This window comes from Rhodococcus sp. W8901, assembly GCF_013348805.1.
Classification (GTDB): Bacteria; Actinomycetota; Actinomycetes; order Mycobacteriales; family Mycobacteriaceae; genus Prescottella.
On sequence record NZ_CP054690.1, the window covers coordinates 1,994,959 to 2,225,644 of the forward strand.

Annotated in this window: 212 protein-coding genes, 1 tRNA gene and 3 rRNA genes (2 of these 216 running past the window's edge); 137 read left to right on the top strand and 79 right to left on the bottom strand. The window is 67.6% G+C overall.

Annotation, left to right across the window (positions count from 1 at the left end; translation table 11 throughout):
* Positions 1-1,633, top strand: the 3' portion of a protein-coding gene (gene recD, locus HUN07_RS09525; protein ID WP_174909335.1) for an exodeoxyribonuclease V subunit alpha. It extends 224 nt beyond the left edge of the window; only the last 1,633 of its 1,857 coding nucleotides appear in the window; the start codon falls outside the window, past its left edge; its stop codon occupies positions 1,631-1,633.
* A 53-nt stretch (positions 1,634-1,686) separates the two neighbouring features.
* Here recD and HUN07_RS09530 read toward each other — a convergent pair whose 3' ends face one another.
* On the bottom strand, positions 1,687-2,343 hold the full coding sequence (locus HUN07_RS09530) for a TetR/AcrR family transcriptional regulator (protein ID WP_217487195.1): 657 nt from the start codon (positions 2,341-2,343) through the stop codon (positions 1,687-1,689).
* Between the two features lie 129 nt (positions 2,344-2,472).
* Between HUN07_RS09530 and HUN07_RS09535 the strand changes: the two genes are divergently transcribed.
* On the top strand, positions 2,473-4,932 hold the full coding sequence (locus tag HUN07_RS09535) for a beta-glucosidase family protein (protein WP_254622872.1): 2,460 nt from the start codon (positions 2,473-2,475) through the stop codon (positions 4,930-4,932).
* A 69-nt stretch (positions 4,933-5,001) separates the two neighbouring features.
* Positions 5,002-5,829 carry an alpha/beta fold hydrolase gene (locus tag HUN07_RS09540; RefSeq protein ID WP_174909337.1) on the top strand — a complete coding sequence of 276 codons (828 nt, stop codon included), beginning with the start codon at positions 5,002-5,004 and terminating at the stop codon, positions 5,827-5,829.
* Between the two features lie 36 nt (positions 5,830-5,865).
* On the opposite strand, the gene HUN07_RS09545 is transcribed toward HUN07_RS09540, so the two are convergent.
* Entirely contained in the window at positions 5,866-6,024 is a 159-nt protein-coding gene (locus tag HUN07_RS09545) for a hypothetical protein (protein WP_174909339.1), read from the bottom strand.
* Positions 6,025-6,174: 150 nt separating this feature from the next.
* Positions 6,175-6,555 (bottom strand): hypothetical protein, encoded by a 381-nt coding sequence (locus HUN07_RS09550; RefSeq protein ID WP_174909341.1) that lies wholly within the window; start codon positions 6,553-6,555, stop codon positions 6,175-6,177.
* A 342-nt stretch (positions 6,556-6,897) separates the two neighbouring features.
* On the opposite strand from HUN07_RS09550, the gene HUN07_RS09555 reads away from it, so the two are divergent.
* From HUN07_RS09555 to HUN07_RS09565, 3 genes are read left to right on the top strand one after another with little or no spacing between them, the layout of a single operon-like run.
* A complete protein-coding gene (locus HUN07_RS09555) occupies positions 6,898-7,236 on the top strand; it encodes a type VII secretion target (RefSeq protein WP_174909342.1) in 339 nt (112 codons plus the stop codon).
* A 34-nt stretch (positions 7,237-7,270) separates the two neighbouring features.
* The gene (locus HUN07_RS09560; protein WP_174909344.1) at positions 7,271-8,020 is read left to right on the top strand and encodes a hypothetical protein; all 750 of its coding nucleotides are present in this window, start codon (positions 7,271-7,273) and stop codon (positions 8,018-8,020) included.
* Complete coding sequence (locus HUN07_RS09565) at positions 8,017-8,400, top strand: hypothetical protein (RefSeq protein ID WP_174909346.1); 384 nt, start codon at positions 8,017-8,019, stop codon at positions 8,398-8,400. Before HUN07_RS09560 ends, HUN07_RS09565 begins: the two co-directional genes overlap by 4 nt.
* Positions 8,401-8,454: 54 nt before the next feature.
* Here the strand turns inward: HUN07_RS09565 and HUN07_RS09570 are convergent, their stop codons facing one another.
* Positions 8,455-9,147 (bottom strand): SIMPL domain-containing protein, encoded by a 693-nt coding sequence (locus HUN07_RS09570; RefSeq protein WP_174909348.1) that lies wholly within the window; start codon positions 9,145-9,147, stop codon positions 8,455-8,457.
* Between the two features lie 49 nt (positions 9,148-9,196).
* On the bottom strand, positions 9,197-9,961 hold the full coding sequence (locus tag HUN07_RS09575) for an 8-oxoguanine DNA glycosylase OGG fold protein (RefSeq protein ID WP_174909350.1): 765 nt from the start codon (positions 9,959-9,961) through the stop codon (positions 9,197-9,199).
* A 139-nt stretch (positions 9,962-10,100) separates the two neighbouring features.
* On the opposite strand from HUN07_RS09575, the gene HUN07_RS09580 reads away from it, so the two are divergent.
* From HUN07_RS09580 to HUN07_RS09590, 3 genes are all read left to right on the top strand, one after another.
* Positions 10,101-10,568 carry an NfeD family protein gene (locus tag HUN07_RS09580; RefSeq protein WP_174909352.1) on the top strand — a complete coding sequence of 156 codons (468 nt, stop codon included), beginning with the start codon at positions 10,101-10,103 and terminating at the stop codon, positions 10,566-10,568.
* The gene (locus HUN07_RS09585; RefSeq protein WP_174909354.1) at positions 10,568-11,431 is read left to right on the top strand and encodes a slipin family protein; all 864 of its coding nucleotides are present in this window, start codon (positions 10,568-10,570) and stop codon (positions 11,429-11,431) included. The genes HUN07_RS09580 and HUN07_RS09585 overlap by 1 nt, the downstream gene beginning before the upstream one ends.
* 103 nt (positions 11,432-11,534) lie before the next feature.
* Complete coding sequence (locus HUN07_RS09590; RefSeq protein ID WP_174909356.1) at positions 11,535-12,437, top strand: GIY-YIG nuclease family protein; 903 nt, start codon at positions 11,535-11,537, stop codon at positions 12,435-12,437.
* Positions 12,438-12,543: 106 nt separating this feature from the next.
* On the opposite strand, the gene HUN07_RS09595 is transcribed toward HUN07_RS09590, so the two are convergent.
* A complete protein-coding gene (locus HUN07_RS09595; RefSeq protein WP_368077041.1) occupies positions 12,544-13,131 on the bottom strand; it encodes a T3SS (YopN, CesT) and YbjN peptide-binding chaperone 1 in 588 nt (195 codons plus the stop codon).
* A gap of 274 nt (positions 13,132-13,405) precedes the next feature.
* Here HUN07_RS09595 and HUN07_RS09600 point away from each other — a divergent pair, with 274 nt between their 5' ends.
* Complete coding sequence (locus tag HUN07_RS09600; RefSeq protein ID WP_174914585.1) at positions 13,406-14,416, top strand: DNA cytosine methyltransferase; 1,011 nt, start codon at positions 13,406-13,408, stop codon at positions 14,414-14,416.
* Between the two features lie 73 nt (positions 14,417-14,489).
* Complete coding sequence (locus tag HUN07_RS09605; RefSeq protein WP_174914587.1) at positions 14,490-15,581, top strand: DNA cytosine methyltransferase; 1,092 nt, start codon at positions 14,490-14,492, stop codon at positions 15,579-15,581.
* Between the two features lie 5 nt (positions 15,582-15,586).
* On the opposite strand, the gene HUN07_RS09610 is transcribed toward HUN07_RS09605, so the two are convergent.
* The 3 genes from HUN07_RS09610 to HUN07_RS09620 are packed head-to-tail and all read right to left on the bottom strand — an operon-like array spanning position 15,587 to position 19,553.
* The gene (locus HUN07_RS09610; RefSeq protein ID WP_254622873.1) at positions 15,587-16,483 is read right to left on the bottom strand and encodes a DUF6339 family protein; all 897 of its coding nucleotides are present in this window, start codon (positions 16,481-16,483) and stop codon (positions 15,587-15,589) included.
* Complete coding sequence (locus tag HUN07_RS09615; RefSeq protein WP_174909358.1) at positions 16,480-17,460, bottom strand: hypothetical protein; 981 nt, start codon at positions 17,458-17,460, stop codon at positions 16,480-16,482. Before HUN07_RS09615 ends, HUN07_RS09610 begins: the two co-directional genes overlap by 4 nt.
* Entirely contained in the window at positions 17,457-19,553 is a 2,097-nt protein-coding gene (locus tag HUN07_RS09620) for a helix-turn-helix domain-containing protein (protein WP_174909360.1), read from the bottom strand. The genes HUN07_RS09615 and HUN07_RS09620 overlap by 4 nt, the downstream gene beginning before the upstream one ends.
* 364 nt (positions 19,554-19,917) lie before the next feature.
* Between HUN07_RS09620 and HUN07_RS09625 the strand changes: the two genes are divergently transcribed.
* From HUN07_RS09625 to drmB, 4 genes are all read left to right on the top strand, one after another.
* Positions 19,918-24,744 carry a DEAD/DEAH box helicase gene (locus tag HUN07_RS09625; RefSeq protein WP_174909362.1) on the top strand — a complete coding sequence of 1,609 codons (4,827 nt, stop codon included), beginning with the start codon at positions 19,918-19,920 and terminating at the stop codon, positions 24,742-24,744.
* A complete protein-coding gene (locus HUN07_RS09630) occupies positions 24,741-26,657 on the top strand; it encodes an ATP-dependent helicase (RefSeq protein ID WP_174909364.1) in 1,917 nt (638 codons plus the stop codon). Before HUN07_RS09625 ends, HUN07_RS09630 begins: the two co-directional genes overlap by 4 nt.
* A gap of 95 nt (positions 26,658-26,752) precedes the next feature.
* Positions 26,753-29,896, top strand: coding sequence for a helicase-related protein (locus tag HUN07_RS09635; RefSeq protein WP_254622874.1), 3,144 nt, complete (start codon positions 26,753-26,755; stop codon positions 29,894-29,896).
* Complete coding sequence (gene drmB, locus HUN07_RS09640; protein ID WP_174909368.1) at positions 29,893-31,743, top strand: DUF1998 domain-containing protein; 1,851 nt, start codon at positions 29,893-29,895, stop codon at positions 31,741-31,743. The genes HUN07_RS09635 and drmB overlap by 4 nt, the downstream gene beginning before the upstream one ends.
* 113 nt (positions 31,744-31,856) lie before the next feature.
* Here drmB and HUN07_RS09645 read toward each other — a convergent pair whose 3' ends face one another.
* On the bottom strand, positions 31,857-32,060 hold the full coding sequence (locus tag HUN07_RS09645) for a hypothetical protein (protein ID WP_174909370.1): 204 nt from the start codon (positions 32,058-32,060) through the stop codon (positions 31,857-31,859).
* Positions 32,061-32,327: 267 nt separating this feature from the next.
* Between HUN07_RS09645 and HUN07_RS09650 the strand changes: the two genes are divergently transcribed.
* Positions 32,328-36,089: a GTPase gene (locus tag HUN07_RS09650; RefSeq protein ID WP_174909376.1), complete on the top strand. Its 3,762-nt coding sequence runs from the start codon at positions 32,328-32,330 to the stop codon at positions 36,087-36,089.
* A complete protein-coding gene (locus HUN07_RS09655) occupies positions 36,086-37,693 on the top strand; it encodes a GTPase (protein WP_174909378.1) in 1,608 nt (535 codons plus the stop codon). Before HUN07_RS09650 ends, HUN07_RS09655 begins: the two co-directional genes overlap by 4 nt.
* 51 nt (positions 37,694-37,744) lie before the next feature.
* Here HUN07_RS09655 and HUN07_RS09660 read toward each other — a convergent pair whose 3' ends face one another.
* From HUN07_RS09660 to HUN07_RS09665, 3 genes are read right to left on the bottom strand one after another with little or no spacing between them, the layout of a single operon-like run.
* Positions 37,745-39,532 carry a hypothetical protein gene (locus HUN07_RS09660; RefSeq protein ID WP_254622875.1) on the bottom strand — a complete coding sequence of 596 codons (1,788 nt, stop codon included), beginning with the start codon at positions 39,530-39,532 and terminating at the stop codon, positions 37,745-37,747.
* On the bottom strand, positions 39,462-40,004 hold the full coding sequence (locus tag HUN07_RS26915; RefSeq protein WP_254622876.1) for a DUF262 domain-containing protein: 543 nt from the start codon (positions 40,002-40,004) through the stop codon (positions 39,462-39,464). Before HUN07_RS26915 ends, HUN07_RS09660 begins: the two co-directional genes overlap by 71 nt.
* Positions 40,005-40,045: 41 nt before the next feature.
* Positions 40,046-42,136 (bottom strand): UvrD-helicase domain-containing protein, encoded by a 2,091-nt coding sequence (locus HUN07_RS09665; protein WP_174909380.1) that lies wholly within the window; start codon positions 42,134-42,136, stop codon positions 40,046-40,048.
* Positions 42,137-42,245: 109 nt separating this feature from the next.
* Between HUN07_RS09665 and HUN07_RS09670 the strand changes: the two genes are divergently transcribed.
* Positions 42,246-42,416: a hypothetical protein gene (locus HUN07_RS09670; protein WP_254622877.1), complete on the top strand. Its 171-nt coding sequence runs from the start codon at positions 42,246-42,248 to the stop codon at positions 42,414-42,416.
* A gap of 32 nt (positions 42,417-42,448) precedes the next feature.
* Here HUN07_RS09670 and HUN07_RS09675 read toward each other — a convergent pair whose 3' ends face one another.
* Positions 42,449-45,283, bottom strand: a complete 2,835-nt coding sequence (locus HUN07_RS09675) for a DNA methyltransferase (protein WP_174909382.1) — start codon at positions 45,281-45,283, stop codon at positions 42,449-42,451.
* A gap of 132 nt (positions 45,284-45,415) precedes the next feature.
* Entirely contained in the window at positions 45,416-46,795 is a 1,380-nt protein-coding gene (locus HUN07_RS09680) for an FAD-binding oxidoreductase (protein WP_174909384.1), read from the bottom strand.
* A 98-nt stretch (positions 46,796-46,893) separates the two neighbouring features.
* Between HUN07_RS09680 and HUN07_RS09685 the strand changes: the two genes are divergently transcribed.
* The 12 genes from HUN07_RS09685 (at position 46,894) to HUN07_RS09740 (ending at position 55,421) form a co-directional block, all read left to right on the top strand.
* The gene (locus HUN07_RS09685) at positions 46,894-47,520 is read left to right on the top strand and encodes a maleylpyruvate isomerase N-terminal domain-containing protein (protein WP_174909385.1); all 627 of its coding nucleotides are present in this window, start codon (positions 46,894-46,896) and stop codon (positions 47,518-47,520) included.
* Between the two features lie 21 nt (positions 47,521-47,541).
* Positions 47,542-48,282 (top strand): DUF429 domain-containing protein, encoded by a 741-nt coding sequence (locus HUN07_RS09690; RefSeq protein WP_174909387.1) that lies wholly within the window; start codon positions 47,542-47,544, stop codon positions 48,280-48,282.
* 117 nt (positions 48,283-48,399) lie between these two features.
* On the top strand, positions 48,400-48,924 hold the full coding sequence (locus HUN07_RS09695; RefSeq protein ID WP_174909389.1) for a DUF3558 domain-containing protein: 525 nt from the start codon (positions 48,400-48,402) through the stop codon (positions 48,922-48,924).
* 38 nt (positions 48,925-48,962) lie between these two features.
* Positions 48,963-49,334, top strand: a complete 372-nt coding sequence (locus HUN07_RS09700) for a hypothetical protein (protein WP_114722260.1) — start codon at positions 48,963-48,965, stop codon at positions 49,332-49,334.
* A gap of 98 nt (positions 49,335-49,432) precedes the next feature.
* Entirely contained in the window at positions 49,433-49,963 is a 531-nt protein-coding gene (locus HUN07_RS09705) for a DUF3558 domain-containing protein (RefSeq protein WP_174909391.1), read from the top strand.
* Between the two features lie 23 nt (positions 49,964-49,986).
* Entirely contained in the window at positions 49,987-50,373 is a 387-nt protein-coding gene (locus tag HUN07_RS09710) for a hypothetical protein (protein ID WP_254622878.1), read from the top strand.
* Between the two features lie 28 nt (positions 50,374-50,401).
* Positions 50,402-51,865 carry a PPE domain-containing protein gene (locus HUN07_RS09715; RefSeq protein ID WP_174909393.1) on the top strand — a complete coding sequence of 488 codons (1,464 nt, stop codon included), beginning with the start codon at positions 50,402-50,404 and terminating at the stop codon, positions 51,863-51,865.
* 121 nt (positions 51,866-51,986) lie between these two features.
* Positions 51,987-52,286, top strand: coding sequence for a hypothetical protein (locus HUN07_RS09720; protein ID WP_114722258.1), 300 nt, complete (start codon positions 51,987-51,989; stop codon positions 52,284-52,286).
* Positions 52,283-53,257: a WXG100 family type VII secretion target gene (locus HUN07_RS09725; protein ID WP_174909395.1), complete on the top strand. Its 975-nt coding sequence runs from the start codon at positions 52,283-52,285 to the stop codon at positions 53,255-53,257. The genes HUN07_RS09720 and HUN07_RS09725 overlap by 4 nt, the downstream gene beginning before the upstream one ends.
* Positions 53,258-53,413: 156 nt before the next feature.
* Entirely contained in the window at positions 53,414-54,256 is an 843-nt protein-coding gene (locus HUN07_RS09730; protein WP_174909396.1) for a hypothetical protein, read from the top strand.
* Between the two features lie 31 nt (positions 54,257-54,287).
* The gene (locus HUN07_RS09735) at positions 54,288-54,800 is read left to right on the top strand and encodes an LpqN/LpqT family lipoprotein (RefSeq protein ID WP_254622968.1); all 513 of its coding nucleotides are present in this window, start codon (positions 54,288-54,290) and stop codon (positions 54,798-54,800) included.
* Positions 54,801-55,280: 480 nt separating this feature from the next.
* The gene (locus HUN07_RS09740; protein WP_174909400.1) at positions 55,281-55,421 is read left to right on the top strand and encodes a hypothetical protein; all 141 of its coding nucleotides are present in this window, start codon (positions 55,281-55,283) and stop codon (positions 55,419-55,421) included.
* Between the two features lie 95 nt (positions 55,422-55,516).
* Here the strand turns inward: HUN07_RS09740 and HUN07_RS09745 are convergent, their stop codons facing one another.
* The 5 genes from HUN07_RS09745 to HUN07_RS09765 all read right to left on the bottom strand — a co-directional run bounded on the left by HUN07_RS09745 (position 55,517) and on the right by HUN07_RS09765 (position 62,811).
* A complete protein-coding gene (locus tag HUN07_RS09745) occupies positions 55,517-56,104 on the bottom strand; it encodes a hypothetical protein (RefSeq protein ID WP_174909402.1) in 588 nt (195 codons plus the stop codon).
* Between the two features lie 149 nt (positions 56,105-56,253).
* Positions 56,254-57,516, bottom strand: coding sequence for an IS701 family transposase (locus tag HUN07_RS09750; RefSeq protein ID WP_174909404.1), 1,263 nt, complete (start codon positions 57,514-57,516; stop codon positions 56,254-56,256).
* A gap of 74 nt (positions 57,517-57,590) precedes the next feature.
* Positions 57,591-59,030, bottom strand: a complete 1,440-nt coding sequence (locus HUN07_RS09755) for an HAD-IB family hydrolase (protein ID WP_174909405.1) — start codon at positions 59,028-59,030, stop codon at positions 57,591-57,593.
* Positions 59,027-61,342 (bottom strand): glycerol-3-phosphate 1-O-acyltransferase, encoded by a 2,316-nt coding sequence (locus HUN07_RS09760; RefSeq protein ID WP_174909407.1) that lies wholly within the window; start codon positions 61,340-61,342, stop codon positions 59,027-59,029. Before HUN07_RS09760 ends, HUN07_RS09755 begins: the two co-directional genes overlap by 4 nt.
* Positions 61,339-62,811: a wax ester/triacylglycerol synthase domain-containing protein gene (locus HUN07_RS09765; protein WP_174909409.1), complete on the bottom strand. Its 1,473-nt coding sequence runs from the start codon at positions 62,809-62,811 to the stop codon at positions 61,339-61,341. The genes HUN07_RS09760 and HUN07_RS09765 overlap by 4 nt, the downstream gene beginning before the upstream one ends.
* A gap of 163 nt (positions 62,812-62,974) precedes the next feature.
* On the opposite strand from HUN07_RS09765, the gene HUN07_RS26920 reads away from it, so the two are divergent.
* The 3 genes from HUN07_RS26920 (at position 62,975) to HUN07_RS09780 (ending at position 65,275) form a co-directional block, all read left to right on the top strand.
* Positions 62,975-63,286 (top strand): FmdB family zinc ribbon protein, encoded by a 312-nt coding sequence (locus tag HUN07_RS26920; RefSeq protein WP_254622880.1) that lies wholly within the window; start codon positions 62,975-62,977, stop codon positions 63,284-63,286.
* Between the two features lie 32 nt (positions 63,287-63,318).
* On the top strand, positions 63,319-64,572 hold the full coding sequence (gene fmdA / locus HUN07_RS09775) for a formamidase (protein WP_114722316.1): 1,254 nt from the start codon (positions 63,319-63,321) through the stop codon (positions 64,570-64,572).
* 334 nt (positions 64,573-64,906) lie between these two features.
* A complete protein-coding gene (locus tag HUN07_RS09780; protein WP_254622881.1) occupies positions 64,907-65,275 on the top strand; it encodes a hypothetical protein in 369 nt (122 codons plus the stop codon).
* Here the strand turns inward: HUN07_RS09780 and HUN07_RS09785 are convergent.
* The 3 genes from HUN07_RS09785 to HUN07_RS09795 are packed head-to-tail and all read right to left on the bottom strand — an operon-like array spanning position 65,233 to position 67,424.
* Complete coding sequence (locus HUN07_RS09785; RefSeq protein WP_174909411.1) at positions 65,233-65,889, bottom strand: Type 1 glutamine amidotransferase-like domain-containing protein; 657 nt, start codon at positions 65,887-65,889, stop codon at positions 65,233-65,235. The two genes, HUN07_RS09780 and HUN07_RS09785, sit on opposite strands and share 43 nt — an antisense overlap.
* A 6-nt stretch (positions 65,890-65,895) precedes the next feature.
* Positions 65,896-66,717 carry a maleylpyruvate isomerase family mycothiol-dependent enzyme gene (locus HUN07_RS09790; protein ID WP_174909413.1) on the bottom strand — a complete coding sequence of 274 codons (822 nt, stop codon included), beginning with the start codon at positions 66,715-66,717 and terminating at the stop codon, positions 65,896-65,898.
* Positions 66,714-67,424 carry a mycothiol-dependent nitroreductase Rv2466c family protein gene (locus tag HUN07_RS09795; RefSeq protein ID WP_174914596.1) on the bottom strand — a complete coding sequence of 237 codons (711 nt, stop codon included), beginning with the start codon at positions 67,422-67,424 and terminating at the stop codon, positions 66,714-66,716. Before HUN07_RS09795 ends, HUN07_RS09790 begins: the two co-directional genes overlap by 4 nt.
* A gap of 217 nt (positions 67,425-67,641) precedes the next feature.
* On the opposite strand from HUN07_RS09795, the gene HUN07_RS09800 reads away from it, so the two are divergent.
* The gene (locus HUN07_RS09800) at positions 67,642-69,189 is read left to right on the top strand and encodes an AMP-binding protein (RefSeq protein WP_174909415.1); all 1,548 of its coding nucleotides are present in this window, start codon (positions 67,642-67,644) and stop codon (positions 69,187-69,189) included.
* On the opposite strand, the gene HUN07_RS09805 is transcribed toward HUN07_RS09800, so the two are convergent.
* On the bottom strand, positions 69,165-69,530 hold the full coding sequence (locus HUN07_RS09805) for a DUF488 domain-containing protein (RefSeq protein WP_174909417.1): 366 nt from the start codon (positions 69,528-69,530) through the stop codon (positions 69,165-69,167). The two genes, HUN07_RS09800 and HUN07_RS09805, sit on opposite strands and share 25 nt — an antisense overlap.
* A 269-nt stretch (positions 69,531-69,799) precedes the next feature.
* On the opposite strand from HUN07_RS09805, the gene HUN07_RS09810 reads away from it, so the two are divergent.
* The 3 genes from HUN07_RS09810 to HUN07_RS09820 are packed head-to-tail and all read left to right on the top strand — an operon-like array spanning position 69,800 to position 72,671.
* Positions 69,800-70,915: a Re/Si-specific NAD(P)(+) transhydrogenase subunit alpha gene (locus HUN07_RS09810; RefSeq protein WP_174909419.1), complete on the top strand. Its 1,116-nt coding sequence runs from the start codon at positions 69,800-69,802 to the stop codon at positions 70,913-70,915.
* Positions 70,915-71,247 carry an NAD(P) transhydrogenase subunit alpha gene (locus tag HUN07_RS09815; RefSeq protein WP_114722243.1) on the top strand — a complete coding sequence of 111 codons (333 nt, stop codon included), beginning with the start codon at positions 70,915-70,917 and terminating at the stop codon, positions 71,245-71,247. The genes HUN07_RS09810 and HUN07_RS09815 overlap by 1 nt, the downstream gene beginning before the upstream one ends.
* Positions 71,247-72,671 (top strand): NAD(P)(+) transhydrogenase (Re/Si-specific) subunit beta, encoded by a 1,425-nt coding sequence (locus HUN07_RS09820; RefSeq protein WP_174909421.1) that lies wholly within the window; start codon positions 71,247-71,249, stop codon positions 72,669-72,671. Before HUN07_RS09815 ends, HUN07_RS09820 begins: the two co-directional genes overlap by 1 nt.
* A gap of 136 nt (positions 72,672-72,807) precedes the next feature.
* On the opposite strand, the gene HUN07_RS09825 is transcribed toward HUN07_RS09820, so the two are convergent.
* The 4 genes from HUN07_RS09825 to pdhA all read right to left on the bottom strand — a co-directional run bounded on the left by HUN07_RS09825 (position 72,808) and on the right by pdhA (position 77,317).
* Positions 72,808-73,902, bottom strand: a complete 1,095-nt coding sequence (locus tag HUN07_RS09825) for an MFS transporter (protein ID WP_441346817.1) — start codon at positions 73,900-73,902, stop codon at positions 72,808-72,810.
* A 136-nt stretch (positions 73,903-74,038) separates the two neighbouring features.
* Complete coding sequence (locus HUN07_RS09830; RefSeq protein WP_174909423.1) at positions 74,039-75,208, bottom strand: dihydrolipoamide acetyltransferase family protein; 1,170 nt, start codon at positions 75,206-75,208, stop codon at positions 74,039-74,041.
* Positions 75,209-75,227: 19 nt separating this feature from the next.
* Positions 75,228-76,223, bottom strand: coding sequence for an alpha-ketoacid dehydrogenase subunit beta (locus tag HUN07_RS09835; protein ID WP_174909424.1), 996 nt, complete (start codon positions 76,221-76,223; stop codon positions 75,228-75,230).
* Positions 76,220-77,317 (bottom strand): pyruvate dehydrogenase (acetyl-transferring) E1 component subunit alpha, encoded by a 1,098-nt coding sequence (gene pdhA, locus HUN07_RS09840; protein WP_114722238.1) that lies wholly within the window; start codon positions 77,315-77,317, stop codon positions 76,220-76,222. Before pdhA ends, HUN07_RS09835 begins: the two co-directional genes overlap by 4 nt.
* 166 nt (positions 77,318-77,483) lie before the next feature.
* Between pdhA and HUN07_RS09845 the strand changes: the two genes are divergently transcribed.
* Together HUN07_RS09845 and HUN07_RS09850 are read left to right on the top strand one after the other, a co-directional pair.
* A complete protein-coding gene (locus HUN07_RS09845) occupies positions 77,484-77,963 on the top strand; it encodes an Lrp/AsnC family transcriptional regulator (protein WP_114722237.1) in 480 nt (159 codons plus the stop codon).
* Between the two features lie 166 nt (positions 77,964-78,129).
* On the top strand, positions 78,130-79,158 hold the full coding sequence (locus HUN07_RS09850; protein ID WP_174909426.1) for a phosphotransferase family protein: 1,029 nt from the start codon (positions 78,130-78,132) through the stop codon (positions 79,156-79,158).
* 6 nt (positions 79,159-79,164) lie between these two features.
* Here HUN07_RS09850 and HUN07_RS09855 read toward each other — a convergent pair whose 3' ends face one another.
* The 5 genes from HUN07_RS09855 to HUN07_RS09875 form a co-directional block, all read right to left on the bottom strand.
* A complete protein-coding gene (locus HUN07_RS09855) occupies positions 79,165-79,623 on the bottom strand; it encodes an acyl-CoA thioesterase (RefSeq protein ID WP_174909428.1) in 459 nt (152 codons plus the stop codon).
* Between the two features lie 23 nt (positions 79,624-79,646).
* Complete coding sequence (locus HUN07_RS09860; protein WP_174909430.1) at positions 79,647-80,132, bottom strand: DUF6328 family protein; 486 nt, start codon at positions 80,130-80,132, stop codon at positions 79,647-79,649.
* Entirely contained in the window at positions 80,133-80,963 is an 831-nt protein-coding gene (locus tag HUN07_RS09865; RefSeq protein WP_174909432.1) for a shikimate 5-dehydrogenase, read from the bottom strand.
* Between the two features lie 43 nt (positions 80,964-81,006).
* Positions 81,007-81,711, bottom strand: coding sequence for an HNH endonuclease family protein (locus HUN07_RS09870; protein ID WP_174909434.1), 705 nt, complete (start codon positions 81,709-81,711; stop codon positions 81,007-81,009).
* 64 nt (positions 81,712-81,775) lie between these two features.
* Positions 81,776-82,093, bottom strand: a complete 318-nt coding sequence (locus HUN07_RS09875; protein ID WP_114722231.1) for a hypothetical protein — start codon at positions 82,091-82,093, stop codon at positions 81,776-81,778.
* 89 nt (positions 82,094-82,182) lie between these two features.
* Between HUN07_RS09875 and HUN07_RS09880 the strand changes: the two genes are divergently transcribed.
* Genes HUN07_RS09880 through HUN07_RS09890 form a run of 3 tightly spaced genes read left to right on the top strand, consistent with a single transcriptional unit; the run spans position 82,183 to position 86,075 of the window.
* Positions 82,183-85,008, top strand: a complete 2,826-nt coding sequence (locus HUN07_RS09880; RefSeq protein WP_174909436.1) for a DEAD/DEAH box helicase — start codon at positions 82,183-82,185, stop codon at positions 85,006-85,008.
* Between the two features lie 22 nt (positions 85,009-85,030).
* Positions 85,031-85,831 carry an SWIM zinc finger family protein gene (locus tag HUN07_RS09885; protein WP_174909438.1) on the top strand — a complete coding sequence of 267 codons (801 nt, stop codon included), beginning with the start codon at positions 85,031-85,033 and terminating at the stop codon, positions 85,829-85,831.
* 31 nt (positions 85,832-85,862) lie between these two features.
* The gene (locus HUN07_RS09890; RefSeq protein WP_114722229.1) at positions 85,863-86,075 is read left to right on the top strand and encodes a hypothetical protein; all 213 of its coding nucleotides are present in this window, start codon (positions 85,863-85,865) and stop codon (positions 86,073-86,075) included.
* Positions 86,076-86,108: 33 nt separating this feature from the next.
* Here HUN07_RS09890 and HUN07_RS09895 read toward each other — a convergent pair whose 3' ends face one another.
* Positions 86,109-86,474, bottom strand: a complete 366-nt coding sequence (locus tag HUN07_RS09895) for a nuclear transport factor 2 family protein (protein WP_114722228.1) — start codon at positions 86,472-86,474, stop codon at positions 86,109-86,111.
* A gap of 130 nt (positions 86,475-86,604) precedes the next feature.
* Here HUN07_RS09895 and HUN07_RS09900 point away from each other — a divergent pair, with 130 nt between their 5' ends.
* From HUN07_RS09900 to HUN07_RS09910, 3 genes are all read left to right on the top strand, one after another.
* The gene (locus HUN07_RS09900; RefSeq protein ID WP_174909439.1) at positions 86,605-87,402 is read left to right on the top strand and encodes a helix-turn-helix domain-containing protein; all 798 of its coding nucleotides are present in this window, start codon (positions 86,605-86,607) and stop codon (positions 87,400-87,402) included.
* 14 nt (positions 87,403-87,416) lie between these two features.
* Positions 87,417-88,724 carry an alpha/beta fold hydrolase gene (locus HUN07_RS09905; protein WP_174909441.1) on the top strand — a complete coding sequence of 436 codons (1,308 nt, stop codon included), beginning with the start codon at positions 87,417-87,419 and terminating at the stop codon, positions 88,722-88,724.
* Positions 88,725-88,899: 175 nt separating this feature from the next.
* Positions 88,900-89,595 (top strand): hypothetical protein, encoded by a 696-nt coding sequence (locus HUN07_RS09910; protein WP_174909443.1) that lies wholly within the window; start codon positions 88,900-88,902, stop codon positions 89,593-89,595.
* 22 nt (positions 89,596-89,617) lie between these two features.
* Here HUN07_RS09910 and HUN07_RS09915 read toward each other — a convergent pair whose 3' ends face one another.
* The gene (locus HUN07_RS09915; protein ID WP_174909445.1) at positions 89,618-91,291 is read right to left on the bottom strand and encodes a sulfatase-like hydrolase/transferase; all 1,674 of its coding nucleotides are present in this window, start codon (positions 91,289-91,291) and stop codon (positions 89,618-89,620) included.
* A gap of 215 nt (positions 91,292-91,506) precedes the next feature.
* On the opposite strand from HUN07_RS09915, the gene HUN07_RS09920 reads away from it, so the two are divergent.
* From HUN07_RS09920 to HUN07_RS09945, 6 genes are read left to right on the top strand one after another with little or no spacing between them, the layout of a single operon-like run.
* Entirely contained in the window at positions 91,507-93,012 is a 1,506-nt protein-coding gene (locus tag HUN07_RS09920) for a CoA-acylating methylmalonate-semialdehyde dehydrogenase (protein ID WP_114722221.1), read from the top strand.
* 4 nt (positions 93,013-93,016) lie between these two features.
* Positions 93,017-94,162, top strand: a complete 1,146-nt coding sequence (locus tag HUN07_RS09925) for an acyl-CoA dehydrogenase family protein (RefSeq protein WP_174909447.1) — start codon at positions 93,017-93,019, stop codon at positions 94,160-94,162.
* A 48-nt stretch (positions 94,163-94,210) separates the two neighbouring features.
* On the top strand, positions 94,211-95,359 hold the full coding sequence (locus HUN07_RS09930; protein WP_114722219.1) for an isobutyryl-CoA dehydrogenase: 1,149 nt from the start codon (positions 94,211-94,213) through the stop codon (positions 95,357-95,359).
* Entirely contained in the window at positions 95,356-96,450 is a 1,095-nt protein-coding gene (locus HUN07_RS09935) for an enoyl-CoA hydratase/isomerase family protein (protein ID WP_174909449.1), read from the top strand. The genes HUN07_RS09930 and HUN07_RS09935 overlap by 4 nt, the downstream gene beginning before the upstream one ends.
* Complete coding sequence (gene mmsB / locus HUN07_RS09940; RefSeq protein WP_174909451.1) at positions 96,447-97,358, top strand: 3-hydroxyisobutyrate dehydrogenase; 912 nt, start codon at positions 96,447-96,449, stop codon at positions 97,356-97,358. Before HUN07_RS09935 ends, mmsB begins: the two co-directional genes overlap by 4 nt.
* Positions 97,355-98,131: an enoyl-CoA hydratase gene (locus tag HUN07_RS09945; protein WP_174909453.1), complete on the top strand. Its 777-nt coding sequence runs from the start codon at positions 97,355-97,357 to the stop codon at positions 98,129-98,131. Before mmsB ends, HUN07_RS09945 begins: the two co-directional genes overlap by 4 nt.
* 66 nt (positions 98,132-98,197) lie before the next feature.
* Here the strand turns inward: HUN07_RS09945 and HUN07_RS09950 are convergent, their stop codons facing one another.
* Entirely contained in the window at positions 98,198-98,734 is a 537-nt protein-coding gene (locus HUN07_RS09950; RefSeq protein ID WP_174909455.1) for a MarR family winged helix-turn-helix transcriptional regulator, read from the bottom strand.
* Positions 98,735-98,902: 168 nt separating this feature from the next.
* Here HUN07_RS09950 and HUN07_RS09955 point away from each other — a divergent pair, with 168 nt between their 5' ends.
* Positions 98,903-99,358, top strand: a complete 456-nt coding sequence (locus HUN07_RS09955; RefSeq protein WP_114722214.1) for a tellurite resistance TerB family protein — start codon at positions 98,903-98,905, stop codon at positions 99,356-99,358.
* Positions 99,359-99,434: 76 nt separating this feature from the next.
* Here HUN07_RS09955 and HUN07_RS27265 read toward each other — a convergent pair whose 3' ends face one another.
* The 5 genes from HUN07_RS27265 to HUN07_RS09975 all read right to left on the bottom strand — a co-directional run bounded on the left by HUN07_RS27265 (position 99,435) and on the right by HUN07_RS09975 (position 102,965).
* Complete coding sequence (locus tag HUN07_RS27265) at positions 99,435-99,563, bottom strand: hypothetical protein (RefSeq protein WP_302675480.1); 129 nt, start codon at positions 99,561-99,563, stop codon at positions 99,435-99,437.
* Between the two features lie 166 nt (positions 99,564-99,729).
* Positions 99,730-100,413, bottom strand: a complete 684-nt coding sequence (locus HUN07_RS09960; protein WP_114722213.1) for a TerD family protein — start codon at positions 100,411-100,413, stop codon at positions 99,730-99,732.
* Positions 100,414-100,439: 26 nt separating this feature from the next.
* Positions 100,440-101,558 carry a DUF475 domain-containing protein gene (locus tag HUN07_RS09965; RefSeq protein ID WP_114722212.1) on the bottom strand — a complete coding sequence of 373 codons (1,119 nt, stop codon included), beginning with the start codon at positions 101,556-101,558 and terminating at the stop codon, positions 100,440-100,442.
* Positions 101,559-101,619: 61 nt separating this feature from the next.
* The gene (locus HUN07_RS09970; RefSeq protein ID WP_174909457.1) at positions 101,620-102,198 is read right to left on the bottom strand and encodes a TerD family protein; all 579 of its coding nucleotides are present in this window, start codon (positions 102,196-102,198) and stop codon (positions 101,620-101,622) included.
* 191 nt (positions 102,199-102,389) lie between these two features.
* Positions 102,390-102,965 (bottom strand): TerD family protein, encoded by a 576-nt coding sequence (locus HUN07_RS09975; RefSeq protein WP_114722211.1) that lies wholly within the window; start codon positions 102,963-102,965, stop codon positions 102,390-102,392.
* 166 nt (positions 102,966-103,131) lie between these two features.
* Between HUN07_RS09975 and HUN07_RS09980 the strand changes: the two genes are divergently transcribed.
* The 6 genes from HUN07_RS09980 to HUN07_RS10005 are packed head-to-tail and all read left to right on the top strand — an operon-like array spanning position 103,132 to position 110,077.
* The gene (locus tag HUN07_RS09980; protein ID WP_254622883.1) at positions 103,132-104,325 is read left to right on the top strand and encodes a hypothetical protein; all 1,194 of its coding nucleotides are present in this window, start codon (positions 103,132-103,134) and stop codon (positions 104,323-104,325) included.
* 29 nt (positions 104,326-104,354) lie between these two features.
* On the top strand, positions 104,355-105,512 hold the full coding sequence (locus HUN07_RS09985) for an HpcH/HpaI aldolase/citrate lyase family protein (RefSeq protein ID WP_174909459.1): 1,158 nt from the start codon (positions 104,355-104,357) through the stop codon (positions 105,510-105,512).
* Entirely contained in the window at positions 105,509-106,816 is a 1,308-nt protein-coding gene (locus HUN07_RS09990; RefSeq protein WP_174909461.1) for a phosphoribosyltransferase family protein, read from the top strand. Before HUN07_RS09985 ends, HUN07_RS09990 begins: the two co-directional genes overlap by 4 nt.
* Positions 106,813-107,922, top strand: a complete 1,110-nt coding sequence (locus tag HUN07_RS09995; protein WP_174909463.1) for a cysteine protease StiP family protein — start codon at positions 106,813-106,815, stop codon at positions 107,920-107,922. Before HUN07_RS09990 ends, HUN07_RS09995 begins: the two co-directional genes overlap by 4 nt.
* A complete protein-coding gene (locus HUN07_RS10000; protein ID WP_174909465.1) occupies positions 107,919-108,791 on the top strand; it encodes an HAD family hydrolase in 873 nt (290 codons plus the stop codon). The genes HUN07_RS09995 and HUN07_RS10000 overlap by 4 nt, the downstream gene beginning before the upstream one ends.
* A 38-nt stretch (positions 108,792-108,829) precedes the next feature.
* Entirely contained in the window at positions 108,830-110,077 is a 1,248-nt protein-coding gene (locus tag HUN07_RS10005) for a TerD family protein (protein WP_174909467.1), read from the top strand.
* Between the two features lie 36 nt (positions 110,078-110,113).
* On the opposite strand, the gene HUN07_RS10010 is transcribed toward HUN07_RS10005, so the two are convergent.
* A complete protein-coding gene (locus tag HUN07_RS10010) occupies positions 110,114-111,046 on the bottom strand; it encodes an MFS transporter (RefSeq protein WP_174909469.1) in 933 nt (310 codons plus the stop codon).
* A 416-nt stretch (positions 111,047-111,462) separates the two neighbouring features.
* On the opposite strand from HUN07_RS10010, the gene HUN07_RS10015 reads away from it, so the two are divergent.
* The gene (locus HUN07_RS10015) at positions 111,463-112,209 is read left to right on the top strand and encodes an alpha/beta fold hydrolase (protein ID WP_174909471.1); all 747 of its coding nucleotides are present in this window, start codon (positions 111,463-111,465) and stop codon (positions 112,207-112,209) included.
* Here the strand turns inward: HUN07_RS10015 and HUN07_RS10020 are convergent.
* From HUN07_RS10020 to HUN07_RS10035, 4 genes are all read right to left on the bottom strand, one after another.
* Entirely contained in the window at positions 112,199-113,602 is a 1,404-nt protein-coding gene (locus tag HUN07_RS10020) for an alpha/beta hydrolase domain-containing protein (protein ID WP_174909473.1), read from the bottom strand. The genes HUN07_RS10015 and HUN07_RS10020 overlap by 11 nt on opposite strands.
* A 117-nt stretch (positions 113,603-113,719) precedes the next feature.
* Positions 113,720-114,868: a sulfotransferase family protein gene (locus tag HUN07_RS10025; protein ID WP_174909475.1), complete on the bottom strand. Its 1,149-nt coding sequence runs from the start codon at positions 114,866-114,868 to the stop codon at positions 113,720-113,722.
* 22 nt (positions 114,869-114,890) lie between these two features.
* The gene (locus HUN07_RS10030; protein ID WP_174909477.1) at positions 114,891-115,673 is read right to left on the bottom strand and encodes an SDR family oxidoreductase; all 783 of its coding nucleotides are present in this window, start codon (positions 115,671-115,673) and stop codon (positions 114,891-114,893) included.
* 3 nt (positions 115,674-115,676) lie between these two features.
* Entirely contained in the window at positions 115,677-116,843 is a 1,167-nt protein-coding gene (locus HUN07_RS10035) for a hypothetical protein (RefSeq protein ID WP_174909479.1), read from the bottom strand.
* Positions 116,844-116,936: 93 nt separating this feature from the next.
* On the opposite strand from HUN07_RS10035, the gene HUN07_RS10040 reads away from it, so the two are divergent.
* From HUN07_RS10040 to HUN07_RS10055, 4 genes are all read left to right on the top strand, one after another.
* On the top strand, positions 116,937-117,872 hold the full coding sequence (locus HUN07_RS10040) for an IclR family transcriptional regulator (protein WP_174909480.1): 936 nt from the start codon (positions 116,937-116,939) through the stop codon (positions 117,870-117,872).
* Between the two features lie 176 nt (positions 117,873-118,048).
* Positions 118,049-118,975 (top strand): sulfate adenylyltransferase subunit CysD, encoded by a 927-nt coding sequence (gene cysD, locus HUN07_RS10045; protein WP_441346806.1) that lies wholly within the window; start codon positions 118,049-118,051, stop codon positions 118,973-118,975.
* Positions 118,975-120,828, top strand: coding sequence for an adenylyl-sulfate kinase (gene cysC, locus HUN07_RS10050; protein WP_174909482.1), 1,854 nt, complete (start codon positions 118,975-118,977; stop codon positions 120,826-120,828). Before cysD ends, cysC begins: the two co-directional genes overlap by 1 nt.
* The gene (locus HUN07_RS10055) at positions 120,825-121,940 is read left to right on the top strand and encodes a 3'(2'),5'-bisphosphate nucleotidase CysQ (RefSeq protein ID WP_174909484.1); all 1,116 of its coding nucleotides are present in this window, start codon (positions 120,825-120,827) and stop codon (positions 121,938-121,940) included. Before cysC ends, HUN07_RS10055 begins: the two co-directional genes overlap by 4 nt.
* Positions 121,941-122,258: 318 nt before the next feature.
* On the opposite strand, the gene HUN07_RS10060 is transcribed toward HUN07_RS10055, so the two are convergent.
* From HUN07_RS10060 to HUN07_RS10070, 3 genes are read right to left on the bottom strand one after another with little or no spacing between them, the layout of a single operon-like run.
* Positions 122,259-122,732, bottom strand: coding sequence for an SRPBCC family protein (locus tag HUN07_RS10060; protein ID WP_174909486.1), 474 nt, complete (start codon positions 122,730-122,732; stop codon positions 122,259-122,261).
* 16 nt (positions 122,733-122,748) lie between these two features.
* Entirely contained in the window at positions 122,749-123,084 is a 336-nt protein-coding gene (locus tag HUN07_RS10065; RefSeq protein WP_174909488.1) for an ArsR/SmtB family transcription factor, read from the bottom strand.
* 60 nt (positions 123,085-123,144) lie between these two features.
* The gene (locus tag HUN07_RS10070) at positions 123,145-126,441 is read right to left on the bottom strand and encodes an arabinosyltransferase domain-containing protein (RefSeq protein WP_254622884.1); all 3,297 of its coding nucleotides are present in this window, start codon (positions 126,439-126,441) and stop codon (positions 123,145-123,147) included.
* Between the two features lie 90 nt (positions 126,442-126,531).
* Here HUN07_RS10070 and HUN07_RS10075 point away from each other — a divergent pair, with 90 nt between their 5' ends.
* Together HUN07_RS10075 and HUN07_RS10080 are read left to right on the top strand one after the other, a co-directional pair.
* Positions 126,532-127,557: a TIGR03617 family F420-dependent LLM class oxidoreductase gene (locus HUN07_RS10075; RefSeq protein ID WP_174909490.1), complete on the top strand. Its 1,026-nt coding sequence runs from the start codon at positions 126,532-126,534 to the stop codon at positions 127,555-127,557.
* Positions 127,558-127,592: 35 nt separating this feature from the next.
* Positions 127,593-128,873 (top strand): hypothetical protein, encoded by a 1,281-nt coding sequence (locus HUN07_RS10080; RefSeq protein ID WP_174909492.1) that lies wholly within the window; start codon positions 127,593-127,595, stop codon positions 128,871-128,873.
* A gap of 63 nt (positions 128,874-128,936) precedes the next feature.
* Here HUN07_RS10080 and HUN07_RS10085 read toward each other — a convergent pair.
* From HUN07_RS10085 to HUN07_RS10095, 3 genes are all read right to left on the bottom strand, one after another.
* A tRNA-Arg gene (locus tag HUN07_RS10085) sits at positions 128,937-129,009 on the bottom strand.
* Between the two features lie 163 nt (positions 129,010-129,172).
* Positions 129,173-129,892: a DUF305 domain-containing protein gene (locus tag HUN07_RS10090; RefSeq protein ID WP_174909494.1), complete on the bottom strand. Its 720-nt coding sequence runs from the start codon at positions 129,890-129,892 to the stop codon at positions 129,173-129,175.
* Between the two features lie 8 nt (positions 129,893-129,900).
* On the bottom strand, positions 129,901-130,806 hold the full coding sequence (locus HUN07_RS10095; RefSeq protein ID WP_114722190.1) for a DUF3105 domain-containing protein: 906 nt from the start codon (positions 130,804-130,806) through the stop codon (positions 129,901-129,903).
* A 166-nt stretch (positions 130,807-130,972) separates the two neighbouring features.
* On the opposite strand from HUN07_RS10095, the gene argS reads away from it, so the two are divergent.
* From argS to prfA, 8 genes are all read left to right on the top strand, one after another.
* Positions 130,973-132,625 (top strand): arginine--tRNA ligase, encoded by a 1,653-nt coding sequence (gene argS / locus HUN07_RS10100; RefSeq protein ID WP_174909496.1) that lies wholly within the window; start codon positions 130,973-130,975, stop codon positions 132,623-132,625.
* Positions 132,622-134,043, top strand: a complete 1,422-nt coding sequence (gene lysA, locus HUN07_RS10105; RefSeq protein ID WP_114722188.1) for a diaminopimelate decarboxylase — start codon at positions 132,622-132,624, stop codon at positions 134,041-134,043. Before argS ends, lysA begins: the two co-directional genes overlap by 4 nt.
* Entirely contained in the window at positions 134,040-135,353 is a 1,314-nt protein-coding gene (locus HUN07_RS10110; protein WP_114722187.1) for a homoserine dehydrogenase, read from the top strand. The genes lysA and HUN07_RS10110 overlap by 4 nt, the downstream gene beginning before the upstream one ends.
* A complete protein-coding gene (gene thrC, locus HUN07_RS10115; protein WP_114722186.1) occupies positions 135,350-136,453 on the top strand; it encodes a threonine synthase in 1,104 nt (367 codons plus the stop codon). Before HUN07_RS10110 ends, thrC begins: the two co-directional genes overlap by 4 nt.
* A gap of 77 nt (positions 136,454-136,530) precedes the next feature.
* Complete coding sequence (gene thrB / locus HUN07_RS10120) at positions 136,531-137,463, top strand: homoserine kinase (RefSeq protein ID WP_114722309.1); 933 nt, start codon at positions 136,531-136,533, stop codon at positions 137,461-137,463.
* 332 nt (positions 137,464-137,795) lie between these two features.
* Positions 137,796-139,805 (top strand): transcription termination factor Rho, encoded by a 2,010-nt coding sequence (rho, locus tag HUN07_RS10125; RefSeq protein ID WP_174909498.1) that lies wholly within the window; start codon positions 137,796-137,798, stop codon positions 139,803-139,805.
* 215 nt (positions 139,806-140,020) lie between these two features.
* Complete coding sequence (rpmE, locus tag HUN07_RS10130) at positions 140,021-140,254, top strand: 50S ribosomal protein L31 (RefSeq protein ID WP_031938367.1); 234 nt, start codon at positions 140,021-140,023, stop codon at positions 140,252-140,254.
* A 163-nt stretch (positions 140,255-140,417) separates the two neighbouring features.
* The gene (gene prfA / locus HUN07_RS10135) at positions 140,418-141,497 is read left to right on the top strand and encodes a peptide chain release factor 1 (protein ID WP_174909500.1); all 1,080 of its coding nucleotides are present in this window, start codon (positions 140,418-140,420) and stop codon (positions 141,495-141,497) included.
* 9 nt (positions 141,498-141,506) lie between these two features.
* Here prfA and HUN07_RS10140 read toward each other — a convergent pair whose 3' ends face one another.
* Positions 141,507-141,914, bottom strand: coding sequence for an amidohydrolase (locus HUN07_RS10140; RefSeq protein ID WP_174909501.1), 408 nt, complete (start codon positions 141,912-141,914; stop codon positions 141,507-141,509).
* Positions 141,915-142,055: 141 nt separating this feature from the next.
* Here HUN07_RS10140 and prmC point away from each other — a divergent pair, with 141 nt between their 5' ends.
* The 13 genes from prmC to HUN07_RS10205 all read left to right on the top strand — a co-directional run bounded on the left by prmC (position 142,056) and on the right by HUN07_RS10205 (position 153,343).
* Complete coding sequence (prmC, locus tag HUN07_RS10145; RefSeq protein ID WP_174909503.1) at positions 142,056-142,946, top strand: peptide chain release factor N(5)-glutamine methyltransferase; 891 nt, start codon at positions 142,056-142,058, stop codon at positions 142,944-142,946.
* A 33-nt stretch (positions 142,947-142,979) separates the two neighbouring features.
* Positions 142,980-143,642: an L-threonylcarbamoyladenylate synthase gene (locus tag HUN07_RS10150; RefSeq protein WP_114722181.1), complete on the top strand. Its 663-nt coding sequence runs from the start codon at positions 142,980-142,982 to the stop codon at positions 143,640-143,642.
* 63 nt (positions 143,643-143,705) lie between these two features.
* Entirely contained in the window at positions 143,706-144,887 is a 1,182-nt protein-coding gene (locus tag HUN07_RS10155; protein WP_114722180.1) for a glycosyltransferase family 4 protein, read from the top strand.
* Positions 144,888-144,928: 41 nt separating this feature from the next.
* Positions 144,929-145,393 (top strand): hypothetical protein, encoded by a 465-nt coding sequence (locus HUN07_RS10160; RefSeq protein ID WP_174914605.1) that lies wholly within the window; start codon positions 144,929-144,931, stop codon positions 145,391-145,393.
* Positions 145,394-145,805: 412 nt separating this feature from the next.
* Positions 145,806-146,585 carry a F0F1 ATP synthase subunit A gene (gene atpB, locus HUN07_RS10165; protein ID WP_174909505.1) on the top strand — a complete coding sequence of 260 codons (780 nt, stop codon included), beginning with the start codon at positions 145,806-145,808 and terminating at the stop codon, positions 146,583-146,585.
* Positions 146,586-146,656: 71 nt separating this feature from the next.
* On the top strand, positions 146,657-146,911 hold the full coding sequence (locus tag HUN07_RS10170) for an ATP synthase F0 subunit C (protein ID WP_174909507.1): 255 nt from the start codon (positions 146,657-146,659) through the stop codon (positions 146,909-146,911).
* Positions 146,912-146,920: 9 nt separating this feature from the next.
* Positions 146,921-147,481 carry a F0F1 ATP synthase subunit B gene (locus HUN07_RS10175; RefSeq protein WP_114722177.1) on the top strand — a complete coding sequence of 187 codons (561 nt, stop codon included), beginning with the start codon at positions 146,921-146,923 and terminating at the stop codon, positions 147,479-147,481.
* Positions 147,482-147,486: 5 nt separating this feature from the next.
* Positions 147,487-148,311, top strand: coding sequence for a F0F1 ATP synthase subunit delta (locus HUN07_RS10180; RefSeq protein ID WP_174909509.1), 825 nt, complete (start codon positions 147,487-147,489; stop codon positions 148,309-148,311).
* A gap of 61 nt (positions 148,312-148,372) precedes the next feature.
* Positions 148,373-150,016, top strand: a complete 1,644-nt coding sequence (gene atpA, locus HUN07_RS10185) for a F0F1 ATP synthase subunit alpha (protein WP_114722176.1) — start codon at positions 148,373-148,375, stop codon at positions 150,014-150,016.
* A gap of 48 nt (positions 150,017-150,064) precedes the next feature.
* Positions 150,065-151,045, top strand: a complete 981-nt coding sequence (locus tag HUN07_RS10190; RefSeq protein WP_114722175.1) for a F0F1 ATP synthase subunit gamma — start codon at positions 150,065-150,067, stop codon at positions 151,043-151,045.
* A 3-nt stretch (positions 151,046-151,048) separates the two neighbouring features.
* Positions 151,049-152,497 carry a F0F1 ATP synthase subunit beta gene (gene atpD / locus HUN07_RS10195; protein WP_174909510.1) on the top strand — a complete coding sequence of 483 codons (1,449 nt, stop codon included), beginning with the start codon at positions 151,049-151,051 and terminating at the stop codon, positions 152,495-152,497.
* Positions 152,498-152,503: 6 nt separating this feature from the next.
* Positions 152,504-152,872, top strand: coding sequence for a F0F1 ATP synthase subunit epsilon (locus HUN07_RS10200; RefSeq protein WP_114722173.1), 369 nt, complete (start codon positions 152,504-152,506; stop codon positions 152,870-152,872).
* A 48-nt stretch (positions 152,873-152,920) separates the two neighbouring features.
* Entirely contained in the window at positions 152,921-153,343 is a 423-nt protein-coding gene (locus HUN07_RS10205) for a DUF2550 domain-containing protein (RefSeq protein ID WP_174909512.1), read from the top strand.
* Positions 153,344-153,417: 74 nt separating this feature from the next.
* On the opposite strand, the gene HUN07_RS10210 is transcribed toward HUN07_RS10205, so the two are convergent.
* Positions 153,418-153,996 carry a cob(I)yrinic acid a,c-diamide adenosyltransferase gene (locus tag HUN07_RS10210; RefSeq protein WP_114722172.1) on the bottom strand — a complete coding sequence of 193 codons (579 nt, stop codon included), beginning with the start codon at positions 153,994-153,996 and terminating at the stop codon, positions 153,418-153,420.
* Between the two features lie 55 nt (positions 153,997-154,051).
* Here HUN07_RS10210 and murA point away from each other — a divergent pair, with 55 nt between their 5' ends.
* The 6 genes from murA (at position 154,052) to HUN07_RS10240 (ending at position 162,913) form a co-directional block, all read left to right on the top strand.
* Positions 154,052-155,314 (top strand): UDP-N-acetylglucosamine 1-carboxyvinyltransferase, encoded by a 1,263-nt coding sequence (gene murA, locus HUN07_RS10215; protein ID WP_174909514.1) that lies wholly within the window; start codon positions 154,052-154,054, stop codon positions 155,312-155,314.
* A 560-nt stretch (positions 155,315-155,874) separates the two neighbouring features.
* Positions 155,875-157,392: ribosomal RNA gene (locus HUN07_RS10220) — 16S ribosomal RNA — on the top strand.
* A gap of 332 nt (positions 157,393-157,724) precedes the next feature.
* A 23S ribosomal RNA gene (locus HUN07_RS10225) occupies positions 157,725-160,856 on the top strand.
* 129 nt (positions 160,857-160,985) lie between these two features.
* A 5S ribosomal RNA gene (gene rrf / locus HUN07_RS10230) occupies positions 160,986-161,102 on the top strand.
* Together the 16S, 23S and 5S rRNA genes form the textbook arrangement of a ribosomal RNA operon.
* Before the next feature lie 207 nt (positions 161,103-161,309).
* The gene (locus HUN07_RS10235; RefSeq protein WP_174909516.1) at positions 161,310-161,621 is read left to right on the top strand and encodes an ArsR/SmtB family transcription factor; all 312 of its coding nucleotides are present in this window, start codon (positions 161,310-161,312) and stop codon (positions 161,619-161,621) included.
* A 62-nt stretch (positions 161,622-161,683) separates the two neighbouring features.
* Complete coding sequence (locus HUN07_RS10240; RefSeq protein ID WP_254622885.1) at positions 161,684-162,913, top strand: MFS transporter; 1,230 nt, start codon at positions 161,684-161,686, stop codon at positions 162,911-162,913.
* Between the two features lie 2 nt (positions 162,914-162,915).
* Here HUN07_RS10240 and HUN07_RS10245 read toward each other — a convergent pair whose 3' ends face one another.
* On the bottom strand, positions 162,916-164,487 hold the full coding sequence (locus HUN07_RS10245) for an adenylate/guanylate cyclase domain-containing protein (protein WP_174909518.1): 1,572 nt from the start codon (positions 164,485-164,487) through the stop codon (positions 162,916-162,918).
* 38 nt (positions 164,488-164,525) lie between these two features.
* Here HUN07_RS10245 and nucS point away from each other — a divergent pair, with 38 nt between their 5' ends.
* The gene (gene nucS / locus HUN07_RS10250; protein ID WP_114719469.1) at positions 164,526-165,215 is read left to right on the top strand and encodes an endonuclease NucS; all 690 of its coding nucleotides are present in this window, start codon (positions 164,526-164,528) and stop codon (positions 165,213-165,215) included.
* 41 nt (positions 165,216-165,256) lie between these two features.
* Complete coding sequence (locus tag HUN07_RS10255; protein ID WP_174909520.1) at positions 165,257-165,589, top strand: ATP/GTP-binding protein; 333 nt, start codon at positions 165,257-165,259, stop codon at positions 165,587-165,589.
* 5 nt (positions 165,590-165,594) lie between these two features.
* On the opposite strand, the gene HUN07_RS10260 is transcribed toward HUN07_RS10255, so the two are convergent.
* Both HUN07_RS10260 and mce read right to left on the bottom strand, forming a co-directional pair.
* Positions 165,595-166,551, bottom strand: coding sequence for a hypothetical protein (locus tag HUN07_RS10260; protein ID WP_174909522.1), 957 nt, complete (start codon positions 166,549-166,551; stop codon positions 165,595-165,597).
* A 98-nt stretch (positions 166,552-166,649) separates the two neighbouring features.
* Positions 166,650-167,129 carry a methylmalonyl-CoA epimerase gene (mce, locus tag HUN07_RS10265; protein WP_174909524.1) on the bottom strand — a complete coding sequence of 160 codons (480 nt, stop codon included), beginning with the start codon at positions 167,127-167,129 and terminating at the stop codon, positions 166,650-166,652.
* 91 nt (positions 167,130-167,220) lie between these two features.
* Here mce and HUN07_RS10270 point away from each other — a divergent pair, with 91 nt between their 5' ends.
* The 3 genes from HUN07_RS10270 (at position 167,221) to HUN07_RS10280 (ending at position 169,888) form a co-directional block, all read left to right on the top strand.
* On the top strand, positions 167,221-168,414 hold the full coding sequence (locus tag HUN07_RS10270) for an acetyl-CoA C-acetyltransferase (RefSeq protein WP_174909526.1): 1,194 nt from the start codon (positions 167,221-167,223) through the stop codon (positions 168,412-168,414).
* Between the two features lie 78 nt (positions 168,415-168,492).
* Positions 168,493-168,870 (top strand): DUF3817 domain-containing protein, encoded by a 378-nt coding sequence (locus tag HUN07_RS10275; protein WP_174914607.1) that lies wholly within the window; start codon positions 168,493-168,495, stop codon positions 168,868-168,870.
* 106 nt (positions 168,871-168,976) lie between these two features.
* Positions 168,977-169,888 (top strand): tetratricopeptide repeat protein, encoded by a 912-nt coding sequence (locus HUN07_RS10280; RefSeq protein WP_114719479.1) that lies wholly within the window; start codon positions 168,977-168,979, stop codon positions 169,886-169,888.
* Positions 169,889-169,919: 31 nt separating this feature from the next.
* Here HUN07_RS10280 and HUN07_RS10285 read toward each other — a convergent pair whose 3' ends face one another.
* From HUN07_RS10285 to HUN07_RS10300, 4 genes are all read right to left on the bottom strand, one after another.
* On the bottom strand, positions 169,920-171,380 hold the full coding sequence (locus HUN07_RS10285) for a metallopeptidase (RefSeq protein WP_397484393.1): 1,461 nt from the start codon (positions 171,378-171,380) through the stop codon (positions 169,920-169,922).
* Between the two features lie 27 nt (positions 171,381-171,407).
* The gene (glgB, locus tag HUN07_RS10290) at positions 171,408-173,603 is read right to left on the bottom strand and encodes a 1,4-alpha-glucan branching protein GlgB (protein ID WP_174909528.1); all 2,196 of its coding nucleotides are present in this window, start codon (positions 173,601-173,603) and stop codon (positions 171,408-171,410) included.
* Complete coding sequence (locus tag HUN07_RS10295; RefSeq protein ID WP_174909530.1) at positions 173,600-175,609, bottom strand: maltotransferase domain-containing protein; 2,010 nt, start codon at positions 175,607-175,609, stop codon at positions 173,600-173,602. The genes glgB and HUN07_RS10295 overlap by 4 nt, the downstream gene beginning before the upstream one ends.
* 127 nt (positions 175,610-175,736) lie before the next feature.
* Complete coding sequence (locus HUN07_RS10300) at positions 175,737-176,282, bottom strand: PadR family transcriptional regulator (RefSeq protein WP_174909532.1); 546 nt, start codon at positions 176,280-176,282, stop codon at positions 175,737-175,739.
* A 45-nt stretch (positions 176,283-176,327) separates the two neighbouring features.
* On the opposite strand from HUN07_RS10300, the gene HUN07_RS10305 reads away from it, so the two are divergent.
* The 3 genes from HUN07_RS10305 to glgP all read left to right on the top strand — a co-directional run bounded on the left by HUN07_RS10305 (position 176,328) and on the right by glgP (position 180,965).
* On the top strand, positions 176,328-176,891 hold the full coding sequence (locus HUN07_RS10305; protein ID WP_174909534.1) for a peptide deformylase: 564 nt from the start codon (positions 176,328-176,330) through the stop codon (positions 176,889-176,891).
* 71 nt (positions 176,892-176,962) lie between these two features.
* Positions 176,963-178,354: an FAD-binding protein gene (locus HUN07_RS10310; RefSeq protein WP_174914609.1), complete on the top strand. Its 1,392-nt coding sequence runs from the start codon at positions 176,963-176,965 to the stop codon at positions 178,352-178,354.
* Between the two features lie 10 nt (positions 178,355-178,364).
* Positions 178,365-180,965: an alpha-glucan family phosphorylase gene (glgP, locus tag HUN07_RS10315; protein ID WP_174909536.1), complete on the top strand. Its 2,601-nt coding sequence runs from the start codon at positions 178,365-178,367 to the stop codon at positions 180,963-180,965.
* Positions 180,966-181,017: 52 nt separating this feature from the next.
* On the opposite strand, the gene HUN07_RS10320 is transcribed toward glgP, so the two are convergent.
* The 6 genes from HUN07_RS10320 to HUN07_RS10345 all read right to left on the bottom strand — a co-directional run bounded on the left by HUN07_RS10320 (position 181,018) and on the right by HUN07_RS10345 (position 188,177).
* Positions 181,018-181,359, bottom strand: coding sequence for a YciI family protein (locus HUN07_RS10320; RefSeq protein ID WP_114719493.1), 342 nt, complete (start codon positions 181,357-181,359; stop codon positions 181,018-181,020).
* A gap of 86 nt (positions 181,360-181,445) precedes the next feature.
* The gene (locus HUN07_RS10325; RefSeq protein WP_254622886.1) at positions 181,446-183,095 is read right to left on the bottom strand and encodes an ABC transporter permease; all 1,650 of its coding nucleotides are present in this window, start codon (positions 183,093-183,095) and stop codon (positions 181,446-181,448) included.
* Positions 183,092-184,012, bottom strand: coding sequence for an ABC transporter ATP-binding protein (locus HUN07_RS10330; protein WP_174909537.1), 921 nt, complete (start codon positions 184,010-184,012; stop codon positions 183,092-183,094). The genes HUN07_RS10325 and HUN07_RS10330 overlap by 4 nt, the downstream gene beginning before the upstream one ends.
* 67 nt (positions 184,013-184,079) lie before the next feature.
* On the bottom strand, positions 184,080-186,140 hold the full coding sequence (locus tag HUN07_RS10335) for an ATP-dependent DNA helicase (protein WP_174909539.1): 2,061 nt from the start codon (positions 186,138-186,140) through the stop codon (positions 184,080-184,082).
* Between the two features lie 25 nt (positions 186,141-186,165).
* Positions 186,166-186,738, bottom strand: coding sequence for an isochorismatase family protein (locus tag HUN07_RS10340; protein WP_174909541.1), 573 nt, complete (start codon positions 186,736-186,738; stop codon positions 186,166-186,168).
* Between the two features lie 14 nt (positions 186,739-186,752).
* Entirely contained in the window at positions 186,753-188,177 is a 1,425-nt protein-coding gene (locus tag HUN07_RS10345) for a nicotinate phosphoribosyltransferase (RefSeq protein ID WP_441346807.1), read from the bottom strand.
* Between HUN07_RS10345 and clpS the strand changes: the two genes are divergently transcribed.
* The 7 genes from clpS (at position 188,176) to rdgB (ending at position 193,286) form a co-directional block, all read left to right on the top strand.
* On the top strand, positions 188,176-188,529 hold the full coding sequence (clpS, locus tag HUN07_RS10350; protein WP_114719501.1) for an ATP-dependent Clp protease adapter ClpS: 354 nt from the start codon (positions 188,176-188,178) through the stop codon (positions 188,527-188,529). The genes HUN07_RS10345 and clpS overlap by 2 nt on opposite strands.
* A 46-nt stretch (positions 188,530-188,575) precedes the next feature.
* The gene (gene aosR, locus HUN07_RS10355) at positions 188,576-189,151 is read left to right on the top strand and encodes an oxidative stress transcriptional regulator AosR (RefSeq protein ID WP_174909545.1); all 576 of its coding nucleotides are present in this window, start codon (positions 188,576-188,578) and stop codon (positions 189,149-189,151) included.
* Complete coding sequence (locus HUN07_RS10360) at positions 189,148-190,224, top strand: P1 family peptidase (protein WP_174909547.1); 1,077 nt, start codon at positions 189,148-189,150, stop codon at positions 190,222-190,224. Before aosR ends, HUN07_RS10360 begins: the two co-directional genes overlap by 4 nt.
* 125 nt (positions 190,225-190,349) lie before the next feature.
* Positions 190,350-190,931: a rhomboid family intramembrane serine protease gene (locus tag HUN07_RS10365; RefSeq protein WP_254622971.1), complete on the top strand. Its 582-nt coding sequence runs from the start codon at positions 190,350-190,352 to the stop codon at positions 190,929-190,931.
* A 151-nt stretch (positions 190,932-191,082) separates the two neighbouring features.
* Entirely contained in the window at positions 191,083-191,841 is a 759-nt protein-coding gene (locus HUN07_RS10370; protein WP_174909551.1) for a cyclic nucleotide-degrading phosphodiesterase, read from the top strand.
* A gap of 54 nt (positions 191,842-191,895) precedes the next feature.
* Positions 191,896-192,678: a ribonuclease PH gene (gene rph / locus HUN07_RS10375; protein ID WP_114719511.1), complete on the top strand. Its 783-nt coding sequence runs from the start codon at positions 191,896-191,898 to the stop codon at positions 192,676-192,678.
* Positions 192,675-193,286: an RdgB/HAM1 family non-canonical purine NTP pyrophosphatase gene (gene rdgB / locus HUN07_RS10380; protein WP_174909553.1), complete on the top strand. Its 612-nt coding sequence runs from the start codon at positions 192,675-192,677 to the stop codon at positions 193,284-193,286. The genes rph and rdgB overlap by 4 nt, the downstream gene beginning before the upstream one ends.
* A gap of 56 nt (positions 193,287-193,342) precedes the next feature.
* Here the strand turns inward: rdgB and HUN07_RS10385 are convergent, their stop codons facing one another.
* Positions 193,343-193,729 carry a DUF3817 domain-containing protein gene (locus tag HUN07_RS10385; RefSeq protein ID WP_114719515.1) on the bottom strand — a complete coding sequence of 129 codons (387 nt, stop codon included), beginning with the start codon at positions 193,727-193,729 and terminating at the stop codon, positions 193,343-193,345.
* Positions 193,726-194,124, bottom strand: a complete 399-nt coding sequence (locus tag HUN07_RS10390; RefSeq protein WP_114719517.1) for a transcriptional regulator — start codon at positions 194,122-194,124, stop codon at positions 193,726-193,728. Before HUN07_RS10390 ends, HUN07_RS10385 begins: the two co-directional genes overlap by 4 nt.
* A 278-nt stretch (positions 194,125-194,402) precedes the next feature.
* Here HUN07_RS10390 and rpsP point away from each other — a divergent pair, with 278 nt between their 5' ends.
* From rpsP to HUN07_RS10415, 5 genes are all read left to right on the top strand, one after another.
* Positions 194,403-194,849, top strand: coding sequence for a 30S ribosomal protein S16 (rpsP, locus tag HUN07_RS10395; protein WP_114719518.1), 447 nt, complete (start codon positions 194,403-194,405; stop codon positions 194,847-194,849).
* The gene (locus HUN07_RS10400) at positions 194,849-195,091 is read left to right on the top strand and encodes an RNA-binding protein (protein WP_003939023.1); all 243 of its coding nucleotides are present in this window, start codon (positions 194,849-194,851) and stop codon (positions 195,089-195,091) included. The genes rpsP and HUN07_RS10400 overlap by 1 nt, the downstream gene beginning before the upstream one ends.
* A 7-nt stretch (positions 195,092-195,098) precedes the next feature.
* The gene (gene rimM / locus HUN07_RS10405; RefSeq protein ID WP_114719520.1) at positions 195,099-195,665 is read left to right on the top strand and encodes a ribosome maturation factor RimM; all 567 of its coding nucleotides are present in this window, start codon (positions 195,099-195,101) and stop codon (positions 195,663-195,665) included.
* Between the two features lie 10 nt (positions 195,666-195,675).
* Positions 195,676-196,374 carry a tRNA (guanosine(37)-N1)-methyltransferase TrmD gene (gene trmD / locus HUN07_RS10410; protein ID WP_114719522.1) on the top strand — a complete coding sequence of 233 codons (699 nt, stop codon included), beginning with the start codon at positions 195,676-195,678 and terminating at the stop codon, positions 196,372-196,374.
* A 78-nt stretch (positions 196,375-196,452) separates the two neighbouring features.
* The gene (locus HUN07_RS10415) at positions 196,453-197,829 is read left to right on the top strand and encodes a flavin monoamine oxidase family protein (protein ID WP_174909555.1); all 1,377 of its coding nucleotides are present in this window, start codon (positions 196,453-196,455) and stop codon (positions 197,827-197,829) included.
* Here HUN07_RS10415 and HUN07_RS10420 read toward each other — a convergent pair.
* Positions 197,826-198,806 carry a serine hydrolase gene (locus HUN07_RS10420; RefSeq protein WP_174909556.1) on the bottom strand — a complete coding sequence of 327 codons (981 nt, stop codon included), beginning with the start codon at positions 198,804-198,806 and terminating at the stop codon, positions 197,826-197,828. The genes HUN07_RS10415 and HUN07_RS10420 overlap by 4 nt on opposite strands.
* Positions 198,807-198,846: 40 nt before the next feature.
* Here HUN07_RS10420 and HUN07_RS10425 point away from each other — a divergent pair, with 40 nt between their 5' ends.
* Positions 198,847-201,213, top strand: a complete 2,367-nt coding sequence (locus HUN07_RS10425) for a Tex family protein (RefSeq protein WP_174909558.1) — start codon at positions 198,847-198,849, stop codon at positions 201,211-201,213.
* 59 nt (positions 201,214-201,272) lie between these two features.
* Here HUN07_RS10425 and HUN07_RS10430 read toward each other — a convergent pair whose 3' ends face one another.
* Complete coding sequence (locus tag HUN07_RS10430; RefSeq protein ID WP_174909560.1) at positions 201,273-201,944, bottom strand: GAP family protein; 672 nt, start codon at positions 201,942-201,944, stop codon at positions 201,273-201,275.
* A 109-nt stretch (positions 201,945-202,053) separates the two neighbouring features.
* Here HUN07_RS10430 and HUN07_RS10435 point away from each other — a divergent pair, with 109 nt between their 5' ends.
* The 9 genes from HUN07_RS10435 (at position 202,054) to dprA (ending at position 209,432) form a co-directional block, all read left to right on the top strand.
* Positions 202,054-203,028, top strand: a complete 975-nt coding sequence (locus HUN07_RS10435) for a formylglycine-generating enzyme family protein (RefSeq protein ID WP_174914613.1) — start codon at positions 202,054-202,056, stop codon at positions 203,026-203,028.
* Positions 203,028-203,912, top strand: coding sequence for a hypothetical protein (locus HUN07_RS10440; RefSeq protein WP_114719532.1), 885 nt, complete (start codon positions 203,028-203,030; stop codon positions 203,910-203,912). The genes HUN07_RS10435 and HUN07_RS10440 overlap by 1 nt, the downstream gene beginning before the upstream one ends.
* Positions 203,913-203,986: 74 nt before the next feature.
* Entirely contained in the window at positions 203,987-204,328 is a 342-nt protein-coding gene (rplS, locus tag HUN07_RS10445) for a 50S ribosomal protein L19 (protein WP_031939962.1), read from the top strand.
* A gap of 97 nt (positions 204,329-204,425) precedes the next feature.
* Positions 204,426-205,193: a signal peptidase I gene (lepB, locus tag HUN07_RS10450; protein WP_174914615.1), complete on the top strand. Its 768-nt coding sequence runs from the start codon at positions 204,426-204,428 to the stop codon at positions 205,191-205,193.
* A complete protein-coding gene (locus HUN07_RS10455; RefSeq protein ID WP_174909562.1) occupies positions 205,190-205,882 on the top strand; it encodes a ribonuclease HII in 693 nt (230 codons plus the stop codon). Before lepB ends, HUN07_RS10455 begins: the two co-directional genes overlap by 4 nt.
* Before the next feature lie 48 nt (positions 205,883-205,930).
* Positions 205,931-206,248 carry a DUF2469 domain-containing protein gene (locus HUN07_RS10460; RefSeq protein ID WP_005513927.1) on the top strand — a complete coding sequence of 106 codons (318 nt, stop codon included), beginning with the start codon at positions 205,931-205,933 and terminating at the stop codon, positions 206,246-206,248.
* A gap of 195 nt (positions 206,249-206,443) precedes the next feature.
* Positions 206,444-206,800 carry a YraN family protein gene (locus tag HUN07_RS10465; RefSeq protein ID WP_114719538.1) on the top strand — a complete coding sequence of 119 codons (357 nt, stop codon included), beginning with the start codon at positions 206,444-206,446 and terminating at the stop codon, positions 206,798-206,800.
* Positions 206,800-208,308, top strand: coding sequence for a YifB family Mg chelatase-like AAA ATPase (locus HUN07_RS10470; protein WP_174909564.1), 1,509 nt, complete (start codon positions 206,800-206,802; stop codon positions 208,306-208,308). The genes HUN07_RS10465 and HUN07_RS10470 overlap by 1 nt, the downstream gene beginning before the upstream one ends.
* The gene (gene dprA, locus HUN07_RS10475) at positions 208,305-209,432 is read left to right on the top strand and encodes a DNA-processing protein DprA (protein WP_174909566.1); all 1,128 of its coding nucleotides are present in this window, start codon (positions 208,305-208,307) and stop codon (positions 209,430-209,432) included. Before HUN07_RS10470 ends, dprA begins: the two co-directional genes overlap by 4 nt.
* A 38-nt stretch (positions 209,433-209,470) precedes the next feature.
* On the opposite strand, the gene hadA is transcribed toward dprA, so the two are convergent.
* Positions 209,471-210,004 carry a (3R)-hydroxyacyl-ACP dehydratase subunit HadA gene (gene hadA / locus HUN07_RS10480; RefSeq protein ID WP_114719544.1) on the bottom strand — a complete coding sequence of 178 codons (534 nt, stop codon included), beginning with the start codon at positions 210,002-210,004 and terminating at the stop codon, positions 209,471-209,473.
* A gap of 152 nt (positions 210,005-210,156) precedes the next feature.
* Between hadA and HUN07_RS10485 the strand changes: the two genes are divergently transcribed.
* Both HUN07_RS10485 and HUN07_RS10490 read left to right on the top strand, forming a co-directional pair.
* Complete coding sequence (locus tag HUN07_RS10485) at positions 210,157-211,287, top strand: GIY-YIG nuclease family protein (RefSeq protein WP_114719546.1); 1,131 nt, start codon at positions 210,157-210,159, stop codon at positions 211,285-211,287.
* 86 nt (positions 211,288-211,373) lie between these two features.
* The gene (locus HUN07_RS10490) at positions 211,374-212,147 is read left to right on the top strand and encodes a siderophore-interacting protein (RefSeq protein WP_174909570.1); all 774 of its coding nucleotides are present in this window, start codon (positions 211,374-211,376) and stop codon (positions 212,145-212,147) included.
* A gap of 8 nt (positions 212,148-212,155) precedes the next feature.
* Here HUN07_RS10490 and HUN07_RS10495 read toward each other — a convergent pair whose 3' ends face one another.
* A complete protein-coding gene (locus HUN07_RS10495; protein ID WP_174914616.1) occupies positions 212,156-213,391 on the bottom strand; it encodes a multidrug effflux MFS transporter in 1,236 nt (411 codons plus the stop codon).
* An 85-nt stretch (positions 213,392-213,476) separates the two neighbouring features.
* Here HUN07_RS10495 and HUN07_RS10500 point away from each other — a divergent pair, with 85 nt between their 5' ends.
* A complete protein-coding gene (locus tag HUN07_RS10500; protein ID WP_174909572.1) occupies positions 213,477-214,415 on the top strand; it encodes a tyrosine recombinase XerC in 939 nt (312 codons plus the stop codon).
* On the opposite strand, the gene HUN07_RS10505 is transcribed toward HUN07_RS10500, so the two are convergent.
* A complete protein-coding gene (locus tag HUN07_RS10505; protein WP_174909574.1) occupies positions 214,400-214,981 on the bottom strand; it encodes a M23 family metallopeptidase in 582 nt (193 codons plus the stop codon). The two genes, HUN07_RS10500 and HUN07_RS10505, sit on opposite strands and share 16 nt — an antisense overlap.
* Before the next feature lie 321 nt (positions 214,982-215,302).
* On the opposite strand from HUN07_RS10505, the gene rpsB reads away from it, so the two are divergent.
* From rpsB to HUN07_RS10540, 7 genes are all read left to right on the top strand, one after another.
* Positions 215,303-216,199 (top strand): 30S ribosomal protein S2, encoded by an 897-nt coding sequence (rpsB, locus tag HUN07_RS10510; RefSeq protein WP_114719554.1) that lies wholly within the window; start codon positions 215,303-215,305, stop codon positions 216,197-216,199.
* 108 nt (positions 216,200-216,307) lie between these two features.
* Complete coding sequence (tsf, locus tag HUN07_RS10515) at positions 216,308-217,132, top strand: translation elongation factor Ts (RefSeq protein ID WP_114719556.1); 825 nt, start codon at positions 216,308-216,310, stop codon at positions 217,130-217,132.
* 279 nt (positions 217,133-217,411) lie between these two features.
* Positions 217,412-218,140: a UMP kinase gene (gene pyrH / locus HUN07_RS10520; RefSeq protein ID WP_114719558.1), complete on the top strand. Its 729-nt coding sequence runs from the start codon at positions 217,412-217,414 to the stop codon at positions 218,138-218,140.
* Positions 218,141-218,207: 67 nt separating this feature from the next.
* Positions 218,208-218,765 carry a ribosome recycling factor gene (gene frr, locus HUN07_RS10525; RefSeq protein ID WP_114719560.1) on the top strand — a complete coding sequence of 186 codons (558 nt, stop codon included), beginning with the start codon at positions 218,208-218,210 and terminating at the stop codon, positions 218,763-218,765.
* Positions 218,766-218,767: 2 nt separating this feature from the next.
* Positions 218,768-219,628 (top strand): phosphatidate cytidylyltransferase, encoded by an 861-nt coding sequence (locus HUN07_RS10530; RefSeq protein WP_174909576.1) that lies wholly within the window; start codon positions 218,768-218,770, stop codon positions 219,626-219,628.
* Positions 219,625-220,368, top strand: coding sequence for a class I SAM-dependent methyltransferase (locus HUN07_RS10535; protein WP_174909578.1), 744 nt, complete (start codon positions 219,625-219,627; stop codon positions 220,366-220,368). Before HUN07_RS10530 ends, HUN07_RS10535 begins: the two co-directional genes overlap by 4 nt.
* 50 nt (positions 220,369-220,418) lie before the next feature.
* On the top strand, positions 220,419-221,708 hold the full coding sequence (locus HUN07_RS10540) for an alpha/beta fold hydrolase (RefSeq protein WP_174909580.1): 1,290 nt from the start codon (positions 220,419-220,421) through the stop codon (positions 221,706-221,708).
* Positions 221,709-221,711: 3 nt separating this feature from the next.
* Here HUN07_RS10540 and HUN07_RS10545 read toward each other — a convergent pair whose 3' ends face one another.
* Both HUN07_RS10545 and HUN07_RS10550 read right to left on the bottom strand, forming a co-directional pair.
* Positions 221,712-222,551, bottom strand: a complete 840-nt coding sequence (locus HUN07_RS10545; protein WP_174909582.1) for an HpcH/HpaI aldolase/citrate lyase family protein — start codon at positions 222,549-222,551, stop codon at positions 221,712-221,714.
* 71 nt (positions 222,552-222,622) lie between these two features.
* Positions 222,623-223,024, bottom strand: a complete 402-nt coding sequence (locus HUN07_RS10550; protein WP_174909584.1) for a LapA family protein — start codon at positions 223,022-223,024, stop codon at positions 222,623-222,625.
* 80 nt (positions 223,025-223,104) lie between these two features.
* Here HUN07_RS10550 and rlmN point away from each other — a divergent pair, with 80 nt between their 5' ends.
* Positions 223,105-224,217 carry a 23S rRNA (adenine(2503)-C(2))-methyltransferase RlmN gene (rlmN, locus tag HUN07_RS10555; protein ID WP_114719996.1) on the top strand — a complete coding sequence of 371 codons (1,113 nt, stop codon included), beginning with the start codon at positions 223,105-223,107 and terminating at the stop codon, positions 224,215-224,217.
* A 77-nt stretch (positions 224,218-224,294) separates the two neighbouring features.
* Here rlmN and HUN07_RS10560 read toward each other — a convergent pair whose 3' ends face one another.
* On the bottom strand, positions 224,295-224,564 hold the full coding sequence (locus tag HUN07_RS10560) for a DUF2631 domain-containing protein (RefSeq protein WP_114719570.1): 270 nt from the start codon (positions 224,562-224,564) through the stop codon (positions 224,295-224,297).
* 149 nt (positions 224,565-224,713) lie between these two features.
* Between HUN07_RS10560 and dxr the strand changes: the two genes are divergently transcribed.
* The 4 genes from dxr (at position 224,714) to HUN07_RS10580 (ending at position 229,301) form a co-directional block, all read left to right on the top strand.
* Complete coding sequence (gene dxr / locus HUN07_RS10565; protein WP_114719572.1) at positions 224,714-225,871, top strand: 1-deoxy-D-xylulose-5-phosphate reductoisomerase; 1,158 nt, start codon at positions 224,714-224,716, stop codon at positions 225,869-225,871.
* Positions 225,872-225,877: 6 nt separating this feature from the next.
* Complete coding sequence (locus tag HUN07_RS10570; RefSeq protein ID WP_114719574.1) at positions 225,878-227,107, top strand: M50 family metallopeptidase; 1,230 nt, start codon at positions 225,878-225,880, stop codon at positions 227,105-227,107.
* A 79-nt stretch (positions 227,108-227,186) separates the two neighbouring features.
* Positions 227,187-228,341, top strand: a complete 1,155-nt coding sequence (ispG, locus tag HUN07_RS10575; RefSeq protein ID WP_174909586.1) for a flavodoxin-dependent (E)-4-hydroxy-3-methylbut-2-enyl-diphosphate synthase — start codon at positions 227,187-227,189, stop codon at positions 228,339-228,341.
* A gap of 123 nt (positions 228,342-228,464) precedes the next feature.
* Positions 228,465-229,301: a GNAT family N-acetyltransferase gene (locus tag HUN07_RS10580; protein WP_114719578.1), complete on the top strand. Its 837-nt coding sequence runs from the start codon at positions 228,465-228,467 to the stop codon at positions 229,299-229,301.
* Between the two features lie 11 nt (positions 229,302-229,312).
* Here the strand turns inward: HUN07_RS10580 and HUN07_RS10585 are convergent, their stop codons facing one another.
* Both HUN07_RS10585 and HUN07_RS10590 read right to left on the bottom strand, forming a co-directional pair.
* Positions 229,313-230,113, bottom strand: a complete 801-nt coding sequence (locus HUN07_RS10585; protein ID WP_114719580.1) for a nuclear transport factor 2 family protein — start codon at positions 230,111-230,113, stop codon at positions 229,313-229,315.
* A gap of 73 nt (positions 230,114-230,186) precedes the next feature.
* On the bottom strand, positions 230,187-230,686 hold the 3' portion of the coding sequence (locus tag HUN07_RS10590) for a helix-turn-helix transcriptional regulator (RefSeq protein WP_114719581.1). The gene runs 376 nt beyond the window's last position; only the last 500 of its 876 coding nucleotides appear in the window; the start codon falls outside the window, past its right edge; the stop codon is at positions 230,187-230,189.

The following is a 230,686-nucleotide window of genomic DNA, read 5'->3' on the forward strand; positions in this document are numbered from 1 at the left end:
GGGTTTCGAGGTGGACCCGGCGGCGCTGCCGTGGCCCGACGACACCGTCGTGATGGACGGGCTGCGGTCGAGCCCGCTGGTGATCGGCGGGGACGCGGGTCCGCTGCGCCCGCTGCGGCTCGTGGAGTCCGACGAGGGCAGCCTGCTGTACCTGGACCGGTACTTCCGGCAGGAACAGGCCGTGAGGCGCATCCTCGACGAGCGCGCCCACGGGCACCCCGCGGTGGACGAGGACCTGCTGCGCGCCGGGCTGGACGAGTTGTTCCGGGACCATCAGGATCCGTCCCGGCCGTCGGACGCCCCGGATCGGCAGCGGATCGCGGCCGCCGTCGCCGCCACACACCGGACGTCGGTGATCGCCGGCGGGCCCGGCACCGGCAAGACACACACCGTCGCGCGGGTGCTGGCGCTGCTCGAACGCCAGCAGCCCGGCCTGCGGATCGGACTGGCCGCCCCCACCGGGAAGGCCGCGGCGCGGCTGCAGGAGTCGGTGCGCGAGCAGGCCGAGGTGGTGGGGCTGCGGGCCGACCTGTCGGCGATGACGCTGCACCGGATGCTCGGTTGGCAGCGGGGGACCAGCCGGTTCCGGCACAACGAGACCAACCACCTGCCCTACGACGTGATCGTGGTGGACGAGACGTCGATGGTGTCGCTGACGATGATGTGCCGACTGCTCGAGGCCGTGCGGCCCGAGGCGCGGCTGGTGTTGGTCGGCGACCCGGACCAGCTCACCTCCGTCGACGCCGGTGCCGTGCTCGCCGACCTGGTGGCCCGCCCGGTGACCGGGGTCGAGAACCCGGTGCTGGCGCGCGTGGTCGGCGCGGACCTGTCGGCGTCGGACGATCCCGCCGAGGCGGCGCTGAGTGTGTCCGAGCGGGACCGACTGCGCGGCGGCGTGATTCGGCTCAGCCGGGGACGGCGGTTCGGTGGCGCGATCGCGCAGCTGGCGGTCGCGGTGCGCGACGGCGACGAGGACCGGGTGCTCGAGATCCTGCGCAGCGGTGAGCCGGACGTGTCGTTCGTGGCGCCCGACGAGCTGTCCGCGCTGCGCTCCGACGTGGTGACGACGTCGGCGGCGGTGACGGACGCGGCCCAGGTCGGTGACGCGGTGGCGGCGCTGCGGGCGTCGGAGCAGCATCGGCTGCTGTGCGCGCACCGGGAGGGCCCGTTCGGCGCGTCGTGGTGGGCGCGCAACGCGATGGATTGGGTCGGGGAGTCGATCGGCGGCCGGCTCGACGCCGAACGCTGGTACGCCGGGCAGCCGCTGATGGTGACCGCGAACGACCACGAGACCCGGATCTACAACGGCGACACCGGAGTCGTCGTCACCGGCGAGGACGGCGAACTGGTGGCGGCGTTCGCGCGCGGCGAGGAACCGTACCTGCTGCACCTGAGCCATCTGGCGTCGGTGCAGACGGTCTACGCGATGACGATCCACCGCAGTCAGGGCAGCCAGTACGACACCGTCTCGGTGATCCTGCCGGGGGAGGAGTCGTCGCTGCTGACCCGAGAGTTGTTGTACACCGCCATCACCCGAGCCCGGACGCACGTGCGGATCGTGGGCACCGAGGACGCCGTCCGCGCCGGCGTGCAGCGTCGGGTCCTGCGGGCGAGCGGGCTGCGGCGGGGGTGAGGGGGCGCCCCTCGGGGTGCTGACCCGGCCCGGAACAGCACGGGCCCAGATCGCTACGAGGCCGGACGGGCTCGGATCATGTCCAACGTCTCGTGCAGATACGCCGCGAACACCGCCGCCATGTCGACCGCCTCGGCGTCCAGCAGCCACTGCTGCTGAAGGCCGTCCATGATCGCGACCAGTCGGAACGCGTGCGCCTCGGGGTCGACGTCGGACCGGAACTCGCCGGACGTGATCCCGCCGCGGATGGCGTCCGCGATGAACCCCCGGATGCGGCGGTAGCGGGTGCGGGCCCAGGTGTGGGCGGGATGATCGGCGGTGGCGGACTCGGCGCTGAGGACCGTGAAGAGTTGGACGAGCCCGGGCACTCGCTGGTTTCGCTCGACCAGCTCGACGAGGGCCTCCATGGCGGCGATCCCGGTCAACGGCGCGCCGTCGGCGTCGACGAAGCGCTGGGCGTCCATCTCGTCGCGGAGGTCCAGCGTGGCGGCCAGCAGTTCTTCCTTGTTGCGGAAGTGGTGGAGCAGGCCGGGTTGGGAGAGTTCGGCACGCTCGGCGATCCGGGCAAGCGAGGCGCCGCGGTAGCCGTTCTCGGCGAACTCCTCCATCGCGACGTGCAGAATCCGGGCGCGCCGGGCCCGGCCGACGGCGTAGCTGCCGCCCCGTCGGGGACGGGTGGCTGCATCTCTGCCCTTCTCGCGGGTGGTCACGGTCTCACTGTAGGCGGGCAAATATAACGGCGAGATAACAAACCTAGTACGTACTCGGTATTTGCGGTTAGCCTCGATTCCAGCGGTCGAACAGGCCCGGTCCGCGTGACGTTCGAAGGAGTGCTGGTTGTGAACAGCCGAGACGGTGTGACTGCGGTGGACGAGGGCAAGCTGGGAAAGCTCCTCGCGGAACTGACGCTCGAGGAGAAGGTCGGTCTGCTGACCGGCGCGGACTTCTGGTCCCTCGACGCGATCGAGAAGATCGGCCTGCGCAAGGTGCTCCTCTCGGACGGCCCCAACGGCGTCCGCGGCACGACCTGGGACGAGCGTGACACCAGCCTGCTGTTCCCGAACCCGTCGGCGCTGTCCGCCACCTGGGACCCGGAGCAGGTCCGGCGTGCCGGCGCCCTCATGGGCGCCCAGGCCCGGGACAAGGGCGTCGCGTGGCTCCTCGCCCCGAACATCAACATTCACCGCTCGCCGCTCGGGGGCCGGCACTTCGAGTGCTACTCCGAGGACCCGCAGTTGACCGCCGCGATCGTGGAGGGCTTCGTCTCCGGTGTCCAGGCCAACGGCGTCGCGGTGACGATCAAGCACTACATCGGCAACGAGTCCGAGACCGAGCGCATGACGTACGACGCGCGGATCTCGGAGAAGGCGCTGCGTGAGGTCTACCTGGTGCCCTTCGAGGCCGGGGTCCGCGCGGGCGCGTGGTCCGTCATGGCCTCGTACAACTCGGTCAACGGTGCGAGCCTGACCGACAACCGGCGGCTGCTCACCGAGGTCCTCAAGGAGGAGCTGGGCTTCGACGGCGCGGTCGTGTCCGACTGGTTCGCGACGCGCTCGACGGCCGCGTCCGCGAACGCGGGCCTCGACGTCGCGATGCCGGGTCCGCAGAGCCCGTGGAGCGAGGCGCTCGTCGCCGCGGTCCGCGCCGGCGAGGTCGCCGAGAGCGTCGTCGACGACAAGGTGCTGCGCGTGCTTCGGCTCGCCGCTCGCACCGGCTACCTGGACGGCTTCGCGGGGCCCGCCCCGTCGACGACCCCGGACGACGCGGGCGAGCAGTTGCGGGAGATCGCGGCGCGCGCCATGGTCGTGCTGCGCAACGAGGGCGGCGTCCTGCCGCTGGCTCCGGCGTCGCGCAGTCGCGTCGCCGTCCTCGGACCGAACGCCGCGGTGCTGACCGCGCAGGGTGGCGGCTCCGCGCACGTCAACCCCACGCACATCACCAGTCCGTTGGCCGGGCTGCGCGAGGCGTTCGGCGACTCGGTCGAGATCGACTACCGGGAAGGCGTTTCGACGCAGCGCATCCTTCCCGCCATCCCGGCGGACGTCGCCCGCGACCCGGTGACCGGCGAGCCGGGCTTTCGCGTCGACTTCGTTTCGGCCGACGGCGCCGTTCTCGCGACCGAGCGCCGGCTCGCGTCGCGTCTGGTGTTCATGGGCACCGTCCCTCCGGGCACCGCCGAGGTCCGCGTCCGGACCGATCTGACCGTCGCCGAGGGCGGCACCCACCAGTTCTCGGTGTCGGGTTCCGGGGAGTACTCCCTGAGGATCGGCGCGGCCGAGCCGCATGCGATCTCGCTCACCAGTGCCGACGACGACCCGATCGAGAATCTCGTCAAGCCGCCGGAGCGTCGCGTTTCGGCCGAGCTCGTCGCCGGCACGATCAACGTCGAGATGCGGATGGTCGCACCGGACCACCCGATGGTGATGTTCGGCCTCAACCACGAGGCGCCACGCGAGGCTGCGGATGTGGCGTTCGCCGCCGCCGTCGAGGCCGCGCGGAACGCGGACGTGGCGCTGGTCTTCGTCGGCACCACGGACGAGGTGGAGAGCGAGGGCTTCGACCGTGTCGATCTGCTGCTTCCGGGTCGGCAGGACGAGCTGGTGTCGGCGGTGGCCGCGGTGAATCCGAAGACGGTCGTGGTCGTCAACGCCGGTGCGCCGGTCGAAATGCCTTGGCGGGACGAGGTTGCGGCGGTGCTGTGGGCGTGGCTGCCGGGCCAGGAAGGCGGCGGTGCGATCGCCGACGCGCTCACCGGCGTCGTCGAGCCCGGCGGCCGGCTGCCCACCACCTTTCCCGCGGTCGGTGCCGACTCGCCGGTGCTGTCGACGCAACCCGTCGACGGCGTCATCGACTACGCGGAGGGCTCGACGTTCGGGTATCGCGGGTACGAGACGGCCGCGATCACCCCGGCCTACCCGTTCGGGCATGGTCTCGGCTACAGCACCTGGGACTACGAGGGAATCACCGCCGCGGAGACCGAGTCGGGTGCGGTGACGGTCGAGGTGTCCGTCCGCAACACCGGCGTGCGCACCGGACGCGAGGTCGTCCAGCTCTACCTCGGCGGCGAGGGCGCCGACGGGAACGACCCGCTGCGGCTGGTCGGTTTCGCGTCGGTGAACGCCGACGCGGGGGAGGCGGCGACCGCGCGAATCACCGTGGACCGCAGGACCCTGGCGCGGTGGGACGAATCGGCGTCGGCGTGGCGGGTCGCGGGCGGTTCGCGGACGCTGGTCGCGGCGCGATCGGCCTCCGACCGTCGGCTGACGACCGAGATCGAACTGAAGGACTCGGCGGTGTGAGCCGGGGATCTCTGATGACTCCCACCTTTCGCCCGAAGAACCCCTGAACCCCAACGAGGAGAACGCAATATGACCGTCAATCTGTCCCGCATCACGATCTCGCGCGGCGAGCTGTCCTTCTTCGAGGCGACGCCCGAGGCCGGCACGGAGGTCAAGGGCACCGTCGTCATGGTCCCCGGATTCACCGGCTCCCGGGAGGACTTCCTCCCGATGGCGCCGTTCGTCACCGCCGCCGGTTACCGCCTGATCTCCTACTCTCAGCTCGGCCAGTACGACTCGGACGGCCCGGACGGCCCGGATGCGGTGGGCGAGTACACGATTGCCAAGTTCGCCCTGGACCTCGCCGAGGTGCTCGACAAGGTCGCGCCCGGCGAGAAGGTCCACCTCCTCGGCCACAGCTTCGGTGGTCTCGTCACCCGGGCCGCCGTGCTGAACGACCCGGCGCGCTTCCTCGACTACGTGATCCTCGACTCGCCGCCGAGTGGGCAGAACCTGGACATGGACCTGGACATGGGCCAGATCCCGGCACTGCTGCAGGAAGGCGGCAACGAGGCCCTGTGGCAGGCCATGTTCGGAGCCCTGCAGGAGGCCTTCCCGGCACCGGTCAAGGAGTTCCTGCGGGGCCGCATCCTGGCCACCAAGACCGCGAATATCGCCGGCATCGCCCTCTCCATGAGCGCCGAGCCGGACCGCGTCGAGGAGTTGGCGGCGACCCGTCTGCCGATCCTGGTCGTCGCGGGCGAGGAGGACGTCATCTCGGTGGAGGTCCAGGCCGGCGTCGCGTCTCGGCTCGGCGTGAAGTTCGAGATCATCGCGGGGGCCGGCCACACACCGAACGAGGAGAAGCCCGAGGAGCTGACGAAGGTGCTCGTCGACTTCTGGGGTCAGACCGCCTGACGCCGAGACTCATGCCCGACACATTCGAGTGGTCCGTCAGGACGCCTCGAACCGGGCCTCGACATCCGCGCTGATGCCGATGCGTTCGGGGGTCAGCTCGATCGCCGGCCGGCCGGTGTCGGCGCCGTCCGGGGCCGCGGCCGAGGCGGCCATCATCCGCACCGCGGGAGGGCCGTAGATCTGCAACGGCGACACCGGAGTCGTCGCTGCTGACCCGGGAACTGCTCTACACCGCCATCGCCCGCGCCCGGACCGACGTGCGCATTGACGGGACCGAGGAGGCCGTTTCGGGCTGCCGTGGGGCGGCGGGTGTTGCGGGCGAGTGGGTTGCGGCGGTGGTGACCCCTACTGCTCGTTCGTGCTTTCACCTGTGCGGAGCGGGCTTCGTTCGGCAGCCATCGGCACCGCGGCGCGCGCGTAGTCGGGATGGGGGTTGTCGATGATCAGACGGGTGCCGTCCTCGCTGACGGTCGCTCGGGCGAACTCGTGGATCCAACGCGCGGCCGCGGCGGTGACGACCAGCAGGACGAGCCCGGCGAAGAGCGAAAGGGCGGCGAGGCCCTCTTGTGAGGATTCGACCAGGACTCTCGGCACGGCGATGAGCAGGACCAGGGTGACCGCGAGTAGCGCGGCGGACCGGGCGCGCCGTCGGCGGAGCCAGCGCCGACATGCGACGCAGCCATGCGTCGTGACGGTAGTCGAATAGGCCGTTGCCAGGCGGTCCATTCCTCGATGGATTCGGGCCCAGCCGAACATGAGATCGTGCAGCAACTGCGATCGACGAGGCTTGAGATCGAAGTCGGTCGTGGGCCGTGAATAGCATCGAAAGCGCCTCGACCACGTCCCCGGTTCACCGTGCGCCACACAGAGTTCGGGCATCGGTACCGCGGCGAATCGCATCACCTTTCGAATTTGAGCATGATCCTTCCATCGGCCGAGTTCGTCGTCAGACCCTTCACGCAGAGGGAAGGCGACCTGGTCCGTCGTTGAGGGAGCCACGATCGGTATGCATAGCCTCCGATCGTGGCCCAGTGCAAGTATTCCCGGCCCCACTGGTACGTTGCGAACGTGACCGGGGCCGGGGAGGGCCGCGGCCCGAGATTGGGGGATGCGGTGCTGGTCGATCCGAATGCGCTGGATGTTTTCGCTGCCAGGTTGGGGGAACTCGCCGGGCAAGTATCGGAGGCTACGGCCTATCTGGAAGAGCACCTCTCGATCGGAATGGCCGACGGTCGCATCTTCCTGTCGGTTGCGCCCACGGTCTCCGAGCTTCGGACGCTTTTGGTGGACAACGCCGCCGCGATCGGGCGCCTCGTCGCCGTGTCGGGTGAGGAGATCGCCCGCACCGCCGAACAGTACCGGGCAACCGATTCGACGAACGCGACGGCATTGGACCGCGTGTACTGAGCGCCACTGAAGAACTTTCGGAAGGGGGGACCCGATGACTGATGACCCACGGAGCGCGCTACAGAAACCGGTTGCTGAGGATCCGGTACCGGATCCGCTCGAGAACGCGCTCAGCGGTTCCTATCTCAGCCCGACCTATTGGCTGACCGCGCCCGTCATGGGGGCACTCGGAATCATTGGGGTGGAACAGAACCCGATCGACACGATCGCGGATTCGGTCGCCGGTGACTGGGCGGCAGTGCAGGAAGCTGGTCGTGCAGTGAAGTCCCTCGGTGACTTCACTGCACTGATGTCCGAGGCGCTGTCGTCGGCGACGAGCACCGCTGTGCAGTCATGGGAGGGCGACGCCGCCGATTCGGCCGCCGGCTACTTCGACGAGCTGGTTCGCGCCGTCGAGTCTCAGCAGCACGCAATCAATTCGATGGGGGACGAACTGGAGACTGTGGCACTCGGCATGTATGAGTTCTCACAGTCCATCAAGGGACTGCTGGCGATCGCCACGGATCTGATGATCCAGTTCCTGATCGAGTTGGCCGCGGCCGGTGCCTCGACCATCGCAGCTGCCACCGGAGTCGGTGCGATCATCACCGCGAGTGCCTGGGCCGTGGCACTCGCCACCGGGTGGAAGGTCTTCCAAACGATCCAAAAGATCCTCGACGTCCTCAACAAGGCTTTTCAGGGTGCGCAGGCCGTTACCGGCCTGATCACCGGCTACATGGGCGCTATCGGAGATGCAAAGCTCCCGGCCCTGCCCGGCGCTGCCTCCGGTCGAGGCGGGGTGTGACAGTGGTCGAAGAGCATCCGTTGCTTCCCTCGCTCGAGAACGATCCGGCGATGGCGCTGCAGCTGAGGAAATCCCTACAGACTTTGTCGGATGCCACTCCCGATCAGGCCTTCAAGTCGATGGTTACCGAGATCCTCGCGGGGCGGATGAGTCTGCGCGACGTCGTCGACTCGACCACCTTCTCGGGTGTCGTCAATCCGCTGGTTGTCGGATCTCTCACCGAGTTGTCACAGTTGAGCTCCGAAGAGAAGGAAGCGCTTGCAGCGCAGGGGCAGCGGAGGATCGAAGAGGAGTACGCAGCCTCGATCGCCGCTGCTCCCGCGGACGGTGACGACGAGTATTTCGATGACCGGCCGCCGATCCTGGGCACCGACTGGTGAGCACAGGCCCGGCGTCCGTGTCGCTGCTTGTCTCCCGCGCAGTGTCGAGCCCTCTCAGGAAGTCTCGAACCGGGCCTCGACGTCCGCGCTGATGCCGATGGGTTCGGGGGTCAGCTCGATCGCCGGGCGGCCGGTGTCGGCGCTGTCCGGGGCCACGGCCGAGGCGGCCATCATCCGCGCCGCGGGAGGGCCGTAGTCGGGGCGCTGCCCCGGGTTCAGCATGCCCGGGTCGGCGAGCGCTACCGCCTCGATGCGCTTGCAGCCCAGGCTCCGTGTGTAGCCCTTGGCCTTGGCGAGCGCGTCGCGGACCGCGAGATCGCGCACCCGGGTGAGGGCCTTGGTATGAGCCTTCCGGGTGAGCGTCCACTGCAGATGCCCGACGTCGACGCCCTCGATCGCCGACACCCGGTCGACGAAGGCTGCAACCGCGTCGAGGTCGCGGAAGGTGACCGAACCGGTGGCCGTCGAGCGATAGTTCCACGGCAGCTTCTTGCCCTGCGGGTGATACGGCCGGTACCGGGAGTGCTGGACCTGATCGATCGACGTCCGCCGGAGCGGGCGCTGCGAGTCGTTCTCGAGTTCCTGGATCAGCTCGGCCAGGGCCGCCGCAGACTTTGCGGCGGGGTCGGCGGCCTCGGCGCGGGTGGCGCCGTCGAACGCGATGTTCAGTCGCACCACGCACCGGTTGGGCATGAACGAGCGCTCGGCGTGGCCGGTGACCGTGATCGTTACGGGATTCGTGGGCATGAGGCCAGTCTCCCCGACAGCACCGACAGGTCAGTACGGAATGGACCGCTCAGAACAGGGTCGGCTCGGCCCGGGCGCCGCTGCGGGCCTCCTGGACCCGGGCGTTCCACCGTTGGACCAGCCACATCTCGATCAGCTCCGGGTGGGTCCGGGCCTGGATCGACCACGTGCGCAGCAGCTCCTGGTACCGGTCGTAGCGGCGGAGCGTGAAACCACTGACCGACGGCTCCTCGAGCCAGCCCTCGTGGATCAGCGTGGATACGCCGTGCTGGTCGATCATCTGCGCCCGGATACCCTCCCGGGTCACACCGACCGCCCACAGGTAGACCGCCATGAGGGACACGCCGACACCGGGAGTGTCGGGCCAGCCGGACCAGTTGCTGCTCGACGCGGGCGGCAGCGTCCGCGCGGTGGCGCAGTGGTCGAGGATTAGTTTGATCTTCCGGAGGGGGTCCTTCGGGGTGTAGGCGTCGAACACGTCCGGCAGACGTCGGGTGGCGCGCCGGTTCGGGTGGGCACTGCGCCACGCCGCGCACAGGAACAGCAGGCCCAGTCCGTTGTGATCGGCGTCGAACAGTTCGCTGTCGAGCCGGAGATCGTTGCGCTGCACGATCGCGGTGCCGCGGTTGACGACCCGACCGTCCAGATCCCGTCCGTGGAGAACGATCTCGTGCTTGCTCTCCCGGAGATGGTGGTTCCACCAGTTGAGGTCCACCTGGACGCCGTCGTCCAGCACGTGGAGCGGATAGGCGCGGGCACCACACCACTGCATGCACGCCTCCGGCGGCTCGAATCCCTCGTCAAGCAGATGCATGCCGCGATGATCGCACCAACCACCGACGCGGCGGTGCACGACACGGTGGCAGTACCGAGGAAGCGCGCCTACCTTTGACAATGAGGGCTCGATCGCGAGTGGCTACGCGAGCCGACCGGGCCCTCGCGGGTGACTACAGATGGCTGCGTTGGGTGTGTTGGCACTGGTCGTGGGCGTGCTGCTGATCGTGATCGAGGCGCACGTTCCGACCTTCGGCGCGCTCGGCATCACGGGCACGCTGCTCTCCGCGGCCGGCGTGTGGCTGCTGTTCACCTCCGGTGGGCTGGGCATGGAGATCGCCGTCCCCGCCGCGGCGGGTGTCGCCGTCGTCGGAGTCGGGGCGGTCGCCGTGACCGGCCGGAAGGTCTTGAGCGCGCGGCGCGAACCTGTGCGGACGGGGGCGGAGTCGATGATCGGGTCGGAGGCCACCGTCCGCAGCTGGGACGGCGACCACGGTCAGGTCGAGGCCGACGGCGGATTGTGGCGCGCCCGAATGGAGTTCGGCTACACCGAGACGCCGCGAGCGGGGGAGAGCGTCGTCGTCGAGCACGTCCGTGGACTCACGTTGAGCGTGCGCCGTCGTGAACCGTGGGAGCTGTCATGTTGATGACCATTGCCCTTGCTGTCATCGTTGTCGCCCTGCTCGCCGTCATCGTGGCGTCGGCGGCCGTCCGGGTGCTGCGCGAGTACGAGCGGGGTGTGCTGTTCCGGCTGGGTCGGCTCGTCGAATTGAGGGGACCCGGTCTGGTCCTGCTGATTCCGGCCGTCGACCGGATGGTGCGGGTGAGTCTGCGAACCGTCACGCTGAACGTTCCCATGCAGGAGGTGATCACCCGGGACAACGTGCCGGTCAAGGTCACCGCGGTCGCGTACTTCCGGGTGGTCGATGCGGACCGCGCGATCGTCGGCGTCGAAGACTTCTTCGCGGCGACGTCGCAGATCGCGCAGACGACGCTGCGGTCGATCCTCGGCAAGGCGGAGTTGGACGCCCTGCTCGCCGAGCGCGAACGCCTCAACGAGGACCTGCAGAAGGTAATCGACCAGCAGACCGAACCGTGGGGCGTGAAGGTCACCACCGTCGAGATCAAGGACGTGGAGATTCCGCGGGACATGCAGCGGGCCATCGCCCGTCAGGCGGAGGCTGAGCGCGAGCGGCGCGCCAAGATCATCAACGCGGAGGCCGAGTTCCAAGCATCCGCGAAGCTCGCCGAGGCCGCAGACGTGATCAGCCGCAACCCGACCACCCTGCAGTTGCGCTACCTGCAGACCCTGGGGGAGATGAGCGGGGAGAACAACTCCACCGTTGTCTTCCCGCTACCGCTCGACCTGGTCCGGCCGTTCCTGAAGACGGGACCGGCACCGGAACCGCAACCGGAACACGCGGCGCTGCCCGCCGCCCGGACCGACATCGACGCACTCATCTCGGCGTGGATGTCCGTGCAGCCCGACGCGCAGCGCGCGGGCAAGTAGCTGATGCCGTTCGATTCAAGTGCCGCAACAATCCCCGACACGAGAGGCTAGTCCCCGTTTGTCGCATCGGGGATACTCAGGCGCAATCGAATCAGGGGGGAAAGTGGTAGACGAAGAGCTTGCACCGGAGATCGCCGACTATTTGGGGCGTTATGTGTATGCGCTCGTGGATCCCCGCGGGGGAGTCCCATTCTATGTGGGTAAGGGCACGCGGGACCGGGTGCTCCATCACGGCTGGGCCGCGCGGGCGTTGTCGGTGGATGAGGAAACACCGGCTGAGAAGGCGAAACTTGTCAGGATCAACGAGATCGAGGCGGCAGGCCTCGAGGTCGATATCTGGATCCTTCGCCGCGGAATGTCGATTGCAGAGTATGGGCACGTCGAGGCGGCCGTAATCGATCTGCTGCTCACATTCGCGATTGCGCCCCTGTCCGCAGGCTCACGCCCGACATCGTTGAGCGGCGGAACGCCACTCACCAACAAAGTGCGTGGGGCGAAGAGTGACAGCGGCATCAGTCGCCTCTGCGACATTGTGGACCAGTTAGCTGCGCCCGATCTCGCAGCCCAGGAGCCACTGTTGCTCATCACCCTCAACGGGTGGATCGATGCAGAGGAAGAGTGCCCAGGCGGTGTGGTGCGCGTCGGTCACGGATTTCACCCGGCATGGAGGGATAAGAAGGTCCTCGACGAAGAGATCGAACGGCTGGGGCATTCGGTGTGCTGCTGGTGGACGCTTAACCCCGACAACGTGAAGGCGAAGGGGATCGAGCATCTGGTGGCCGTACATGAGGGCGTCACTCGCGGGCTCTTCCGCATTGTCGAAGGTTCAGCCGAGACAATTCCTACTGTGACAGCCAAGGGTGCCCCGACGCAGCGCTCCGGATTCCGCGTCGAACCGGTGACGTCAGGGAACCTGTTCAATCGGGTCGTGGGTCCGCACGGTCATCGGGTTCCCCCGAAGAAGCGAGGCGATCAGAGTCAGTTCCGGTACTGGCCTCACAACTGAGGAGAAAGTACCGGTCGGGCGGACCGCGCAGTCTCTCATATAAAGGCCTGCTCGCAGCACGCGGGCAAGTAGCTCGGAAGCTAAGTACCCGCGTGCTGGCGGTTGGTCAGTTGTTCGGCTGGCCGACCGGGATCGTGTCGCCGAGGTGCCCAGCGTCGTGTCCGTCACCGCAGGCGCAGTCGTCACCGCAACCACCGCAACCGCCCGCGTAGGAGTCGTCGTCGGCATCGCAGTCGAGGCTGCCGCCGAACTTCGCCGCGAAATCGTCGTCGAGCTCGTGGGTGAACTCGTGGATCTCGTCGACGAGGTTGATCAGGTGCTGCGGCGCGAACGGGTCGGCGTCGAGGACCGTCGAGACCAGCAGGTGCTCGTCCTCGAGGGTGAAGCGCAGACGCGGCCACTCCGTGGACAGCTCGACCAGCTGTTCGACGGCCTTCGCGCGGTCGGCGATCTCGGTGACGATCGAGGACCACACGTGCAGCTGCGGGCCGTCCTCCGCGACGGTGACGTAGACGCCGAAGCCGTGGACCGAGATCGCGATGTCGCCGTCCTCGTCGGTCTCCGGGGCGCTGCCCAGCAGTTCGGTGAGCGTCCGCACGGACAGGCTGTGCAGCTGCGCCTGCTCCTCCGTCGCGATCGCGAAGGCGCCGTCGAGCTGGAGCGGCTGTTCGGTGGTGTCGTGCTCGGTCATCATTCCCCTGTCCGGCGCCGGCCGGATCTACGGTTCGGGCGCTGCAAAGTCGGTGTTCGGTGGGTGTCCACGGTATCGCGGGGCTACCTCGACGCCGAAAGAGGATGAGTACTCGACCTGGAATCCCGAGTACAGGAACCATGCCGGGCAACGGCGGAACGCATTCGCCTCACCGGTGTTGTCGTAGGGTGATCTTGGCCTGCCACTTTCAACGGCAGGTAGCGGGGTCTTCGAACGTGACTGGGGTGGGTTAGATCAGAATGGCGCACGAGGAATGATGTCGGTGACAGATCACAGTGACGCCCCAGAGGTCAGCGGAACCCGCCTCACCTCGCTCGAAGTCTGCGCTGGCGCGGGTGGACTCGCACTAGGACTGGAGCAGGCGGGGTTCGACCCACTGCTTTTGCTCGACAATCGCTCAGTCGCGTGCCAAACACTTCGCATGAACCGCCCGGATTGGGACGTGTTCGAAGGGGACCTTCTCGAGTTCGATCCGATCGACGCTCAGCACGTCTACGATGTCGATCTGCTGGTGGCCGGATTGCCACGGTTGAAGGCGACAGCCGCGGTCTCGCGAACTCGGGACGATGGCAGCGAACTCGGACTAGTCAAGGCCACCGTCATGCTCGCCTATGGCGTTCAGCCGAGAGCAATCCTCATCGACAACGTCCCTGATCTTGTAACGAGCTCTAAGTACGCTCCGCTGCGCGAGTATGTCGAAGACGAATTGACCCATCTCGGCTACACCTTGCGGTGGTTGGTCGTGAATGCAGCGGACTACGGCGTACCGCAGGACCGCAAGCACGGGATCCTGGTTGCATTCAAGGAGAACGGGGCAGAGTCCTTCGAAGTCCCCGCACCACGGATCGATGCAGACCTCACTGTTGGAAACGTCCTGTACGAGTCGATGTCTGCCGGTGGCTGGAGCGAGGCGGTCGAGTGGGCTGCGCAGGCGAACCGTCTTGCTCCGACGTTGGTCGGGGGATCGTGGGAGCGGGGAGGTCCCGATCTCGGGCCCACTGGATCCAAGACCGCGTGGGCGCGGATGGGTGTCGACGCCGGAACCGTGGCTGACAGGGTTCCCGGATCGGACTTCGTGTGGATTCCAGATGGGGGACGCGACGGGTTGGTGAAACTCACCGTAGATCAGGCAGCGATCCTGCAAGGATTCCCGTCGAGCTGGAACATTGCAGGCCGGAAGACAGCGCGGTACCGGCAGGTCGGGAACGCGATGCCGCCGCCGCTAGCGAGGATGCTGGGATCGGCGATCCGGAAGACACTCTCATAGCACCGTGCGGCGAAGGATCGGTCGCGGCCCGCCTCCAGTTTGGTGTCACACCGACGTAATAGGCTCCAGCTCCATGACGTCAGCACTGTCTCAATCCGCGGGTTCTCGGGCTCCGAGCATCGTGGATCTCTTCGCCGGTCCCGGTGGCCTGGATGTCGCGGCTCATTGGCTCGGACTTGCGGTGCACGGTGTGGAGTGGGACAGCGACGCCTGCAGTACGCGCCGCGCAGCAGGCCTGGGTACAGAGCAGGCTGACGTGCGTAGCCTGGGTCCCACCCACTTTCCTGAAGCAACCGTCCTGGCGGGCGGTCCCCCGTGCCAGACGTACACCATGGCGGGCTCGGGGGCGGGGCGCCGCGCACTCGACGATGTGCTCTTCTTCGTCAAGCAGATGGCGGCGGGAATTGATATCGAATCGAGCGTTGCTCAGCTCGACGACGAGCGTACTGGCCTCGTTCTGGAGCCGCTGCGGTGGGTCATCGAAGCTCACGAGGTCGGACTGCCCTATGACGCTGTTGTGCTTGAGCAGGTTCCGGCAGTCTTGCCGGTGTGGGAGGCGGTCGGTGAGGCGCTGGAAGGCCTCGGATACAAGGTCGATTGTGGGGTGCTGAGGACCGAGGAATTTGGCGTGCCGCAGACCCGGCGTCGAGCAATTCTCGTCGCCAACCGTCACCACACTCCGAACCTTCCGCGGCCGACCCACCGCGGATATCGCAAGGGTGTCGAGAGAACGGCGGGTGATGCCCGACTCCTCCCGTGGAAGACGATGGGTGACGCCCTCGGCCGGCCGGACCCGTTCGTGGTCATCTCGAACTACGGTTCCGGTGGTGATCCCAAGGCGCGCGGTCGACGCACTTCACACGAGCCGGCCGCCACCGTGACGGGGAAGATTTCCAGGAACCGAGTGGTGACGCACGGTGACGTCGAGCTCGAGCGCTTCTCGTATTCCGAAGCGGGTCGACTGCAGACATTCCCCGGTGACTATCCGTGGTCGGGTAGTGCAGTTGCCCAGCAGATTGGAAATGCGATTCCTCCGCGTTTGGCGGCGTATGTCCTGGCCGCGGCGCTTGATCTCGATATCGACGCCGAGTTCTTGGATGCGGCCGTGGCGTCCTCATGGTTCGAGAGCAAGTCGGGAGTGCGCGTCCAGCAGAAGTCCGTCTGACCAGATCAGACGGACTCGTCATCGCTATCGCTGTCGACCGAGTGGCGTGACCGTGCTCGTCGCGGCGCATCCTCGAGGAGCTTCTCGAACAGAGGGACGAGCTCGTTGACAGAATCGGGTCTGACCTCGCCGTCATCGGGGCCATCGGGGAGGATCCCCCACAGCACGGGCGCCATGTTCTCGGCCTCGTCGATCCAGGATTGCAGGGCTTCGTCGTCGGCGGGTGCATCGGGTGCCATGACGTCGTAGAGGAGCGTGCTGCCCGCCGTGTTGACAGCAGATGAGAGCGCGTTGACATAGTCGCCTACGTGCGACGTGTCCTCGGCGATCAGCCGCCGCACAATGCGGAGAACGGCCATGGCGGTCGGACGGTGGTCGATGACATCCAATCGCATCGTTGTGTTGAGGATGTCCTGGATGCGGCACGCGACCTCGACCGGGCCGTAGTCGCTGCCGTCTCTGAAAAGTTCAGCCGCCCACCAAAGCCGAGAGAAGGCCTGTGTGTAGTGCGCGCCGCTGAATCGGGCCGGCGTTGCCACGCTCGCACCCTTGTGGCGCCACACGACGTAGTCCGGGGCAACCACCAACGCAAGGAAATTCCACAGTTCGTCGTTGGCGGCCTCGCTTCGAGTCATTCGAAGGGTCGCATGCAGTCGTGGTGCAAGCCAGCCGTCCGCGGCGGCCCGTTTGCCCTCGAACCGATTCATCGCCTCGTCGAGCAATTCCCGTACGGGTTGGGTCCGCCATCGCGACTCGGATTCGTCCTTCATCGTCGACGACTTGGTTAGGGTGGCGATCGGAGGACGCTCGACCCCGGTCTGCACTCCGCGCCCAAGATGCTTGGTGACCGATGAACTGGGTAGCAGCCCAAGCATTTTGGGGACCTCAACGTTTCGTGTCACCGCTGACTCCTATCGTCGGACTGGTGAACGGAGCGCACGGCGACGGTGAGCTTCCTGGTGAGTTGGCTCCGCTTGCCTGCGGCATACTGGATCCGAGTCTGGATCTCGGACCATCCGACCCCATCACCTCGCTGACGTTCGATTTCGTACAGCGCATCAGTGAGTTGTCGGTCGGGAATCACGTCGGGCAGCATCGTTCTCAGGACAGCTTCTCGCCACCCTCCGGGCATCTGGGGCGTGCCGTCATCGTCGGATTCCAGGTTGCTCACAGCCGAGTGGAACATGGCCGTCCATGCGTCCTGGGCGATCTGACTGGCGGCCATTTCGCGAAGCACCTTCGCCTCGCTGGACCCCGAACTGCTGTTCAGCAGGTCGACCAGTCCCTCGACCGCGGTGGTATTGAGGTAGACGCGAGGGATATCGGCGGACGTGTCGACGATCCAGGCGGAGTCCTTGTAAGGCTTCAACCACTCGATCGGGCCGTCGCGGAAGTCCTCCTCGACGATGTCGACGTCACGTTGTCGAACGGGCTTGGATGACGTGATGTCGATGAACCAGTCTTGTTCCGTTCCGCCGATGATGCGACAGGGGACGCCGTCGATGTCTGCTGTCACGGTGAGCGCGAGACTGGCACGGCGAGCATGCCGCGCGTGAGACAGCTCGATGGCTCCGGTCCAGACGCCACCCGGCCCGCGCGTCAACCTTGCGGTGGTGCGGGCATTGGTGGACTTCTCGGTGAGAACGGCGAGGCAGGACACGTTTGTCCAGTCGCCGTCGGCGAGTTCCCGTTCGGGCACTGTCGCCCGCAGATTCAGGCGCGCGGTCTCCCAGTGGGCCCGCTCCGTCTCGTGGAGGGCGACGGTGTGTTCCGGTTTGGAGACCTTGCTGTAGTGCAGTTCGTGTCCGTCGATGGCGACGGACACCACGTTGAGATCCACGTCCCCGATCAGGGTTGGGTAGGCATAGACGGGTCTCATTCGGCGCCTCCGCGGGCCTTCGGGACCTCCACCAGCATCCGGGCGAGATTGCCCTTCACCGGGTGTGTCGACGGGTCTGTGACCCCTACGAAGACGGCCTGCCGGACACCGGCATCGATCACGAGGTTCTCGCCGACGACACGGCACCCTTCCATCGCAGTCAGTTCCGACCAGCGAACGGTTGGACGTCCGCCCGAGCGCACGTCGAACTTCGCGACGGGCGTCAGAAGCCACGGGTCGTCGGACTCGGGAGTCTTGACGGTGACGGTGACGGACCAGGCGCCGGTGTCGTCTACTCGGCCCTGCACGTGTCGGACGGACGGCGCACCGAGCGTATTGCGGTTGCCGGACCGTGAAGTTGTGTCCAGTCGGAGAAGCTCACGCAGCACCTTCGGACCCTGAGTCCTGTCGACCTCGCGTTGGCCGACAAGGTTACGGACGGCCTTGTCGATCTCGGTGCGGAACTCCTTGAGTCGAGCTAGCGCGCCCTTCTCGTACGACGACGTGAGTTCCTCGGTTCGGTCCCACTTATCGTGCTCGGGTGGTTCCGATGCGCGGAGGAATGCCTCCGCCAGAGCGACGTCCTCGTCGTCTCGGCCGGTGGCATAGCCGGCGAGAAGTACGGCCTGGAACGGGGGAGTGCCGAGCGGAACTTCACGCGGCCGATGCTCCACGATCGTCATCCGGTTTCCGCGCATGCAGACGACACGGTTGGTGGTGATGGCTGTATCCGCGGCGGGAGTCACGAGAAGAACCGAATCATGCTGCAGCCCTTTGCTCTTGCCGCTTCTCGCGCCTCTGCGTGCCGTCACGATGAGTGGTACAGAAGCGCGGGCAACCTGCTCGGCCGCGGTCAGCTGGTCGACCGTCTCGTCGTCGAGATAGGCCCGCAGCGCTCGACTCAGCGCCGGATGGAACTTGTGGGGGTCGACGCGCTCCTCGGAGACGACAACTTCGTTGTTTCTGAGTGTAGTGACATGGGCTTGCATCAGCGGGTTCTGGGACTTGCCGCCGACCATCGCCGCCCAGAACCCGTCGGCCAGGGACTGTACGAGCTTCTCGTGCATCTCTTCGAGGGTTTCCGCATCGCCTGACGCGTCGTGCGCCCCGACGATGAGGAAGGAGGTGCCCGGATCGCTGGAATCGCGATTCAGGTGCAGGTCTCGTACCGCTTCTTCGGTGGCCCACCAGGACCGGGAGACCCCTCGGTGGGTGGGGTCGGTTTCGGGCTCGCCGAACCAGGCCGGCCCGGCGTAGGCGGCTCCGTCGACTTCGTGCCAGGGCAGGTCGAGGCGCCCGATGACGCGCCGATCAGTGCGCCCCTCATGGGGTTCGGACAGAGTGGAGTTGATGAGGACGAGCCCGAATTTGCTTGTAGCCCAGAGGGTTGCCTTTCCGAGCCCGTACGACCCGCCCGCGCGGCCGGCGGACTGCTTGTGACTGTCGAGTAGTCGACGGACGACGGCGGAGAAGTTCCCGTCGTCGTAGTCGGGTCCGTTCAGGCCCGATGCGTTGAAGTCGTCGATGCGCAGCAGCATGAGCGATTCACGTTCGGCGAGGTCGGCCAGCGCGGCGCGGAGACTGCGCGAGACCTTCTGTTCCGCGGATGCGGCGCTGTCGAGGTGTGGAATCAGGCTGTCCCAGTGGATGGCTGCCAAGAAGGATTTCAGATGGCCGCCCGTCAGTTCGTGCAACGTGTAGTGGACCCGAACGGGGGCAGTGGCGTCGAGGCGCTCGTCGAGCGAGTTCTGCGTGGCCTCGCGGGCGAGGACGGACAGGTCCGCGTGGAAAGCGAATGCCGCGGCATTGCCGTACTCGCGGCCGCCGTCCGAGTGAGCGGGGCGGTGGTGCCACTGGAGAGGAAGGTTGGTGGCGACGTCCACGGTGCGTTCCACGACTGAAGACGGATCAGTGCCCAATGCGGTGGCGATGTTGGCTTTCATCTCGTCTCTTGGCTCGGCTCGGCCAGTAATCCACGCCGAGACTGCAGCGCGGGTCAGTCCGAGTTCCTCTGCAAGTTGGGCCTGCGATAGGCCGCTGCGGCGTAGTTGGCGACCGAGCCAAGGCCCGAACTCCTCTTGTTCCGAGGTCATCTAAGTCGCTCTCTCTGGGGGCGTCACAGCTGGCAATGCTCGGCGGGAGCGTAGCAGCTGAGATTTGACGGAATCGATTCCGTCAAATGGCGGTGCGTGTCGATTAGGTCGTTTTCGGAGATTTGTCGGTGGGCGGGTGCACAATGTTCGACACAGGGGGGGGGCGGATCCGTGCGCCCAGCGCCTGGTAATTATCACGATGTGTGAGGGAGGGGCGGTGTGTTGCTTGCTGTTCGGACGTAGTCCGACTGCCGAAGCGGTGGCTCCACTGACGGATCAACTCCCGGTCAGTGGGATTGCTGCGCAATCGACGGTCAGTTGCCAACCCCGCACAATCTCGACCCCTCAAGGAATCAAATAGCTCATGATCGACTCAGACTCCAGCGCTGTGCTGCAGACCATTGCAGAGCTGTCCGAGCGAGCCCTCGGCACGTATGCATTCAATCCGGACCGCATCGAAGAGGACGCGAACGGTGAGCGCCGGATTCATCAAGGCGGCTACGGAGACCGGCAGCTGTTCGAGCTCGTGCAGAACGCAGCAGACGAGCTGCGCGCGGAGGAGCATCGTGGCGGCAGGATCCATGTTGTCCTGACCGAGGAGTATCTGCACTGCGCCAACGAGGGATCGCCGATGACTCCGGAAGGGGCTGACACCATCCTCCGCATGGGTGTGTCGAAGAAGCGCGGCGGACAGATCGGCCGATTCGGGGTCGGAGTGAAGTCCGTGCTCTCGGTGACCCTGACCCCGCAGTTCTTCAGTAAGACAGGATCGTTCGGATTCGACGCTGACTGGTCGGCTGGGGAGATCCTTGCCGCGGTCAACGCGGCGAAGGCGAAGCGAGGGGAGCCCTCCGTCGAGTCCGTTGGCGAGACACCCGTTCTTCGTTTGGCTCGTCCGCTCGATGTCGAGTTCGAATGTTCCCGCGATCCGATTCTCGACACGATGATGGGTTGGGCGAGCACGGTGGTTCGCTTGCCGTTGCTGCCCGGTGCGGCGGCGCTGCTCGGTGGCGACATCCAGCAGAGCTCGAAGACCCGTGGTGATGCTGCGAAGCAGGACGAGTTCCCTCACTTGTTCCAGCTCTTCTCACCGCACGTCGGAAGCGTGGTGTTGGAGGACCGCCGCGAGATGCCGATCGTTCGCCGCGAGATCCAGGTGGGACAGAACGGTGACATCCGCACGATTCACCAGTCCCGAACCGGGGCCAAGGCCACCTCCGAGGGTTACCGGGTGTTCACGATCCCTCACCGGGTCAGCGACGAAGCCCGCAGTGGCGCAGGCGAGCTGCACGATCGCGTGACCATCGATATTTCGTGGGCGGTACCGAGCTACACGGTGGCGGAAGACTCCGGCCACCTGACCATCCCAATCGATCGCGGTACCTTCTGGTCGTTCTTCCCGACCAAGTATCCGACGACGCTGAGTGGCGCACTGAATGCGGCGTGGAAGACCAACGAGGACCGTCAGAACCTGCTGGATAGCAGCAGACTCAACTGGGAACTGCTCGATGTGGCCGCGAGGCTTGTGATCGGTTCGCTCGACGACCTGGCGGTCTCCGAGGATCCTGCCGCGTACCTGCCGCTGCTACCCGGACGACCCCGGGAGTCTCCGAACTGGGCGTGTAAGTACCTCACCGAACAGGTCTGGTCGCTGGCTGCCAAGAGCCCCTCGCTGCCTGACCAGAAGGGTGTGCTGCGCCTGCCGACCGAGCTACGCATCCACCGAGAAAAATTGTCGTCAGAGGCTCTCGCGCTGTGGCGCGAGTACCCGGGGCGACCGGACAACTGGGTGCATCACTCGGTCGAAGGCTCAGGCGTCCGCCGCGGAAAGATGAACCACATCCTGGCGGCGGCTTCCTGTAAAGAGTCTGAGTCGGTGCGCGACTGGCTCGAAGCGCTTGTCGAGGACGGCTCGACGGAAGCATCCGCGGCGGCGATTCGCGTGCTTGATCACCTACTAGTGCATGATCTTGCGGGCTCCAGCAATGCCGCAGAGGCTGCTGACGCACGCAATGCGCGGATCGTCCGGACGGAGTCCGGTGCACTGGTCGCACCGGTTGCGGGGACAGTCTTTCGCCGCTCCGGCGACGACGGTCTCCGCGACGACCTCGTTTACGTCGACGAGCGTATCTCTGGTGACCTCGAGATGGTGCCGCTGCTGGACCGGTTGGGTATCCGCGAGTCCGACACCGAAGGTCGCTTTCACAGCGTCCTGGACCAAGGGTTCGAAGGCTACACCGATGAGTCCTGGGCACGGTTTTGGGAACTACTCAAGAGCGCAGGAGGTCCGGTCCAGGCAGGTGCCATCCGAGCGCGCGTCGGTGACCTGGCAACGACGTTGCACGTCAAGACGATTACGGGACGCTTCGTACCACTGAAGGCGTGCATGCTGCCAGGCCCGGTGGTGCCGGCCGACGGTTCCCGCGACGGTCACGTCACCGTCGACTTGAACTTCCACGCCGACGATCGGTCGATCCTCCGCAGCTTTGGAGTATCCGACCGGCCAGATGCGTCGTACAAGCCTGACCAGGATGGATGGTTTGAAGTCTACCGAAAGGATATGTACGACCAATACTGCTCCACGTTGAGCGCTACCCGCAGTCGCATCATGATCACGACGATGAAGCTGGACGGTGGCGTGATGGCCGGGCCTCTCCACTTGTTCAAACAGCTGTCGGAGGAAGGTCGCGCAGCATTTCTCGCAGCGATTCCGGACGAGGGTTTGATAGAGAACTGGACACGGCAGATCGGTCATTCCGCGAACACACGCGCACAGATCATCTCGCCGATCCGATGGCTTCTCGGGACCTATGGATCTGTGATGACGTCGAAGGGTCTTCGGCCTATCGGGGAGGCGGTAGGCCCTCAGCTCAGCGAGTATGCCGCGGTTCTACCCGTGGCGGAGATCAGCCCGTCGAAGGCGCAGAAGCTGCGCCTTCCGACCAGTGTCGAAGAAGTGACTCCGGTGCGCTGGAAGGACTTGATCGAGGCAGTCAAGGTGAGCACCGACGATGCGTTTGTCGGACGGACCTATGCATTGCTCATTCGAGTTGCGTACGACCTCGTGTTCGAAGAGGAAGCAGTCCGTTGTCGAGTCGGTGATAGATGGGAACTCCGCGAGGATGGTGAGATCGCCGTCGCGAAGACCCGTGCCGAGTACGAGGAGCTGATCCGAGAGAACCACCCTGCGCTTCTTGTCGACCGGCCGGCGGATGCCGAGCAGGCTGAGGTGATGATCGGGCAGTGGGGGATGCTCACGATCGAGGACGTCATCGAGAAGCGAGTCCGGTCAGTACCGGCTGGACCGCCTGCGGCGTTGTCCGACGAGTATCCGTCCCTTCGGCGACGGATCTCGATGGGGCAGCTCAGCGGTTTGCTGATACAGCGATGCAGTGAGTTGGAAGAGGTGATCCGGACGCCAAATGGCACCCGACTGACCGCGCTTGCAAGCGCCCGTGAGGACAACACGGTGCTGATTCCCGCGGAGGTCAGCGGAGAGCAGGCTCTGATTCTCGCGGATCGGGAGTTCGGATTCGGTCTCGGAGCCGCACAATGCCGGATGGTTATCGAGGCGCATCGCAAGGATCTTGAAGATCGGGCATTCAACGAACGGATCATCGCGATCCAGCTCGCGTTGACGATTCCCGAGAAGCTTGCGCTCATGCTTAGCGAAGACGAACTCCGTCAGGGCCTCCCAAGCGGACTTGTGGAAAACGAGATTCGAGAGTCAGGACGGAAGCTCGATACGCGGAGGTTGGGAGAACTGGCATACAACGCCCATGACGACGGGGTGTTGCGGGTGTACGCGAAAGAGATTCGGGCAGGGTTCCCCGATGCGCCGGCTCGCTTCGACGGCGCTTCGGCCGCCTTGAGGTTCGTCACCAGTCTCAAGTTTCCGGATTCGTTTGCCGGAACACGAATCTCGCCGCCACCCGAGCGAGAGGAGGTCTCTGGTCCGACGGACTTCCCGTCGCTACACCCGTATCAGGAGCAGATCGCCGGACGGTTCGTCGACCTCCTGTGCAGCGAGCTTCCCCAGCGCGCCATGCTGAGCCTCCCGACGGGCGCCGGAAAGACGCGCGTCGCGGCCGAGGGCGTGATCCGGTGGATCCGTGAGTCGGGCGTGCCAGCAGGCCCAATCCTCTGGATCGCACAGACAACTGAACTGTGCGAGCAGGCGGTGCAGTCGTGGAAGTTCGTGTGGGAGAAGGTCGGAGCAGAGTGTCCGCTAGTCATCGACCGGCTGTGGACAGGCAATTCAGCGACGCCGGTGGATGGAAGGCCCCATCTGGTCGTTGCGACGGACGCTCAACTTAGGGCCTCCTTGAATGCGGAGGAGTACCTGTGGTTGCGGCATGCGGCCCTGGTGATCGTTGACGAGGCACACGAAGCCATCACCCCCCAGTACACGAAGATTCTCGAGTTGATGGGTCTAACACACCACCGGACGTCCCGGCACCTCGTTGGGTTGACAGCGACGCCTTTCCGGAACAGCGTGGACAAGACTCGCCGTCTGGCACAACGATTCGGTGACCGGAGGCTGGACGACGGTGTGCTTGGTGACAAGCCGATCGCAATGCTCCAGGAACTGGGGATTCTTTCCAAGGTTGAGCATCGAGAGCTCACTGGTATGAACATGACGTTGCAGGACCACGAACTGGCTGAGATGTCGAAGTTGGATAAGGTAAGCGGATTTCAATTCCTGCCGAAGAGTGCGGAGCGTCGACTTGCAGAAGACGTAGCGCGCAACAAGCTCCTCATCGGGGAGATCGCAGACATGCCGTCAGACTGGCCTGTGCTGGTATTCGCAACCTCGGTCGAACATGCAAAGCTGCTCGCTGCTCAGCTGAGCGACCGAGGTATCCGGTCAGTCGCTATCGACTCGGCGACCTCCGCGGCAGATCGTCGCCAGCGAATCGACGCGTTCCGTAGGCGCGAAATCCGAGTAATCACCAACTATGGCGTCTTGTCGCAGGGGTTCGATGCGCCAGCAACCCGGGCCGTCTTGATCGCTCGTCCTGTCTACAGTGCGAACGCGTACCAGCAGATGGTCGGGCGTGGGCTGCGTGGTGTTAAAAACGGCGGCAAGGACAGTTGCCTGATCCTCGATGTTCGCGACAACATCACCAACTTCGACAACAGTCTCGCGTTCACCGAGTTCGAGTACCTGTGGCAGGAAGACAAGCGATGAATACCGTCACGGTGGGAGACCTCACCCTCACCCCAAGGCAGCTCAAGGTAGTCGAGCAGCCCTGGGATGGGCGGACCCTCGTGACCGCCGGGGCGGGCGCCGGAAAGACCACCACCCTGACCTATCGGCTCGAACACCTGACGAGGGTCGAAGAGCTGGAGGCCGCGGAGATCCTGGTGCTCAGCTTCTCGCGGGCGGCGGTTCGGGAACTGCGTGATCGAGTCGACCGCCTGGCCGTCACTGCGCGTCGGGTACGCGCGCAGACGTTCGACGGATGGGCCCTGGCCCTCCTCCGTCAGATGGACCCGCACCGGGACGACCTCGCCGGGATCAGCTTCGACGACCGGATCCAGATGGCGATCGCGGCGATCGACGCGGGTGTGGTCGAGTCGTTCGAGCACGGACCTCCGGCACACGTCGTGATCGACGAGGTGCAAGACCTCGTCGGGGTTCGCCGCGAGATGGTCGAGGCCCTGCTGGACTGCTTCTCCGACAGCTGCGGCTTCACAGTGGTCGGAGATGCGGCACAGTCGATCTACGGGTTTCAGGTATCGGACATGGAGGAGCGGGCCGGGGAGACGAACCGGTTCTTCGACTGGGTTCGCGCCTCCTACGCTGGCGACCTTGTCGAGGTCACCCTGGATGACAACTTCCGAGCCCGGACACCCGAGGCACAGGTGGCCTTGCCATTCGGTGTACGGCTGCAGAGCCTGCCGACGGATCCGGCCGCGGCGAACGCCGGGGCGTCGAGAATCCACGCCGAACTCTGTTCGGTACTGGATACAGCACCGGATTTCGGCGACTTGAGCGAGCAGTTCGTCCAGGATTCGTTGCGGTTCCACGGAGGTACGACCGCGATACTGTGTCGGGACAACGGTCAGGTTCTGTGGCTGTCGGAAAAGCTGAACAGTTACGGTGTGCCGCACCGTATCCAACGGTCGCCACGGTCCCGTCCCGTGCCGGTCTGGGTGGCGGACCTGCTGCAGGCGTCCGGCGGCGCCACAATGACCGAGGAACGATTCGTCGAGATCGTGTCACAATTGCCAGATGTGACCGACGACCTGAGCCGGGTGTGGCGGGCGCTCAGGAGAGTCGCACAGAGCCCTCGTAACCAACTCGACGTCGAAGCGCTCCGGCGGGCCATTGCGGAGGGACGGTTGCCGGATGAGCTGACCGCCAATCCTATTCACCCCCTAGTGCTGTCGACAGTGCACCGGGCGAAGGGTCTCGAGTTCGATCGAGTTCTGGTCGTCGAGCCTGAACCCATCGCGACCGAGGGAACACGGGAGACGGACCCGCCCGCGGAAGCACGACTGCTGTACGTTGCGATGACCCGGCCGCGAGATGACCTGTACCGGATGAAGATCCCGAAGCTATGGACCATGCGCAAGGCCGCCCACAACGCGTACCCCGTTGATCGCTGGTTCCTGGGTGGTCGGCAACGGTGGGCTCGGAACGGTATCGAGGCGACCGAGTTTGACGTGTGCGGCGAGGCTCCCGCGGGTGTACGTGAACCGGTCGCTGATCCTGTGGAGACTCAGCGGTACCTCCGTGAATGTGTTCGTTTGAACGACGAGGTGGAACTACGGCGCTTGCACGACCTGCCGGCGTCCCCCACCGAGACGCCTCCCTATGGACTGTTCCATGACGGCAGGCCGATCGGTGAGGCGTCCGGACGGTTCCGGGGTGACCTGTGGCGGCTACTCAAGATCAACCGTGGTTTCGAGGTCCGACGGTGGCCGGAGCGGATCACAGGTCTGCGCATCGATGTGTTGGAGACGGTTGCCGGCTCGGCAGCGGCCTCCGAACGTAGTGGACTTGGCGACCGAGGAGTCTGGATCGCACCGAGATTGTGTGGGCTCGGGAAATTCGTATGGAGTGACACGACTGAGGAAGGCGGTGCCGGCGAGTGAGCAAGCCCGACCATAGCGCGCACTACGCGCTGAGATCAGAGATCCGCAGTGCGCTGCGATCGGACCTTCTGGGGCCACAGGACGGGCCTTACGAAGTGCTCGCGAACGACGCGCCCATCACGGCGTACCTGGTGGGCGTGCTCTTCCCGCACGTCGGGGAGGCGCCGCCCACCGTCGACGAAGCAGAGGACGGCGGTGACGACGGACCGGATGTCGTTCGCGGTGACGATGGTGAGCAGGGTCAGAGCGATCTGGGCGTGGCGCTGACGAACCTGCGTAAGCCCTCGTCGATGGGACTCACATTCGGAGTGGCGTTGGAGATCGCGAGCACGGTCCACGTCACAGTGCAGGCTGCCCGGTACACGCCCGAGGACGAGGACGGACTGCCCGTCGAGCCGACTCGAAGCGAAGCAAGAAGCACCGGTCAGCAGAGGGAACGTTGGCGGAGGGTGCCGTTGGAGTGCGACTCAGTTCCGATCGAGCTCACGGTTTCGGGGATGCAGGCGCCCGTTGTGCTGTCTCCCGGACTGGAGTTACGCACGCTGGTCCGCACGCCTGACAGCGACGGTATTGTCACGGTCACCGTCACCATCGTGAACACCTTCCGCACTGGTGAGTTCGACCTCCAGGACGCGTCCTGCTTCTTCCAACCGGAGATCCTCGTCTCGGGGCCAGACGGGACCAGCCCCTTCGTCGAGCGTGTTGCCGGCGCTAATGCAGTCGACGACGAACAGGCTCTGAGCCGACTACTCCATCGACACGCGCCGTCGTTCGCGGTCGGGCACGGATGCTCGGTGGCGTGGGACTGGCAGCCTCCCGCTGTCCGGACACCGTTGTCCGACCGTGCGGCCGTGTCCTGTATTCGCACCGACTTCATGCCCACCCACGAGGTCCTGCTGACCGATTCGAACCCCGAGATCGAAGACAGGGCACTCGGAATGTCGGGACTCGGCAGCGGCAACCGTGACGAGGTGGTCGCCGCACTCACGCAGCTGCTCGACGGCTACGACGCGTGGATCGCCGAGCGCAAGGCGGATGCCGCAGAACTCGTGGGCGGCGACTATGAGACGGTGGCGAGGGAGCAGATCCGGCTCTGTCGCGAATCGCTAGCTCGCATGCGCCGCGGCGTGGCGCTGCTCGCCGACACTGATCGACCCGAGATCTTCGAGGCGTTCCAGCTGGCAAACGAGGCCATGGCCCGGCAGCGCGGGCGGAGTGCGTGGATCAAGGACGGGCGCACCGGAGATGTCGACACGACGAGCGGACGCTGGCGCCCGTTCCAGATCGCGTTCGTGCTGCTGTGCCTCGAGGGAATCGTCGACCCCGAACACGAGGACCGCCAGGTCGCGGACCTGCTGTGGTTCCCCACCGGCGGTGGCAAGACCGAGGCTTACCTGGGGTTGATCGCGTTCACGGTGTTTCTCCGGCGACTCCGGGGAGGCGAAGAGGGCGCCGGTGTCACGGTGCTGATGCGCTACACGCTCCGACTGCTGACACTGCAGCAGTTCGAGCGTGCAACGGTGCTGATCTGTGCGATGGAGCGACTCCGTGAGGAACGGAACGATCTGGGTAGTGAACGCATTTCGATCGGCATGTGGGTAGGCAAGTCTGCGACGCCCAACGCCCTTTCCAACGCCGAGGTCAAGCTCGACGAACTGCGGAACGACCCGAACAAGTTGCTGCAGCGAGAGAATCCCGTTCAGCTGAAGAGCTGCCCGTGGTGCGGTGACCGGTTGGACGCAACGAACTACGCCGTGCGCATGGACCTGTGTCGCATGCTCGTGCACTGCCCGAACACGGACTGCGACTTCCACTCCGGCGACGGTATCCCGGCGCACCTCGTTGATGATGCGGTTTACGACGCCCATCCAACGCTCGTCATCGCGACCGTCGATAAGTTTGCCTCGATGCCTTGGCGCCCGGCGACCGGAGCGCTGTTCAATCGTGACCTGGCTGGCGTCTCCCCGCCGGAGTTGGTCGTCCAGGACGAGCTGCACCTCATCTCGGGTCCGCTCGGCACCCTCACCGGCCTGTACGAGACCGCGATCGACGTTCTCGCCAAGCAGCCCAAGGTGATTGCGTCCACTGCGACGATCCGCCGTGCGTCCGACCAGGTCGGCGCCCTCTTCGACCGCAAGGTCGCCCAATTCCCTCCGGCGGGCCTCGACTCGCGCGACTCGTGGTTCGCGGTCGAGACGCCACGGGAGGAGAAGGCATCGCGGCGGTATGTCGGACTGTTCACCCCCAGCGGGAGTCAGGCGACGCTGCTCGTTCGTACCTACGCGGCGCTGCTCAACGCCGCCCAGGTCGCCAGCACTGAGGCGGATCCTGCAGTGTTGGACGCGTACTGGACGTTGGTCGGCTACTTCAATAGCCTCAGGCTGCTGTCCGCGGCTGAGTTGCAGGTCCTCGACGACGTGCAGGGTCGACTCGAGTTGCTCGGGAAGTCCAATGTGAGCGGCGTCCGCTCTGCGACCGCGCTGATCGAACTCAGCAGTCGCGCCGGCTCCAGCGAGATCCCGAGCCGCCTCAAGCAGCTCGATGTCAAGCTGCCGGACCGGGACGTCCTCGACGTACTCCTGGCGACGAACATGATCTCGGTAGGTGTCGACATCGATCGTCTGGGACTGATGGCGGTCATGGGGCAGCCACAAACGACGGCCGAGTACATCCAGGCAACCAGTCGCGTCGGCCGCCGCCACCCGGGGCTCGTAGCCGTCATGTTCAACTCGGCGCGCTCCCGGGATCGCTCGCATTACGAGAAGTTCCCCAGCTTCCACTCCGCCCTATACCGAGAAGTCGAGTCGACAAGCGTCACTCCCTTCTCTGCGCGGGCACGCGACCGCGGCCTGCACGCGGTGATCGTGGCATTGACCCGACTGATGATTCCCGACGCTTCGGACAACGATGCTGCGGGACGGATCGTCGACTTCGTCGAAAGGATCGAGTCCGAGGTTGTGCCAATCATCCTTGAACGGGTGCGACAGATCGACAAGCGAGAGGTGGAAGCGACTGGGGAACACTGTGCGGAGTTCCTCGAGTGGTGGCTCAATGAGGCGCGCGACCACGAGGATCTCTGCTACGAGACGAAACGTGGATCCAATAGAAAGGCGTTGATGGCCACGTTCGACGACGAGTCCGACGAGGCGACCGGCTGGGGAACCTTATGGAGTCTGCGCGACGTCGACGCGGAGTCGACCCTGTTCTTGGAACACAACCGGTCAGGAGCCATGCGATGACACCACCCAACAATCCGCGTCGACGTCGTGGTGCTGGCACGCCCGCACAACCGGTCGCGCGCAAGCCCGGTGCGGTGCGGCGATCCCAACTCGTCACCACCTACGGGGTCGGCTCCATGATTGCGATTGACAACGAGTCGTTCATTGTTGCGGGCCTTGACTCCTGGGACGTGAGCGAGGCCCCGGTGGTGTACGAGCGCAGGCTTGCACAGATCCTGGGGGTCAAGTCGTTTCGGCTTCCCCCGGCCCCCGACCCGGACCTCGCGACGGGTGGGGTGGTGGTGCACCGCTTCCCCGAATTCTATTCGTGCCCGGAATGCAAGGCACTGCAGCCCTTCTTCAAATTCAATTCGGAGAAGGGAAAGGCACAGTGCGACGAGTGCTGCGAGGCCCTCGTCCCGTCCCGTTTCGTCATTGCCTGTAACCATGGGCACATCGAGGACTTCCCATTCTGGAAGTGGGTTCACCGCGGCGCTGACAGGGAAGGTGGGAAGTGCGGCGGGAGCTTGTCGCTTCACACGGACGGCAGCACGGCGTCGCTGCGGTCGGTGGTCGTGCGGTGTGACTGTGGGGTTCCCGAGGCGTCGATGGAGGGTGCATTCCGCTCGAAAGCGCTTAAGGATCTTGGTATCGGGTGTAGTGGCCGGCGCCCCTGGCTCAAAGGTGTGGCACCCGAGTCCTGCGACCAGCCGCCCCGCGCCATGCAGCGAGGCTCTTCGTCTGCGTGGCACCCGCTCATGAACAGTGCCCTGTCGATTCCGCCATGGGGGGAAGGGTTGTACGCGCTCGTCGAACAGCACAAGTTGGGCGGCAAGCCCGAGGGCTACGTCCGCATGTATTTCGAGGACCGCGCTGGGCTGTTGGCGAAGCTGAACGCGTCCGTCGAGGACGTAATCAATGTCGTGAAGGCATTCGAGGAATCCGACTCGGCACCGGAGGACGGTGAAGTACCGGTCGTCAAGGCTGGTTCCAAGCTCCGCCGGGACGAGTACGAGGCGTTGGTCCGGGGACGCCCCGAGGTACACGTCGCCGAGTGGCAGCCGTTCGTGTGCGAAACCCCGGACGGTGATCTGACACCGATCCTGCAGCTGGGGCTACGGGACAGCATGCTCGTCAAGCGGCTTCGCGAGGTGCGGGTGCTGTCGTCGTTCGTTCGGGGCGAGGCACCGACTGAGGCCGACGCTGAGCAGCGGCAGGCCCAGATCAGCTCCAAGGATGATCCTGAGTGGTTGCCGGCGATGGAGGTCAGCGGTGAAGGGGTGTTCCTCCGGCTCGACGCTGACCGGCTCGCGGAGTGGGAGTCCGATAAGTACGTGATCGACCGCAGTGAAGACATTCGGGCGAATCACAATGCGCTGCTTCGTGAACGTGGTGCCGCACAAGAGGCCAAGGACGGCAAGACTGTGGAGTCCCACGTGACCCCCCGACTGCTCCTGCTGCACACTCTCGCCCACGCGCTGATCAACGAATGGAGTCTCGACGCCGGGTATCCCGCATCGGCGCTGCGGGAGCGGCTCTATGCCGACGGTGATATGGCGGGCGTGCTGATCTACACGGCCACCAGCGACTCCGCCGGTAGCCTCGGGGGAATCGTGGCGCAGGGCGAGCCCGATAAGCTCGCGCGCACCCTGCGGGCCGCGTTGGCGCGAGCCGAATGGTGCTCCAACGACCCGCTGTGCATGGAGGCGGAGGCCAGCGGTGCAGGCAGCGTGAACAAGGCGGCGTGTCACGCATGCGTGCTGCTTCCGGAAACGAGCTGCGAACACCTCAATGGCTTCTTGGACCGGGCAATGTTGGTCGGAGATCAGACGGGGAAGGTCCCGGGCTACTTCACGTCAGCGCGGTAGAGAGGGCGGCCGGTGTATCGCACGGCGTGACGAGAGGGGCGAGGAATCAGGGATGGGCTGTCCGGGAGTCAGCAGGATTGCAGGACTGGGGATCACGGCGACGGGGGTATGCGTCATTGTGCGGTGAGCACATCGCACGCGACCGGCTGCGGCCGCTCCTCGAGAGGAAGGGAGCCTCCTTTCATCCCGACTTCTGCTCGCGCACAGAAATTCTGGTTGTCGGCTACTACCGCGACGGCCAGCTTCGCGATGACCGTATCGGAGGGGTCGACGCGCTGGCGCAACTGGCCAAACTTCGAGCCCGACGTGGTCGGCATGTGCACTTGGTGTGGGCGGAGGATCTCGATGCGCTGCTGGCGGGCAGCCGAGTTCCCTGCAGGCAAGTGCCACGTTGGTGACGCTGATTGAGAGTTTCGAGGATCTCGGAGGCTCGCGTTTGTTCGAGACCGGCGCTCGCATGTCAGCCATCGGCTATAACCAGGAGCTGTCTCAGGTGGGAGCGGTTGCAGGAGAGGTTGGACATGGATGAATCAGCGGGCTCATTGACGAGTGCTGTCGCGAGTGCGATCGCTAGCGGTGAGCGCGTGCTCGATGATCTGGACGTTCGGATCGATGCGCTCGTCGACAGCTTCGACCAGGTGCTGGAACCGATCCTCGTGGCAGGGTCTGGCTTGGCAGATGCGGTTGCGCGTATCACTGGGGGATTCGGTGAAGAGCTGCGGGGACATCTTCATCGGCAACGCGAGACACTGTCGACCTTCAACATCGCATTCTTTGGCAGGACAGGGGCCGGGAAGAGCACCCTTCTCTCCGCGTTCGGTGAGTTGGACGGGTCGTACGTGTCGCCCGGTGACAGCGACTGGACAACCGACGTCTCCAAGGTCGACTGGCGAGGGTGCTCGTTGTGGGACACCCCAGGAATCAACGGGTGGGGCCGCACCCAGCCGCGGGCGGAGCTCGAGGCTACCGCCCGCCGCGCTGTCGAGGTGGCAGACGTCGTCCTGCTCTGCTTCGACACCCAGAGTCAGCAGCCTTCGGAGTTTGCCAAAGTCGCGGCATGGATCCGGGAGTTCGGGAAGCCCGCGGTCGCGGTCCTCAACGTCCGCAACCTGCGTTGGCGCCATCCCGCCAAGGTCCCCGCCGACACGGTTCGGGAATCGCTGTCGAAGGCCGTGCGTGATCACGTAGGTAACGTCCGAACCGAGCTGGCGATGATTGGACTTGGTGCGACTCCCATCGTCGCGGTGCAGAGCCGACGGGCACTGTTCGCGCGTGCGTCGACACCGTTCCAGGGCCCGGCTACGTCCAGCTTTGCTACCGACCGTGAGAAGTACGGGATCGATTATCTTCTCCGGTGGTCGAATTTTCCCGTTCTCGAGGACCTCATGGCCGCGTCCATCGAGGAAGGGGGAGAAGAGCTTCGGCGAATGGCGCTGTACGAGGGTCTCCGGGGCATGTTCGAGGGCAAGGCAGCAGAACTCGCCACGTTGACAGACGTCGTGGCGCAGAGGAGTGAATACGTAGAGACCGAAGTTATCAAGCTGCTCGAGACCCTCGGCTACCCGGAAGGCGAATCTCGGGTCCGCTGGTTGGGCCGGACCGGTTCCGACGCGCTCACCCAGTTGGAGGAGTCACGAGGCCGGCGGTTCACTGCGAGCGCAGACGGTCGACTCGACCGCCACCTTCGCGACCTGATCAAGGCGCACCTTGCACATCCGCGGCAAGCCGCGCTCGGCCGCGCCGACGCTCTCGTCGATACCGTCTTCGTCGAGGACAAGCACATCGACGACACGGCATTCGCCGACGCAGTGTACGTCGAGGCAGAAGTTCGCGATGCGGCCATCGAGGTGTGGAAGTCTGCAGCGGGTTTTCTCGAGCGCGAGCTACGATTGGCCACAGGTGAAGTCGTGCCGGCTGTGGCGCTATCGAAGGAAGCGACGTCGTTCGGCGGTGGCGCCGGGCGTGTCAAGAAGCAGATTGCGCGGGGAGTACAGGCTGCGGGGTTGGCTGCCGGAGCGGCTGCTGGTGTGGTGGTGCTCCCGGCCGTTGCCAATGCGTGGAACCCGGCCGGCTGGGTGGGCGGTGTTGCCGCCATCGGTCTGGGCGCGTTGGCGCAGGTGGGTCAGATGGCGGGCTCCCGTGCCGCATCCAGCGGGGAATCTGACCGAGTTCGCGCGCGGGCGGAGGCGATTCGTGCGGCGAGAACGGCAACGCATCAGACGTTCGACGAGATCGAGCGGAACCTCTTGGCACAGTGTCGTGAGTTGGCCTGGGAGGCGGGTGCACCGGTTCTCCGAGACCGAGTAAAAGACGTCCTCGCGCTGCACAGGCAGCGGTGCGGGTTAGGTGGCCTTGCCGACCGACTCGCGGAAGAATCCCGCAAGCTTCCTCGGGTAACAGGCGCCGCGGAAGTACTCGTTCGTGCCCAGTCCGAAGTCCTCGCTCGCCGGTCGGATGAGCCAACGCCGGATGTCGATCCCGGCTCGTCGCGTGCACGTCAGGTGTGGCTCGGCGAGGACTGGATTGGTGAGTCCGCATACCATAGTCACGACCAGGCCCATGGCGAGTCCGACCTGGCACTGGCCGCTGCAGAGGATGCGGATCGCGGGGAACTGCGCAGCGCCGTTCTCCGGGCATGGAACCCGGACTCGCTGGATTCGGTCACGTCCATGGTCCACCGAATCGGGCAGTTCCTTGACAACAACGCGCTGACAATTCAGTGCTCGCACCGCGATGTCTTGGTGGACGACTCGAAGCCGTCGATCGCCATTATGGGTGACTACAGCTCAGGCAAGTCGAGCCTGGTGAAGAGGCTGCTGATCGAGCTGAATGATGAAGTACCCGAGGACATCCTGATACGTGGGGATGCGGCAACCGGCGCAACAAGGGCTTACGACCTCGGAAGTGTTCGGGTAATCGACACCCCGGGGTTTCAGAGTTCAAACACCGAGCATGCCAGACGTGCACTCGATGTGGTTGCGGGTGCAGCGCTGGTGGTTGTCGTCTTGCACGTCAACCTCCTGATCGGGGATGTCTCCCTACTCGACTCGATCGTGAATGGATCGAGTGAGAATGCAGCGAAGGCTGAACGGACGATTTACCTCATCAACCGTGCGGATGAACTCGGTGTGGCACCGGATGAGGCGTCGAGCGACTTCCTCCTGTTGAAGACTCGGAAGGAGGAGGAGTTGATAGCGGCGCTGGCATCCCGTGGCATCTTCGTCGCGCCCGAGCAGGTGCACACGCTGGCCGGAGACCCGTACGGCCACGTCGCGACCGAGACAGACGTCGTACGTAGCAGTTTCGATCATCACCGTGATTGGGACGGCGTGCGGCCACTGATCCAGATGTTCGAGTCGCTGTCGTCTGGTCAGGTGCGCGCGGGTGTCGCAGCGGGGCAGCTCGACAGGGCCTGGGGGGAGCTGCTCCAGGCCAAGGCGACTGCCTCAGAGGTGGTGAACGACGCATTAGCGCATGCGGTGGAGCATGCGAACGTGCTTCAAGCGATCGGCAACGGTGTGGCCGATTCCTCCACCCTCGACGCAACCATCAGGGCGCGGGTGTGGAGCGCGGTCGAGCCGTACATGGCCCGGGCTCACGCCGATTCACACGCAGTAGACGCCGGCAAGATGGGCGACCTCGAGTCGACTGCGAACTCCTGGTGGTTGGACGACACCCTCGCAGCTGACCTCGACAGGGTCTTGGTCGACTCCCAGCGCGATATCGAGGACTGGTACCGAATCCACGCCTCGACCATCGGTCGTGAACTCGCAGGCCTGGGCTTCTCGCGGTCAGCGTACACCCAGGAAGAACGCGTGAAGGTCGCGAACGCGGCGGACGTCAAAGGCATGAAGGTCGTCGGCCATGCGGCCGGCGGCGGCGCGAAGCTGGTGAAGATGGTTGCGAAGCGCGACGTGGTGTACCAGGTCGGGAAGGCTGTGGGAGTGAAGTTCAAGCCGTGGGGTGCCGTCAACGCTGCGGGCAAGATCGGTAAGGCTGCACCGGTCCTGGCCGCGGTCAACGTTGCCGCCGACGGATACGCGATGGTCCGTGGAGAGATGGCAGCGAACGACCGCGAGCGTCAACGCGATGCAGCGGCAGCGTTCATCAAACGCACCTCTGAGGATGTCGTAAACCACGTACTCGAGGGTGAAACCGCGAACGGTCCGGCAGCAGTGTTGCGTGACCTCGTCGCCGAGCTGTCACAACGCCGCCAGGAGGTCGAGCGCGAAGTGGAGGCGTTCCAAGCCGTCGCGCGGACACACCGCGACCTGATCGCCGACATCGACATCCTCCTCGCCGACGCCGAGGAACTGCGTAGAGAGAAATGGGGAATCAACACATGACTTCACTCGCACAACGCGCCGTCGAGTGGATCGAGCACCTTCCCCGCGGAGTGTCCTTCGACGAGTACACCAAAGTATGGGCCGAATTCAGCTCGATCCAGGTTCCCGTTGTCACCGTTCTCGGTTCGTATGACACGGGAAAAAGCTCGTTGATCCGGCGACTTCTCGTCGATCAAAGTGTTGCGGTACCGGATTGGCTGACCATCAGTGCCCGACACGAAACATTCGACATCAACGAAGTTGAATGGGCGGGATGCATGCTGCGCGACACCCCCGGACTGGCAGTAGGAGCCGCCGATGTTCGTGGTGAATCCAACACGGCCCTCGCATTGGACGCCCTCGGTACGACGGACGTCGCACTAGTTGTGATCACTCCGCAGCTCGCGACCGGCGAAAGAGACACGCTGCTGGATGTGATCAGTGGCGGGTGGACTTCCGACAATCTGTGCTTCGCGATCTCCAGGTTCGACGAGGCCGGCGCCGACCCGGACGACGACCTCGGCGAGTATCGGCGGCTCGCGGCTCGGAAGGTGCGCGAGCTTCGTGAATCTCTCCATCTCGCACCGGAGTTCCCGGTCCACGTAGTGTCCCCAGACTTCGCGCAGTACGCGGGATCGTCCCGTGATGTCGTACCCGAGATCTGGGATGAGACACGTGAGTGGGATGGTATGGACGCACTCGCGCGGTCCCTGGCCCAGATCGCGGCCGGAGACCTTGCGGCTCTCCGGGCCGCCACCGAGGACCGCTACTGGCGGCGAGCCGTGCGTGCATTGCTCGAGACGCTGAAGACTGACATCGACGAAACGGAGCCGCTGATCGCGGTTGCCGATGCGGCGTCATTGCGGCACAAACAGTCCCTGGACAACCTCGATAGCATCGACCGTGCTGCCCGCGCGGAGTTGAAAGGAACTGTCACTGGGGCGATCAGGCAATCGCTGGCGCTCGGATCGCGTGACGTGAATCAGGTACGCGCGCGCCTACTCGATGCCATCAGCAACTGGTTCGAGAAGCACCAAACGAAGTGTGAGCGGTTGCTGCAGGACGGTGCGAAGGACGCCGATCGCCGATCGGCCCAGCCCTCATGGGATCGACTCGAGGAGATTGCCGCGATGGTTCGGCCAGGCATTGAGCGTCGTATTGACGCTGGCCCAACGCCCCTCGCGCCGCATGTGTCAAAGGTTGGGGAGATCTTGCTCGGCGCATTGCGCGCACTCGAAAAGCTTCCCTCCACTGCCAAGGCGGCTGCTGCGAAGGCAGGCCCCAAGGTTGCCCAGACGGACGACTCCAAGCTGGCGATCGCCGTCAATCTCGGACCGGTAGTGGTGAACCTGGCCGTGCAAGTCGTTGGACTCGTCGACGAGTTCCGTGTTGACAAGGCGGTCAAACTCGCAGAGCAGGTTGCGGCCGACGAACTCGCAGAACGTCTTAGCGCAGAGGCATGTGCCCTCGCGCTCGAAGGATGGGACGGGGTCGTTATGGACACCCGTGTGAAGATCGCTGAGTTGGACGGAGCGGAAGAGGCCGATCTGGCAGAGGGACTTCACTCCGCGCTCGCTCAGCTGAGGTCTGCAGTCGAGTCGGGGCGCAGCCTGCTCTCCTCGTAGTCGACCGGGCGGGCCGCGGACGCAATGAGATGCTGCCGCGGCCTGAGCGAGTCATACCGAGTAGTCGAATTGCTTCAGGCGCCGACGCGCGGCGTCCAGCTCATCGTCGTCGAACAGCGTCTCGAACCGCGGATCGAGGAGAAGCGCCTCGACGGTGAGGTCGAGTCGTCCGCGCTCCCACAGCGAGGCAAACCCGTCGGATACAGTCGGCGACGCGAGCAGCTTCTTCGCGGTCGCGACCGCTCCGATTTCGGCGAGCATCGACCGGAAGAACGTCGCGTTGTACCCGGCCTCGCGCCGGGCACGCTCGTAGCCGGCGACCATGTGGCGCCCGAATTCGGCGACCAGTGTGTCTTCGGGGTGTTCGTTGACCGGTGTGCTCGCGGCGCCGGTGCCCGCGGCGACCTCGTTGCGGCGTGCGACGAAACCGAGCAGGGCATCGACGGAGGTGAACACCTCGTAGCCAAGTTCTTCGAGGCGCGGGAGGTCCGCATCTTCAGGGTCGAGTTCGAGGACTACGGGTTCGCCCTGGCCGACCTGGAGACCATCCGGCCAGAAGGCCTCGGCGACGGCAAGTGCACGACCAGTTACCGGGTCCGAGATTTCGGAGTCAGTCGTCGGCTCGGCAAACCCGAGGCGGCGCAGTTCGGCGATCAAGTCGCGGACTTGGGCTGCGCGGGGATCGTCTACCTCTTCAGTGACGACGGTGACGGGCTGGAGGTCGGGTTCCAGTGTCGCGCCCGCGCCGGAACGAAGACTTTCGAGGAATGATTGCGCGGCGCCGGCAAGGAGCTCACGCCGGGCAGCGAGGAACTCTCGATAGTTCTCGACCTTCCACAGCGTCGGATCCGTTGGAATCCAGTGCGATTCGAGCACCCCGGGGTGTTTCGCGGCTACCTCTGCAAGGTAGTCCTCCGGCGCGCGTTTCCCAATCTGGAGGTTGGTGATCTGGGTGAGGAAGCAGAAGTTCGCGAGTGCGTTGATCTCGCCTCGGTCGTACTGGTTGCGCAGCAGTGCCTTCGGGAAGATGTGGTGAATCTGAAGTGTCGAGAGCTTGCCGAGAAGCTCGGCTTTGAGTTCGATCCCACTGCCGAAGTCTCGGGCTCCGCTGACGCGGGTGAGCAGGTAGAGGAGCGGGTAGAACCGCGCTCCGCGGGTCGATCCTTCGAAGTCGTCGGGACGGACATTGAGGCTACCGCCGCCGCGGGTGCGTTCCAGCGTGCTGATCAATCCGTCGATACCGGCCCGGCGGACTGTCTCATAGTCCTGCTGAAGGTACGTCTCTGTCGACCCACTGAACCTGCCCCACAGTGCCGAGTGCACGTACCAGTACAGGACCTTGTCACGATGTGTGGCGTCCTGGAACTGACCACCGTGCTGGGAGAGTAGGTAGGAGACGACGGGAGTCGCGTAGCGCCCCATCAGAACTCGGTCGTGGTCGAGACCGAGCCGACCGGAGACGGCGTCGAGGAATGTTCCAATGTGCTGGACCGACGCTGTCAGCGCCTGCTCGAAGTCCGCCGCCGACACCCGTTCCAGGGAGGAGAAGAGGGCACGACCGGTCGCGACTGCGGTCGCATTGCGGAGTAGCCAGTCGAGGCTGAAGTCGTAGCCGGCCGTTCCCCAGCGCTCCAGGTGACTACGCATGTCGGTACGTGCCTCAGGCCATTCGGCACACAGCTTCGCCAACGCGAGGTCACCCTTGGACAGCTTGGTGCCGCCCGAGTTGACCTTGTTGAAGATGTCGACGACCTCGTCGACAGACTTGTTAGCGCCGGTGATCTTCTCCTGGTTGAACTCTCGCTCTTTGATCATCGCGAGCTGGTTCAGGCGTTCCATATAGCATTCGGTCTCCTCCAGCGGCAGGTCCTTGAACGCGGAGAAGAACGCGAAGGCCCCGCTTCTGGAACACCTCGGTGACGCTGACCCAGGTGGGATCGCCCGCCATCTTCGTCGGGGCATAGAACTCGAAGACCTCATCTTTGACGTTGAAGTAGAGCCCGGTGAAGGCCGACGCATCTCCCTCGAAGAACGGCGGTGGCGTGCCACGCACCACCCCGTACATCGAGGTAACCCGCTGCTGCCCGTCCAGCAGCAGTTGTTTCACTCCGGCAGCGCCGGCAGAGCCGCGCACGGAGACACCGTCGGAAGTCGTCTCCCACATCAGCAGCCCACCGACCGGGTACCCGAGGTAGAGCGATCGCATCAGGCCGCGAACCTGGTCACGATTCCACACGTAGCCGCGCTGGAACTCAGGAAGGAGCACCGTGCCCGAATCGATCTCGTCGAGCAGCGTGGACAGCTTGGGCATGGTGGACCTTCCGGGTGAACAAACTTGTAGGTAGGTATTTATCAGACGAGAGGGACAAGGAACGGGCTCGGCTCTTCGTTCCAGGTGATGAGCAAGTCTTCGCGAGCACGGGTGCAGGCGACGAACAGCACGCACCTCTCACGTTGGATGTCGCGATCGTGGGTCTGTTCGTCGTCTTCGACCGCTGTGACCGCGGCCGCGGCCGGGACCTGCCGGGCGCCGACACCTACGACCGCAACGCACCGAAATTCGAGGCCCTTCATCGCGTGCATCGTTCCGATAGCGACAGAGTCGCTCTCGCTCTTGTTCTTCGCGAGAGACCGGACCGGTACGGCGCGGTGGAACAGCTCGTCCTGCACCTTGTTGCCGAGCCACTTGGCGCGGGTGGCGACGCCGATCTCGCTCGGAGACACACCGCTGCCGATCCATGCCTGCACGGTGTCGGCGACGTATGCGATCTCCTCGCTCTGGGTGGAGAAGCCCTTCATCGTCGGGGGAGGACCGTGCACATCGGAGCGGCAGCCGGCGATGGAGTCGAGTTGGCCGTCCATGTCGTCGATGCGCTCGCCCGCGAGCAGTTGAAGACTCCAACCGAGAATTTCGGCGGTCGTGCGGTAGTTCAGGTTCAGCCGGCTGGACCGGCCGGTGACCCGAATTCCGACCTCGCGCAGGCTGACCCGGCTTTCATAGATGCGCTGATGGGTGTCGCCTGCGATGAACACGTCGTCGGGGCCCTCCGGTGCGGCCGCCCGGATGAGCCGCCACTGCTCGGGGCTGAGGTCCTGGGCCTCGTCGACGACGACATGACCGTAGGGCTTGTCGGTGCGCAGTTCGAGCAGCCGGGTGGCCTCCCGACACACCGTCTCGTGGGTCCACTGGCTGCGCTCGCGCAATGCGTTCTCGAACTCCCATAGCGCCTGCCAGACTTGCGCCTTCTGGTTGGCGCCTAGTCGGCGACCGCGGCCCGTCCGCTTGGCGGACAGGTACTCGGCGGCCGTCGCCACCCGCTGCGCCAGGGCGACGTTCCGCCATTCCGCGGAGAGGAACGGAGCGGTGAACGGTAGGTCGAGTCGGTCGATGATCGAATCCCAGAGCACCTTTTCGTCGGCGTCCGAGATCAGGTTCGGTGCACCGTGCTCTTCCCGGAACACCCGATGCGCCAACTTGTCGACATGCAGGACTTTGATGCGGCCCAGTGCCTCCGCCGAAGTGGCGAGCAACTTGACGCCGGCCGCGAGTGATTCGGTGAGAGTGGAGGTGAACGTCGTGACGAGGACGCGGGCCTCCGGCTTCTGTGCGAGTCGATACGCGCGGTGCAGCGCAACGACGGTCTTCCCGGTGCCTGGCCCTCCGGTGACGCGGGCCGGCCCTCGGAAATCGGCATCGACCACGGCTCGCTGGGTCGGGTGCAAGTAGATCCGCCACTGCGCGAACGGGTGCGCGAAGATCGCCATCAGATCGTCAGGACCGTCGACAAGCACGATGCGATCGGTACTTCGCGCGACGGCGGCATCAAGGTCGTCGGTGTCGTAAGGCTCGTCGACGATCGCGGCTCCCAAATCGGACCACACCTCGTCCGGCGTCAGGCCGGAAGCCAATCCGATCAGGACCTGTCCCTGGACCTCGGGGAGCATGCCCAGCGCGGTTTCGAGTTGGGCCTCGTCGGTGAGTGTGCGTGCAAACTTCCGGGTCTGCTCGTCGACGCCCAGGCGGATGAGGTCACTGTCATTGATGTCAGCGAACACGAGGGAAGGCGCGGTGTGGGCCTTCTCCTGCAGTGTGGGCAGGTTCTCCTCGATCCAGGCCTCGTCGCGGACCTCAACGCCGCCGGTGGCGCGGTTGACAGACATATCGCGCCGCCGCGCCCACGTGTAGGCATCGTCGTGCGGCTGGACGGTGAGCAGTGTGTATACGTCGCCGGTCTCGGGAGCGAGGACGATCCCGCGGTGGAACTGGTCGATGCGGATCGATCGGAACCGAGGATTGCGGGAGTCGCGGATCTTCTCGAGATGGATCCCGGTGTGGGTGGCCGCCTCGAACTTGACGAAGACGTCCGCAATCCGCTCCTGCAGGGGCTTCTCCAGACGGCCGTACTCTGCGAAGAATCCCCTGTCGATCCCGAGCCTCGGCACCCGGTACCCCCTCACAATCGTGGCTTGTACGCGCGAACACTACCCACCATTTGTGGCGGGTCCTTGCCCTAGTTGAGGTTCCGGGGGCGTTGCGGCAACCACCTGGACGGTGGTGTTCCCCGTCCCCATCGATCTGGTACGGCCGTTCCTGGCCGGTGATGGCGCGCCGGCACCGTCGACGAGTTCGGAGACGGTGGCGTTGCGAGGTCGCAGCGACATGGAGTCGCTCATCGCCGGCTGGACGTCGGTGCGAACCGACGCCGAGCGGGCAGATAAGTAGCGAGCGTCAGTTCGCTGGCACCACCATCTGGCTTAGAGTAAATCGGCGGTGAGCTTGTAGCTTGTCGTGTAAATGCCTGGCCGCCCGTTACCGCCTGGAGTGGTCGCTGTTTCGGGGTCAGTGGCAGCAGCGAGGTTCAGGGCGAGCAGTTGCGCCAGATGGTCCTCATCGGGGTTGAAGCCGTAGGCGCGTATGACTGCGCTATTCAGGTTCTGGTGAAGGTCGCGCAGTTTCGACTTTCCTGGCGTACGTAGGGCGTCGTATTGGTCAGCAAGAGTAATCCCCTGTGCTAGCCGCGCGGAACGGTATTCCGTTATCTCGCCCATCAGTTCAGCAATCCGCGCAACTTCGTGCTCGGATGGCATGGCAGGCCACGGGAACGAGTCCCAGACCGTCGTCGATGTGTATCGCGGCCTTGCTTCCAACCTTGAGCACCGTTCATCGAGCCACGCACGGTGAAGGCTTGACGACACCACACCGAGCGAGTAGTCGTCATCTAGCGCTATGACCGTCATCGAGTCGTCGGGCCGGACAGCTGTGTCGATGAATTGAAATACTGAATCACGCTTCTCGGTGGAGACTCGTGAAGTTGCTATGTATCGCCGCAGTGAAGTAAATGATTCGAGCATGTCTGCGCGGCGGTACGCGTGCTGCCACCACTTATTGAGAAAATTCTGTTTATGTCTATTGACCCTGGCCTTCGGATTGCGTTCTAGTATCGCAGCGTTTGCTTTCGCTTCTTTGTCGGCAGCCTCCTGGCGTTCCGGTAGTACCATGTCACGAAGCCGAGCGTATGCGGCAGGAGCGTCTGTCCTAACCTCCATCGCATCGGTGTGTGGCAGGTCAATGACTAGATAGTCGGGCTTCAAAGTGTGCAGCAGTCCATCGCCGCCGAGGACTGGATGGATGAAATTCGTCGACTTCGGATCGTGCTTAACGAGTTCGAGGGCTTCTTTCCTTGTAAGACGGAATGCCGGAACGGAGCCGGTCGTTTGCCCCTGAAAGATCAGTTTCGGCTTCTTATTTTGTGGTAGTGGTGCCGCTTCGCGCACGTCAGTCGTCGGACGTAGAGTCGGCGCGATGTGATCGACGGGCAGTCTCAACTGACCATTGTCTAGCCATAGAGTCTTAATCGCAGGCGCGTTCTGCGCCCCTTTGACCCAGTTGACGATTGAGACAGTGACCGCAGCATCACCTGACCAAGGCTTCGACGATACTGCCTCGAAGATGTGGCCGTCGTTTTCGACGATGTAGTCGAGCGATGCTCGGCGCGACTCGTTGTCACGGATGGCCTGGGTTGCGACGAAGCCCGCTCGACCACCGTCTGCCAGCGCTTTGTGCGCGAGGGGGAACCAGTAGGTCACAAAATCGCTGACACCGGGATTTGGGTACTTCGCGTCCAGACGAGCGCAGTAATCAGCTTTCAGATCCGTCACCATCTTGCGGCGCCCGTTGTACGGTGGGTTGCCGATGATCACGTCGGCCGTCGGCCACGGATCAAACAGGGCATCGCCCCACTTGATTGTTTGGTCAAGGTTATCGAGCGGGAGAGCGCTGTCGGCGCTCTCGTCCAGCTCTTCGGCAGACAGTTTCTTAGCCATCATCATCGTCACCTTGGCGACCTCGACTGCGAAGCGATTGTTGTCAAGGCCCAGGAAGTGATCAGGTGTCACATAGGTGATAGCTACCTGGGCTTTGTCTTTCGACTTACGCCGTGCGTCGATGCGTTTCAGGATGTCGGCTTCGAGTCGCCGCATCTCGCGGTAGGCAACGTATAGGAAGTTGCCCGAGCCACAAGCAGGGTCCAGGACACGGAAGTTGCCCATGTCGAACCGTATCCGCTCCAGGTCGGCCATCGAGTTTGCTGCCTCGATCCGCGCGGTCCACGGATCCACAATGCACGGATTGACGACGTGAGCGATATCTGCCTGCGACGTGAAATGTGCGCCGTAGGCATGACGTTCCCCCTGCTCCATTGAGGTCTCAAATAGTGTGCCAAAAATCTCAGGTCGCACATCTGACCAATCCGTGGTCGCAGCCATGCGCATGGCTCGCAGTTCCTCGGAAGTCATTTCAATAGGGGTAATGTTCGCGAACAGGCCACCGTTGAAGTATGGTGTGCCACGAAATAGTCCACCGGTGGTCTTACCTGGAGAGTTCATCTCCCTGAACAGAGAACCCAGCGTGTCGTAGGCTTCGCGGCCAGATTTTGCGTCCTCTACTGTGCGCGTAAAGAACTTTGCTGGCAAGAGGCCGATATCTTCAGCGAACATCGCAACCACGGACTGAAGTACGAAGTGCTGCGCGTCAAGACGTGGGATACGGCGGGCCTTCATTGACCTGAAAACCCCAGACACCATAGCTGCTGCTTCCCGTGTCACCGCGACAAGGTCGTTGCGGAAGACCGGCGCTTCAGGCTGGGGAAGGAGGAACGACAACGCCTCGTGACGCTGGGGAAGGCTGTCGATCTTCACCCGGTCTACCGGTGCTTCGATCTGGACGTCGAAGTCGTAGATCCAAAACTCATCGAAATTGCACAAGAGGACATAACGAGGGCGATTTGGGACTGCTTGCATCCAGTATTGAAACGCTTGCCTGAAGTGCATCGACAGGTCGGTGCCGGCCTTCTTCATTTCGATAATGCAGCGCGGCTTCCAAATCAGGTCTGCGAAGGATGTCCCGCGCTCGCCAACTTTGCGGAGCCGGCCTTCCAGGGTCGCCCCAGCCTCGGGTACGCCAGCGTGCCCGAAGGCCTTGAACAAGCGATCGAGAAACACTTGCGCCTCGCCTTTCTCGTCTCCCTTCAAATAGTTCTTCCGAAAGGCTACGAAATCAGCAAGATCTTGTTTGATCGTCAGGGTCGGCACACACAGACAATAGACGACCGCATCCTCGACGCGCCGGACCTTGACCAGTTGTGTGCGAAGCCCGTGAGCGAGGAGGGCTGTACTACGCGTAACCCCGTGTTTCTGCGTCAGCCCAGCCGGATGTGAGTGGCGTCAGCGCAGCACCGCACCAGGATTGAGGATCCCCAGCGGATCGAGCGCGTTCTTGATCCGCCGGTTCAGCTCCATGACGTCCTCGCCGAGCTGACCCGGCAGCCAGTCTCGCTTGAGCCGTCCGACGCCGTGTTCTCCGGAGATGGTGCCGCCCAGGGCGATTGCCAGCTCCATGACGCGGGCGAAGGCGGTGCGGGCGCGGTCGGCCATGTCGGGGTCGGTGGGGTCGAAGACGATGAGCGGATGAGTGTTGCCGTCGCCGGCGTGCGCGACGGTGCAGATCAGGACGTCACAGTCCTCGGCGATCGCCTCGACGCCGGTGATGAGCGCAGGCAGCTGCTGCATCGGCACGCCGACGTCCTCGAGCAGTAGGCTGCCCATCGCCTGCACCGCAGGGAACACGGATCGTCGTGCGGCGGTGAAGCCGTCGCCTTCGGCGGGGTCGTCGGTCGCGAACACCTCGGTGGCGCCGTTCTTTTCGCACGCCGCGACGATGGTCGCGATCTCCTGCGCCCCGGCGGCTCCGGGAGCATCCGACTGGGCGAGCAGCAGCGCGCGGGCGTTGCGGTCCAGGCCCATGCGGACCGCGTCCTCGACCGCGTTGATGCTCGCGTGATCCATGAACTCGAGCATCGCCGGGCGCATCTCCCGGGTGATCGCGAGGACGGCGTCGGCCGCGGACTCCACCGACGGGAACGACGCGACCACCGTCGATGCCGGCGGCTGCGCGGGAATCAGCCGCAGCGTCAGCTCGGTGATGATGCCGAGGGTGCCCTCGCTGCCGACGAACAACTTCGTCAGCGACAGCCCGGCGACGTCCTTGAGGAGCGGCCCACCCAGGCGCACCGCGGTGCCGTCCGCGAGTACCACCTGCATGCCGAGCACGTAGTCGGTGGTCACGCCGTACTTGACGCAGCACAGCCCGCCCGCGTTGGTGGCCGCGTTGCCGCCGATGGAGCAGATCTCGAACGACGACGGGTCCGGCGGATACCAGAGCCCATGCTCGGCGGCGGCCTGCTTGACCTCGGCGTTGAGCAGTCCGGGCTGGGTGACGGCGACGCGGGTGACCGGGTCGACGGTGATCTCCCGCATCCGTTCGGTGCTGAGCACGATGCCGCGGTCGACGGCACTCGACCCGCCCGACAGCCCGGACCCCGCCCCGCGCGGCACCACCGGCACCCGGTGCGCCGACGCCCACCGCATCGTTGCCTGCACGTCCTCGGTGCAGGTCGCCCGGACCACGGCGATCGGGGTGCCGGCGTTGGGGTCCGCGGCCCAGTCCTGGCGATAGCCCGCGATCATGTCCGGGTCGGTGAGCACCGAACCGTCGGGCAGTGCGTCGATGAGTTCGTCCAGCAGAGCGGGATCGACCGTCGTCATGAATCCATCATCCCCCGGATGCCCGGTTTTCGACCGGAGGCGACCCGACGCCGTTAGCGTCGGACACGGAAACCAAACCGAACAGAGGGGGGAACGCTGTGGCATCGAGCTTCGACGGGGACCGGGATCTGCTGATCCGACTGTGGCGGGCGTGGGCGAAGCGCGCCGGCGAGTTGTCCGACGAGCAGTGGACGACCGAGACCCGACTGCCCGGCTGGACCGTGCGCGACCTCTACGTCCACGTCACGCCCGACGTCATGATCGCGATGCTCGCCCAGCCCGCATCCGACGGCGTCGCGGAGGTGACCAGCGCGGCGCAGATGCTCCGTGTCTTCAACGCCGACTCTGCAATCTCGGAGCCGATGCACGCCCAGCTCGCCGAGATGGTCCGCGAGCTGGCGGCCGACGCCCGACGCGAGACGCTGGTCGAGCGGTTCGACGTCGAACTGCCCGACGCGTTCGCACGGCTGACCGGACTGACCCGGGAGACCGTCATCCCGCACCCGATCCTCGGCGCGGTGTCGTTGGGCGCGTTCATGGACATGGCGATCCTCGAGGCGACGGTGCATCTGCTCGACGTCGTCGACGCGGTCGGCGGTCCGGCACCGGAGACGGAGGCGCTCGAGCGCACCCGCGACGTGCTGGCGGCGGTGCGGGATCCGCGCGCGTTCATCGAGGCGGCATCGGGGCGGTCGAGCGGTCAGGTGCTTCCGGTGATGCGGTGACGTGGCCGCTACCGTGACGGTATGAGAACCGTCGGCATCGATCTGGCCGCCGAACCGTCGAAAACCGCAGTCGCGAGCGTGGTTTGGGAGGGTGAGACTGCGCGGGTGGTCGATCTGCGACTCGGTGCGACCGACGATCAGCTGATCGAGGCCGTGGCGGGCGCCGACAAGTGCGGCATCGACGCTCCGTTCGGGTGGCCGGACGCGTTCGTCGAGTTCGTGGTCGCGCACCATCGTCGCGAGCCGTCGCGCGAGCTCGAGCTCAACAGTCGGGCCGGCCGGTTGCCGCTCGTGCGTCGGCGCACCGACCGCGTCGTCCACGAGGTGACCGGCATCGTGCCGCTGAGTGTCTCGGCGGACCTGATCGCGCACGTGGCGTTGCGATGCGCGGGCCTGCTGGCCCAGCTCACGATCACGGGGATGGACGTGAACCGTGTCGACGGGACGGTGGTCGAGGTCTATCCGGCGGCTGCGCTGCAGCGTTGGGGTCTGCCGTTTCGCGGATACAAGGGTGTGGCCAATCGAGCGAGACTCGAGGAGCTGGTCGGACGGTTCGAGGAAGCGCTGCCGGGGCTCGAACTTGGCGAGTTCCACGCACTGTGCGTGAAGTCGGACGACGCATTCGACGCCGTGGCGGCGGCGGTGATCGCGAGGGCAGTCGCGCTCGGGCGGACGCGATTGCCTGCGCCGGCTGATCGAGATCCCGCCGAGCGTGAGGGCTGGATACACCTCCCCGACGGTTCACTGTCGTCGCTGGTGTGAGGGGTTGCCGCTACCACGCGTTGGTGGAATGGGACAGTTCGTTAGAGGTGGAACCGAACGCGAGTCCAGTGCGTCTGTTTAGGGTGGAGCGGGTCTGGATCGAGGGAGGGATGCCGGGTGCGTTTGGTGACGGTCGTGGGGCTGATCAGTGCGGGACTGGTACTGGCAGGATGCGGCTCGGAGGCTGTGTCGGGCGACGCTGAAACCGAGGGCGTCGCCGCGGGGGAACCGGTGTTCAGCCCGTGCGATGACATTCCGGATGGCTTGCTGACACAACTCGGGCTGGACCCCGCGACCGAGTCGCGCGACATCCTTGGGGTGGCACAGCCAGGATGGAAGCTCTGCCGATGGCCGGGGAGCGACCACTCAGTCACGGTTCTGGCGACCACCCGAACGGTCGAAGAGGTCCGTGCGAATACAAGGAACGTCGACTTCGTCGATCAACGCATCGGCGGACGCGGATCTTTCACGTACCGCGAAGCCACCGATTCTCGCCGCGAAACCTGCGATGTCGCCTTCCGCACGGGTGAGGGCACAACGATCGTCCGCATCGGGCTGTTCGAGGTGAACCAACAATCGGGAGATCCATGTCAGTTGGCGATTCAGACAGCAACGACGCTGGAACCAGTGATTCCAGGTTGATTCGCGAAACTAGGAGCTTGCAGGGGAGACGCACTTAGATGTCCGAAAGTCAGTGGCACTCGCTCGCGTCGTCCGCAGACGCTGGAGAACTGGTTCTCGACCGAGACGTGGCCCAGCGTTGTGCCGAGAGGTGTGAGCAGCTGATTAGTGAGCTTCGGACAGTCAAGGACGGTGCCCGCGAACTCTCGACTATCGATGGCTTCGGTGACCAACTCCCGTCCGCCGTCGCGCTGGCAGCGAAGTTCGGACGCAAAGCTTCAGGCGGCGATTATTCACTGGACAGAGCGCTTGCCGATCACATCGCCCAGGTCGAGCAGATGCGAGATCTCTTCGCCAAGATAGGCGCCCAGTATCAGGCGACCGAGGACGCGAACCAGCAGGCCTTGACCACCGCGGGTGGCGGTTTCTGACAGCGATCCGATCCGATTCGCCATCGGTATGGAACCGAACGCGGGTGTGGTGCGTCTGTTTAGGGTGGAGCGGGTCTGCGTTGAGGGAGGGGTGCCAGGTGCGTTTGGTTGCTGCGGTGGGGTTGATTGGTATGGGGCTGGTGCTTGCAGGGTGCGGGTCTGGCGAGGTTTCGGGGAAGGCGGATCCCGAGGCGATTGCGGCGGGGGAGCCGGTGTTCAGGCCGTGCGATGACATTCCAGATGACGCACTGCGCGGCCTCGGTGCTGACCCTGGAACTGCGGAGCGCGACATCATGGGTGTAAAGCAGTCAGGATGGAATGTCTGCGGGTGGAGCGCCGCCGACTACGACATCACTGTTTTCGCGACGACCCATACCCTCTCCGATATCAAGACGAACGATCGCAACGAAGAGTTCATGCCGGTTGATCTTGGTAGTCGGGAGGGTTTCTCCTACCGGGAAGCCTCCGATGTCGCTCGTGAAAGATGCTATGTCGCAGTCGAATCTGGGGATGGTTCATCGATCCTGTCGATTAGCTTCGCGGGGTTGGTTGACCCGCGAGACGCTCAAGAACCCTGCAGGATCGCCACTTCGGCGACGCACAGCCTGCTGCCGTTCATCCCCGCATGACTGCGAATACTGGAGGTGTCGGCGTGGCCGACGGAGACTATGACTATGCGGGTTGGGTCGCTTTGGCATCCGCGGCTGACGATGGTCGGTTGTATCTCGAACCGGGTGTTGCTCGAGGGTGTGCGCAACGATGCACCGATCTGATCGCCGAGTTGAGGTCAATTCGGTCGAGTGCTCAGCGCCTGTCGACTATGGATGGGTTCGGCACCCTGCTCCCTTCCGGAGTCGCGCTGACGGCAAAGTTCGAGGGTAAGGCGTCCGGCGCGGACAACTCGCTCGACCAGGTTCTCGACAAACATATGACGGTCGTCGAGCAGATGCGCGATCTGTTCACCAAGATCGGCGCCCAGTACCAGGCGACCGAGGGTGCCAACCAGCAATCACTGACGAACGTGGACGCCGGCTTCTGACGCCGGGACTAGCGGAGGGGGGAAGCAGATGGGATTCACCGACTTCATAGGCAACCTGGGCAAGGAGGCGTACGGGCTCGTCCGCGATCCGGGCAATGCTCTGGTCGATCTCGTGACGGGTTACGACCTGAACGAACGCGACCGCGTCCGCGACGAGCAGGCGGCCGGCAATGCCGAGCGTGACGAGATTTACCTGCAGCAGGCCGGGCTGTACGGCCGGTTCGGTGGAGAGTTCGATGCCCCCGCGCTCGGATCGCCCGAAGCGTTCGAGACTATGTCGCACGAGGACATCAAGGCCGCCGTCGACGCGATGAACGGCGGCTCGCTCCGCGCCAGTGCCGAAGGCTGGACGAAGATCGGCGAGTCACTAACGCAGGCACTCAATGACTTCCGCGACTTCATCACCCACGAGACCGAAGGCAAGTGGGAAGGAATCGCGAAAGACTCCGCCGTCGCCGCGACGAATAGATACGTCACGGAGTCGGGGAAGCTGGCAGAGGCCGGAACCCTCATCGGCACCAAGATCACGGAAGCGGCTACCGGTGTCGACCAGGTGAAGGCCACCTTGCCGCCGGTCGCCGAGCGCGGCATCCTCGAATCCGCGTTGAACCGGGTGCTGCCCAGCGTCGGGATCCTCAAACGAGTCCTCCACGAGCAGGACGAGGCGCACCAGCAGGCGATCGAGATCATGCGCACCGTCTACACACCCGTGATGCAGCAGGCCGACACCAACGTCCCGAGGCTCCCCGAACCACCCCGAATCGGCGACGGCCCCACCGACCTCGACGGAACCCAACCCGGTGGCGGCGCACCCGGCAGCGGCGGATCGAACCCGTATGCGCCGCACGCAGGACCGAACTCGGGATCACCGCACAACCCGACACCGATGCCGGGTGCCCCGCTGCCCGGCGGAACCCCGGGCGCCGGGTCAGCTCCCGGAGGAGTCGGTGCGTTCGACCCCGCGGCAGCCGGCGCTGAGCCCGGCGCGAGCGACCGGTTCGCGCCCAACCCCAACCAGACCGACGCCGTAACCACGCCCGCCTCCGCCTGGACTGCGCCCGCGGCGGCGTCGGGCGGTGACGGCACCCGACTCGGCCAGTCCGGTCTCGGAACGTCGGGATCGGGAATCGGCGGCTACTCCGCCGGCGCCGGCGGACTGGGATCCGGGGGAGGAGGCGGATCGGGTGCAGGTTCTCTCGGCGGCTACGGATCCGGTGGAATCGTCAGTGGCGGAATCGGTTCCGGATCGGGATCCGGTGCCGCAGGCGGAACGGGTGCGACCGCGGCCACGACATCGGGCTCGGGCGCGGCGGGGGCACGCCCGGGCGCGGCAGGTGCCGGCATGATGCCCGGCGCCGGGGCGCGCGGCCGCGGTGACGACGAATCCGAGCACAAGACCCCCGGCTACCTGGTGAACGTCGACAACGGCAGCGAACTGATCGGTAGTCTCCCGCTCGCTGCTCCTCCGGTCATCGGGGCGACGGATCGCTGACGAGTGAGCTGTCGGCGCATCCACAGCTCGCTACCTGACGGACTGCGGTGTGGGGGACGAAGAATGTCAGCATTGTTACGCTCCCCGGAGGGGAGCGCAGATCGACCTTTTTGGGGGGCGCATGTCGCTGATCGTGGATCCGGAGATGTTGCGGCAGTTCAGTTCCGCAGTGGCCGGAACTTCCGAGTCGTTGGCAGGGCTGGACGTGAGTTCACCGTTTGTAGACTGCCAGGAGGCCTTGCCGGGCACTGAAATTTCGACCGTTTCGGTCCGAGGGTGCGATGCAGTCGCTGCGGCACTCAGAAATGTGTGCGTCAGGCTGGGAGTCATCTCGCAAATCTCCACCGGGACTGCAAACAACTACGAAGTCTCCGAAGCGGATTTCAGTGAGATGCTGAATGCGATGGATGTACATCCGTGATTCTCACCGTTTCACAGGTCACTTCGTGGAAACCGCACGCTCTTGGATCCGCTGCCGATGCGATCGATTCGATCGCGACGGCATTGGCCGAGCAGTTGGATGACGTCGTCGCGGCGCAATCGAATCTGTCCGAAACGTGGCGCGGATCAGCGGCGGACGCGGCGACTGCGAGGATCACGCGGGAGAGATCGCTCGCCGTCGCGATATCGGATGCGATCGCTTCCATCGCGTACGAGCTCCGGAACAGCGCATCCGCGACGGAATCAGCCCGCGAGCACGTGCTGTCTGTGGTGACGGATGCGCGAACCCAGGGATACGCCGTCGACGACAGCGGAACCGTCGACCCCAGCGGGCTGCTCGGTTGGCTCCCGCTCGCGCCGCCCGAGACCAGAGACTACGCACGGATTCAGATTGAGAGGGACGCAGCAGAACTCACCCTGTCCGTTCTGGCGGCGCTGCGGGACGCAGCATCGGTTGCCGACGAGATGCAGCGAAGGCTGCGGGCCGCAATCGAGCATCTGGAAGTCACCGGAGCCGCCGCCGAATCGGGTGCCGTTGTCAGGTCCGAGAACGGGGGGTTCTCGTGGAAACCGGATGTACCTGCAACAACGGCAGCAGCGTCGATCGGTCTGGTCGCGGACGCCACGACGGAGGGCCTGGTCAGCGCGGCCAGGTCCTCGGGCGACGATGTCGCCCGCATCATCGGGAAAGGGTTCGGCCCGTTCGGCGCCGCGATCGGCGTGGTGCCGGCGATCGCCAACGACATCAATGGGGGCATGGATCCGACTAAGGCCGTGGTGACTGAAAGCGGAGGAGTGCTCGCAGGAGTGGGCAGTGCCGCGCTCGCAGGAATGGCGCTGGGATCATTCGTCCCCGGGGCCGGCACAGCGGTCGGGTTGGTAGTCGGCGTCGCCGCCGGCGCCGTAGGCGGGTACCTAGGATCCAAGTTTTTGCAGTCCATCTGGGACTGACACCGCAAGGCACAAGCTGGATGGCGAGACGCGACGAATGGGGATGGCGCAGTGAGTTCGACAGCATCGGGTAGATCCTTCGAGTCCTCGGAGGGGATCGCCCTGACCGCGTGGGGACGGAAGCGGAGGTGGCCTTGGCTTGCATGCGTCGTCTTCATGTGGACTTTGGCGGCGATCGGCGTCGGCATGGCAGTGCAGGCACTCATTGCAGAATCATGGTTGGTCGCAGCAGGTGCCGCGTGCGGCACGCTGTTCCTCGGAGGGTTGGGCTGGACTGGGCTCAGCGCAGCGGGCCTGGACTCCCCGAAGCTGGCCCGTCGAATCGTCGAATGCGACGACTCACGCGGCCGTGGGATTCGGGTACCCAATCGAATGGCCTCGCCACTCGTCCTCTCCGTGTCACTCTGCGGTGGCGCCGTCTATGCACTGGTGGCGTCGCTCGGGTACTACTCTGGTTTGTCGTCTTCTCTGCTACCGAGCGGCCGTGAGGCGAATAGCAGCGCGACGCTACTCGGAATTGTCGGCCTCGTCGCGCTGGTGTCGGGACTGTGCGTCGGTCTCCTGAGTCCCCGTGGTGAGGTTCGGATCTATCCATCGGGTATCCGGCGCCTGACGCGCCGCCTGTCCATGTTCAAATCGACAACGCTGGATACGTATAGAAGCTGGGAAGAGATCGAGATCGTCTGCGCAGATGAGGAGATCGTCCACAGCGGGGCGGTTGACGTACACCATCCGGTGATCAAACTCGGGACATTCGACCCGATCAACCTGAAAGAACGTACGAAGTTCGACACCGAGCGGGCGTTGGCTCTCATGGCCAGGACGTATGTTGCCGAACCACACACGTTTCTGGAGTTGCTTCGCCGTCTTCACGAACAGCCTGATCTCCGGTCGGATGTGGGTCGTCCCGGGGCTCGTGAACTGCTGCGTCCTCCGGCATTGCGCACTCGGTTGAAGTCGGGAAGGAAGGAGAAGAACGTTGACGGATCTGAGAGTTGAGGGAAGTGCGCGCGGGATGCCCGTAGTGACGATGACGGTGGCCGAGCGTCTCGAGACGCTCAATGTCAGATGCGTGCCCGCAGATCTGACGCAAACTAGTGGTGCGACCGCGGACGTGCCCTGTTTACCCGAATGGGTCGAAGCCCCGGCGGGGAGCCTCTCGTCCGGGAAAGTTCTGATCAACACTTCTCATGCCGCGGACGGATTCACGCCGAACGCAGTTCTGCTGCATGGCCGATTGACCGATCGCATCGACCCCGACTGGTTGATGGCCGGCGCGTTCGAGGACGCACGGCGCCTACCTGGATGGTCCGAGCGAGAGACGAGCACGGCCGACTTTCGCGGACACCGGTCGGCATTCGTGTACGGCGTGTATGCCGTCGACCAGCGGGTTCTGGAGGCAACCACGCGGTACGTGGTACTGGAGGACCGTTCCGGACAGTACCTCACTCAACTAACCGTCACCACCTTGGCGTCGCAGCATGACGAACTGCAGACTGATATCGCGGTGATCAATCTTGGACTCGAATTCTCGACCCGCTGAAGGACTTCTCGCGCCTCTACTAGCCACGCCCGGAGCACCTCGTCGAACCGCGCCTGCACGTCGCCGATGTGCCTGTCGAGGACGTCGATGTAGACGCTCCCTTATCGTGCACCGTCTACTTCTTCGCGACCCCGTCGCGTCCCGCTGGACCACCTTGCCCGCCAACAGCAGGTCGAGCGAACTTTGGTGATTGAACATGAAAACACCGCGGGGCGGTCCCGCAGGAGCCGGTGTCCAGCCCGCCGCGAACGACCAGTTCGCGCCGAACCCCAATCGGACGCCGTAACCAGGCCCCGCCTTCGCCTGGACTGCGCCTGCGGCGGTGACAGCACCCGACTCGGCTACGGATCTGGTGGAATCCTCAGCGGCGGAATCGGTTCCGGATCGGGATCCGGTTCCGCAGGCGGAACGACCGCGACCGCGGCCACGGCATCGGGCTCGGGCGCGGCGGGGGCCCGACCGGGCGCGACGGGCGCCGGCATGATGCCCGGCGCCGGGGCGCGCGGCCGCGGTGACGACGAATCCGAGCACAAGACGCCCGGCTACCTGGTGAACGTCGACAACGGCAGCGAACTGATCGGCAAGCTTCCACTGGCCGCCCCGCCCGTGATCGGGAGCTGAGGCGGCCAGTGCATATCTTCTGAATGGAGGCGGCCGGATCGGCGACACGACGAGCAGTCGTCGTCCACCCGGCCGCCTTCATCCAGGGGCGCTCTTTAGGTGCCGATCAGTTGCTTGGCGGCCGACACGGCGGCCGGACCGTCCAGCGACGGCATGTCGTCCCACTGCCCGCCGGTGATCGTCACCTTGACGTCGGGTGTTGTGACCGTTGTGACGATCACCCCGGCGACCGCCGTCGTCACCGGAAGGGTGTAGGCGACGCCACCGGCCTTCGCGAGCTCGGCGTCCGGGAGGACGACGAGCTGGCCGGCCTCGAGGTCCTGCACCGTCGGAACCTCTCCGGTCCCCGGCTCGATGAGAACCTCGACGCCACGGATCTCGCTCAGCGACGTGGCGCCGTCCGGGGTCTCCCAGTTGCAGATCGCGCCATACTCGTCGACCGCATTGGACGGGCTCTCCTGCAGCCCCGCAATGTACTGCGCCACCGCAGGCGAGACGTCGTCGCAGCTCGTGAACCGCGCCAACACCTCCGCGCCCGCGGCGCTCGCCGCACCCTCGTCGGCGACCGAGACCTCGTCGGGCACGACCTCCGGGGCGGCCGGATCGGCGTCGTCGGAACCGCAGGCGCTGACCGCCACAGCAAGAAGCAGTACCACAGGAACAAACCGGGCGTTTCGGATCATATGGGGCACTGTACCGACCCGAAGGTCCCGAAATAGGAGAGACACCCTAGTAGGACTTTGTTAGGTTGGGAAGGTGTGGTGACACAGCGGGCAGGTGCCGATCCAATGGGCAAGTACGCGTTGAAGTTTGCGGACGATGCCGTAGAGGGTCAGTCCTGCCCAGCGGCTTTTGGGTCGGTCAGTCGCAGGGTGGTCAGGAACAGGTGGGCTGCGGTGACGAGGGTGACGTGGTGGTGCCAACCGATCCAGGAGCGGCCCTCGAAGTGCTCGAGTCCGAGTGCGACTTTCAGTTCGCGGTAGTCGTGCTCGATACGCCAGCGGAGTTTCGCGAGGCGGACCAGTTCGTCGATCGGGGTGTCGGCGGGCAGGGTGGACAGCCAGAAGTCGGTGGGTTCTGTTGCACCGGTGGGCCATTCCGCCAGTAGCCACACTTGCTCGACCGATCCGTCGTCGGCGCGAGGCACTCGATGGCCCGCGGGGCGGGCCCGCAGCGCAACGAATCGTGAACTCATCATGGCGTCAGGATTGCCGGGTGCGGTCTTGGTGCCGCGCCGCCACGACACTTCCTGCGCCGCATCCGGCGCGGCGGCGAGCACCAGGTCCTTGCAGCTGGACTTCGGCACCCGGTAACGGGCGGCGGCGGGACGCCCGGGGCCGATCCGGGGCGGGGTCTCGGGCTGGGCGTCGGCCGGGTAGACGCCGGTCGCCGCTTTGACTGCCACCATGTAGGGGATGCCGCGGTCGGAGAGTGCGGCGCGAAACTGTGCGCCCTCGCCGTAGCCGGCGTCCGCGACCACAACATCGGGTCGTGGTCGGCCCCAGGCGAGGAGTTCGTCGATCATCTCCACCGCCATCTCCCATTTCGGTCGATGCCGTTCCCCCTCGGGTATCGCCGATTTCGCTCGACGAGCAGCGACCACGGCCGCGGCGTCGGGGTCGCCGGCGCAGGTGTCGTCCCAACTCTGCGGCACGAACAGCCGCCAGTTCAACGGGCACGACGCGGCATCGGACGCGGCATGCACACTGACCGCGACCTGACAGTTGCCAACCTTGCCCAGGGTGCCCGAGTACTGCCTGGCCACGCACGGGGAGGCATCGCCGTCCTTGCCGAACCCGGTGTCGTCGACCACCCACGCGTCCGGTGCGATGAGCTCGCACGCCTTGCGTGAAAGAGTCTTCCGCACCGGCTCGACCTTCCACGGCGAACTGGTCACGAACTGCTGCAACCGTTGATGATCCACACCGAGCCGGGCCGCCATCGGCTGCATCGACTTGCGCTCACCGTTCAGCATCAATCCCCGCGCATACAACCCCGCCGTCGCCACCCTGTCCTTGCGGGCCAACGACGAGAACACCTCACTCACAAAGAAATCGAGACGTTCATCGACCTCGGAAAGGGCTGCGTCATCCACCTCGCCATGGTCTCGAGAATCACGCAGAATCTCGAGGGCCCACCCCCGATCGTGACAGACCTAACAAAGTCCTACTAGGCCTTCACCGGCCCCGCCCGGAGTACCTCGTCGAACCGGCCCCGCACCTCGGCGATGTGCTGGTCGAGGTCGTCGACGTTCCAGTCCTTGGTCTCGATGGGGTCGAGGACGTCGACGTAGACCGTGCCCGGGTGAGCGACGAACGAGTTCCGCCACATCAGGTCCCCGGCATTGTGGATGACGATCGGCACGATCGGGACCTGCGCCTGCATCGCCATGTGGAAGCCGCCCTTCTTGAATCGGCCCAGTCTCGGCGTGGGGGAGCGGGTGCCCTCCGGGGCGATCGCGATCGACGTGCCGTCCTTCAGTTTGTCCACCGCCGGCCCGAGTGCCGCGCGGGCCTGTTTGCTGTCCGCCCGATCCACGTACGCGACATCCAGTAGCGTGCCGATCGCCGCGAACCGCAGATCGTGCGCCGCCTCCTTCTTCGCCACGCCCGTCGCGTCCCGCTGGACCACCTTGCCCACCAGCAGCAGGTCGAGCGAACTCTGGTGATTGAACATGAACACCGCCGGACGGTCCTTCCACGCGTTGTCCTCGCCGGTGACCTTCACGTCGATCCCGCAGATCGTAAGCGCCAGATCCGGCCCCACCGTGCCCACGACATTGGCGGCGGTGCGACGGTTTCCCGTCAACACCCCGGCTCCGATACCGATCATGGTGGCCGCGCCCAGCGCGCCCAGTGCGGTCGCCGTGCGCAGCGTCGCGATCGGCGTCGCACCCCGCTCCGGCTTGGGCAGATTCACCGACAGCCAGCCCTCGGTCCGCGCGAGCCCGGCCAGCTTCCGGTCCGGGTTCAGCGCCACCGGCCGCCCCACCGAATCGAGCATCGGGACGTCCTCGACGCCGTTGGAGTACGCGAACGCTTCCGACAGCGGCGCCCCGACCTCGTTCGCGAAGTCCCGCAACGCCTTCGCCTTCGCCGGACCCCACAGGGCGGGACCGGTGAGCGCGCCGGTCAGCATCCCGTCGACCACCTCGGGCCGACTGCACAGCACGTCGTCGATCCCGAGATCCTCGGCCACGTACTGCGCCTGATACGTCGTCGCCGACGTCGCCATCACGATCCGGTGCCCCGCCCGCCGGTGCGCGTCCAGCAGCCGTCGCACATCGGGGAAGATCATCGCGGCGATCTGCTGCCGGAACAGCCGCTGACTCCACTCCCGCAGCTCGTCCTCGCGCCGACCGGCGAGCCCGGTCACCGCGATCTCCATCAGCCGGCCCACGTCGGCGCCGCGGAACTGCGTGTCGAACGCCGCGCCGGTGGTGCGGAGCAGCTCGGCGATGCTGATGTCGAAGCGGCGCAGCCGATCCCGATACACCACGGTGGCCGAGTAGCCGGTGATGAGGGTGCCGTCCAGGTCGAAGGCCGCCAGCGTCGACGGGCCCTCGGGTGCGGCCGCGATGGCGGCGTAGAGATCTCCCAGCCGGTTCATCGGTCCAACTCCGCCCCGGGATCGCCCACGATCTGGGCGGCCGAGTCGGCGCCCTTCACCTGATCGAGCTTCACGTGCGCGAGTGCGCGGATCTCCCGGACCCGGCGCACCAGCGTCCGCACCTCCTCGGCGAACGCCAGCCGGCGCTCGGGCACCTCGGGATCGGCCACCTCGATCAGCTTCCGGTTGCGCGCCAGTTGCAGCGCGGTCGCGAACAGCTCCGACGAGATGGACTCGCTGCTCGCGAGCTGCTGGCGCAACCGCCGCTGCTGGGCCAGTGCGAGACACCCGGCGACGAAGGTCTTCTCGTCGAAGTCCTCGGACACCGGCGCATCCAGCAGATGATCGGCCACCACCTCGTAGGCCTCGAGGAACGGCTGCAGCACCCGGTGCGCCAGATAGGGGCGGACCTCGGAGAGGATGTGCTCCACGTGCTCCGTCTTACTCAGATCGCTCTCCCACGCCGGGTCGATCAGGCTCAGCTCCGCGCGCAGCTCCTCCTGGAAGGTCTCCTTGTCGCTGAAGAAGAACTCGAACTTGAGCAGATCCCGGATGGCCTTGGCCTCCGCCCAGCCGTCGGCGAGCGGGTCCGCGAACTTCTCGTCCACGGCCGCGACCAGCACCATCTCGGCGATCGCCCGCACCAGCAGGAAGTGAATGGTGTTGTTGCGGTAGAACGCCGCCACCAGCCCCTGGTCCCGGCCCAGGTAGTACACCCGCTCGTTGCCCTCGTCGAACCGCTTGAGCACTCCCGAGTCCAGGTGGGTGAACAGCGCCTTCCGGATCACCTGCGGGTTGGTGAGATCGACGTCGCCGGCGGTGGGGAGCTTGCGGGCGGTCATGTAGTCGACCATCGGGCCGAGGATGAAGCCCAGCTCGGGCACCGTCAGCGCCCGGTCCTCGATGCCGAGGAACGCGAGCATCACCAGCGACGACGCCGTGATCGGGGTGACCTCGTTGATGCGGTGGCTCACCTCGATGCCGGTCTTCTGGATCGCCAGCCGCAGATCGTCCTCCTGCGCCAGCGAATCCCGCAGCGACAGGGGCCGTCCCACCGTCACGTGCGCGACGCCGCGGCGCTGCCCCTGCGCCCGGACGTAGCCGACCAGCCAGCGGATGCTCTCCTTGCGCTTCTCCGCGCCGTGGGCCTCCGCGGCCATCGCGCTGACCTCGTACAGCTGGTCGTACACCAGCGAGACGGGGACCAGGTAGACGTCCGACGCGTCGCTCGACTGGAACGCCTTCGCGAGGTAGGTGAGCAGCCCGTATCGGGGTGGGCGCAGCTTCCCGGTGCGGGACCGCCCGCCCTCGATGTACCACTCGAGGTTGAACCGCTTGTTCAGCAGGAACCGCATGTACTCGCGCAGCGTCCACTTGTAGATCTCGTCGCCGTCGAACTTGCGGCGGATGAACACCGTGCCCGACCGCTTGCTGATCGGACCGATCGGCCAGAAGCTGACGTTGAGTCCACCCATGACGTGGTTGAGCGGCAAGTCGTTGGCGAGCAGCGCCGGCCGCAGCACCAGCGGATCCAGGTACGAGCGGTGGCTGGGCAGGAACACCAGCGAATGCTCCCGGTTGAGCTCGCGCAGTTCCTCGAACCGGGTGGTGTCCACGTCCAGGCGATACGCGCGGGAGAAGTAGCGGCCCAGCTGATCCCACAGCGCGATCGCCCGCCGGCTCTGCGCCGCCACCATCTCGTCGAGGTCGGCGCGGGCCTGGCGGTCGACGTCCACCACGGTCAGATTGAGCCGGGCGGCCAGGTTCTTGATCCCCGCGGTGAACCGGCTGGTGTCGGTGATCTCCTCGACCACGAACCGGGACACCTTGTACTGCGTGCCGAGCAGGCTGCGTTCGGCCCGTTCCAGCGCGAGCGCGGCCTGACGACGGATGAAGTTGGGCAGCGATCCGCCGCCGCGTTCGGCCAGCCGGTCCCGTAGCTCGCTCAGCGACGCGGCGTCCCCCTCGATGACCCGGCAGCGCGCCGGATCGGTGCGGAGCACCCGGCGCTGCGCGTTCGCTCCGAGATGGAGCGGGTCCCTCGCGGACAGTACATCCCGAAGCCGTTGCGCACGATGGCCGTTGGTGATATCGGGCAGCCATACGACGCGTACCGGTGTCACCATCGGGTCGTCGTCCCGGCGCGTCAGGGCCGACAGTGCCTGATCGGTGTTCGCGAACGTGACCGTCGGCGATCCGGTTTCGGACTCCTGGTGCCCCAGCCAGGTCCGCAGTGCGCGTTCCTCGGTCTCCGTCATCGGCTCGGTGAGATAGATCGTCGGGTGTGTGGACTGTGCGCCGTGTTCGGTCATCCCTCGGCTCCCTTCGCGGCGCCGGCCAGCGCCACCACCTCGTCCAAACCCTCCTGCAGGCACTGCATGAACAGCGCCGGTTCGGTCACCGCGGCGGTGTCGAGGTTGACGCCGATGCAGCAGGTCCCGACGTGGGAGACCATCGTCGCCATCACGGCGCAGCCCGGTGCCGGGCCGAAGGGGAACATCCGCTCGATCCGCGCCCCCGCCAGATACACCGGCACGGGCACCCCCGCGACATTGGACGCCTGCAGATCCAGCCCCTTGGACTGCGACAGGTACCACTCGGCGAGCAGCCGGGTCGGCAGCCGCACCAGCAGCGGCGACGCCGCCTCGACAATGTCGAGGGCCGGTTCCTCCCGCAGCGCCAGCACGATCGCGCGGACCTTGCGGATCCGCAACGCCGGATCCGGTTCGGTGGCCGGCCCCGCGAACCGCACCGCGGCGATCCGGTTGCCGCCGGACGGATCCGACGCGGCCCGCATGTTGATCGGCATGCCCATCGGGATCTTGCCGACGGACTCGCCGAGCTCCTCGTGGTACCGGCGGAAGCCGCCGAGCAGCGCCGCGATGTAGGCGTCGTTGACCGAACCACCGGCCGCGTGGCCCGCGCCCTTGAGGACCGGCAACTCCACCTCGAGCACCCCGAACCAGCGCCCGAGACCGCGGTTGCGCAGCAGGGGAGAGCCCGTCGCCGGGGGCGGCTGGATGACGCGGCGCAGGGAGTTCGCGTAGTCGAGGACCTCTCCCGCCGCGTCGAACGGCCGGGTCACGGCGGTGATCGCGGCCCGCGCCGAGCCGGAGACCAGGTCGGCGATCCGGCTCGGGGCGCGGCGCACCTCGGTGAGCACCTCGAGCCCCAGCGCGGACAGATCCGACAGGTGCTCGGGCGGCGCGGGCGCGCGGTCCGGCTTGTCGGGCGTCGGTTCGGGTCGGCGGCTGTGCAGCAGCGCCATCATCTGGATGCCGCCCATGCCGTCGGTGATGCTGTGATGCGTCTTGACGACGTAGACGGCGCGGCCGTCACCCAGGCCCTCGATGAGCATCGCCATCCACGGCGGGCGGGCCTTGTCGAACGGTTCGGTGGCGAGGTGCCGGCAGATCCGCAGCGCGTGGTCGAGGTCGGCCGGCTCCGGCAACCGCACCCGGCGCAGGTGGTAGTCGAGGTCGAACTCGGGGTCCACCGACCACACCGGATTGCCGAGGCCGAACGCCGGTTCCACCGCGCGCATCCGGATGCGGGGAACGATGTGCGACGCCCATTCGTGCGCCCGCACCAACCGATCCCAGTCCGGTGCCCGGTCGAGGACGTCGACGGCGACGATGGGGGTGCGCAGTTCGGGGCGCACCTCCTCCATCCGCCACATGCCGGTCTCGAAGTCCGACATGGTCCGGTTCTGCGCCCATCCGACCGCGGAGAGGTCCACATCCACCGCACTCGGTGGGATGAACGGTTGCCCGTCGGCCATACGCACGCTCCTCGAATCCACGATCGGGGGTGTCGCCTCAAGTGTGGCCCCGCGGGAGCGGACGCGTCACGAGATTCGGGCTTCGCCTTTCCGGACACGGCGGACAAGTCGTCTGCCGCGCGATCGGGTGCCGCCTCGGTTAACGTCTGAGGGACTTCGATCCTTGCCCCGGCGAAAGGACGCGGTCATTCCCCTCTATCAGTTCCGGTGCGCGCAGTGCGGTCCGTTCGACCGCACCTACTCGATGGCCACCGTCCCCGACAGCTCCGCCTGCCCCGCCTGCGCGTCCGACGCGCGCCGTCAGATCACCGGCCCGCGGCTCGGCCACGGCTCGTCGACGCAGATGCGTCTGCTCGACGCGACCGCCCGGTCCGCGAGCGAGCCCGCGGTGGTCTCGGGCCCGCGCCCCGGAGCCCGCACGGCGGTGCAGAACGTCACCACCAATCCGCTGCACCGAAAGTTGCCCCGCCCCTGAGTCTTTCCCCTCGCGTCGTGAAGGAGATCCGTATGCCCGAGTTGCTGTTCCCGTTGGATTCGCGCAAGAAGTTCACCGAGCAGGAGAAGATCGGCCACAACCGGTGGCACCCCGACATCCCCGCCGCCGTCACGGTGAAGCCGGGCGATTCGTTCCGCGTGCACTGCCGGGAATGGTTCGACGGCGCGATCCGCAACGACGACTCGGCCGACGACATCCTCAATGCCCCGCTGACCACGGTGCACACGCTGTCGGGGCCGTTCGCGGTGGAGGGCGCCAAGCCCGGTGACCTGCTGATCGTCGACATCCTCGACATCGGGCCGATCCCGCAGGAGGACTCGGGCCCGCTCGCCGGCCAGGGCTGGGGGTACACCGGCATCTTCCCGCGCGACAACGGCGGCGGCTTCCTGACCGAGCAGTTCCCCGACGCCTACAAGGCGGTGTGGGACTTCTCCGGGCAGACCGCGACGTCCCGGCACGTGCCGCACGTCAAGTTCACCGGCATCGTGCATCCGGGCCTGATGGGCACCGCGCCGTCGCACGAGTTGCTCGGCAGGTGGAACACCCGTGAGGCCGCGCTGATCGCGACCGATCCGGACCGGGTGCCGCCGCTCGCGCTGCCGCCGGAACCCCGCGACGCGGTGCTGGGCACCCTCACCGGCGCCGACTTCGACCGCGTCGCCGGCGAGGCCGCCCGCACCGCCCCGCCCCGCGAGAACGGCGGCAACCAGGACATCAAGAACCTCACCAAGGGCAGTCGCGTGTTCTATCCGGTGTTCGTCGACGGCGGCAAGCTGTCGGTGGGGGACCTGCACTTCTCGCAGGGCGACGGCGAGATCACCTTCTGCGGTGCGATCGAGATGGGCGGGTTCATCGATCTGCGCGTCGACCTGATCAAGGGCGGCATGGAGACGTACGGCGTGTCGGAGAACGCGATCTTCATGCCCGGCAACACCGATCCGCAGTATTCGGAGTGGCTGGCGTTCTCGGGCACGTCGGTGACGCTCGACGGCGAGCAGCGGTACCTCGACTCGCACCTCGCCTACCAGCGGGCGTGCCTGCACGCGATCGACTACCTCACCAAGTTCGGTTACAGCCCGGAGCAGGCGTACCTGCTGCTGGGCGCCGCGCCGATCGAGGGCCGCCTGTCCGGCGTCGTCGACATCCCGAACTCGTGCGCCACGGTGTACCTGCCGACCGCGATCTTCGACTTCCCGGTCGCGCCGTCCGCGGACGGTCCCGTGCGGATCGATCCGGGAATGGGCGCGCCGCACTCCGCACGCTAGGCCCCGCCGGCGGGGGAACCGGCTCGCGTCGTACCTGATGCGGGCCGGTTCCGGCGCGACGGCGAAGTGAACTCCTGTACAAGAAAAACGGGGCCGTTCGTTCGAACTTAACGCGTATTTTCCCTGGCTGTAGCCTCGAGCGCGAAATTCGGAGACGTTATTCAATCGTTATGATCAAACAGTAACGCCGACGTCTTTCGTCGCGTTAGCGTCGTTCTCATCGCACCGCGCAATCAAAGCGTTACGCGATATGACCATGGACATCTCCTTGTTTCCGGATCTGTTATTTCCGGTGGTGAGGGCTAGGCCGTCGGGGAGAAAGGGGCGCAGAATTGTGAGCGCTTCGAACTGCATCGAGGACTACGTCGCCGCAATGTTCTCGTACGAGTTCCTCGACGGCGGAGTCGACTACGACGCCCTCGAGCGCATCCACCGCGGTGACGTGAACGACTGGGTCTCGGCCGTGGCCGGCTCCGGGCTGTTCACCAACGCGCAGGTGGGCCGCATCGACGCGTCGTGGGACCGCAACCCGAAGGCCCTGCTCACCGCCCTGCTCTCCGAGGCCGACGAGATGACCGTCAAGCGCTGCGAGATCACCTGGTCCGCACTGGACCGGCTGGCCCCGCGCGAGGAGCGCCGCGAACCGGCCGCCGTCGGCGGCTACAGCAACGCGGTGGCCTCCGCATCCACGACGATCGCCTGATCGTCGGTCAACGCCCGATACCGAACCCCGGCACCGCGACAGGCCTCGATCATGCGAGCCGCGTCGTCGCCGGGGTTCGGTGCGTCCGGGGGAGTGTCCGAACCCACGCAGTGCGGCACGATCGAGAAGTCGATCAGGCCCAGCCCGTCCCAGCGCGGCGGCACCCCGCAGGTCGGCGCCACCTCGCCCGGATCGTCCCCGCTGTCCACCCCGACGAGGGACGGTGCCGTGACGCACGCGCCGGCGCTGTAGCCCGCGTAGGCGAGGGCGTCCCGGCGGAGGAGATCCCGCAGCACGTCGTCGGCACCACTTCGTGCCAGCTGTGCACGCAGGACGAACGTGTTGCCGCCGCGCACCCACACCGACCGGAATCCCGAGAGCGTCTCCGCGAGAGCGGCCGGCCGGTCGACGTAGTGGCGTAGATCCACCTCCGACGGTGAGAACCCGAGACGGCGCAGCGGCACGACGTCGCTCACCACGGCCGAGTCCCGGGCCCGCGCCGGCCACGCGTCCGCGGCATTGGCGATCACCGCGATCGGGCCGGGGCCGCCGACCAGTTCGACGAACCGGTCCACGTGCACACCGAAGCGGTACGACGCCAGGAACAGTCGCACGCGCGCTCAGATGGTGAAGGCGAGGTGGTCGACGATCCGTCGGCCCACCTCGGCGTCGCCGCCGAGTTCGAACTCCGACGTGTGCTCGGCGGCGGTGGTGCGGCCCGTGGTGAGCCGGGTGAACAGCGGTGAACTCATCGCGATCGTCGACGTCGCCGGTGCGGACAGCTGCGGGACCACCGTGGCCCGGCCGTCGACTTCGACGTGGATGGTGCGGGCCAGCGGGCCGGACAGCTCGAACGTGACCCGGGCGCCCTCGGGGGCACCGCCCAGCTTGCCGACGATGAACCCCAGCGCGCCCGCGATCTCCGCGAACGCCAGCTCGCCGCGGGTGCCGCCCTCGTCGCCCGCGGGGGCGCCCAGCGCATCGCGGATGTCGTGCTCGTGAATCCAGCAGTCGAACAATCGGATACGCATGAACCGGCCGTACGTCGCCGGGCCCGCCGGCGTCACGGCGGGAGCATCGAAGTCGCCCTGCGTCATGTCGGCGAGCATCTCGCGCCGGCTGGAGGTGACTTCCCGGAACATCGCGAGAGTCTGCGCCCCGGTATGGGCTCGCAGGCCCTCCACCCAGCGTTCGTTGAGCGCGCCGATCTCGTTGCGCACGTGGAGGAGTGTGTGCACGTCGATCGCCGTCTCCGGGGGCTTCAGGCCCGACAGCAGCGATTCGGTCCCGATGATGTGCGAGACGATGTCGCGTACCGTCCAACCCGGCAGGGCCGTCGGCGTGGTCCAGGCATCGCCCTCGACCGTGGACAGCACGTCGTCGAGCACTGCCCACTGCTCGGACAGTGCATCGACCAACATGCCCTGCGGGAACTCGCTCATGTATCTCGCTCCGTTTCCAGTCCGGAAAGGTCCACGACCTCACCACGATTGACGCTCTGCCAGTCCCGGCCCCGCAGGTACGGGGCCAGTGCCTCACCGATGGCCGCCGCGTCCGCCGGCCCCTTCACGCGCTGAAGCTCGTAGACGCGGGGGAACTCGAGCATCTCGGTCACCATGTTCCACAGTCGCACGGCGGCCTCGCCCTCGGGCGGATCGACCAGGACGGGCCCGAACAGCGGGGTGCCCAGCACGAACAGCGTCGGGACGCCGAACCCGCCCGCCGCGACCACCCGGTCGTGGTCGGCCCGGACGTCGTCGTGCGTGGTCGGGTCGGCCAGCGCGGCGTCGAGCAGGCCGGGGTCGAGTCCGAGTCTGACGAGCAGATCCCGTGCGACATCCGGGTCGTGCGGTTTTCCGCCGTCGATGTGCAGCAGGTGGCCGGTCGCGGCGTACCAGCGGTCCAGCAGATCCATGCTCTCGCGCCGCAGCAGCGCACCGATCCGCATGAGCGACCACCCGTAGGCCCAGTCCCGCTCCCATGGATGCAACTGCTGCTGCTGCTGATCGTCGCGGCGGTTGATCTCCTCGAGACTGAAGAAGCGCCAGTCGACGTCGATGCCGGTCTCGGCCCGCACGTGCCGGATCCAGCGCGAGGCGTGGAACGCGAACGGGCACATCGGGTCGAAGTGGAAGTCCACCGACGTGATCGCCTCGTCGCCGGCGGGCGCGGCAGCATCGGATGTGTCGGTGGTCACTCTGTCACTCTATGACCGATCGGCCTCCGGTGCGACGCCATGACACACCGAAACAGCGCACCCGGTCGGGATCCGGCGATTCGGGCGAAACCCGCCACGGAACGGCGCGCGGTGGTGGACGATCGGGCCAGACCGAAGCGCGAGAAGATCGTTCACACGAGGAGCTGCCGTGTTCCCGGGAAACTTCGTAGCGACCACCCCTGACAAGCCCGCGATCATCCGGCCCGCCACCGGTGAGCAGCTCACGTATCGGCAGCTCGACGAACGGTCCCTGCGCCTGGCCCGGTACCTGCGGAAGGTGGGGATGCGGCCGGGCGACCACCTCGCGATGGTCGCGGGCAACGACCTGCGGATGCTCGAGGTGTACTGGGCCGCGCTGCGATCCGGTCTCTACATCACGGCGGTCAACTGGCACCTCACCGCGGCCGAGACCGCGTACGTGGTCGACGACTGCGGGGCATCGGTTCTGGTCGTGTCCGCCGACGCGGCCGCGGCGCTCCCGGACGACCCGGCCGATCTTCCCCGGGTCCGCCGCCGTCTCGTCTTCGGTGGCGCGCTCGCCGGCTACGACGACTACGAGCAGGTGCTCGCGGCGCAGACCGTCGAACCGCTCGAATCGCAGCCGCGCGGCCAGGACATGCTGTACTCGTCGGGCACCACCGGCCGCCCCAAGGGCATCAAGCCCAAACTGCCCATCGGTGAGGTCCACGAGACGACGGACCCGTACACCGCGGTGTTCGCGCCCATGTACGGATTCGATTCCGACACCGTCTATCTGTGCCCCGCACCGCTGTATCACGCAGCGCCGCTGCGTTTCTGCGGAACCATCAACTCCGTCGGCGGCACCGTGATCGTGATGGACCGGTTCGAGCCCGCCGAGGCGCTGGACCTGATCCAGACGTACAAGGTCACGCACAGTCAGTGGGTGCCGACCATGTTCGTTCGAATGCTGAAGCTGCCCAAGGAAGTTCGGGACAGCTACGACGTCTCCAGTCTGCAGGTCGCCGTCCATGCCGCGGCGCCGTGCCCGCCGGACGTCAAGCGGGCGATGATCGAGTGGTGGGGGCCGGTGATCCAGGAGTACTACGCGTCCACCGAGGGCTCCGGGGTCACCTTCATCGACAGTGCGCAGGCGCTCGCGCACCCGGGCTCGGTCGGCCGGGACGGCGTGCTCGGGATCGTGCACATCTGCGACGAGGACGGGCGCGAGCTGCCGGTGGGGGAGATCGGCACCGTCTACTGGGAGCGCGACGAGCTGCCGTTCGAGTACCACAACGATCCGGCCAAGACGGCGTCGGCGCAGCACCCGGACCATCCGACCTGGACGACGAGCGGCGACATCGGCTACCTCGACGACGAGCGATTCCTCTATCTCACCGACCGGGCCGCCTTCACGATCATCTCCGGTGGCGTCAACATCTATCCGCAGGAGTCCGAGAACGTGCTGACCCTGCACCCCAAGGTGTACGACGTCGCGGTGATCGGGGTGCCCGACGAGGAGATGGGGGAGCAGGTCAAGGCCGTTGTCCAGCTGGCGGACGGTGTGACGAAGAGCGCCGACCTCGCGCGCGAGTTGCTCGACTACGTCCGCGACCGCGTCGCCCACTACAAGGCTCCGCGCTCGGTCGACTTCGCGGACGACCTACCGCGCACGCCGACCGGCAAGCTCGTCAAGCATCAACTCCGGGCCCGCTACGTGACGTCCCTGAGGAACTGACGCAGGACCGCGGCGTGGCTGTGCTCGACGTCCTTGGTGGCGGTCAGGAGGACGAGTGGACGATCGTGCGCGAGCTCGAGGACGCGCTCCACGGCGCTGCGGCCGTCGGGCGACTCGAGCTCGGCGAGATAACGGGACCGAAACTCGCCGAACTCGGCGACGTCGTGGCTGTACCACCGGCGCAGCTCGGTGGACGGGGCCAGCTCCTTGGCCCAGTCGTCGTAATAGAAGGAATCCTTGCGCAGCCCCCGCGGCCAGAGCCGGTCGACGAAGACACGGAAGCCCGCTTCGGCACCCGGATGGTCGTACACGCGTTCGATCTCCACCGTCTTGACGGGCATCTCTCACCTCCGTGTCTTGGGCCTATTTCGGCACCAAGTTACGTCCATGTGAATTAGTGAGCTGTATCACAAAATATGTTCCTTACAGTGGTATACCTCTGTTCGGACTCGATTCAGACAACACTGACGACTTGCGTGTGTTCCCTTGCTCACGGTAGTTCTGCTTACCATCGTGGACCACTTGCATCGATCGGGTCATCGTCCGTCGATCGCTCGAGAGTTGCCGCCCGTCGTGGCGTGCACACCATCTAACGCAGGAAGTCGAAACATTGGATACATCGAAGAGCGCGGCACAGGTGCGCCCGTCGGTCGGTGTCGTTCGGGAGACGAACGACGACGAGCGGCGGGTGGCGCTGGTGCCGAAGGTTGTGGCGTCGTTGTCCGCCAAGGGCGTCGACGTCGTCGTCGAGTCCGGGGCCGGCCTGGCCGCCCTGATTCCGGACGAGCTGTACGTCGAGGCGGGTGCCACCATTGGTGACGCGTGGTCCGCGGACATCGTGGCGAAGGTAGCCGCGCCGTCGACCGACGAGATCGCCAAGCTGCGCTCGGGCTCGACGCTGATCGGCTTCCTGGCGCCCCGCAACGCGGACAACCGGATCGCGGATCTGAAGGCGGCCGGCGTGCAGGCCTTCGCGGTCGAGGCCATTCCGCGTATCTCGCGTGCCCAGGTGATGGATGCGTTGTCGTCGCAGGCGAACGTGGCCGGTTACAAGGCGGTGCTGGTGGCGGCGTCCGAGTCGACGCGGTACTTCCCGATGCTGACCACCGCCGCGGGCACCGTGAAGCCGGCGACGGTGCTGGTGCTCGGTGTCGGTGTCGCCGGTCTGCAGGCGCTGGCGACGGCGAAGCGTCTCGGCGGCCGCACCACCGGCTACGACGTGCGCCCCGAGGTCGCCGATCAGGTCCGTTCCGTCGGTGCGCAGTGGCTCGACCTGGGTATCGACGCCGCCGGTGAGGGCGGCTACGCCCGTCAGCTCACCGAGGCCGAGCAGGCCCAGCAGCAGCAGGCGCTCGAGGACGCGATCAAGGGCTTCGACGTGGTCATCACGACCGCGCTGGTGCCGGGTCGTCCGGCGCCGCGTCTGGTGACGGCCGCAGCGGTGCAGGGCATGAAGCCCGGCTCGGTGATCGTGGACCTGGCCGGTGAGACCGGCGGCAACTGCGAGATCACCGAGCCCGGTCAGACCGTGGTCAAGCACGGTGTGACGATCTGCTCGCCGTTGAATCTGCCGGCGACGATGCCCGAGCACGCCTCCGAGTTGTATTCGAAGAACCTGCAGGCGGTCATCGAGTTGATGCTCGACGAGAACGGCGGTTTCGCGCCGGACTTCGACGACGAGATCCTCGCCGCCGCCTGCGTCACCCGTGAGGAGGCGAACGCCTGATGTACAACGAACTGCTCGCGAACATCGCGATCCTGGTCCTGGCCGGGTTCGTCGGCTTCGCCGTCATCTCCAAGGTGCCGAACACGCTGCACACGCCGCTGATGTCGGGCACCAACGCCATCCACGGCATCGTCGTGCTCGGTGCGCTGGTCGTGCTCGGTCATCTGCCCGGTGACGCGCCCTGGAGCATCAAGATCATTCTGTTCGTCGCGTTGGTGTTCGGCACCTTGAACGTGGTCGGTGGTTTCGTGGTCACCGACCGCATGCTCGCGATGTTCAAGCCCAAGAAGGACGCCCTGAAGGCGGCTGCGAAGAAGGGGGCTGACGCCTGATGGGCTACCTCGTCACGATCCTGTACATCGTCGCGTTCGCGATGTTCATCTACGGTCTGTCGGGCCTGACCGGCCCGAAGACCGCGGTGCGCGGCAACTACATCGCTGCGGTCGGCATGCTCGTCGCCGTCGTCGCGGTCCTGATCGATATCCGCGACACCGACAACTGGGGTCTGATCATCGGCGGCCTGGCTGTCGGCATCATCCTCGGTGTCCCGCCCGCGCTGCGCACCAAGATGACCGCGATGCCGCAGCTGGTCGCCCTGTTCAACGGCGTCGGCGGTGGCACCGTCGCGCTCATCGCGTGGGCCGAGTTCCTCAACTCCGACGGCTTCACCGCGGTCGAGGCGGTGCCCTCGGCGCCGTTCATCGTCGGCTCGCTGTTCGCCGCGATCATCGGCTCGGTCTCGTTCTGGGGCTCGCTGGTGGCGTTCTCCAAGCTGCAGGAACTGCTCAACAAGAATCTCGAGAAGAAGGTAGTCGCCTCGGCGAAGCTGTTCCAGCTGGCGAACATCGTCCTCGCGCTGGTCTCGCTCGGCCTCGCGATCTACATCGGCCTGGGCGCCGACGGCGACCCGCAGTCGCCGTGGCTGATCGTCGGCCTGCTCGTCGCCGCCGGTGTCATGGGCCTGTTCGTGGTGCTGCCGATCGGCGGCGCCGACATGCCCGTCGTCATCTCGCTGCTCAACGCCCTCACCGGTCTGTCCGCTGCGGCCGCGGGTCTGGCGCTGAACAACCAGGCGATGATCGTGGCCGGCATGATCGTCGGCGCGTCGGGATCGATCCTGACCAACCTGATGGCCAAGGCGATGAACCGGTCCATCCCGGCGATCATCTTCGGCTCCTTCGGTGGCGGGGACGCCGGCGGCGCCGCCGGTGCCGCGTCGGGTGGCACCGTGAAGGCGACCTCCGCCTCGGATGCGGCGATCCAGATGGCATACGCCAACCAGGTCATCGTCGTGCCCGGCTACGGTCTCGCGGTGGCGCAGGCCCAGCACGCGGTCAAGGAGATGGCCGCGCTGCTCGAGGACAAGGGCGTCGAGGTCAAGTACGCGATCCACCCGGTCGCCGGCCGCATGCCCGGACACATGAACGTGCTGCTCGCCGAGGCCGACGTCGCGTACGACGCGATGAAGGAAATGGACGACATCAACGGCGAGTTCTCCCGCACCGACGTCACCGTCGTCATCGGCGCCAACGACGTCACCAACCCCGCCGCCCGCGAGGACTCGTCCAGCCCGATCTACGGGATGCCGATCCTCAACGTCGACCAGTCCAAGTCCGTCATCGTCCTCAAGCGGTCCATGAGCTCGGGCTACGCCGGTATCGACAACCCGCTGTTCACCGCCGACCAGACCTCCATGCTGTTCGGCGACGCGAAGAAGATGGTCTCCGAGGTCACCGAGGAGCTCAAGGCCCTGTAGCCGCTTCGGGAATCACGGAAGACGGCAGCTGCCGGGTGACTCCCCCTCCGCTCGACAGTCGAAGGGTCCCTTCACACGCTCCCCGCGTGTGAAGGGACCCTTCCGCCGTTCCGGGAGACCGAGTTTCGGGTGACTTTCACACCTGCAGAGCCCGGCTCGTGGGGCGCCGGACGACACCCGCGAAGCACGCCGCCACCAGCACGCAGGCCAGCGGCACCACCATCGCGACGGTGAGCGGCACCAGCTGGGTGACCCAGCCGATGGTCGCGGGCCCGGCGAGGAAACCGATGTAGCCCATCCCCACGACGCGCGACATGTTCGCGCCCGCCGCGCCGGTCCCGAGATTGCCCGCGGTCGTGAAGATCTGCGGCACGCACCCGGACAGTCCCAGGCCGAACAGCGCCCACCCGAGCAGCGTCGTCGGCAGCCACGGCGAGACGACCACCAGCGCCATGCCGGCCGCCGCGATCAGCGTGCCGTACCGGACGATCGCGACGGGACCGAGCGCCGCGCTGACCCGGTCGGCGGTGAAGCGGCCCACCGTCATCGTCAGCGAGAACCCTCCGAACGCGAGCGCGGCGACGGCGGCGGTCGTGTCGAGATGCTCCTTGACCTGCAGCGTGCTCCAGTCGTTCGCGACCCCCTCCGCGAGCATCAGCACGAACGCGACCGCGCCGAGCGCGACCACCCGGGCCGAGTACCGGCCCCGTGGCCGGGTCTCGTGATGCTCGGGCTGCGGATGCGCGGACGGCGGCAGCAGACTTCTCGTGCAGACCGCGATCCCCACGAGTCCGGCGGCCGCCGACCCGCCCAGCGCGACGAGCGGCGACCAACCCGCGGCCAACGTCGCCGCCCCCACGAGCGAGCCGGCGACGCCGCCGATCGAGAACATGCCGTGGAACGCCGACATGATCGGCCGCCGGTACGCCTGCTCGACGTAGACGGCCTGCGAGTTCATCGCGACGTCCAGGGCGCCGTTGCCGAACCCGAACACCGTCAGCGCGATGCCCAGCTGCCATGCGTTGCCGGCCAGGCCGGGGCCGATCACGGCGACCGAGAGCAGGGTGCCGCTGAGCGCCACCAGCCGTCGGCTGCCGAACCGGTCCGACAGCGGACCCGACAGCTGCATGCCCGCGATCGCGCCCGCCGCGAGGAGCAGCAGCAGCGACCCCAGCGTCGAATGGGAGATGTCGGTGCGCGCCTCGATCGCCGGGATGTGGACCACCCACATCGCGAGCAGGAAGCCGTTGATCCCGAACACCCCGAAGATCGCGGCACGCGCCGATCGCAGGTGGAGCGGCCGGTCCGTCTGCTGGGCGTTCACGTACCCCTTTGTACCGAACTCCGGTGCCGGGCGGCCGGACCGGTCACAGCTGCGCGAGCAGGGTCGGTACCGGGTCGGTGAGCGCCGCCCCGAGATCGGCGAGGAACCGCGACGCCTGTTCGCCGTCGACGAGGCGGTGGTCCACCGTCAGGCTCAGTGTGGTGACCTCGCGGATCGCGAGCCGGTCCTCGTGCACCCACGGCCGACGGTTGATCGCGCCGAGGGCGAGGATCGCGGCCTCGCCCGGGTTGAGGATCGGGGTGCCCGCGTCGACGCCGTACACCCCGACGTTGGTGATCGTGATCGTCCCGCCCGACAGCTGCTCGGGTGTCGCCTTCCCGGCGCGCGCGGTGTCGGTGAGGTCGGTGAGGGCCCGGCACAGGTCGGGCAGTGTCAGGTTCTCGGCGTCCTTGATGTTGGGGACGACGAGCCCGCGTTCGGTGGCCGCCGCGATGCCGAGATTGACGTAGTGCTTGGTGACGATCTCCTGGGTGTCCTCGAGCCAGGACGAGTTCAGACCGGGATGCGACCGCAGCATCACCAGCACCGCCTTCGCGACCAGGGCCAGCGGTGTGAGGTGCAGTCCGGTGAACCGGTCCGACGACCGGAGCTGCTCGAGCAGTCGCACCGTCTCGGTGACATCGGCGGTGAGGAACTCGGTGATCTGTGGGGCGGTGGACGCGCTGCGCACCATGGCCGACGCCGTCTCCCGCCGCACCCCGCGGATCGGGGTCCGGGTCTCCCGCGGGTCCGCCCCGTCGGTCCCGTCGGTCCCGTCGGTCCCGTCGGTCCCGGCCGGGGCCGGCCGCGCCTGGTGCCGGCGCACCGCGTCGGGGCGGGTGGCCGAATCGCGGTGTACCGGACCGGCGCGACGGTGCCGGCGGCTCGGGGCGGGGGCGGACGGCCCGTAGCCGACCAGCACCGAATCGGCCCGGGACGTCTCCGCGGCCGGCTTCGGGGGCGTCGCGGAGTCGGTCTCCACCCGGATCAGGGACGCGCCCACTGGCACCGTGTCGCCGGGCCGGGCGAGCAGTTCGCGTACGACACCGGCGAACGGCGACGGCAACTCCACCAGCGCCTTCGCGGTCTCGACCTCCCCGATCGCCTGGTTGAGCTCGACGGTGTCGCCGACGGCCACCGCCCACGACACCAGCTCGGCCTCGGTCAGTCCCTCCCCGAGGTCGGGCAGCCGGAACTCCTCGATCCGCGTCATGATGCGAGTGCCTCGCTGCTCATGCCGCGAGCACCTCGTCGACAGCGCCGAGGATGCGGTCGGCGTCGGGGACGTGATGCTTCTCGAGCTTGGCCGGCGGGTACGGTATGTCGAAGCCGCCGACCCGCAGCACGGGCGCCTCGAGCTGGTAGAAGCACCGCTCGGCGATGCGCGCCGCGATCTCCGCGCCGAGGCCGACGAACACCGGGGCCTCGTGCGCCACGACCAGCCGACCGGTCCGCCGCACCGACGACTCCACGGTGTCGAAGTCGATCGGGGACAGCGACCGCAGGTCGACCACCTCGAGGGACGTGCCCTCGGACTCGGCGATGTCCGCGGCCTGCAACGCCGTCGGGACCATCGAGCCGTAGGCGACGAGCGTGGCGTCGGTGCCGGGCCGGACGATCCGGGCCCGATGCAGCGGCAGCTCCGGGAGAGCATCGACGTCGACCTCGCCGCGATCCCAGTAGCGACGCTTGGGCTCGAGGAACACGACGGGGTCGTCGAGGGCGATCGCCTGCCGGATCATCGCGAACGCGTCCGCCGGGGTGCTCGGGCTGACCACGCGCAGCCCGGCGGTGTGCGCGAAGTACGCCTCCGGGGACTCCGAGTGATGCTCGACCGCGCCGATGCCGCCGCCGTACGGGATGCGAATCGTCAACGGCGCCTTCACGTGACCGCGGGTGCGGTAGTGGATCTTGGCGACCTGCGAGACGATCTGGTCGAACGCGGGATAGACGAAGCCGTCGAACTGGATCTCGCACACGGGTCGATAGCCCCGCAACGCGAGCCCGAACGCCGTTCCCACGATTCCGGATTCGGCGAGCGGGGTGTCCATGACGCGGGCCGGTCCGAAGTCCTTCTGCAGTGCGTCGGTGATCCGGAAGACGCCGCCGAGCTTGCCGATGTCCTCGCCCATCAGCACCACCTTCGGATCGTCCTCGAGCGCCCTGCGCAGTCCCGCGTTCAGCGCGGCGCCGAGGGCCATCGTGGTCGTGGGTGTCGTGGTGGTCATGACAGGGCCTCCTCACCGGCGGTCAGCGTGTCGAGGTACGCCCGGTACTCGGCGCGTTCCTCGTCGAGCAGGGGATGGTCGGTGGCGTACACGTGCTCGAACAACTCGTCGACATCCGGGTCGAGCGCCTCGAGTGCCCCGGCCCGAAGCCGGGCGGCGACCTCGTCGGCACGGGCCTGCACCCGGTCCGCGAGGGCGTCGTCGAACAGCCCCTCGCGTTCGAGGAGACGGCGCATCCGGTCGATCGGATCGCGCGCCTTCCACACCTCCGATTCCGCCGCGGTCCGATACCGGGTGGGGTCGTCGGAGGTGGTGTGCGGGCCCATCCGATAGGTGATGGCCTCGACGAACGACGGCCCGCCGCCCTCGCGCGCGTGTCGCGCGGCCTGGCGGGTCACCGCGAGAACGGCGAGCACGTCGTTGCCGTCGACCTGGACCGCCGGCATTCCGTAGCCCGCGGCCCGCGCCGCGATCGGCGCCGGACTCTGCAGATGCACGGGTTCACTGATGGCCCACTGGTTGTTCTGGCAGAAGAACACCACCGGCGCCCCCAGGCTCGTCGCGAAGCCCAGCGCCTCGGCGAGGTCTCCCTGGCTGGTGGCGCCGTCACCGAAGTAGACGACGGTCGCGATCTCCGCGCCGTCCAGGTGCGCGCCGAGGGCGTACCCGGTGGCGTGCAGGCCCTGCGACCCCACCACGATCGCGGGGTTCGTCATGTTCACCGACGCCGGATCCCAGCCCGAGAACGCGCACCCGCGCCACAGCCGGGTCATCACCGCCGGATCCACGCCGCGGCAGTACGCGACGGCGTGCTCGCGGTAGCTGGTGAAGATGTAGTCGTCCGGCTCGAGCGCCCGCACGGACCCGATCTGCGCGGCCTCCTGCCCCAGGAGCGGCGCCCAGATCCCGAGCTGGCCCTGCCGCTGCAGCGCGGTGGCCTCGGTGTCGATGCGCCGGACGACGACGAGGTCCTCGTACAGATCGCGCAGCCGGTCGGGACCGATGTCGGCGACCAGCGCTGCGTAGTCGGGGCGGTGCACGCGTCGTCCGTCGGGTTGGACCAGTTGCACCGGGAAGGCGATCTTGTCGGCCATCGTGGGTCACCTCGCTGCCGGGATCCGGGGCCGCCTCGTGAGCGGACGCCGAATGCAAGTGCTCTACCTCACAGCATCCACCGTCCCGCGATCTGCGCAAGCGAAGTTGCAACGATTCAGCACAATGCACAACTCCGGGGGTGCTTCGGCGGGCACACTGCGAAATATGACCACTCTGGATGGCACCGATGCCCGACTGCTGCTCGAGCTGTCGCACAATCCCCGCGCGACGGGCGTGGAACTCGCACAGCGGCTCGGGCTCTCCCGCAACACCGTCCAGGCGCGGCTGGCGCGGTGGGAGGGATCCGGTGCCATCGGCGGATTCGACCGGCTGGTGGATCCGCGGGCGCTGGGCTATCCGCTCGCGGCCTTCGTCTCCACCCGGGTGGACCAGCACCAGCTCGACGCCGTGGTCGACGCGCTCGCCGACATCCCCGAGGTGGTCGAGGTGTACGGCATGACCGGCCTGACCGATCTGTCGGTGAAGGTGGTCGCGACCGACGCCGACGACCTCTACCGGCTCGCGGGGCAGATCCTGAAGATCCCGGGTGTCGAGCGCACCAACATGGCGCTCGTGATGCGGGAGTTGGTGGGGCCGCGGACCGCCCCGCTGCTCGAGCGCACCGCCGAAGGCCGCGCGCCGTAATGCCCGCATCGGAGCTTTCGGGCGGCTAGCATCGGCGGACGGATGTTGGCGGGGGTGTGTTCGACGCCGTGGAATCGGCCGTTTCGCCGACTGTTTTCAGCAGCTTGTTCGAACTGTTCAACCAAACGGGAGCAACACACGAGACGCGGCAGGGGAGTGGTGTGAAGTGGGCATTGTGGGTCTCGACGAGGATGCCGTCTCGACATGGATCGCCGGCCTGGGAGTCGGCGCGATAGCGCCGCTGTCGTTCGAGCGGATCGGGATCGGGCAGTCGAATCTCACCTTCGCCGTTCGTGATTCGGGCGGCGGACGCTGGGTGCTGCGGCGTCCGCCACTGGGACAGTTACTGGCGTCCGCGCACGACGTGGTTCGTGAGCACCGCATCCTCGCCGCGCTGCAGGGCACCGACGTCCCGGTGCCGAAAATGCTTGCGTTGACGACGGATCCGGCGGTCACCGATGTCCCACTGGTGCTGATGAGCTACGTCGACGGCCTCGTGATCGACCACGAAGCCGTGGCCGAGCAGCTCAGCCCCGAGCGCCGCCGCGCCATCGGCCTGTCGCTTCCCAAGGCGCTCGCCAGCATTCACCGTGTGGACCTCGAGAGCGCCGGCCTGCTCGACCTCGCGAGCCACGCACCGTATGCGCAGCGCCAGCTCAAGCGGTGGTCCGCGCAGTGGGCCCAGTCCAAGACACACGACCTGCCCGACATCGAGAGACTCGCCGCCCGGCTCGCGCGCAACGTCCCGGAGCAGACCGAAACCACGCTGGTACACGGCGACTTCCACCTCAGCAACGTCATCACCTCGCCCGACGACGGTCGCGTCGTGGCGGTGCTGGACTGGGAGCTGTCCACACTCGGCGACCCGCTGGCCGACCTGGGCGGTCTGCTCGCCTACTGGCCCGAACGGGGCGACGGCGTCGCCGGCCCGTTCATGGCGTCGACGCTCGAGGGATTCCCGATGCGGGACGAGCTGGTCGAGGTGTACGTCCACGAGACCAAACGGGATGCGTCCGCGGTCGGGTTCTGGCACGTGCTGGCGCTGTGGAAGCTCGCGATCATCGCCGAGGGGGTGCTGCGGCGCACCACGGACGATCCCCGCAACCGCGCCGAGCGGGGCGGACCGACCGCCGAACTGATCGACGGCGTCGTCAGGCGCGCGGTCGCCACCGCGGATGCCGTGGGCCTGAACTGAGCGGAGTCAGTTGGCATCCGTGGTGAGTAGGTGTGCGGCGCTGCGGATCTCGGGTGGGATCGGGACCGGGCGGCGAGTCTCTGCGTCGACGTAGACGTGGACGAACCGACCTGTCGCCGCGAGGTCGAGCATCCCGTCGCTGTCCTCGCGGAAGATCGCGAGCGCGTACACGATGCTGCTGGTGCCGAGCCGTTCCACGGACAGACCCACGTGCAGCTGGTCGGGGAACGACAGCTCGCGGACGAACCGGCACGACGTCTCGGCGACGATCCCGATGGCCGGCAGCTCGCGGATGTCGAGGCCCGTGCTCGCCATCAGCCATCCGTTGACCGCGGTGTCGAAGTACGAGTAGTAGGTGACGTTGTTGACGTGCCCGTAGTGGTCGTTGTCCGCCCAGCGGGTGGGTACCGGCCACAGTGCGGGATAGGCCTCGGCGCGAGGCTCGGGCTCGTCGGGGGCTGCCATGAGTTCAGACGATAGCGCGGAATTCACGCGGGCAGCTCGTCGTCCGGACGGAGCAGCCGCGGCACGACGAACCACAGCCCCACGAACACCACCGCCGTGGCCACACCGATCAGTTTCGCGAACCACCCGCCGACGGCCACCTCCGCGACGATCAGGACCGTCCCCGTCATGGTGGCCGCGAGGAAGGCCGAGCCGGCGAGCGCGCACCGGTTGGCGTAGCGCAGGATCTCCTCCCGACGCCGGTGCCGGAACAGGATCCGGTGCCACACCGCCGGCGCGATCAGCAGCGCCGACGACGCCGCGGCGCACAGCATCGTCACCAGGTGCAGTCCTCGGACGTACGCCGACTGCTCCGCGTAGACGTCGGTGAACACGATCGCGAGCAGGAACGCGAACAGGATCTGCACTCCCGCCTGCGCCACCCGCAGTTCCTGCAGGAGCTCGCTGAAGTTGCGCGCCAGGCGTGCGCTCGGCGTCTCTCCCGGTTCGGCGGGCGGCAGTTCGGCCATCTAGGACCTCGAATACTCCGACGCCCGCCGGATCTGCTCGTCGGTGGGGCGGACTCCGGTGTAGAGCACGAACTGCTCGGCCGCCTGCAGCGCGATGACGTCGGCGCCCGTTACGACGGTCTTGCCGTGCTCGGTGGCGAGCCGGACCAGGGGCGTGTCGGGCGGCAGCGCGACCACGTCGAACACGGCCTGCGCGGCGACGACGGCGGCCTCGGGGAACGGCAGCGCGTCGGATTCGGGGCCGCCGGCCATCCCGATGGGGGTGGCGTTCACCAGCAGTTGCGGGTGCGCGGCGCCGAGTTCGGGCTGCCACTCGAACCCGTAGGTTCGCGCGAGAGCGGTACCGGTGTCCGCGTTGCGGGCGACGACGGTGACGGTCCGGAAGCCGCTGTCCCGCAACGCCGCGACCACGGCCTTGGCCATGCCGCCGCTGCCGGTGACCGCGACCGTGAGTTCCGGACTCAGCTCGGCGCGGTGCAGCAGATCGGCGACCGCCTGGTAGTCGGTGTTGTAGGCGTGCAGTTCGCCGTCCTCGTTGACGATCGTGTTGACCGAGTCGATCGCCGAGGCCGACGGGTGCACCACGTCGACGTGCTCGATGCATGCCTCCTTGAACGGCATCGAAACCCCGCACCCGCGGATCCCGAGGGCGCGGATCCCGGCGACCGCTGCCGGCAGATCGGTGGTGGTGAACGCCTTGTAGACGAAGTCGAGGCCCAGTTCGTCGTAGAGATAGTTGTGGAAACGGGTGCCGATGTTGCTCGGCCGTCCGGACAGCGACATGCAGAGGCGGGTGTCCTTGCTGACATCTCCGGTGATCGTTCGGCTCACCCGTCCACGCTAACCGGCGGCCCGACCTCGCGCGGGGAACTCGTCACGCGCACCCGGCGGCGACATCGTCGATCGCGTCTCGGTCCGCCGCGGTGATCGGCAGTCCCCAGCGCACGGCGACCCCGAGATACTTGCCGACGTAGAAGCACCGGTACGCCGGATCCGGCGGCAGCCAGTCCGACGGTGTGCTGTCGCGTTTCGCCTGATTCTCCGGTCCGCTGACGGCCAGCAGGTTGTAGGTGACGTCGTTCGCGAAATCACGTCGCTGCTCCGGCGACCACGTGGCGGCACCCATGTCCCACGCCGCGGCGAGCGGGTACACGTGATCGATCTGCACGGCGCCCGCGTCCTGCTTGGTGAACTCGATGCGCCGGCCCGAGTACGGGTCGGCGAGCACGCCCGCGATCACGACACAGTCGCGGGTGCCCTCCCGGAACGTGATGTCGGTGAGGTCGGCCGCCAGGACGTTGTTGCGGGTGTCGCAGCCGTCGTGGCCCGCGGGTCCGGAATGGTCGTCGGACCACGACGGGCCGAACACGCAGCCCTGGCCGGCCTTGCAGCCGCGCTGGTAGCCGGGCGCGTCGGGACGGGACGCCACCACCTGGGCACGGGCGAGGAGGTCGTCGATCGCGGCGCGGGTGGGGCTACCGGGAGCGGGCGCCGACGTGCTCGGCCCGATCGCACACCCGGCCGACCACGACACCAGTGCGACCGCCGCGGCGCACAGCACAACCCGAACCCGTCTCACCGCTGCCCCTCCCCGGACGCTCACCTGCCGCGGTCAGTGTGCCGGACCGCACCGACAGGGGACGTCAGGAGTGCGGGAACTTCGCGGCGCGGATCGAACCGGCGCCGACGCCGTCGTGGCCGATCAGCCACGACCCGCCGTTCTGTCGGCACTCGGCCATGGTGCCGAAGACGCTGAGCAGGAAGTAGATGGCCTGCTCCGGCGAGCTCGTCGTGGCGAGCCGATGCGATTCGCCCTGCTTGGTGACGTCGAGCCACACCCCGGACTGGCCGTCGAGGCGCATCGCGACGATGTGGTCGGCGTCGACGAAGGCGACCTTGCGCTGCTGCCACGGTGTGGTGGGCGAATACACCTGTTCGAAGACCTGAATCATGATCGTCATGACCGCTCCCGGTTGTGCGTCTGCCCAGTATGGGCCTGGTGACGGGGCGAACTCCAGGTTTGTCGGCGGCGGCTGGTTGGATGGACCGCATGCTGCACGGGCTCTGGTCGCCGGGAGCGGGCCTCATGCTGTGGCGGGGCCCGAACTCTGAGCTGCCCGAGTTGCCCGAGGCGCTCGGCCGCGTGCTGCGCCGACGCTTCCGCCGCCACCACACCGTGCACGTGCCCGCCGCGGTCGGTGTGGAGCCGCTGCGGGTGCCGGTCCTGGCGCTGGCTCCGGCCGAGGCCGCCGACGTCCTGCTCGCGGTGCCGGACGGCGTTCCGGGGATCTCGGGCGACCTGCGGTACCTGGCGCACGTGGCCCGCGGCGTCGAACGCTGGGCGCGCGCCGGGCGCGTCGTGCCCGAGCTGTACCGGGCGGAGGGGCACTGGTGGCCGCGGTGGCGGCTGCTCGGTGGCGAGCGGCAGCGCGCGTGGCTCGCGGAGCTGGCCGCGGCGATGCCGCCGGTGCAGCGGCACGAGGGCAGCCCGCGGGAGATCCTCGACGACTTCGTCGCCGAGCTGACCGATGCGGTGGTGCGCGAGCTGCTGGGGGATCGGGACTCGGACCACCCGCTGCTGCGGGCGCTGCTGCGCGGCGAGCCGTACGACGGCGGCAACAACCGGATGGCCAGTGGTCTCGAGGCGTGGCGGGGCAGCCTCACCGTCGACGAACCGGAACTGGTGCTGCGGCTGGTGGAGCCGGAGGGGCAGGCCGAGGACACCGACGAGGCGGGCGCGGAACCCGAACTCCTCGACGACGCGCTGTGGCGCCTGCAGGTGTGCCTGCGGCCCGAGGGTGAGGCGCCCAATCCGATCCTGTTGCATCGCACGGACTCCCGCCTGCTCGAGATCGGGGTCCGCAAGCTCGCGGCCGCGGTCGCGGCGTATCCGCGGCTGCGGGACGTGCCCACCGACCCGGACAGCCTCGACCTGCTGCTGCCCACCCCGGTCGTCACCGATCTGGTGCTGCACGGGGCGCGGGAGCTGACCGCGGCCGGGATCACGCTGCTGTTGCCGCGCGCGTGGGCGGTGGTCTCGCCGTCGCTGCGGGTCAAGGTGTCCTCGCCCCCGGTGCCCGCGGCGGCCGAGGACCGTGCCGTCGGCATGGACGAGATCGTCGGTTACGACTGGGAACTCGCGCTCGGCGACGTCGTGCTCACCCCCGACGAACTGGTCCGGCTGGCGGGCACCCAGAGCGATCTGGTGCGCCTGCGCGGCAAGTGGGTGCAGGCCGATCACACCGTCCTCGCGCAGGCCGCCCGCTATGTGACGCAGCGCAACTCGGGCGAGGACGGCACCCTGGGCGGGCTGTTCGGGCAGCTCACCGAGGCGGAGCGTCCCCCGGTGCCGGTGGACGAGGTGCACGCCACCGGGTGGGTCGGCACCCTGCTCGACGGCACCCTCGAGCCGACGCCGGTGCCGCAGCCGGCGGGGCTGCACGCGATCCTGCGGCCCTATCAGCAGCGCGGCCTGGACTGGCTCGCGTTCATGAGCGAGACGGGGCTCGGCGCCGTCCTCGCCGACGACATGGGCCTGGGCAAGACGCTGCAGTTGCTGGCGCTGCTGGCCCACGAACGGTCCGAACATCCGACGCTGCTGGTGTGCCCGATGTCGGTGGTCGGGAACTGGCAGCGCGAGGCCGCCCGGTTCGTGCCCGACCTGCGGGTCCACGTGCACCACGGCGCCGGGCGCAGCCGCGGTGACGAGTTGACGTCGGCGGTGCGCGACAGCGACCTCGTCATCACCACGTACTCGCTGCTGGCCCGCGACGTCGAGGCGCTGGGGGAGCAGGCGTGGCGGCGGGTGGTGCTCGACGAGGCGCAGCACATCAAGAACTCGGCCACCGCGCAGGCGCGGGCCGCGCGCGCCATCCCCGCGCAGCACCGGATCGCGCTCACCGGCACCCCGGTGGAGAACCGTCTCGACGAGCTGCGCTCGATCCTCGACTTCGTCAACCGCGGCATGCTCGGCAGCGCACAGGCCTTCCGGGCCCGGTTCTCCGTGCCGATCGAACGCGAGCAGGACGAGGCGGCGGTGTCCCGCCTGCGGGCGGTGACCTCGCCGTTCATCCTGCGGCGCGTGAAGACCGATCCGACGGTGATCTCGGACCTGCCCGACAAGTTCGAGATGACGGTGCGGGCGAACCTCACCGTGGAGCAGGCCGCGCTGTACCGGGCGGTGGTCGACGAGATGCTGAAGCAGATCAAGGACACCGAGGGCATGCAGCGCAAGGGAGCGGTGCTCTCGGCGCTCACCCGGCTCAAGCAGGTGTGCAACCATCCGGCGCACTTCCTCGGCGACGGGTCCGGGGTGCTGCGCCGCGGCCGGCACCGGTCCGGCAAGCTCGGCCTGGTCGAGGACATCCTCGAATCGGTCACCGCCGACGGCGAACGGGCGTTGCTGTTCACGCAGTTCCGCGAGTTCGGCGACTTGGTGGTGCCGTACCTGTCCGAGCGGTTCGGGGTGGAGGTGCCGTTCCTACACGGTGGCGTCACCAAGGCGCGACGGGACCGCATGGTCGAGCAGTTCCAGGGCGACGACGGACCGCCGATCATGCTGCTCTCCCTCAAGGCCGGTGGCACCGGACTGAACCTCACCGCCGCCAATCACGTTGTCCACCTGGACCGCTGGTGGAACCCGGCGGTGGAGAACCAGGCGACGGACCGGGCCTTCCGGATCGGGCAGCGGCGCGACGTGCAGGTCCGCAAGCTCGTGTGCGTCGGGACACTCGAGGAACGCATCGACGCGATGCTCTCCACCAAGCAGGAACTGGCCGACCTCGCGGTGGGCACGGGCGAGCGGTGGATCACCGAGATGAGCACCGACCAACTGCACGACCTGCTCACCCTCGGCGACGAGGCGGTCGGCGAATGAGAGCCTGCACGAGGTGGTGTCGATGAGTCCTCGCGACGGACGCCCGGACTTCCGCGGCTTCGGCCCGCGGCTCCGGGTGGTCGGTGGTGTCGAGGCGCAGTCCAAGCGGGGCGCGTTCGCACGCGGGTGGTGGGGCCGCGCCCTGACCGAGGTACTCGAGCGGGCGGGCGACACCGGCCGGCTCAGTCGCGGACGCACCTATGCCCGCGGCGGCCAGGTGGTGGCCCTCCACATCGCGCCCGGACGGGTCACCGGCGAGGTGCAGGGCAGCCAGATCGCGCCGTTCACCTCGGTGCTGACGCTGCGCACCCTCGACGACGACGAGGTGGCGGCGTTCGTGGAGACGGTGCGTTCGACGCCGGGCATGCTCGCTGCGCTCGCGTCCGGCGCTGTGCCGCAGGAATTGGCGCCGATGCTGTTGCCGGGCAGCAGCGGCGAACTTGACTTCGACTGCACGTGCCCCGACCCGGGCTGGCCGTGCAAGCACGTCGCGGCCGTCGCCTACCTGCTGGCCGAGCGGGTGGACCACGATCCCCTCACGATGCTCGCCCTCCGCGGCCTGGACCTCGATACCCTGATCCGCAGCGTCGGGGGCGAGGACGAGCAGCCGCCGGCCGGGGCCGACGACTACTTCGGCGACGGCGCGCACCTGCCCGAGCTGCCCGCCGTCGAATACTGCGCGGCAACGGACGACCTGGACCCCGCGCTGCTCCGCAAGGTGTTGCAGGCCGACACCGACGATCCCTCCGAAGTGGTGTCGGCGCTGCGTGACCTCGGCGCCTGCTACCGCGCGCTCGGCGCACGCGATCCGCGACGGCGGTAACGGGCGACCGATCCGCCCGGATACACCGGGTATGAACAGGATCAGGATTACCGCCGCCGTCGCGCTCGTGGGTGTGCTCCTGCTCGTTGGTGGTGGTGTCGCGAACGCCAGCCCTCCGGGTCCGAACCCGCTCGGAAGTCTGCCCGAACCACTGTGGCCGCTCGCCGCAGTGGTCGGCCAGATCTTCGCCGACACCTGGAACTTCTTCGCCGGTATCGCCGACCTGATCATGTTCGGCTCGTAGCTCCGCGGGGTGTCGCGGGCGCGACCTCGCCCGTCAGGCCGTGGGGACCTTGTCGAGGAACCCGAGAACCAGTCGGATCCTGCCGTTGTGGTCGCGTTCGAGGACGTCGAACCCGACCACCAGCGCCTCGCCGTCGACGGGGCCGAGTTCCCACGTGAAGCGGGCCTGATCGTGGTGTGCGTCGATGCCGCCGGCCAGTTCGAAACGCATGCCGGCGAACTGTTGCTGCACGGAGCCGATCAGCGCGCTCACCGCGGCCGGACCGTCGGCGGCGCCGATGGGATCGACGTAGCGGCCGTCGTCGGCCCACAGTTCGGCGACCATCGCATCACGCTTGCCGGTGTCCGTCTCGTTCCAGGTGGCCAGGTAGCGCTGGATCAGGGTGTCGAAGTCGTTCATCGTTCGCTCCGTCGTTTCCGGTGGGCTGCCGGTCGGCGGCCTGCGGAAACGAATCTGCCCGGCATGCGGCGTCCGGTCGATTACCTCGGAGGTAATGGGGACCGTTCCCCGGAGCTTCTACTGTGGTGCCATGACCGCGGCACAGGAGACGACCACCGAGCCGGTCGGGGAACTGCTCCGCCGGTGGCGGGGGCATCGGCGGATGACCCAGCTCGACCTGGCCAATCGCGCCGAGGTGTCGACGCGGCACGTCAGTTTCCTCGAGACCGGCCGCGCGCAGCCGACGCGGGAGATGCTGCTCCGTCTGGGCGAACAGCTCGACATTCCGTTGCGCGACCGCAACACGCTGCTGCTGGCGGCCGGCTTCGCCCCGGCGTTCCCTGAGCACGTGCTCGCCGACGTCCCCATGTCGGCGGTGGTCGACGCCGTCGCGCAGATTCTCGCGGCGCACGATCCGCTGCCGGCGGTCGTCGTCGACCGGCACTGGAACATGATCGATGCCAATTCGGCGATCGGACTGCTCACCGACGGCGCCGCCGCCTGGCTGCTCGAGCCGCCTGTCAACGTGCTGCGGTTGAGCCTGCACCCGGACGGGATGGCGCCGCGCATCACCAACCTCGGGCAGTGGCGGGCACACGTGCTGCACCGGCTCGACCACCAGATCGAGGCGACCGGGGACCGCGAGCTGCGCTGTCTGCGCGACGAACTGGCGGCCTATCCCGGTGGGGAGAGCGCGGTTCCTCAGGGCGGGGTCTCGCTCGTGGTGCCGCTGCGCCTCCGCGTGAACGGTCACGATCTCGCGTTCCTCAGCACGACAACGGTATTCGGCACCCCGATGGATGTGACGGTGTCGGAGTTGGCGATCGAATCGTTCTTCCCGGCCGACGCTGCGACCACCCGGTTCCTCGCGGCGAGCGGAGCCCGGTGACGGCGCGGCGACCGATGGTAGTGCTCGCGACCGTGTGCGGCGCGGTCCTGTCCGGTTGCGCCGGCGCGACCGAGACGGCCACCTCGCTGTCGCTCGGGTGGGGTCCGTGCGGCGACCTGGCCGACTACGTGACGGATCTGGGCATCGACCCGGGCGTCGTCGAGCGTCTGCAGTGCACGAGCGTCGACGTGCCACTGGACTACGACGACCCCGACGGCAGGACAGTGGAACTCGCACTGAGCCGGATCACCGGAACCGATCCGGGCGCCCCCACGCTGTTCGTCAATCCGGGCGGTCCCGGAGTCGAGGGACGCAGCATGGCCGCGACGGTCGCATCGTCGCTCGGTGTCGGCGGCACGGTCGTCGGCATCGACCTGCGCGGGACCGGCGCCTCGACCGGCCTCGCATGTCCGGAGCCCGATGATCCCGACACCGACGACGACGCCGCACTCACCGCGTACGCCGAATCGATCGCGGAGGCCAACGCGGACTGTGTCGGCGTCGATCCCGGCCTCGTCGCGAGCATGACCACCGCGAACGCGGCCCGCGACCTGGACGCGGTGCGGCGGGCCCTCGGTCTCGACACCGTCGACTTCCTCGGTGTCTCGTGGGGCACGGTCCTCGGGGCGGAGTTGCAGTCTCGCTTCCCCGACCATCTGCGCCGCGTGGTGCTCGACAGCATGGACTACACGGGTACATCCGCTGCCGAGGCTCTGCGAGTGCTCGCGACCGCCGACCCGGATGCCGCGCCCGGGCTCGCGCCCGAGCCGAACGACATCGTGCCGGAGGGGGAGGATGCGCCCGCCCCCGATGAGCCCGACGTGCCGCCGGACACTGATCCCGGCGCCGCGGGCGACGACACTCCGCTCGATCCGTCGACCGAGGACTTCCTGGAACACGCGGTGAACCCTACGGCGGGAATCGCGTACATCTGCAACAGCCTCGGACCCGTCGGCGACACCGAGACCCAGCTGGCCGAGCATCGGGCGCTCAACGCCGACATTCGACGAGACCCGCAGCGGCGCATCGAATTCCCGGCCGACTCCGATGTGCCCGGCATCAGTCTGTGCACGGGCTGGCCACTCGACGGAGAGCCGACTTCCGTCGCGAACACCGGCACCGACCTGCTGATCATCGGGCACCGCGACGAGTTCGTGACGCCGTACCCGTGGGCACTCGACGCGCACGACGCGATGGGCGGCGCCCTTCTCACCATCGGGGACAGCGTGCACGGCTCCACGGTCGGCTCGAGTTGCGGTGGGCTGGTGACCGAGTTCCTCGCGTCCGGCCGCCTGGTGCAGGATATCTGCGCTCCGCAGTGACGGACTCTGCCGCGCCGGCTCGTGTTACCGTCACCGGTATGCACGCTTTCACGCCGACTAAGTGGTGGCCCGCCGGCTGAGGCGGCCCGTCGAGTGTGCATCCCACACCCACCCCGCCTCGATCGAGGCGGCGTTCGTGGTGTCGGCTGGTCGGGGCTCTCTGTAAGGAGTTGTCATGCCCCGCAAAGAAGTCCAGAGATCCGGTATCGGGAGAATGCTGATCTCGTCGCGCTCGTTCGACGAGTACGTCGCCATGTTCGATCTGCGGGACGAGGATCTGGCATCAAGTGTTCTGGACTGCCCGGCCGGGGCATCGTCGTTCACTGCCACCGCCCGCGCCCGTGGCTTTGCGGTCACCGCGTGCGACATCGCCTACGCGGATGTGCCAGATCTGCTGGACGTCGTGCGGGACGAGACGATCCGCGGCAACGCGTACATCGCTCGGCAGCCCGACCGGTATGCCGGCGGGTTCTTCCGAGACGCTGAGCATCATCTCGAACACCGACTCGATTCAGTGGACAGATTCGCCGCAGACCTGCTCGCGCACCCCGAGTCGTACGTTCACGGCGCGCTGCCGCGGCTGCCGTTCCGGGACAGGGACTTCGGACTGGTGCTGTCGTCGCACCTGCTATTCACGTATGCGGACCGGCTGGACCTGGACGACCACGATCGATATCTCACCGAGCTGATCCGGGTGTCCTCGCAGGAGGTCCGGGTCTTTCCCCTCGTTCCGACCGGAGACGGACGCCGGTACACCGGGCTCGACACGCTGCGCCGCCGCCTCGACGACCGCGGCATCCGGCACGAACTGAGGCCGGTTACCTACGATTTCCAAGGCGGTGGCACCGAGATGCTGGTCTGCATGCGGTGATCGAGACTGCAAGTGGCGCCGACTAGCTCCCGAACGGCACCGGGCTCAGTCCCTTCGCCGGGGTGGTGCCGCAGCGGTCCATGGCCTCGAACAGTTTGGCGTGCATGGTCATCGCCTGTGCCGGTGCGAACCACGTGATGTTCAACGGATCGGCGCGGTTGTGCAGTTCGAGCGGGTCGGTGTCGAGGTCGTACATCTCGAACTGCGGGGGCACCACACCGGCGGGGTCGAAGTAGGCCGAGTACTTCCAGCGTCGGTCCCGGATGGTGCGCATGTGGTTGGGCTGGGTGACGATGTTCTGTCCGTCGGGGGTGGCGCAGTTCTGGTCGTCGTAGGTGAAGTGGACGACCTCCTGCACCTCGGCGCTCGGTGACTGCGGGTGGGCGGCCGCGTCGGTCACGACCGGCATCAGATCGACGCCCTTGAAGTCCCACGCGGACCGGTCGGGGACGTCGGCGAGGGTGGCGAGCGTGGGCATCACGTCGATCAGTGTGGCGAGGGCGCCGGTCCGCACCGGTTGCGGGAACATCACCGGGTTGCTGATGACCATCGGCACGCGGAGGGTCTCCTCGTAGGCGTTGAACACCTTCTGCCGCAGCCCGCCGTGCGAGAGTCCCATCTCGCCGTGGTCCGACATCCGGATCACCACCGTCGAATCCCTTCTGCCGGGCTGGGATTCGAGCGCTTCGAGCACGGCACCGATGTGTTCGTCGACCACCTCGTGCATGTAGGCGTAGAAGTTGGCGTAGTTGTGGGCGGCGTCGGGGCCGACCAGCGGTCCGAGTCCGGCGGCCAGCAGCAACTCGGATTGCACCTGCGCGGTGGGTTTGAAGTTCGCGGCGAGCTTCTCGTCGTAGGTCGGTGGCAGTTCGATGCCCTGCTGGAAGATGCCGGGGGCGTCGGAACCGTAGTTGTCGCAGGTTCCGTTGATCGCGTCCCACGTCTGCGGATAGGCCAGCACGTCGTGCGGGTTGACGAACGAGACGATGAGCGCGAACGGGGTGTCGTCGCCGGCGGCGAGGCCGTGCAGGAAGTCCACGGCCTCGGCCGCGTAGCGGCTGTCGAGATCGGCGCACCCGCCACCGAAGTGGTCGGGGTTGGTGTCCTGGCCGCCCTCGGGCGGAATCCAGCCCTGGAATCCGTAGGCGGCGAGATCGGCGCCGGACGGGTCGCCGCCGTCGGAGCCCTTGCTCATGTGCCACTTGCCGCGGTAGTGCACGTTGTAGCCGGCCGATTCCAGCAGCTTGGCCATGTTCTGGCTGTCCAGTGGCAGGGTCGGCTCGGTGGGGGAGACCGTCCCGCCCTCGGTGAGTGTCGCGGTGACGCCGTGCTGCGCCGGGTAGAGGCCGGTGAAGAACGTACTGCGACTCGGCGAGCACATCGCCGCGTTGCAGAACGAGTTGTCGAACGACAATCCGGTGTCGGCCAGCCGTTTACGGTTGGGCAGGTTCTGCTCCGCCCATCCTTCGGGCCAGAACATCGGTCGGCGTTCCTGGTCGGTGATCACGACGACGATGTTGGGTCGACGCGGCACGCTGCCGGGCTGTTGGGCGACGGCCGGTTGCGGGGATGCGCCCGCACGCGTGGTCGCGCCCGCCATGCCGGCCAGCAGTAGCGCGCCGGCACCGCCCATGAGCGAGCGACGGCTCAGCGGGTGATCGATCGCGTCGAGTAGCGGTGTGCTCGGGGAGTCCATCGGGTGATCTCCATCCTGCAGACAACGGCGTGAGGCAGGCGTACGGATCGTCATTCTCACCCACCTTTGACCCCCTGAGCTGCGGTTCGGGCAATTGTCGGGATCAAACCCTGGACTTACATGGACTTCCAACTATAGGATCAGCGAAGAATGTTGAAGGTGACGTGTGTCTCCTTCGCCTCCCCGCAGCGACCAGCAAAGGACGGGTTCGGACAATGAGCGTTCGAGAGCTCTCCCATTTCATCGGCGGCAAGCGCACCCCCGGAACGTCCGGCCAATTCGCCGACGTGTACGACCCCAACACGGGGCAGGTGCAGGCGCGCGTGCCGCTCGCCGACAAGGCCGAGACCGAGGCAGTGATCGCGAATGCTGTTGATGCGCAGCGGGAGTGGGCGGCATGGAATCCGCAGCGCCGCGCCCGCGTCCTGATGCGGTTCCTGCAGCTGATCCAGGAGGAGATGGAGCCGCTCGCGCGACTGCTGTCCTCCGAGCACGGCAAGACCATCGCCGACGCGAAGGGCGACATCCAGCGCGGCCTCGAGGTGGTCGAGTTCGCCGTCGGTATCCCGCACCTGCTCAAGGGCGAGTACACCGAGAGCGCCGGTAGCGGCATCGACGTGTTCTCGATGCGTCAGCCCCTCGGCGTGGTCGCCGGCATCACGCCGTTCAACTTCCCCGCGATGATCCCGCTGTGGAAGGCCGCGCCCGCTCTCGCGTGCGGCAATGCGTTCATCCTCAAGCCGTCCGAGCGGGACCCGTCGGTGCCGCTGCGGCTGGCCGAGCTGTTCCTCGAGGCGGGCCTGCCGCCGGGCGTCTTCAACGTCGTCAACGGTGACAAGGGCGCGGTCGACGTGCTGCTCACCGATCCGCGGGTCAAGGCCCTCGGCTTCGTCGGCTCCACCCCGATCGCGCAGTACATCTACGAGACCGCCGCGGCGCACGGCAAGCGCGCGCAGTGCTTCGGCGGTGCCAAGAACCACGCGATCGTGATGCCCGACGCCGACCTCGACCAGGTCGCGGACGCCCTCGTCGGCGCCGGCTACGGCTCCGCCGGTGAGCGCTGCATGGCCATCTCGGTCGCCGTGCCGGTCGGTGAGGAGACCGCCGACGCGCTCGTCGCGAAGCTCACCGAGCGGGTCGGCAAGCTGAGGATCGGCACCTCCGACGACGAGAACGCCGACTTCGGCCCGCTCGTCGGCGCCGACGCCCTGGCCCGGGTGAACAACTACGTGCAGATCGGTGTCGACGAGGGCGCCGAGCTGGTGGTCGACGGCCGCGGCTTCACGCTCGACGGCCACGAGGACGGATTCTTCGCCGGCGCAACGCTGTTCGACCGCGTCACCCCGGAGATGCGGATCTACAAGGAGGAGATCTTCGGACCCGTCCTGCAGGTGGTGCGCGCGCACGACTACGAGGAGGCGCTGCGCCTGCCGAGCGAGCACGAGTACGGCAACGGCGTCGCGATCTTCACCCGCGACGGTGACACCGCCCGCGACTTCTGCGCCCGGGTCGACACCGGCATGGTCGGCGTCAACGTCCCGATCCCCGTGCCGATCGCCTACCACACGTTCGGCGGCTGGAAGCGGTCCGGATTCGGCGACCTCAACCAGCACGGTCCGGACTCGATCCGCTTCTACACCAAGACCAAGACGGTCACGCAGCGCTGGCCCTCCGGTGTCAAGGAGCATGCGGACCACTTCGTCATCCCCACGATGGACTGACGCGGTGAAGAAGTACGTGCCGAGCTGGCACGACGACGAGGTCAGGGCGCTCTCCGAACTGGCGGCCGGATTCTTCGAACGCGAGGTCGTCGCCAACAACGAGAAGTGGGAGGCGCAGCGCCGCATCGATCGCGACGTCTGGCACACGGCCGGCAAGCTCGGACTGCTCTGCTGCTCGATTCCCGAGGAATACGGTGGCGGCGGAGGTACGTTCGCGCACGATCTCGCGGTGTTCGAGGCGCAGGGCTATGCGGGTGACCTCGCGTTCGGGGTCTCCGTACACAGCGGAATCGTCGCGCACTACATCAACGAGTACGGCACGGAGGAGCAGAAGCGGACCTGGCTGCCCGGCATGGCGTCCGGGGAGATCCTCGGCGCCATCGGGATGACCGAACCGGGCGCAGGGTCCGACCTCAAGGCCATCCGGACGACGGCCGTCAGGGACGGCGACCACTACGTCGTCAACGGTTCCAAGACGTTCATCACCAACGGTTCGTCGGCCGACATGATCGTCCTGGCGGTCAAGACGGATCCCAAGGCCGGCGCCCGGGGAATCTCGTTGTTGATCGTCGACCTGCGGGACTGCCCCGGATTCACGGTGGGACGGGTGCTCGACAAGGTGGGGCAGCACGCCGCGGACACCTCCGAACTGTCCTTCGTCGATGTGAGGGTTCCGGTTTCGAACCGGTTGGGTGAGGAGGGCCGAGGCTTCGGTCAGCTCGTCGCGCAACTCGTCCAGGAACGGTTGATCATCGCGGCCCAGGCGTCGGGTGCCATGAACCGGGCCGTCGAGGAAACCGTCGCCTACGTCAAGTCCCGGCAGGCGTTCGGCCACAGCCTGTTCGAGTTCCAGAACACGGCGTTCGAACTCGCCGAGTGTCAGACGATTGCACGAACGTGCGAGGTGTTTCTCGACCACTGTATCCGGGAACACCTGCGGGGAGACCTCGACGCGGCGGAAGCGGCCATGGCGAAGTACTGGCTCACCGACAAACAGTGCGAGGTCGTCGACCGCTGCGTGCAGCTGCACGGTGGTTACGGGTACATGCGCGAGTACCTCGTTGCCCGCATGTACGAGGACGCACGGGTGCAGAAGATCTACGCGGGTGCCAACGAGGTCATGAAGGGGATCATCGCGAAATCTCTCTGACGACGGCGGCCACAGCGTGATCCTGACGACGAACTAGGAGCGAAGGCAATGTTCAGACTTTCCGACGACGAGCGCGCCATCAGCGACACCGCGCGCGACTTCGCCGCGGAGTACCTGGCGCCCAACGCGATCGAATGGGACCAGACCAAGCACTTCCCGGTGGATGTGCTGCGCAAGGCCGGCGCGCTCGGCATGGGCGGCATCTACATCCGCGAGGACGTGGGCGGCTCCGGCCTGACCCGACTCGACGGCGTCCGCATCTTCGAGCAGCTCGCGACGGGCTGCCCGTCGATCGCCGCGTACATCTCCATCCACAACATGGTGACGTGGATGATCGACGAGTTCGGCGACGACGAGCAGCGGCGCCGCTGGGTGCCGGGACTGGCGTCGATGGAGCAGTTGGGCAGCTACTGCCTCACCGAGCCGGGCGCCGGATCCGACGCGGCGGCCCTGAGCACCAAGGCCGTTCGCGACGGCGACGACTACGTCCTCACGGGCGTCAAGCAGTTCATCTCCGGGGCCGGCACCTCCGACGTCTACGTCGTCATGGCGCGGACCGGGTCGGTCGGCGCCCGCGGCATCTCGGCGTTCATCGTGCCGAAGGACGCGCCCGGACTGTCGTTCGGCGCCAACGAGAAGAAGATGGGCTGGAACGCGCAGCCCACCCGCCAGGTGATCCTCGACGAGGTGCGGGTGCCGGCGGCGAACCTGCTCGGTGGCGAGGGCGAGGGCTTCCGGATCGCGATGAAGGGGCTCAACGGCGGGCGGCTCAACATCGCCGCGTGCTCGGTGGGCGGGGCGCAGGCCGCGCTCGACAAGGCGGTCGCGTACCTCGCGGAGCGCAAGGCGTTCGGGTCGGCGCTGATCGAGTCGCAGGCGCTGCAGTTCCAGTTGGCCGACATGCGGATCGAGCTCGAGGCCGCACGCACCCTGCTGTGGCGGGCCGCGGACGCGCTCGACGCGGACACCGCGGACAAGGTGGAGCTGTGCGCGATGGCCAAGCGGTTCGCCACCGACACCGGGTTCGACGTCGCGAACAAGGCGCTGCAGCTGCACGGCGGCTACGGCTATCTGGCGGAATACGGATTGGAGAAGATCGTGCGTGACCTGCGGGTGCACCAGATCCTGGAGGGGACCAACGAGATCATGCGGATCGTGGTGGCCCGCTCGGTCGTCGGATCGGCGGGCCCGGCGTGAGCGAATCTCTCGGAAGCGACGACGCCGAGGTCCGCGAGGTCATTGTCGACCGGGTCGGCGACCTCGGGCGGATCACACTCAACCGGCCCAAGGCGATCAACGCACTGAACCATGCCATGGTGCGGCAGATGGCCGCCGCGCTGCTCGAATGGTCGGACGACGACGCGGTCCGCGCGGTGCTGCTGCGGGGCGCCGGCGAGCGTGGCCTGTGCGCGGGCGGCGACATCGTCTCGATCTACCACGATGCCCGCGAGGGCGGTAACGGCTCGCGGGACTTCTGGCGGGACGAGTACGTGCTCAACGCCGCGATCGCCCGCTACGGCAAGCCGTACGTCGCGATCATGGACGGCATCGTCATGGGCGGCGGCGTCGGCGTCTCGGCGCACGGCAAGGTCCGGGTCGTGACCGAGCGGTCGATGATCGGGATGCCGGAGGTGGGCATCGGATTCGTGCCCGACGTCGGTGGCACCTACCTGCTGTCGCGGGCGCCCGGTGAACTCGGGACCCATATCGCGCTCACCACGGCGCGTTTGACGGCGGGCGACGCGATCCACTGCGGCTTCGCCGACCACTTCGTCCCGTCCGACCGGATCGCCGCCCTCGAGGAGGCACTCGTCGGCGGATCTGTGGAGTCGGCGCTCGCCGAGTTCGCCGAGCCTGCGCCGGCGTCGGACCTGGCGGCCCGGCAGGATTGGATCGACGCGGCCTACGCGGCCGACACCGTCGAGGAGATCGTCGCGAACCTGCGCTCCAGCGGCATCCCGGAGGCCGATGCCGCCGCCGACCAGATCCTCGCGAAGTCGCCGACCGCGGCGAAGGTGACGTTGCGGGCGCTGCGGCGCGCGCGTGAGCTCGACCGCCTCGAGGCCGTGCTGGATCAGGAGTACCGGGTGTCGTTGGCGTGCCTCGGATCCCACGATCTGGTGGAGGGCATCCGGGCGCAGGTGGTAGAGAAGGACCGTAACCCCGCATGGTCGCCGTCGACCCTCGAGGCGGTCACCGACGAACACGTGGATCGATTCTTCGAGTCGCTCGGCGAGGCCGAACTGGGCCTGACCGCGGCACTCGTGAGTGGGGAGGAACAGCGATGAGCAGTACCGATGTCACCGTAGGGTTCGTCGGACTAGGCCACATGGGCGGTCCGATGGCCGCGAACCTGGCGAAGGCGGGCTACCGCGTCAACGGGTTCGACCTCGCCGAGGCCGCGCTCGACCAGGCCCGCCGAGACGGCGTGACCGTCGCCCCGTCGGCGCACGCCGCGGCCACCGACGCCGATGTCGTCATCACGATGCTGCCCAGCGGCAAGCACGTGCTGGACCTGTACGAGAGTGGGCTGCTGGCGGCAGCGCGGCCGGGCACGCTGTTCGTGGACTGCTCCACGATCGACGTCGCCGACGCCCGCGCGGCCCACGAGCTGGCCGAGCTGGCCGGACACCGCAGCGTCGACGCTCCGGTGTCGGGCGGTGTCATGGGCGCGAGCGCGGGCACCCTCGCGTTCATGGTCGGCGGCGCCGACGAGGACTTCGAGGCGGCGCACCCGCTGCTCGAGGTGATGGGCCGCAAGGTGGTCCACTGCGGCGGTCCGGGCGTCGGCCAGGCGGCGAAGATCTGCAACAACATGATCCTCGGCGTCTCGATGATCGCGATCAGCGAGGCGTTCGTGCTGGGCGAGAAGCTGGGCCTGAGCAACCAGGCACTGTTCGACGTCGCATCCAACGCGTCGGGGCAGTGCTGGGCGCTCACCACCAACTGCCCGGTCCCGGGACCGGTGCCGACGAGCCCGGCGAACAACAACTACCAGCCGGGGTTCGCGGCGGCGCTCATGGACAAGGATCTCGGTCTGGCATCGAACGCGTTGCGCGCCAACGGTGTCGATGCCGAGCTCGGCATGCGCGCGGCCGAGCTGTACCGGCGGTTCCACGAGACCGGACACGGCGGCGAGGACTTCTCGGCGATCATCAGGGACATCAGGGACAGGTCGAACGGAGGCACTCGATGACGGACTACGAGACCATTCTGGTCGGACGCACGGGGCGGGTGGGCATGATCACGCTCAACCGTCCCGAGGCGCTCAATGCGCTGAACGCGCAGTTGATGTCGGAGGTGGTGGCCGCCGTCGACGACTTCGAGCGCGACCGCGGTATCGGCGCCATCCTGATCACCGGCTCGGATCGCGCGTTCGCGGCCGGCGCCGACATCAAGGAGATGCAGAGCAAGTCGTTCATGGAGATGTACCTCGACGACTGGTTCTCGGCGTGGGACCGGCTGGCCGCGGCCCGCAAGCCCATCGTCGCCGCCGTCGCCGGGTATGCGCTCGGGGGCGGCTGTGAGCTCGCGATGATGTGCGACGTGCTGCTCGCCGCGGATTCGGCGAAGTTCGGTCAGCCCGAGATCAAGCTGGGTGTCCTCCCGGGTATCGGTGGCTCGCAGCGACTCACGCGGGCCGTCGGGAAGGCGAAGGCGATGGACCTGTGCCTCACCGGGCGGACGATTGACGCCGAGGAGGCCGAGCGGGCCGGTCTGGTCGCGCGGGTGGTCCCGGCGATCGACCTCATGGACGAGGCCATCGCCACGGCGTCGAAGATCGCCGACATGTCGCTGCCGATCGCGATGATGGTCAAGGAATCCGTCAACCGCGCGTTCGAATCGACGCTGTCCGAGGGCGTGCGCTTCGAGCGGCGAGTGTTCCACTCGGCGTTCGCAACCCAGGATCAGAAGGAAGGCATGGCCGCCTTCACCGAGAAGCGGGATCCCAACTTCGGGCACCACTGAGTACCGGAACGCGCATCGGCCCCGTATCGCTCGTCGGTACGGGGCCGATGCGCGTTCGGTGTTATCTCAGTGCCACTTGCCCGGCTGGTCGCCGGTGTCGAAATCGCCTGCCTGATAGCGCAGTTCGGTGAGGACGCGGATCAATGAATCCAACTGCTCGGGGGCGAGTCCGGGTTCGGCGAACACCTGCGCGTTGAGCGCCTCGGTCGCCCGCAGCGCGAGGGCGCGCCCCTCGTCGGAGATCTCGACGAGGGTGGCACGCCGGTCGGTCGGGTGCGGCACCCGCCGGACCAGACCCGCGTCCTCGAGGCGGTCCACGGCGTTGGTGACACTCGTCGGGTGGACCTGCAGGCGGGCACTGGCCTTCGCCATCGGCAGGGCGCCGGAGCGAGTGAACGTCAGCAGCGTGAGTAGTTCGTAGCGGGAGAAGGTGAGCCCGAACGGTTTCAGTGCCTTCTCGACGCGCGCCATCATGATCTGCTGAGCCCGCATCAGCGACGTCACGGCCGCCATGCCGTCGGCCACTGCGCCCCAGCCGTGCTGCGTCCACTGGCGGTGCGCTTCCTCGATCGGATCCAGCGGCAGTGGTGACGGTGACGGCATGCGTCGATCATCCCATGCTGCGCCGGGCGAATCGACCGCTGTCCCTCCCCGAAACGCGCTCGGACGTGCTCTGGGGGCAGACGGCGGCGGTATCCGATCTGTCTGATTCGGCTAGGCTGGCTCGGACCGGTGTACTGCGGATACAGAGCGTGAACGAGGAGGAATCTCATGGGATTTTGGGATCAGCTCAAGTCGAAGACCCAGGAAATGAGCGGACAGCTTCAGACGAAGACCGCGCAGTTCAAGAACAAGGAATTCGCGAACGGCTCCATGGCGATGTGCGCGCTGATCGCGGCCGCCGACGGCAGCATCGATCCGTCCGAGCGTCAGAAGACGGCAGCGCTCATCATGAACAACCAGTCGCTGCAGGTGTTCGACTCCTCCGAACTGCGTGAGAAGTTCGACTGGTACTGCGACAAGCTGGCCGGAGACTTCGACTTCGGCAAGGTCGAGGCCACCGCGACGATCGGCAAGCTGAAGTCCAAGCCGGAGCAGGCGCGCGCGGTCATCCAGATCGGCATCATCATCGGTGGCGCGGACGGCAACTTCGACCAGCACGAGAAGGCCGCCGTCAAGGAGGCCTGCTTCGCGGTCGGCATCGATCCGTCCGAGTTCGAGCTCTGATCCTGCAGATTTCGTGCCCTCGGCGTTCGACAGGTCCGTGAACGCCGGGGGCATTGCTCTGCGCCGGGCGGGACGCTCAGTGGTGTTCGAGCCGGGCGCGCAGCAGCGCCCGTCGTCGACTGGTGCCGTGGTGGCGGTGGTGGTGATGTCGAGGCCCGCGTAGCTGCCGGACGTCGTGGTGGGCCTGCCGTACGAACTCGAACATGCTCTGTCCTCCCGTCGGTACGGGGAACGCTAGTGGAGGCAGGGGGCGAGCGTCCTCACTCGTGGAGAGTGAGATCGCTGTCGGCATCGGCCCGGACGAACTACAGGAGCGGCAGCGCACGTGGATTGCCACGTGCGCTGCCGCTCCTGTTCGGCGAAGGGTGGAACTACTTACGGCCTGCCTGCCACTGCATACCCCACCCGTAGGCGGCGTCCAGGTCGGACTGGCTGCCGTTGATGTAGTTGACCAGACGGTTGACCGTGATGCCGTTGCCGTTGTTCTCGAGCATCGCGATCGCGCAGATGCGGGCATTGTTGTCGGCCGAGTCGAGGCGGACCTCGACCTGCGGACCCACCGTCGGGAACAGCGTCACGACGCCGTCGACGGCCGCCCAGTTGGGGGCACCCTGGTAGATCATCGCGAAGATCAGCACCCGCCGGAACATCTCCGGCCGGTCCAGGTTGACGTGCATGTTCTCGCCGCCGGAGACGGCACCGCTCCGGTCGTCGCCGTCGAGTTGGACGAAAGGTGCGGTGTCGAGCGCACCGAAGCTGTTGCCCAGCGCCTGGATGACGCCCTTGGATCCGTCAGTCAGCTCGTAGAGGCAGCCCAGGTCGAGGTCGACCCCGCCACCGCCTCCGGTCAGCTTGGCGAAGAAGCCCTTCTTCTGGGGCTCACCGCCCTGCGACCAGTTGAGGTTCACGCGCATCTTGCCCTGGCGCTCACCGGCCTTCGTGAGGCTGACCGACGGTGCACTCTTGGTCAGGCTGATCTTGCTGAGGTTCACACCGCCCTGCGGCGTCGCGCCGGCCGGGGGAGTGCTGGGGCGGCGGGTGTAGTCGATGGCCATCTGTGGCTCCTTCGGTTCGGGTCGGGTCAGCCGACTGAGGCGGGAGTGCGCTCGGCGACAGCGTCGCCGTCCTTGCCGGCCTTGCGGTTACGGACGAGGCTGGAGATGAACGCGGCCCCGATGAGGAGGATGCCGACGAGGCCCGTGATCAGCTCGTTGACGTGCACGCCGATCGACACGAGCAGGATCACCGCGAGGGCGCCGATGGCCCAGTGCGCGCCGTGCTCGAGGTAGACGTACTCCGAGAGCGTGCCCTTGCGGACGAGGAACACGGTGATCGAGCGCACGAACATGGCGCCGACGAAACCGAGGCCCAGGGCGATGATGATCGGATCCGCGGTGATCGCGAAGGCGCCGATCACACCGTCGAACGAGAACGACGCGTCGAGAACCTCGAGGTAGAGGAACAGGAAGAAGCCGGCCTTACCGGTGGCCTTCGCCAGGTTGGACGGCCCACGTGACGGTTCGGCCTCCTCGCCCTCCTCCGGCAGGTTGAACAACTCGCCCAGGCCGTTGACGACGATGTAGAGGATCAGGCCGGCCACACCGGCCACCATGATGGTGCCGCGGTTGTCGTCGTCGGCGAACAGGAACGCGGTCGCCAGTAGCAGGGCGCCGGCGACGACGACCTCGAGCTGATCGAGCTTGCCGATCTTGGCCAGCGGGCGCTCGAGCCAGCTGAGCCAGGTGATCTCGCGCGATTCGAAGATGAAGTTCAGGAACAGCATCAGCAGGAACATGCCACCGAACGCGGCGATCTGCGGATGCGCATCGGTGAGGATCGTCTCGTAGCTCGCGCTGCCGTCCGGGAAGTGCGACGCGCCGTCGGCCGGCGGATTGAGAGCGAGGCGCATCGCCTCGACCGGGCCCAGGCCGGAGGCGACCCAGACGATCACCAGCGGGAAGACCAGTCGCATGCCGAACACCGCGATCACGATGCCGACCGTGAGGAAGATCTTCTGCCAGAACTCACTCATCCTCTGCAGGACGGTGGCGTTGATCACGGCGTTGTCGAAGGACAGGGAGATCTCGAGGATGGACAGGATCGCGACCAGGAAGACGGCCTCGGGGCCGCCGTAGATCCCAGCCACGATGAGAGAGAGCACAGTGACGACTAAGGAGACGCCGAAAATGCGGAGAACCATTGTGCGGCCGTTCTGTAGGGTCGCCGACCGCGGCGGCCGGCGTCAGAGTTGGGTAACTCGGTCAGCCGAGGTTCACGCCGTAGTCGCGGGCGATGCCGGCCAGGCCGGAGGCGTAGCCCTGCCCGATGGCGCGGAACTTCCACTCGGCACCGCGGCGGTAGACCTCGCCGAAGACCATCGCGGTCTCGGTGGACGCGTCCTCGGACAGGTCGTAGCGGGCGAGCTCGATTCCGGTGTTGCGATCGACGACGCGGATGTAGGCGTTGCGGACCTGGCCGAAGGACTGACCGCGCGCATCGGCCTCGTGGATCGACACCGGGAAGAAGATGTTGGTCACATCGGCCGGCAGGGCGATCAGGTCGACGTTGATGACCTCGTCGTCGCCGTCGCCGTCACCCGTGAGGTTGTCTCCGGTGTGTTCGACCGAACCGTCGGGTGATCGCAGATTGTTGTAGAAGACGAAATGCCGGTCGGAGAGGACCTTTCCGGTCGCGCCGGTCAGTAGAGCCGAGGCGTCGAGGTCGTAGGCGACTCCGGTGGTGGCCCGTTCGTCCCAGCCGAGGCCGACAGCGACTGTGGTGAGGTTGTCGGTCTGCTTCGAGAGGGAGACGTTGCCCCCCTTGGTGAGCGTGACGCTCATGGTCTGTTTCCTCTGTTGACAGCGGATCTCGGACACGGGAAAGCGGACGCCCACGGGAATCGGGAACTGTTGTCGTGCAACGTTGCCGGTCCCGTGCAGCGTCGGAGGTTCCTGGCGCGTGTGGCCGCGGGATCGTAGTTCGGATCGCGCGGCCACACGCTCAGGTCGATCGGTGGAACGTGCCGGAACGACTAGACGTTGACGCCGTAGTCGCGGGCGATGCCGGCCAGACCGGAGGCGTAGCCTTGGCCGACCGCGCGGAACTTCCACTCGGCGCCGTGGCGGTACAGCTCGCCGAAGACCATCGCGGTCTCGGTCGAGGCGTCCTCGGACAGGTCGTAGCGGGCCAGCTCGTTGCCGTTGGCGCGGTCGACGACGCGGATGTAGGCGTTGCGGACCTGGCCGAACGACTGTGCGCGGGTGTCGGCATCGTAGATCGAGACCGGGAAGAAGATGCTCTCGATGTTCGCCGGAACGGCCGCGAGATCGACGTTGATGACCTCGTCGTCGCCGTCGCCCGCACCCGTGGTGTTGTCGCCGGCGTGCTCGATCGAGCCGTCGGGCGAGCGCAGGTTGTTGAAGAAGATGAAGTGCTGGTCGGAGATTACCTTCTTGTCGGCGCCCGCGCCGATCGCGCTCGCGTCGAGATCGAAATCCGTGCCGGTGGTGCTGCGCACGTCCCAGCCGAGACCGACTGCAACCGCCGTGAGGTTCGGCGCCTCTTTCGTGAGGGAGACGTTTCCGCCCTTGGTCAAGCTGACACCCATCGAGGAGTCCTTTCGGTGGTGTGGAATCAGGCACTAACCTTCGGCCACGTGCCCGATATGTCGTGTTACAGCGATCGTGCAGCAACACCATAATCGTTCGACATGACATCGCGTTACGGCGCAGGTCGCCAGGTCGCGAATGCGGGCAAACCAGTACGATGCAGCGGTGGCCGGTAGATGGTCGGGACGGTTCTTCGGAGAGTCCCGCGACGAGGACGAGGCGATGCGTCGTGCCCGCGAAACCATGACCGCCGCGTTCCTCGACCTGGACGGCCGCCAGCGTATCGCCGAGTCGTCGGTTGCGGCATCGAATCGGCTCTATCCGGACAAAGGGATCCACCAGCAGTGGCAGTCGGTGCGCGACGGTTGTTACGAGGTCGGCAGTCGGTACGTGGCGACATGTGACGATGCCGACAGCGGACGGGCCACCGTAACCGACCTCGACGCGACCACCCGGGCGCTGATCGACGCGGCCCACCTCGTGGACGAGTTCTACGGCTCCCACCGCGCGCATCTCGAGCATGCTGCGTCGTTGCTCGACGCAATTCCACGGATCGCCGTCGAGGCGCAGTCCGCCGCCGATGCCGCGCGCCGGAGTGCGGTGGGCCCGTACGCGGGCTACTCCTCGGTCCGGGCCGGGGTCGCCGCCATCGACGAGGCCTCGCTCCTGCTGGCCGGCGCGGGCGCGCAGGACGACATCCGTCGGGTCCGCGACGCGGCCGCGCGCCTCAACGACGCGGTGGCCGAGCTGGGATCCGCGTTGGCGGCCGCACCGGACCGGGAGCGCCAGGCGCGGAATGCGCTGTCGTCGGTGACGACCCGGATCGCCGCGGTACGGAACCGGGCCGCGGACCTCGGCCCGGCGTACTCGTCGATCCTCCGCGAGTTCAACGCCGAGAGTTCGGACGACCTGGTCGGCAACGATCGCGAGAGTGTGCGCCTGATCGAGCAGTCCGAGGTGCTGTTCGCCGAGGCCCAGGCTGCGCTCGCCGCGGGCGACCCCGACCTCGCGTCGGAGCTGACCGTGAGAGTGCGTGCAACGCTGGCGGATGCGGAGGGCCTCGTCGACGCCGTCACCGATCGGCTCCGGCTCCTGCGCGACGTACGCACCGACCCGCGTGCGAAGGTCGATGCCGTACGCTTTCGGCTTCGAGACGCCCAGTTGCTCGCGGTCAATTCGGGGCTTGCCGCGGAGTGGGGTTCCGCACTGGACGCTCAGGTGGACCGGATCGAACGCGCCGTCGACCGCCTGACCGGGACACATCCGGACTACTGGGCCTACATCACCGAACTCGACGCCGTGTCGAGTTTCGTCGCTGGAATTGTGCAACGCATGAGAGGGCAGAGCGCCACACCATGACATGGGGGACTACAACCGAGTCGTGCGCGATGAGGCATTTCCATCAACTCGACGCGGCGGCCGCCGAGACGCTGTTCCTGCATCCGACCGAGGCGTTCGACGACAGCGCGGACCGGGATCTGCTGGCCGTCGCGCTCGGTGCGACGCTGTACGTGCCGGCCACGCGTGACGACCTCACCGCGACGATCCTGCGTCGCGGCAGCGAGGGCGTCTGCTCGATGGTGCTCGATCTCGAGGACGCCGTCGCGGACGACGAGGTCGAAGCGGGCATGGCCAATGCAGTTGCGGCGCTGGACGAGCTCGCCGGGACCGTGGCGGCGAACATGCTGCTGTTCGTGCGGGTCCGGACGCCGGACGGTATCCGGGCGATCACCGACGCAATCACCACCGGCGTCGTCGCGCTGACCGGGTTCGTCGTTCCGAAGTTCACCAGTGCTAGCGGCGCGTTCCTCGACGAGATCGCGGACGCGTCCGACCGGCTCGGCAAGCACCTGTACGCGATGCCGGTACTCGAGTCGCCGGAGTTGGTGCACCGGCAGAGCCGCGACGCCGAGTTGCATGCGGTCGGTGAACTGCTCGCGCGACATCGTGACCGCGTCCTCGCGGTCAGACTCGGCGCGACCGACATGTGCAGCACGTTCGGGATCCGCCGGGACCGGGACCTCACCATCTACGACGTCCGAGTGGTCGTCGACGTGATCGCCGACGTCGTGAACTACCTGGGCCGCGCGGACGGGACGGGCTTCGTCATCACCGGCCCGGTGTGGGAGTACTTCGCCGACCACGAGCGAATGTTCCGGCCGATGCTCCGGGCCACCCCGTTCGCCGAACACGACGCGGTGCTCTTCCGCCAGCAGCTCGTCAGTCGCGACCTCGACGGGCTGTTGCGCGAGATCGCCCTGGATCGGGCGAACGGCATCCAGGGCAAGACCGTCATCCACCCGTCCCACGTGGCGGCGGTCCATGCGCTGTCCGCGGTCACGCACGAGGAGTACCACGACGCGCTCGACATCCTCGGCAGCGAGGCGGTCGGTGGTGTACAAGCGTCGGGATACAGGAACAAGATGAACGAGGTTCGCCCACACCGGAACTGGGCCGAGGCGACACTGCGCCGTGCCCGGGTGTTCGGGGTCACCAACAAGGGCGTGACGTTCGTCGACCTGTTGACCGCGCTGGTGACGCGGTGACGGCTCCGGGGGCGCCGGTCGTCGAGTCGTGGGCGACGCGTGAGTTCGGGCTCGCGCTCGACCACGTCGATTCGGACGCCGGCTACACCGTCCCGCAACTCGTCGAGCCGGGACTGCGTCGCAATCCGCGTCGCGCGCACCTGCTGGTGTCGACGGTCCTCGGCAAGCATCTGCCGACCGCGCCCGACGTCGTCATCGCGGCCGGTGACCGGCTCGGTGACCTGGTGCTCGCGGCGCTGGGGGTCCCCGCCGAACGCGAATCCGAAGTCGATGTCACCGTCCTCGGATTCGCCGAGACGGCGACCGGTCTCGGGCACTGCGTCGCCACCCGGATGCGAGCCCGCTGCTATCTGCATTCGACCCGGCGCGACGTGCCCGGGGCCCGGACCTTCGCCGGGTTCGAGGAGGGGCACTCCCACGCGACGAGCCATCTCCTGCAACCCACGTCGCCGGATCTGCTGGCGGACGACTGTCCGATGATCCTCGTCGACGACGAGATCTCCACCGGTGCAACGGCTGTCGACGCCATTCGTGCGCTGCACGCGCATCATCCGCGAGGTCGCTACATCGTCGCGTCGCTGGTCGACATGCGGACCGGACGCCACCGTGACCAGACAGAGGCTGCCGCAGCCGATCTCGGGGTCACCATCGACTTCGTGAGCCTCGCGAGCGGGCGCACCGTCCTCCCCGAGGGGCTGATCGAGCGGGTCGTCGCCCTGCCGGACCCGGTTCTCAACCCGATCTCCGGTGACCGCGGCACGGTCGAACGCATCGAGTTGCCGTGGCCGGCGGCGGTACCCGACGGTGGACGGCACGGATTTCTGCACTCCGACGCCGACGACTTCGACGCGGCGATCACGGCGGCGGCGACGGAACTGGCCACCCGCGTCGACCCCGACCACCCGGCCGTCGTCATCGGTCACGAAGAGCTGATGTACCTGCCGCTGCGACTGGCGGCCGCGCTCGGCGCGAGCGGTCGAGAGGTTCGGTTCCAGACCACCACGCGCTCACCGGCGTACGTGCTCGACGAGCCCGGGTACCCGCTGCGCCGCGGATACACCTTCGTCGCGCCCGAAGGGGACGACACCGCGGCGCGGTATCTCTACAACGCCCACTGGCCCGACGATCCGGCGGTGCGTCCGCTGCTGATCGTCGTCGCGGATTCTCCCGCCGACACCGACCGCCTTCACGTCGGAGGAGGGCTCCTCGACGTGCTGACCGCGGCGGGCAACGACGTCCTGCTCGCGGTGGTCCCGGCTGCCGACCCTCGGTACCTCGCCCGCATGCGACAGGATCCGGCGTGACCGCGCCGTTGACCGGCCCCGACTTCGGCTCGTACCCGGCGGCCGACGTCCGCTGGTTGCTCAAGGACCTGTCCGGGGTGGATCTCGAGGCCGATGTCGCCGAACGTGAGCGGCGCATCCAGTCGGGCCGCGCGCACTACGCCGAATCGCTGCCCATCGAGTACCAGCCGGACGCGCAGTACCGGGAGCTCTTCGACAAGGTCCTCGTCGAGAGTGCCGAGCGCCTGGCCCGGGCGGTGGGTGTGGTCACCGAACTCATTCTCGAGGAGCGGGGCCACGACATCACGCTCGTCTCCCTCGCACGTGCCGGGACCCCGATCGGGATCCTGATGCGCCGGTGGGCGATGCGCATGCACGGACTCGACCTGCCGCACTACGCGGTGTCGATCGTCCGGGATCGCGGGATCGACACTGCGGCGCTGGACTACCTTGCCGCCCATCATGATCCGGCGTCCGTCGTGTTCGTCGACGGTTGGACCGGCAAGGGTGCGATCACGCGGGAGCTCGACGCGGCGCTGGCGGCCTATGCCGCGTCGGGCGGGGCGGTGTTCGATCCCGACCTCGCGGTCCTGGCCGATCCGGGCTCGTGTGCGCGCACCTACGGCACCCGGGACGACTTCCTCATCGCGTCGGCGTGCCTCAATTCGACAGTCTCCGGACTCGTGTCGCGCACCGTCCTCAACGACGCACTGATCGCGCCCGGCGAGTTCCACGGCGCCAAGTTCTACCGCGAACTCGCCGCCGCCGACGTCTCCAACGATCTGCTCGACACGATCGGCGCCTGCTTCCCCGACGTGCAGGCGACCGTCGAGGGAGACGTCGCCGCCATCCGATCCGGCGACCGCACGCCGACCTGGGCGGGCTGGGCCTCGGTCGAGGAGATCCGCGCGCGGTACGACATCTCGACGATCAACTACGTCAAGCCCGGCGTGGGGGAGACCACCCGGGTGCTGCTGCGCCGCGTCCCGTGGAAGGTACTGGTCCGGGATCTCGATGCGCCCGAACACGCCCACATCCGTCTGCTCGCGGATGCCCGGGGCGTCCCGGTCGAGGTCGTGCCCGACCTCGCGTACTCCTGCATGGGCCTGATCAAGGATGTGACATGACCGTTCTCGTCGCCACCGACCTCGATCGGACGATGATCTATTCGCGGGCCGCGATGGGCCCGGACCCGACGGCCACCGACTCCGACATGCGCTGCGTCGAGCACTACGACGGCGCACCGCTGTCGTTCGTCACCGAGACCGGGGCGACGCTCCTGCAGGCCGTGGCGCGGGCTGCGGTGCTGGTCCCGACCACGACCCGCACGATCGAGCAGTTCCGCCGCATCACCCTGCCCGGCGGCCCGTGGCGGTACGCCATCACCAGCAACGGCGGCAACATCCTCGTCGACGGGATCTCGGATCCGCGGTGGCGGAGCGGCATCGACGAAGCCACGCAGCGCGCGGGTGCAGAGCTCGACGAGGTCACCGCCGCACTGCGGTCTCGGATCAGCGACGACTGGGTCAGCAACTGCCGCGTCGCCGACCAGCTCTTCTGTTATCTCGTGGTCGATCTCGCCGCGTTGCCGGGCGGCTTCCTCGCCGAGTGGGGTGCGTGGTGCGCCGCGCGCGGCTGGAACGTCTCCCGACAGGGCCGCAAGATCTACACGATGCCGAACGCGGTGTCGAAGAGTGCCGCGGTGGCCGAGGTTCGCCGACGTCTGATCGCCGACGGCTCCATCGCCGCGGATTCGATGACGCTCGCGGCCGGGGACGGCGCGCTCGATGCCGACATGCTCGCCGCCGCCGACGCCGCGATCCGGCCCCGGCACGGCGAACTCGACGCGTTGGACTGGCAGCACCCGCACCTGACCGTCACGGCCGGACGCGGAATCGCTGCGGGGGAGGAGATCCTGCGCTGGTTCCTCCGTCACGCCGAGACCGCTCGACCGGCCGGCCCGAGCGCGTCGACCGCCACCGCCCCGCGCACCTGACCGAGACCCGTACCGTCCACCAGAAGAGGATGATCGCCGTGCCCCAAGAGCTCACCAAGGGGCAGAACGCCGCCCTGTCCGTGAACGATGTCGTCGTCTCGATCGTCCTCACCGCGGCGGCGGACCTGTCCGCGCTGCTGGTCACCGCGGAGGGAAAGGTCCGCTCCGACAGCGACTTCGTGTTCTTCAACCAGCCCACCGGGCCGGGCGTGCGCCTGCAGCCCGGTGCCCCCGGGCAGGCCGCGGAACTGGCGGTGTCGCTGTCGGCGATCCCGGCCGACGTGGAGCAGGTGCGAGCGGTCATCACCCTCGACGACGTCGCGAGCAGCTTCGGTCGCTCGGCGCCGCCGACCGCGCGACTCTCCGATGCTTCCGGAAACGTGTTGTACGAGTACCGCATCGACGGTCTGGACACCGAGTCGATCGTGATCGCGCTCGAACTGTACCGCCGCCAGGGCTCGTGGAAGGTGCGTGCCGTCGGCCAGGGATACGCCGGCGGATTCGCGGCACTGGTCACTGATCACGGAGTGTCCGTCGACGACGCGCCTGCTCCCACGCCCGCGGTGACCGGCGCGGCCCCCACGATGGTGCCGCCCGCGGCACCCGCGCATCAGTCCACCAACGGCGGCACCGCCGGCACGCATGCGGCGCCGCCACCGGCCCCGGCACCGCCGCAGGCGCCCGAGGTCAGCCTCACCAAGAAGAAGCGGGTGAACCTCAGCAAGGGGCAGAAGGTCACCCTCCGTAAGGACGGCGGGGTGGCGCTGACCCAGGTCCGGATGGGGCTGGGCTGGGATCCCGTCAGCAGCCGAGGACTGTTCGGGTCGCGGTCGTCGTCCAGCATCGACCTGGACGCCTCGGCCGTGATGTTCGCCGGGACCAAGGTCTCCGACATCGTGTTCTACGGCGCGCTCCAGTCCGACGACCGGGCCGTCGTGCATTCCGGAGACAACCTCACCGGGGACGGCGCCGGCGACGACGAGGTGATCACCGTGGATCTCACCCGCGTCGATCCCACGGTCACCACCATCGTCTTCATCGTCACGTCGTTCCGGGGACAGACCTTCGAACAGATCGCCAACGCCTTCTGCCGCCTGGTCGACGCACCACAGGGGACCGAACTCGCGCGGTTCACGCTGCAGGGCGGAATGCCCTTCACCGCTGTCGCGATGGCGAAGGTCTACCGGCAGGGCGGTGAGTGGAAGCTGCAGGCGATCGGCGAGGGCTTCGACGCGAAGACCGCGAGCAAGGCCATTCCGCACCTCGGCCGCTTCCTGAACGACTGACGACGCGGGCGGCCGGGCGCGCGTGATCGGCGCGTGTCACGGCTGCCGGCGTGCAGTCCCGATCATCACGGCCAGGGCGAGCGCGAGCGCAGGGGCGTTCGGCAGCATGAAGCAGATGGCGGCGAGCATGATCCACAGGGCGGCGACCAACCCGGCGAGCCCGCCGAATTCGAAGTGCGCGAACACGATCGCGACCAGCCCGAAGCCCAGCGCGGCGGTGAGCGACGCCCGCACGATCTGCAGCGGAGACCAACGGCGCAGCAGTCGGACGTTGACCTGGGTTGCGCCGATCATCGAGAAGGCGCCCGCGCTGAAGACGAGCGCGAACTGTTGCTGGTCGAGTCCGAAGTGATCCTGGTACACGAAGGACGCCCCGGAGACGTAGGCGAAGAGCGAGGCCGTCACGACACTCGACACGAGCGTCAACGCCACCAGCCGCGCGCCACTGACACTGGGGGCGATCACGGGCGCGACACCGAGGATCAACATCAGTCGGGATATTACGACAGCTACGGCCTTGTCGGAGAACAGGTCCCGGACCATCGCCATCGTGACGACCGCCGCGGCCGCGGCGCCCATGCCCTGGAACACGCGCAGGGCGCCGAGCATCGCGATGCCGGTGGCGAACACCGCGAGGAGCGGACTGACGATATGGAGGGCGATCCCCGCGACCAGGGGACGCTTGCGGCCCAGGCTGTCCGACAGTGGACCCACCACGAGCTGGCCCAGTGCCAGACCGATCAACGTTCCGGTGATGGTGAGCTGCGCGCCCGACGGCGTGGAGTCCAGTGCCGAGGCGATGTCCGGCAGGGCCGGCAGATGCATGTCGATCGTGAAGGGGCCCAGGGCCGTCATGGAGCCGAGTGCCACGATCGTGCCGGTTCGCGGTCCCCGCGTCGCGTTCGTGGCGGCGCCCGCGGCGTCCGGATCGGTTCCGGGCGTTGTTCGTAGCGTGTCGTCGGCCGTCATGCACAGACGATGGCGGATGTGCGCCCGGTCACGCGAGTTCGCTCCCGTGGGATGGAAACCCGGACGCGCGATGGCGCGCCGTGCGCGCGGATTCGGCGTCCGGCCTTCCGCCCGCGGATGCCGCAAGGGCCGGGCTCCCTGGGGAACCCGGCCCTCACGTGCTGGCGATGATCAGCTCAGCGAGCTGAGCTGCTGGATCAGCGGCATGATGGTCTTGACGAGGTCGATGACGGCGCTGAGCGTGGAGAAGGAACCCATGTTTAGTCCTCTGAGTGAGCTGGTGGATGTGGCCCGACGCCACTGGGTCTAGAAGTTAGCAGGCGAATGTCGGATATGGGTGAACTCGAACCAAACTACTGGACATTTGTCCAATTGACGGGTCGTCGACGGGCCGAGGGGGGCGTCGATAGCGTGAGATGGCGCACGCCGACGTGAGGGGGTTCGGGCATGACGGGGCGGGTCGCGGCTTCCGGACCCTTGCCGTCGATCAGCGCGGCTGCTCGCCGGGGGCCCGGCCCCGCGCTCGGTGGGCCTATCGGCTCTCCGAACTCGCGGCGGACACCGTCGCGCTCGTCGAACAGTCCGGGCTCGGTCCGGTACACGTGGTGGGGCACGACTGGGGTGCGGCCGTCGCCTGGACGCTCGCCGCCCGTCGTCCGGACCTGGTCCGGACCCTCACCGCCCTGTCGGCGCCGCATCCTGCTGCCTTCGCGCGGGCGCTGATGACGAGCCGCCAGATCGGGATGTCGTGGTACATGCTTGCGTTCCAGCTGCCGCTCCTGCCCGAACGGGCGTTCGCGGCAGGAGAATTCGTGCGACGTCACCTCCTCGCGAGCGGGATGACCGCGGCGGCGGCCGACCGCGATCTCGCGGCGATGCATGATCGTGGCCGAGCCCGCGGGGGACTGAACTGGTATCGCGCGATGATGCTCACCACTCCCGGTGCGACGTCCGCCAGGGTGCGTGTCCCCACCCTGTATGTGTGGAGCGACGGGGACATTGCAGTCGGGGAGGCGGGCGCGCGTGGGACGGAGCGGTTCGTCGACGCGCCGTACACGTTCGAGATCCTCCGCGGAGTCAGCCACTGGATCCCGGAGGAGGCGCCGGAGCGCGTCGACGCCCTGCTCGGCGCCCACCTCGGGCAGCCGCCGGTCAGCTCCTGACGTAGGTGCTGCGGGCGGCAGCGACCAGGGTTCGACCGTCCTCGAATCGCAGGAAGCCGGCCGCGACCGCGCGATCGGTGGCCTCGGAGACCCGGGAGACGTAGGTGTCCTGGTCCGGGTACAGCGCGGTCAGCGTCTCGGCGTCGAGCGGCACGGTCGCGCCGTTGTTCGGCACCCGAACCGTCTCTCCGGTCAGCGCCGCGACCGGGGCCTCGACGGCCGGCGTGCGCACGCCGCCGCGGGCGTTGCCGAAGCGGTCGCGGACGATGCCGGAGCCGGTGGTCTCGATGGGCTCGGCGGATGCCGGCGCGGTACCGTCCGTGACCCAGGTGCGCAGGGCACGCAGCGCGGCCGACACGACCTGTGCCTGAGGGCCGTCGTTGACGATCCCGAACATGGTGCTCAGATCCCGGATCTGCCCGAACTGGGCGGTGTACTGCGGGTAGAGGATTCGCAGGGCGTGCGCGTCGGAGTGCGCGGTGCCCGCGATCTCCCATGTCCGGAGGCGGTCGGTGTCCGGTTGGCGGGCGGCGACGAACGACTTGGGGCCGGGTCCCCCGCCCAGTTCGAACAGTTCGGTTTCGGTGAGGACCTGGAACACCGGGATGTCGAGGTCCGTTCGCACCCGGGCGGGCGCGACCACCGTCGGGCCGTCCGGCCCGTCGAGCGCCGCGACACCGGATCCGGAGCCGAGCGGAGCCCCGAACCCGGCGCGGCTGTGGACGAAGAGACCGTCGAAGACCCGTGCGTGCGGATGGATCGCGTTGGCGTACGTGAGCATCCGGAATCCGGATTGCGACTGGCCGGTCGCAATCAGGTTCTCCACCACCAGTCCGGCGAGCGGGGCGGCACCGCGCGGTGCGCGCAGTGCCGCCCCGGCCTGGGAGAAGATGTCGTACGAGTAGGCGTCGCCCGGGTGGTGCAGCGGTCCGTAGCGCTGCGGATCCCACGCCTTGAGCCCGACGACGTTGGGTCCGAGCGGGCTGCCGCCGGTGCTGTTGACGCCGGCCGCCTGAGCGGAGACACCCACCCACGCGTAGCCCTGCAGCAACTCGGAGTGCATGTAGCCGAAGTCGACGTCCACATCGACGTTGCCGCTGACGTTGAGCCACTCGACGACGACGGTGCCGTTGAAACGGCTCGGATCCTTCGGCGCCCGCACCAGCAACCGCGTCCGGTACGGGGCCTGCCCGGCCTCGGCGACCCCCCACCGTCCGTCGGATTCCCACGCCCCGTCCTCGCGGTACGCCGTGGCGGTGCCGCTGAGGAAGAACTCCTGCTCGGTGTAACCGGCCGCCGCCAGGTCGACGGAGGTCGCAGTCCCGGGGGAACTGTGCATCCCGTCGGGCAGTCGGTCGCGGTCGGTGTCGAATCGTCTTGCGTGCAGGAACATTCGGATCGAGCCTCTCTGACAGGGGACTGCGCCGTTGCAGCCCCCACGCGTGAAACCTAACGCGTCGGTGTGGCGACGATCACACTAGGGTCTCGCTGGGTGGGACTCTTTCTCGGTTCAGCCCCCGGCGTAGTCCCCGAACCGCTCGTCGACCTCCTCGGCGGTGAGCCCGTACTCCTCGAGCGTGTACCGGTGGGCCGGTTTGCGGTTGCCGGAGTGGCTCTCGGAATGCATGTCTTCCATCTCGCGATGTGCCTGGTCGGACATCGGGATCGAGAACTGGGAATAGATCTTCTCGACCGTCCCCAACGGGTCCGCGACGAAGTCTCGGTAGTCGACGTCGATGAACTGGGCCGGGTCGTACTTGGCCCGCGCCGCCGTGAAGTCCTCGAGCCCGCGTGCCCACAGGTCCAGCTGGCCGCGGCCGATCACCTCGCCGCGGAACGTGTTGGACCAGCCCTCGGTGGCGTGCTCGGCGAGGCTGCACATCGACGGGATGATGGTGCTCGGCGGACGGTGGGTCTGGACGATCAGCGCGTCCGGGTACACCGCCATCAACTCGTCGAGCGCGAACAGGTGGCTCGGGTTCTTGAGGACCCACCGCCGGTCGCGGTCCGGCAGGCCGATGAGCTGGAGGTTCTTCTTGTGTCGGGCGTAGGCGTTGGTCCAGTCCTGGCCCTGCAGCCATGTCGAGTACGTCGGCAGGTTCGCCAGGCACTCGTACGACACCGACTTGAAGGTCTGGCGCAGCAGCTGCCAGCACTCCTCGACCTCGCCGGCCGACATGTAGTGCACGCCCATGAACTCGGGGTGATCCACGTGGTGCTGGCTGAACTGCTGTTCGATCGCCTGGAACACGGGATTGGAGTCCCACGTGTCGCGCGGCGGCCGCGGCTGCGGCATCTCCGTCAGCCACATCTCCAGACCCTGATGCGCGGGGTCGACGGTCAGGAGGCGGTGCAGTGCGGTGGTGCCGGTGCGGGGGAGGCCGGTGACGAAGATCGGACGCTCGATCTGCACGTCGGCGTGTTCGGGGAACTGCTTCCAGGCCGCCTCGCTCAGCAGCCTCGCCACCAGCGCGCCGCGGAGGAAGACGCGAGAGATCTTGCTGCCGAACGGCGTCAGGTCCTCGTCGCGGGCGTACGAGTCGAGCAGTACGCCGAGAGCCTCGGTGTAGTCGTCGACGCCGAAGTCGGTGAGGCCGGTCATCCTGGTCGCGGACGCGTGCAGGTCCTCGACGGTGCCGACGGTCGTGCGTTCAGTCATGGTGCTCCTTCAGAAGCCGGCTCTAGTGGTGGAACTCGCCGCAGTTGACGTCGAGGCACTGGCCCGTGATCGCGCTGGCCATCGGTGAGGCCAGGAAGATCACGGCGTCGGCGACCTCGTCGGTGGTCGGCAGGCGCTTGAGGTCGCTGTTCGCCGCGGTGTGCTCGTAGACCTGGTCCACCGTGATGCCGAACTTCTCGGCCTGGTGCTCGAAGAACTTCTTCAGCGTGTCGCCCCAGATGTAGCCGGGCGCGACGGAGTTCACGCGGATGCCCTGCGGTCCCAGTTCGGTGGCGAGCGACTGCGACATCGCGAGCAGCGCCGACTTGGCGAGCTTGTAGCTGCCGTAGCGCTCCTGCGAGTGCCGCAGCACCATCGAGTTCACGTTCACGACCGCACCCTTGGACTCGGCCAGAGCCGGGGTGAACAGCTGCGTCAGGCGGAGCGCACCGAGCACGGTCAGCTCGATCGCGTCGCGGATGTGCTGGAAGTCGGTGCGGCCGAACGGCTTCATCGACGGCACCGTGAACGCGTTGTTGATCAGGCCGTCGACCCGGCCGAAGGCGTCGGTGGTGGCGGCCAGCAGGTGGGCGGCCGAGGCGTCGTCGGTGATGTCGGTCGACACCGTCACCGCGCGTCGGCCCAGATCGGTGACCTCCTTGGCCACCTCGTCGAGTCGCGACTGGGTGCGCGCGGCCAGCACCAGGTCGGCACCGGCTTCGGCGCAACGCAGCGCGAGTGTCCGGCCGAGCGCCGGACCGACGCCCGAGATGACGATTACCTTGTCCTGCAACAGATTTGTCATGTCCTACCCCAGCATTCTGTCGGCGACGGCAGACTGGCGCGCCGCGATGCGGGCGGCGAAGTCCTCCGGCGTGATCTTGTTGTGTTCGTGGAACGGCAGGTTCGCGGCGATCTCGTCGAGCTTGACCACCTCGACGGTCGGGCCGTCCTCGGGCGTGAACTCCCGCGACGTCCGCTGCCACCGGAACTGCAGGTAGCCGCGCGGATGGCCGAGGGCCTCGAGCCAGTTGGTCACGCCCGGGTTGTGCTCGCTCAGGACCATCCGGATCATTCCGTCCGGATCGACCTGCGCCTGGGTGTTGTTCAGCGACGTCTGGTGATTGATGTAGTCGAGCGAGATGTACCACAGGCTGCCCAGCTGGAAACCCTGGTACGGCGCATCGGATTTCGGCACCGTGATGATCATCGCCTCGTCGTCGGCGAGTTCGTAGTGGCCCACCGAGGAGTACTGCGTGGCCAGGCCGCCCGGGGTGAGCCGCGGTGCGGTCATCGTGTTGACCGGCAGGTTGTCGTAGAACCACTGCGGGAACTGCAGCCACGTCTTGACGCGGGTGACCAGTGCCTTGCCGGCGCGCGCGAACCGCTTCTCGGTCTCTTCCTTCGTGAGCGGCGGCACCGGGACACCGATCCGGTCGGCGCGTTCGATCCGGATGGTGCCGCGCTGCTGGCTCCAGTCGCTGTAGACCTCGCGGACCACCAGCTGGCTCGAGCCCGGTGCAAGCGTGAAGTGGTTCCGTCGCCCGTCCGCCGGACTCGGCCCGAACGTGGCGACGAACGTCCCGTCGTCCTCGATGTGGAGTTCCCGGTCGTCGAAGGCGATCTCGCTGCCCGGCACGTTCGCGTTGGTGTAGTTGCCGCTGAGCACCTGGAAGCTCAGGTCGGCGGTGGTGCCGCGGGTTCCGGTCACGATGTACTCGGCGTCGTCGTTGATCCGCGCCCCGAAGTACAGGGTGTCGGGATTGTCGAGGCCCATCTTCGTGTACGGCCCGGTGCCCTGGATGAAGGTCGGATGAGTCTTCTCGGTGGCCCAAGCCGCGTGGACGGTCGCGAGGATTCCGCCGGCGAGGTACTGCATCCCCTCCAGCAGGTCCTGCTCCGACCGAATATGGGGGGCGCTCTCGACCAGTTTCTCGGCCTCGGCCATGGCCTCGGCGAGTGGATCCGTCAGCACACCTTGCTCCTTCTATCCGGTGGTACAAATATGTACCTGGGTGGTAGAACATGCGATGCGTCAGACGATAGAACGTGTTTCAAGGAGTGGTCAATGACTGCAGGGGTCGCCGAGCCCGCCGAGTCCGGTGGACGCCGTTCTCCGCCGACGGCGCGGGTCGTCCAGATCCTCGACTTCCTCGTCGCTCGGGAGGAGCAGCGATTCGGGCTGTCCGAACTCGCGCGCACGCTGGCGATCAGCAAGCCGACCTGCCTCGGCATCCTCTCCGAATTGGTGTCCGGCGGATACCTCACCCGTGATCCGGCGTCGAAGACGTACGGCCTCGGTCCTGCGCTCATCGCCGCTGGACGCGCCGCGCAGCGAGGATTCGCCATCGGGCCGATCGCGCGTGCCCAACTCGACAAGATCGCCGCCGAGTTCGGTGCGGTGTGTACGGCGTCTGCGGTGGTGGGTGACCAGGTCATGATTCTCGAGACCGTCAACCCGCCGGGGGTCACCCTGGGGCGCACGGCGGCCCGGGTGGGGCAGGCGTATCCGTTCGCCCCGCCGGTCGGACTCATGTACGTGATCTGGGACGGCGACGACGATCTCGAGGCCTGGTTGCGGCGGGAGCCGGCGCTGCCGGTCGTCCTCGACCGTGACCTCCTGCAGCGGGTCGTCGACGACTGCCGCCGGGTCGGCTACCTCGTCGAGCGGCTCACCCCGGTCGGGCGCAAGCTCTTCTCGCTCATGGCGGGCGTCGCCGGTCGGGATCTACCGACGGAGCTTCGTGAGCTGATCGGCGAGATGGTGTCGAGCCTCGGTGAGCGTGTCTATCTGCACAGCGAGACCGAGGTCGGCGTCGAGTATCCGGTGAGCCTGATCGCCGCGCCGGTCTACGACGCGGACGGCCACCAGTCGCTCGTGCTGACGCTCGACGTGGGTGGGGCGATCAGTGGCGCGGAGATCGCATGGCGTGGTGCGGCGCTCGTGGCGGCCGCGGATGCCGTGACTGCGGAGGTCGGCGGTCGGTGTCCCGTCCGCCCCTGACCGGCCGAATGTCACATGCGTTCGGTCTGACTGAACCGATGTGACATTCGGCCACGGCGCGGGGTGATCGCGAGCCATTGACCGCCCGGTGGAACCGGTTCTATTCTCAGCTCAGAGTCAGTATGCGAACCGACCCGGTACAAAACTGTACCGATTGATCCGTCGAGGAGCCGCGCGTGACACCCCTGGCGTCCCCGTCCACCTACGAGCTGTCCCACCTGCAGGCGCTCGAGGCCGAGGCGGTCCACATCTTCCGTGAGGTCGCCGCGACATTCGAGCGTCCCGTGCTGCTGTTCTCCGGCGGCAAGGACTCGGTGGTCATGCTGCACGTCGCGGCGAAGGCCTTCTGGCCCGCGCCGTTGCCGTTCGCCGTGATGCACGTCGACACCGGACACAACTTCGACGAGGTCATCGAGTTCCGGGACCGGACCGTCGACCGCCTGGGGCTGCGGCTGATCGTGGCGAGTGTGGAGCACGACATCGCCGCCGGGCACGTGGTGGAGGAGACGGGCCCGCGGGCCAGCCGCAACCGGCTGCAGACGCACACCCTGCTCCGCGGCATCCGGGACAACCGTTTCGACGCAGTCTTCGGCGGCGCCCGGCGCGACGAGGAGAAGGCCCGAGCCAAGGAACGGGTGTTCAGCTTCCGGGACGAGTTCGGCCAGTGGGACCCCAAGGCGCAACGCCCGGAAGTGTGGAGCCTCTACAACGGGCGACACCGCCGCGGCGAGCACATCCGGGTGTTCCCGCTGTCGAACTGGACCGAGCTCGACATCTGGCAGTACATCGCCGCGGAGGAGATCGAGCTGCCGTCGATCTATTACGCGCACCGCCGTCCGGTCGTCGAGCGCGACGGAATGCTGCTGGCGCACACGCGGTTCCTGTCCCTGTTGCCGGGGGAGGAGTCCCGTGACGAACTCGTCCGGTTCCGTACCGTCGGCGATGCGACGTGCACAGGCTGCGTCGAGTCGTCGGCCGTCACCGCGGCCGAGGTCGTGACCGAGGTGGCCGCGAGCCGCATCACCGAGCGTGGCGCCACCCGCGCCGACGACCGGATCTCCGAGGCCGGGATGGAAGACCGCAAGAAGGAGGGGTACTTCTGATGGTGCACACCCAGCAACTCCTCCGCGTCGCGACCGCGGGCAGCGTCGACGACGGCAAGTCCACCCTGATCGGACGCCTGCTGTACGACTCGAAGTCGATCTTCGAGGACCAACTCGAGGCGGTCGAACGCAGCAGTCGCGAGCGGGGCACCGAGTACACCGATCTCGCCCTGCTCACCGACGGACTTCGGGCCGAGCGCGAGCAGGGCATCACGATCGACGTCGCGCACCGCTACTTCGCCACCCCACAGCGCAAGTTCATCATCGCCGACACCCCCGGTCACGAGCAGTACACGCGCAACATGGTCACCGGCGCCTCGACCGCGGACCTCGCGCTGATCCTCGTCGACGCCCGCAAGGGTGTGCTCGAGCAGACCCGGCGGCACGCGTTCCTGTCGACGCTCCTCGGGATCCCGCACCTCGTGTTGTGTGTGAACAAGATGGACCTCGTCGAGTGGTCGCAGGAGCGATTCGAGGAGATCAAGGACGAGTTCGGCCAGTTCGCAACCAAACTCGACGTGCACGACCTGACGTTCATCCCGGTGTCTGCACTCAAGGGCGACAACATCGTCACCCGCACCGAGAACATGCCGTGGTACGAGGGTTCGTCGCTGCTGCACCATCTCGAGGACGTGCACATCGCGTCCGATCGCAACCTCATCGACGCGCGCCTGCCCGTGCAGTACGTGATCCGGCCGCAGCAGCAGACCGACGCCGACCTGCACGACTTCCGCGGCTACGCCGGAACCGTGGCCAGCGGCGTGTTCAAACCCGGCGACGAGGTGGTCGCCCTGCCGTCGGGATTCACGTCGACGATCGCCGCGATCTGGGGGCCCGGCGGCGAGCCGGTGAAGGAGGCGTTCGCGCCGTCCGCGGTGTGCGTCCAGCTGGCCGACGACCTGGACGTGAGCCGCGGCGACACCCTGTGCCGGCCCAACAACCGCCCGCTCGTCGGTCAGGAGCTGGACGCGATGGTCTGCTGGCTCACCGAGCAGTCGGCCCTCAGTGAGGTTGCCCGCTACACCGTGCTGCACACCACGCGCGCCACCAGGGGCCAGGTCGTCCGGCTCGACTACCGCCTCGACGTCAACACCCTGCACCGCGACGAGACCGCGCAGTCGTTGACGCTCAACGAGATCGGACGCATCCAGCTGCGCACCCAGCAGCCGCTGCTGTTCGACCCGTACCGCCGCAACCGAGTCACGGGCAGCTTCATCCTCGTCGACGACTCGACCGGCAACACCGTTGCGGCCGGCATGATCACCGGCCCGACGCTCAAGGAATCGAAGGTGGTGTGGCACTCGGCCGCAGTGTCCCGGGAGGAGCGGGCCACGCGCGGGATGACCGTGTGGCTCACCGGGTTGTCGGCGTCCGGCAAGTCCACCGTGGCCGTCGAACTCGAACGCCGCCTGGTCGCGGCCGGGGTGCCGGCCTACCGGCTCGACGGCGACAATCTCCGGCACGGACTCAACGCCGACCTCGGTTTCACTGCCGCGGACCGCGCCGAGAACGTCCGTCGGGTGGGTGCGGTCTCGCAGTTGCTCGCGGACGGCGGCACCGTCGCGATCGCATCGCTCATCAGTCCGTACCGGGCCGACCGCGACAACGTGCGGCGGCAACACCTAGACGCGGGCCTGGCGTTCGTCGAGGTGTTCGTCGACACCCCCATCGAACAGTGCGAGGCCCGCGACCCCAAGGGCATGTACGCCAAGGCACGGGCGGGGGAGATCACCGGATTCACCGGCGTCGACGACCCGTACGAGGCGCCCGAACACGCAGAGTTGGTGCTCCGGCCCGAGGACGGCGATCCGGTCGCGCAGGCCGCGAGGATCATGGAGTATCTGCACCTGTGAGCACCGACACCGATCTCGCCGCCGACCTGGCCACCCGCGCGGGCGACCTGCTGCTGGACCTGCGCAACCGCGAGCTGTGGGACACCCCGCTCGACAACGCTGCGGCCAAGGAGTTGGGGCGGCGCGGCGACAAGGCGGCCAACGCGCTGCTCGTCGAGCGGCTCGCGGCCCAGCGGCCGGACGACGCCGTGCTGTCCGAGGAATCCGCCGACGACCCGTTCCGGCTGGACAATCCACGGGTGTGGATCATCGACCCGCTCGACGGCTCCCGGGAGTACGGCCTCGTGGGCCGCACCGACTGGGCCGTCCACGTCGCGCTGTGGGAGCGGGGACTCGGCATCACCGCCGCCGCCGTCGCACAACCCGCGCGCCGCGAGGTGTACGTCAGCGGTGCGGTCCACGCCGTCGCCACCGACCGTGCCCGGCCACGAATCCTGGTGAGCGACAGCCGGCCACCGCAGTTCGTCGACGCGCTGGCCCGGCGGGTCGGCGCCGACGTCGCCCCGATGGGGTCGGCGGGAGCGAAGGCGATGGCGGTGCTGCGCGGTGAGGCCGACGCGTATGTGCACGCCGGTGGGCAATGGGAATGGGACTCGGCGGCACCGGTGGGCGTCGCTCTGGCCGCCGGACTGCACTGTTCCCGGATCGACGGGACGCCCCTGCGCTACAACGAACCCCATCCGTACCTGCCCGACCTGCTCATCTGCCGCCGCGACCTCGCGGTCCCGCTGCTCGCCGGGATCGCCGAGGAGACCGGCGGTCCCACCGACACCCCGCGGGTGGCGATGGCGCGCGAATACATCGACTCCCTCGTCACCCACGACACCAGCAAGGTCCGGCTCGCCCGGCACTGTCACCGCTACGAGAACGGCCAGCGCACAGGCGATTCCGGCGACGAGATTCGCGCCATGCTCGAGAACGGAGCGCAGTACCGGCCGATCAGCGCCGTCCGGGACCTCGAGTTCCGGGAGTGGGGCACCGACGTGGTGGCCCGCTTCCTGCTCGACATGAGCTTCGGACGCGACACCCTCACCGTCGCGATCACCGAACACTTCGCGATCCCGAGCGCCGAGATCGACTCGATCACGGCGATCATCGAACCGCAACGCTAGCTAACTAGGCGTTCAGACCTGTCGGTAGTGTCACCCCCGTGGCATTCGATGACAGCGAACGGTCGGCCCTGTTGGCTCTGAAAGGTGTCGGGCCCACCGTGGTGCGACGGCTCGAAGACATGGGCCACGACAGCTTCGACGCATTGCGATCCGTCCACGCCGACGACATCCTCGACGCGGGGGCTGCCGTCACCGGGTCGACCTGCTGGCGCAACAGCCCGCAAGCCCGCGCGGCGATCGCTGCGGTCCTCGAGCGGGCACACCGGGATCGACCGGAGTTCGGGCTCCGTAACCGGCCTCCGTCGTCGGGATCGACGATTACGCCGATGCGGACTCCGCCGCCAGGGCGGCCCCGAGCGCGTCGAGTAGAAGATTTGTGCCTTCCTCGCGGGACCCGGCGTCGTCGTAGCCGTCGAGGAACGCGCCCTGCTCGGTCATCACCAGCCGAGTGCCGGCCCCGGACGGGAACAACTCGATCGTCGCCAGCGACACGGAGGTCCGGACGTCGTCCATGTGCATGTCGTACGTGTAGACGATTCGCTCGTTCGGCACGATGTCCTGGTAGATGGACGAGAACGAATGCACCGGGCCGTCCTTCGGCCCGCCCGCGGTGGTCTCGCGACCGCCGACACGGAAGTCCATCGTGTTCTCGCCCGACACCCATTCGTCGGGGGCGGTGAACCAGCGGGCCTTGGTGTCGGGGTCGGCGAACGCGTGGAAGACCTGTTCCGGGCCTGCGTCGTAGGTGCGTTCGATGACGAATGTGGAATGGGTGACCGATCGGGTGCTCATGGCTGCTCCTTACGAATCAGCGTGCTTCGTCGGTCTCGGTGAGGTACTCGCCGAGTCGGTCGAGTCGACGCTCCCAGGTGGTGCGCCGCTGGGCGATCCACTGTCCGGCGCGGTCGAGAGCGCCCGGGATCAGCTGGTACGTGCGGGTTCGGCCGATCTTCTCGGACCGGACGAGTCCGGACGCCTCCAGCACCCGGAGGTGCTGCACCACGGCGGGCAGTGACATGTCGAACGGCGCCGCGAGCTCGCTGACCGAGGCCGAGCCGCGGCTGAGTCGCTCGACCATTCCGCGCCGACTCGGATCCGACAGTGCGTGGAACACCCCGTCGAGCGGCGCAGAATACTTAAGCACCCACTTAAGTATTCTCGCTCGCCGCCCCAAGTCAAGGGATCGACGTCAATTCGCGGGCCGTCAGAAACGCAGGGTCATCGGACCCGGGTTCCACAGCCCCGACCGCCGTTCCGTCACCGTCGTCAGTTCGGCCGGCACCGCGGACTCGTTGCGCGGCGTGAACTGTTCGATCTGTCCCCAGTCCCGACGCCAGTCGTGATCGAGATACGAAGGGATCGTCTCGGCGGTCAACAGTTGGTCGGTCCAGCCCAGCGGGCCACCACCGAAATGGTCCTCCCACCGGTTCGTCGAGACCGCACCCGGGCGATCGGGAAGGATCCGGTACCCGGGCACCTCCGCGACACCGTTCAGATGCGAGAACGGCTGCTGGCACGGGAACTGGAGCCCCACGGCCCAGTCCGCGAGCACCGGGGTGTCGGACCCGACGACGTCCTGGAGGGTTCGCGTCTGCGGAACTCGCGGAGGAGTGACCGCGAGCCATTGATCGGGATCGCGGTCCTCGTCGGAGGCGACGAGACGAACCGCGTCGGCCTCGGCGGGCAACTGGTCCAGGGGAACCCGCACGTTCCGCCACGACGGCTCGGGCCCGATGTCGAAGGGCAGCGCCCGGCCCAGGACGTCCACCGAACCGTCGGGTCGGCGGACGCCGTACTCGAGCTCGAGGTCCTGGCCGTACGTGACGATGCCGTCGCGGTCCATCGAGCGGATCCGCCCGGCGACCGCAATCGAGACGATGTCGGCGCGGGTGCCGTCGTCGCCGACGGCCGGCAGACCGTACCAGCCGCTGACCAGTGACGCCGGGGTCTGCTCGCTGGTGCGGTAGCTGCCGAGCACGGGCGTGGTGGCGGGGTCGAGCCCGTACGGCAGCGCGACGGAGCTGCCGTTGACGCCCACCGATCCCTCGCCGCCGCCCGTTCCGGCTGCGGTGTCCGTCGTCGTGGTCGTCGTGTCGGGGTTGACCATGTTTGCGGTGCCCGATGCCGCGGTCTCCGCGTCGGCGCTGAGATCAGACGCGACGCCGTTGGGCCCGAACCCGGTGGATTCGGTGCCGGCGAGCGCGGTCGCCGCGTCGCCCGAGAGCGGTTGCAGCATGGACGCATTCGGATCGGTTTCGAGCAGCACGTCGTTCGCGAGCCCGCAGTTCTGGCCACGCAGCGCGTCGAAGTTCGATCTGCCGACCGAGTACGCGGGGTACTGGCTCACCGTGCTCTTCGCGAGCGAGAGCACTTCGAACAGCACCATCGCGGCGGCGGCGATCGTCAGCGGGGGCAGCGCCCACAACCATCGGGTGCGGGAACCAGGTTCGGGTACACGGGAATCGCGGACGTGACACCACGCGGCAACCGCGACCATCACGATCGCCCCACCGAACAGCACGGTCGCAGCTCCGGTGCCGGCGAGCGACGGCGGCTTGTCCCACCACATCACACCCCACGCCGACACGTACCAGTAGTTGTTCGTCCCGATGAACGTGAACGCCAGGAGGAACAGGATCCCGGCTGCGAACAGAGCGCGGTTACGGGGCGAGCGCAGCACCGCCGTGCTGACGGCGACTGCGGTGAGCACAGCGAGGGTACCCGCCAGGCCGGCGAAGACGCCGAGGTGGTGCGTCCACTTGGTGGGCGTGAACATCATCAGCGCGACAGCGCCGAACGTGACCCCGATGATCCGGCGGGACGGACCGGCCGAGGTGCCGGGGATGCGTCCTCCCTTGCGCAACATCGCGAGGACGGAGACCGCGAGCCCCAGGAACATCACGAAGATGCCGAACCTCCGCGAGAGCGAGCCGTCGGCGGTGTCGTTGAGCAACCACTGGTACCTCAGGTTCTCGCTGAACCACTTCTCGCTCGGGCCGCCGGCGTCGTGGGCGTCCTGCATCGCCGGGACGACCGCGAGCGTCTGGTCGGCGAAGATCGCGACGAGTATGGCGGTGCCGGCGGCCACGAGCGGCAACAACAGCGCCGCATAACCGACGGTCTTCGCGCGTGCGATCACGATCCGCAGGAGCGGCCGCAGTCCGGCGAGCAGTGCAGCGAAACAGATGATTCCGGAGGGCCCGACCGAGAGCGTCGCGGCGGCGACGAGGATCGCGACCGCCGCCGGCAGCAGGCGCCGGGTCGCGATCGCCCGCTCCACCGAGCACCAGGTGAGCAGCACACCGGCCGCGACGATCGGTTCCGGACGCAGGCCGTTGTTGTACGGCAACCACACCGCGAGGAAGCCCAACGCGCCCGTCCACAGCGCGAGGCGACTCGTGCGCGCCGCGGCACCGAGCCGCGGCACCACCTCGCGACTGAGCACCATCCACGTCACGATGCCCGCGAGCAGCGCCGGCAGGCGCACCCACGGACTCGCGTTCCAGATGTCGTCGAGCAGTCCGAAGATGTAGTAGTACGGGGTGCCGAACGGGGTCTCCGGGACACCGAAGTAGCGGAAGTAGTTGGACATGTAGCCGGACGACTGCGCCGAGCGCGCCATCGTGTACTGGTAGCCGTCGTCGGCAGTGGTCGCGCCGATGAAGTGCCACAGCACCAGCGTTCCGATGACGACCACGTCCACGACTCCGAAACGCCACCACCGGGCGGGCAGGAAACGGCGCGCCCGGCGGCCGTCCGTCAGATCGAGTCGATGCAGCGCGAGCAGGGCCAGCAACGTCGCCAGCACCGTGACGATCATCGCGACGATCTTGATCAGCGTGGGCGTCGTGGAGAACCGGGTGTCGAGTTCCGCGGTCACCTGCAACCCGGCCGGTGCCGAACCGTCGAGATCGCTGAACACGCCGACCATCTGGGGGCGGACGTCGCCCTCGACGGTCTTCGTCGTCAACTCCCCGCCGGGGCCCGTGATCGACGCCGTCGTCCGGTTCGAATCGGACGAGATGACGATCGCGCAGTCGACGCCGCGCAGTTCCGACAGCGGAGTCGAGATCAGCGACCTGTCGCGGAGGATCACCTCCAGGCGGGCGGGTGTGGACTCCGACGCCGCCACGGTCTTGGCGATGAGGCCGTACTGCTCCGTTCCCGGCGCACCGGCGGGAATCGTCGAGACCAGAAGGCCTCCGTCGTCGAGGCCCGCGGCCGTCGCGCACGGGATGCGGGCGTCGAAGGTGAAGGGCGCATACGACACGAGGGGCGCCTCGACGCTGGTCGTGACGCCGTTCTGCGGCCACGACAGCGTCGCCTGCTCCTGATGCACCGGCAGTAAAGGTATGACCAGCGCCGACACGATGCCGACGATTGCCGCGACGATCGCGATCAGTCGCGCGCGTCGAAGCCCCCACCTCGACGCCGCCCGATCGTCTGCTCGTGCCTGCCCGCTCGCGGATGCATGCTCCGCCCCCACCATGCTGTCGACCACGAGAAGCGATGGTAACCGCAATCACACGAACCGCGGCCATACGCACCGCGTCACTGCGAAATCCGGCAATTCGCCGGGTAGAACTGACGGATGAAGGTCTACACCGGAACCGATCCCGCCATCGATCTGTCGAAGGTGGCCGAGTTCGCCCGACGCGTGGAGGCCGCCGGCTACGACGGCCTCCACGTCTCGGAGACCGTGCACGACCCGTTCCTGCTCGCGTTGCTCGCGCTGCAGGCCACCGAACGGATCACGGTGCGGACCTCGGTGGCGCTCGCGTTCGTGCGCAGCCCGCTCGTGACCGCCTACACCGCATGGGACCTGTCGAAGCTGTCCGGCGGACGGTTCCATCTCGGTCTCGGCAGCCAGATCCGGCAGAACATCGAAGAGCGGTACGCGATGCCGTGGAGCGCGCCCGCGGCGGCGATGCGTGAATACGTCGGCGTCGTGCGGGCCGCGTTCGCGACGTTCCGCACCGGAGAACTCGTTGCGTACGAGGGGGACAGGTACCGCTTCACGCGGATGCAGCCGTACTTCAACCCGGGCCCCGATTCGGCAACCCCGATGCCCCCGATCTACCTGGGCGGGGTGGGACCGCTCATGTGCCGCGTCGCAGGAGAGTGCGCGGACGGCCTCGTCACCCACCCCACCAACTCCGATCCGCGCTACCTCGTCGACGAATGCGTGCCGGCGCTGACCGACGGTGCGTCGACGGTAGGTCGCTGCCTCGACGGCTTCGATGTCGTTGCCGGACTGCAGGTGATCACCGGCGCGACCGACGCGGACGTCGCCGAGGAACGCGAACGTCGCCGCCGCCTGTTCGCGTTCCTGTACTCGACGCCGGCCTACCGCGGTGCGCTCGAGCGTCACGGCTTCCCCGACCTCCAGGGTCGGTTGTCCGACCTGGTCCGTCGCGAGGACTGGGATCGGTTGCGCGACATCGTCACCGACGACGTCCTCGGCACGATCGTGCCTACCGCGCGCTACGACACGCTCGCCGACGCGATCAGCCGGCGTCTGGACGGCGTCGCGCAGGGTGTCACGCTGGCGCTGCCCGAGAACCCCGACCAGGATCGGCGGATGGCCGACGTGGTGGCCGAGTTGCAGGCCATGTAGGGCCCGGAAGCTGGAGAGTTGTGGAGGGGAGTGGGATGAGTCGTGTCGCTCGGATCGTGCCCGTGCTCGCCGCACTGCTGTGCGGTGTGCTCGCCGGTCGGGTGCTGTGGTCGCCGATGCCCGACGACTACGTCAGGGGCGGGAGCAGGCTGCCCGACGCCCTCTCCGCGAACGGGGCGGGTGTCGCGTGTGCCGCCGTCGTGGCCGTGCTGGTGACGGTTGCACTGACCCGGCGGCGCTCGGTGACGCTGGTGACGGCCGCTGCCGTGGCCGGGCTGCTGCTGCTCGCCTTGCCGGAGGTGCTGTCGTATCCCGACGATCCGGCGGTGCTCCTGTACTCGAATTCCGTTGCCGCAGGCATGATTCTGGGTGCGATCTCACCTCTCGCCGCCCGCGATCGGAACGTCCAGGCCGCGCTCGCCGGGGGTGCCATCGGTGCCTTCCTGCTGTCGGGGTCCGTCGTCGACCTGCGTCGGTTCGGTAGTGCGGACTCGGGTTGGATCGGCTATGCCCCGCTGACGTCGCGCGAGTCCGTGGAGCAGTCGGGCGTGGTGGGCCTGTGGCCCGCCGTCGTAGCCGCGGTTCTGGTCGTCCTGACGGCCCTCGTCGATCGGAGAGTTTCGTGGACTGCGCGGGTCGACACCCGGTGGCTCGCGGTCGCCGCCGCACTGCCCGTCGCGGCCTTCGCGGCCAACTGGATCCTGATCGAGTCGGGGGCGCGTCCCGAGTGGTGGTATCCGTACGTCGGTGTGACGGTGGCGCTGGTTGCCTGGATCGCGTGGCAGTTGCCCGGGCGTGACGGGCAGGTGGTGTTCGCCGGTGCCGCGGTACTCGCCGCGGCAACAGGGGGAATGCCGTGGTCGAGCACCGACTGGTGGGCCCTCGCGATTCCGGCCGCGCTGATCGTCGCCGGAGTCGCGACGGGGCTCCGGTGGCCGGTTCCGGTGGCCGGGTTCGCGCTCCTGGCGGCGGTGGCTGCGGCGTCCCTGGTGGCACCCGAGTGGGATCTCCGCTCGATCGCCTCCATGTTCGTGCTGCCCGCCGCAGCGGGGTACGTGGTCGGTACCTGCCTGCCCACAGCCGCGCCTGCGTCCACGGTCGGACTCTCGCTACCGTTCACCGTCGGGATCCCGGGCATCGCGGCAGCGGCCTGGACGATCACCGAACGGTACGCCGACTACGCGTCGTCGTCGGTCTTCGAACCGCAGGTGTCGGTCTCGGCGCCCGCCGCCGCGGTTGCCCTCGCAGCGATCGTGTTGTGCGGTGTGGGCGCGTGGGGACTCGATCTGCGATCGGGAGCCCGGGGGGCCTACTGACGTCACGGACCATGCCCGGAAACGGCCGAAGGCCCCACTCTCGAAAGAGTGGGGCCTTCTCGGTGCCCCCGGCAGGATTCGAACCTGCGGCCTTTCGCTCCGGAGGCGAACGCTCTATCCCCTGAGCTACGGGGGCGCACCGGAAATCCGGTGTGCCAGTGGGCGGAGTTAGCGTAGCGCATTGTCGGCGATCATCCACATCGCCTGGTAGATCGGTGTTTCTCGGCCGGTCGGCGCGGAAACGAGACCGGGCGGCACACCCGTTCGAGGATGCGCCGCCCGGTCCACAGGCGTACCGACTAGTTCATCGGTAGCGGGGCGGCGTTCCGCTCCGCGAGCATGCCCGTGATGAGCGTCGACTCGCCCTGCTGCGTCGCGACCATCGTCTTCGCGAGGTTACGAACCACCGGAACGTCCGCGTACTGCTCGGCGTACTGCATCATCGGGAGCCCACCCTGATGGTGCCGCAGCATGAGCTGAAGGAACATCACGTCGAGCGCCGGCCCCGACGACTGTCCCAGCGCCGACATCTCCTCGGGGCTCGCCATACCCGGCATCGAGCTGGAGTCCTGTGCCGGCTCCGCCGTCGATGCCGCTGCGTGGTCCGAATGACCGTGGCCCTCGCCCTCGGTCATCCAGGTCATGTACCCGCCGCTGGGCAGTGGCGCCTGATCCCACAGGGCCAGCCAGCCTTGCATCTGGCCGACCTGGTTCTGCTGGGTCGTCAGGATGTCGTACGCGAGGTTCTTCACCGCCTGATCGCCCGACTTCGTCAGCGCGATCGTGGCCATGTCGATGGCCTGGTTGTGATGGACCGTCATGTCCTGCGCGAACCCGACGTCGACGGAATCAGATTTCGGGACTGTGGTGGTGTCGTCGTTCAGCGGCAGCTTCACGAAGAAGCCGAGCGCGAATCCGATGGCCAGGACACCGATCAGCCCGATCACGGTGAGCGCCGTTCGTTGACTGCGGCTGGACGGAGCGGAACCGGCCTCGGCCTGGTTCTGGTTGTCGGTCATCGGGTCGGTCAGCCGTTTCCGCCGGTCGCGGGCGCCGGCTGCTGGAGTTCGGTCGGAATCTGCATGCCGTTGGGCAGACCGGCGCCGCCGCCGGTCTCACTCGCGTCCGGCGTGATGCCGCCGCCGTCCATCGGGACCGCGTCCGGTCCCGGCGCGGCCGCGTCGAACGGAGGCGGGTTGGCGGGATCGAACGAGCCGGGGATCGTCGAGCAGCTCGCGCCGACCTCGGGGTAGGCGTACCGGTTGAGGCGCAGGGCGGCGATGAACTGGTCGATGCGCTCGTCGTCGGCGGTGTCGACCTCGAGCTGGTGTCCCCACGACTGCAGCGAGATCGGGGAGTCCATGCCCGGGTACGGAGACATCAGCATGTAGCCGTCACGGGAGCTCGCACGCTCCTCGAGCTGCTTGCGCTGCGCGTCGTCGATCTTGTCGGGGTTGTACGCGATCCAGATCGCGCCGTGTTCGAGCGAGTGGACGGCGTTCTCGGTGCGGATCGGATCGGCGTACACGGTGCCCATGCATGTGGCCCACACGGAATCGTGCGGTCCGCCGAACGGCGGGGTCTGGTCGTACGCGACCCGCTGGGTCGCGTCGACGTGCACGCCGGCCGGGTAGTCGACCGTGACGACGCCGTCGATCGCTGTCGACGGATCCTGATTGGACTCGGACGGGGTGAACTTCGCCACCGCCTGCTGATCCTGGTACTTCGGGAAGATGTTGATCGCGAGGACGCCGATCAGGGCGACGACGGCGATGACCGCGCCGATGGTCAGCCACGGAATCTGGCGCGCCGTGCCCCCGCCGCGCTTGGCGGCAGGCACCCCGCCCTTGTTCTTCGCTGCCTTGATTGCCTTGGCTGACTTGGCCCGGGTGTTGTTATTTCCGGGACCGCGACTTTCCGAACCGCTGGGCATCGATGAGTGCTCTTTCGGTGATTGGACATAGGGCATCTCCGAGGAGTATGTAGCCTCCCCGATCCCCCTCAGGCTTCACCACTGTACGTTCCGACCCTGAGTGAAACCTCTGAGAGGGCGATACTGGGTAATCGGTGTGCTCGTCCAGGCAATAAGATGGACTCCTGTGACTCCAGCCGACCTTGCCGAACTGCTCCGAGGGACCGCCGCGAAGGTGCTCGCCGAGCACGGACTCGACGTATCCGTACTGCCCGCGACGTTGACGGTCGAGCGTCCGCGAAATCCCGAGCACGGCGATTACGCCACCAACGTGGCGATGCAGGTCGCCAAGAAGGCCGGCGTCAATCCCCGCGATCTGGCCACCTGGCTGGCGGAGGCGCTGACGGCGTCCGAGGGCATCGACTCGGCCGACGTCGCGGGACCCGGCTTCCTCAACATTCGCCTCGCAGCCGACGCGCAGGGCGCGATCGTCGCGAAGGCGCTCGAGGCGGGCGCGGCGTACGGCGCGGGTGACGCGCTCGCCGGGAAGCGGATCAACCTCGAATTCGTCTCCGCGAACCCCACCGGCCCCATCCACCTCGGTGGAACCCGCTGGGCCGCGGTCGGCGACGCGCTGGGCCGTATCCTGTCCACGCAGGGCGCCGACGTGACGCGCGAGTACTACTTCAACGACCACGGCGCCCAGATCGACCGCTTCACGCGTTCGCTGATCGCCGCGGCGAAGGGCGAACCGGCGCCGGAGGACGGGTACGCCGGCGAATACATCGTCGACATCGCCGCCGATGTGCAGAAGCAGGCCCCGGGCGTCCTCGAGCTGCCCGAGGCCGAGTGCCACGAGACCTTCCGGTGCATCGGCGTCGAGCTGATGTTCACCCACATCAAGCGCACGCTCCACGAGTTCGGCGTCGACTTCGACGTCTACTTCCACGAGAACTCGCTGTTCGAGTCGGGCGCGGTGGAGACGGCGGTCGAGACCCTCAAGAGCTCCGGCAACCTGTACCACGAGGACGGTGCGTGGTGGCTCAAGAGCACCGACTTCGGTGACGACAAGGACCGCGTCGTCATCAAGTCGGACGGCAACGCGGCCTACATCGCCGGTGACATCGCGTACTTCCAGAACAAGCGGGCCCGCGGCTTCGACCTGTGCATCTACATGCTCGGCGCCGACCACCACGGCTACATCGGCCGCCTCAAGGCCGCCGCGGCCGCGTTCGGTGACGATCCGGACACCGTCGAGGTCATGATCGGGCAGATGGTCAACCTCGTTCGCGGCGGCGTGGCCGTGAAGATGAGCAAGCGAGCCGGCACCGTCATCACCCTCGACGATCTCGTCGAGGCGATCGGCGTCGACGCCGCCCGGTATGTCCTGGTGCGCTCGTCGGTGGACCAGAGCATCGACATCGACCTCGAGCTGTGGACCAGCACCAGCAACGAGAACCCGGTGTACTACGTCCAGTACGCGCACGCGCGCCTGTGCTCGATCGCCCGCAACGCCGCCGACCTGGGGTTGAGCGCGGAGAACCCGAACCTGGGTCTGCTCACGCACGACCGCGAGGGCGACCTCATCCGCACGATCGGCGAGTACCCGCGCGTCGTGGCGAAGGCCGCCGACCTGCGCGAGCCGCACCGCGTCGCGCGGTACCTCGAGGAGCTCGCGGGCACCTACCACCGCTTCTACGACGCGTGCCGCATCCTGCCGCAGGGCGAGGAGGAGGCCGGCGACCTGCACACCGCGCGTCTGGCCCTGTGCGACGCGTCGCGTCAGGTGCTGGCCAACGGTCTCGGACTGCTCGGCGTCTCCACCCCGGAGCGCATGTGAACGCGCATCCCGCCGGTCCCCGGCACGCCGAGATCCAGCACGCCCCCGGGCTGCCGCCGCGTCCGACCACGGCGTCGGCGATGACGGCGCTGCCCGCGCAGGTGTGGCCGCGTGGCGCCGAGCGTGGCGCCGACGGTGTCGTCCGCATCGCCGGTGTCCCGGTCACCGACCTGGCCGCGAAGTACGGCACCCCGCTGTTCGTCGTGGACGAGGACGACTTCCGGTCCCGGTGCCGCGAAATGGCGCGCGCGTTCGGCGGCGCCGAGCGCGTGCACTACGCGTCCAAGGCGTTCCTGTCCGCCGAGATCGCCCGCTGGGTGCGTGACGAGGGACTGTCGATGGACGTCGCATCGGGCGGCGAACTCGCCGTCGCGCTGCACGCCGGGTTCCCCGCCGGGCGCATCACGATGCACGGCAACAACAAGTCCGTCGCCGAACTCGACACCGCGGTCACCGCCGGCGTCGGGCACATCGTGCTCGACTCGATGGTCGAGATCGACCGCCTGGACGAGGTCGCGGCTCGGCACGGTGTCGTGCAGGACGTGCTGATCCGGATCACGGTCGGTGTCGAGGCGCACACCCACGAGTTCATCGCGACCGCCCACGAGGACCAGAAGTTCGGGTTCTCGCTGTCCGGCGGCAAGGCCATGGAGGCGGCTGCCGCCGTGTTCGCTTCGGCGAACCTGCGACTGGTCGGTCTGCACAGCCACATCGGCTCGCAGATCTTCGAGGTCGACGGCTTCGAGCTGGCCGCGCACCGCGTGATCGGGCTGATGCGCGAGATCGTCGACCGTTTCGGGCCGGAGAAGACCGCGCAGCTGTCGATCGTCGACCTCGGCGGCGGTCTCGGTATCTCGTACCTGTCCAGCGACAATCCGCCGCCCGTGGACCAGCTCGCGGCCAAGCTCGCGCACATCGTCGCCACCGAGTCCGAGGCCGCGGGACTGCCCACCCCGACCCTCATGGTCGAACCCGGCCGCGCGATTGCCGGTCCGGGCACCATCACGCTGTACGAGGTCGGCACCATCAAGGACGTCACCCTCGACGCCGGTGCGACCCGGCGGTACATCAGCGTCGACGGCGGCATGAGTGACAACATCCGCACGTCGCTGTACCAGGCGGAATATGATGCGCGTCTGGTCTCGCGGGACAGCGACGGCGAGCCCGTCGTCGCGCGTGTCGTCGGCAAGCATTGCGAAAGTGGTGACATCGTCATCCGCGACGCGTGGATGCCGGACGACCTGGGTCCCGGAGATTTGCTCGCGGTCGCGGCGACGGGCGCATACTGCTATTCGATGTCCAGCCGGTACAACCTGCTCACCCGCCCAGCCGTGGTGGCAGTGCGAGACGGCGCCTCACGCCTAATCTTGCGTAGGGAAACTGTGGAAGATCTGCTCAGCTTGGAGGTTTCGGAGTGACCAGCGAATCGGCGCAGCGCGCCATCGGGGTGGCTGTTCTCGGCCTCGGGACCGTGGGCAGCGAGGTGGCTCGGATCATCCGGGACCACTCGACGGACCTCGAGGCCCGAGTCGGTGCGCGTCTGGAACTGCGCGGTGTCGCGGTGCGCCGCATCGACGGTGATCGCGGCGTGCCGCGGGAGTTGCTGACCACCGACGCGGAGTCCCTCGTGACCCGCGACGACGTCGACGTGGTCGTCGAGGTGATCGGCGGTATCGAGTTGCCGCGCAAGCTGGTGCTCGCAGCGCTCAACGCGGGCAAGTCCGTGGTGACGGCCAACAAGGCCCTGCTCGCCGAGTACACCGGCGAACTCGCCGAGGCGGCAGAGCGGCAGAGCGTGGACCTGTACTTCGAGGCCGCCGTCGCCGGCGCGATCCCGGTGATCCGCCCGCTGACCCAGTCCCTCGCCGGTGACCGTGTGGACCGCGTCCTCGGCATCGTCAACGGCACCACCAACTTCATCCTGTCCGCGATGGACGAGACCGGCGCCGACTACGCCGACACGCTCGCCGAGGCCGGTCGTCTGGGTTACGCCGAGGCCGACCCGACCGCCGACGTCGAGGGCTTCGACGCGGCGTCGAAGGCCGCGATCCTCGCATCGATCGCGTTCCACACCCGCGTCACCGCCGGTGACGTGTACCGCGAGGGCATCTCGAAGATCACCTCCGCCGACCTCGATGCCGCGAAGTCGCTGGACTGCACGATCAAGCTGCTGTCGATCTGCGAGCGCATCGTCGGCGAGGACGGCAGCGAGCGCGTCTCCGCCCGCGTGTACCCGGCGCTCGTCCCGCGCGAGCACCCCCTCGCCGGTGTCAACGGCGCCTACAACGCCGTGGTCGTCGAGTCCGCCGCCGCGGGCCGCCTGATGTTCTACGGCCAGGGCGCCGGTGGCGCTCCCACCGCGTCGGCCGTCATGGGCGACCTCGTCATGGCCGCGCGCAACCGCGTGCACGGCGGACGCGGACCCCGCGAGTCCAAGTACGCGGACCTGCCGATCGCGCCGATGGGCGACATTCCCACCCGGTACTACGTGAACATGCAGGTCGCCGACCGCGCCGGCGTCCTCTCGGCGGTCTCCGCCGAGTTCGCCAAGCGTGGCGTCAGCATCTCCACGGTCCGGCAGGAGGGCGCCGGCGACGGCGCGCGCCTGGTGGTCGTCACTCACCTCGCGAACGACGCGGCACTGTCGGAAACGGTTGCCGCCCTTGCCGAACTCGAATCTGTAACCGCTGTGACCAGCGTGCTCCGACTGGAAGGTACCTCCGAATGACCGGCGCCAACCCCAAGGCCGATACCAAGACCACCCCCGTCCACACGCCGTGGCCGGGACTGATCGAGGCCTACCGTGACCGGCTCGCGATCGGACCGAACTGGAAGACCGTCACCCTGCGCGAGGGCGGCACGCCGCTGCTGCCCGCCGGGCACCTGTCGGAGCTCACCGGCTGCGACGTGTACCTCAAGGTCGAGGGCCTCAACCCCACCGGTTCCTTCAAGGACCGCGGCATGACGATGGCCGTCACCGACGCCCTCGCCCGCGGCCAGCAGGCCGTGCTGTGCGCGTCCACCGGTAACACCTCCGCCTCCGCCGCCGCGTACGCCGCCAAGGCCGGGATGGGCTGCGCCGTGCTGGTTCCGCAGGGCAAGATCGCGATGGGCAAGCTCGCGCAGGCCGTCATGCACGGCGCGCGAATCATCCAGGTGCAGGGCAACTTCGACGACTGCCTCGAGCTGGCTCGCAAGACCACCGCCGAGTTCCCGACCATCGGCCTGGTCAACTCGGTCAACCCGGTGCGTATCGAGGGCCAGAAGACCGCCGCATTCGAGATCTGCGACGCCCTCGGCAAGGCCCCCGACGTGCACGCGCTGCCCGTCGGTAACGCCGGCAACATCACCGCCTACTGGCGCGGCTACTCGGAGTACTTCGCCGACGGGATCACCTCGGTGCGTCCGCGCATGCTCGGTGTCCAGGCCGCCGGTGCCGCTCCGCTGGTGCACGGCGCCCCGGTCAAGGATCCCGAGACCATCGCGACCGCGATCCGCATCGGCGCACCCGCGTCGTGGGACGGTGCCGTCGCCGCCAAGGAGGAGTCGAACGGCGCGTTCCGTGCCGCGACCGACGAGGAGATCCTCGAGGCGTACCGCCTGATCGCGGCCACCGAGGGTGTCTTCGTGGAGCCGGCGTCGGCCGCCAGCGTCGCGGGCCTGCTCGCCGCGCGCAAGGAGGGCTGGCTCGATTCCGGCCTGACCGTGGTCTGCACCGTCACCGGCAACGGCCTCAAGGATCCCGACACCGCGCTCGCGGGCATGCCTGCGGTGCAGCCGATCCCGGTCGACCCCGTGGCTGTCGCCTCCGCCCTCGAGCTGGCGTAGTGACCGCGGCCAGGGACACGGCAGCCACGCCGGCGAACCAGGACGAGACGACCCGGACCACGACTCGGAACCAGACGATGACACAGACCCTCCCCATCGGACTCACGGTGACCGCGCGCGTCCCCGCGTCCAGTGCGAATCTCGGTCCGGGATTCGACACCCTGGGGCTGGCGCTGGGTCTGTACGACGAGATCACGGTCACCACCACCGAGTCGGGCCTGACCGTCCGGGTCGAGGGTGAGGGCGCCGACGACGTGCCGTGGGGTCCGTCGCACCTCGTCGTCCGCGCCATCGAGCGGGGTCTCGAAGCGGCGGGAGTGTGGGCCGACGGCCTGGATGTGGTGTGCCGGAACGCCATTCCGCACTCGCGCGGGCTCGGTTCCTCGGCCTCGGCCGCTGTCGGTGGCCTGGCCGCGGCCAACGGACTCGCCCGCAAGGCGGCTCCCGAACTCGAGCTCACCGACGCGCAGCTGGTGCAGCTGTCGTCGGAGTTCGAGGGACATCCCGACAATGCCGCCGCCAGCGTGCTGGGCGGGGCAGTGGTGTCGTGGAGCGAGACCTCGGACGACGACGATGCGCAGCGCCTCTACCGCGCGGTGCGGTTGCCGGTGCACCCCGACGTCCGAGTGGTGGCACTGGTGCCGTCCGAGCGTTCGTCAACTGCGCTCACCCGCGGACTGCTGCCGGAGACGGTTCCGCACCGCGACGCCGCGTTCAACGTCAGCCGCGGTGCGCTCGCGGTCGTCGCGCTCACCCAGCGACCGGATCTGTTGATGACCGCGACGGAGGACAAGCTGCACCAGACGCAGCGCGCTCCGGCGCTGCCGTTGACGACGCGGTGGATCGCGAAGCTGCGTGAGGCGGGCATCGCGGCCACCGTCTCGGGCGCCGGCCCGACCGTGCTGGCGCTTTCCGACCGGCCGTTCCCGGAGGCGCTGCGGGTCGAGGCCGAGCGCGAGGCCCTGCGAGTGCTCGAACTCGAGATCGCAGACGGCGTTCAGATCGACTGAGTCCGGATGGACCGATGGGACGCGCTCAGGACTGGTTCTTGCCGAGTAGGGCATTCGCCGCTATCCTGAGCGTGTCCGTACATCGTGCGCTTCAGACGCCGGTGCTTCACCAGGGCAATCACTCCATTTCTTCGGGGTAATCCTGGCACGATTCCTACGCGATTTCTTCTGCGTGGATCGATCGACAGCACCCGCCTTCTCGGGTGATGTGATGGGGGACAAGGCCGACATTCCATCCAGCGGATACGGCACATCCGAGTTCAGTTGTCGACTGAACTGCGGGACGAACCCTCGGCTTTGCGCAGCGCGAGCGAGGGAAGGAAAGGACCTCCGTGACCGATACGGACCTGATTGCCACGCCTGTTCAAGATTCCCCGGCAGAGGCCGAGGGTGCCCGGGCGGGTAATTCTCCAAAGACTTCTGACGCTGCACCGCGCGAGGGCGCGGTCGTCGCGTCCACCAAGCGTGCCGAGGCCCGGCGTGGAGCCGGGCTGTCCGGGATGGTGCTCGCCGAGCTTCGTTCGCTCGCGGGCGAACTCGGCATCAAGGGCACCTCGGGAATGCGCAAGGGTGACCTGATCGCCGCAATCAAGGAGCGTCAGGGTGGCTCGAGTGCCGCCAAGGCGGCTCCTGCCGAAGCCGCTCCCGCCGCGGAAGCGCCGGCGCCTCGCAAGGAGAGCGCCGAGTCGTCGGCACCGGCGACTGCCGATGTGCAGGAGAGCGCCGACGCCGAGCAGGGCAGCCGTCGTGGTCGTCAGCGTCGCGGCGCCTCGCGTCGTACGGGTGCTCCCGAGGGTGCCGAGGCGGAGAACGCGCAGGCCGACACCGCCCAGGCCGAGCCCAAGGCCGCCGACTCCAAGCAGGAGCAGGGCCGGGAGCAGACCAAGGACCAGGGCAAGGACCAGCAGTCCGACGACCGAGGCGAGCGCGGCGGACGTCGTGAGCGCGGTGAGCGTGGCGACCGTGCTCAGGGCGGTGACCGCGGTGAGCGCGGCGAGCGTGCTCAGGGCGGCGACCGCTCCCAGAGCGGCAACGGACCTCGTGGCGAAGGTCGCGGTGAACGCCGTGACGGTGACGACGAAGAGGGCGGTCGCGGACGTCGTGGACGTCGCTTCCGTGAGCGTCGCCGTGGTCGTGACCGTGGCGAGGGCGGCGAGGTCCGCGAGGGCCGCGAGCCCGAGATCCGCGAGGACGACGTCCTGCAGCCGGTCGCCGGCATCCTCGACGTCCTCGACAACTACGCGTTCGTGCGCACCTCCGGCTACCTCGCGGGCCCGAACGACGTGTACGTCTCGATGAACCTGGTTCGCAAGAACGGCCTGCGTCGCGGTGACGCGATCACCGGCGCGGTCCGCGTTCCCCGTGAGGGCGAGCAGCAGAGCAACCAGCGGCAGAAGTTCAACCCGCTGGTGCGCCTGGACACCGTCAACGGTGGCGACGTCGAGGCGGCGCGCAAGCGTCCGGAGTTCAACAAGCTCACGCCGCTCTACCCGAACCAGCGACTGCGCCTCGAGACCACGCCGAACATCCTCACCACGCGTGTCATCGACCTGATCATGCCGATCGGTAAGGGTCAGCGTGCCCTGATCGTGTCGCCGCCGAAGGCCGGTAAGACCACCGTCCTGCAGGACATCGCGAACGCGATCACGGTCAACAACCCCGAGTGCTACCTCATGGTCGTCCTCGTCGACGAGCGTCCCGAGGAAGTCACCGACATGCAGCGCTCGGTGAACGGCGAGGTCATCGCCTCGACGTTCGACCGTCCGCCGGCCGATCACACCTCGGTTGCCGAGCTGGCGATCGAGCGCGCGAAGCGCCTCGTCGAGGCCGGTCGCGACGTCGTGGTGCTGCTCGACTCGATCACCCGTCTGGGCCGCGCGTACAACAACTCGTCGCCCGCGTCGGGACGCATCCTGTCCGGTGGTGTCGACTCGACCGCGCTGTACCCGCCGAAGCGATTCCTCGGTGCCGCTCGCAACATCGAGAACGGTGGCTCGCTGACCATCATCGCGTCCGCGCTGGTCGAGACCGGCTCGACCGGTGACACCGTGATCTTCGAGGAGTTCAAGGGCACCGGCAACGCCGAGATCAAGCTCGACCGCAAGATCGCCGAGCGACGCGTCTTCCCGGCGGTGGACGTCAACCTGTCCAGCACCCGCAAGGACGAGCTGCTGATGAGCCCCGACGAGTTCGCCGTCGTGCACAAGCTGCGGCGTGTGCTCTCCGGCCTCGATTCGCACCAGGCCATCGACCTGCTCGTCGACCGCCTCAAGAAGAGCAAGAGCAACATCGAGTTCCTGATGCAGGTCTCGAAGACTGCTCCGGGCGCGCTGGGGGACTGACCTCCACAGGCCCGAACCTGATCGACGACCTCGTCCCCGTGTGCCTCGCGCAGCGGGGACGAGGTCGTATCGGGCGGGAATCAATCTGCGTGGGGGCGCGTTTATGAGGATGCGTCCGCCTCTGGCAGAATGGGCGATCGCGTGACAATCATGTCCGGTTCCGGTTCACGGCCTCGAACGGCGAGGTCGACCCGGCGGCCATCGAAAGGGACACCATGAAGGCTGGAATCCACCCCGAATACGTCGCCACCACCGTCGTGTGCGGTTGCGGTAACACGTTCGAGACCCACAGCACCGCGACCAGCGGACGTATCAACGTCGAGGTCTGCTCGCAGTGCCACCCGTTCTACACCGGCAAGCAGAAGATCCTCGACACCGGCGGCCGCGTGGCTCGCTTCGAGGCTCGCTACGGCAAGCGTGCCGACAAGAAGGCCGCTGCCGACCAGTAGCTGTCCCGCCGACGCCCGTCCTGCGATTCTGCAGGCCGGGCGTCGGTCTTTTTCTCCGGCACGACAGTTGTGCCGTCCCCTGAACCGCGTTTGGCGCGCTTGCCGCGGTCCGGAGGCTTCGAAAACACCGACAAGTGCGCGAAACGCGAAACAGGAGCCCACCATGGCAGGGACGACGCAGCCGTCGGCGATCGACGACATCCTGGCCGAGCACGCAGGTCTCGAGCAGCAGTTGGCCGATCCGGCACTGCACAACGATCCGACCGCGGCACGCAAGGCCGGCAAGCGCTTCGCCGAGCTCGCACCCGTCATGGCCACGTACGCCAAGCTCGTGGCGGCGCAGGAGGATCTCGAGGCCGCGCGTGAACTCGCCGCCGACGACTCCACCTTCGCGGCCGAGGTTCCCGCGCTCGAGGAGACGGTCACCGAGCTCGACAAGGCACTCACCGACCTGCTGGCCCCGCGGGATCCGCACGACGGCGACGACGTGGTGCTCGAGCTCAAGTCCGGCGAGGGCGGCGAGGAATCGGCGCTGTTCGCCTCCGACCTCGCCCGCATGTACGTCCGTCACGCCGAGCGGGCCGGCTGGAAGGTCGAGATCCTCGACGCCACGGTCTCCGACCTCGGCGGATACAAGGATGCGACCATCTCGATCAAGTCGAAGGGCGACGTCCGCGACGGTGTCTGGTCGCGCCTGAAGTTCGAGGGCGGCGTGCACCGCGTGCAGCGGGTGCCGGTGACCGAGTCGCAGGGACGCGTCCACACCTCCGCCGCCGGTGTGCTGATCTACCCCGAGCCCGAGGAGGTCGAGGAGGTGCAGATCGACGAGACCGATCTGCGCATCGACGTCTACCGCTCGTCGGGCAAGGGTGGCCAGGGCGTCAACACCACCGACTCCGCGGTGCGGATCACCCACCTGCCGACGGGCATCGTCGTGACCTGCCAGAACGAGCGTTCGCAGCTACAGAACAAGGCCCGCGCGATGCAGGTGCTCGCGGCACGCCTGCAGGCTGCCGCTGAGGAGGCCGCGGACGCCGAGGCGTCGGCGGGTCGTCAGAGCCAGGTCCGCACGGTCGACCGCTCCGAGCGCATCCGCACCTACAACTTCCCCGAGAACCGCATCACCGATCACCGCATCGGGTTCAAGGCGCACAACCTCGACGCGGTCCTCGACGGCGACATGGAAGCGCTGCTCGACGCCCTCGGCAAGGCCGACCGCGAAGCGCGTCTCGCTGCCGAGTAGTCGCCCGCGTCACGGGACGACGGTGGTGGCGACGCCGCCCTGCGCCAGCACACAGGGCTGACCGGTGCCGTTGGTGTAGACACCGTCGAGCACGGTGACGACGGTGCCCGGTCCGGTGTCCGCGACGAACTCGGCGCGGGTCCCGTTGTTGGTGAGCGTGGCGATGCCGTTGGCGCCGGTGGAGTTGTTGACCCATACGACCCTGCCGCCGCCGGCCGGCGGCGGCTCGTCGACGCTGATCGCGAGCCGTCCACCGGGCAGTGGAGTGGCGTCGGCGACTCCCATCCCGTTGGGGCAGATCGCCGGTGCCGGCTGTACGTCGAACGGGGTGGCGTGCGCGAGAGCGGGTCCGATCGCGACGGTGACTGTGGTGAATGCTGCGGCGGTCAGCAAGCGCGCCGCTGTGGCGGAGAACATGGGATGTTCCTTCGTCCGGCCTCGGTCTGACGGTGTCCAGACCGGTCGTATTCTATCGCCGGTACGGCCGCTGGAGCGTCCGCGCAAGCCGTCCGGCACCTATCCGTGCTGCGTCCGTGACCGACGTGGCAGTCTGTACCCGTGAGACAACCCATCCGCCTGGCCATCATCGAGGCAGCCGCCGAGTTGGAGAGAGCCGGGGTCCCCTCGGCGCGGGTGGATGCCGAGCTCCTCGCCGCGCACCTGCTGGGCGTCGAACGGACGCGACTCGGCCTCGTGCCGCTGGTGGACCCGCCCGTGATCGACGAGTACCGCAAGCTCGTGGCGCGCCGCGCGGAACGTATTCCGCTGCAATACATCACGGGATCGACAGCGATGGGCAACATTTCGCTCGAGGTCGGGCCGGGGGTGTTCGTTCCGCGGCCGGAGACCGAACTCCTGCTGGCGTGGGCGCTCGCACATCTCGAGTCGTCCGGCCGCCGTGCGCCCGTCGTGATGGACCTGTGCACCGGATCCGGCGCACTGGCGCTGGCGATCGCGCACGCCAGGCCCGATGCCGTCGTCCATGCCGTGGAACTCCAGCCGGAGGCGCTGGCGTGGGCGCGCCGCAACTCCGATCGTCGGCGCGAGGCCGGCGACACTCCGATCCGCCTCGTCCAGGGCGACGTGACCGACCGCGCGTTGCTCACCGAACTCGAGGGTGGCGTCGACCTCGTCGTCTCCAATCCGCCGTACATTCCCGAGGGCGCCGTGCTGGACCCCGAAGTGGCCGACCACGATCCGCACACCGCGCTGTTCGGTGGGGCGGACGGGTTGTCGGTGATCAAGCCGATGGTCAACAACATTGCGCGGTGGCTGCGCATCGGCGGCGCGGTGGGCGTCGAGCACGACGACACCAACGGCGCCCAGGTCGCCGAACTGTTCCGGTCACGCCGGGTGTTCGATCACGTCGTCGAACATCCGGATCTCGCGGGTCGGCCCCGATTCGTGGTGGCGCACCGCGTGGCGACCGATGTCGAGGCGGCACGATGACGGCGCTCCGAGCGTGAGTGAAAGGATGGGGGAGTGAGCACCGTCTACGACTGCAAGCAACCCGACAACCGTGAAGCAGGACTGACCGCGGCCAAGAACGCGCTGCGGGCCGGCCGACTGGTCGTGCTGCCGACCGACACCCTGTACGGACTGGGCGCCGACGCGTTCGACGGTGACGCCGTCGCAAGCCTGCTCAGGGCCAAGGGGCGCGGTCGGGACATGCCGGTGCCGGTCCTGGTGGGGTCGTGGAACACGATCGACGGACTCGTCTACTCGGTGCGCCCGCAGGCACGCGACCTCATCAAGGCCTTCTGGCCCGGTGGTCTGAGTCTCGTTGTGCAGCAAGCGCCTTCGCTGGCCTGGGATCTCGGCGACAGCCGGGGGACGGTCATGCTGCGGATGCCGCTGCACCCGGTCGCGCTCGACCTCCTGCGTGAGGTGGGTCCGCTCGCGGTCTCGAGCGCCAACATCTCCGGACGCCCGCCGGCGACCACCGTCGACGAAGCCCGCGACCAGTTGGGCGGGGCCGCCAGCGTCTACCTCGACGGCGGACCGGCCGCCCACGCCGTCGCGTCGACGATCGTCGACCTCACCGGCGACGAGCCGCGCATCCTCCGCGAGGGAGCGGTGTCGACCGCCGACGTCGCCGAGGTGCTCGGTGTCACCGCGGAGAGTCTGCTGCCGGGAGGGGCGTAGTCGTGACGGGACTCGTCGTGCACAATCCCGGCCGTCGGCCGGTCGGCCGGTAGCGTCGTCCAGGTGAGTCCTGCGGATACGGCCCTGCTGGCGCTCGCCCAGGGTGGCAACGGGGCGGGTGTGCCGCTGCGTGAGCTACTCCTGGTGCTGTTCACCGCAGCCGTCGTCACGTTCCTGGGGACGGGCGCGGTCCGGGTGCTCGCGATTCGCTTCGGGGCGGTCGCCGTGCCCCGCGACCGCGATGTCCACGTACAGCCCACGCCACGACTCGGTGGTGTCGGGATGTACATCGGCATGCTCGTCGCGCTCCTGTTCGCGCAGCAGCTACCGGCCCTGACACGTGGGTTCGAGTTCACGACCGACATCAGCGCGGTCCTGGTCGCCGGTTTCGTCATCGTGCTGGTCGGCGTGATCGACGATCGCTGGGGCCTCGACGCGCTCACCAAGTTCGTCGGTCAGGTGACCGCGGCCGGGATCCTCGTCGTCATGGGGGTCAGTTGGTACATCGTCTTCCTGCCGTTCGGCGAGGGCACCACGGTGATCCTCGATCAACTGCAGGCGGGCTTGGTGACGGTCGCGGTGGCGGTCGTGATGATCAACGCGATGAACTTCGTCGACGGCCTCGACGGCCTCGCGGCCGGGCTCGGGCTGATCGCGTCGCTCGCGATCTGTGCCTTCTCGGTGGGACTGCTCCACGACCAGGGCGGCGACGTCAGCGCGTACCCCCCGGCGATGATCGCGGCGGCCCTCGCCGGCGCCTGTCTGGGCTTCCTGCCGCACAACTTCCAGCCGGCCCGGATCTTCATGGGCGACTCCGGGTCGATGCTGATCGGTCTGACCCTGGCAGCGGTCTCGACGAGTGCGTCCGGCCGGATCAGTCTGAGTGCGTACGGGTCCCGGGATCTGCTCGGCCTGCTCTCACCGCTCCTGCTGGTGGGTGCGGTCATGTTCATTCCGATCCTCGATTTGCTGCTCGCCATCGTCCGGCGGACGCGTGCCGGGGTCAGCCCGTTCAGCCCGGACAAGATGCACCTGCACCATCGACTGCTGCAGATCGGTCACTCGCACCGTCGCGTCGTGTTGCTGATCTATTTGTGGGTCGCGGTGCTCGCGTTCGGAGCGGTCGGCTCGGCGCTGATCGATCGGCGGGTCGTGGTCCTACTGGTGGCCGGTGGACTGGTGTTCGCGCTGGTGGTCACGGCGGTCCCGTCATGGCGTGGATTGCAGCAGGATCGCCGCCGGTAGCCAGGGCGGGGGCAGCGGGCGTCCCGCAGCCTTCCTCTAACCTGGGTGCCGTGACTTCGACCCCCGCGCCGTACTCTTCCGATCCCACCGCTGCCCTCCGCCGAGGCGTCCGTTACGGACTGCTCGGACTGCTCGTGCTTGCCGTCGGAGGCGCGATCGTCGCGAGCCTGTTCGCCGGTGTCGAGGGCTTGTGGGGGGCGCTCCTCGGAGCGGCCGTCGGCGGCGGATTCATCCTGTGCACCGCCCTCGCGGTGCTGCTGACCGCCAAGCTCCCGGCCGTGACGGCCGGCGCGGTGCTGCTCGGCAGCTGGCTGCTGAAGATGATCCTCGCGATCACGGTCCTCGCGATCCTGGACCCACTGGACTTCTACAACCGCCAGGCCATGGTCATCGTCATTGTCCTGTCGCTGGTCATCGTGCTGGGCGCCGAGACTTACGGCGTGATGCAGACCAAGGTTCCGTATGTCACGCCCGCCGAGTCCGACGACGACGGGGGCACCGACTAGCCCGTCACCGTGCGGGCCCGCAGGGGGGGTGCCGGGAATGCCCGGAGAGCCTTTCCCGGATTCAAGGGGTACCCCATCTACACAACGTCGTAGATGTCTTGATAGTCTCTGGGCCAAGCGAGTGTGCTGACTACGGGAAATTCCATAGAACCCGCAGATTGGGCCGCGCTTGCAGGCAGCAGGGGTCGTCGGAGTTGTCCGAATTTTCGATTCGGACGGAACCGCCCTCGCGTTGCCGAGTCGACGACCGTCGCCGACACCGACAGACGCCAGGACCGGTTCACCCGGGTCTCCAGCTGCTGACGAATACGCGAGCCGACCTGGTCGACTTGTTAGATCGTCAATGTCCGATCGAACCGCAGACAGTGATGCCTGCGGCCGACTACGGGAGAGACCGCTGAGCGTCACCTTCATGGCCGCGGGTGAATACCATCCGCCGTCACTCGATGATTTCTACCCGCCCGCAGTGCTGTTCGAGGGCACCGCCTTCGAACTCGACCGTCTGATGCTCATCCGCCTTGGGATGTCGGCGCTGGTGGCACTGTTCTTCATCATCGCGATGCGTAGCCCGAAGATCGTTCCGCGCGGTATCCAGAACGTTGGCGAGATCGCTCTCGATTTCGTCCGGATCAACATCGCGGAAGAGATCCTCGGCAAGGAGCAGGGAAAGCGTTTCCTGCCTGTCATCACGACCATCTTCTTCGTCGTGCTCGCCAGCAACTTCGCCAGCATCACGCCGTTCCTGAACATCTCGCCGAACGCTCGAATCGGTATGCCGCTCGTGCTCGCCGCACTGGCCTACATCGTGTTCAACTACGTGGGCATCAAGAAGTACGGCTTCTTCAAGTACGTGAAGTCCAGCATCGTGGTGCCTGGTGTGCCGCTGCCGCTGCACTTCCTGCTGATCCCGATCGAGTTCATCTCGACCTTCGTGCTCCGGCCGTTCACGCTGATGGTCCGTCTCATGGCCAACATGCTCGCCGGACACATCCTCCTGGTGCTGTTCTTCAGCGCTACGCAGTACTTCTTCTTCACCTCCGGAGGGTTCCAGGCGATCTTCGGTGTGGCCTCGCTGGCCGCCGGTATCGCCTTCACCTTCTTCGAGTTGCTGGTGATCTTCCTGCAGGCGTATGTCTTCGCCCTGCTGACCTCGGTGTACATCGACCTGGCTCTCCACGCCGACTCGCACTGACCACTCTAAATCGTTAGACCTGCCCCACTGGCCGACCGGCGGTGGGCAACAGAAAGGGAACGGAACACCAAATGAGCGTTGCGCTTCAGGCAGTTGAGGTCCTCGCGCAGGATGCGACCACGACTTTCAAGGGTCTCGGTGCAGTCGGCTACGGTCTCGCGGCCATCGGCCCCGGCATCGGCGTGGGCATCGTTGTGGGTAAGGCAATCGAGGGCATGGTCCGTCAGCCCGAGATGGCCGGCCAGGTTCGTACCACGATGTTCCTCGGTATTGCATTCACCGAGGCCCTCGCGCTGATCGGCCTCGTTGCCGGCTTCATCTTCTAAGAACACACCATGTCAACCACCATCGCATTGCTCGCGGCCGAGGGGGAAACACACAACCCCCTCCTGCCCGCGACGTATGACATCACTTGGTCGATCGTTGCCCTGGTGGTCGTCGGGTTCGTCTTCTGGAAGTTTGTCCTTCCGATGTTCCAGAAGGTTCTCGCCGAGCGCACCGAGCAGATCGACGGCGGCATCAAGCGTGCCGAAGAGGCTCAGGCCGAGGCCAAGGCCGCGCTGGAGCAGTACCATGCCCAGCTCGCCGAGGCTCGCACCGAAGCCGCACAGATCCGCGAGGAAGCACGTACTCAGGGCCAGCAGATCATCGCTGAGATGAAGGCACAGGCTCAGGAGGAGAGCGACCGCATCGTCGCCGCCGGTCACAGCCAGCTCGTCGCCCAGCGTCAGCAGATCGTGACCGAGCTGCGGGGAGACCTCGGCAAGACCGCGGTCGACCTGGCCGAGAAGGTCATCGGGGAGTCTCTCGCCGACGACGTCAAGCGCGCCGGAACGGTTGATCGCTTCCTCAACGAGCTGGACGCAGTCAGCGCCGATTCCGCAGCAGGAAAGTGAGCACCATGTACGCAGCGAGCCGTGAAGCCCTGACGCAGACCCGTGCTGCGCTCACCGCGGCGTTGGATTCCGTCTCTCCCGGCGCGGCCACTTCGGCCGCGGCGCAGGCTGGATCCGAGCTGTTCTCGGTGGTCGAGGTTCTCGACGGTCAGCGCACTCTTCGGAGTGCCCTGGCCGACGCGTCCACGCCTGCCGCTGGTCGACAGGGCCTGGCCCGCCAGGTGTTCTCGGGGAAGGTCGGCGCCGAGGCGCTGGCAGCCCTCGAGGCCGCCGCGGGCCGGGACTGGTCGACCTCGGCGGATCTGCTGAACTCGCTGGTCACGGTCGGACGCGAGTCCCTGCTCCGGGCAGCGGCGGACCAGAACCAGAGCGACACGGTCGAGGACGAGCTCTTCCGCCTCGGCCGCATCGTTGCCGGCAATCCGCAGCTGGAGCAGGTCCTTTCGGATCGTTCGACGCCCGTCGCCGGCAAGCGCGAGCTGCTGTCGAAGCTGCTGTACGGCAAGGTCACCGCGATCACGGAGGCCCTCTCCATTCAGGCCGTGGGTCGCCTGCGGACCGCTCCCGCTGACGCGTTCGACGAACTGTCGACGCTGGCTGCGGCTCAGCGGAACAAGGCCGTTGCGCACGTGCGCAGCGCCTCGGCGTTGTCGAGCGAGCAGGTCGATCGCCTGTCGGCGACGCTGACCCGTACCTACGGCAAGCCCGTCACCGTGCACGTGGAGGTCGAACCCGCCCTCCTCAGTGGCATGGTCGTCCGGGTGGGCCACGAGGTCATCGACGGGAGCGCGGCCGGTCGCCTCGCTGCCCTGCGGAAGACCTTCAAGTAGCCGACGACCGAACACATACTCCCGATCTTTTCGAAGACCAGATACCGAGAGCAGGAAAAACATGGCGGAGCTGACGATCTCCTCCGACGAGATCCGTAGCGCGATCGAGAACTACACCGCGAGCTACTCACCGGAGGCCTCCCGCGAGGAGGTCGGCACGGTGTCCGACACCAGCGACGGCATCGCTCACATCACCGGCCTGCCGTCGGCGATGGCCAACGAGCTGCTGGAGTTCCCGGGCGGTGTGCTCGGCGTGGCGCTGAACCTGGACGCGACGGAGATCGGCGCGGTCGTCCTGGGCGACTACGAGCACATCGAAGAGGGCCAGGAAGTCAAGCGGACCGGCGACGTTCTGTCGGTGCCGGTCGGCGACGGCTACCTGGGTCGTGTCGTGGACCCGCTGGGTCGTCCGATCGACGGCCTCGGCGACATCGAGACCACCGAGACTCGCGCGCTCGAGCTGCAGGCCGCTTCGGTGCTGGAGCGTCAGCCCGTCGAGGAGCCGCTGCAGACGGGTATCAAGGCCATCGACGCCATGACCCCGATCGGTCGCGGCCAGCGTCAGCTCGTCATCGGCGACCGTAAGACCGGCAAGACCGCGGTCTGCGTCGACGCCATCCTGAACCAGAAGGCAAACTGGGCGACCGGCGACCCGAAGCAGCAGGTCCGCTGCATCTACGTCGCGATCGGCCAGAAGGGCTCCACCATCGCCGGCGTCAAGCAGGCGCTCGAGGAGCAGGGCGCGATGGAGTACACCACCATCGTCGCTGCCCCGGCCTCCGATTCCGCCGGCTTCAAGTGGCTGGCCCCGTACACCGGTTCGGCCATCGGCCAGCACTGGATGTACCAGGGCAAGCACGTCCTCATCGTGTTCGACGACCTGACCAAGCAGGCCGAGGCGTACCGCGCCATCTCGCTGCTGCTGCGTCGTCCGCCGGGACGTGAGGCCTACCCGGGTGACGTCTTCTACCTGCACTCTCGTCTGCTGGAGCGTTCGGCCAAGCTGTCCGACGAGCTCGGTGGCGGTTCGCTGACGGCTCTGCCGATCATCGAGACCAAGGCCAACGACGTCTCGGCGTACATCCCGACCAACGTCATCTCGATCACCGACGGCCAGGTCTTCCTCGAGTCCGACCTGTTCAACAAGGGCATCCGCCCCGCGATCAACGTCGGTATCTCGGTCTCCCGAGTCGGTGGCGCCGCACAGACCAAGGGCATGAAGAAGGTCTCCGGTTCGCTGCGTCTCGAGCTGGCCCAGTTCCGTGAGCTCGAGGCCTTCTCGGCCTTCGCCTCCGACCTGGACGCCGCTTCGAAGGCTCAGCTCGAGCGTGGCCAGCGCCTCGTCGAGCTGCTCAAGCAGGACCAGTACTCGCCGATCGCGGTCGAGGACCAGATCATCTCGATCTACCTCGCCGGCGAAGGCGTGTTCGACTCGGTTCCCGTCGGCGACGTCCGTCGCTTCGAGGCCGAGCTGCTCGAGGACCTGCACCGCAACGCTGCCGGTGTCTACGAGTCGATCAAGGGCGGCAAGGCCCTCGACGCCGATTCGACCGCAGCCCTCATGGCGGCCACCGACAAGTTCAAGCAGGGCTTCCTCGCCTCCGACGGAAGCCGTGTCGTGAACGAGGCCGAGGCTGAAGCTCTCGACGCTTCCCAGGTCGGCCAGGAGAAGGTCACCGTCAAGCGCACCACTGTCAGCAAGTGAGCGTGGACCCCATGACTCAGCGTCACCCGAAGGGAGAGTGATCGATCGATGGCAAGCATCCGCGAACTGCGTTCTCGCATCAAGTCGGTCAACTCGACCAAGAAGATCACCAAGGCGCAGGAACTGATCGCGACTTCGCGTATCACGAAGGCGCAGGCCCGGGTTGCGGCTTCCAAGCCGTACGCCGAGGAGATCACCAAGGTGCTCTCCGAGCTGGCCAGTGCTTCGGCGTCGCTCGATCACCCGCTGCTCAACGAGCGTGCGAACCCGAAGCGCGCCGCTGTCCTGGTCGTCACCAGTGACCGCGGTATGTGTGGCGGTTACAACTCCAATGCCCTCAAGGAGGCGGAGGAGCTGTTCCAGCTGCTGCGCTCCGAGGGTAAGGAGCCCGTGATCTACGTGCTCGGTTCCAAGGGACTCGGCTACTACACCTTCCGCGGCCGCAACATCGGCGGATCGTGGACCGGCTTCTCCCAGGAGCCCGGTTACGCGGATGCCGCGAAGGCGAGCCGTCACCTGGTCGAGCTGTTCATGGCCGGATCCGGTGCCGAGGTCGAGGCACCGAACGGGGAAGGCACGATCGAGGGCGTCGACGAGCTCCACATCGTCTACACGCGCTTCGTCTCGATGCTCACCCAGAAGCCGGAAGTCCGGCGGATGGCCCCGCTCGAGGTGGACTACACCGAGGATCACATCGAGCTGGGCGAGGACATCCTGTCCAACGGCCAGCACGACGGCAAGTCGGGTCCGGTGGCTGGCTACGACTTCGAGCCCGAGGCCGGCACGCTGCTGTCGGCTCTGCTGCCGAAGTACGTCAGCACGCGTATCTACTCGGCTCTGCTGGACTCCGCCGCCTCGGAGTCTGCCGCCCGTCGTACCGCGATGAAGGCCGCGACGGATAATGCGAACGAACTGGTGAACACCCTGAGCCGTCAGGCAAACCAGGCTCGCCAGGCCCAGATCACCCAGGAAATCAGCGAGATCGTCGGTGGCGCGAATGCGCTGGCCTCGAGCGCAGGAAGTGACTAGCACATGACCGCAGCAGTAACCCAAACCAACGCGAACGGCCAGGACACCACGTCCGGCCGGGTCGTGCGGGTCATCGGTCCCGTTGTGGACGTTGAGTTCCCGCGCGGCCATGTTCCCGACCTGTTCAACGCCCTGCACTCGCAGGTCACCCTGCCGTCGGTGGCGAAGACGCTGACGCTCGAGGTTGCGCAGCACCTGGGCGACAACCTGGTGCGCACCATCTCGATGCAGCCGACCGACGGCCTGGTCCGTGGCGCTGCGGTGACCGACACCGGCAAGCCGATCTCGGTTCCCGTCGGCGACGTCGTCAAGGGCCACGTGTTCAACGCCCTCGGTGACTGCCTCGACGCTCCGGGCACCGGTCGCGACGGCGAGCAGTGGGGCATCCACCGCAAGCCCCCGGCCTTCGATCAGCTCGAGGGCAAGACCGAGATCCTCGAGACCGGCATCAAGGTCATCGACCTGCTGACCCCGTACGTCAAGGGCGGCAAGATCGGTCTGTTCGGTGGTGCCGGCGTCGGCAAGACCGTTCTGATCCAGGAGATGATCACCCGTATCGCCCGCGAGTTCTCCGGAACCTCGGTGTTCGCAGGCGTCGGTGAGCGGACCCGTGAGGGCACCGACCTCCACCTCGAGATGGAAGAGATGGGCGTCCTCCAGGACACCGCCCTTGTCTTCGGCCAGATGGACGAGCCGCCGGGAACGCGTATGCGCGTCGCCCTGTCCGCGCTGACCATGGCGGAGTACTTCCGCGATGTCCAGGGCCAGGACGTCCTGCTGTTCATCGACAACATCTTCCGCTTCACCCAGGCCGGCTCCGAGGTCTCGACCCTGCTGGGTCGTATGCCTTCTGCCGTGGGTTACCAGCCGACGCTGGCGGACGAGATGGGTGAGCTCCAGGAGCGCATCACCTCGACCCGTGGTCGCTCGATCACCTCGCTGCAGGCGATCTACGTCCCCGCCGACGACTACACCGACCCGGCGCCGGCCACCACGTTCGCGCACCTCGATGCGACCACCGAGCTCTCGCGTCCGATTTCGCAGATGGGTATCTACCCCGCTGTGGACCCGCTGACGTCGACCTCGCGCATCCTGGAGCCCGGCATCGTCGGTGCCGAGCACTTCCGCGTCGCGAACGAGGTCAAGCGGATCCTGCAGAAGTACAAGGAGCTGCAGGACATCATCGCCATCCTCGGTATGGACGAGCTTCAGGAAGAGGACAAGGTCCTCGTCGGCCGCGCCCGCCGTATCCAGAAGTTCCTCGGCCAGAACTTCATCGTCGCCGAGAAGTTCACCGGTGAGCCCGGCTCGGTCGTGCCGCTGCGCGACACCATCGAGGCGTTCGACCGCGTCTGCAAGGGCGAGTTCGACCACCTGCCGGAGCAGGCGTTCAACAGCTGCGGTGGACTCGACGACGTCGAGGCCGCTGCCAAGAAGATCGCCGGAAAGTAGACCGACATGGCTGAGATGACCGTTGAACTCGTTGCCGTCGAGCAGCGACTCTGGTCGGGATCGGCGAAGCTCGTCAGCGCCCAGACGACCGAGGGCGAGATCGGTGTCATGCCCGGGCATGAGCCGGTCCTCGGTCAGCTGGTGGAGGGCGGCGTGGTTTCGATCACGACCGTCGACGGCGAGCGTGTGGTCGCGGCCGTGCACGGCGGTTTCCTCTCGGTGACCGCCACCACGGTGACGATCCTGGCCGAGTCCGCGGACATGGCCCAGGACGTCGACGTCGAGGCGGCCAAGGCCGTCCTGGCTGAGACCACCGACGACCTCGAGGCGATTGCGGTCGCCAAGGGTCAGCTGCGTGCGGTCGAGCGCGCCTAGTCAGTTCACGACGAGCCGCGACGGAGCCGACGAGCAGTGACGATCGGGATGGTAGTTCTCATCATTCTGGTTGTGCTGCTCGCGGTCTTCGTCGCGGCTTTCGTGTATCGACTGACGGTGTTGCGTCGCGGCGGGACTGCCGCGATCCTCCGTGTCACGCCCGCCCCCGGCGGGAGCGGTTGGCGGCACGGAGTGGTGCGGTACGGCGAGGGCTCCCTGGTCTTCTTCAAGCTGTCGAGTCTGCGGCCGGGTCCGGACACGCGGATGAGTCGCCAGGGCATCGAGGTCGGCGCTCGTCGCGGTCCGGTCGGCAACGAGTACGACATCATGACCGACGAGATCGTGATCCTCGAGGTGACGGACGGCGACAGGACGTACGAGATCGCGCTGGACCGGGGCGCACTGACCGCGTTCCTCTCGTGGGTCGAGTCGCGGCCATCGGGGCGTTCGATGCGCGGTCGTCCGGCCTGATCGAGCCGAGACGCCGCTGACGGAAAGAGAAAAGGGAGGCCCGCGGGCCTCCCTTTCGCGTTACCCGGTTGCGGTCAGGCGTCGCCTCCGGCACCGGGCTTCCAGAGGACGTCGCCGCCCGGGTTCGCCAGCCGGCTGACGATGAACAGCAGGTCCGACAGTCGGTTGAGGTACTTCGCCGGAAGCACACCGGTGTCCTCGGGGCTGGCTTCGACGGCAGCCCACGCCGAGCGCTCCGCGCGCCGGGCGATCGTCCGGGCGGAATGGAGCAGGGCCCCGAGGGGGGTGCCGCCGGGCAGGATGAACGAGTGCAGCGGCTCGAGGCGCTCGTTGAACTGGTCGCACCAGGCCTCGACGCGGTCGATGTACGGCTGCGTCACGCGCAGAGGCGGGTATTTCGGGTCCGGGACGACAGGTGTCGAGAGGTCGGCTCCGGCGTCGAAGAGATCGTTCTGAATCTGCCGGAGTACGTCGACGATCTCCTCGGGTGGCGCACCCAGAGCGAGCACGACGCCGATGCTCGCGTTCGTTTCGTCGCAATCCGCGTACGCGATCAGTCGAGGATCGTTCTTGGACACACGGGAGAAATCGCTGAGTCCCGTGGTGCCGTCGTCCCCGGTCCGGGTATAGATCCGCGTCAAGTGAACAGCCATGGGCTAACGGTACCGCCCAGCAGGTCTGCCGCAGCCCTGGCTAGGCTGTGCGACTGTGAGTGAGCGCTTTCTTGTCACTGGTGGAAACCGCCTCGTCGGTGAGGTGCCAGTGGGCGGGGCGAAGAACAGCGTCCTGAAGCTGATGGCCGCGGCATTGTTGGCCGAGGGAACCAGTGTGATCAGCAACTGCCCCGACATCCTCGACGTGCCCCTGATGGCCGAAGTCCTCAGGGGCCTCGGGTGCGAGGTCGTCCTCGAGGGGTCCGTTGCGACCATCACGACGCCGGCCCAGCCCAAGTACCACGCAGACTTCGCCGCCGTGCGCCAGTTCCGGGCGTCGGTGTGCGTGCTCGGACCACTGGTTGCACGCTGCCGGAAGGCGGTTGTGGCACTGCCTGGTGGCGACGCGATCGGTTCTCGGCCTCTCGATATGCACCAGTCGGGACTGCGACTGCTCGGCGCTCACAGCGAGATCGAGCACGGATGCGTTGTGGCGGAAGCCGATGACCTGCACGGCGCGAACATTCGATTGGCCTTCCCGTCGGTCGGGGCGACCGAGAACATCTTGATGGCCGCAGTTCTCGCCAGGGGCGAGACCGTCATCGACAATGCTGCGCGGGAGCCGGAGATCGTCGACCTGTGCAACATGCTGACGAGGATGGGCGCGAAGATCAGTGGCGCCGGCTCGACGACGCTGACCATTCGCGGTGTCGAGAAGCTGGAGCCGACCACACATCGCGTCATCGGAGACCGGATCGTCGCGGCGACGTGGGGGATTGCGGCGGCCATGACTCGCGGTGACGTCCTCGTTCGCGGGGTGAACCCGAAGCACCTGACTCTGGTGCTCGACAAGCTGCGGTCGGCCGGCGCCCAGGTGTCGGCAGAGGCTGATGGGTTCCGCGTGGTGCAGGCGAAGCGTCCCCAGGCCGTCAACTTCGCGACGCTGCCGTATCCGGGGTTTCCGACGGACCTGCAGCCCATGGCGATCGGGCTCGCCGCGATCGCGGAGGGCACCTCGATGATCACCGAGAACGTCTTCGAGGCGCGGTTCCGCTTCGTCGAGGAGATGATCCGGCTGGGTGCCGATGCCCGGACCGATGGCCATCACGCAGTAGTGCGGGGGGTGCCCGAGCTGTCCAGCGCCCCGGTGTGGTCGTCGGACATTCGCGCAGGGGCGGGCCTCGTCCTCGCCGGCCTGGTCGCGGACGGCGTGACGGAGGTGCACGACGTCTACCACATCGACCGTGGCTACCCGCGCTTCGTCGAGGACCTGTCGGGACTGGGCGGCGACATCCGGAGAGTGGTCGACGGCGAGTAGCGGCCGCGCAGGGGAGGGGCCCTGGAGCCTCTCGAGGGCCTGTGCTCGGCGTCACAACTGGACGTTTGTTCGTAATCGTCGCCGATCGGGCCGCACGACCTGCGGAAAGTCTGCTCCGTACGTCTCCGACCAGGCGGTTTGACGCCCACCGCCGCGTAACTTATTCCAGGTCAGAGCGACACGGACACCGACCCGGACCTGAGGGACTGGGAAAACGAGGTTGTACGGAGAGCGCCTGGCGAATCTGCTTCGATCGGTTCTGGTTCACGGATTTGCGTCCGGGTACGGATCTGGTTAGGCTGGAACAGTTGCCCCGAAACGAGGAGCCTGAGGGTTTCGAGTGGTGGTGTGCGTGTGTTCTTTGAGAACTCAACAGTGTGTCGATGAATGTCAGTGCCAATTTTTTGGTACCTCGCATCCTTTTTGGGTGCGGGTTTGCTGATCGTTCCATTCTTCCGTCTGGGATGGTCAGCGCAACAGCTAGTTTGAGTTTATTTTGCTAGTGATTTGACTCGATGTCTATGACTGATTGCCGGCTTTGGCTGGCCAATCTAGAGTCTTCAACGGAGAGTTTGATCCTGGCTCAGGACGAACGCTGGCGGCGTGCTTAACACATGCAAGTCGAGCGGTAAGGCCCTTCGGGGTACACGAGCGGCGAACGGGTGAGTAACACGTGGGTGATCTGCCCTGCACTTCGGGATAAGCCTGGGAAACTGGGTCTAATACCGGATATGAGCCTCCACTGCATGGTGGGGGTTGGAAAGGTTTACTGGTGCAGGATGGGCCCGCGGCCTATCAGCTTGTTGGTGGGGTAATGGCCTACCAAGGCGACGACGGGTAGCCGGCCTGAGAGGGCGACCGGCCACACTGGGACTGAGACACGGCCCAGACTCCTACGGGAGGCAGCAGTGGGGAATATTGCACAATGGGCGAAAGCCTGATGCAGCGACGCCGCGTGAGGGATGACGGCCTTCGGGTTGTAAACCTCTTTCAGCAGGGACGAAGCGAGAGTGACGGTACCTGCAGAAGAAGCACCGGCCAACTACGTGCCAGCAGCCGCGGTAATACGTAGGGTGCGAGCGTTGTCCGGAATTACTGGGCGTAAAGAGCTCGTAGGCGGTTTGTCGCGTCGTCTGTGAAAACCAGCAGCTCAACTGCTGGCTTGCAGGCGATACGGGCAGACTTGAGTACTGCAGGGGAGACTGGAATTCCTGGTGTAGCGGTGAAATGCGCAGATATCAGGAGGAACACCGGTGGCGAAGGCGGGTCTCTGGGCAGTAACTGACGCTGAGGAGCGAAAGCGTGGGTAGCGAACAGGATTAGATACCCTGGTAGTCCACGCCGTAAACGGTGGGCGCTAGGTGTGGGTTTCCTTCCACGGGATCCGTGCCGTAGCTAACGCATTAAGCGCCCCGCCTGGGGAGTACGGCCGCAAGGCTAAAACTCAAAGGAATTGACGGGGGCCCGCACAAGCGGCGGAGCATGTGGATTAATTCGATGCAACGCGAAGAACCTTACCTGGGTTTGACATATACCGGAAAGCCGTAGAGATACGGCCCCCCCTTGTGGTCGGTATACAGGTGGTGCATGGCTGTCGTCAGCTCGTGTCGTGAGATGTTGGGTTAAGTCCCGCAACGAGCGCAACCCTTGTCCTGTGTTGCCAGCGCGTAATGGCGGGGACTCGCAGGAGACTGCCGGGGTCAACTCGGAGGAAGGTGGGGACGACGTCAAGTCATCATGCCCCTTATGTCCAGGGCTTCACACATGCTACAATGGCCGGTACAGAGGGCTGCGATACCGTGAGGTGGAGCGAATCCCTTAAAGCCGGTCTCAGTTCGGATCGGGGTCTGCAACTCGACCCCGTGAAGTCGGAGTCGCTAGTAATCGCAGATCAGCAACGCTGCGGTGAATACGTTCCCGGGCCTTGTACACACCGCCCGTCACGTCATGAAAGTCGGTAACACCCGAAGCCGGTGGCCTAACCCTTGTGGAGGGAGCCGTCGAAGGTGGGATCGGCGATTGGGACGAAGTCGTAACAAGGTAGCCGTACCGGAAGGTGCGGCTGGATCACCTCCTTTCTAAGGAGCATCTCCTTCTCGGACTCACACACAGGTGTGAGGGGAGTAAGGCAGAGGCCGTTTAGTGAACACATGTTTCACTGCGGTTGCTCATGGGTGGAACACTGACAAGCATTCTTCTTCACTACCGCTGGCCACTGTGCCGGCGGGAAGAGAGTTATATCGGCATACTGTTGGGTCCTGAGAGAACACGCGAGTGTTTTTCTCCAGGAAGAAACGATCCTGTTCGGATGTCAGGCAGACCGCGCTACTTCGGTGGTGGGCATGGTGTTGACGCGAGTTCGAGCGGGGTGTGTTGTTTGAGAACTGCACAGTGGACGCGAGCATCTTTGTTGTAAGTAATGAAGAGCGTACGGTGGATGCCTTGGCACCAGGAGCCGATGAAGGACGTAGGAGGCTGCGATAAGCCTCGGGGAGCTGTCAACCGAGCTGAGATCCGAGGATTTCCGAATGGGGAAACCCAGCCACAGTGATGTGTGGTTACCCGCGCCTGAATATATAGGGCGTGTGGAGGGAACGTGGGGAAGTGAAACATCTCAGTACCCACAGGAAGAGAAAACAATAGTGATTCCGTGAGTAGTGGCGAGCGAAAGCGGAAGAGGCTAAACCATGGATGTGTGATAGCCGGCGGGCGTTGCATTCGTGGGGTTGTGGGATCCATTTTGTCAATTCTGCCGGGTTGGCCAACAGTAAGAAATCATCGTGTTAGTCGAAGTGGTCTGGAACGGCCTGTCGTAGAGGGTGAGAATCCCGTAGACGAAAACATGGTGACTGTTGTAGTGGACACCCAAGTAGCAGCGGGCCCGTGAAATCTGCTGTGAATCTGTCGGGACCACCCGATAAGCCTGAATACTCCCTGGTGACCGATAGCGGACTAGTACCGTGAGGGAAAGGTGAAAAGTACCCCGGGAGGGGAGTGAAATAGTACCTGAAACCGTGCGCTTACAATCCGTCAGAGCCTTCGAACACTTCGGTGTTGGGGGTGATGGCGTGCCTTTTGAAGAATGAGCCTGCGAGTTAGCGGCATGTCGCGAGGTTAACCCGTGTGGGGTAGCCGTAGCGAAAGCGAGTCCGAATAGGGCGTCCGTAGTGGCATGTTCTAGACCCGAAGCGGAGTGATCTACCCATGGCCAGGGTGAAGCGACGGTAAGACGTCGTGGAGGCCCGAACCCACTTAGGTTGAAAACTGAGGGGATGAGCTGTGGGTAGGGGTGAAAGGCCAATCAAACTCCGTGATAGCTGGTTCTCCCCGAAATGCATTTAGGTGCAGCGTCGCGTGTTTCACTCTGGAGGTAGAGCTACTGGATGGCCGATGGGCCCCACAAGGTTACTGACGTCAGCCAAACTCCGAATGCCAGAGTGTGAGAGCGCGGCAGTGAGACTGCGGGGGATAAGCTTCGTAGTCGAGAGGGAAACAGCCCAGATCGCCGGCTAAGGCCCCTAAGCGTGTACTAAGTGGAAAAGGATGTGGGGTCGCGAAGACAACCAGGAGGTTGGCTTAGAAGCAGCCACCCTTGAAAGAGTGCGTAATAGCTCACTGGTCAAGTGATCCTGCGCCGACAATGTAGCGGGGCTCAAGTACACCGCCGAAGCCGCGGCATTCACATAACACCCATTTCCTCCTGCGGGGGGTTGTGCAGTGGTGTGGATGGGTAGGGGAGCGTCGTGCAGCCATGGAAGCAGCGGGGTGACCTAGTTGTGGAGGCTGCACGAGTGAGAATGCAGGCATGAGTAGCGAAAGACGAGTGAGAAACTCGTCCGCCGAATGACCAAGGGTTCCTGGGCCAGGTTAATCCGCCCAGGGTGAGTCGGGACCTAAGGCGAGGCCGACAGGCGTAGTCGATGGACAACGGGTTGATATTCCCGTACCCGTGTGAACGCGCCCCTGGTGAATCAGTGATACTAACCGTCCTGAAGCGTCCTTACTTCCCTTCGGGGAACCTGGATGTGGATGCACGGGACCTGATCTGGTAGTAGCCAAGCGATGGGGTGACGCAGGAAGGTAGCTGAGCCAGTCAGTGGTAATACTGGTGTAAGCGTGTAGGGCGTGGCCTAGGCAAATCCGGGTCACATACAGCCTGAGACGTGATGCGTAGCCGATTGAGGCGAATTCAGTGATCCTATGCTGCCGAGAAAAGCCTCTAGCGAGCTTTCACACGGCCCGTACCCCAAACCGACACAGGTGGTCAGGTAGAGAATACTAAGGCGATCGAGATAACTGTGGTTAAGGAACTCGGCAAAATGCCCCCGTAACTTCGGGAGAAGGGGGGCCTCGTCTGGTGATCCAACTTGCTTGGTGAGCTGGGTGGGGCCGCAGAGACCAGAGAGAAGCGACTGTTTACTAAAAACACAGGTCCGTGCGAAGTCGTAAGACGATGTATACGGACTGACGCCTGCCCGGTGCTGGAAGGTTAAGAGGACCGGTTAGCCAGCAATGGCGAAGCTGAGAATTTAAGCCCCAGTAAACGGCGGTGGTAACTATAACCATCCTAAGGTAGCGAAATTCCTTGTCGGGTAAGTTCCGACCTGCACGAATGGCGTAACGACTTCTCTGCTGTCTCAACCACAGACTCGGCGAAATTGCATTACGAGTAAAGATGCTCGTTACGCGCGGCAGGACGAAAAGACCCCGGGACCTTCACTATAGCTTGGTATTGGTGTTCGGTTCGGTTTGTGTAGGATAGGTGGGAGACTGTGAAGCGGGCACGCCAGTGTTCGTGGAGTCGTTGTTGAAATACCACTCTGATCGTATTGGACATCTAACCTCGGACCATGATCTGGTTCAGGGACAGTGCCTGGTGGGTAGTTTAACTGGGGCGGTTGCCTCCCAAAATGTAACGGAGGCGCCCAAAGGTTCCCTCAGCCTGGTTGGCAATCAGGTGTTGAGTGCAAGTGCACAAGGGAGCTTGACTGTGAGACTGACAGGTCGAGCAGGGACGAAAGTCGGGACTAGTGATCCGGCACCGGCAAGTGGAAGCGGTGTCGCTCAACGGATAAAAGGTACCCCGGGGATAACAGGCTGATCTTCCCCAAGAGTCCATATCGACGGGATGGTTTGGCACCTCGATGTCGGCTCGTCGCATCCTGGGGCTGGAGTAGGTCCCAAGGGTTGGGCTGTTCGCCCATTAAAGCGGCACGCGAGCTGGGTTTAGAACGTCGTGAGACAGTTCGGTCTCTATCCGCCGCGCGCGTTAGAAACTTGAGGAAGGCTGTCCCTAGTACGAGAGGACCGGGACGGACGAACCTCTGGTGTGCCAGTTGTTCCGCCAGGAGCACTGCTGGTTAGCTACGTTCGGAAGGGATAACCGCTGAAAGCATCTAAGCGGGAAGCCTGTTCCAAGATGAGGTTTCTCACCCCCTCGAGGGGGTAAGGCCCCCGGCAGACCACCGGGTTGATAGGCCAGAACTGGAAGCACGGTAACGTGTGGAGGTGACTGGTACTAATAGGCCGAGGACTTACCACAAAGAAGCTACGCGTCCACTGTGCGGTATCTGAAACAACACACAGATACCATTCACCCCCAACACCCCAGGTCTTGTGCCGGCGGGTGGTTCGGGCGCGGGGAATTGAATGTGTGACAGTTTCATAGAGTTACGGCGGCCATAGCGGAGGGGAAACGCCCGGTCCCATTCCGAACCCGGAAGCTAAGCCCTCCAGCGCCGATGGTACTGCACCCGACAGGGTGTGGGAGAGTAGGACACCGCCGAACACCCTTTCACCGAAGGCCCCCACCCATCAGGGTGGGGGCCTTCGGCATTTCCGCATGTCTGCACCCGAAACCCCTCCGCCCGGCAGACGGCGAGAGCGGGATCCGGGTGACCAGACGGATTGGAGCCCAGTTGACTTCCGATGATGCATCTATAAAAATAGATACGTTCGCGTATGGGCGGGCTGTGAGTGGAGAGGCGGGCGCGCGGTGGAGCCGTTGGCGATTTTCAAGGCGCTGTCCAACCCGACGCGATTGCAGATCATGCAGTGGCTGAAGGAGCCGGCGCGCTACTTCGATGAGCAGTCGTACGTTCAGCAGGATCTCGGATTCCACATCGGCGTGTGCGTCGGGGACATCCAGTCGAAGGCAGGCCTGGCGCAGTCGGTCGTCTCGAGCTATCTCCAGATCATGAAAGACGCCGGCCTGCTGGAGTCGGATCGCGTCGGTAAGTGGACGTACTACCGCAGGAACGAGAGGGTGATCGAGGAGTTCTCGGACTATGTGCGCAACTCGTTGTGAGGGCATTCGCGCGCCGCAATCTATCTAGATATCTAGATGTATCGATGTAAAAGGATTCTCGCGTGGTCTTGCGCCTCGCGTGGAAGGAACCGATGAAGAAGTCGAGCCACATCATTCTCGTGCTCGCCGTGGGCGTGTTCGGAATCATCACGACGGAAATGGGGATCATCGGGGTGCTGCCCCAGATCTCCGAGAAGTTTGCCATCGCGCCCGCGACGGCCGGTTGGTTGGTCGGGATATTCGCCCTTGTGGTCGCGGCATTCGGGCCGTTCGTGACGCTGCTGGCATCCGCAATCAACAGGAAGACCGTACTGCTCGCGGCGATCGCAGTCTTCGCGCTGTCGAACTTCGTGTACGCGGCGACCAGCAGCTTCGAGGTGATGTTCGCATTCCGTGTCATCCCCGCCCTGTTCCACCCGGTCTTCTTCTCGGTGGCCCTGGCGACTGCAGCCCGTCTTGTGCCCGCCGAACAGGCCACGCGCGCGGCGACGAAGGTGTTCGCCGGCGTCACAATCGGTTTCGCATTCGGCGTTCCGCTGACCGCGTACCTTTCCGAGCACATCTCCGTGGCGGCGGCGTTCTCGTTCGGCGGCGTAGTCAACCTCGTCGCCTTCGTTGGCATCCTCGCTCTGCTGCCGGCCGAGCCTGTCGGGCAGCGGATCTCCTACGGTGCGCAGGTCCGCATCATGCGCCGACCACGACTCTGGTTGACGATCGCCTCCATCGTGTTCGTCTTCGCCGCGATGTTCTCCGTCTACAGCTACTTCGCCGAATACCTGATCCAGGTCACGGATATGGACGGTGCCTGGACCGGTGTCATGCTGATGATGTTCGGCGTGGTGATGACGATCGGGAACTTCCTCTTCGGCGGTCTCCTGCAGAAGAACCTGGTCCGCACGGTCCTCGGCTTCCCGATTCTCTGTGCCGGCCTGTACCTGCTCGTCTACGCCGCAGGGCCGTACCTGGTCCCCATGGTGGCGGTGGTGATCGTCTGGGGCACAGTGCATTCCGGCGGGCTCATCGTGAGTCAGAGTTGGCTGGGCGTCGACGCGTCAGCGGCGCCCGAGTTCGGCAACAGTCTCTTCATCTCGTTCTCGAACCTCGGCATCGCGGTGGGTACCGCCGTGGGTGGCTGGTTCGTGTCGCAGTTCGGGATCCACCAGGTTCCCTGGGCAGGGTTTGTGTTTGCCGTCCTCGCGCTCATCGCGATCGTCGCGCGCCTCACGGTCGGCCGGCCTTCCGTTGACAGTCTCCTCGCTCAGCCCGAGAAGACCGTGGCTGCCCGCGCGTGACGTCAGCCGGTCGATTCCGCTGCCGGAGTGTCGACGGGCATCGCCAAACGGGTGGGGACCACCCGGCCACGGAGCGTCACCGCGTCGCCGAGCATCCACAGCCGCGACTCCCACGGATCGGCGGCGTCGACTGCGCGGTCCGAGGCGATCAAGGCTCCCGGGATGGTCTTCGCCAGCTCCGACAGCCGCGCGGCCTCGTTCACCGGATCCCCGATCACGGTGTACTCGAACCGTTCACGGGCCCCGACGTTTCCGGCGACTGCGGTGCCGGCCGCAACGCCGATGGCGGCATGGCACTCCGGAACCTCGATCGGGAGTCGGCGTCGGATGGCTCGCGCCGCGGCCAGCGCGTGACCGGCGGCGTCCGGAAGATCGCGCGGCGCACCGAATATCGCGAGTGCAGCATCGCCCTCGAACTTGTTGACGAACCCGCCGTGGCGGTCGACCTCGTCGACCACCACCTCGAAGAACCGGTTGAGAAGGTCGACCACCTCACCGGGCGGCCGCGCCGCGGCGAGTTCCGTCGAGCCGACCAGATCGACGAAGAAGATCGCGACGTCGCGTTCCTCACCGCCGAGGCGGAGCGGCGCGACGAGTGCGGCCTCGGCGACATCCTGGCCGACATGCCGCCCGAAGAGGTCCCGGATCCGCTCGCGCTCGCGCAGGCCGTCGGCCATCCGATTGAACCCGGACTGGAGTTCGCCGAGTTCGGTGCCGTCGTACACGACGACCCGGGTATCGAGGTTGCCTTCCTCGATCCGGCTCATGCCGGATTTGACGGAGCGGATGGGTGCGACGGTCGCGCGGGCGTTGAGAAGGATCAGCAGCAGCCCGAAGAAGAGGGTGATCGCACCGAGCCCGAGAACGGCGATGACGAGTTGGGGAAGTGTGGTGTCGTGGCTGGTGAGGCTGTACGCCGCGACGATCATCAACCCGGCGACGGGGACGCCGGTGCCGAGGATCCAGGCGAGCAGGGTGCGTCCGACGACGCCGCCGAGTCGCACATTCGGCCGTCCGCCGGTCTCGAGCGCGCGGGCCGAGGCCGGTCGCAGCGCGAACTCACTGAAGAGGTGGCTGAAGGCGCAGATGGTGATGCCGCCGAACGCGATGGTGAACGCGATCTTCGGAACGGTCTCCGGGTCGACGAGGGCATACGCGGGGGTCAGCAGGAGAAGTGCGATCGTCCACTGGCCGATCTGCATCCTGGTCAGCCGCCACGGCATCGTCAGTGCCGTCAGCCTGTCCGCTTCGGTGGGTGGCCTGTCTTGCACGATCCACTGCAGGCTGTGCAGTGCGCGCGTGGTCCCCATGATGGTTCCGACGATCAGTGCGACGGCCAGGTACACCGGGACGAAGACGAAGTTGAGGAACCGGAACTTCGGCTCGAGCAGCTCCGGTCCGGGCACGACGAAGGTCACGAGCACCGCGACGACGGTGGCGCCGACGAGGTTGGCCCCGAGCAGGGACGTGGTGAGGAGGGTCTGGACCCGGATCCGTCGGATGCGCGGTGTCTCCGAGGGCGTTCCGAGCAGACGGGAGCCTAGTGGCGTGTCGACGGGTCGGCGCGGGTCCATGGTCGTTCGAGAGTATTCGATCCACTAGGGTGGGCCGAGTGCGTCTTGTCATTGCTCGTTGCCGTGTCGATTACGTCGGTCGCCTGACGTCCCACCTGCCGATGGCCCGACGGCTGCTCCTCATCAAGGCGGACGGCTCGGTCAGCATCCACGCCGACGATCGCGCGTACAAGCCGCTGAACTGGATGAGCCCGCCGTGCTGGCTTGCCGAGACCACCGACGGCGAGACCGAAGACGGTGCCCCCAAGCAGCTGTGGGTGGTCACGAACAAGGCCGGCGAGGAACTGCAGATCACCATCGAGGAGATCGAGCACGACTCGAGTCACGAACTCGGCATCGATCCCGGACTCGTGAAGGACGGCGTCGAGGCGCATCTGCAGGAGCTACTGGCCGAACACGTCGAAACGCTGGGGGAGGGGTTCACGCTCATCCGCCGCGAGTACATGACGGCGATCGGTCCCGTCGACCTGCTGTGCCGCAACGCCGATGGGGCCACGGTTGCCGTCGAGATCAAGCGGCGCGGCGAGATCGACGGCGTCGAACAGCTCACCCGGTACCTCGAACTACTCAATCGGGATCCGCTGCTGGCCCCCGTAACCGGTGTCTTCGCGGCTCAGCAGATCAAGCCGCAGGCCAAGACGCTCGCGACGGACCGCGGTATTCGCTGCCTGGTCCTCGACTACGAGGCGCTGCGGGGCACCGAGAGTACCGAGTTCCGCTTGTTCTGAGCGCTCGCAGGAGCGTGACGACCGGCCCCTAGACTGGTGTGGTGCCGCGTCGCAATCAGCCCCGCAAACCCCACCGTCGCAGCGAGTCGGCCGATGGGCATGTCGGTGACGGCAGCCTGTTCGGAAACGCTCTCGCCCGCGAGGAGTCGGGTCCGTCCGGCTACGACGACGAACGTTTCATGGTCCGGCAGATTCCGGGTGCGCGGGCCACGAAGACGTACCGCTGCCCGGGCTGCGATCAGGAGGTGCGACCCGGTGTCGCGCACGTCGTGGCGTGGCCGTCCGACTCCGGTGGCGCGGACGACCGCCGGCACTGGCACACGGGGTGCTGGGCCGGCCGTCGCACACGGGGACTGACGCGTCGCTGGTCCTAGCCGAGCTACTTGGTTCGCGCGGGCAGTTGCTCGTCCGACGGCGAATCGGATTCGTCGGATCCGTCACCCGAATCGGCTGATTCACCGTCCGACGCCGCCGCCGAGGACTCGGCGTTGTCGAGGAGTTCGGACTCGCGGTTGACCGAGGCGAGCATCGCCGGTACCGAATCGAGCTGGCCTCGAATACCGAGCAGCTGAGCGAGGATTCGACTGCGCAACACCCGCAGTTCCTCGGCGAGTTCCTTCGCGTGCGCGATCTTGCGGTCGGACTGTTCGGTGGCGACCTGCAGGCGTCGCTGCGCCTCCCGGCTGGCGTCGGTGAGACGACGGTGGGCTTCGGCCTTGCTGTTGGTCTCGAGTTCCTCGATGGCTGCGAGTGCCTTGGCGCGGCGCTCGGCCATCGTGATCTCGAAGTCCTGCTGGACCTGCGCGCGCTTCGCCTCGGCCTCGGCGGTGAGACGGTCGCGCTCGGCCACGGCCGCTTCGACGATCCGGGTGCCCTCGGCCCGGGCCGCCGTCATGGTCTGTTCGTGTTCGCGTTCGAGGGCCGCACGCCGGTCCTCGAGTTCGCTCATTTTCGTCTCGTAGAGCTGACGGAGTCGCTCGCTCTCCTGTTCGGCGACCGAAACCATCTCCGCGGCATCGGCTTCCGCCTTCGCGCGCACCTCGGAGGCCTCGTCGGAGGCCAGGCGCAGCATGCGAGAGATGCGTTCGCTCATGCCCTCCGCGGTGGTGGGCGGCACCGACAGCCGGTCGACGTCGCGGCGCAGTTCGTCGATCTCGTCCCGCGCGTCCTCGAGCTGAATGGCCAGTTCCCGAGCCTGCGCGGCGGCCGCGTCGCGGTCGGTCGCGGTGAGGCGGAGCTCGGAATCGAAACGGTCGTAGTAGCGCCGAACCTCGTCCTTGTCGTATCCCTTGCGGACGATGGTGAACGGCATGCCGCGGTCGTGATCGTAGGCCATGGCTGCCAATCTACCGGCGACGATGGCCTCGGCGCCCGCGGAGTGGGACCGGCGTCGTCACACCGGCCCACTCCGCGGCGGCATCGGAAAACTCCGGGTCAGTGTCCGCCGTCGGCTGCCGGCTCGACGAGCTCGATGAGCACGCCGCCGCCGTCCTTCGGGTGGATGAAGTTGATGCGCGAGTCGGCGGTGCCGCGGCGCGGTGCGTCGTACAGCAGACGCACGCCGTCGGCGCGGAGTTGTGCGCTGATCGCGTCGATATCGGTGACGCGGAAGGCCAGCTGCTGCAGGCCCGGGCCACTGCGATCGATGAACTTGGCGATCGTGGAGTTCTCGTTCAGAGGAGCGAGGAGCTGGATCGCGGTGGCGCCGGCAACCTGGCCCGGGTATCCGAGCATGGCCTCGCGGACGCCCTGCTCCTCGTTGACCTCTTCGTGCAGGTTGACCATGCCGAGGTGCTGGCCGTACCACGCGATGGCGGCGTCGAGATCCGGCACTGCGATACCGACGTGGTCGATCGCGGTCACGAGCTCGGAGGTCAGTCCGCTCGCGGCGGTGCTGGGGGAGGAAGATGTCATGTATCAGACGGTAGCGCTACCGTTTGAACTGTTCGCGCCGGGTCGCGGCTCAGACCGCCGCCCCGGACCAAGATCGACCGCTGGAGGAATCTTGACCACTTCTGTCATCGTTGCCGGGGCCCGGACCCCCGTCGGACGGCTGCTCGGATCCCTGAAGGACCTTTCGGGCTCCGACCTCGGCGGTGTAGCGATCAAGGGTGCGCTGGAGAAGGCCGGGGTGGCGCCCGAGCAGGTCGAGTACGTGATCATGGGTCAGGTCCTCACCGCCGGCGCGGGGCAGATGCCGGCACGTCAGGCGGCCGTGGCCGCGGGCATCCCGATGAGTGTTCCCGCTCTGACCGTCAACAAGGTGTGCCTGTCGGGTGTCGACGCGATCGCGCTGGCCGACCAGTTGATCCGTGCCGGCGAGTTCGACGTCGTCGTCGCGGGCGGCCAGGAATCGATGTCGCGGGCACCGCACATGCTCGAGAAGAGCCGTGAGGGCTTCAAGTACGGCGATGTGACGCTGCGCGATCACATGGCGTACGACGGCCTGCACGACATCTTCACCGACCAGCCGATGGGCAACCTCACCGAGCAGCGCAACCAGGACGAGGACCAGCGCATCACGCGTGAGGCGCAGGACGCGTTCGCGGCCGCCTCGCACCAGAACGCTGCGCGCGCGTGGAAGGACGGGCTGTTCGCCGACGAGGTCGTGCCGGTGACGATTCCGCAGCGTCGCGGTGAGCCGATCGTGGTGACCGAGGACGAGGGCATCCGCGCCGACACCACCGTCGAGTCGCTGGCCAAGCTGCGTCCGGCGTTCGCCAAGGACGGCTCGATCACCGCCGGCACCGCGTCGCAGATCTCCGACGGTGCCGCCGCCGTGGTCGTGATGAGCAAGGCCAAGGCCGATGAGCTGGGTCTCGAGTGGATCGCGGAGATCGGCGCGCACGGCGTCGTCGCGGGTCCCGATTCGACCCTGCAGTCGCAGCCGGCGCGAGCGATCGCCCGCGCGTGCGAGCGTGAGGGCATCGACCCGAAGGACCTGGACCTGGTCGAGATCAACGAGGCGTTCGCGGCCGTGGGTATCGCGTCCACCGGGGAGCTGGGGATCGACGCCGCGAAGGTGAACGTCAACGGTGGCGCGATCGCGATCGGTCACCCGCTCGGCATGTCCGGTGCCCGCATCGCGCTGCACCTGGTCCTCGAGCTGCAGCGACGTGGCGGCGGCATCGGCGCGGCGGCGCTGTGCGGCGGTGGCGGACAGGGCGACGCGCTGATCGTCCGGGTCCCGAAGAAGTAGTTCATACCCCTCGACGGCACCCCGTGGTCGAGACTGTGACGAGTCTCAACTACGGGGTGTCGTAGTTTGTCGGGCACAATGGCGGCCATGGCGAACTTCTTCGATCTCAGCTCGTGGCCCAAACGTTTCCGTTGCGTGGCCGTCCTGGAAGCGTTCAGTTGGGCGGGTCTGTTGATCGGCATGGCGTTCAAGCACATCCCGGAGATCAATGGCGGCCCGGAGCTCGGCGTGAAGGTCTTCGGACCGATCCACGGTGCCATCTTCGTGATCTACGTGATCGTCGCGCTGTTCACCGCGCGCGCGGTCAAGTGGGACTTCAAGACGCTTGCGCTCGCGATGGTCTCCAGCATTCCGCCGTTCATGACCATCTGGTTCGAGATGTGGGCCGCGCGCAACGGGCGCCTCGGCGAGCTGTCGACCACGGGTTCCGCGAAGTCCGAGCCCGCTCTCGCCTGACGGACGCTCCGGTGGCGGGCCGGAATGGCTGCCCGCCCGCCACTCGTGACAAACTGAATCCGTGACTCGACCTGGTTCTCGTCCGTCCCCTCGTTCCGCTGCGGCCATGTCCGGAGCCGTCGACCTGTCCGGTCTCAGGGACCGTGCGCAGCAGCCGCCGAGCGCGCCCGCGGGCCCGCCCGCAGGCGACTCGGCCCCCGTGAGCACCACCGGTCTCGCACCGGTCATCGACGTCACCGAGGCCACCTTCCAGGCCGAGGTGCTCGAACGGTCCATGCAGGTCCTGGTGATCGTGGACCTGTGGGCCACCTGGTGCGAACCCTGCAAGCAGCTGTCCCCGGTGCTCGAGCAGCTCGCACACGAGGGCGGCGGCAACTGGGTCCTCGCGAAGATCGATGTCGATGCCAACCCCGGCATCGCGCAGGCGTTCGGCGTCCAGTCCGTCCCGACGGTGGTCGCGATCGCCGGTGGCCAGCCGCTCGCGGACTTCGCCGGTGCCCAGCCCGAACCGCAGTTGCGCCAGTGGATCGCCGCCCTGCAGGAGGCCGTCAAGGGCAAGCTGGCCGGCCCGCCGTCCGCTGACGGCGCCGAGCAGGAGCCCGAACCCGAGGATCCCCGCTTCGTGGCCGCCGAGAACGCGCTGGACGAGGGCGACTTCGCCGGTGCCGAGGCCGCCTACAACCTGATTCTCAACTCCGAGCCCGCGAACGAGCAGGCACTCGCCGCGCTGCGGCAGGTCCGGTTCCTCGGCCGGGTGCAGGAGCTGCCCGACGACGCGATCGCGGCCGCGGACGCACAGCCCGACTCGATCGACGCCCAGTTCGCCGCGGCCGACGCCGAGCTGTACTCGCAGCGGCCCGAGGCCGCATTCGACCGGCTCATCGCGCTCGTCCGTCGCACGGCCGGCGACGACCGGACGGCCGTGCGGACCCGTCTGCTCGAGCTGTTCGAGTTGTTCGACCCGGCCGAGCCGGTCCTGGTCGCGGCCCGTCGGAAGCTCGCGTCAGCGCTGTACTGACCGGCGCGGGACCCGCGTCCATCGGCGTTCCTCAGCGGTAGCGGCCGTCGCAGGTCTGCTGTCCGCCGAGGACACCGGTGCGGAACGCGTCCACGCGGGAGAACCCGCTGGGCACGGTGTTGCCGTCCACGTCGCTCGCGGCCAGGCCGTCGGACAACAGGCCGGAGATGGCCTCGTCGAGATCGCCGGGCGACAGCCACACCGTGCGCGTGTCGGTGGGGGCCGCCTGATCCGGACTGAGCGCCGCGGTGACCGCGCCCGACAGGCACGCCGCGCGCAACGCTGCCTGTGGGCCCGACAGCGACAGCCCCGCAGCCTTCTGCACCGCGAGGGTGTAGCGGGAGGCGAGCAGGACGTACGCGCCGTAGTCGCCGGTGACGTCGGCGCTGAGGACGTCGTCGCCGGTCACCGTGCTCGGGCGCCCACGTTCGGCGAGGGCCGGGACGTCGACGCCGATCGTGTTGGTGGCGGGGCAGTACGAGACCGGTTCGGTGGCACTCGCGTCCCGGCAGTCGGTGTCGATCCCGGTGAGATCGAGGGTGGGCGGGTCGGCGAGGGCGAACACCCTCCCGAAGGAGTCGAAGATCGCCGTCAGCGATTCCTCCGTCACCGGCAGCTCACCGTCGTCGTTGCGTCCGTCGAACCGCTGCGGCAGGTCGGCCCGTCGCGACGTGATCTCGTCGGCGTCGATGCGGGTGCACGCGCCCGCCCCGTCGGTGAATCCGATCTGGGCCGCGGTGACGCGTTCGAATGCCGAACCGTGAATCGACTCGGGATCGCTGGGGTCGGTGTCGCGCACCGAGACGGTCGCTGCGAGCACCGAGTTGAGTCCGTCGGACGTGTTGAGGGTGAAACGCGCGGCGCGCCCCTCCGCGACGTGGCGGATGAACGCGCCCGCGAAACAGTCCGCCTGTTGTTCGAACACGATGCCCGGATCGTCCTCGCCCACCAGTCCGGCCTTCTGCTGGATCGCGTGACCGTACTCGTGCGCCAGCACCATCACCACCGACATCGGCCCGAACGTGTCGACCAGGCCCGGCAGCAGGTAGGAGCGGTCCCAGCCGATCGTGTCCTGCTTGACGCAGTACGCCGCGTTGACGAGGTCCTCGGTGGCCATCCCGCAGAATCGGTGGCCGCCGGTGTCGTCGGGGTTCCACGACAACAGATCGGTGACCGGCTGGAATCTGCCCTTGAAGATCGTCGGGTATTCCGCCGTCCAGTAGTCCTCGATGTCGGCGATCGCGTTCGCGGCGAGAGTGTCGATCGCGCCGCCGTCGCCGTCGGTCACGGTGCGGGACGTGTCCGGTGCACCCTCACGGGGTCCACTCGGACCGCCCTGCGCGGGGAGTCCGGCCACCGTGAACGGATCGTCGTAGATGGACACCGCGCGCCCGTCGATGGTCGACGAGCATCCGGCGGCCGCGCTCATCGCCACCGCCACCAGCACGAGGGATGTCGCGACGGCACCTGCCGGTCGCCGAGTGCGTGTCACCGATCCCGCCCAGTCACCGCGTGTCCCTCACCTTTCCAGCCGCATCCAGATGGCCGCACTCGCCGGTAGCGTCACCTCCGCCGACGCCGGCCGACCGTGCCACGGCCGCTCCAGGGCCGTCACCGCGCCGAAGTTACCCAAGCCCGACCCCTGGTACTGCAGCGCGTCGGTATTGAGGATCTCAGACCAATTGCCCGGTTCGGGCAAGCCCACACGATACTTCTCGTGCGCCGACCCCGAAAAGTTGTACAGGCAGGCGACGATCGAGCCGTCGCTGCCGTACCGCAGGAAGCTCAGCACGTTGTTCTCGGTGTCGTTCGCGTCGATCCACGAATATCCGCCGGGGGAGGTGTCCAGCGTCCACAACGCCGGATTGGCGCGGTAGACGGCATTGAGATCGCAGACGAGGGCGTGGACGCCGTGGTGCAGGTCGCCGGTCTCCGGGTCCTCGAGTTCGTGCCAGTCGAGCCCGTGCTCCTCGGACCACTCGGCCCGCTGCCCGAACTCCTGCCCCATGAACAGCAACTGCTTGCCGGGGTGCGCCCACATGTACGCCAGCAGCGCACGCACGCCCGCGGCCTTCGCGTAGTCGTCACCCGGCATGCGCGACCACAGCGTGCCCTTGCCGTGGACGACCTCGTCGTGGCTGATCGGCAGCAGGTAGTTCTCGCTCCACGCGTACATGAGCGAGAACGTGATCTCGTGGTGGTGGAAGGTGCGGTGGACGGGGTCGCGCTGCAGGTACCCGAGGGTGTCGTGCATCCAGCCCATGTTCCATTTCATGGTGAACCCGAGTCCGCCGACGTTGGTGCTGCGCGTGACGCCCGGCCACGACGTCGACTCCTCGGCGACGGTCACGACACCCCGGTGATGCTTGTGCACGGTCGCGTTCATCTCCTGCAGAAACGCCACCGCCTCGAGATTCTCGCGACCCCCGTGGACGTTGGGTGTCCACTGCCCGGACGGCCTGGAGTAGTCGAGGTACAGCATCGAGGCCACGGCATCGACACGCAGACCGTCGACGTGGAACTCGTCGAGCCAGAACAGGGCGTTGGCGACCAGGAAGTTCCGGACCTCGCGGCGGCCGAAGTCGAACACGTAGGTGCCCCAGTCGAGTTGCTCGCCGCGCTGCGGATCCGCGTGCTCGTACAGCGGGGAACCGTCGAACCGGGCCAGCGCCCAGTCGTCCTTGGGGAAATGCGCCGGCACCCAGTCGACGATGACGCCGATCCCGGCCCGGTGCAGCCGGTCGACGAACGCACGGAAGTTGTCGGGCGTCCCGAAGCGGGCGGTCGGCGCGTAGTACGACGTCACCTGGTAGCCCCACGAGCCGCCGTAGGGGTGCTCGGCCACGGGCAGCAGTTCGACGTGCGTGAACCCGGCCTCGATGACGTACGTGCTCAGTTCGTCGGCGAGTTCGGTGTAGCTCAGTCCGGGACGCCACGATCCGAGGTGGACCTCGTACACGCTCATCGGTTCCCGGCTCGGCTCCGTGCCGGCGCGGGCCGCCATCCACTCGCCGTCGGACCATCGGTGCGTCGAGGCGGTGACGATCGACGCGGTCGCCGGCGGAACCTCCGTCGCGAACGCCATCGGGTCGGCCTTGTCGCGGACGCTGCCGTCGCGGCCGTGGATCCGGAACTTGTACATCTCACCGGGTCCGACGTCGGGGACGAACACCTCCCACACCCCGGTCGAACCGAGCACACGCATCGGGAAGGTCCGCCCGCCCCACAGGTCGACGTCGCCGGTGACCGCGACGCCGCGGGCACCGGGCGCCCACACCGCGAACGACGTGCCGTGCACGACGCCGTCGGGGGTGTCGTACGTGCGTGGATGCGCGCCGAGGATGTCCCAGAGCCGCTCGTGTCGGCCCTCCCCGAACAGGTGCAGATCCAGTTCGCCGAGGGTCGGGAGGAACCGGTACCCGTCGGCGGTCACCACCGTGTACGCGCCCGGGTAGGTCACCACCAGGCGGTAGTCCGCCACGTCGTCGACCGCGACCAGCGCGCTGAAGACGTCGTCGGCGACCCGCTGCAGCGGGTGATCGCGCCCGCCGATCCGCACCGAGACGGATTCGGCGCCCGGGCGTAGCGCCCGGATCACGGTGCCGTCGGGGTGCGGGTGCGCACCCAGGACCGCGTGCGGATCGTGGTGGGTGCCCTGCGTGAGCAGAGTCAGATCACGCGGATCCGGTGGACACACCTCGACGGGAGGGGTCACGGATTGTGCTCCCGGTCGGCGAGGCGTCTGCGCGCCTCGAGGGGGATCGGCGGCAGCGCCAGGATGTGCGCCGACGCCCGCCACGGTTCGAGGCGGACGAAGTTGTGCTGCCCCCACTCGTACTGTTCGCCGCTGACCTTGTCGTGCACGGACAGGTGGTCGTGCCAGTCGCGGCCGAGGGCCGGCATGTCGAGGGACACGAAACCCTGCTCGGCGCCGAACGGGTTGAGGTTCACCACGGTCAGGACGGCATCGCCGGTGACGGGATCGAACTTGGAGTACGCGACGAGCGCGTCGTTGTCGACGTGGTGGAAGTGCAGGTTCCGCAACTGCTGCAGCGCCGGGTGTGCTCGCCGGATCCGGTTCAGCGTCGTGATCCACGGCTCGAGGGATTCACCGCGGGCCCGGGCATCGGCGTAGTCGCGGGGGCGCAGCTGGTACTTCTCCGAGTCCAGGTACTCCTCGCTGCCGGGGCGGATCGCGACGTGCTCGAACAGCTCGTAGCCGGAATACACGCCCCACGTGGGCGAGAGCGTCGCCGCGAGCGCGGCCCGCAACGCGAACATGCCCGGGCCGCCGTGCTGCAGGCTCTCGTGCAGGATGTCGGGGGTATTGACGAACAGGTTCGGCCGGGCCTCGTCGGCCTTCGCGGCGATCTCGTGACCGAATTCGGTGAGCTCCCACTTGTTCACCCGCCACGTGAAGTACGTGTACGACTGCGTGAACCCACGCTTGGCGAGCCCGTACAGGCGTGCGGGCCGGGTGAACGCCTCGGACAGGAACAGCACGTCCGGGTCGGTCCTCTTCACCTCGTCGATCAGCCACTCCCACAGGCGCGGCGGCTTGGTGTGCGGATTGTCGACGCGGAAGATCTTGACGCCCAGCCGGACCCAGTGCCGGACGACGCGCAGCACCTCGGCATGGATGCCGTCGGGATCGTGATCGAAGTCGATCGGGTAGATGTCCTGGTACTTCTTGGGCGGGTTCTCGGCGAACGCGATGGTGCCGTCGGGTAGCTGCGTGAACCACTCGGGATGCTGTTGCGCCCACGGATGATCGGGGGCGCACTGCAGCGCGAGATCGAGCGCCACCTCCAGCCCGAGCCGCGCGGCATCGGCGACGAACGCCTCGAAGTCGGCCTCGGTGCCCAAGTCGGAATGGATCGCGTCGTGACCGCCGTCCGCCGACCCGATCGCCCACGGTGAGCCGACGTCGTCGGGGCCGGCGGTGAGGGAGTTGTTGGGGCCCTTGCGGTTCACCTCGCCGATCGGATGGATCGGCGGCAGGTAGACGACGTCGAAACCCATCGCGGCGATGCGGGGCAGGTCCGCCGCGGCGGTCGCGAACGTGCCGTGCCGCGGGGCGCCGTGCGTGTCCCACCCGCCGGTGGAGCGGGGAAAGAACTCGTACCAGGACCCGAACAGGGCGCGCCGGCGGTCCACCACCACGTCGTACGGGCGCGATGCGGTCACCAGTTCGCGCAGCGGCCGCGCGCGCAGTGCCTCCGCGACATCGGACGCGAACGCCGGTGCGACCCGGACCGGCAGCTGGCGGTCCGACCGCAGCGAGGCCGCCACCGCGAGCAGGCGGTCGCGGTCGAACCGGTCCGCGCCGCCGGCCGCCCGCTCGAACAGGCGCGCGCCGAGCTCGAGGTCGTTGGCCAGATCCGCGGGCCCCTGACCGACGCCGAGCTTCGCCTCCACCGCGTGCCGCCACGTGGTGATCGGGTCACCCCACGCCTCGATGCGGTAGCTCCACGGCCCGACCGCGGTCGGGGTGAACGTCGCGTGGAACGAGTCCAGCTGCGGCCCGGGGTGCATCGGAATCCGCACCGTGTCGGACGGTCCGCCGGGGCCCTCGACGACCAGCGTCGCCGCCACCGCGTCGTGTCCCTCCCGCCACACCGTGGCGGACACCGGAAACACCTCGCCGACCACGGCCTTGGCCGGGAAACGACCGCCGTCGATCGAGGGCAGCACGTCGTCTATGGCGAGGCGACCTGGCACGCGGACTCCGTTCGGTCGGTAGGCGTTTGCCCCGTGGGGGCGATCGTGATGGGTCAACCGTAGTTCAGCGGATCGCGACGCGCGGGGATCGTGCGGACGAATCACGTGTCGTCGCCCCGCGCGCGCGTCAGGAGTGCTGGTCGAGCTTGTCGATATGAACGAGAACTCGCTCGTGCCAATCGATCTCGACCTGAACGCGCATCTGTGCGTGTTCGAGGATCAGATCGTCCGCTTTGCTCTGGTCGGGCCATCGCCGGTCGAGTTGGTGGCTCAACTGGGACTGACGTGCGCGCAGTGCGGCGACGCGGTCGCTGATGTAACCGCGCAGGATCTCTCGGTCGACGTCCGAGCTGACGGCTAGGGCGAGATCGACCGGGTCGGGCTTGAGATGTATCTCGCTGAGTGCTTCGTCCCGAAGCGCTCGTAGCTCGCGGCCGCCTTCGTCGGTGATCTCGTAGATCGTTCTCGCGGGAAGCGTCCCGTCCTGCTCGGTGCGGAGGGGGCGGATGAGTCCTTCCTCTGTGAGCCTGTGCAGTGCCCCGTAGAGAGACCCGGGTTTCACCTGCGACCACAGGTCGGCGCGGTCCACGCGGGCGTCCCGGCGCAGTTGATGCCCGTGCATCGGCCCGCGTTTGGCCAGTGCTCCCAGAACGAACAACCGCGTGGGATTCATTCGTCCTTTGTACACGAGTACTCGTATTTGAGTACTCTCGTTTGGATGACTGTGAGACCCATCGTGATCGCCGGCGATCCTCTTCTGGCAACTCCGGCGGTCCCTGTGACGCGCTTCGGCTCCGAGCTCGCGGCGTTCGTCGCCGACATGTTCGAGACCAACACGGCAGCGAACGGTGCGGGTCTCGCCGCAAACCAGATCGGTGATCCGCGCGCGGTGTTCGTGTACGACCTGATCGACAACGGTGTTCGTCATCGTGGGTGCGTGATCAATCCGACGTTGGAAACCTCGGAGCGGCCGGAGACGATGCCGGACCCAGATGAACTCGAGGGGTGCCTCTCGGTTCCCGGCGAGCGGTTCCCCACGGGTCGCGCCGACTGGGCGCGAGTCAGCGGAGTCGACACGGGAGATCGGCCCATCGTCGTCGAGGCGACCGGATACCTCGCGCGATGCTTCCAACACGAGGTCGACCATCTGGAGGGCCGTCTCTATGTGGATCGTTTGATCGGCCGTCATCGACGCGCCGCTCGCAAGATGATCAAGCTGCGGGGGTGGACCGAGCCGGGTGGCTCGTGGCTCCCCGGATCCACGGACGGCGCCTTCGGCTGAAACGTCGCCACGGAGGCCCACCGATTCTCGCGACATCGGCGGTCGACGGCGCCTATCGTGGCGCGGTGACTGTGACAGCCGAGTTCGAAACCGCGCGGTGTTCGCTCAGCGGGTGGGGGAGGCGTGCGGCATCGACCGCCGACGTGCTCTCGACGCCCGACCTCGACGTGATCGCGTCGGCAGTGCAGCGATCGGGCCCGCGGGGCGTCATCGCCCGCGGCCTGGGACGCAGCTACGGCGACCCGGCACAGAACGCGGGCGGGCTCGTCGTCGACATGACCGCCCTCGACCGCATCCACCACATCGATCCGGCTTCGGGCGTCGTCGACACGGATGCCGGCGTCAGCCTCGACGCGCTGATGCGCGCCGTTCTGCCCCACGGTCTGTGGGTGCCCGTCCTGCCGGGCACGCGGCAGGTGACCGTCGGCGGCGCGATCGGCGCCGACATCCACGGCAAGAACCACCACTCGCACGGCAGCTTCGGCAACCACGTCGAGTCGCTCGACCTCCTCGCCGCCGACGGCACGATCCGCACGCTCTCGCCGACCGGCGCCGATCGCGACCTGTTCTGGGCGACGGTCGGGGGAATGGGATTGACGGGCATCGTGGTGCGGGCGCGAGTGCGCATGAAGCACACCGAGACCGCCTATTTCATCGCCGACCACGACCGCACCGCCGACCTCGACCAGACGATGGAACTGCTGACCGGCGGCTCCGACGACGGCTACGACTACTCGATGTCGGTTCCGGACACGATCTCGACCGGTCCGAAGCTGGGTCGGGCAGGGTTCACCCGGGGATCGCTGGCGACGCTCGATCAACTGCCGCCGAAGCTGCGTCGGGATCCCCTGCGGTTCAACGCCCCGCAGCTGTTCACGGTCCCGGACGTCTTCCCGAACGGGATGGTCAACCGCTTCACCGTGCGTATCGCTGCGGAGGCCGCGTATCGCGTCTACCCGAAGCACGGTCGCGGCACCATCCAGAATCTGACGCAGTTCTACCACCCGCTCGACCTGCTCGGAGAATGGAATCGGGCCTACGGGCGCGAAGGCTTCATGCAGTACCAGTTCTCGATCCCGTTCGGTGCCGAGCAGCAGCTCGCCGACATCGTGCGCAGGATCGCCGAGTCCGGTCACCGTTCGTTCCTCAACGTGTTCAAGCGGATGGGCGACGGCAACCCGGCCCCGCTGTCGTGGCCGCACCCGGGATTCATGCTGAGCCTCGACTTCCCCATGAGGAGGGGACTCGGCCGATTCTGCGACGAGCTCGACGAGCGCGTCCTCGCCGCCGGCGGCAGGCTCTACTTCGCGAAGGACTCCCGCACCACACCCGAACGCGTCGAGCAGATGTATCCGCGGCTCGCCGAATGGCGCGCCGTTCGGGACCGGATGGACCCGGAGAGGGTGTTCGTCTCGGACCTGGCCCGCCGACTTCAGCTGATCGGTGGTGTCGAAAGTCGGTAGTGTTCGCGGCGTGAAAGCCCTGCGTCGGTTCACCGTCCGAGCCCACCTGCCCGAGCGTCTCGCGGCCCTGGGGCCGCTGTCGACCAATCTGCGCTGGTCGTGGCATCCGGAGACACAGGATCTGTTCGCGTCGATCGACCCCGACCTGTGGACGGCGGTGCGCCACGACCCGGTCCGGATGCTCGGCGAGGTCGATCCCTACCGGCTCGACGAACTGGCGACCGACCAGGCGTTCCTGGCCGAGCTGGACCGCTCGGCCGCCGATCTGGACGACTACCTGACCCGGCCCCGCTGGTACCAGGACCAGCTCGGCAAGGGTGCCGCGCTGGCCACGGGGATCGCGTACTTCTCGATGGAGTTCGGTGTCACCGAGGTGCTGCCGAACTACTCCGGCGGGCTCGGCATCCTCGCCGGCGATCACCTCAAGGCCGCGTCGGATCTGGGGCTGCCGCTGATCGGCGTCGGGCTGCTGTACCGCTCCGGCTACTTCCGGCAGTCGCTCACCGCGGACGGCTGGCAGGCCGAGCACTACCCGGCCCACGACCCGCAGGGGCTGCCGCTGCGGCTGCTCACCGAGAGCGCCGAGAAAGGCGGACCCGGCGCGCCGGTGCTGATCCACATCGCGATGCCCGGCGGCCGCGTGCTGCGGGCGCGGGTGTGGATCGCGCAGGTCGGCCGGGTGCCGCTGCTGCTGCTCGACTCGGACATCGCGGAGAACGATCCCGAACTGCGCGCCGTGACCGACCGGCTCTACGGCGGCGACCAGGACCACCGGATCAAGCAGGAGATCCTCGCCGGCATCGGCGGTGTGCGGGCGGTTCGCGCCTACACCCGCGCGCACGGGATCGCCGATCCCGAGGTGTTCCACATGAACGAGGGACACGCCGGTTTCCTCGGCCTCGAACGCATCCGGGAGCTGATCACCACCTCCGCACTGGACTTCGACGCCGCGCTCGCGGCGGTGCGCGCCGGCACGGTGTTCACGACGCACACCCCGGTCCCGGCGGGTATCGACCGGTTCCCGACCGAGTTGGTGCGCCGCTACTTCGGCGGCAGCGAGGGCGAGCAGGAGTCGACATTGCTGCCCGGACTGGGGGTGGACCGCATCCTCGCGCTCGGCGGCGAGAACAACCCCGGCGTGTTCAACATGGCGCACATGGGACTTCGGCTGGGCCAGCGCGCGAACGGGGTCTCGAAGCTGCACGGCGAGGTGAGCCGGGAGATGTTCGAGTCGCTGTGGCCCGGCTTCGACGCCGCCGAGGTGCCGATCGGCTCGGTCACCAACGGCGTGCACGCTCCGACGTGGGCGGCCCGTGAGTGGATGGACCTCGGACGCCGACTCGTGGGGCCGGGCCTGCTGGAGGAGGCCCGCGGCTGGGAACGGCTGCGGGAGATCGACTCCGGTGAACTGTGGTCGACCCGGAACACGTTGCGTGCGCAGTTGGTGGACGAGGTTCGTCGCCGGGTGCGCGCGTCATGGCTCGAGCGCGGCGCGACCGAGGCCGAGCTCGGCTGGACGACAGAGGTGTTCGACCCGAACGTCCTGACCGTCGGGTTCGCGCGGCGTGTCCCGACGTACAAGCGCCTCACCCTGATGCTGCGGGACCCCGAGCGGTTGCGCGCGCTGCTGCTCGACGACGAGCGTCCGGTGCAGCTCGTGGTCGCCGGCAAAAGTCACCCCGCCGACGAGGGCGGCAAGGCCCTGATCCAGCAGGTGGTGCGGTTCGCCGACCAGCAGGACGTCCGGCACCGGATCGTGTTCCTGCCCGACTACGACATGTCGATGGCGCGGTACCTGTACTGGGGCTGCGACGTGTGGCTCAACAACCCGCTGCGCCCGCTCGAGGCGTGCGGGACGTCGGGCATGAAGTCGGCGCTCAACGGCGGACTGAACCTGTCCATCCGCGACGGCTGGTGGGACGAGATGTTCGACGGGGAGAACGGCTGGGCCATCCCCACCGCCGACGGTGTCGCCGACGAGACCCGCCGCGACGACCTCGAGGCCACCGCACTGTACGAGTTGCTCGAGCGGTCGGTGCTGCCACGCTTCTACGACCGTGACGGCGGCGGGCTGCCGACCCGCTGGCTCGAGATGGTCCGTCACACGCTGCAGACCCTGGGTCCGAAGGTGCTGGCGTCGCGCATGGTCCGCGACTACGCCGTCGAGTACTACGCGCCGGCGGCGGCCGCGGCCCGGAAGATGCTGCCCGACAACTTCGCCGGTGCCCGCGAGGTGGCCGAGTACCGGCGCCGGGTGGGTGCGGTATGGCCGGGTGTGCAGGTGGCGCAGGTCGACAGCGCCGGGCTGCCCGACAACCCCGAGATCGGCGCCGATCTGTCGCTGCGCGCGTACGTCCGACTCGGTGGGCTGTCGCCGGAGGACGTAGTCGTGCAGGCGGTGCTCGGCAAGGTGGGCCCCACCGAGGACCTCACCGACTTGACGGCCGTGCCGATGGTGCACACCGGCACCGACGGGCTGGGGGAGGTGTTCGAGGCCACCACACCGTTGCCGGTGTCGGGGTCGGTGGGCTACACCGTCCGTGTCCTGCCGCACCACGACCTGCTCGCCACCGACGCCGAGCTGGGACTCGTCGCGGCGCCGTACGTCTAGGTCGAGACCGCTTCGACACCGCGGGGCATGATTCCCCGCGAGGCCGAACCCGTCAGCTGGCGGGGTCGTACTGGAACGCGCGGACCTCCTGCGCGCACCGGCAGGCAGCCGCGATCTTCGCAGCCCATTCCAGGGCCGCCTCGTGGGAGGGCAACTCGAGGAGCGCGTAGCCGCCTTCGAGCTGTTTCGTCTGCGGGTACGTGCCCTCGGTCACCGTGCCGTCCCCGTCGACCAGGACGGGCGGAACGCTCTCGTCGATTCCGCCGCCGAACACCCAGACGCCGGCGTCCTTCGCCTCCTCGACCACCGCGTGCGCCGCATCCGAAACTGCCTGCAGATCCTCGGCGGGAAAGACCATGGCGCCACTCGGGAACGAGATCAGGTACTTCGTCATCGCGTCGACTCCTTCTTCCGTACTGTCACCGGGACACCCCCGCTCCCCGTCGGACATCCGCTGCTCGCCACGGTCATCCTCATCCGTCAGGACTGGATGTCGCGGCGCCGGAACCCGGCCAGCGCGAGCACGTAGAGCGCCGCCGCGATGACGAGCAGCACGATCAGCGGCGCGATGTCGAACGTGTCCGCCGGCAGGTTCGGTGTGAAATGGAACGGCGATGCCCATCCCGTCCAGTCGGGCAGGACCTCGAGGAACATCCCGATCACCAGCGCGTAACCGAGGTACACCCACACCACCGCCAGCAGGCGCGGGAACCACGCGTACACCACCGCGGTCAGCCCGATGATCGTCAGTGTGGCGGGCAGTCCGTTCGCGGCGGCGCCGACGAGGCGCCCGAACATCGAACCGTCGTGCAGCGTCGCGGCCGCGGTGATGCCCATCGCGGCACCCGCCGCCAGCACGATCAACGCGGTCGCGACAGTGATCACGGCCAGTTGCGCGCCCAGCCACCGCCAGCGGGAGACCGGGCTCGCCAGGACGTCCTCGGCCCGGCCCGACGTCTCCTCGTTGCGCGCCGACTGGACGGCGGTGAGCGCGTACATGCACGCCATGATGGTCAGGAACACCAGGTACAGCGCGAACGCGCCCTGCGCGGCGTTGGCCTCGCCTCCCGGCAGCAGCCCGGCCAGGCGGGGGTCCTGATTGACGAAGTCGGCGACCTGCTGGCCCAGCGCCCCGATCGGGAAGGCGAGCGCGACGACGCCGATTCCCCACGCCACGATCTGGTTGCGCTGCATGCGCACCGTCAGCGCGGCGATCCCGGTGAGGGTGCTGCTCGCGCGGGGCCGGCCGCCCCGCGGGGCCACCAGGCCGGCGCCGATGTCGCGTCGGCCCACCACCGCGTAGGCGAGGACGACACCGACGACCACCGCGCCGAGGCCCAGCAGCAATGGCCACCATCGCTCGTCGACGTACGCGCGGGTGGATTGCGCCCAGCCGATCGGCGACAGCCACGACCACACGCTGCCGTCCTCCTTGGCGCGGACGTCCCCGATCGCGCGCAGCAGGTACGCGGCCGCGACCGCGACCAGACCCAGTCCGCTCGCGGTGCGGGCATGCTCGGTGACCTGCGAGAACAGGGCCGATGTCGCGCCGAACGCCAGACCGATCATGAACACCCCGGCGGCCAGGTTCCACGACCCGACGGCCGGCAGTCCCACCGCGGTCAGACCGAGCCCGAGGACCAGTCCGATCAGCAGGTTCGCCAACAGCACCACTGCGAGTCCCGACGTGATCGGCGCGAATCTGCCGACCACGGCCGAACGCAGCATCTCGGCGCGGCCGGACTCCTCCTCGGTCCGCAGATGCAGGGTCACCAACAGCACCGACATGACCGCGACGGCGATCATCGTCATCCCCGCGATCTCGTTCGCCACCATCGCGCCGAGCGTGTAGTCGGACAGTCCGTAGCCGGGCCCGGCCAGCGCCGTCGCGGCCGGCGACTCGATGAGGGCGGCGCGTGCCTGACGCGATTCCGGGGTGGGGTAGAGGGTCTGGTAGCTCGACGCCAGCAGCACCGTCGAGCCGCCGACCGCGATCACCCACGCCGGCAGCCGGATCCGGTCGACCCGCAGCGCCAACCGGGTGAGCGTCCACGTCCCGGCGAGACGGTCCGTCGTCGAGGTCCCGGCCGGTCCGGTGACCCGTTCGACGCCCGCGACCTGCGCCGTCATCGTCGCTCGATGCCCAGCGAGTCGAACTCGTCGCTGTACTCGCGCAGGAACAGGTCCTCGAGCGTCGGCGGGTGCGCGGTGATCGTCAGCACGCCGAGTCCGGTGAGCGTCGACATGACCGAATCGATCCGGTCGGAGTCGACGTCGAAGGTGATGCCGTTGTCCTGGTCGACGAGCGTCTGCAGGTTGTACACACCCGGCATCGAGGCGAGCCCGTCCGGAGCCTCGCGGGTGGTGGCGGTGATCGTGGTCCGGGTCAGGTGGCGCAGCTCGCGCAGGGTGCCGCTCTGCACCGTCCGGCCGGCGCGGATGATCGTGACCACCCCGCACAGCGACTCCACCTCGGCCAGGATGTGGCTCGACAGCAGGATCGTGCGGCCGTCCCGCGTCGCCTCGCCGATGCACTGCTGGAACACCGCCTCCATCAACGGGTCCAGGCCCGACGTCGGCTCGTCGAGGATCAGCAGTTGTGCATCGGCGGCCAGCGCCGCGATCAGCGCGACCTTCTGCCGATTGCCCTTCGAGTACGTGCGGCCCTTGCGGGTGGGATCGAGTTCGAAGCGCTCCATCAGCTCCTGGCGCCGCGCCTCGTCGAGGCCCCCGCGGAGCCGTCCGAACAGGTCGATGGCCTCGCCGCCGGTGAGGTTGGGCCACAGGTTCACATCGCCCGGCACGTACGCGAGGTGCCGGTGCAGGCTGACGGCGTCGCGCCACGGGTCGGCGCCGAGTACGGTCACCTCGCCGCCGTCGGCGCGCAGCAGACCCAGCAGCACCCGGATGGTGGTGGACTTGCCGGATCCGTTGGGGCCGAGGAAGCCGTGGACCTCGCCGGGGCCGACCTCGAGGTCGAGGCCGTCGAGGGCATGGACGTCACCGAAACGCTTGGCGAGGCCACGAACCGAGATCACCGGGTCCATCGCCCGAGCATAGGGCGGATGCGGGGGCGTCGGCCCAGTTTTGCCGGGGTGCGTGCTCAGCCGCGTCTCAGGGCCGCGACGCCGCGATCCGGGCGAGCGCCTGCCGCACCACCTTCGGGTCCGCCGTCTCCCAGAACGGCGGCAGCGACGCCCGCAGGTAGCCGCCGTAGCGGGCGGTGGCCAGACGCGAGTCGAGGACCGCGACGACACCCTTGTCGTCGACGCTGCGCAGCAGACGCCCCACGCCCTGCGCCAGCAGCAGGGCGGCGTGGTTCGCGGCCACCGACAGGAAGCCGTTGCCGCCGCGCGACTCGACGGCCTGCTGGCGGGCGATGAGCAGCGGATCGTCCGGGCGCGGGAACGGGATCCGGTCGAGGATCACCAGGCTCAGCGACGGGCCGGGAACGTCGACGCCCTGCCACAGCGACAGCGTCCCGAACAGCGTCGTCGCCTCGTCCTCGGCGAACTTCTTCACCAGCGTGCCCGTGGCGTCGTCGCCCTGGCACAGGATCGGGACGTCGAGGCGTTCGCGCATCTCCTCGGCCGCGGCCTTCGCGGCGCGCATCGACGAGAACAGTCCCAGTGTGCGGCCACCGGCCGCGGTCACCAGTTCCGCGATCTCGTCCATGAAGGCGGGGGACAGGCCGTCGCGCCCGGGCGGGGGCAGGTGCCGGGCGACGTACATGATCCCGGCCTTCGCGTGGTCGAACGGCGAGCCGACGTCGAGCGAATTCCAGCGCAGCACACCGGCGTCCGACGGCGCCTCCTTGCCGATCGCGGTCGCGGTGTCGCTGCGCGCCGGCGACTCCGGCGGCAGACCCCAGTTGACGGCTAGCCCGTCGAACGAGCCGCCGACCGTGAGCGTCGCCGACGTCAGCACCACAGTCGACTCCGCGAACAGGCTCGCCCGCAGCAGCCCGCCCACCGACAGCGGCGCCATCCGGACCACCCGGCGGACGTTTCCGCGGTTCTCGTCGACCGACAGCCACACGACGTCCTTGCGTTTGGCCGGGTCGGGCTCGTCGAACGCGGTGAGCACCCGGACCGCGCTGTCGTGGATCTCGTCGATCGCCGACAGTGCGGCGTTGCGGGCGGCCGCGGCCTCGGGATCGGCGGCCGCCATGCCGGGCTTGGACGGCCCGATCGCCGTCCGGACATTCCAGGCGGCGTCGCGGACCGCGGCCAACGCCATCGAGACACCGTCGGGCAGCGCGTCCCAGCGCCCGGCGGGCAGATCCTCGAGCAGGTCGGTCCAGCCCTCGGCGGCACCCTCGAGCCGGTCGACGTCCTGCTCCTCGACGATCTTGATGCTGCGGCGGGCGGCGGCACTGATCGCCGACGCCGACAGCTCCGCCGTCGCGACGCCGGTGACCCGGTCGACCAGTTCGTGGGCCTCGTCGATGACGACGACGTCGTGTTCGGGCAGCACCGCGATGCCGGAGATCGCGTCGATCGCGAGCATCGCGTGGTTGGTGACCACGACGTCGACCTGTGCGGCCTCGGCGCGGGCCCGCTCGGCGAAGCAGTCCTCGCCGACGGGGCAGCGCGACTTGCCGAGGCATTCGCGGGCGCTGACGCTGACCTGCCGCCAGGCCTGGTCGCTGACGCCGGGCACGAGGTCGTCGCGGTCACCGGTCTCGGTGTCCGACGACCACTTCGTGAGCCGCTGCACCTCGCGGCCCAGACGGCTGATCGCGAACGCGTCGAACAGCTCCGCCTCGGGCGGATCGTCCTGCGCCATGCCCGTGTGGATCTTGTTCATGCACAGGTAGTTGCCGCGGCCCTTGAGGATCGCGAACTGGGGGCGCCGTCCCAACGCCGACGTGAGCGCGTCCGCCAGGCGCGGCATGTCCCGGTCGACGAGCTGACGCTGCAGCGCGATGGTCGCGGTCGAGACGACGACGGTGCGGCCGGACTCGACGGCGTGGCGCACGCTCGGCACGAGGTAGGCGAGCGACTTGCCGGTACCCGTCCCGGCCTGCACCGCGAGGTGCTCGCCGGTATCGATCGAGTGGGCGACGGCGGATGCCATCGTCAGCTGGTTCTTGCGGGGCTTGCCACCCAACGTCCGGATCGCGACCTCGAGAAGTTCCGGGACATTGGGCAGCTCTCGGGCACGGTCGGACACCGCAACAGGGTACTGCGCGGGGCCGTCAGTCGCGGTCGCCGACCTGCCCGACGAGTTCGACACCCGCCGCATCGAGTTCGGCCAGCGCGGCCTCCACGGTGACGGGGGACACGCCGGCGGTGAAGGGGAGCAGCACCCGCGTGCGGAATCCCTCGATGGCCGCGTCCAGCGCGGTCGCGCGGACGCAGTGATCGGTCGCGATGCCCACCACGTCCACGGCGTCGATGCCGTGGCGGCGCAGCCAGTCGGCGAGCGACTCACCGCGGGCGGAGACGCCCTCGAAGCCCGAGTACGCGGCGCTGTACTCGCCCTTCGAGAACACCTCCTGCAGCGGCGCGGTCTCGAGCGCCGGATGGAACTGCGCGCCCGGCGTCCCGGCCCGGCAGTGCGGGGGCCATGTGTCGACGAAGTCGGGGTGATCGGAGAAGTGTGGCCCCGGATCGACGTGGTGGTCCCGGGTCGCGACGATCGCCGCGTAGCCCTGGCCGAACAGGTCGTTGACGTCGGTCGCGACGGTGGCGCCGCCGGTGACCGCGAGCGCGCCGCCCTCGCAGAAATCGTTCTGGACGTCGACGACGATCAGTGCCTTCCCGGTCACGCTCGTCCCTCCTCTCACGTCGTGATCGTCGGCTCGGCCGACATGGCGAAACGGGTCGGCACGGCCGGATCGCCGTGCGAGAGCTTGAGCCCCTCCCAGGGCAGGCTCACGAGATTGCTCGCGAGCAGCGCGCGGGCGTCCTCGAGCGTCGGTAGGTCGCCGACCAGGTCGCCGCCGCGCACCATCGGGGTGAGCAGTTCCCGCGCCTCGAGGTCGCCGACCTCCGGGGCCGGCGCGCCGGCGAGGTACAGCACCTCCTCGACGACGGTGCCGGACGGGCGGCTCAGCCGCATCGCCCGCTTGGTGCCGCCCCGCGACTGCTTGTGGCTGCTGCGCTTCTCGACGGGAACGCCGTCGACCTCGACGAGCTTGTAGACCATGCCCGCCGTGGGTGCCCCGGATCCCGTCACGAGGGAGGTCCCGACCCCGTACGCGTCGACCGGTTCGGCGCGCAGAGCCGCGATGGCGTACTCGTCGAGATCACCCGAGACGACGATCCTGGTGCCGGTCGCGCCGAGGCCGTCCAGTTGGTCGCGGACCTGGCGGGCGAGCACACCCAGGTCGCCGGAGTCGATGCGCACGCCGCCGAGCCCGGTGCCCGCCGCGGCCACGGCGTTCTTGACGCCCTGAGTGATGTCGTAGGTGTCGACCAACAGTGTCGTGCCCACCCCCAGCGCGGCGACCTGCGCGCGGAACGCGGCCTCCTCCTGCGGCGCTCCGTCCGCGGTGTGCAGCAGCGTGAAGGCGTGCGCGCTGGTTCCCGCGCCCGGCACGCCGTGACGGCGGACCGCCTCGAGATTGGACGTCGCGTCGAACCCCGCGAGGTACGCCGCGCGGGCGCACGCAACGGCCGACTCCTCGTGCGCGCGCCGCGACCCCATCTCGATCAGCCGACGACCGTCCGCGGCGCTCACCATGCGGGCGGCCGCCGACGCGATCGCGCTGTCGTGGTTGAGGATCGACAACGCCAGGGTCTCGAGTAGGACACATTCGGCGAACGTGCCCCGCACGGACAGGATCGGTGATCCGGGGAAGTACAGCTCGCCCTCGCGGTAGCCGTCGATGTCCCCGGAGAACCGGAAGTCGCGCAGCCAGTCCACGGTGGAGCTGTCGAGGAAGCGCGAGACGATCTCGAGTTCGGGTTCGCCGAAGCGGAAGTGCGCCAATGCGTCCGGGATTCGGCCCATGCCGCCGACGACGCCGTACCGGCGCCCGTCCGGCAGTCGGCGGGCGAAGACCTCGAAGCTGCAGCGGCGGTGCGCCGAGCCGTCGGTGAGGGCCGCCTCGAGCATCGTCAGCTCGTACTGGTCGGTGAAAAGCGCGGTACTCGGACGAAGTCCGGTGCTCTCTGCGGGAACGGTTGCCACGGGCCCAACTTTACGATTCGGGCGCCGGGCGCGGGTGTCGAGTTCCGGAGCCACGCCGTACCCTGGACGCATGGCGCCGTGTTCCACAATGACTTTCCCGACCGCAGTTCCGGTCGGCAAGATGCCCGCCGCAGCGCCCCAGGTCTCTCCTGCCGAGGCGGAAATCGAGGAGATGACCGAGGCCCAGGATCGGCCGTGGGTAACTGTCGTCTGGGACGATCCCGTCAACCTCATGCACTACGTGACGTACATCTTCCAGAAGCTCTTCGGCTACAGCAAAGCCAAGGCGACGGACCTGATGATGCAGGTCCACAAGGAAGGAAAGGCCGTCGTGTCGAGCGGTTCGCGCGACAAGGTCGAGAACGACGTGCGCAAGCTGCACGCGGCCGGCCTGTGGGCGACCATGCAGCGCGACAGCAGCTAGACGATCGAATCCATCCCTCTCGACGGTTAGGAACCCGGGTACAGACGTGCGGACTTGGACCAGGAAGAACTCACTCGGCGGACTGAAACTGCGCTCGGAGATGGACGCCCACGAGGCGGCGGTCCTGCGGTCGCTGGTGACGTCGGTTTCCGGGCTGCTCGAGGAGCGCGCCGCCTCGGCGCCGACGGACGAGCTGGCCGCGCTGACGGGCCTGCGGACCGGCAACAGCGAAACCCCGTCCGACGAGGTTCTCGCCCGCCTGTTGCCCGACTTCCAGCGCGCCGACCCCGACCGGCCCGACGACGATTCCGAGCGCGGCAACGTCAACAGCGCCCTGCGCAGCCTGCACGAGCCGGAGATCATCGACGAGAAGATCGCCGCCGGGTCCGTGGTCCTGCAGACGGTGCCCGCGGAGGGCGGCAAGGTCGTCATCACCCCGGAGCAGGCCGACGCGTGGTTGGCCGCACTCAACGACGTCCGGTTGGCCCTGGGAACGAACATCGGCATCGACGCCGACACCCCGGACGAACTCGAGGAGGGCGACCCGCGGGCCCCGCACCTCGACGTCTACCACTGGTTGACGTGGATGCAGGACTCCCTCGTCCAGGCGCTCCTGTCGTGACGGCGCCCCGGTCCGGGCCGTCGGATTCGCTGTCCGACGTCGCCGGCGTCCTCGTCGGCCACGACCACCTGCTCGATCCCGACGCGACGCTCGGCGCCGGTGCGGCGACCGGATGCACCGTGGTGCTGGTGCCGTCCGGTGCGACCGCGGGCGTCGACGTGCGTGGCGGTGGCCCCGGCACCCGCGAGACCGACCTCCTCGACCCCAGCCACTCGGTGCAGCAGGTGCACGCCGTCCTGCTGACCGGCGGCAGTGCGTACGGCCTCGCCGCCGCCGACGGGGTCATGCGGTGGCTCGAGGAACACGACCACGGGATCCCGATGGGGGCGCCCGGCCAGGTGGTCCCCATCGTGCCCGGCGCGGTGATCTTCGATCTGCCCGTCGGCGACTGGAACGTCCGGCCCACCGCCGAGTTCGGGCGTCGCGCGGCGTCGCGCGCGTCGGGCACCGTCGTCACCGGCAGTGTCGGTGCCGGGACCGGAGCCCGCGCGGGCGTCATCAAGGGCGGGGTGGGTTCCGCCAGCACCGTCATCGACGGTGGTCCGGCCGACGGTGTCACCGTCGCCGCGCTCATGGTGGCCAATCCGGTCGGTGCGGTGTGGGATCCCGACACCGGCCTGCCGTGGGGGCTGTCGCTCGCCGACGCCGAACGTCGCGGAATGCGACTGCCGTCGCCCGACGATCTGGCCGCCGCGAACGAGTTGGGGGCCAAGACGACGGTCCTCAACACCACGATCGGCGTCATCGCAACCGACGCGACGCTGTCCAAGGCCGCCTGCCGACGAGTCGCGGTCGCCGGACACGACGGTTTGGCCCGCGCCATCCGTCCCGCGCATTCGCCGCTCGACGGCGACACGATCTTCGCGCTCGCCACCGGCGCCCGTGACGTGCCCGCACCCGACGGTGTCCCGGCGGCCTTCCCGACGGAACTACCGATCCTCGACGCGGTCTGCACGGCCGCCGCCGCATGCGTGCAGTGGGCGATCGTCGACGCGATCCTGTCGGCCACTGCGGTCGCCGGGATCCCGAGCTACCGCGACGTGTTTCCGTCGGCGTTCGGGACTTCCGGCTAGACCGCGCGGTCGTTCGACACCGACCGTCATCGGCGATGGTCGGTACGCTCGGATTCGTGACCGCCGGATCAGAACTGCGCCCCGACCTGCCTCGTGTCCCGCGCCCGCTGTGGCAGCGGGCGGCGATGACCATCGGCGGGTTCGCGATGGTCCTCTACGTCCTCGAGGCCGTCGACACCGTTGCCGGCAATCCGCTGGACCAGTGGGGGATCGAACCACGCACGCTCGACGGCCTGTGGGGAGTCCTGTTCGCGCCGATGCTGCATTTCGGGTGGGGACACCTGTTCGCCAACACGGTGCCGCTGCTGATCCTCGGGTTCCTGGTGCTGATGTCGGGGATCGGTCGCGGTCTCGCCGCGACCGGGATCATCTGGGTGATCGGCGGGGTCGGTACGTGGCTCACCGGCGGCGTCGGTGCGCATCTCGGCGCGTCGGTGCTGGTGTTCGGCTGGCTCACGTTCCTGCTGGTGCGGGGGATCTTCACCCGCAGCATCGGACAGATCCTGCTCGGTGTGGTGGTGTTGTTCGTCTACGGCGGCATGATGTGGGGCGTGTTGCCCGGGCAGTACGGGATCTCGTGGCAGGGGCACCTGTTCGGCGCGATCGGAGGCGTCGTCGCGGCGTGGGTGCTGTCGTCCGACACGCGCAGGCGCCGGACCGCGGTGCCGACGGTCGGCACGTCCGGGATCCAGCTTCCGCGCACCTAGAACCGCCCTCTGATCTGCGGGTCGCTGACTCGGCGATCACATGCTCGACCCGTGCGCCGACGGATCACAATCCGACGGCAGATGTGAGTTCACACAGCCGAAAGTGCCCGAAGCTTTTTGAGAGCGCGGTGGTCGTGGCAGCATGGTTTGCATGCGCATTACGGTCCTGGGATGTTCGGGCAGCGTCTCCGGACCCGACTCGGCTGCTTCGGGCTACCTCGTGACGGCTCCGGGTACCCCACCGGTGGTCATGGATTTCGGCCCCGGTGTGCTCGGCGCGCTGCAGCGATACGCCGACCCAGGTGAGGCCACGATCCTGCTGTCGCACCTGCACGCCGACCACTGCCTCGACATGCCGGGCCTGCTCGTGTGGCGCCGCTACCATCCCAATCCGCCGGCCGGCCGGGCCCTCGTCTACGGCCCCACGGACAGCGCGTGCCGTATCGGCGTCGCATCGGCCGAGTGCGGCGGTGACCTCGACGACATCTCCGACACCATCGATCTGCGCAGCTGGTCCGACGGCCACGTCGCCGAGATCGGCGAGATCACGGTGGAGGCGCGCCGGGTCAACCACCCCCCGGAGGCGTACGGGTTCCGCGTCACCAGCAAGACCGGCCGGGTCCTCGTCTACACCGGCGACACCGGCATCTGCGAGTCCGTCGTCGAGCTGGCGCGGGGCGCGGACGTGCTGCTGTCGGAGGCGTCGTGGACGCACAGCCCCGACCGTCCCGAGGGCATCCACCTGTCCGGGACCGAGGCCGGGCAGATCGCGACCCGTGCAGGGGTCGGCGAGCTACTGCTCACCCACATTCCGCCGTGGACGTCCCGCGAGGACGTCATCGCCGAGGCCAAGGCCGAGTTCTCCGGACCGGTGCACGCGGTGTCGGCCGGCGACGTCTACACCGTCTGACCGCAACCGGCGCCCCGCCCGCGCACTCCCGCGCGGCGACTAGGCTCTCGGAACGTGACGACACGAGAAGACGGTAGGACCGACGATCAGCTCCGCGAGGTTCGGATCACGCGGGGATTCACCAACCACCCGGCGGGTTCGGTGCTGGTGGAGTTCGGCAACACCCGGGTGATGTGCACCGCGAGCGTCGAGGAGGGCGTGCCGCGCTGGCGCAAGGGTTCGGGGCTGGGCTGGCTCACCGCCGAGTACGCGATGCTCCCGGCCGCCACGCACACCCGCAGCGGCCGCGAATCGGTCAAGGGCAAGGTCGGCGGGCGCACCCAGGAGATCAGCCGCCTCGTCGGTCGTTCGCTGCGCGCGTGCATCGACCTCGCCGCGATCGGTGAGAACACCATCGCGATCGACTGCGACGTGCTGCAGGCCGACGGCGGCACCCGCACCGCGGCCATCACCGGCGCCTACGTCGCGCTGGTGGACGCCGTGACCTACCTGCGCGCCGCCGGGCGTCTGGCGGACCCCCAGCCCATCTCGTGCGCCATCGCCGCCGTCAGCGTCGGTGTCGTCGACGGACGTGTGCGCCTGGACCTGCCCTACGAGGAGGACTCGCGCGCCGAGGTCGACATGAACGTCGTCGCGACCGACACCGGCACCCTCGTCGAGATCCAGGGCACCGGAGAAGGTGCCACGTTCCCGCGGTCGACGCTCGACAAGCTGCTCGACTCGGCGCTCGCCGGCTGCGAGCAGCTGTTCGAGATCCAGCAGGCCGCGCTCGCCGAGCCGTACCCGGGCACGCTGCCGGAGCCGGCCGAGCCGAAGAAGAAGGCGTTCGGCAGTTGAGCGGCAGGATCCTGGTAGCCAGCCGCAACGCAAAGAAGCTCGGTGAGCTGCGGCGCGTGCTCGCCGCCGCCGGTATCGACGGCCTCGAGGTGATCGGCCTCGACGAGGTGCCGGAGTTTCCGGAGACCCCGGAGACCGGCGCGACCTTCGAGGACAACGCGCTCGTCAAGGCCCTCGACGGTGCCGCCGCCACTGGCCTGCCGTGCGTCGCCGACGACTCCGGGCTCGAGGTCGATGCCCTGAACGGCATGCCCGGCGTCCTCTCGGCTCGCTGGAGCGGTGCCCACGGAAACGACGACGCGAACACCGCGCTGCTGCTGGGTCAGCTGTCGGACACGCCGGACGAGCGGCGTGGCGCGGCCTTCGTGTCGGCGTGCGCGCTCGCGATCCCGGGCGCGGGCCCGATCGTGGTACGGGGAGAGTGGCGTGGGCGGATCGTCCGCGAGCCGCGCGGCGACAACGGATTCGGCTACGACCCCGTCTTCGAACCCGGTGGTGAGCAGCGGACGTCGGCCGAGTTGTCGCCGCAGGAGAAGGACGCGGCCTCGCACCGCGGACGCGCGCTGGCCCAGTTGGTGCCGGCCCTCGCGCAGCTCGCACGCCGATAGAGACGCACGAAGGGCCCGTCCTGACGGACGGGCCCTTCGTCGTGTGCGGGGTGGGATCAGACTCCGAAGTCGCGCTTCACCTGGACGGTGCGCCAGTGCTCGACGAAGAACGACAGGAACGGGACGGTGCCGGCCAGTAGCGTGCCGATCGTGCGGCTCGCAGGCCAGCGGACCTTCACGGCGAGGTCCATCGTGAGGATCAGGTACACGAAGTACACCCAGCCGTGCACGATCGCGATCCAGGTCGGCAGGTTGTCGACGCCGAAGATGTACTTCGCCACCATCTCGGCGGTGAGCACGAGCAGCCAGATACCGGTCGCGTACGCGAGTACCCGGTAGCGCAGGAGTGCCCCGGCGATCTTCTTCCTGTCGCCCTCCGTGGGCGTCGCCGGCGCGGGCGCGGTGGTCTGCTGTGGGGTGGTCTCGTTCGGGCCGCCGCTCACTTGTCGCTCCTATCGGACTCGCGAGCGGAGAGCCCGGCGAGGTAATCGTTGTACTCGAGCATCTGCCGAGACTCGGGATCATCGACGTCGTCGGACGACGTCCGCGCCTTCGGGCGCTCGGGAAGCAGCCCGTCGGGGACGTCGGTCGGTTCGTCCGCGGCCGCCTGCTCGTCGGCCTCGGCTCCGCCGTCCTCGAGCTGGACGAAGCGGCGGTATGCGTAGACGACGAATGCTGCGAACAGCGGCCACTGGAACGCGTAGCCCAGGTTCTGGCCGGTGCCGCCGGCCGCTTCGAATCGCGTCCACTGCCACCAGCCGAGCGCGAGGCATCCGGCGGCCGCGACGATCACCAACACGATCAGCGCGGGGCGTCGTTTTCGAACGGTTCTGGCCACACATCGACGGTACCCGAGGTGGGGAGCCTCCCCGTAGGGGTGCCTGGTGGTACTCGTCACCCGCAGTGCACCTGTCGGCCACCCCGCGCGGGGTCGGTCGGCCCGCATTTCACTCACCCGTCGGCGTCTGGCAGAATGAACCGCTGTTCGTCGCATCCGGTTACGCACCGCGCGACGGTCACAGGAGAGAGGCAAAACCGGACCCGCCACCCTGGCAGGTCGCCGAATTGCACGTGACACGTGTGCACTGGTGTGCGCACTGAAGGAGATACGCAGCAGTGGCTGTCAAGATCAAGCTCACCCGCCTCGGCAAGATCCGCAACCCGCAGTACCGGATCATCGTCGCGGACTCTCGCACCCGCCGCAACGGCCGTGCGATCGAGACCATCGGCAAGTACCACCCCAAGGAAGAGCCCTCGCTGATCGAGATCGATTCCGAGCGCGCTCAGTACTGGCTGGGTGTCGGCGCACAGCCGACCGAGCCGGTCGAGAACCTGCTGAAGATCACCGGTGACTGGCAGAAGTTCAAGGGCCTGCCGGGCACCGAGGGCACCCTGAAGACCAAGGAAGCCAAGCCGTCCAAGCTGGAGCTGTTCCAGGCTGCGCTGGCGCAGGCCGAGAACGAGCCGGTTTCCGAGGCCATCACCCCCAAGAAGAAGAAGGCCGCGAAGGAAGAGGCCGAGGCTCCTGCTGCCGACGCCGAGTCCACCGAGGCTGCCGAGTAATGAGCGCCGTTGTCGCCGATGCCGTGGAGCATCTCGTCCGTGGGATCGTCGCCAACCCCGACGACGTTCGCGTCGAGCTGATCACGGGGCGTCGGGGACGCACCGTCGAGGTGCATGTGCACCCCGACGATCTCGGTAAGGTGATCGGTCGCGGTGGTCGTACCGCGACCGCCCTGCGGACCCTGGTCTCCGGTATCGGGGGCCGTGGGATCCGCGTCGACGTCGTCGACACCGATCAGTAGTACGGCAGTGGAGCTCGTCGTAGGCCGCATCGCCAAGTCGCACGGCATCAAGGGAGAGCTGGTCGTCGAGGTTCGCACTGACGAGCCCGGCGAGCGGTTCGCCGTCGGCGCCGAACTGCGTGGCCGCAAGCCGCGCGAGCAGAAGCTGCGCACATTCACGGTGGAAGCCGCCCGGGAGCATTCCGGGCGGCTTCTGCTGCGCCTTCACGGTGTCGCGGATCGCACCGCTGCGGACGAGTTGCGCGGCACGCTGTTCCTGATCGACACCGCCGAACTGACCCCGTCCGACGATCCGGACGAGTTCTACGATCACGAGCTCGAGGGCCTGGCTGTGCGTATCGCCGCCGGACGACCCGACGCGGGCACGCCGGTGGGCACCGTGATCGAGGTATTGCATTCCGCTGCAGGCGAATTGCTGTCCGTTCGCCCGGAAGGGCAGACGTCGGGCGAACTGTTGATCCCGTTCGTCACGGCAATCGTGCCGACGATCTCGATCGCCGACGGCGTGATCGAGATCGATCCGCCGGAGGGCCTGTTGGACCCCGACTTCGGCGACAGCCGAAACGAGGAGTGACCGAACCGCCGTGCGTCTCGACGTAGTCACGATCTTCCCCGAGTACCTCGAGCCGCTGCGTGCTGCGCTGCTCGGCAAGGCGATCGACAAGGGGCTCATCTCCGTCGGCGTCCACGATCTGCGGCGCTGGACCCACGACGTGCACAAGGCCGTCGACGATTCCCCGTACGGCGGCGGACCCGGCATGGTCATGAAGCCGACCGTGTGGGGCGACGCACTCGACGAGGTGCTCACCGACGACGACGGTGAACCCGATTCCGAGGCCCTGCTCGTCGTCCCCACTCCCGCCGGCGTGCCGTTCACCCAGGCCACCGCGCACCGTTGGGCCGAGGAGAAGCACCTGGTGTTCGCGTGCGGCCGGTACGAGGGCATCGATCAGCGGGTGTTCGACGACGCGTCCCGACGGGTGCGTGTCGAAGAGGTCTCGATCGGCGACTATGTCCTGATCGGTGGCGAGGCCGCGGTTCTCGTGATGGTCGAGGCCGTGGTCCGGCTGCTGCCCGGTGTCCTCGGCAATCAGCAGTCGCACCAAGAGGATTCGTTCTCCGACGGATTGCTCGAGGGTCCCAGCTACACCCGTCCGGTGAGCTGGCGCGGACTCGACGTCCCGCCGGTGCTGCTGTCCGGCGATCACGCGAAGGTCGCGGCCTGGCGTCGGGCGCAGTCGTTGCAGCGCACGGCCGAGCGTCGCCCCGATCTCCTTTCCTGATCGGTTTCTCGAGCCCGCCCGAACATCATTGACCCGCAGCGGTCCCCGCGAGTAGGCATGAACTCGAGGTGACCGGCAATGACTGATGTCGACTATTGCGTCGTGGGGGCCGGATTTGCGGGGTTGACCGCGGCGCTACGCCTGAAACAGGCGGGCCGCTCGATCACGGTGCTCGAGGCGCGCGACCGGATCGGGGGCCGCACCTTCACCGAGACCCGCGACGACGGTGTGTGGATCGATCGCGGCGGGGCGTGGATCGGTCCCGGGCAGGACCGGATCCACGCGTTGATGACCGAATTCGGCGTCCCGAGCTACCGCCAGTACACCGACGGCGACGCGATGATGATGGTGGACGGCAAGAAGTATCGCTACCAGGGCACCATCCCGATGACGATGAGTCCGTGGGCCGTCGCCAATCTGGGGGCGGTGTTCCTCGAACTCGGTGAGCTGTGCAAGTCGATACCGCTGGATGCGCCGTGGGAAGCGAAACGCGCCGCGGAATGGGACCGGATCAGTCTCGCCAAGTGGCTCGACGACAACGTGCTCTCGAAGCCGGCCCACGAACTCCTCGAGATGGCGATCGCCGGCTGCTACACGTCGGCCGCGTCGGAGGTCTCGTTCCTGTTCGTGCTGTACCAGATGGCGTCGGGTGGCGGGCCGTCGTTCGTGCTCGGAGTGAGGGATGCCGCGCAGGACGCCCGCCCGGTGGGCGGCATGGGTGCGATCTATCGGCCGATGGCCGCCGAACTGGGGCGCTCGCTGCACCTGTCGCAGCCTGTGCGCGTGATCGAACAGGACACGGACGGGGTGACGGTCCGCAGCGACCAGGTGACGGTGCGGGCCCGCCGGGCGATCGTCGCGGTGCCGCTGGCGATCGCGGGTCAGATCCGCTACGAGCCGTTGCTGCCGGTAGATCGGACGTTCCTGCACCAGCGGATGCCGAGCGGATCGATTCTCAAGGTCGCGGTCCTCTACGACGAGCCGTTCTGGCGCGCCGACGGGTTGTCGGGGCAGTCCGCGGCGCCGGGTTCGGCGGCCATGGTGACGGTCGACGCTGGCACCGACGCCGCGCGGCCGGGAATCATGTGCGTCATAGTGGAGGGGCCGCAGGCCCGCGCGCTCGGCCGGATGACCCCCGCGGACCGGCGCGGCGCCGTTGTGGCCGCCCTCATCGAGCGGTTCGGGCCGCAGGCCGCCGCGCCGGTCGACTACGTCGAGCAGGACTGGACCACCGAGCGGTACTCGGGCGGCGGGATGCTCAGCCACGCCCCGACCGGGGTTCTCACCGAATTCGGTCCGGCGCTGCGCGCGTCGTGCGGCCGCATCCACTGGGCGGGCACCGAGAGTTCGGCGGTGATGTGCGGGTGGGTCGACGGAGCGGTGCGGTCCGGGGAGCGTGCTGCCCGTGAGGTGATCGCCGCGGAGGATCTCGTCGGGGCGGCGCGCGCCGACTAGTCGATCCGCCTCTGCGGGAACAGGGTTCGGGCCGCGTCGGTGATCGTCTCGCGCGCATGCGCGGCGCTGGCGTCGTCGACGGCGGCGGTCAGCGAGGTGTCCGGGTAGTAGTCGGTGTCCTCATCCCCGTAGTCCAGATCCTCGCGGGACAGCAGCACCAACACGTAGCGGTCGTCGGCGCCGACGATCCCGGTCGACAGGTGGGTCCAGCGATCGTCCAGGCAGCACATCCAGCCCTGCTTTACGGCCTTGACGGTCTCGTCGGGCAGGCCGTCGGGAATGCCGAACCGCTGGTCGTAGCCGTCCGCCGCGGTCGGGTGCGAGTTGCGCAGGTAACCGAGCAGCTCGTCGCGGTGCGGGGCGTCGAGCCCGCCGCGGCCGTCGAGCACCGCGGAGTAGTAGCCGACCAGGTCGGCGGCGGTCGTCTCGGTGTTCCACCAGTTGTCGTCGTAGGGCGCCGACGTCGTCGACAGGGCGTATCGGGACGCCACGTCGAGCACGAGATCGGAGGCGCCGTACTCGTTCCACAGTTCGTTCGCGGCGTCGTCGTCGGAGTCCTCGAGCATCCGCGCGACGAGGGTGTGCTCGTCCTCGGACAGTTCCAATTCGTCGGTGGACTCGCGGTAGAGGAGGTCGTCGGCGATGAACAGCTTCGCGACGGATGCGGTCGCGAACGGCTCGGTGTCGGCGAACGAGACGTAACGGTTCTGGTGCCGGTCCAGCAGAGCCAGGGTGAGGTCGGCGCCCCGGTCGGCGGCGTCGGAGACGGCCTTGCCGATCCGGCCCTCGAGGGTGGTCGGGACCGGATCCGAATCGACGGTCGCCGCCTGCACGGTGGCGTGCCGGCTGTCGGGGGTCGCGTCACCCGTCGTCTGCGCCGCGCACGAGGCGAGCACGCCCACCGCGAGGCACACGCCGCCGAGGCGTCGCGCCCGTCCTGCCACCGGTTCCTCCCGCGATCCGTTCGCCGGGCTCATGACCGACGCCTCGGACAGGCTAGCGGTAGGGTCGATCGCCGTGACGACTGCTCTCAAATCCGTGAACCAGCGCATCGCCGAAGAGCTCGACGTACGGGAGGGTCAGGTCGCCGCGGCCGTCGACCTCCTGGACGGCGGCGCCACGGTTCCGTTCATCGCCCGGTACCGCAAGGAGGTCACCGGCGGCCTCGACGACGCGCAGCTGCGCCAGCTCGAGGAGCGGCTGCGCTACCTGTGGGAACTCGACGACAGGCGGGTCGCGATCCTCGAGTCGATCCGCTCCCAGGACAAGCTCGACGCCGCACTCGAGCAGCAGATCATGCTCGCCGACACCAAGGCCCGGCTCGAGGACATCTACCTGCCGTACAAGCCCAAGCGGCGCACCAAGGCGCAGATCGCGCGCGAGGCCGGGCACGAACCGGTGGCCGATGCACTGATCGGTGACCCGACCGTCGATCCCGCCCGGTACGACGCCGAGCAACTCGAGGGTGCCCGCGCGATCCTCGTGGAGCGGTTCGCGGAGGACGCCGACCTCGTCGGTGAGCTGCGCGAGCTGATGTGGGCCCGCGGGCAGGTGGAGTCGTCGGTCCGCAAGGGCAAGGAGACCGAGGGCGCCAAGTTCGCCGACTACTTCGAGTTCTCCGAGCCGTTCGAGAAGCTGCCCTCGCACCGCATCCTCGCGATGTTCCGCGGCGAGAAGGAGGAGATCCTGTCGCTGACGCTCGCGTCGGATCGCGAGCCGCTCGAGCCGGGGGAGACCAGCCTCTACGAGGGCCGGATCGCGTCCCGCTTCGGGATCGCCGACCGTGGCCGTCCGGCCGACCGCTGGCTGCTCGACACCGTCCGTTGGGCATGGAAGACGAAGATGCTGATCACCCTCGGCATCGACACCCGGATGCGGCTGCGCCAGTCCGCCGAGAAGGACGCCGTCGACGTGTTCGCGGCCAACCTCAAGGACCTGCTGCTCGCGGCGCCGGCCGGCACCCGCGCGACGATGGGCCTGGACCCCGGCTTCCGCACCGGCACCAAGGTCGCGGTCGTCGACGCCACCGGCAAGGTCGTCGCGCACGACACCATCTACCCGCACCAGCCGCACAACAAGTGGGACCAGTCGCTCGCGACCCTGGCCGCGCTCGCCGCCAAGCACGGCGTCGAACTCGTCGCGATCGGCAACGGCACCGCATCGCGTGAGACGGACGCGCTTGCCGCCGAACTGATCTCGAAGTTCCCCGAGGCCGGCCTGACGAAGGTGATGGTCTCCGAGGCGGGCGCGTCGGTGTACTCGGCGTCGGCGTACGGGTCGCAGGAGCTGCCAGACCTCGACGTCTCGATCCGGGGCGCGGTGTCGATCGCGCGGCGTCTGCAGGATCCGCTCGCCGAGTTGGTGAAGATCGACCCCAAGTCGATCGGTGTCGGCCAGTACCAGCACGACGTGTCCGAGACGATGCTCGCGCGCTCGCTCGGCGCGGTCGTCGAGGACGCTGTGAACGCGGTCGGCGTGGACGTCAACACCGCGTCGGTGCCGCTGCTGTCGCGGGTGTCGGGCATCGCCGGTTCGCTCGCCGAGAGCATCGTCGCGTTCCGCGACCAGAACGGTCCGTTCCGCAGCCGCAAGGGGCTCAAGGACGTGCCGCGACTCGGGCCGAAGGCGTTCGAGCAGTGCGCCGGCTTCCTACGGATCCCGAACGGTGACGACCCGCTCGACGCGTCCAGCGTGCACCCCGAGGCATACCCCGTGGTGCGCCGGATCGTGCAGTCCTCCGGCTCGGGGGTGGGGGAGTTGGTCGGCAACACCGCCGTCCTGCAGAAGCTGCGGCCGGCCGACTTCGTCGACGAGAAGTTCGGTCTGCCGACCGTCACCGACATCATCGCCGAGCTGGACAAGCCGGGCCGCGACCCGCGCCCGGAGTTCAAGACGGCCACGTTCGCGGCCGGGATCGAGAAGGTCGCGCACCTGAAGCCCGGCATGGTGCTCGAGGGCGTCGTGACCAACGTGGCCGCGTTCGGCGCGTTCGTCGACGTGGGCGTCCACCAGGACGGCCTGGTGCACGTGTCGGCGATGTCGCGCACGTTCGTCAGCGACCCGCGCGAGGTCGTCAAGTCCGGTGACGTCGTGAAGGTCAAGGTGCTCGAGGTCGACGTCGAACGCCAGCGCATCGGGCTGACGTTGCGCCTCGACGACGAGGTCGGTGCCCCGAACGGGCCGCGCGGCGGACAGCGTCAGGGCGGTCAGCGTCCGGGTGGCCAGGGCAACGGCGGTCAGCGTCAGAGTGGTCAGCGGCAGGGTGGTCAGGGTCGCGGTGGCCAGGGCCAGGGCCAGGGCCGGGGCCGGGACCGGCGCGCCGAACAGCGGCCCGCGAGCGGCTCGATGGCGGACGCGCTGCGCAAGGCCGGTTTCGGCAAGTAGCGGTGAGACCGAAGGAGCCCCGGGACCGGTGTCCCGGGGCTCCTTCGCGGTCTGGGGATTCAGTAACCGCCGATGCCCGTGCCGATCAGCATCACGCCGATCACCAGCAGCAGGACCGCCATCACCGCGGCGTTGTTGGCGGTCAGCCACGTCTTCAGGTTGTTCAGCCACGAGGTCGCGCGCTCGCGCATGGTGAAGTAGCCGATCACGGGGACGGCCACCGTGCACGCCGCGAGCACCGTGAACACCACTCCCGCGACGACGATCGTGCCGACGGGTGCGCCGAGCTGAGACACCGCGACCGCGGCACCGACGATCATCAACAGGTTCTTCGGGTTGATCGCCGACAGGGCGAAGCCGAGCCCGAGCGCTTTGACGGGTGTCACCTTGTCGATCGCGGCGAGCCACCCCGGCATCGACGGTTCCTCGCCGGGGGCCGGACGTCCCCGCCACTGCTTCACGGCCAGGGCCAGCAACAGGGCGCCGAGGACGATCCGGATGGTCGCGGTCACGGCGTTGCCGTCCGAGTTCGACGACAGGTCTATCGCGCTGCCGATCACCACGAACAGTGCGTACGCAACCGCAATCCCGAGGATCCAGCCCGCGAGGAAGGTTGTCGCGGTGCTTCCGGCGCGAGGTGTGAGCAGCATCAGAATCGTCGCGATGATCGGAATCGGACTGATCGCGACGCCGACGGCGAGGGGGAGCACGTCCCCGATAGCGGTACCCATCCTCGAATGTTGGCAGCGAAGGCCCCGGCGCGGCCCACCCGTTGTGGGTGAATCGCCGGATCCGACTCCGGCTTTCGCGGTACCCGAACAGATGGAAAGCTCATCGTTCATGCAGCCGATCGCGTCAGTACCCACAGACTCCTCCGGTGCGCCGAAGAACATGGTGTGGGTCCCCGGGGGAACGTTCTGGATGGGATCGGAGGATTTCTACCCGGAGGAGCGTCCGGTCCATCAGGTCAGCATCGACGGCTTCTGGATGGACACCCACCAGGTGACGGTCGCCGAGTTCAGGCGCTTCGTGAAGGCCACCGGCCACGTGACGACCGCGGAGCTCGCGCCCGATCCGGCCGACTACCCCGACGCCGACCCGGCGCTGCTCGTCCCCGGTTCGCTCGTGTTCACCCCGCCCGACCGACCGGTCTCGCTCGACAACTACCAGCAGTGGTGGTCGTGGGTGCCGGGCGCGGACTGGCGGCATCCGGAAGGCCCCGGCAGCAACGTCGGGGGCCGCGAGCGGCACCCCGTCACACATGTCTCCTACACCGACGCGCTCGCGTACGCGGCGTGGTCGGGCAAGGAACTGGCAACCGAGGCCGAATGGGAGTTCGCGGCGCGCGGCGGACTCGACCGCAAGACATACGTGTGGGGCGACGAGTTCACGCCGGGCGGCAGGCATCAGGCGAACACGTGGCAGGGACAGTTCCCGTGGGAGAACCTGGCGGAGGACGGATTCGTCGGCACGTCGCCGGTCGGCAGTTTCCGGCCCAACGGCTACGGCCTCGACGACATGGCAGGCAACGTGTGGGAGTGGACCACCGACTTCCACACCGTCGACCACAGCGCGTCCGGCAGGAACGTCGCGCCCGCGTCGTCGTGCTGCATTCCGCGCAACCCGCGCGTGGAGGTAGGCGAGGCGCGTGACGGCGAGGTGTACCCGCGCCGGGTGATCAAGGGCGGATCGCACCTGTGCGCGCCCAACTACTGCGTGCGCTACCGTCCGGCGGCCCGACAGGGGGAAACCGAGGAGACGTCCACCTGCCACATCGGGTTCCGCTGCATCGTCCGTGGTCGGGTCCCTTCCTGATGCGACACTGGCTCGAACGGGAGATCATCGCCAACGGTCGGCTCCCGCTGCTGTTCTTCCTCCTCGGATTCCTGCTCGCGTTCCTTTTCATCCGGGTCAGCGTCCGGATGATCCGAGCCGAGGTGCGGTGGTGGCCCGGGAACATCACCCCGGGCGGGCAGCACATCCATCACGTCGTGTTCGGGGTGGTGACGATGTTCGCCTCGGGCGTCGCGCTGATCGCGGTGTACGAGAACGCGACGCAGGCGACCGGTGCGGTGATCGCCACGTTCTTCGGGATCGGCGCGGCCCTCGTCCTCGACGAGTTCGCCCTGATCTTCTACCTCAAGGACGTGTACTGGTCCGATCAGGGCCGGGCGTCGGTGGACGCGGTCTTCGTCGCGCTCGCGGTGACCGGGTTGCTGCTGCTCGGATTCCAGCCGCTCGAACTGCTCGATATCACCGAGTGGCGCGAGGATCCGCACGTCGCGGTCCGGGTGACCATCGTGGTTCTCGCGGTCGTCAACCTGGCCCTGGCCGCGATCGTCATCCTCAAGGGCAAGATCTGGACGGGACTCGTCGGGCTGTTCGTGTTCCCGATCCTGTTGGTCGGCGCGATCCGGCTGAGCCGGCCCGGCGCGCCGTGGGCGAGATGGCGATATACGGCGAAGCCCCGCCGGATGCAGCGCGCGATCGAGCGTGAGAAGCGGTTCCGTCGCCCGATGATCCGGGCGAAGATCTATGTGCAGGACCTTGTCGCAGGTAAACCGAGCGTCGAGCATGCGCTGACGGCCACCGAGGCGGAGCTCGAGCGCACCGTGCAACCCGCACCGGCGCCGATTTCCACGCATGGTGCGGCGTCTGGCACAATGGTCGGGTTGCCTGGTGAAGGCGACTCAACTTGATCTGAGCACGAACCAGTCGAGCCACGGCCGCTCGGTTCCTCTGCTCCTGCGAAAAACGCAAGGATGGAACAACCATGAACACCTTGGATTTCCTGGACGCCAAGTCCCTCCGCAACGATATTCCGGAGTTCCGCGCCGGTGACACCCTGAACGTGCACGTCAAGGTCATCGAGGGCTCGAAGGAGCGCGTGCAGGTCTTCAAGGGCGTCGTGATCCGCCGCCAGGGCGGCGGCGTTCGCGAGACCTTCACCGTCCGCAAGATCTCGTTCGGCGTCGGCGTCGAGCGCACCTTCCCGGTCCACAGCCCCAACCTGGCCCAGATCGAGGTCGTCACCCGCGGTGACGTCCGTCGCGCCAAGCTGTACTACCTGCGCGACCTGCGCGGCAAGGCTGCGAAGATCAAGGAAAAGCGCTGAGCTTCGACGCTCTGAGCTACTTCGGTTGGCCCGGCACCGCTTTCACGCGGTGTCGGGCTAATCTGTCTCAGTGGCAGATGCACCGCAGGACCCGGCCGTGACGTCGGACGCGAATGACGGAGACGGCGCCGAAAAGCGCTCACGTCGGGGCAAGGCGAAGAAGCCCCGCTCGTTCTGGCGCGAGATACCGATCCTCATCCTCGTCGCGTTGGTGCTGAGTTTCCTGTTGCAGACGTTCATCGCGCGGGTGTACCTCATTCCGTCCGAGTCGATGGAACCCACGCTGCACGGCTGCCCCGGCTGCACGGGTGACCGCATCGTCGTCGAGAAGATCAGCTACCGCTTCGGCGACCCGAAGCCCGGGGACGTCATCGTCTTCCGCGGCCCGGATTCGTGGTCGGAGCGGTACGAGTCGACGCGTTCGTCGAACCCCGTGAAACGTGGCGCGCAGGAACTCGGATCCATGGTCGGACTCGTCCCGCCGGACGAGAATGATCTCGTGAAGCGTGTCATCGCCACCGGTGGGCAGAGGGTGGAGTGCTGCGACGACCAGGGCCGTGTCCTGGTCGACGGCAAACCGCTCGACGAGCCGTACATCACCATGGACTTCCCGTTCATCCCGGGCGTGCAGACGTGCGATACCGCGGTGAAGTCGGCCCGCTGCTTCGGTCCCGTCACCGTCCCCGAGGGCAACCTGTGGATGATGGGTGACAACCGCAGTAACTCGGCGGACTCGCGCTACCACGTCTCCGACGAACGCCAAGGCACGATCCCGATCGACAACGTGATCGGCAAGGCGACATTCATCGTGCTGCCGCCGTCACGCTGGGGCAAGATCTCGTCCCCCGACATTCAGCAGCAGTGAGTACCTGGCCACCGAGAACCGTCATTCGCAGAGCATCCGGCTTGCGGACCATGGAGTCTGCACTGGTGCGATGCGGTCTGGGGCCCGTGGCCGGCGTCGACGAGGCCGGACGCGGCGCCTGCGCGGGACCGCTGGTCGTCGCGGCGTGTGTGCTCGGACCCAAGCCGCACGCGGCCCTGGCCGGGCTGGACGATTCGAAGAAGCTCACCGAGAAGGTCCGTGAGGAGCTGTTCCCGGTGATCAAGCGGCTCGCGGTGGCGTGGAGTGTCGTCGAGATCCCCGCCGCCGAGATCGACCGGATCGGGGTCCACGTCGCGAACATCGAGGGGATGCGCCGGGCGGTCGCCGGACTGTCGGTGCCGCCCGGCTACGTCCTCACCGACGGATTCCGGGTGCCGGGTCTGCCGGCGCCGTCGTTGCCGGTGATCGGGGGCGACGCCGCGGCCGCGTGCATCGCGGCGGCGAGCGTTCTCGCGAAGGTCACCCGTGATCGGACGATGGTCGCGATGGACGAGGAACTGCCCGGGTACGGTTTTGCCGGGCACAAGGGTTACAGCACAGCGGTGCACACGGCCGCGCTCCACGAACTGGGGCCGAGCCGTGAGCACCGGATGTCGTACGCGAATGTAGCCGCGGCGAGCCGCGAGTTCGAATCGGCGGGGAGCCACGGATTCGGGTCCGCGGGGTAGGTGCGGGATGATGAGTTTTCACAACAACGCAGGAGGACGTCGAGGCCGATGAGTGCCGAGGATCTCGAGAAATACGAAACCGAGATGGAACTGTCGCTGTACCGCGAGTACCGGGACATCGTCGGTCAGTTCTCGTACGTCGTGGAGACCGAGCGCCGGTTCTATCTCGCGAACTCCGTGGAGTTGCTGCCGCACAGCGCGGACGGCGAGATCTACTTCGAGGTGCGGATGTCCGACGCCTGGGTGTGGGACATGTACCGGCCTGCTCGCTTCGTGAAGTACGTGCGGGTCATCACGTTCAAGGACGTGAACATCGAGGAGCTGGAGAAGTCCGACCTGCGACTGCCGGACAACGGTCTGGGCTGATCGTTCGAGTTTCCGAGAGCCGCGCATCTTCCGGGGTGCGCGGCTCTCGTGTGTTCGAAGGGTGGTTGTCCACAGCTCCCGACCCATCCACAGGGCAATCTGTTCTCCCTGTTCGGGGTTCCGCCGCGCCGAGGGGTGACGGGCACAGTCTTCGTCACCGGCGGGAGGTTCCGGCCGGGTGAGGGGGAAGCCCGGATGGGACGCAATATCGCGTTGGGCGCGATGGGGGAGGAAATCGCGGCCCGCGTGCTGACGGACGCGGGCCTGCAGATCCTGGACCGGAACTGGCGGTGCCGCCACGGAGAACTGGACGTGGTGGCCGCGGACGGCGACACCGTGGTGTTCGTGGAGGTGAAGACTCGGTCGGGGCTGGGATTCGGGAGTCCGGCGGAGGCGGTGACCTATGCCAAGCAGAGGCGGATCCGGATGTTGGCCCAGCGCTGGCTGTCCGCGTCCGAGAAGCACTGGCCGAATGTGCGATTCGATGTGGTGTCGGTGCTCGTGGCTCGGCATCGGGAGCCCGAGGTCACGCACCTGGTGGCGGTGTTCTGATGGCGCTCGGGCGTGCTCACTCGGTGGCGGTGAGCGGGGTCGACGGGCAGATCGTGGAGATCGAGGCGGACATCGGCCGCGGACTGCCCGGGGTGCATCTGGTGGGGTTGCCGGACACTGCGCTGCAGGAGTCTCGGGATCGGGTGCGGGCGGCGGTCACCAACTCCGGCGAGAAGTGGCCCGAATCGCGGGTGACGCTGGCACTGTCGCCGGCGACGCTTCCGAAGGTGGGCAGCGTCTACGACCTCGCCTTGGCGTGCGCCGTGCTCGACGCCGCCCGGCAGGTTCCGCGGACGCGCCTCGCGAAGACGGTGCTGTTGGGCGAGTTGGCGCTCGACGGCCGGCTGCGCACGGTCCGCGGCGTGCTGCCCGCAGTGTTGGCGGCGAAGAACGCGGGATGGTCGACGGTGGTGGTCCCGGTCCAGGCGCTGGCGGAGGCCGGGTTGGTCGACGGAATCGAGGTTCTGGGCGCCGACCGTCTCACCGCGGTCACGCTGTGGCTGCAGGGCAAGGGGACGTTGTCCGCACCCGCGCCGTTCGACACCGGGGCGTCGTCGTCGCGCGCCGACCTCAGCGAGGTCGTGGGACAGGCGGAGGCGCGGTGGGCGATCGAGGTGGCGGCCGCCGGTGCCCACCACCTGATGCTCACCGGTCCACCCGGCATCGGGAAGACGATGCTCGCGCAGCGGCTACCGGGTGTGCTGCCGGCGCTGACCGAGCCGGAGGCGCTGGAGGTCACGGCGATTCACTCCGTGGCCGGGCTGCTCACGTCGGAGCGCCCGCTCATCACCGAGCCGCCGTTCATCGCGCCGCACCACACGTCTTCGATGAGCGCGCTGGTGGGCGGTGGCAGCGGGATGGCGCGACCGGGGGCGGTCAGCCGCGCGCACCGAGGAATCCTGTTCCTGGACGAGTGCGCCGAGATGGGAACCAAGGCGCTCGAGGCCCTGCGGACGCCGTTGGAGGACGGGGAGGTTCGCATCGCCAGGCGGGACGGGGTCGCGCGCTACCCGGCGCGGTTCCAGTTGGTGCTCGCCGCGAACCCGTGTCCGTGCGCACCGGCGCGTGAGGTGGACTGCGTGTGCGCGCCCACGGTCCGGCGCCGCTACCTGGGTCGGCTCTCCGGACCGTTGCTGGACCGGGTCGACCTGCGCATCCGGATGAAGGCCGTGGCGACCGGGGCGTTGATGGACGAGGTGGGTGAGACCACCGAGCAGGTGCGCGGTCGGGTGGCCGCCGCCCGGGCCGCGGCCGGCGAACGGTGGCGGTCCTACGAATGGCGGACCAACGCGGAGGTGCCGGGCCCGGCTCTGCGGCAACGGTTCCGGCTGCCGCGAGAGGCGCTCGTACCGCTCGAGAAGGCGCTGCGCCTGGGCGCCGTCACCGCACGCGGCGCGGACCGTGCGCTGCGGGTGGCGTGGACCCTCGGCGACCTCGCTGGCCTGGACTCACCGGGCCGCGACCAGGTCTCGACGGCGCTCGAGTTCCGGGACCGGGGTGTGGCATGAGTGGGCACGATCCGCGGTTGTCGGCGTGGGCGTATCTGTCGAAGGTGGTGCAGGGGTCGTGTCCACCGCTCGCGGAGTTGGTCTCGGCGGTCGGCCCAGTCGACGCGGCGCGGGCGGTGCGCGAGCGGGATCTGTCGAGCTTCCTGGATCGGCGGACGTCGGCGCGGGCGCACATCGACACGGCGGCCCGGGATCTGGATCTGCTCGCGGCCATGGGCGGTCGTCTGGTGACGCCCGACGACGACGAGTGGCCGCGGTGGCGACTGCTGGCGTTCGACGCACTCGGTGACGGCCGCGACGACGGCGGCCCGCTGGCGCTGTGGGTGCTGGGGGATCGACCGCTCGACGAGCTGGTGGCCCGGTCGGTGGCGGTCGTCGGTACGCGGGCGGCGAGCTCCTACGGCGAGCACGTCACCGCCGAGATCGTCGGCGATCTCGCGGCCGACGGGTGGACGGTGGTGTCGGGGGCGGCGTTCGGGATCGACGCCGCCGCGCATCGGGCGGCGCTGGGCTCGGGTGGTCTCACGGTCGCGGTCCTCGCGTGCGGGGTGGATCGGGCCTATCCCGCCGGGCACGGGCGGTTGCTGCAGCAGATCGCGCGTGACGGCGCGGTGATCAGCGAGTATCCGCCCGGCACGACCCCGGCCCGGTATCGATTCCTGGCCCGGAACCGGTTGGTGGCGGGCCTGTCCGACGGCGTCGTGGTGGTCGAGGCGGGCTGGCGCAGCGGGGCGCGGAACACCGCCACGTGGGGCCGGCGGCTGGGCCGTCCCGTGCTGGCGGTGCCGGGACCGGTGACGTCCGCGGCGTCGACCGGGTGTCACCGGATGATCCGGGAGGGAGAGGCCCGCCTGGTCGCGAGCGCGAAGGACATCGTGGAGGAGGCCGGGCCGATTGGTGTCGATGGTGGCGAGGCTGCCGGCGGCGGGGCGGTGCGCGCTCTCGACGCGCTCACCGGCGATGCGGCCGCGGTGTACGAGGCGCTGCCGGGCAGCGGTACCCGGGGCACCCGCGAGCTGTCGGAGGAGTCGGGGCTACCGGTGGCGCGGGTGCGGGCCCTGCTGCCGGTGCTGGAACTCGACGGATTCGTCGGGTCGGACGAGACGGGCTGGTTCCGGTGGTGACGGGAAGGCGCCGGCCACCGAGTGTGCCGACCGCCGGATCACGCCTCGCGCATCATCACGTCCTTGATCCGGCGGAGGCGATCGGGATCGGCCTCGCTGCCGGTCCGGCCGACCAGTGTGGTCAAGGTGGTGATGACGGGTTCGCCGGTGTCGTCCGACACGATGTTCTTCGTCACGATGATGTCGCTGCCGGCCGTCTGCCGAAACGACTCGAGTGAGACGTCGACCGTCAACCGGTCGCCTGCGCGCATCGGGCGGTGGATCACCAGTTTCTGGTCCGTCTGGAGAATCTGGCTCAGGTCGAATCCGGTGATGATCTGTTCGAGCAGGTACTTCTGGGCAATGGCCCCGATGACCGAGACGAAGGTGAGCGGCGCGATCAGTGCCGAATGGCCGAGCGCGCGTGCGGCTTCCTCGTCGTAGTGCGCGGGATGGGTGTTCTGGACGGCGGTCGCGTACTCGCGAACCTTCTCCCGGCCCACCTCGTAGTAGTCGGGCATGCGGTAGCTGTAGCCCACCAGACGCTCGGCGCGTGAGGCGCGGTTGTCGGTGGGTTCGGCTGATCGGGTCACAGATCGAGTGTGACGGAAGAACGGTTCCGGCGTCCGATATCGGACGTGGATGGACACAAGCGGCCTCGGATCGTTTCCATACGGAAACGATCCGAGGTCACTGGGTAGCAAGGTGCACCGCATGCGGTCCGGTGATCGCCTACAGTCGCGTCATGGCTACCGTCTGGACCGTCCCCGAAGACATCACCCGAGTGCTGCTGGCCGCACCGGGAATCCGCGATTTCCTCACGGACGACGAGGGGCGGGGCGTGGCGAGCGACCCCAAGGTGCGGCTCGCCGAGTTCACCGCGGTCGTCAACTCGCTGCAGGACAACGCCGGGCGCACCTTCACGTCGGTGCGCGACGCGTCCGGGGTGCTGTTCGACGGGCCCGCCGGCGGCGTCGTGGTCTCCGATGCGCTCCGGCTCGCCGTCATGCGGGTGATCACCGCCGAGCCCCGCGAGCGTAAGCCGTCGCCCAACCCGCTTCCGGCCCGCGTGGTCGAGAACCTGGGCGTGTACGTCTACGCGCTGCGGGACCCCCGTGACCGCTCGATCTTCTACGTCGGCGCGGGACGCGGCAATCAGGTCTACGCGCATGCATGGGATGCGTTGGGGGAGGCGGGCACGCTCGACTCCGAGAATGTCGGGGACGCGGATCGCGACGAGACCCGCACCGCCTGGACTCGCCGGATCCGCGACATCTATGCGGCCGGGCATTCGGTGGATCACCTCATTCTGCGACACCGGTTGGAGGCGGCCCACGACACCGTCGGCGCGGCACGGGAGGCGGCGCATCTGGTGACCGACGCACTGCGTCAGCTCGAGCACCGGCCGCAGCATCCGGTGTTGACGAACCTCGCCGGTGAACCGATGGACCTCGAGAAGCGGGCCATGTCCGTCGAGGAATTGGCCGTGCAGTACGCGGCTCTGCCCGCGCCGGAACTGCCGGTGCCGGGTGCTCTGGTGCGAGTTCCCGCCGCGGCCGGCGCGGGGTTGTCCGCGGACGATCTGTACGCGGCGGCCCGGGGGCCGTGGCGCGCCGGGTCGGCCGCCCGCAACATCGCCGATCTTCCGGTGATCGTGTTCGCGGACAACATCGTTCGGGCTGTCTACCGCGCCACCTCCTGGGAAGGTGTGGGTCCGACCACCGATCAGCTGTGGCGGTTCACCGGTTCTGTCGACGCCGAGCTCGAGGCGAAGTTCGTCGGAACCCGGGTCACTCCGGATCGCGCGGGACTCAAGGCATGGCCGACCCACGGCTGGGTGCAGCGACTCACGCTGGCCCGCCCGCACGGCCGCTGACGGCGCGCGACCACTGTCCGCGCGGTCTGTATGGTAGTTAGGTAAAGCTAACCAATTGCTGTTTGGATCGTCAGGAGCGTGTCGCAGTGGCCAGGAAGACATCGACGTTGACAGTGGTGCGCACCGAGCGAATCGCGCCGCACATGGTTCGCGTCGTTCTGGGGGATCCGGGTTTCGAGTCCTTCGAATCTTCCGAGTTCACCGACTCGTACGTGAAGATCGAGTTCGGTCCCGCGGACGACCCGGTCCTGCGGACGTACACGGTCCGATCCGTCGACCCGGTCGCGCGCGAGCTGGCGATCGACTTCGTCGTTCATGGCGACGAGGGTGTCGCGGGGCCCTGGGCCGCGTCCGCGGCGCCGGGGGAGACGCTGACCGTCCGCGGTCCCGGCGGTGCCTATGCGCCCCGGCCGGATGCCGACTGGCATCTCATCGCAGGTGACGAATCGGCGCTGCCGGCCATCTCGACGGCCGTCGCTGCCCTCGCGCCCGACGCGGTGGCCAGGGTCTTCATCGAGGTCGCCGACGAGCGCGACGAGGTCGCGCTGGCAGCCGGTGACGACGTGGAGATCACGTGGATCCACCGCGGCGTCACGTCCGACATCGCGGGGGACGATGTGGCGGGCGAGAACTCGCTACTGGTGACGGCGGTCCGCGAGATGGCCTGGCTGCCCGGCGACGTGCACGTGTTCATCCATGGGGAGGCGCAGGCCGTCATGCACGGCCTGCGCCCCTACATCCGGAAGGAACGCGGCGTCCCGGCCGCCTCGGCATCGATCTCCGGGTACTGGCGTCGCGGGCGCACGGAAGAGGGGTTCCGCGTGTGGAAGTCCGAACTGGCGGCTGCCGAGTCGGTCTGAGGTCGCGGTCACCCCGCCTCGTCGACGACCTGGCGGGGTGACGTGGACTGGGTCCGATCGTGCTCCGGAGTATCCGTCGGGTTCGGGTCGGCGGCGCGGGTCAGGACCGTGAGCGCGGTCATCGCGATCACGCCCGACGCGAGGATCGCGATCGCCATCGGCACGGCGGAATCGCCGCCGCCGATTCCCACGAGCGGGGACATGAGCGCCGCCAGCCCGAACTGCCCGGCGCCCATCAGCGCCGAACCGGTTCCGGCCGCCTCGGGGACCCGTCCCTGCGCCAAGGCTGTCGCGTTGCCCATGATGAAGCCGATGCTCGAGACGACGCCGAACATCAAGGGCAGCACGAGCCACATGTGGCTGCCGCCGATCGTGGTCGCGAGGGTCAGCAGAAGTCCGGAGGCCACCAAAAGGCTGACGCCGAAGGCGAGGAGTTGTCGGGGGTCGAACCGGCCGATCAGCTTGGTGTTGACGATGCTGCCGACCATGATGCCCAGCGAGTTGACCGCGAACACGATGGAGAACTGCCCGGGCGTCAGGCCGAGAACGTCCTGCACCACGAACGGCGACGCCGAGATGTACGAGAACAGGGCGCCGAATCCGAACGCGAACGTCAGGGCATAGCCGACGTACACGCGGTTGGTGGCGACGTACCGGATGTTGTGCGCCAACGCGGCCAGTCCGCCGCCGTGCCGGCGCTCGACGGGCAGCGTCTCCGGGACGACGGTGAGCACACCGACCAGCATCAGGACGGAAGCGGCCGTGAGGACCCAGAAGATGCCGCGCCAGCCGATCGGCCCCAGCAGCGCGCCGCCCATGAGTGGCGCGACGACGGGCGCCACCCCGCCGATGATCATCATGAGACTGAACAGGCGCGCCGCCGAGTCGCCCCGGGCTCGGTCGGCAATCACGGCGCGGGCCAACACGATTCCTGCGCCGCCACTGAGACCCTGGAGCAGTCGGGCGGCGATCAGAACGCCGATGTTGGGCGCGATCGCGCACAGCAGACCGCTGATCGCGCACACGACGGTCGCGCCGATCAACAACTTGCGACGGCCGAGACCGTCGGACAGCGGCCCGATCAGCAACTGGCCGATGCCGAGCCCGGCCATGAAGGTGGTCAGCGTCAACTGAACGTTCGTTGGGGACGTGCCGAGGCTGTCGGCCATCGACGGCAGGCCGGGCAGGTACATGTCCGTCGACAGGGGAGCAGTTGCCGAGATCAGAGCTAGAACGCAAAGCAGCGGAATAGGAATAGCGCGATTCACGCGAGAACCCTACCGGCGCGGCCGCTTGCGAATTCGCGAGGACGCCGCGACCGTTGTCGGTATGGACGTCGACCCGAACCCGCAGCTGTCGCCCGGGCTGCGCACGCATCTCGACGACTACGCGGAGTATCTGAGGCTCGAGCGGGGGCGTTCGGAGCACACCGTGCGCGCCTATCTCGCCGACGTCCGGAGCCTGCTCGAGTACGGGACCCGCGACCGGCCCGACGCGACACTGGCCGATCTCGATCTGCGGGTCCTGCGCGGCTGGCTCGGAGGGCAGGCCGCCGCCGGTGTCGCCCGCACCACCCTCGCCCGACGGACGTCGTCGGCGAAGGGGTTCACCGGGTGGGCGCAGCGGACCGGCCGGATGGAGGTCGACCCCGGGGTCCGGCTCGTCGCGCCGAAAGCGCACCGCACGCTCCCGCCGGTCCTGCGCCAGGAACAGGCGGCCGAGGCGATGGCCGCCGCGCAGTCCGGTGCCGATCAGGAGGACCCGATCGCGCTGCGGGACCGGCTGATCGTGGAACTGCTCTACTCGACAGGAATCCGCGTCGGCGAACTGTGCGGGCTCGACGTCGCCGACATCGACAGCAGTCGGCGCGTGCTGCGGGTGCTCGGCAAGGGCGACAAGGAACGCGTGGTTCCGTACGGCCTGCCCGCGGAGGATGCAATCGACGCGTGGCTGCGTGCGGGCCGACCCGAACTCGCGAACGCGCGATCCGGCGACGCCCTGCTGCTCGGGCGCCGCGGCGGACGTCTCGATCAGCGTCAGGCTCGCAGCGTCGTGCACGACGTGGTCCAGGCCGTGCCGGGCGCGCCCGACCTCGCGCCGCACGGGCTCAGGCACTCGGCGGCGACGCACCTGCTCGAGGGCGGAGCCGACCTGCGTGTGGTCCAGGAACTGCTGGGGCATTCGAGTCTGGCGACCACCCAGCTCTACACGCACGTCTCGGTGGCCCGACTGCGCGCCGTCCACGACCAGGCTCATCCCCGCGCCTGACCGGCGACGGTCGGCAACAGCCGGATCGGCACCGCCCGGACCAGCGGCAGCGGGTCGAGGTACTCCCGGTCCCGCCTCAGCCCCCAGTGCAGGCACGCCGTCGCCGCGCACTCGGGATGCCCGGGTGCGACGGTGCCGAGGACGGTGCCGCGTTCCACCCGTCGGCCGGCGGTGACCGACGCGTCCACCGGCTCGTACGTGGTCCGCAGACCGCCCGGGTGATCGACCGAGACGACGGGCTTCCCGGCGACCGAACCGGCGAAGACCACCGTGCCGGGGCCGGCGGCGAGCACCGGTTGGCCCGGCGCCGCCGCCAGGTCGACGCCGCGGTGCCCGGGCAGCCAGTTCCGGTCGGGCTTGTCGAACGCCCGCGTCACCCTCGGTCGGGGGTGCAGCGGCCAATCGAACGCCGCGCGTGCCGTGTCGGCGGTGGGGGCCGGCTCGGCGGGAGGCGGCGCCGGTCGCGGTGCGGCGGCGACCGTGGGGGAGACGACCGACGGGGAGACGCAGAAACAGAACAGTGCTGCCGTGATCACGATGCAGCAGGCGGCGCGGGGAAACCTCATGGAGCGACTCTGGCGCGCAATCCGTCACGTGCGGCACCCATCCCTCGATCTGTGGATGGACGAATTCGTCATCCACAGATTTGCCGGCCGGACTCGCCACCTGCGGCTTCCTGATCCGTGAGTCTCGGGTTAGGAACGGTGGCGGCGAGGCCGTACACTTGTCGAGCGGTCTGTGCACGCACAGTCCGACTTCGCGCGCCCGCGCATTATCCGGTCTTCGGCTGGTCCTGCATTCGTGCAGGTCCGACGATCGGGCGGGCGCCAGGGCAGAGGTCACCCGACCACTGCAGCAACCGGCAATGAAAGAAGAGGTACACAGCCATGGCTGTTGTGACCATGAGGCAGCTGCTCGACAGCGGCGCACACTTCGGGCACCAGACCCGCCGTTGGAACCCGAAGATGAAGCGGTTCATCTTCACCGACCGCAACGGCATCTACATCATCGACCTGCAGCAGACGCTGACGTACATCGACAAGGCGTACGAGTTCGTCAAGGAGACTGTCGCCCACGGCGGCACCGTCCTGTTCGTCGGTACCAAGAAGCAGGCTCAGGAGTCCATCGCGGGCGAGGCAACTCGCGTCGGGATGCCCTACGTCAACCAGCGTTGGCTCGGCGGCATGCTCACCAACTTCTCGACGGTCCACAAGCGCCTGCAGCGCCTGAAGGAGCTCGAGTCGATGGAGCAGACCGGCGGTTTCGAGGGTCGCACCAAGAAGGAAATCCTCATGCTCACGCGTGAGATGACCAAGCTCGACCGCACCCTCGGCGGCATCCGGGACATGGCCAAGGTTCCGTCGGCCATCTGGGTCGTCGACACCAACAAGGAGCACATCGCCGTCGGCGAGGCGCGCAAGCTGAACATCCCGGTCATCGCGATCCTGGATACCAACTGCGACCCCGACGTCGTCGACTACCCGATCCCGGGCAACGACGATGCGATCCGCAGCGCCGCCCTGCTGACCAAGGTCGTCGCTTCGGCGGTGGCCGAGGGCGTGCAGGCCCGTGCCGGTCTGAGCGCCGACAAGGACGCCAAGCCGGAGGCCGGCGCCGGCGAGCCCCTCGCCGAGTGGGAGCAGGAGCTCCTCTCGCAGGCTGCTCCGGCCGCCGACGTGATCACGGAGGGTGGCCCCGAGTCCCCGCGTGAGGCTGTCGCCGAGGCCGATTCCAAGCTCGCCGAGGCTCCCGCGGACGTCGCGGACGCCGAGAAGCAGGCCTAGTTGATTCGGCCCCGACCGTAATCCCGGTCGGGGCCGTTTCACTCAGCTGCTTTTGCCTGGCACCGCTGAGTCAGGCATCCGAAACTCATCCGAGGAGGATTGCCCCCGATGGCGAATTACACCGCCGCTGACGTCAAGCGGCTCCGCGAGCTCACCGGCTCCGGAATGATGGACTGCAAGAACGCGCTCGCTGAGACGGACGGCGACTTCGACAAGGCTGTCGAGCTGCTCCGCATCAAGGGTGCCAAGGACGTGGGCAAGCGCGCCGAGCGCACCACGGCCGAGGGCCTGGTCGCGGCCAAGGACGGCGTCATGATCGAGATCAACGCCGAGACCGACTTCGTCGCCAAGAACGCCGAGTTCCAGGAGCTGGCCGACAAGGTCGTCGCCGTGGCTGCCGCCGGCAAGCCGGCCGACCTGGAGGCCCTCAAGGCCCTCGCGGTCGACGGCAAGACCGTCGACGCCCTGGTCCAGGAGCTCTCCGCCAAGATCGGCGAGAAGCTCGAGCTGCGTCGTGTCGTCTCCTTCGACGGCCCGGTCGCGACCTACCTGCACAAGCGCGCCTCCGATCTGCCCCCGGGCGTCGGCGTGCTCGTCGAGTACACCGGTGAGGGCGATGCTGCCGCTGAGGCCGCTCGCGCCGCCGCGATGCAGGTCGCTGCGCTCAAGGCCAAGTACGTCACTCGCGACGAGGTCCCCGCGGACATCGTCGAGGCCGAGCGTCGTATCGCCGAGCAGACGGCCAAGGAGGAGGGCAAGCCCGAGGCTGCGCTCCCCAAGATCGTCGAGGGTCGCGTCAACGGCTACTACAAGGACGTCGTCCTGACCGAGCAGTCCTCGGTCACCGACTCCAAGAAGACCGTCAAGGCCATCCTGGACGAGGCCGGCGTCACGATCACCCGCTTCGCGCGGTTCGAGGTCGGCGCCAGCTAGTCGCACTTCCACACATCGGCCCCGCCGGCCGGGTGGGTGCAGTCGTCGATCCGGTTCATCCGGATCGTCGGTCCGCCCATTCGGTCCGTGCGGGGCCGACGTGTGCGGTGGGTGGGGTCAGCGCTGGTGATCCCGGGCCGATGAGGCAGGATGGTAGAGCCTGTTCCGGAGGATCTGCCGGACGGGTCCTCGACGTCTGGCCCGGCCCGTTCGTGGCCCGCTCGCCGAAGAACCGCAATACTTCTAGAACCGCACAACCTGCAGAACCGAGGGAGAGTTATGACCGCACCGGCCGACGAACGTCCAGGATTCCGACGTGTGCTCCTCAAGCTCGGCGGTGAAATGTTCGGTGGCGGCAAGGTCGGGCTCGATCCGGACGTCGTGACGACGGTCGCCGAGCAGATCGCCGAGGTGGTGCGCTCGGGTGTTCAGGTCGCGGTGGTCATCGGTGGCGGCAACTTCTTCCGTGGCGCCGAGTTGCAGCAGCGAGGTCTCGACCGCGCGCGCTCGGACTACATGGGCATGCTCGGTACCGTGATGAACTGCCTTGCGCTGCAGGACTTCCTGGAGAAGCAGGGCATCGATACCCGCGTGCAGACCGCCATCACGATGGGGCAGGTCGCCGAGCCGTATCTTCCGCTGCGGGCCCGCCGCCACCTGGAGAAGGGGCGCGTGGTGATCTTCGGTGCAGGCATGGGCATGCCGTACTTCTCGACCGACACGACGGCAGCGCAGCGCGCCCTCGAGATCGGCGCCGAGGTGGTGCTCATGGCGAAGGCCGTCGACGGCGTGTACTCCGCCGATCCGCGCCTCGACCCGGACGCGACGATGTACTCCGAGGTCACCCACCGCGAGGTGATCGAGAAGGGTCTCAAGGTCGCCGATGCGACCGCTTTCAGCCTCTGCATGGACAACCAGATGCCGATGATGGTCTTCAACCTGTTGACGCGGGGAAATATCGCGCGCGCGGTGTCCGGTGAGAAGATCGGAACGTTGGTCAAGTCATGATGTCGTGCAGCACGATCAAGATGCGGGACGTATTCGAGCGTCACACGAACGAGACGGAGGAACAGCCGTGATTGATGAAGCTCTCTTCGAGGCCGAGGAGAAGATGGAGAAGGCCATCACGGTTGCGAAGGACGACCTCGGCTCCATCCGGACCGGTCGAGCCAACCCGGGCATGTTCAACCGAATCGTCATCGAGTACTACGGTTCCATGACGCCGATCACGCAGCTCGCGAGCATCAACGTGCCCGAGGCGCGGATGGTCATCATCAAGCCCTACGAGGCGTCGCAGCTCGGACCGATCGAGAACGCCATCCGCAACTCCGACCTGGGCGTCAACCCCAGCAACGACGGCAGCATCATTCGCATCTCGGTCCCGCAGCTCACCGAGGAGCGTCGTCGCGAGTTCGTGAAGCAGGCGAAGGGCAAGGGCGAGGACGCCAAGGTCTCGATCCGCAACGTCCGCCGCAAGACGATGGACGAGCTGTCGCGCATCCAGAAGGACGGCGAGGCCGGCGAGGACGAGGTCGGTCGCGCCGAGAAGGAGCTCGACAAGACCACCGCGCGCTACGTCAGCCAGATCGACGACCTGGTGAAGCACAAGGAAGCAGAATTGATGGAGGTTTAGCCGTGGGGAAAGCTGACGGCGCCTCCGCGGCGACCGCCGCCCCGGCCTCCAAAGCTGGACGCAACCTGCCTGCCGCGATCGCCGTCGGCGGCGGCATCGGTGTTGCGTTGATCTTGATCCTGACCTTCGCGCCGCTGGTGTGGATCGGTGTTGTTGCCGTGGCGATGGCGATCGCCACGTGGGAGGTCGCCAAGCGACTGGGCGAGGCCGACATCCGCGTCCCGGTGATTCCCCTGCTGCTCGGCGGTCAGGCCGTCATCTGGCTCAGCTGGCCGTACGGGACCGAGGGGGTGCTCGGTGCGTTCGCCGGCACGGTGCTGGTGTGCATGGTGTGGCGCCTGTTCGACCACGGCCTCAAGGCCACGCCGCGCAACTTCCTGCGGGACACCGCGATCACGGTCTTCGTTGCCGCGTGGATTCCGCTGCTGGCGTCCTTCGCGACGCTGATGGTGCTGCAGGACGACGGCGCAGGCCGGGTGCTCTGCCTCATGATCATCGTGGTGTGCTCCGACGTGGGCGGCTACGTCGCGGGCGTGTTCTTCGGCAAGCATCCGATGGTGCCGGCGATCAGCCCCAAGAAGTCCTGGGAGGGCTTCGCCGGGTCGCTCGTTTTCTGCGTCATCGGTGGCGTCCTCACCGTGACGTTCATCCTGGACGCGAACCCGTTCATCGGCGCCCTCCTGGGCGTTGCGCTGGTGTTCACCGCGACGCTCGGTGACCTGATCGAATCCCAGGTCAAGCGCGAACTGGGAATCAAGGACATGGGCACCCTGCTGCCCGGGCACGGCGGCATCATGGATCGTCTCGATTCGTTGCTGCCGTCCGCTTTCGTCACCTGGCTCGTTCTCACCGTCCTGGTGTGAGCCGCGCCGACCGCGGCCGGGGGAGCGCTCGGGGAACGATCCCGAGCCCCAACATCTGGCACTGGCCCGACATCTACGAGGTCGAGAACCGTGCCCAGGACGTCGACGGCGTCGTGTTCGGCGTACTCGCCGAGGTCGCGGACTGGCGCGACCGCGACGTCCTCGACCTCGGCTGCGGTGCAGGTTTCCACCTGCCCCTGTTCGCGGAGACGGCCCGGTCGGTGGTAGGTGTCGAGCCGCATCCGCCGCTGGTGGCGGCAGCGCGCCGCCGCACCGCCGGACACGCCGCGGTCAGTGTTGTCGAAGGATCCGCGGACGCGCTTCCGCTGCCCGACGACAGCGTCGATGTCGTGCACGCGCGCACCGCATACTTCTTCGGTCCCGGATGCGGTCCAGGCATTCTCGAGGCGATGCGGGTGCTCCGTCCCGGCGGGGTGCTCGCGATCGTCGACCTCGATGCGACCGTCGCCCCGTACGGCGGGTGGATGCGCGCGGACCTTCCGCATTACGACCCGGTGGCCGTCGAGGCCTTCTTCGACGCACAGGGTTTCGCGATGCGTCGGGTGCGGACCCGATGGGAGTTCGAGGGCAGGGACGCGTTGCGTGCGGTGCTGGGCATCGAGTTCACCGCGCGGACCGCGGCCCGTGCGTTCGCCGAAACGCCGGGCCTGGGACTGGAAGTCGGCTACCGCATCCACACGAGGGTGGTGTCGAGCGGTCTCATCCTTCCGTCTGGTTAGTGTTACTCGGAGTATTGACACTGGCGCTGCCGTCGTGTGAGCTGGGCCTCATGTTCTCAGCGCGACGGACTCGTTGGACAGCAGGGGTTCTCGGCGTGTGGCTCGCGGCAGCGACCGCCGGGGTGGCCGGGGCGGCCCCCGCGCCCGCGGACTTCTATCAGGTCGCGGCGCCGCTCCCGGCCGGTGATCCCGGTGTCGTGCTGCGCACCGATCCGTACGCGCCGCTGCTGTCGATTCCGAACCAGGCGGGGCCGTGGCCGTCCGGTGCGAATCGGATCATGTACCGCACCACGGATGCTCACGGCGACGCCACCGCCGCGACCGCCACGTACTTCGACGCGAGCCTGCCGTGGGTGGGTGCGGGTGCGCGACCGCTCGTGGTCCTCGCGCCCGGGACGCAAGGGCAGGGCGACCAGTGTGCGCCGTCGAAGCTCATCGCCGAGGCGATCCATTACAGCCCGCCGCTCGATTTCGCGGTCGAGTACGAACTGCTGCAGGTGCACGCGCTGCTCTCCCAGGGCATCGACGTCGTCGTTGCCGACTATCAGGGCCTCGGTACCGAGGGCATGCACAGCTACGTCGACCGTCGCGCCGAGGCACACGCCGTGCTCGATGCGGCCCGCGCGGTGAAAGCGTTGCCGGGCACCCGGATCGGCGCGGACAGCCCGATCGGACTGTGGGGGTACTCGCAGGGCGGGGGAGCGGCGGCGGCCGCGGCCGAACTGCAGGCCGTGTACGCGCCCGAACTGAACATCAGCGGAACCTACTCCGGCGGCCCCCCGGCCGATCTGCGGGCCGTCGCGGCCGCACTCGACGGCGGCCTCGCGGCCGGTCTTCTCGGCTACGCCGTCAACAACATCTACGCCGGCTACCCGGAGACCCGCGCCGAGATCGACGGTGCCCTGAGTCCGGCCGGGCGGCAGGCGCTGGACGACATCGCGAACCAGTGTGTCCCCGAGACGATCGCGCGGTACGGCATGCACCGGACGTCGGAGTGGACGCGGGACGGACGATCGGTCGCGGAACTGATCGACGCGCTGCCGACGGTGCGCGCGGTGGTGGACGAGCAGCGCATCGGCCGCGCGGTTCCGACCGCGCCGGTCCTGATCGTGCAGGGGCGCAACGACGACGTGATCCCGTACCCGCAGGCGCAGCAGCTCGCCACGGACTGGTGTGGAGCCGGTGCCACCGTCGAGTTCTCGACAGCCGAGTTTCCGCCGATCGCACCGGGGTTCATCGTCGGGCACGGCCTGCCGATGGTCTCGGGGCTGCCGCAGGCGCTCGACTGGATGACCGACCGGCTCACCGGGGCGCCGACCAAGTCCACCTGCACCGCCTGACGGTCAGTCGAGGCCGAACACGTCGGCGAGGTGGGTGATCTTCTTGGCCTTGGCGAGTCGGGGCAGGTCGCTGCCGTCCCGTACCCGCTCGCCGTCGGAACCGAGGTCGGAGATCACGTCGTGGGCCCAGGTGATATCGTGCGGGCTCGGGCTCAGCGCGCGGTTGACAGCCGACGCCTGATCCGGGTGCAGACACAGTTTGCCGGTGAGCCCGAGCGACACCGTCGCCTCGCAGTCCCGTTGCAGGATGGTCTCGTTCGCGGACACGGTGGGGCCGTCGATCGGGCCCCCGGCCAGTCGTGCGGCCCGGCTCGCGATCACCAGCCGTGAGCGCGGGTAGGCCATCGCCGTGACGTCGTCGCTCATCCCGGTGTCCCGGCGGAAGTCGCCGCTGCCGAACGCGAGCCGGAACGTGCCGTCCGCGCGGGCGATCTCGGGTGCCGCCTCGAGCCCGACCGCGGATTCGATCAGTGCCAGGACCGGGGTGTCCGGCAGCAGTTCGCTGGTCGCATCGACCTGTCCGCCGCTCTCCGTCTTGGCGAGCATCACACCCTGCAGGCCCGGGAGCCCGGTGAGGGCCCGCAGGTCCTGCTCCCAGTACGGGGTGGTGGCGTCGTTGATTCGCACCCACGCTTCGCCGCGACCGGACAGCCACGCGGTGACGGCGTCGCGCGCCTCGGGCTTGCGGTCGGGGGTGACGGCGTCCTCGAGGTCGAGGATGATCGCGTCGACGTGTTCGGGACGAGTGAAGCCGTCCGGTTTCGTGGCCGCGGTCAGGAGCCAGGAGCGGGCGAGGTCGGGGCGGACGGTGTGTCGCTCGGATTGCTGCGTGCGGGTCGTCACGGATCGACTCCTCGGGTGAAAGACCGTGCTCCTGTCATGGCTCCCATCGTGCCCCCGAAGCGTCGCTGCAGCTACTCCGGCGACGTGTGGTCGGTCACGGCACCCGCGCGCTTCGCGACCCGGCGTATCTGGATGATCCGCACGCCGCCCGCGAGCGCCATGATCAACGCGCCCGCGATGGCGGCCAGCAGCAGGCTGATGCCCGCCGGAAGCGTGAACTGCCATCCGAACAGCTGGAACGTCACGGAATCGAGGTTCTGCAGGATGAAGATCAGCAGCAGGATCGCGACGACGATGCCAATGACCAGTCCGGTCCAGGTGGAGGCGGCCCGGGTACGCGCGATCTTGGCGGCGTCGTGGGTCGGGGCCGGCGCGGCGGCCTCGTGCCGGCCCTTCGCTGACGGTGTGGCGGCCGGCTCGTCGTGGACCGTCTCGTGAGCCCTGCCGGGGTCCTCGCTCGGTACATCGGTCATGTGTCGATCATCACCCACAGTATGGCGTTGCGCACGCGCATCGGACGTGGAGGCCGGGTAATGGGAGAATGGGCGACATTATGACTGCCACTCCTGTTCCTCTCGTCTTCAATGCGCCGCGCCGCGGGATGCCGCCGCGACACCTCGCCGACCTCGACGCCGACGAGCGCAAGGCGGCGGTCAAGGAGTTGGGTCTTCCCGGTTTCCGTGCCGACCAGCTGGCCCGTCAGTACTACGGCCGGCTCGAGGCCGACTCGGAGAAGATGACCGACCTGCCCGCGGGAATGCGCGAGAAGGTGGGCGCGGCGCTGTTCCCGCAGCTGCTGACGGCCGTCAAGCACGTCGCGTGCGATGCCGGGCAGACCCGCAAGACGCTGTGGAAGGCGAACGACGGCACGCTGCTCGAGAGCGTGCTCATGCGCTACCCGGACCGGGCGACGCTGTGCATCTCCAGCCAGGCGGGCTGCGGCATGGCCTGCCCGTTCTGCGCGACGGGGCAGGGCGGCCTGCAGCGGAATCTGTCCACCGCCGAGATCGTCGACCAGGTTCGCGCCGCCGCGGCGGCCTTGCGGGACGGCGACGTCGAGGGCGGTCCGGGTCGCCTGTCGAACATCGTGTTCATGGGTATGGGGGAGCCGCTGGCCAACTACAAGCGTGTGGTGGCCGCGGTCCGTCGGATCACGTCGCCCGCACCGGACGGCCTGGGCATCTCGCAGCGCTCCGTCACCGTCTCGACGGTCGGGCTGGCCCCGGCGATCCGCAAGCTCGCCGACGAGGACATGTCGGTGCGTCTCGCGGTCTCGCTGCACACGCCCGACGACGAGCTGCGCGACACCCTCGTGCCGGTCAACAACCGCTGGCCGGTGGCCGAGGTCCTCGATGCGGCGCGCTACTACGCCGACAAGTCGGGCCGGCGGGTGTCGATCGAGTACGCACTGATCCGGGACGTCAACGATCAGCCGTGGCGCGCGGACATGCTCGGCAAGAAGCTGCACAAGGCGCTCGGCCCGCTGGTGCACGTCAACCTGATCCCGCTCAATCCGACGCCCGGCAGCGAGTGGGATGCCAGCCCCAAGCCGGTGGAGCGGGAGTTCGTCCGCCGCGTGCAGGCGCAGGGCGTCTCCTGCACCGTCCGCGACACGCGCGGTCAGGAGATCGCCGCCGCGTGCGGTCAGTTGGCCGCCGAGAACTAGGCCGTTCGACGAAGAAGGACCCCGCACCGAGAGTGCGGGGTCCTTCTTCGTTGTCTTCGGTGCTGCGGCGGCGTCGCCTACCGCGGCTTGCGGCGCACGACCATGTCGCGAACGAGGACGAAGACGATCGCACCGGCGAAGCCGATGAGGAAAAGGTCCTCGACCTTGCCGCTGTGGTTACCGATCATCATCAGCAGCAGGAACGCGGCGAAGAACCAGCCGGCGAAACGGAACGTTCGCGGAGCCTCGCCACTCCAGCCCCATGCGGCCGAGGGCACCTCGGCGGTGTCGACGTGCGCGGCGACGACGGGGTCGTTGGAAGTGGGGTCCAACTGGGTACCGGCCACGGCTCGATCCTCCTGATCATACGAATGCGCTATCGCCGCATATCGTGACATACGACCGTGCGTCGTACGAAGTGGGGTCCCGACCGTGTTGCCGCGGCCGAGATCAATCCTGTGTGATTCTCTCAGCATCCGTCAGGAACAATGGATCCGTGGCTGACACCCAACCGACTCGCGTCCTGCTGCTGGGCAGCACCGGTTCCATCGGCACCCAGGCCCTCGAGGTCATCGCCGCCAACCCCGACAAGTTCCAGGTGGTCGGGCTCGCGGCGGGTGGCGGGAACATCGACCTGCTCGCCCGCCAGATCCGCGAGACCGGCGTGAGCCGGGTGGCGGTCGCCGATCCCGCCGCGGCGGCCCGGCTGGACCTGCCCGGTGTGCTGTCGGGTCCCGACGCGGTCACCGAACTGGTGAAGGGGACCGAGGCCGACGTCGTGCTCAACGCGCTCGTCGGGTCGCTCGGCCTCGAACCGACCCTGGCGGCACTCGCGTCCGGCGCGCGTCTGGCGCTGGCCAACAAGGAGTCCCTCGTGGCGGGTGGTCCGCTGGTCACCGCGGCCGCCGCACCCGGCCAGATCGTTCCGGTCGATTCCGAGCACTCCGCGCTCGCGCAGTGCCTGCGTGGCGGCCGCGCCGAGGAAGTGGACCGGCTGATCCTCACGGCGTCGGGTGGACCCTTCCGCGGGTGGACGGCCGCGGCGCTCGAGGACGTCACACCCGAGCAGGCCGGCGCGCACCCGACGTGGTCGATGGGCCCGATGAACACCCTCAACTCGGCGTCGCTCGTGAACAAGGGGCTCGAGCTGATCGAGACGCACCTGCTGTTCGGCATCGACTACGACCGCATCGACGTCACGGTGCACCCCCAGTCGATCGTGCATTCGATGGTGACGTTCACCGACGGCTCGACCCTCGCGCAGGCCAGCCCGCCCGACATGAAGCTGCCCATCGCGTTGGCCCTCGGCTGGCCGGACCGGGTGCCGGGTGCGGCCGCGGCATGCGACTTCTCCACCGCCTCGACGTGGACGTTCGAACCCGTGGATTCGGTGGTGTTCCCGGCGATCGACTTGGCGCGCCACGCCGGCAAGGCCGGTGGCTGCATGACGGCCGTCTACAACGCGGCGAACGAGATCGCGGCCGAGGCGTTCCTCGACGGCACGCTCCGGTTCCCCCGAATCGTGCGGACGGTCGAGCGGGTTCTCGCGGCCGGCGGCGAATGGGCCGCGCCTCCCGCTACGGTTGACGACGTGCTCGCCGCCGACGGGTGGGCCCGTGCACGGGCACGCGAGCTCGTGAAACAGGAGGGCTAGAACCGCATGGTCTTCGCATTCGGTGTGGTGCTGTTCGCCCTCGGTATCGGCGCGTCCATCGCGCTGCACGAGGCCGGGCACATGTGGACCGCCAAGGCCCTCGGCATGAAGGTCCGGCGCTACTACATCGGCTTCGGCCCCAAGATCTTCTCGTTCCGCCGCGGCGAGACCGAGTACGGACTCAAGGCGATCCCCGCGGGCGGGTTCTGCGACATCGCCGGCATGACGGCGGTCGACGAACTTGCGCCCGACGAGGTCGACCGCGCGATGTACAAGCAGAAGGCGTGGAAGCGGATCGTCGTGATGTCCGGCGGCATCGCGATGAACTTCCTGCTCGGACTCGTGCTGGTGTTCATCCTCGCGGTCGGCTGGGGCCTGCCGAATTCGGAGGACCGCGCGGTCGTCGAGGGCACCGTGTGCGTGTCGCCGACGCAGAGTGCCGGCCCGGACTTCGCGCTCGCGGAGTGCTCGGGTGTCGGTCCTGCCGAGGCGGCCGGTATCCGTGCCGGTGACCTGATCACCGCGGTCAACGGTGAACCCACCCCGACCTTCGGTGACCTCGTGAAGAAGACGCAGCCGTTGACCGGGACGGCGGACTTCACCGTCGAACGCGACGGGCAGACGCTCGTCATCCCGGTCCAGGTGCAGCAGGCGCAGCGGTACGTCAACAACCCGGACTCCACCGAGCAGAACCCGCAGCCCCCGGTCTCGCAGGACGTCGGAGCGATCGGCATCCAGGCGCCCCCGGGCGTCGTGCAGTACTCGGCGCTCGCGGCCGTTCCCGCGTCGTTCGCCTACACCGGTGACATCTTCGTGCAGACCGCGCACGCGCTGACCCAGATGCCGGCGAAGGTCGTGGATCTGTGGACGGCGGTGACCGGTGGCGAGCGAGCGCTCGACACCCCGATCAGCGTCGTCGGCGCCTCGGTCATCGGCGGACAGGTCGCCGAGCGTGGTTTGTGGGAGGTCTTCGTCGGGCTGCTCGCCACGCTGAACTTCTTCCTCGGCATCTTCAACCTGCTGCCGCTGTTGCCGCTCGACGGCGGGCACATCGCCGTGACGATCTACGAGCGCGTCCGGAACTTCTTCCGGAACCTGCGCGGCAAGCCGGACGGCGGGCCGGTCGACTACATGAAGCTGATGCCGATCACATACGTGGTGGTGGTGATCGGCGGCGCCTACATGCTGCTCACCCTGACCGCCGACATCGTCAACCCGATCCAGTTGTTCCCGTGATCTCGGCGCTCGCTTCGAGCCGGACCGTGGAAACTCCCGAACGATAGACTTGCCCCGTACCAACGAAAGAAGGCGAAACGTGACCAGCCCCGTCGGTTTGGGCATGCCCGATATTCCTGCGGTCCTCGCACCGCGACGCAAGACCCGTCAGCTGATGGTCGGCAACGTCGGCGTCGGCAGCGACTACCCGGTCTCGGTGCAGTCGATGTGCACCACCAAGACCCACGACGTCAACGCGACCCTGCAGCAGATCGCCGAGCTTACGGCGTCGGGCTGCGACATCGTTCGCGTCGCGTGCCCGCGGCAGGAGGACGCCGACGCGCTCGCGACGATCGCGAAGAAGAGCCAGATCCCGGTGATCGCGGACATCCACTTCCAGCCGCGCTACATCTTCGCCGCGCTCGACGCCGGCTGCGCCGCGGTCCGCGTCAACCCCGGCAACATCAAGGAATTCGACGGCCGCGTCAAGGAGGTCGCGAAGGCGGCCGGTGACGCCGGGATCCCCATCCGGATCGGCGTCAACGCCGGCTCGCTGGACCCGCGTCTGATGCAGAAGTACGGCAAGGCCACCCCGGAGGCGCTCGTCGAGTCGGCGCTGTGGGAGGCGGGCCTGTTCGAGGAGCACGGCTTCGGCGACATCAAGATCTCGGTCAAGCACAACGACCCGGTCGTCATGGTCGAGGCGTACCGCCAGCTAGCGGCGCAGTGCGACTACCCGCTGCACCTCGGTGTGACGGAGGCGGGTCCGGCGTTCCAGGGGACCATCAAGTCGGCCGTCGCCTTCGGCGCCCTGCTGTCCGAGGGCATCGGCGACACCATCCGCGTGTCGCTGTCGGCGCCGCCGGCCGAGGAGATCAAGGTCGGCGGGCAGATCCTGCAGTCGCTGAACCTGCGGCCCCGCAAGCTGGAGATCGTCTCGTGCCCGTCGTGTGGTCGCGCGCAGGTCGACGTGTACACGCTCGCCAACCAGGTGACCGCCGGGCTCGAGGGCATGGAGGTCCCGCTGCGGGTCGCGGTGATGGGTTGCGTCGTCAACGGCCCGGGCGAGGCCCGCGAGGCCGATCTCGGTGTCGCGTCCGGCAACGGCAAGGGCCAGATCTTCGTCAAGGGCAAGGTCATCAAGACCGTCCCCGAGGCCCAGATCGTGGAGACCCTCATCGAAGAGGCGATGCGAATCGCGGAGGAGATGGAAGGCGGCGAGACGAGCGGCGCGCCGGTGGTCACCGTGAGCTGAAATCGGCCCACCTCGACGCACCTTCATGGCAATGTGGTCCCCAGATCCGGCACTGACAGCCCGACGCTGACAGACATCACGCCGAGCGGTCTCACAGAGACGTGTGACGAAGGGGGTGCGTCAGTGCTCAAGCTCCTCGGGGCGAGGCAACTGGGCGGTCGGGACACCGCCGAGGTGCTGCGTGTGCTCGAATCGGACCCCGTCGCGGCATGCATGGTCGCGGCCAGGGTGCAGCATTCGGGGCTCGACCCCCGTGCACTGCAGGGTGAGATGTGGAGCCGCGGGGGCCCGGCGGAGTCGCTGTGTTTCGCGGGCGCGAATCTGGTTCCGCTGCTGGGGGAGCTGGACGACCTCCGGTCGTTCGCCGACCGGGCCAGTCGGTTTCCGCGGATGTGTTCGTCGCTGGTCGGACGGGCCGAGTTGGCGCTTCCGCTGTGGGAGTTGCTGGAATCCGACTGGGGCCCGCCGCGCGAGCTGCGATCCGAGCAGCCGCTGCTCGCACTCCGCGACGAGCCGCTTGTGCGCCCCGATCCGCTGGTGCGGCAGGTGCGGATGGACGAGATCGAGTCGTATCTGCCCGCCGCGGTCTCGATGTTCATCGAGGAGGTCGGGATCGATCCGCGGGCCAGCGACGGCGGGCGGAGCTACCGACGTCGGGTCGCGAACCTGATCGCCTCGGGGCGGGCCTGGGCCCGGTTCGAGGACGGGGAAGTGGTCTACAAGGCGGAGGTCGGGTCGATGTCGGCCACCGTCGGCCAGATCCAGGGTGTGTGGGTCGATCCCGCGCGGCGCGGCGAGGGCCTGGGAGCGACCGGCACCGCGGCCGTCGCCGGTGCGGTCACCGCGCGGGGACGCATCGCGAGCCTGTACGTCAACAGCTACAACGAGCGCGCACGCCGAACGTACGCGACGGTCGGGTTCACACAGGTCGCCACCTTCGCGACGGTGCTGCTCGACTGATCGTTCGCCGGCTACGCGTACACGACGGCTCTCGTGACCTGCATCGTCTTTCGGTCGAGGTAGCAGAACAGCACCGCGTGCGCGCCGTCGACGGTGCACGTCGCCGTGACGGCGTCGCCCGCGGCAATGAGCTTCGTGACGTCCGCGACGGCTCGGCCACCGAGAAGATCGAGTGCGGTCCGGTCGCCGCGCTGCGCGGATTCGACCAGTCGGCGAACCGCCTGCTTCCCCCTCTCGCCGACGCTGCGCACCGCGAGTCCGAACGCGAGCGAGCCACCGAGGCCCTGCAGGCGGAGCATGCGCGCGCTCATCGCCGCCGCGACACCGAGTTTCGCGCGGTCGATGCCCGCGACCTGAGCGAACATCGGCGCGACCTCCCAGTGCGCCGCGATCCGGCGGATGCGCGGCGCGCCGTCGTCGAGCGTCGTCTCGTACAGCAGGTGCATCGGGGCCTTCGCGACGACGCCGCCGCCAAGTCGGGTTTCGATCGTGACGTCGCGGACGACGTCCAGTCCGCTGACGATGTCGACGTTCTCGACGTGGAACCGGATGTCGTTGGGCGCGATGAAGGTGTCCCAGAAACGGGCGAGGGGCTCGCCGCCGCGGACATGGCTGCGGCGGTCGTAGAGACCACCGAGGACGGGGCGTCCGCCCACCGGGTCCTCGACGACGTGACGGTCGGCGAACAGCCCCAGCCAGGCCTTCTTGTCGTGCACGGCGACGGCGGCGGGGGACTGCCGCGCCAACTCGAGCAGGTCCTCTGGGGTTGCCGTTCGCGTGATCGTGGTGGGCCCGGCCGGTGTCGCTGACATGGTCGCGAGTATCGCACAGAGGGTGGAACGTGTTCCAGAAAACGGGGACACGTCCGGACGCGGGCTTCGGGTCTTACGGGAGCAGGCCCAGCCGCCGTGCCGCGACGACGGCCTCGCGCCGCGAGTGCGCATCGAGCTTGCTCATGGCGCTGCGCAGGTAACTTTTCACGGTCTCGGCCTTGACTGAAAGGCGCTCGGCGATAACGGCATTCGAGCAGCCGAGGGCAGCGTGACTGAGGACGTCGACTTCGCGCGGTGACAGAGTGACGGCGAGGGCGCCGCGATCGGGTTCCGGGGTCGATCCCACGCCGGCGAGTCGGCTCGACAGGTGGCGCAGCCGTTCCTGCAGCGCGGGGTCGTCGACGGTGTGCGCGAGGCTGCGGAGTTCGGCGTGGACGTCCCGGATCTCCTCGGTGTCGGCGCCATTCGGGGCGGTGCGCTCGGCGGCCGCCGCGTCGAGCAGTTGGACCCGCCGGTCCACCTCGTCGCGGATCGCGATCTCGTTCGCGAGGCGGCGACCGGCCTGCATCATGACGTCGGCGATGCGGTCACCCAGTTGCACACGCTCGCGGA

Bases quoted from the DNA above. Each gene is read 5' to 3' on its own strand.
- HUN07_RS09540 (WP_174909337.1), top strand. From the start codon at position 5,002: ATGACCGTCAATCTGTCCCGCATCACGATCTCGCGCGGCGAGCTGTCC.
- HUN07_RS09550 (WP_174909341.1), bottom strand. From the start codon at position 6,555: ATGGACCGCCTGGCAACGGCCTATTCGACTACCGTCACGACGCATGGC.
- HUN07_RS09560 (WP_174909344.1), top strand. From the start codon at position 7,271: ATGACTGATGACCCACGGAGCGCGCTACAGAAACCGGTTGCTGAGGAT.
- HUN07_RS09570 (WP_174909348.1), bottom strand. From the start codon at position 9,147: ATGCCCACGAATCCCGTAACGATCACGGTCACCGGCCACGCCGAGCGC.
- HUN07_RS09575 (WP_174909350.1), bottom strand. From the start codon at position 9,961: ATGCATCTGCTTGACGAGGGATTCGAGCCGCCGGAGGCGTGCATGCAG.
- HUN07_RS09580 (WP_174909352.1), top strand. From the start codon at position 10,101: ATGGCTGCGTTGGGTGTGTTGGCACTGGTCGTGGGCGTGCTGCTGATC.
- HUN07_RS09585 (WP_174909354.1), top strand. From the start codon at position 10,568: ATGACCATTGCCCTTGCTGTCATCGTTGTCGCCCTGCTCGCCGTCATC.
- HUN07_RS09595 (WP_368077041.1), bottom strand. From the start codon at position 13,131: ATGATGACCGAGCACGACACCACCGAACAGCCGCTCCAGCTCGACGGC.
- HUN07_RS09600 (WP_174914585.1), top strand. From the start codon at position 13,406: ATGTCGGTGACAGATCACAGTGACGCCCCAGAGGTCAGCGGAACCCGC.
- HUN07_RS09605 (WP_174914587.1), top strand. From the start codon at position 14,490: ATGACGTCAGCACTGTCTCAATCCGCGGGTTCTCGGGCTCCGAGCATC.
- HUN07_RS09615 (WP_174909358.1), bottom strand. From the start codon at position 17,460: ATGAGACCCGTCTATGCCTACCCAACCCTGATCGGGGACGTGGATCTC.
- HUN07_RS09620 (WP_174909360.1), bottom strand. From the start codon at position 19,553: ATGACCTCGGAACAAGAGGAGTTCGGGCCTTGGCTCGGTCGCCAACTA.
- HUN07_RS09625 (WP_174909362.1), top strand. From the start codon at position 19,918: ATGATCGACTCAGACTCCAGCGCTGTGCTGCAGACCATTGCAGAGCTG.
- HUN07_RS09630 (WP_174909364.1), top strand. From the start codon at position 24,741: ATGAATACCGTCACGGTGGGAGACCTCACCCTCACCCCAAGGCAGCTC.
- drmB (WP_174909368.1), top strand. From the start codon at position 29,893: ATGACACCACCCAACAATCCGCGTCGACGTCGTGGTGCTGGCACGCCC.
- HUN07_RS09645 (WP_174909370.1), bottom strand. From the start codon at position 32,060: ATGCCGACCACGTCGGGCTCGAAGTTTGGCCAGTTGCGCCAGCGCGTC.
- HUN07_RS09655 (WP_174909378.1), top strand. From the start codon at position 36,086: ATGACTTCACTCGCACAACGCGCCGTCGAGTGGATCGAGCACCTTCCC.
- HUN07_RS09660 (WP_254622875.1), bottom strand. From the start codon at position 39,532: ATGGAACGCCTGAACCAGCTCGCGATGATCAAAGAGCGAGAGTTCAAC.
- HUN07_RS26915 (WP_254622876.1), bottom strand. From the start codon at position 40,004: ATGCCCAAGCTGTCCACGCTGCTCGACGAGATCGATTCGGGCACGGTG.
- HUN07_RS09680 (WP_174909384.1), bottom strand. From the start codon at position 46,795: ATGACGACGGTCGATCCCGCTCTGCTGGACGAACTCATCGACGCACTG.
- HUN07_RS09690 (WP_174909387.1), top strand. From the start codon at position 47,542: ATGAGAACCGTCGGCATCGATCTGGCCGCCGAACCGTCGAAAACCGCA.
- HUN07_RS09700 (WP_114722260.1), top strand. From the start codon at position 48,963: ATGTCCGAAAGTCAGTGGCACTCGCTCGCGTCGTCCGCAGACGCTGGA.
- HUN07_RS09715 (WP_174909393.1), top strand. From the start codon at position 50,402: ATGGGATTCACCGACTTCATAGGCAACCTGGGCAAGGAGGCGTACGGG.
- HUN07_RS09720 (WP_114722258.1), top strand. From the start codon at position 51,987: ATGTCGCTGATCGTGGATCCGGAGATGTTGCGGCAGTTCAGTTCCGCA.
- HUN07_RS09730 (WP_174909396.1), top strand. From the start codon at position 53,414: ATGTGGACTTTGGCGGCGATCGGCGTCGGCATGGCAGTGCAGGCACTC.
- HUN07_RS09735 (WP_254622968.1), top strand. From the start codon at position 54,288: ATGACGGTGGCCGAGCGTCTCGAGACGCTCAATGTCAGATGCGTGCCC.
- HUN07_RS09740 (WP_174909400.1), top strand. From the start codon at position 55,281: ATGATGCCCGGCGCCGGGGCGCGCGGCCGCGGTGACGACGAATCCGAG.
- HUN07_RS09745 (WP_174909402.1), bottom strand. From the start codon at position 56,104: ATGATCCGAAACGCCCGGTTTGTTCCTGTGGTACTGCTTCTTGCTGTG.
- HUN07_RS09755 (WP_174909405.1), bottom strand. From the start codon at position 59,030: ATGAACCGGCTGGGAGATCTCTACGCCGCCATCGCGGCCGCACCCGAG.
- HUN07_RS09760 (WP_174909407.1), bottom strand. From the start codon at position 61,342: ATGACCGAACACGGCGCACAGTCCACACACCCGACGATCTATCTCACC.
- HUN07_RS09765 (WP_174909409.1), bottom strand. From the start codon at position 62,811: ATGGCCGACGGGCAACCGTTCATCCCACCGAGTGCGGTGGATGTGGAC.
- fmdA (WP_114722316.1), top strand. From the start codon at position 63,319: ATGCCCGAGTTGCTGTTCCCGTTGGATTCGCGCAAGAAGTTCACCGAG.
- HUN07_RS09790 (WP_174909413.1), bottom strand. From the start codon at position 66,717: ATGAGCGAGTTCCCGCAGGGCATGTTGGTCGATGCACTGTCCGAGCAG.
- HUN07_RS09805 (WP_174909417.1), bottom strand. From the start codon at position 69,530: ATGCCCGTCAAGACGGTGGAGATCGAACGCGTGTACGACCATCCGGGT.
- HUN07_RS09815 (WP_114722243.1), top strand. From the start codon at position 70,915: ATGTACAACGAACTGCTCGCGAACATCGCGATCCTGGTCCTGGCCGGG.
- HUN07_RS09820 (WP_174909421.1), top strand. From the start codon at position 71,247: ATGGGCTACCTCGTCACGATCCTGTACATCGTCGCGTTCGCGATGTTC.
- HUN07_RS09825 (WP_441346817.1), bottom strand. From the start codon at position 73,902: ATGTGGGTGGTCCACATCCCGGCGATCGAGGCGCGCACCGACATCTCC.
- HUN07_RS09830 (WP_174909423.1), bottom strand. From the start codon at position 75,208: ATGACGCGGATCGAGGAGTTCCGGCTGCCCGACCTCGGGGAGGGACTG.
- HUN07_RS09835 (WP_174909424.1), bottom strand. From the start codon at position 76,223: ATGACCACCACGACACCCACGACCACGATGGCCCTCGGCGCCGCGCTG.
- pdhA (WP_114722238.1), bottom strand. From the start codon at position 77,317: ATGGCCGACAAGATCGCCTTCCCGGTGCAACTGGTCCAACCCGACGGA.
- HUN07_RS09845 (WP_114722237.1), top strand. From the start codon at position 77,484: ATGACCACTCTGGATGGCACCGATGCCCGACTGCTGCTCGAGCTGTCG.
- HUN07_RS09855 (WP_174909428.1), bottom strand. From the start codon at position 79,623: ATGGCAGCCCCCGACGAGCCCGAGCCTCGCGCCGAGGCCTATCCCGCA.
- HUN07_RS09860 (WP_174909430.1), bottom strand. From the start codon at position 80,132: ATGGCCGAACTGCCGCCCGCCGAACCGGGAGAGACGCCGAGCGCACGC.
- HUN07_RS09875 (WP_114722231.1), bottom strand. From the start codon at position 82,093: ATGACGATCATGATTCAGGTCTTCGAACAGGTGTATTCGCCCACCACA.
- HUN07_RS09880 (WP_174909436.1), top strand. From the start codon at position 82,183: ATGCTGCACGGGCTCTGGTCGCCGGGAGCGGGCCTCATGCTGTGGCGG.
- HUN07_RS09885 (WP_174909438.1), top strand. From the start codon at position 85,031: ATGAGTCCTCGCGACGGACGCCCGGACTTCCGCGGCTTCGGCCCGCGG.
- HUN07_RS09890 (WP_114722229.1), top strand. From the start codon at position 85,863: ATGAACAGGATCAGGATTACCGCCGCCGTCGCGCTCGTGGGTGTGCTC.
- HUN07_RS09895 (WP_114722228.1), bottom strand. From the start codon at position 86,474: ATGAACGACTTCGACACCCTGATCCAGCGCTACCTGGCCACCTGGAAC.
- HUN07_RS09900 (WP_174909439.1), top strand. From the start codon at position 86,605: ATGACCGCGGCACAGGAGACGACCACCGAGCCGGTCGGGGAACTGCTC.
- HUN07_RS09905 (WP_174909441.1), top strand. From the start codon at position 87,417: ATGGTAGTGCTCGCGACCGTGTGCGGCGCGGTCCTGTCCGGTTGCGCC.
- HUN07_RS09910 (WP_174909443.1), top strand. From the start codon at position 88,900: ATGCCCCGCAAAGAAGTCCAGAGATCCGGTATCGGGAGAATGCTGATC.
- HUN07_RS09915 (WP_174909445.1), bottom strand. From the start codon at position 91,291: ATGGACTCCCCGAGCACACCGCTACTCGACGCGATCGATCACCCGCTG.
- HUN07_RS09920 (WP_114722221.1), top strand. From the start codon at position 91,507: ATGAGCGTTCGAGAGCTCTCCCATTTCATCGGCGGCAAGCGCACCCCC.
- HUN07_RS09930 (WP_114722219.1), top strand. From the start codon at position 94,211: ATGTTCAGACTTTCCGACGACGAGCGCGCCATCAGCGACACCGCGCGC.
- mmsB (WP_174909451.1), top strand. From the start codon at position 96,447: ATGAGCAGTACCGATGTCACCGTAGGGTTCGTCGGACTAGGCCACATG.
- HUN07_RS09945 (WP_174909453.1), top strand. From the start codon at position 97,355: ATGACGGACTACGAGACCATTCTGGTCGGACGCACGGGGCGGGTGGGC.
- HUN07_RS09950 (WP_174909455.1), bottom strand. From the start codon at position 98,734: ATGCCGTCACCGTCACCACTGCCGCTGGATCCGATCGAGGAAGCGCAC.
- HUN07_RS09955 (WP_114722214.1), top strand. From the start codon at position 98,903: ATGGGATTTTGGGATCAGCTCAAGTCGAAGACCCAGGAAATGAGCGGA.
- HUN07_RS27265 (WP_302675480.1), bottom strand. From the start codon at position 99,563: ATGTTCGAGTTCGTACGGCAGGCCCACCACGACGTCCGGCAGCTACGC.
- HUN07_RS09960 (WP_114722213.1), bottom strand. From the start codon at position 100,413: ATGGCCATCGACTACACCCGCCGCCCCAGCACTCCCCCGGCCGGCGCG.
- HUN07_RS09965 (WP_114722212.1), bottom strand. From the start codon at position 101,558: ATGGTTCTCCGCATTTTCGGCGTCTCCTTAGTCGTCACTGTGCTCTCT.
- HUN07_RS09970 (WP_174909457.1), bottom strand. From the start codon at position 102,198: ATGAGCGTCACGCTCACCAAGGGGGGCAACGTCTCCCTCTCGAAGCAG.
- HUN07_RS09975 (WP_114722211.1), bottom strand. From the start codon at position 102,965: ATGGGTGTCAGCTTGACCAAGGGCGGAAACGTCTCCCTCACGAAAGAG.
- HUN07_RS09985 (WP_174909459.1), top strand. From the start codon at position 104,355: ATGAGGCATTTCCATCAACTCGACGCGGCGGCCGCCGAGACGCTGTTC.
- HUN07_RS10000 (WP_174909465.1), top strand. From the start codon at position 107,919: ATGACCGTTCTCGTCGCCACCGACCTCGATCGGACGATGATCTATTCG.
- HUN07_RS10010 (WP_174909469.1), bottom strand. From the start codon at position 111,046: ATGACGGCCGACGACACGCTACGAACAACGCCCGGAACCGATCCGGAC.
- HUN07_RS10015 (WP_174909471.1), top strand. From the start codon at position 111,463: ATGGCGCACGCCGACGTGAGGGGGTTCGGGCATGACGGGGCGGGTCGC.
- HUN07_RS10020 (WP_174909473.1), bottom strand. From the start codon at position 113,602: ATGTTCCTGCACGCAAGACGATTCGACACCGACCGCGACCGACTGCCC.
- HUN07_RS10025 (WP_174909475.1), bottom strand. From the start codon at position 114,868: ATGACTGAACGCACGACCGTCGGCACCGTCGAGGACCTGCACGCGTCC.
- HUN07_RS10030 (WP_174909477.1), bottom strand. From the start codon at position 115,673: ATGACAAATCTGTTGCAGGACAAGGTAATCGTCATCTCGGGCGTCGGT.
- HUN07_RS10040 (WP_174909480.1), top strand. From the start codon at position 116,937: ATGACTGCAGGGGTCGCCGAGCCCGCCGAGTCCGGTGGACGCCGTTCT.
- cysC (WP_174909482.1), top strand. From the start codon at position 118,975: ATGGTGCACACCCAGCAACTCCTCCGCGTCGCGACCGCGGGCAGCGTC.
- HUN07_RS10060 (WP_174909486.1), bottom strand. From the start codon at position 122,732: ATGAGCACCCGATCGGTCACCCATTCCACATTCGTCATCGAACGCACC.
- HUN07_RS10075 (WP_174909490.1), top strand. From the start codon at position 126,532: ATGAAGGTCTACACCGGAACCGATCCCGCCATCGATCTGTCGAAGGTG.
- HUN07_RS10080 (WP_174909492.1), top strand. From the start codon at position 127,593: ATGAGTCGTGTCGCTCGGATCGTGCCCGTGCTCGCCGCACTGCTGTGC.
- HUN07_RS10090 (WP_174909494.1), bottom strand. From the start codon at position 129,892: ATGACCGACAACCAGAACCAGGCCGAGGCCGGTTCCGCTCCGTCCAGC.
- HUN07_RS10095 (WP_114722190.1), bottom strand. From the start codon at position 130,806: ATGCCCAGCGGTTCGGAAAGTCGCGGTCCCGGAAATAACAACACCCGG.
- thrC (WP_114722186.1), top strand. From the start codon at position 135,350: ATGACCGGCGCCAACCCCAAGGCCGATACCAAGACCACCCCCGTCCAC.
- thrB (WP_114722309.1), top strand. From the start codon at position 136,531: ATGACACAGACCCTCCCCATCGGACTCACGGTGACCGCGCGCGTCCCC.
- rpmE (WP_031938367.1), top strand. From the start codon at position 140,021: ATGAAGGCTGGAATCCACCCCGAATACGTCGCCACCACCGTCGTGTGC.
- prfA (WP_174909500.1), top strand. From the start codon at position 140,418: ATGGCAGGGACGACGCAGCCGTCGGCGATCGACGACATCCTGGCCGAG.
- HUN07_RS10140 (WP_174909501.1), bottom strand. From the start codon at position 141,914: ATGTTCTCCGCCACAGCGGCGCGCTTGCTGACCGCCGCAGCATTCACC.
- atpB (WP_174909505.1), top strand. From the start codon at position 145,806: ATGGCCGCGGGTGAATACCATCCGCCGTCACTCGATGATTTCTACCCG.
- HUN07_RS10170 (WP_174909507.1), top strand. From the start codon at position 146,657: ATGAGCGTTGCGCTTCAGGCAGTTGAGGTCCTCGCGCAGGATGCGACC.
- HUN07_RS10175 (WP_114722177.1), top strand. From the start codon at position 146,921: ATGTCAACCACCATCGCATTGCTCGCGGCCGAGGGGGAAACACACAAC.
- HUN07_RS10180 (WP_174909509.1), top strand. From the start codon at position 147,487: ATGTACGCAGCGAGCCGTGAAGCCCTGACGCAGACCCGTGCTGCGCTC.
- atpA (WP_114722176.1), top strand. From the start codon at position 148,373: ATGGCGGAGCTGACGATCTCCTCCGACGAGATCCGTAGCGCGATCGAG.
- HUN07_RS10190 (WP_114722175.1), top strand. From the start codon at position 150,065: ATGGCAAGCATCCGCGAACTGCGTTCTCGCATCAAGTCGGTCAACTCG.
- atpD (WP_174909510.1), top strand. From the start codon at position 151,049: ATGACCGCAGCAGTAACCCAAACCAACGCGAACGGCCAGGACACCACG.
- HUN07_RS10200 (WP_114722173.1), top strand. From the start codon at position 152,504: ATGGCTGAGATGACCGTTGAACTCGTTGCCGTCGAGCAGCGACTCTGG.
- HUN07_RS10205 (WP_174909512.1), top strand. From the start codon at position 152,921: ATGGTAGTTCTCATCATTCTGGTTGTGCTGCTCGCGGTCTTCGTCGCG.
- HUN07_RS10210 (WP_114722172.1), bottom strand. From the start codon at position 153,996: ATGGCTGTTCACTTGACGCGGATCTATACCCGGACCGGGGACGACGGC.
- HUN07_RS10245 (WP_174909518.1), bottom strand. From the start codon at position 164,487: ATGGACCCGCGCCGACCCGTCGACACGCCACTAGGCTCCCGTCTGCTC.
- HUN07_RS10260 (WP_174909522.1), bottom strand. From the start codon at position 166,551: ATGGCCTACGATCACGACCGCGGCATGCCGTTCACCATCGTCCGCAAG.
- mce (WP_174909524.1), bottom strand. From the start codon at position 167,129: ATGACATCTTCCTCCCCCAGCACCGCCGCGAGCGGACTGACCTCCGAG.
- HUN07_RS10275 (WP_174914607.1), top strand. From the start codon at position 168,493: ATGGCGGCCATGGCGAACTTCTTCGATCTCAGCTCGTGGCCCAAACGT.
- HUN07_RS10280 (WP_114719479.1), top strand. From the start codon at position 168,977: ATGTCCGGAGCCGTCGACCTGTCCGGTCTCAGGGACCGTGCGCAGCAG.
- HUN07_RS10300 (WP_174909532.1), bottom strand. From the start codon at position 176,282: ATGAATCCCACGCGGTTGTTCGTTCTGGGAGCACTGGCCAAACGCGGG.
- HUN07_RS10305 (WP_174909534.1), top strand. From the start codon at position 176,328: ATGACTGTGAGACCCATCGTGATCGCCGGCGATCCTCTTCTGGCAACT.
- HUN07_RS10320 (WP_114719493.1), bottom strand. From the start codon at position 181,359: ATGACGAAGTACCTGATCTCGTTCCCGAGTGGCGCCATGGTCTTTCCC.
- HUN07_RS10325 (WP_254622886.1), bottom strand. From the start codon at position 183,095: ATGACGGCGCAGGTCGCGGGCGTCGAACGGGTCACCGGACCGGCCGGG.
- HUN07_RS10330 (WP_174909537.1), bottom strand. From the start codon at position 184,012: ATGGACCCGGTGATCTCGGTTCGTGGCCTCGCCAAGCGTTTCGGTGAC.
- clpS (WP_114719501.1), top strand. From the start codon at position 188,176: ATGGCGCCGTGTTCCACAATGACTTTCCCGACCGCAGTTCCGGTCGGC.
- HUN07_RS10345 (WP_441346807.1), bottom strand. From the start codon at position 188,177: ATGCGTCCAGGGTACGGCGTGGCTCCGGAACTCGACACCCGCGCCCGG.
- HUN07_RS10365 (WP_254622971.1), top strand. From the start codon at position 190,350: ATGACCATCGGCGGGTTCGCGATGGTCCTCTACGTCCTCGAGGCCGTC.
- HUN07_RS10370 (WP_174909551.1), top strand. From the start codon at position 191,083: ATGCGCATTACGGTCCTGGGATGTTCGGGCAGCGTCTCCGGACCCGAC.
- HUN07_RS10400 (WP_003939023.1), top strand. From the start codon at position 194,849: ATGAGCGCCGTTGTCGCCGATGCCGTGGAGCATCTCGTCCGTGGGATC.
- HUN07_RS10415 (WP_174909555.1), top strand. From the start codon at position 196,453: ATGACTGATGTCGACTATTGCGTCGTGGGGGCCGGATTTGCGGGGTTG.
- HUN07_RS10420 (WP_174909556.1), bottom strand. From the start codon at position 198,806: ATGAGCCCGGCGAACGGATCGCGGGAGGAACCGGTGGCAGGACGGGCG.
- HUN07_RS10430 (WP_174909560.1), bottom strand. From the start codon at position 201,944: ATGGGTACCGCTATCGGGGACGTGCTCCCCCTCGCCGTCGGCGTCGCG.
- HUN07_RS10435 (WP_174914613.1), top strand. From the start codon at position 202,054: ATGCAGCCGATCGCGTCAGTACCCACAGACTCCTCCGGTGCGCCGAAG.
- HUN07_RS10440 (WP_114719532.1), top strand. From the start codon at position 203,028: ATGCGACACTGGCTCGAACGGGAGATCATCGCCAACGGTCGGCTCCCG.
- rplS (WP_031939962.1), top strand. From the start codon at position 203,987: ATGAACACCTTGGATTTCCTGGACGCCAAGTCCCTCCGCAACGATATT.
- HUN07_RS10460 (WP_005513927.1), top strand. From the start codon at position 205,931: ATGAGTGCCGAGGATCTCGAGAAATACGAAACCGAGATGGAACTGTCG.
- HUN07_RS10465 (WP_114719538.1), top strand. From the start codon at position 206,444: ATGGGACGCAATATCGCGTTGGGCGCGATGGGGGAGGAAATCGCGGCC.
- HUN07_RS10470 (WP_174909564.1), top strand. From the start codon at position 206,800: ATGGCGCTCGGGCGTGCTCACTCGGTGGCGGTGAGCGGGGTCGACGGG.
- dprA (WP_174909566.1), top strand. From the start codon at position 208,305: ATGAGTGGGCACGATCCGCGGTTGTCGGCGTGGGCGTATCTGTCGAAG.
- HUN07_RS10485 (WP_114719546.1), top strand. From the start codon at position 210,157: ATGGCTACCGTCTGGACCGTCCCCGAAGACATCACCCGAGTGCTGCTG.
- HUN07_RS10500 (WP_174909572.1), top strand. From the start codon at position 213,477: ATGGACGTCGACCCGAACCCGCAGCTGTCGCCCGGGCTGCGCACGCAT.
- HUN07_RS10505 (WP_174909574.1), bottom strand. From the start codon at position 214,981: ATGAGGTTTCCCCGCGCCGCCTGCTGCATCGTGATCACGGCAGCACTG.
- rpsB (WP_114719554.1), top strand. From the start codon at position 215,303: ATGGCTGTTGTGACCATGAGGCAGCTGCTCGACAGCGGCGCACACTTC.
- tsf (WP_114719556.1), top strand. From the start codon at position 216,308: ATGGCGAATTACACCGCCGCTGACGTCAAGCGGCTCCGCGAGCTCACC.
- pyrH (WP_114719558.1), top strand. From the start codon at position 217,412: ATGACCGCACCGGCCGACGAACGTCCAGGATTCCGACGTGTGCTCCTC.
- HUN07_RS10540 (WP_174909580.1), top strand. From the start codon at position 220,419: ATGTTCTCAGCGCGACGGACTCGTTGGACAGCAGGGGTTCTCGGCGTG.
- HUN07_RS10550 (WP_174909584.1), bottom strand. From the start codon at position 223,024: ATGACCGATGTACCGAGCGAGGACCCCGGCAGGGCTCACGAGACGGTC.
- rlmN (WP_114719996.1), top strand. From the start codon at position 223,105: ATGACTGCCACTCCTGTTCCTCTCGTCTTCAATGCGCCGCGCCGCGGG.
- HUN07_RS10570 (WP_114719574.1), top strand. From the start codon at position 225,878: ATGGTCTTCGCATTCGGTGTGGTGCTGTTCGCCCTCGGTATCGGCGCG.
- HUN07_RS10585 (WP_114719580.1), bottom strand. From the start codon at position 230,113: ATGTCAGCGACACCGGCCGGGCCCACCACGATCACGCGAACGGCAACC.